The sequence below is a fragment of the Morganella sp. TYF_1 genome, assembly GCF_043105645.1.
GTDB lineage: Bacteria > Pseudomonadota > Gammaproteobacteria > Enterobacterales > Enterobacteriaceae > Morganella > Morganella morganii_B.
The window spans coordinates 230,685-411,948 of the sequence record NZ_JBICLU010000018.1 but is presented as its reverse complement, the minus strand read 5'-3'; the positions used below and the strand labels follow the sequence as shown (position 1 = coordinate 411,948).

161 protein-coding genes, 1 tRNA gene, 1 other RNA gene and 2 pseudogenes are annotated in these 181,264 nt (G+C 52.8%); 91 read left to right on the top strand and 74 right to left on the bottom strand.

What is annotated here, in order from left to right; translation table 11 throughout:
- Positions 1–475, top strand: a pseudogene (locus tag ACF8OF_RS11090) (integrase core domain-containing protein); the annotation flags it as partial.
- A gap of 227 nt (positions 476–702) precedes the next feature.
- Here the strand turns inward: ACF8OF_RS11090 and ACF8OF_RS11085 are convergent.
- The 4 genes from ACF8OF_RS11085 to aspA all read right to left on the bottom strand — a co-directional run bounded on the left by ACF8OF_RS11085 (position 703) and on the right by aspA (position 4,434).
- A tRNA-Phe gene (locus tag ACF8OF_RS11085) sits at positions 703–778 on the bottom strand.
- A gap of 127 nt (positions 779–905) precedes the next feature.
- On the bottom strand, positions 906–1,478 hold the full coding sequence (locus ACF8OF_RS11080) for a transcriptional regulator (RefSeq protein WP_262881771.1): 573 nt from the start codon (positions 1,476–1,478) through the stop codon (positions 906–908).
- A 114-nt stretch (positions 1,479–1,592) separates the two neighbouring features.
- Entirely contained in the window at positions 1,593–2,894 is a 1,302-nt protein-coding gene (locus tag ACF8OF_RS11075; RefSeq protein ID WP_262860669.1) for an anaerobic C4-dicarboxylate transporter, read from the bottom strand.
- Positions 2,895–3,009: 115 nt separating this feature from the next.
- A complete protein-coding gene (aspA, locus tag ACF8OF_RS11070) occupies positions 3,010–4,434 on the bottom strand; it encodes an aspartate ammonia-lyase (protein ID WP_262860670.1) in 1,425 nt (474 codons plus the stop codon).
- 378 nt (positions 4,435–4,812) lie between these two features.
- Between aspA and ACF8OF_RS11065 the strand changes: the two genes are divergently transcribed.
- The 7 genes from ACF8OF_RS11065 to ACF8OF_RS11035 all read left to right on the top strand — a co-directional run bounded on the left by ACF8OF_RS11065 (position 4,813) and on the right by ACF8OF_RS11035 (position 12,145).
- Complete coding sequence (locus tag ACF8OF_RS11065; protein WP_025154712.1) at positions 4,813–5,319, top strand: FxsA family protein; 507 nt, start codon at positions 4,813–4,815, stop codon at positions 5,317–5,319.
- Between the two features lie 172 nt (positions 5,320–5,491).
- Entirely contained in the window at positions 5,492–5,785 is a 294-nt protein-coding gene (locus ACF8OF_RS11060) for a co-chaperone GroES (RefSeq protein WP_004240601.1), read from the top strand.
- A gap of 64 nt (positions 5,786–5,849) precedes the next feature.
- Positions 5,850–7,496: a chaperonin GroEL gene (gene groL / locus ACF8OF_RS11055; RefSeq protein ID WP_004234968.1), complete on the top strand. Its 1,647-nt coding sequence runs from the start codon at positions 5,850–5,852 to the stop codon at positions 7,494–7,496.
- Between the two features lie 160 nt (positions 7,497–7,656).
- Positions 7,657–8,397, top strand: a complete 741-nt coding sequence (locus ACF8OF_RS11050; RefSeq protein WP_392496608.1) for a MurR/RpiR family transcriptional regulator — start codon at positions 7,657–7,659, stop codon at positions 8,395–8,397.
- Positions 8,398–8,671: 274 nt separating this feature from the next.
- Positions 8,672–10,228: a PTS transporter subunit EIIC gene (locus tag ACF8OF_RS11045; protein ID WP_262860673.1), complete on the top strand. Its 1,557-nt coding sequence runs from the start codon at positions 8,672–8,674 to the stop codon at positions 10,226–10,228.
- Between the two features lie 11 nt (positions 10,229–10,239).
- Positions 10,240–11,610, top strand: a complete 1,371-nt coding sequence (locus ACF8OF_RS11040) for an adenylosuccinate lyase family protein (RefSeq protein WP_262860687.1) — start codon at positions 10,240–10,242, stop codon at positions 11,608–11,610.
- A gap of 187 nt (positions 11,611–11,797) precedes the next feature.
- Positions 11,798–12,145, top strand: a complete 348-nt coding sequence (locus ACF8OF_RS11035) for a DUF4156 domain-containing protein (protein WP_004234982.1) — start codon at positions 11,798–11,800, stop codon at positions 12,143–12,145.
- 329 nt (positions 12,146–12,474) lie between these two features.
- Here ACF8OF_RS11035 and ACF8OF_RS11030 read toward each other — a convergent pair whose 3' ends face one another.
- Both ACF8OF_RS11030 and epmB read right to left on the bottom strand, forming a co-directional pair.
- Positions 12,475–13,257 (bottom strand): class I SAM-dependent methyltransferase, encoded by a 783-nt coding sequence (locus ACF8OF_RS11030; RefSeq protein ID WP_392496607.1) that lies wholly within the window; start codon positions 13,255–13,257, stop codon positions 12,475–12,477.
- Positions 13,258–13,355: 98 nt separating this feature from the next.
- A complete protein-coding gene (epmB, locus tag ACF8OF_RS11025; protein ID WP_279798282.1) occupies positions 13,356–14,384 on the bottom strand; it encodes an EF-P beta-lysylation protein EpmB in 1,029 nt (342 codons plus the stop codon).
- A 40-nt stretch (positions 14,385–14,424) separates the two neighbouring features.
- On the opposite strand from epmB, the gene efp reads away from it, so the two are divergent.
- Positions 14,425–14,991 carry an elongation factor P gene (gene efp / locus ACF8OF_RS11020; protein ID WP_004234989.1) on the top strand — a complete coding sequence of 189 codons (567 nt, stop codon included), beginning with the start codon at positions 14,425–14,427 and terminating at the stop codon, positions 14,989–14,991.
- Between the two features lie 54 nt (positions 14,992–15,045).
- Here efp and ACF8OF_RS11015 read toward each other — a convergent pair whose 3' ends face one another.
- Positions 15,046–15,885 (bottom strand): hypothetical protein, encoded by an 840-nt coding sequence (locus tag ACF8OF_RS11015; protein ID WP_392496606.1) that lies wholly within the window; start codon positions 15,883–15,885, stop codon positions 15,046–15,048.
- 40 nt (positions 15,886–15,925) lie between these two features.
- On the bottom strand, positions 15,926–17,599 hold the full coding sequence (gene eptB / locus ACF8OF_RS11010; RefSeq protein WP_392496605.1) for a kdo(2)-lipid A phosphoethanolamine 7''-transferase: 1,674 nt from the start codon (positions 17,597–17,599) through the stop codon (positions 15,926–15,928).
- A 256-nt stretch (positions 17,600–17,855) separates the two neighbouring features.
- Here eptB and ACF8OF_RS11005 point away from each other — a divergent pair, with 256 nt between their 5' ends.
- From ACF8OF_RS11005 to hycI, 11 genes are read left to right on the top strand one after another with little or no spacing between them, the layout of a single operon-like run.
- Complete coding sequence (locus tag ACF8OF_RS11005; RefSeq protein WP_262860679.1) at positions 17,856–18,476, top strand: 4Fe-4S dicluster domain-containing protein; 621 nt, start codon at positions 17,856–17,858, stop codon at positions 18,474–18,476.
- Positions 18,473–20,488, top strand: a complete 2,016-nt coding sequence (gene hyfB, locus ACF8OF_RS11000) for a hydrogenase 4 subunit B (protein WP_392496604.1) — start codon at positions 18,473–18,475, stop codon at positions 20,486–20,488. Before ACF8OF_RS11005 ends, hyfB begins: the two co-directional genes overlap by 4 nt.
- An 11-nt stretch (positions 20,489–20,499) precedes the next feature.
- Entirely contained in the window at positions 20,500–21,450 is a 951-nt protein-coding gene (locus ACF8OF_RS10995; RefSeq protein ID WP_046893087.1) for a respiratory chain complex I subunit 1 family protein, read from the top strand.
- 13 nt (positions 21,451–21,463) lie between these two features.
- Positions 21,464–22,906 carry a hydrogenase 4 subunit D gene (locus ACF8OF_RS10990; RefSeq protein WP_004235000.1) on the top strand — a complete coding sequence of 481 codons (1,443 nt, stop codon included), beginning with the start codon at positions 21,464–21,466 and terminating at the stop codon, positions 22,904–22,906.
- Between the two features lie 12 nt (positions 22,907–22,918).
- A complete protein-coding gene (gene hyfE, locus ACF8OF_RS10985; protein WP_004235001.1) occupies positions 22,919–23,569 on the top strand; it encodes a hydrogenase 4 membrane subunit in 651 nt (216 codons plus the stop codon).
- Positions 23,570–23,573: 4 nt separating this feature from the next.
- On the top strand, positions 23,574–25,154 hold the full coding sequence (locus ACF8OF_RS10980; protein WP_024474458.1) for a hydrogenase 4 subunit F: 1,581 nt from the start codon (positions 23,574–23,576) through the stop codon (positions 25,152–25,154).
- A gap of 3 nt (positions 25,155–25,157) precedes the next feature.
- On the top strand, positions 25,158–26,891 hold the full coding sequence (locus ACF8OF_RS10975; protein WP_025151932.1) for an NADH-quinone oxidoreductase subunit C: 1,734 nt from the start codon (positions 25,158–25,160) through the stop codon (positions 26,889–26,891).
- Positions 26,892–26,906: 15 nt separating this feature from the next.
- Positions 26,907–27,458: a hydrogenase 4 subunit H gene (gene hyfH / locus ACF8OF_RS10970; RefSeq protein ID WP_025151931.1), complete on the top strand. Its 552-nt coding sequence runs from the start codon at positions 26,907–26,909 to the stop codon at positions 27,456–27,458.
- A complete protein-coding gene (locus ACF8OF_RS10965; protein ID WP_046893082.1) occupies positions 27,455–28,237 on the top strand; it encodes an NADH-quinone oxidoreductase subunit B family protein in 783 nt (260 codons plus the stop codon). Before hyfH ends, ACF8OF_RS10965 begins: the two co-directional genes overlap by 4 nt.
- Positions 28,230–28,664: a formate hydrogenlyase maturation HycH family protein gene (locus ACF8OF_RS10960; protein WP_046893081.1), complete on the top strand. Its 435-nt coding sequence runs from the start codon at positions 28,230–28,232 to the stop codon at positions 28,662–28,664. Before ACF8OF_RS10965 ends, ACF8OF_RS10960 begins: the two co-directional genes overlap by 8 nt.
- A complete protein-coding gene (gene hycI, locus ACF8OF_RS10955; protein ID WP_392496602.1) occupies positions 28,661–29,155 on the top strand; it encodes a hydrogenase maturation peptidase HycI in 495 nt (164 codons plus the stop codon). The genes ACF8OF_RS10960 and hycI overlap by 4 nt, the downstream gene beginning before the upstream one ends.
- Before the next feature lie 85 nt (positions 29,156–29,240).
- Here the strand turns inward: hycI and ACF8OF_RS10950 are convergent, their stop codons facing one another.
- From ACF8OF_RS10950 to ACF8OF_RS10935, 4 genes are all read right to left on the bottom strand, one after another.
- Entirely contained in the window at positions 29,241–29,603 is a 363-nt protein-coding gene (locus ACF8OF_RS10950) for a hypothetical protein (RefSeq protein ID WP_262862451.1), read from the bottom strand.
- Positions 29,604–29,952: 349 nt separating this feature from the next.
- Positions 29,953–30,150, bottom strand: a complete 198-nt coding sequence (locus ACF8OF_RS10945) for a YbdD/YjiX family protein (RefSeq protein WP_004235011.1) — start codon at positions 30,148–30,150, stop codon at positions 29,953–29,955.
- A 78-nt stretch (positions 30,151–30,228) separates the two neighbouring features.
- Entirely contained in the window at positions 30,229–32,331 is a 2,103-nt protein-coding gene (gene cstA, locus ACF8OF_RS10940; RefSeq protein ID WP_262864540.1) for a pyruvate/proton symporter CstA, read from the bottom strand.
- A 269-nt stretch (positions 32,332–32,600) separates the two neighbouring features.
- A complete protein-coding gene (locus ACF8OF_RS10935; protein WP_392496601.1) occupies positions 32,601–33,752 on the bottom strand; it encodes a hypothetical protein in 1,152 nt (383 codons plus the stop codon).
- Positions 33,753–33,953: 201 nt separating this feature from the next.
- Here ACF8OF_RS10935 and ACF8OF_RS10930 point away from each other — a divergent pair, with 201 nt between their 5' ends.
- Both ACF8OF_RS10930 and ACF8OF_RS10925 read left to right on the top strand, forming a co-directional pair.
- Positions 33,954–34,349, top strand: coding sequence for a type III secretion system chaperone (locus tag ACF8OF_RS10930; protein WP_392496599.1), 396 nt, complete (start codon positions 33,954–33,956; stop codon positions 34,347–34,349).
- Between the two features lie 17 nt (positions 34,350–34,366).
- A complete protein-coding gene (locus tag ACF8OF_RS10925) occupies positions 34,367–34,978 on the top strand; it encodes a hypothetical protein (RefSeq protein WP_279798325.1) in 612 nt (203 codons plus the stop codon).
- Between the two features lie 53 nt (positions 34,979–35,031).
- Here ACF8OF_RS10925 and ACF8OF_RS10920 read toward each other — a convergent pair whose 3' ends face one another.
- Complete coding sequence (locus ACF8OF_RS10920) at positions 35,032–35,943, bottom strand: EamA family transporter (RefSeq protein WP_392496598.1); 912 nt, start codon at positions 35,941–35,943, stop codon at positions 35,032–35,034.
- 510 nt (positions 35,944–36,453) lie between these two features.
- Between ACF8OF_RS10920 and fdhF the strand changes: the two genes are divergently transcribed.
- Entirely contained in the window at positions 36,454–38,607 is a 2,154-nt protein-coding gene (fdhF, locus tag ACF8OF_RS10915) for a formate dehydrogenase subunit alpha (RefSeq protein WP_279798328.1), read from the top strand.
- A 224-nt stretch (positions 38,608–38,831) separates the two neighbouring features.
- Here the strand turns inward: fdhF and ACF8OF_RS10910 are convergent, their stop codons facing one another.
- Complete coding sequence (locus ACF8OF_RS10910; RefSeq protein WP_276581267.1) at positions 38,832–40,469, bottom strand: sigma 54-interacting transcriptional regulator; 1,638 nt, start codon at positions 40,467–40,469, stop codon at positions 38,832–38,834.
- A 409-nt stretch (positions 40,470–40,878) separates the two neighbouring features.
- On the opposite strand from ACF8OF_RS10910, the gene hydN reads away from it, so the two are divergent.
- The 4 genes from hydN to ACF8OF_RS10890 all read left to right on the top strand — a co-directional run bounded on the left by hydN (position 40,879) and on the right by ACF8OF_RS10890 (position 43,745).
- A complete protein-coding gene (hydN, locus tag ACF8OF_RS10905) occupies positions 40,879–41,427 on the top strand; it encodes an electron transport protein HydN (RefSeq protein ID WP_262861494.1) in 549 nt (182 codons plus the stop codon).
- A gap of 10 nt (positions 41,428–41,437) precedes the next feature.
- Positions 41,438–41,779 (top strand): hydrogenase maturation nickel metallochaperone HypA, encoded by a 342-nt coding sequence (gene hypA, locus ACF8OF_RS10900; RefSeq protein WP_045137921.1) that lies wholly within the window; start codon positions 41,438–41,440, stop codon positions 41,777–41,779.
- A gap of 32 nt (positions 41,780–41,811) precedes the next feature.
- The gene (hybG, locus tag ACF8OF_RS10895) at positions 41,812–42,084 is read left to right on the top strand and encodes a hydrogenase maturation factor HybG (RefSeq protein WP_046893071.1); all 273 of its coding nucleotides are present in this window, start codon (positions 41,812–41,814) and stop codon (positions 42,082–42,084) included.
- A 248-nt stretch (positions 42,085–42,332) separates the two neighbouring features.
- On the top strand, positions 42,333–43,745 hold the full coding sequence (locus ACF8OF_RS10890; RefSeq protein WP_262881752.1) for a sucrose-6-phosphate hydrolase: 1,413 nt from the start codon (positions 42,333–42,335) through the stop codon (positions 43,743–43,745).
- 56 nt (positions 43,746–43,801) lie between these two features.
- Here ACF8OF_RS10890 and frdD read toward each other — a convergent pair whose 3' ends face one another.
- The 4 genes from frdD to frdA are packed head-to-tail and all read right to left on the bottom strand — an operon-like array spanning position 43,802 to position 47,109.
- Positions 43,802–44,158, bottom strand: coding sequence for a fumarate reductase subunit FrdD (gene frdD / locus ACF8OF_RS10885; protein ID WP_004240583.1), 357 nt, complete (start codon positions 44,156–44,158; stop codon positions 43,802–43,804).
- A 17-nt stretch (positions 44,159–44,175) separates the two neighbouring features.
- Positions 44,176–44,568 (bottom strand): fumarate reductase subunit FrdC, encoded by a 393-nt coding sequence (gene frdC / locus ACF8OF_RS10880; RefSeq protein WP_262868167.1) that lies wholly within the window; start codon positions 44,566–44,568, stop codon positions 44,176–44,178.
- A gap of 11 nt (positions 44,569–44,579) precedes the next feature.
- Positions 44,580–45,314 (bottom strand): succinate dehydrogenase/fumarate reductase iron-sulfur subunit, encoded by a 735-nt coding sequence (locus ACF8OF_RS10875; protein ID WP_262861485.1) that lies wholly within the window; start codon positions 45,312–45,314, stop codon positions 44,580–44,582.
- Positions 45,307–47,109: a fumarate reductase (quinol) flavoprotein subunit gene (frdA, locus tag ACF8OF_RS10870; RefSeq protein ID WP_392496596.1), complete on the bottom strand. Its 1,803-nt coding sequence runs from the start codon at positions 47,107–47,109 to the stop codon at positions 45,307–45,309. Before frdA ends, ACF8OF_RS10875 begins: the two co-directional genes overlap by 8 nt.
- A 607-nt stretch (positions 47,110–47,716) precedes the next feature.
- Between frdA and glpA the strand changes: the two genes are divergently transcribed.
- From glpA to ACF8OF_RS10850, 4 genes are all read left to right on the top strand, one after another.
- Positions 47,717–49,363, top strand: coding sequence for an anaerobic glycerol-3-phosphate dehydrogenase subunit A (gene glpA / locus ACF8OF_RS10865; protein ID WP_392496595.1), 1,647 nt, complete (start codon positions 47,717–47,719; stop codon positions 49,361–49,363).
- Positions 49,353–50,639: a glycerol-3-phosphate dehydrogenase subunit GlpB gene (gene glpB / locus ACF8OF_RS10860; RefSeq protein WP_392496593.1), complete on the top strand. Its 1,287-nt coding sequence runs from the start codon at positions 49,353–49,355 to the stop codon at positions 50,637–50,639. The genes glpA and glpB overlap by 11 nt, the downstream gene beginning before the upstream one ends.
- The gene (gene glpC / locus ACF8OF_RS10855; protein WP_392496592.1) at positions 50,636–51,832 is read left to right on the top strand and encodes an anaerobic glycerol-3-phosphate dehydrogenase subunit GlpC; all 1,197 of its coding nucleotides are present in this window, start codon (positions 50,636–50,638) and stop codon (positions 51,830–51,832) included. Before glpB ends, glpC begins: the two co-directional genes overlap by 4 nt.
- A gap of 126 nt (positions 51,833–51,958) precedes the next feature.
- Positions 51,959–52,627 (top strand): DUF3313 domain-containing protein, encoded by a 669-nt coding sequence (locus tag ACF8OF_RS10850; protein WP_262861490.1) that lies wholly within the window; start codon positions 51,959–51,961, stop codon positions 52,625–52,627.
- 73 nt (positions 52,628–52,700) lie between these two features.
- Here the strand turns inward: ACF8OF_RS10850 and ACF8OF_RS10845 are convergent, their stop codons facing one another.
- Both ACF8OF_RS10845 and ACF8OF_RS10840 read right to left on the bottom strand, forming a co-directional pair.
- Positions 52,701–53,804: a glycerol dehydrogenase gene (locus tag ACF8OF_RS10845; protein WP_262861491.1), complete on the bottom strand. Its 1,104-nt coding sequence runs from the start codon at positions 53,802–53,804 to the stop codon at positions 52,701–52,703.
- Between the two features lie 201 nt (positions 53,805–54,005).
- The gene (locus ACF8OF_RS10840) at positions 54,006–54,674 is read right to left on the bottom strand and encodes a 7-cyano-7-deazaguanine/7-aminomethyl-7-deazaguanine transporter (protein ID WP_004236234.1); all 669 of its coding nucleotides are present in this window, start codon (positions 54,672–54,674) and stop codon (positions 54,006–54,008) included.
- Between the two features lie 188 nt (positions 54,675–54,862).
- On the opposite strand from ACF8OF_RS10840, the gene tusA reads away from it, so the two are divergent.
- A complete protein-coding gene (tusA, locus tag ACF8OF_RS10835) occupies positions 54,863–55,117 on the top strand; it encodes a sulfurtransferase TusA (protein ID WP_262881864.1) in 255 nt (84 codons plus the stop codon).
- Between the two features lie 22 nt (positions 55,118–55,139).
- Positions 55,140–55,979 (top strand): DUF817 domain-containing protein, encoded by an 840-nt coding sequence (locus tag ACF8OF_RS10830; RefSeq protein WP_392496590.1) that lies wholly within the window; start codon positions 55,140–55,142, stop codon positions 55,977–55,979.
- 51 nt (positions 55,980–56,030) lie between these two features.
- Here the strand turns inward: ACF8OF_RS10830 and ACF8OF_RS10825 are convergent, their stop codons facing one another.
- The 3 genes from ACF8OF_RS10825 to ACF8OF_RS10815 all read right to left on the bottom strand — a co-directional run bounded on the left by ACF8OF_RS10825 (position 56,031) and on the right by ACF8OF_RS10815 (position 70,921).
- The gene (locus tag ACF8OF_RS10825) at positions 56,031–67,235 is read right to left on the bottom strand and encodes an autotransporter outer membrane beta-barrel domain-containing protein (RefSeq protein ID WP_392496589.1); all 11,205 of its coding nucleotides are present in this window, start codon (positions 67,233–67,235) and stop codon (positions 56,031–56,033) included.
- Positions 67,236–67,742: 507 nt separating this feature from the next.
- Positions 67,743–70,148, bottom strand: coding sequence for a zinc/cadmium/mercury/lead-transporting ATPase (locus ACF8OF_RS10820; protein ID WP_392496587.1), 2,406 nt, complete (start codon positions 70,146–70,148; stop codon positions 67,743–67,745).
- A gap of 140 nt (positions 70,149–70,288) precedes the next feature.
- The gene (locus ACF8OF_RS10815) at positions 70,289–70,921 is read right to left on the bottom strand and encodes a lysoplasmalogenase (RefSeq protein WP_262860840.1); all 633 of its coding nucleotides are present in this window, start codon (positions 70,919–70,921) and stop codon (positions 70,289–70,291) included.
- Positions 70,922–71,026: 105 nt separating this feature from the next.
- Here ACF8OF_RS10815 and ACF8OF_RS10810 point away from each other — a divergent pair, with 105 nt between their 5' ends.
- Positions 71,027–71,380, top strand: a complete 354-nt coding sequence (locus ACF8OF_RS10810) for a DUF2500 domain-containing protein (RefSeq protein ID WP_262860841.1) — start codon at positions 71,027–71,029, stop codon at positions 71,378–71,380.
- On the opposite strand, the gene ACF8OF_RS10805 is transcribed toward ACF8OF_RS10810, so the two are convergent.
- Both ACF8OF_RS10805 and rsmD read right to left on the bottom strand, forming a co-directional pair.
- On the bottom strand, positions 71,381–71,668 hold the full coding sequence (locus ACF8OF_RS10805) for a DUF1145 family protein (protein ID WP_025151899.1): 288 nt from the start codon (positions 71,666–71,668) through the stop codon (positions 71,381–71,383). It lies immediately after the preceding gene.
- Positions 71,659–72,267 (bottom strand): 16S rRNA (guanine(966)-N(2))-methyltransferase, encoded by a 609-nt coding sequence (gene rsmD, locus ACF8OF_RS10800; RefSeq protein ID WP_392496584.1) that lies wholly within the window; start codon positions 72,265–72,267, stop codon positions 71,659–71,661. The genes ACF8OF_RS10805 and rsmD overlap by 10 nt, the downstream gene beginning before the upstream one ends.
- Before the next feature lie 269 nt (positions 72,268–72,536).
- Between rsmD and ftsY the strand changes: the two genes are divergently transcribed.
- From ftsY to ACF8OF_RS10760, 8 genes are all read left to right on the top strand, one after another.
- On the top strand, positions 72,537–74,738 hold the full coding sequence (gene ftsY, locus ACF8OF_RS10795) for a signal recognition particle-docking protein FtsY (protein WP_392496622.1): 2,202 nt from the start codon (positions 72,537–72,539) through the stop codon (positions 74,736–74,738).
- Positions 74,739–74,744: 6 nt separating this feature from the next.
- Positions 74,745–75,410: a cell division ATP-binding protein FtsE gene (gene ftsE / locus ACF8OF_RS10790; RefSeq protein WP_004236250.1), complete on the top strand. Its 666-nt coding sequence runs from the start codon at positions 74,745–74,747 to the stop codon at positions 75,408–75,410.
- Positions 75,403–76,374, top strand: coding sequence for a permease-like cell division protein FtsX (gene ftsX / locus ACF8OF_RS10785; protein ID WP_392496582.1), 972 nt, complete (start codon positions 75,403–75,405; stop codon positions 76,372–76,374). Before ftsE ends, ftsX begins: the two co-directional genes overlap by 8 nt.
- A gap of 170 nt (positions 76,375–76,544) precedes the next feature.
- Positions 76,545–77,399: an RNA polymerase sigma factor RpoH gene (gene rpoH, locus ACF8OF_RS10780; protein WP_025151894.1), complete on the top strand. Its 855-nt coding sequence runs from the start codon at positions 76,545–76,547 to the stop codon at positions 77,397–77,399.
- 76 nt (positions 77,400–77,475) lie between these two features.
- Positions 77,476–77,721: a Pathogenicity locus gene (locus ACF8OF_RS10775; protein WP_072869204.1), complete on the top strand. Its 246-nt coding sequence runs from the start codon at positions 77,476–77,478 to the stop codon at positions 77,719–77,721.
- Position 77,722: 1 nt separating this feature from the next.
- The gene (locus ACF8OF_RS10770; RefSeq protein WP_392496580.1) at positions 77,723–78,844 is read left to right on the top strand and encodes a sugar diacid recognition domain-containing protein; all 1,122 of its coding nucleotides are present in this window, start codon (positions 77,723–77,725) and stop codon (positions 78,842–78,844) included.
- 134 nt (positions 78,845–78,978) lie between these two features.
- Positions 78,979–80,247 carry a GntP family permease gene (locus tag ACF8OF_RS10765; RefSeq protein ID WP_046893048.1) on the top strand — a complete coding sequence of 423 codons (1,269 nt, stop codon included), beginning with the start codon at positions 78,979–78,981 and terminating at the stop codon, positions 80,245–80,247.
- A gap of 12 nt (positions 80,248–80,259) precedes the next feature.
- Complete coding sequence (locus ACF8OF_RS10760) at positions 80,260–81,396, top strand: glycerate kinase (protein ID WP_392496578.1); 1,137 nt, start codon at positions 80,260–80,262, stop codon at positions 81,394–81,396.
- 1 nt (position 81,397) lies between these two features.
- On the opposite strand, the gene ACF8OF_RS10755 is transcribed toward ACF8OF_RS10760, so the two are convergent.
- Positions 81,398–82,228, bottom strand: coding sequence for a hypothetical protein (locus ACF8OF_RS10755; RefSeq protein WP_392496576.1), 831 nt, complete (start codon positions 82,226–82,228; stop codon positions 81,398–81,400).
- 434 nt (positions 82,229–82,662) lie between these two features.
- Between ACF8OF_RS10755 and ACF8OF_RS10750 the strand changes: the two genes are divergently transcribed.
- The 5 genes from ACF8OF_RS10750 to livF are packed head-to-tail and all read left to right on the top strand — an operon-like array spanning position 82,663 to position 87,497.
- Positions 82,663–83,775, top strand: a complete 1,113-nt coding sequence (locus ACF8OF_RS10750) for a branched-chain amino acid ABC transporter substrate-binding protein (protein WP_262882713.1) — start codon at positions 82,663–82,665, stop codon at positions 83,773–83,775.
- Between the two features lie 47 nt (positions 83,776–83,822).
- Complete coding sequence (gene livH / locus ACF8OF_RS10745) at positions 83,823–84,749, top strand: high-affinity branched-chain amino acid ABC transporter permease LivH (protein ID WP_004236259.1); 927 nt, start codon at positions 83,823–83,825, stop codon at positions 84,747–84,749.
- The gene (locus tag ACF8OF_RS10740; RefSeq protein ID WP_392496574.1) at positions 84,746–86,029 is read left to right on the top strand and encodes a high-affinity branched-chain amino acid ABC transporter permease LivM; all 1,284 of its coding nucleotides are present in this window, start codon (positions 84,746–84,748) and stop codon (positions 86,027–86,029) included. Before livH ends, ACF8OF_RS10740 begins: the two co-directional genes overlap by 4 nt.
- Positions 86,026–86,796, top strand: a complete 771-nt coding sequence (gene livG, locus ACF8OF_RS10735; RefSeq protein ID WP_262860851.1) for a high-affinity branched-chain amino acid ABC transporter ATP-binding protein LivG — start codon at positions 86,026–86,028, stop codon at positions 86,794–86,796. The genes ACF8OF_RS10740 and livG overlap by 4 nt, the downstream gene beginning before the upstream one ends.
- Positions 86,796–87,497 carry a high-affinity branched-chain amino acid ABC transporter ATP-binding protein LivF gene (gene livF / locus ACF8OF_RS10730; RefSeq protein WP_392496573.1) on the top strand — a complete coding sequence of 234 codons (702 nt, stop codon included), beginning with the start codon at positions 86,796–86,798 and terminating at the stop codon, positions 87,495–87,497. Before livG ends, livF begins: the two co-directional genes overlap by 1 nt.
- Here livF and ACF8OF_RS10725 read toward each other — a convergent pair whose 3' ends face one another.
- Positions 87,498–88,340 carry a tetratricopeptide repeat protein gene (locus ACF8OF_RS10725; protein WP_392496572.1) on the bottom strand — a complete coding sequence of 281 codons (843 nt, stop codon included), beginning with the start codon at positions 88,338–88,340 and terminating at the stop codon, positions 87,498–87,500. It abuts the gene before it with no gap.
- A gap of 56 nt (positions 88,341–88,396) precedes the next feature.
- Here ACF8OF_RS10725 and ACF8OF_RS10720 point away from each other — a divergent pair, with 56 nt between their 5' ends.
- The 9 genes from ACF8OF_RS10720 to ACF8OF_RS10680 all read left to right on the top strand — a co-directional run bounded on the left by ACF8OF_RS10720 (position 88,397) and on the right by ACF8OF_RS10680 (position 98,508).
- Positions 88,397–88,585 carry a hypothetical protein gene (locus ACF8OF_RS10720; RefSeq protein WP_392496571.1) on the top strand — a complete coding sequence of 63 codons (189 nt, stop codon included), beginning with the start codon at positions 88,397–88,399 and terminating at the stop codon, positions 88,583–88,585.
- Positions 88,582–89,052: a GNAT family N-acetyltransferase gene (locus ACF8OF_RS10715; RefSeq protein WP_392496570.1), complete on the top strand. Its 471-nt coding sequence runs from the start codon at positions 88,582–88,584 to the stop codon at positions 89,050–89,052. The genes ACF8OF_RS10720 and ACF8OF_RS10715 overlap by 4 nt, the downstream gene beginning before the upstream one ends.
- Before the next feature lie 130 nt (positions 89,053–89,182).
- The gene (locus ACF8OF_RS10710) at positions 89,183–89,272 is read left to right on the top strand and encodes a potassium-transporting ATPase subunit F (RefSeq protein WP_071997682.1); all 90 of its coding nucleotides are present in this window, start codon (positions 89,183–89,185) and stop codon (positions 89,270–89,272) included.
- Complete coding sequence (gene kdpA, locus ACF8OF_RS10705; protein ID WP_108656180.1) at positions 89,272–90,954, top strand: potassium-transporting ATPase subunit KdpA; 1,683 nt, start codon at positions 89,272–89,274, stop codon at positions 90,952–90,954. Before ACF8OF_RS10710 ends, kdpA begins: the two co-directional genes overlap by 1 nt.
- A gap of 16 nt (positions 90,955–90,970) precedes the next feature.
- The gene (kdpB, locus tag ACF8OF_RS10700) at positions 90,971–93,019 is read left to right on the top strand and encodes a potassium-transporting ATPase subunit KdpB (protein ID WP_392496567.1); all 2,049 of its coding nucleotides are present in this window, start codon (positions 90,971–90,973) and stop codon (positions 93,017–93,019) included.
- Positions 93,020–93,028: 9 nt separating this feature from the next.
- Positions 93,029–93,619 carry a potassium-transporting ATPase subunit KdpC gene (gene kdpC, locus ACF8OF_RS10695; RefSeq protein WP_392496566.1) on the top strand — a complete coding sequence of 197 codons (591 nt, stop codon included), beginning with the start codon at positions 93,029–93,031 and terminating at the stop codon, positions 93,617–93,619.
- Positions 93,620–93,634: 15 nt separating this feature from the next.
- Positions 93,635–96,322 carry a two-component system sensor histidine kinase KdpD gene (gene kdpD, locus ACF8OF_RS10690; RefSeq protein ID WP_392496564.1) on the top strand — a complete coding sequence of 896 codons (2,688 nt, stop codon included), beginning with the start codon at positions 93,635–93,637 and terminating at the stop codon, positions 96,320–96,322.
- Positions 96,319–97,002 carry a two-component system response regulator KdpE gene (gene kdpE, locus ACF8OF_RS10685; protein WP_392496562.1) on the top strand — a complete coding sequence of 228 codons (684 nt, stop codon included), beginning with the start codon at positions 96,319–96,321 and terminating at the stop codon, positions 97,000–97,002. Before kdpD ends, kdpE begins: the two co-directional genes overlap by 4 nt.
- A 165-nt stretch (positions 97,003–97,167) precedes the next feature.
- Complete coding sequence (locus ACF8OF_RS10680; RefSeq protein WP_025151876.1) at positions 97,168–98,508, top strand: anaerobic C4-dicarboxylate transporter; 1,341 nt, start codon at positions 97,168–97,170, stop codon at positions 98,506–98,508.
- A gap of 54 nt (positions 98,509–98,562) precedes the next feature.
- Here ACF8OF_RS10680 and ACF8OF_RS10675 read toward each other — a convergent pair whose 3' ends face one another.
- Positions 98,563–100,119, bottom strand: a complete 1,557-nt coding sequence (locus ACF8OF_RS10675; protein ID WP_392496621.1) for a methyl-accepting chemotaxis protein — start codon at positions 100,117–100,119, stop codon at positions 98,563–98,565.
- Between the two features lie 459 nt (positions 100,120–100,578).
- Between ACF8OF_RS10675 and ACF8OF_RS10670 the strand changes: the two genes are divergently transcribed.
- Positions 100,579–102,051, top strand: a complete 1,473-nt coding sequence (locus tag ACF8OF_RS10670; protein ID WP_392496561.1) for an amidohydrolase family protein — start codon at positions 100,579–100,581, stop codon at positions 102,049–102,051.
- 93 nt (positions 102,052–102,144) lie between these two features.
- Here ACF8OF_RS10670 and fhuA read toward each other — a convergent pair whose 3' ends face one another.
- Together fhuA and ACF8OF_RS10660 are read right to left on the bottom strand one after the other, a co-directional pair.
- Complete coding sequence (fhuA, locus tag ACF8OF_RS10665; RefSeq protein ID WP_392496559.1) at positions 102,145–104,322, bottom strand: ferrichrome porin FhuA; 2,178 nt, start codon at positions 104,320–104,322, stop codon at positions 102,145–102,147.
- A 117-nt stretch (positions 104,323–104,439) separates the two neighbouring features.
- Positions 104,440–105,855, bottom strand: coding sequence for a DHA2 family efflux MFS transporter permease subunit (locus ACF8OF_RS10660; RefSeq protein ID WP_392496557.1), 1,416 nt, complete (start codon positions 105,853–105,855; stop codon positions 104,440–104,442).
- A gap of 124 nt (positions 105,856–105,979) precedes the next feature.
- Here ACF8OF_RS10660 and ACF8OF_RS10655 point away from each other — a divergent pair, with 124 nt between their 5' ends.
- Entirely contained in the window at positions 105,980–106,417 is a 438-nt protein-coding gene (locus ACF8OF_RS10655) for a MarR family transcriptional regulator (RefSeq protein ID WP_279798413.1), read from the top strand.
- Between the two features lie 34 nt (positions 106,418–106,451).
- Here ACF8OF_RS10655 and ACF8OF_RS10650 read toward each other — a convergent pair whose 3' ends face one another.
- On the bottom strand, positions 106,452–106,802 hold the full coding sequence (locus tag ACF8OF_RS10650) for a hypothetical protein (protein WP_392496555.1): 351 nt from the start codon (positions 106,800–106,802) through the stop codon (positions 106,452–106,454).
- A gap of 399 nt (positions 106,803–107,201) precedes the next feature.
- Here ACF8OF_RS10650 and ACF8OF_RS10645 point away from each other — a divergent pair.
- A pseudogene (locus ACF8OF_RS10645) lies at positions 107,202–107,995 on the top strand (DUF4225 domain-containing protein).
- A gap of 361 nt (positions 107,996–108,356) precedes the next feature.
- Here the strand turns inward: ACF8OF_RS10645 and ACF8OF_RS10640 are convergent.
- The 7 genes from ACF8OF_RS10640 to aroQ form a co-directional block, all read right to left on the bottom strand.
- Positions 108,357–108,830 (bottom strand): Hcp family type VI secretion system effector, encoded by a 474-nt coding sequence (locus ACF8OF_RS10640; RefSeq protein ID WP_025151866.1) that lies wholly within the window; start codon positions 108,828–108,830, stop codon positions 108,357–108,359.
- A gap of 589 nt (positions 108,831–109,419) precedes the next feature.
- The gene (fis, locus tag ACF8OF_RS10635) at positions 109,420–109,716 is read right to left on the bottom strand and encodes a DNA-binding transcriptional regulator Fis (RefSeq protein WP_004240545.1); all 297 of its coding nucleotides are present in this window, start codon (positions 109,714–109,716) and stop codon (positions 109,420–109,422) included.
- A 20-nt stretch (positions 109,717–109,736) separates the two neighbouring features.
- Complete coding sequence (gene dusB / locus ACF8OF_RS10630) at positions 109,737–110,708, bottom strand: tRNA dihydrouridine synthase DusB (RefSeq protein WP_274369656.1); 972 nt, start codon at positions 110,706–110,708, stop codon at positions 109,737–109,739.
- Positions 110,709–110,998: 290 nt separating this feature from the next.
- A complete protein-coding gene (gene prmA, locus ACF8OF_RS10625) occupies positions 110,999–111,883 on the bottom strand; it encodes a 50S ribosomal protein L11 methyltransferase (RefSeq protein ID WP_025151863.1) in 885 nt (294 codons plus the stop codon).
- Positions 111,884–111,946: 63 nt separating this feature from the next.
- Positions 111,947–113,296 (bottom strand): acetyl-CoA carboxylase biotin carboxylase subunit, encoded by a 1,350-nt coding sequence (accC, locus tag ACF8OF_RS10620; RefSeq protein ID WP_025151862.1) that lies wholly within the window; start codon positions 113,294–113,296, stop codon positions 111,947–111,949.
- Positions 113,297–113,307: 11 nt separating this feature from the next.
- Positions 113,308–113,769 carry an acetyl-CoA carboxylase biotin carboxyl carrier protein gene (accB, locus tag ACF8OF_RS10615; protein ID WP_004236288.1) on the bottom strand — a complete coding sequence of 154 codons (462 nt, stop codon included), beginning with the start codon at positions 113,767–113,769 and terminating at the stop codon, positions 113,308–113,310.
- A 17-nt stretch (positions 113,770–113,786) separates the two neighbouring features.
- Complete coding sequence (gene aroQ / locus ACF8OF_RS10610; protein ID WP_025151860.1) at positions 113,787–114,245, bottom strand: type II 3-dehydroquinate dehydratase; 459 nt, start codon at positions 114,243–114,245, stop codon at positions 113,787–113,789.
- A 1,005-nt stretch (positions 114,246–115,250) separates the two neighbouring features.
- On the opposite strand from aroQ, the gene mreB reads away from it, so the two are divergent.
- From mreB to ACF8OF_RS10560, 10 genes are all read left to right on the top strand, one after another.
- Positions 115,251–116,294, top strand: coding sequence for a rod shape-determining protein MreB (gene mreB, locus ACF8OF_RS10605; protein ID WP_004236290.1), 1,044 nt, complete (start codon positions 115,251–115,253; stop codon positions 116,292–116,294).
- A gap of 113 nt (positions 116,295–116,407) precedes the next feature.
- Positions 116,408–117,520: a rod shape-determining protein MreC gene (gene mreC, locus ACF8OF_RS10600; RefSeq protein ID WP_262864518.1), complete on the top strand. Its 1,113-nt coding sequence runs from the start codon at positions 116,408–116,410 to the stop codon at positions 117,518–117,520.
- Positions 117,517–118,005 (top strand): rod shape-determining protein MreD, encoded by a 489-nt coding sequence (gene mreD / locus ACF8OF_RS10595; RefSeq protein ID WP_262860968.1) that lies wholly within the window; start codon positions 117,517–117,519, stop codon positions 118,003–118,005. The genes mreC and mreD overlap by 4 nt, the downstream gene beginning before the upstream one ends.
- Before the next feature lie 47 nt (positions 118,006–118,052).
- Complete coding sequence (locus ACF8OF_RS10590) at positions 118,053–118,664, top strand: nucleoside triphosphate pyrophosphatase (RefSeq protein ID WP_274369659.1); 612 nt, start codon at positions 118,053–118,055, stop codon at positions 118,662–118,664.
- Entirely contained in the window at positions 118,661–120,130 is a 1,470-nt protein-coding gene (gene rng, locus ACF8OF_RS10585) for a ribonuclease G (protein ID WP_392496553.1), read from the top strand. Before ACF8OF_RS10590 ends, rng begins: the two co-directional genes overlap by 4 nt.
- A gap of 78 nt (positions 120,131–120,208) precedes the next feature.
- The gene (yhdP, locus tag ACF8OF_RS10580; protein WP_392496551.1) at positions 120,209–123,988 is read left to right on the top strand and encodes an AsmA2 domain-containing protein YhdP; all 3,780 of its coding nucleotides are present in this window, start codon (positions 120,209–120,211) and stop codon (positions 123,986–123,988) included.
- Positions 123,985–124,842 (top strand): deaminated glutathione amidase, encoded by an 858-nt coding sequence (gene nit1, locus ACF8OF_RS10575; protein WP_025151854.1) that lies wholly within the window; start codon positions 123,985–123,987, stop codon positions 124,840–124,842. The genes yhdP and nit1 overlap by 4 nt, the downstream gene beginning before the upstream one ends.
- A 3-nt stretch (positions 124,843–124,845) precedes the next feature.
- The gene (gene tldD / locus ACF8OF_RS10570; RefSeq protein ID WP_392496550.1) at positions 124,846–126,291 is read left to right on the top strand and encodes a metalloprotease TldD; all 1,446 of its coding nucleotides are present in this window, start codon (positions 124,846–124,848) and stop codon (positions 126,289–126,291) included.
- Positions 126,291–126,758: a ribonuclease domain-containing protein gene (locus tag ACF8OF_RS10565; RefSeq protein ID WP_392496548.1), complete on the top strand. Its 468-nt coding sequence runs from the start codon at positions 126,291–126,293 to the stop codon at positions 126,756–126,758. Before tldD ends, ACF8OF_RS10565 begins: the two co-directional genes overlap by 1 nt.
- Before the next feature lie 3 nt (positions 126,759–126,761).
- Positions 126,762–127,058 carry a barstar family protein gene (locus ACF8OF_RS10560; RefSeq protein WP_004236299.1) on the top strand — a complete coding sequence of 99 codons (297 nt, stop codon included), beginning with the start codon at positions 126,762–126,764 and terminating at the stop codon, positions 127,056–127,058.
- Here ACF8OF_RS10560 and yjgA read toward each other — a convergent pair.
- Positions 127,055–127,603: a ribosome biogenesis factor YjgA gene (yjgA, locus tag ACF8OF_RS10555; RefSeq protein ID WP_262882686.1), complete on the bottom strand. Its 549-nt coding sequence runs from the start codon at positions 127,601–127,603 to the stop codon at positions 127,055–127,057. The two genes, ACF8OF_RS10560 and yjgA, sit on opposite strands and share 4 nt — an antisense overlap.
- Before the next feature lie 172 nt (positions 127,604–127,775).
- Between yjgA and pmbA the strand changes: the two genes are divergently transcribed.
- Positions 127,776–129,116: a metalloprotease PmbA gene (gene pmbA / locus ACF8OF_RS10550; protein WP_025151849.1), complete on the top strand. Its 1,341-nt coding sequence runs from the start codon at positions 127,776–127,778 to the stop codon at positions 129,114–129,116.
- A 68-nt stretch (positions 129,117–129,184) separates the two neighbouring features.
- Here pmbA and ACF8OF_RS10545 read toward each other — a convergent pair whose 3' ends face one another.
- The 13 genes from ACF8OF_RS10545 to ACF8OF_RS10485 all read right to left on the bottom strand — a co-directional run bounded on the left by ACF8OF_RS10545 (position 129,185) and on the right by ACF8OF_RS10485 (position 138,004).
- Positions 129,185–129,313 (bottom strand): hypothetical protein, encoded by a 129-nt coding sequence (locus tag ACF8OF_RS10545; protein WP_262882685.1) that lies wholly within the window; start codon positions 129,311–129,313, stop codon positions 129,185–129,187.
- A gap of 108 nt (positions 129,314–129,421) precedes the next feature.
- On the bottom strand, positions 129,422–129,832 hold the full coding sequence (gene rnk / locus ACF8OF_RS10540; protein WP_025151848.1) for a nucleoside diphosphate kinase regulator: 411 nt from the start codon (positions 129,830–129,832) through the stop codon (positions 129,422–129,424).
- A 192-nt stretch (positions 129,833–130,024) separates the two neighbouring features.
- The gene (npr, locus tag ACF8OF_RS10535; protein ID WP_004240520.1) at positions 130,025–130,297 is read right to left on the bottom strand and encodes a PTS phosphocarrier protein NPr; all 273 of its coding nucleotides are present in this window, start codon (positions 130,295–130,297) and stop codon (positions 130,025–130,027) included.
- Positions 130,298–130,300: 3 nt separating this feature from the next.
- Entirely contained in the window at positions 130,301–131,152 is an 852-nt protein-coding gene (gene rapZ, locus ACF8OF_RS10530) for an RNase adapter RapZ (RefSeq protein ID WP_025151847.1), read from the bottom strand.
- Between the two features lie 69 nt (positions 131,153–131,221).
- Positions 131,222–131,689, bottom strand: coding sequence for a PTS IIA-like nitrogen regulatory protein PtsN (gene ptsN, locus ACF8OF_RS10525; RefSeq protein WP_004236310.1), 468 nt, complete (start codon positions 131,687–131,689; stop codon positions 131,222–131,224).
- Between the two features lie 119 nt (positions 131,690–131,808).
- Positions 131,809–132,096 (bottom strand): ribosome hibernation promoting factor, encoded by a 288-nt coding sequence (gene hpf / locus ACF8OF_RS10520; RefSeq protein ID WP_262882683.1) that lies wholly within the window; start codon positions 132,094–132,096, stop codon positions 131,809–131,811.
- Between the two features lie 23 nt (positions 132,097–132,119).
- Entirely contained in the window at positions 132,120–133,556 is a 1,437-nt protein-coding gene (gene rpoN, locus ACF8OF_RS10515; protein WP_262860975.1) for an RNA polymerase factor sigma-54, read from the bottom strand.
- A gap of 24 nt (positions 133,557–133,580) precedes the next feature.
- Positions 133,581–134,306 carry an LPS export ABC transporter ATP-binding protein gene (lptB, locus tag ACF8OF_RS10510; protein ID WP_024474509.1) on the bottom strand — a complete coding sequence of 242 codons (726 nt, stop codon included), beginning with the start codon at positions 134,304–134,306 and terminating at the stop codon, positions 133,581–133,583.
- Between the two features lie 6 nt (positions 134,307–134,312).
- Positions 134,313–134,849 carry a lipopolysaccharide ABC transporter substrate-binding protein LptA gene (lptA, locus tag ACF8OF_RS10505; protein ID WP_036411301.1) on the bottom strand — a complete coding sequence of 179 codons (537 nt, stop codon included), beginning with the start codon at positions 134,847–134,849 and terminating at the stop codon, positions 134,313–134,315.
- Complete coding sequence (lptC, locus tag ACF8OF_RS10500; RefSeq protein WP_262882682.1) at positions 134,830–135,411, bottom strand: LPS export ABC transporter periplasmic protein LptC; 582 nt, start codon at positions 135,409–135,411, stop codon at positions 134,830–134,832. Before lptC ends, lptA begins: the two co-directional genes overlap by 20 nt.
- A gap of 40 nt (positions 135,412–135,451) precedes the next feature.
- The gene (kdsC, locus tag ACF8OF_RS10495; protein ID WP_392496545.1) at positions 135,452–136,015 is read right to left on the bottom strand and encodes a 3-deoxy-manno-octulosonate-8-phosphatase KdsC; all 564 of its coding nucleotides are present in this window, start codon (positions 136,013–136,015) and stop codon (positions 135,452–135,454) included.
- A 9-nt stretch (positions 136,016–136,024) separates the two neighbouring features.
- Positions 136,025–136,993 carry an arabinose-5-phosphate isomerase KdsD gene (gene kdsD, locus ACF8OF_RS10490; protein ID WP_025151840.1) on the bottom strand — a complete coding sequence of 323 codons (969 nt, stop codon included), beginning with the start codon at positions 136,991–136,993 and terminating at the stop codon, positions 136,025–136,027.
- Positions 136,994–137,044: 51 nt separating this feature from the next.
- Positions 137,045–138,004 (bottom strand): calcium/sodium antiporter, encoded by a 960-nt coding sequence (locus ACF8OF_RS10485; protein ID WP_274369667.1) that lies wholly within the window; start codon positions 138,002–138,004, stop codon positions 137,045–137,047.
- Positions 138,005–138,302: 298 nt separating this feature from the next.
- Between ACF8OF_RS10485 and mlaF the strand changes: the two genes are divergently transcribed.
- The 7 genes from mlaF to murA all read left to right on the top strand — a co-directional run bounded on the left by mlaF (position 138,303) and on the right by murA (position 143,237).
- On the top strand, positions 138,303–139,106 hold the full coding sequence (gene mlaF, locus ACF8OF_RS10480) for a phospholipid ABC transporter ATP-binding protein MlaF (protein ID WP_025151838.1): 804 nt from the start codon (positions 138,303–138,305) through the stop codon (positions 139,104–139,106).
- Positions 139,107–139,113: 7 nt separating this feature from the next.
- Positions 139,114–139,896, top strand: a complete 783-nt coding sequence (gene mlaE, locus ACF8OF_RS10475; protein WP_015422977.1) for a lipid asymmetry maintenance ABC transporter permease subunit MlaE — start codon at positions 139,114–139,116, stop codon at positions 139,894–139,896.
- Positions 139,897–139,899: 3 nt separating this feature from the next.
- Complete coding sequence (gene mlaD / locus ACF8OF_RS10470; protein WP_024474518.1) at positions 139,900–140,424, top strand: outer membrane lipid asymmetry maintenance protein MlaD; 525 nt, start codon at positions 139,900–139,902, stop codon at positions 140,422–140,424.
- A 118-nt stretch (positions 140,425–140,542) separates the two neighbouring features.
- The gene (gene mlaC / locus ACF8OF_RS10465; RefSeq protein WP_025151837.1) at positions 140,543–141,172 is read left to right on the top strand and encodes a phospholipid-binding protein MlaC; all 630 of its coding nucleotides are present in this window, start codon (positions 140,543–140,545) and stop codon (positions 141,170–141,172) included.
- The gene (gene mlaB / locus ACF8OF_RS10460) at positions 141,172–141,462 is read left to right on the top strand and encodes a lipid asymmetry maintenance protein MlaB (protein ID WP_262867898.1); all 291 of its coding nucleotides are present in this window, start codon (positions 141,172–141,174) and stop codon (positions 141,460–141,462) included. The genes mlaC and mlaB overlap by 1 nt, the downstream gene beginning before the upstream one ends.
- 187 nt (positions 141,463–141,649) lie before the next feature.
- A complete protein-coding gene (gene ibaG, locus ACF8OF_RS10455) occupies positions 141,650–141,904 on the top strand; it encodes a BolA family iron metabolism protein IbaG (protein WP_004236327.1) in 255 nt (84 codons plus the stop codon).
- A 67-nt stretch (positions 141,905–141,971) separates the two neighbouring features.
- Entirely contained in the window at positions 141,972–143,237 is a 1,266-nt protein-coding gene (murA, locus tag ACF8OF_RS10450) for a UDP-N-acetylglucosamine 1-carboxyvinyltransferase (protein WP_262882680.1), read from the top strand.
- A gap of 56 nt (positions 143,238–143,293) precedes the next feature.
- Here the strand turns inward: murA and degS are convergent, their stop codons facing one another.
- The 5 genes from degS to ACF8OF_RS10425 form a co-directional block, all read right to left on the bottom strand.
- Positions 143,294–144,382 carry an outer membrane-stress sensor serine endopeptidase DegS gene (gene degS, locus ACF8OF_RS10445; RefSeq protein WP_262860983.1) on the bottom strand — a complete coding sequence of 363 codons (1,089 nt, stop codon included), beginning with the start codon at positions 144,380–144,382 and terminating at the stop codon, positions 143,294–143,296.
- Between the two features lie 192 nt (positions 144,383–144,574).
- Positions 144,575–145,402: a taurine dioxygenase gene (gene tauD / locus ACF8OF_RS10440; RefSeq protein ID WP_279797793.1), complete on the bottom strand. Its 828-nt coding sequence runs from the start codon at positions 145,400–145,402 to the stop codon at positions 144,575–144,577.
- Positions 145,403–145,422: 20 nt separating this feature from the next.
- The gene (gene tauC / locus ACF8OF_RS10435; RefSeq protein WP_392496542.1) at positions 145,423–146,214 is read right to left on the bottom strand and encodes a taurine ABC transporter permease TauC; all 792 of its coding nucleotides are present in this window, start codon (positions 146,212–146,214) and stop codon (positions 145,423–145,425) included.
- A gap of 23 nt (positions 146,215–146,237) precedes the next feature.
- Entirely contained in the window at positions 146,238–147,011 is a 774-nt protein-coding gene (locus tag ACF8OF_RS10430) for a taurine ABC transporter ATP-binding protein (RefSeq protein WP_262867896.1), read from the bottom strand.
- Between the two features lie 2 nt (positions 147,012–147,013).
- Positions 147,014–148,051, bottom strand: a complete 1,038-nt coding sequence (locus ACF8OF_RS10425) for a glycine betaine ABC transporter substrate-binding protein (protein ID WP_279797799.1) — start codon at positions 148,049–148,051, stop codon at positions 147,014–147,016.
- 355 nt (positions 148,052–148,406) lie between these two features.
- Between ACF8OF_RS10425 and cysJ the strand changes: the two genes are divergently transcribed.
- The gene (gene cysJ, locus ACF8OF_RS10420) at positions 148,407–150,203 is read left to right on the top strand and encodes an NADPH-dependent assimilatory sulfite reductase flavoprotein subunit (protein WP_392496540.1); all 1,797 of its coding nucleotides are present in this window, start codon (positions 148,407–148,409) and stop codon (positions 150,201–150,203) included.
- A complete protein-coding gene (cysI, locus tag ACF8OF_RS10415) occupies positions 150,203–151,930 on the top strand; it encodes an assimilatory sulfite reductase (NADPH) hemoprotein subunit (protein ID WP_392496539.1) in 1,728 nt (575 codons plus the stop codon). The genes cysJ and cysI overlap by 1 nt, the downstream gene beginning before the upstream one ends.
- A 58-nt stretch (positions 151,931–151,988) precedes the next feature.
- On the opposite strand, the gene degQ is transcribed toward cysI, so the two are convergent.
- Together degQ and zapG are read right to left on the bottom strand one after the other, a co-directional pair.
- Positions 151,989–153,383, bottom strand: coding sequence for a serine endoprotease DegQ (gene degQ / locus ACF8OF_RS10410; RefSeq protein WP_279797805.1), 1,395 nt, complete (start codon positions 153,381–153,383; stop codon positions 151,989–151,991).
- 234 nt (positions 153,384–153,617) lie between these two features.
- Entirely contained in the window at positions 153,618–154,022 is a 405-nt protein-coding gene (gene zapG, locus ACF8OF_RS10405; protein WP_004236342.1) for a Z-ring associated protein ZapG, read from the bottom strand.
- Positions 154,023–154,206: 184 nt separating this feature from the next.
- Between zapG and zapE the strand changes: the two genes are divergently transcribed.
- The 5 genes from zapE to sspB all read left to right on the top strand — a co-directional run bounded on the left by zapE (position 154,207) and on the right by sspB (position 157,903).
- Positions 154,207–155,334: a cell division protein ZapE gene (zapE, locus tag ACF8OF_RS10400; RefSeq protein ID WP_392496537.1), complete on the top strand. Its 1,128-nt coding sequence runs from the start codon at positions 154,207–154,209 to the stop codon at positions 155,332–155,334.
- Positions 155,335–155,574: 240 nt separating this feature from the next.
- Positions 155,575–156,003, top strand: coding sequence for a 50S ribosomal protein L13 (rplM, locus tag ACF8OF_RS10395; protein ID WP_004236344.1), 429 nt, complete (start codon positions 155,575–155,577; stop codon positions 156,001–156,003).
- 15 nt (positions 156,004–156,018) lie between these two features.
- Positions 156,019–156,411, top strand: coding sequence for a 30S ribosomal protein S9 (gene rpsI, locus ACF8OF_RS10390; protein WP_015422974.1), 393 nt, complete (start codon positions 156,019–156,021; stop codon positions 156,409–156,411).
- A 346-nt stretch (positions 156,412–156,757) separates the two neighbouring features.
- On the top strand, positions 156,758–157,408 hold the full coding sequence (sspA, locus tag ACF8OF_RS10385) for a stringent starvation protein SspA (RefSeq protein WP_025151824.1): 651 nt from the start codon (positions 156,758–156,760) through the stop codon (positions 157,406–157,408).
- Between the two features lie 6 nt (positions 157,409–157,414).
- A complete protein-coding gene (sspB, locus tag ACF8OF_RS10380; RefSeq protein ID WP_025151823.1) occupies positions 157,415–157,903 on the top strand; it encodes a ClpXP protease specificity-enhancing factor in 489 nt (162 codons plus the stop codon).
- A 58-nt stretch (positions 157,904–157,961) separates the two neighbouring features.
- Here the strand turns inward: sspB and ACF8OF_RS10375 are convergent, their stop codons facing one another.
- From ACF8OF_RS10375 to gltB, 4 genes are all read right to left on the bottom strand, one after another.
- Positions 157,962–158,489, bottom strand: coding sequence for a hypothetical protein (locus ACF8OF_RS10375; RefSeq protein WP_262861001.1), 528 nt, complete (start codon positions 158,487–158,489; stop codon positions 157,962–157,964).
- Positions 158,452–159,033 carry a hypothetical protein gene (locus ACF8OF_RS10370; protein ID WP_392496535.1) on the bottom strand — a complete coding sequence of 194 codons (582 nt, stop codon included), beginning with the start codon at positions 159,031–159,033 and terminating at the stop codon, positions 158,452–158,454. Before ACF8OF_RS10370 ends, ACF8OF_RS10375 begins: the two co-directional genes overlap by 38 nt.
- A 197-nt stretch (positions 159,034–159,230) precedes the next feature.
- Complete coding sequence (locus ACF8OF_RS10365; RefSeq protein WP_392496534.1) at positions 159,231–160,649, bottom strand: FAD-dependent oxidoreductase; 1,419 nt, start codon at positions 160,647–160,649, stop codon at positions 159,231–159,233.
- Positions 160,650–160,660: 11 nt separating this feature from the next.
- Entirely contained in the window at positions 160,661–165,118 is a 4,458-nt protein-coding gene (gltB, locus tag ACF8OF_RS10360; RefSeq protein WP_392496532.1) for a glutamate synthase large subunit, read from the bottom strand.
- 597 nt (positions 165,119–165,715) lie between these two features.
- On the opposite strand from gltB, the gene arcB reads away from it, so the two are divergent.
- From arcB to mtgA, 3 genes are all read left to right on the top strand, one after another.
- On the top strand, positions 165,716–168,046 hold the full coding sequence (gene arcB / locus ACF8OF_RS10355; RefSeq protein WP_262883841.1) for an aerobic respiration two-component sensor histidine kinase ArcB: 2,331 nt from the start codon (positions 165,716–165,718) through the stop codon (positions 168,044–168,046).
- Between the two features lie 241 nt (positions 168,047–168,287).
- A complete protein-coding gene (elbB, locus tag ACF8OF_RS10350) occupies positions 168,288–168,938 on the top strand; it encodes an isoprenoid biosynthesis glyoxalase ElbB (RefSeq protein ID WP_262860996.1) in 651 nt (216 codons plus the stop codon).
- A gap of 6 nt (positions 168,939–168,944) precedes the next feature.
- Positions 168,945–169,667: a monofunctional biosynthetic peptidoglycan transglycosylase gene (mtgA, locus tag ACF8OF_RS10345; protein ID WP_392496531.1), complete on the top strand. Its 723-nt coding sequence runs from the start codon at positions 168,945–168,947 to the stop codon at positions 169,665–169,667.
- A 236-nt stretch (positions 169,668–169,903) separates the two neighbouring features.
- Here the strand turns inward: mtgA and dolP are convergent, their stop codons facing one another.
- The 4 genes from dolP to ACF8OF_RS10325 form a co-directional block, all read right to left on the bottom strand.
- On the bottom strand, positions 169,904–170,476 hold the full coding sequence (gene dolP / locus ACF8OF_RS10340) for a division/outer membrane stress-associated lipid-binding lipoprotein (protein WP_279797822.1): 573 nt from the start codon (positions 170,474–170,476) through the stop codon (positions 169,904–169,906).
- A gap of 9 nt (positions 170,477–170,485) precedes the next feature.
- Complete coding sequence (gene diaA / locus ACF8OF_RS10335) at positions 170,486–171,076, bottom strand: DnaA initiator-associating protein DiaA (protein WP_025151814.1); 591 nt, start codon at positions 171,074–171,076, stop codon at positions 170,486–170,488.
- A gap of 34 nt (positions 171,077–171,110) precedes the next feature.
- Positions 171,111–171,473 (bottom strand): YraN family protein, encoded by a 363-nt coding sequence (locus tag ACF8OF_RS10330; protein ID WP_262860994.1) that lies wholly within the window; start codon positions 171,471–171,473, stop codon positions 171,111–171,113.
- A 72-nt stretch (positions 171,474–171,545) separates the two neighbouring features.
- Complete coding sequence (locus tag ACF8OF_RS10325) at positions 171,546–173,327, bottom strand: penicillin-binding protein activator (protein ID WP_392496530.1); 1,782 nt, start codon at positions 173,325–173,327, stop codon at positions 171,546–171,548.
- Positions 173,328–173,387: 60 nt separating this feature from the next.
- Between ACF8OF_RS10325 and rsmI the strand changes: the two genes are divergently transcribed.
- Both rsmI and rnpB read left to right on the top strand, forming a co-directional pair.
- Positions 173,388–174,260 (top strand): 16S rRNA (cytidine(1402)-2'-O)-methyltransferase, encoded by an 873-nt coding sequence (gene rsmI / locus ACF8OF_RS10320; protein WP_262860992.1) that lies wholly within the window; start codon positions 173,388–173,390, stop codon positions 174,258–174,260.
- A gap of 76 nt (positions 174,261–174,336) precedes the next feature.
- Positions 174,337–174,708: RNase P RNA component class A (gene rnpB / locus ACF8OF_RS10315), an RNA gene on the top strand.
- A 50-nt stretch (positions 174,709–174,758) separates the two neighbouring features.
- Here the strand turns inward: rnpB and ACF8OF_RS10310 are convergent.
- Complete coding sequence (locus ACF8OF_RS10310; protein WP_262862488.1) at positions 174,759–175,457, bottom strand: pirin family protein; 699 nt, start codon at positions 175,455–175,457, stop codon at positions 174,759–174,761.
- Between the two features lie 106 nt (positions 175,458–175,563).
- On the opposite strand from ACF8OF_RS10310, the gene ACF8OF_RS10305 reads away from it, so the two are divergent.
- Both ACF8OF_RS10305 and ACF8OF_RS10300 read left to right on the top strand, forming a co-directional pair.
- Entirely contained in the window at positions 175,564–176,460 is an 897-nt protein-coding gene (locus tag ACF8OF_RS10305; RefSeq protein WP_262882038.1) for a LysR family transcriptional regulator, read from the top strand.
- A 215-nt stretch (positions 176,461–176,675) separates the two neighbouring features.
- Positions 176,676–177,431, top strand: a complete 756-nt coding sequence (locus tag ACF8OF_RS10300; RefSeq protein WP_262860990.1) for a glycosyltransferase family 25 protein — start codon at positions 176,676–176,678, stop codon at positions 177,429–177,431.
- Positions 177,432–177,471: 40 nt separating this feature from the next.
- Here ACF8OF_RS10300 and ACF8OF_RS10295 read toward each other — a convergent pair whose 3' ends face one another.
- From ACF8OF_RS10295 to ACF8OF_RS10270, 6 genes are all read right to left on the bottom strand, one after another.
- Complete coding sequence (locus tag ACF8OF_RS10295) at positions 177,472–177,858, bottom strand: DoxX family protein (RefSeq protein ID WP_045138543.1); 387 nt, start codon at positions 177,856–177,858, stop codon at positions 177,472–177,474.
- Positions 177,859–178,044: 186 nt separating this feature from the next.
- Positions 178,045–178,347 carry a YqjK-like family protein gene (locus ACF8OF_RS10290; RefSeq protein ID WP_262860989.1) on the bottom strand — a complete coding sequence of 101 codons (303 nt, stop codon included), beginning with the start codon at positions 178,345–178,347 and terminating at the stop codon, positions 178,045–178,047.
- Positions 178,340–178,753: a phage holin family protein gene (locus tag ACF8OF_RS10285; RefSeq protein WP_262860988.1), complete on the bottom strand. Its 414-nt coding sequence runs from the start codon at positions 178,751–178,753 to the stop codon at positions 178,340–178,342. The genes ACF8OF_RS10290 and ACF8OF_RS10285 overlap by 8 nt, the downstream gene beginning before the upstream one ends.
- 3 nt (positions 178,754–178,756) lie before the next feature.
- On the bottom strand, positions 178,757–179,059 hold the full coding sequence (locus tag ACF8OF_RS10280) for a YqjD family protein (RefSeq protein ID WP_262860987.1): 303 nt from the start codon (positions 179,057–179,059) through the stop codon (positions 178,757–178,759).
- Positions 179,060–179,276: 217 nt separating this feature from the next.
- The gene (locus ACF8OF_RS10275) at positions 179,277–179,957 is read right to left on the bottom strand and encodes a DedA family protein (RefSeq protein ID WP_279797839.1); all 681 of its coding nucleotides are present in this window, start codon (positions 179,955–179,957) and stop codon (positions 179,277–179,279) included.
- Positions 179,958–180,220: 263 nt separating this feature from the next.
- Complete coding sequence (locus tag ACF8OF_RS10270; protein WP_392496528.1) at positions 180,221–181,171, bottom strand: VirK/YbjX family protein; 951 nt, start codon at positions 181,169–181,171, stop codon at positions 180,221–180,223.
- Positions 181,172–181,264 lie beyond the last annotated feature (93 nt).

Here is a 181,264-nt window from a genome sequence, read left to right as displayed (position 1 = left end):
TGGAAAGCCAAATACGGCGGAATGGAAGCGTCTGATATTAAAAAATTAAAAGATCTTGAAGAGGAAAACCGGCGTTTAAAACAGATGTTTACTGACCTGAGTCTTGAGTGCCGGGCTCTGAAGGATGTTATCGAAAAAAAGCTTTAAAAACAGCGGTAAAGCGGGGGTTTGTCAGTTACCTTATCGAACAGTATTCGATGAGCATCCGTCACGCCTGCCGGGCCTTATCGCTGAGCAGAACGGTGTATTTTTACAAACCGGATACCCGGTGAAAATGCGGATGGATAATGGTCCGGAGCTTATATCACTGACACTGGCACATCGGGCGGAAGAGCATGGAGTAATACTGGAATTTATTAAACCGGGTAAACCGACTCAGAATGCCTTTATCGAACGTTTTAACCGGACATACCGGACCGAAATACTGGATTTTTATCTGTTCCGGACAGCAGAAGGAACCCGGTTTCTTGATGACAGGACGGCATGATGTACACAAAGGGGGAATTGACTGACTGAGTTTGACTTTGACGGAGAAGATCTGTAAAACTCGCACGCATAAAAAAACAGACTTGCGGGAACAAGTCTGTTTCTTAAGAGCTTTCATTTAAACGCGGTTAACAATGTTAGATACGTTTTGTTTTGCTCTTTTCCTTACCTGTCAGAATAACATCATGTTTAACTGACAAGCGGGTTCTGAATTAGTGGTGCCCGGACTCGGAATCGAACCAAGGACACGGGGATTTTCAATCCCCTGCTCTACCGACTGAGCTATCCGGGCAACGGGGCGCATTAAACCGTATTCCGTGGTTTGCGTCAATGCCTTTCTGTCAAAAAACCATAAAAAAAGTGTGAGTGTGCTCTTTTTATGCAGAATGCGGACGCAATTTATGCAGGTGATGAATAAATCAGCTGAGTGCACCATTTTTACGGCAGCGGGCGATAGTCAGCACATCTTCCGCCAGCCGGCGGGCCGTATCAATATCACCGGTGCTGCGGGAAATCAGCAGCTTGCTCAGGCATCCTTCCAGAATCAGTTCCAGCTGACGGGCCACCATATCACAGTCATCAATATCCAGCTCTCTGAGCAGCTCTGTAGTGAATGCAAAGGCACTTTGTTTCTGCTGGCGGGATAACTGATGGATCGGGTGATCCGTATCAGGAAATGCGCTGCTGGCCGCAATAAACAGGCATCCCGGAAAACGGTTTTCCCTGACACGTTCCGCCAGTGCCGTGTAACGGGCAAGCAGTTTGTCTTCACAGGACAGAGACTCATCCAGCAGAACGCGGCGCTGCCAGATATCAATCTGATTACCGTGGTAACGCAGGCAGTCGTAGAGCAGGTCATTACGGGTCGGCCAGAAAATCCGCAGGCGTTCGGGATCAATGTCCAGGTTATCGTTGAGGGTGGCTTCAGACATCAGAAGGCCGCGGTTTTCCAGCAGACTCAGTGCCTGATTGAGGACGTCTTCACGTTGCACAGCAGGTTCTCCCTGATAGAGGCATATAATCCAGAATAACGTGAGTACCGGGGAAAGGCGAGAGACGCAGAAAAATAAAATCCGCCCGGGAGGGCGGATTGAGATTGCAGGGAATTACAGAACAATACTGCCGATCAGGAAGCCGAAGCAGACCGACAGGGCAACACCAATGGTGCCCGGGATAAAGAACGGGTGGTTGAAGACCAGTTTGCCGATACGGGTGGTCCCGGTGTCATCCATCTGAACCGCCGCGACCAGTGTCGGGTAGGTCGGCAGGATAAACAGGCCGGAAACCGCTGAGAAAGAGGCAATGGCAGTCAGTGGTGTGACACCCAGCGCCAGCGCCATCGGCATCAGTGCTTTGGCGGTGGCGGCCTGTGAATAGAGCAGGGCAGAACAGAAGAAGAAAATAACCGCCAGCAGCCACGGATGCTGCGTGATTAAATCACCGGCAGTCAGTTTGATCCAGTCCAGGTTCGCCTGAACGAAGGTATCGCCCAGCCACGCCACACCCAGGATACAGATACAGGCGCTCATCCCGGCTTTAAAGGTACTGGAGTTCAGGATGATATCTGTCTCTACCTTACAAATCAGGGTGATAAGTGTCGCGACACTGAGCATGATAATCAGGATGGCGTTAGTGGTTGTCATAATCGGTTCAGACAGCAGACCGACACTCTTACTGTTGACAACCGCAAAGACCACAACAGACAGGACACCGAGCAGGAACAGGAGAACAGACAGCTTGGCAGCCGGTTTGATGGCGGCTTTTTCACTGCGGTTCAGTTCCACCACACCTTCGGCAAGGCGTTTCTTAAAGACCGGGTCATCAGCAAGTTTGTCATCAAACAGCCAGGAGACAATAAAGGACATCAGGATGATCGCAACAAAGGTGGATGGCAGCAGGATCATCAGCAAATGCAGATAACTGACGCCCATCGGCTCCATGACCGATGACATATACACCACCGCCGCTGAAATCGGTGATGCGGTGATCCCAATCTGTGCCGCCACAACAGCAGTGGAAAGCGGACGGGAAGGTTTAATCCCCTGTTCTTTGGCAACTTCGGTGATCACCGGCAGGGTCGCCAGTGAAATATTACCGGTGCCGGCAAACAGTGTCAGAAAATAGGTAACGATCGGGGCGAGGATGGTGATATAGCGCGGATTGCGGCGCAGCAGTTTTTCAGTCTGCTGAACCAGATAATCCAGTCCGCCCGCGACCTGCATGGCAGAGATTGCAGCGATTACAGCCATTATAATGGAGATCACGTCGAACGGGATACTGCCCGGTTTCACGCCGATGGCGGCGAGGGCGAGAACCCCCAGTCCGCCGGCAAAACCGATACCTATCCCTCCGAGGCGAGCCCCGAGATAAATGGCCAGCAGTACGATAATAAATTCGATGGCTAGCATAAGTGCTCCTGTAAAATCCCGTAGAAAAATGTTAAATTTTTGTAGTAGGGTAATAAAAAAGCACGTTACCTTGCGATGACGTGCTTTTGTGTTCTATGTATTTCTTATTATTATATTAATCATCAAAACGCTTTGCTTTATAGGCTGGGTTTTTTAAGTTATCAATCGAGAAAATATCGTCCAGCTCAGCTTCTGTCAGCAGGCCGCGCTCCAGAACCACTTCGCGTACGCTCTTGCCGGTTTCCGCGCAAATCTTACCGACGATATCCCCGTTATGGTGACCGATGAACGGGTTCAGGTAGGTCACGATACCGATAGAATTGAATACATACGCTTCACAAATTTCTTTGTTGGCCGTAATACCGGAAACGCATTTTTCACCCAGATTGCGGCAGGCGTTGCTCAGCAGAGAGATAGATTCAAACATGGCCTGACCGATAGCCGGTTCCATCACGTTCAGCTGTAACTGACCCGCTTCGGCCGCCATAGTGACGCACACATCGTTACCAATGACTTTGAAACAGGCCTGGTTTACCACTTCCGGAATCACCGGGTTCACTTTAGCCGGCATGATAGAAGAACCCGCCTGCATTTCCGGCAGATTGATCTCTTTGAGACCCGCACGCGGACCGGAAGAGAGCAGACGCAGGTCATTACAGATTTTGGAGAGTTTCATCGCCAGGCGTTTCAGCGCGCTGTGCAGCATCACGTAAGCACCGCAGTCAGAGGTGGCTTCAATCAGGTCTTCTGCCGGTACACACGGCAGACCGGTGACTTCCGCCAGTTTCTCCACCGCCAGTTTCTGATAACCCGGTGCGGTGTTCAGCCCGGTACCAATCGCGGTGGCACCAAGGTTAACTTCCAGCACCAGCTGAGCGGTGTGATGCAGGTTTTTGATTTCTTCTTTCATCAGGACAGCAAAGGCATGGAATTCCTGGCCTAATGTCATCGGAACGGCATCCTGTAACTGGGTGCGGCCCATTTTCAGAATGTCTTTGAATTCATCGGATTTGGCATCAAAGGTGCCTTTCAGATACTCAACAGATTTAATCAGCTGGCTGATTGAATTGTAGACGGCGATACGGAAGCCGGTCGGGTAAGCGTCGTTGGTGGACTGCGCTTTGTTCAGGTGGTCGTTCGGGTTAAGGAACTCATATTCCCCTTTTTTGTGGCCCATCAGTTCCAGACCGATATTTGCCAGCACTTCGTTTGTATTCATGTTCAGTGAGGTACCGGCACCGCCCTGGAAAACATCCACAGGGAACTGATCCATACATTTACCGTGGATCAGGACTTCATCGCAGGCTTTGATAATGGTATCCGCAATGGCACGCGGAATAGTGTGGAGTTCTTTATTCGCCATGGCAGCGGCTTTTTTCACCATCACCATGCCACGGATAAATTCCGGGACATCATTGATTGTACGGTCGCTGATATAGAAATTTTCGATAGCCCGCAGTGTATGGACACCATAGTACACATCGTCCGGCACTTCGCGTTTACCCAGCAGGTCTTCTTCGATACGAAAATTATTTGACATGAGAACCTTCTTTGATTGAATGGTTGCCTTACTTAATAGTAAGAACAGCAATTATATTATTTTGTCCGATATTAATAGTGAGTATCACTTAGTTTATTGCATTCGCAGTGATGATATGCTGAATTTGCGTTGAATCCTTTTAGCCAGATCACTTATTAACTGAAATGTTTGCACTATTATCACTCTTATGTGCGATAAATCACAAATATCATGTGCGATTCCGGCACATGCGGCGCTTGAAAACATCGAAAATGACCCCATCATTATGAACATCTATGACTAAAAATCGAATTTACAGCGCGTCTCTTAGAAGTAGTTCACAAAGGCTGACAAAGGGGCGGTTTTTTACATCACAGTGCACCACATAAGGAAGACGTTATGCGTTGGTTACCCCTTATCCTCATTTGTCTGCTGATTTATATTGAGGCGGTCATATTTGTTCATGTGGCATCCGCCATCGGTGTGTTTATGACACTGGTGCTGGTGGTGCTGACATCCTGTCTCGGCGTGTCTCTGGTGCGCAACCAGGGAATGCGTAATCTGAGTCTGATTCAGCAGAAAATTCAGGCGGGTGAAAGCCCGGCGGCAGAAATGATCAAAAGCGTTTCTCTGGTGCTGGCCGGGATCCTGCTGGTTCTGCCGGGCTTTTTCACCGATTTCTTAGGGCTGTTGCTGCTGCTGCCGCCGGTACAAAAACTGCTGGTATCCCGTGTGCTGCCGTTTATCCGTGTGTATCAGCCGCGGACGAACCCGTTCGCCGGTAACGCGGCAAACCAGGGGAATGTCTATGAAGGGGAGTTTGAGCGCCGGGGGGACACACCATCACAGCGGCTCAACCAGTCACCGGCATCGCACAACGATGATAATCCGCAGGATAAACCCTGATATCTGAACAGTTTGGACAGAGACCGTGAAATTTCGTATTTTTTTCGTCTCTGTCCCCTTGAACTTGTCCGGCACTGACCCCATCTGCTCAAACATGGCAATGGTATTAGTATCCGGCCTGAACCTTTAATCCACGTTATTTGATACGGATTTTTTTACAGGAGATCTATCAATGAAAATTCGTCCTTTGCACGACCGTGTTATTGTTAAGCGTAAAGAAGTTGAAGCGAAATCAGCGGGCGGGATCGTCCTGACCGGTACAGCGGCAGGTAAATCGACCCGTGGTGAAGTGCTGGCAGTAGGTAACGGTCGCATCCTGGAAAACGGCGAAATGAAACCACTCGACGTTAAAGTCGGTGATATCGTGATTTTCAATGATGGTTACGGCGTAAAAGCTGAAAAAATTGATAATGAAGAAGTGCTGATTATGTCTGAAAGCGACATCCTGGCGATTGTCGAAGCATAATTACACCGTACTGGTTGTACTCAGATCTTCTTAAACCATAAAAGCATTCGAAGGAATAGAAATAATGGCAGCTAAAGACGTAAAATTCGGTAACGACGCCCGTGTTAAAATGCTCCGTGGTGTCAATGTTCTGGCAGACGCAGTAAAAGTCACTTTAGGTCCGAAAGGCCGTAACGTTGTGTTAGACAAATCTTTCGGCGCACCGGTTATCACGAAAGATGGTGTGTCTGTTGCGCGTGAAATCGAGCTGGACGACAAGTTCGAAAACATGGGCGCACAGATGGTGAAAGAAGTTGCCTCCAAAGCGAACGACGCGGCGGGCGACGGTACCACCACTGCAACCGTACTGGCTCAGTCTATCATCACTGAAGGCCTGAAAGCCGTTGCTGCGGGCATGAACCCGATGGATCTGAAACGCGGTATCGATAAAGCCGTTGTTGCAGCCGTTGAAGAACTGAAAAAACTGTCTGCACCATGCTCTGATACCACTGCAATCGCGCAGGTAGGTACTATCTCTGCAAACTCCGATGAAACCGTCGGTAAACTGATTGCAGAAGCAATGGATAAAGTCGGCAAAGAAGGCGTTATCACTGTTGAAGAAGGCACCGGCCTGGAAGATGAACTGGATGTTGTTGAAGGTATGCAGTTCGACCGCGGTTACCTCTCCCCGTATTTCATCAACAAACCGGAAACCGGTTCTGTTGAATTAGAAAACCCGTACATCCTGCTGGTCGACAAAAAAATCTCCAACATCCGTGAACTGCTGCCGGTTCTGGAAGGCGTTGCCAAAGCAAGCAAACCGCTGATGATCATCGCAGAAGATGTTGAAGGTGAAGCGCTGGCAACACTGGTGGTTAACACCATGCGCGGTATCGTGAAAGTGGCTGCAGTGAAAGCACCGGGCTTCGGCGACCGTCGTAAAGCGATGCTGCAGGATATCGCAACCCTGACCAACGGTACTGTTATCTCTGAAGAGATCGGTATGGAGCTGGAAAAAGCGACTCTGGAAGACCTGGGTCAGGCAAAACGTATCGTTATCAACAAAGATACCACCACTATCATTGATGGTGTGGGTGACGAAGAGACTATCGCAGCACGCGTTGGTCAGATCCGTCAGCAGATCGAAGATTCAACCTCAGATTACGACCGTGAAAAACTGCAGGAGCGCGTAGCGAAACTGGCAGGCGGTGTTGCTGTCATCAAAGTCGGTGCGGCAACTGAAGTTGAAATGAAAGAAAAACGTGCCCGTGTTGACGATGCTCTGCATGCAACCCGCGCAGCGGTTGAAGAAGGTGTGGTTGCCGGTGGCGGTACTGCATTAGTCCGCGTTGCGGCTGCCCTGACTGCGCTGACCGGTGATAACGAAGATCAGAACGTGGGTATCCGTGTTGCGCTGCGCGCAATGGAAGCACCTATGCGTCAGATCGTTGAAAACGCCGGTGAAGAACCATCTGTTGTTGTTAACACCGTGAAAGGCGGTAAGGGTAACTACGGTTACAACGCAGCAACCGAAGAATACGGCGACATGATCGCAATGGGTATCCTGGATCCGACTAAAGTCACCCGTTCTGCTCTGCAGTTCGCCGGTTCTATCGCGGGTCTGATGATCACCACTGAAGCGATGATCACTGAACTGCCTAAAGACGACAAAATGGATTTAGGTGCAGCCGGTGGTATGGGCGGCATGGGCGGTATGGGCGGCATGATGTAATCATGTAGTCTGACTGCAATTGTTTGCTGAAAAAGCCTGTAACCTTAAGTGGTTACAGGCTTTTTTGTGTGTCCGGTTTGTCTTTCATAATATCCCACTGTTTATCATCATTATGAGGTACTATTGAAGGATATCGCTGCTGAAATGGGGGAGTGCGGATATGCTGGATTTTCTGAAGAATTACGATAACTTAACCGCCAGTGAGAAGAAAGTATTAAAATATCTTACCGAAAATATTGCCGATATCCCCTGGCTGAATATTAATGAATTAGTCGCCAAAACGTTTGTGTCCAAAACGGTGATTATCAATTTATCGCAGAAATTAGGTTTCAGCGGGTTTAAAGAACTTAAATTTCAGATTAACAATCATATCCTCTCACAAAATAAAGCAGAGAAAAAAGCACCGGCATCCTATAAAAAACAGCTCGAGAATAATATTCATAAGACCTTCACACTGATTAATGAAGAGCAGATCCGCGATTGTGCAAAAACATTGCGCGGTTCACGGAATATCTTTCTGGTGGCGCGGGGAACCAGCAAGGCGGTCGGTTACTATCTGGAGCATTTATTATTTTCGCTGGGGCTGCACTGCTTTTTTATTAATGATTATAACCTTTCTGACTCCTTTACCCGTCTTGTCAGCAAAGATGACACTGTGATTTTTATCTCCCTCTCCGGCGGAACCAAAAAGATCATTGAAACCGCAAAAATCGTTCAGCTGAAAGATGCCCATATCATCAGTATGACCGCCTTCCACACCAATGAACTGACAACATACGCAAATAACACTCTCTTTTGCTTCTCTGACAGTTATGACACCAAACGGGATGACTCAAAGTCCAGAACAGGATTTTTTATCCTGGTGGATTTATTAATTAATGAGCTGGAAAGTTTGCTGTAAATAAATGCGCTCATTATTTAGCTTAAGTTGAATTGAATGCTTTTCGTTCAATAATTCCTGCTGTTTTTAAAATAATTGTTTGTTCGAAAAATCATTAACAGAACGTCTTAAAAATCATTATCGCTATGATTTTAAAGTCATTATCACCTGGGAATGACCCGGGTCATAATATAAGACCTAAGATAATATTTAAAACCGTACCATCATTTCATTTCAAAAACGCAGTGCTAGTATTCCGGGTAATATCAATATTCTTCGTCGCAGGGAAAATAATATGGCTAAAAGAAAATTCGGGGAGTCGATCCAGCGCTTTGGCCGGACACTGCTCCTGCCCATCGGGGTTCTGGCTCCGATAGGTATGATTCTGGGGATCAGCGGTGCATTAGTGCAGACCTACATGATCGCCCGCTTCCCTTTCCTCGGAAATGAAACGGTTAACGCACTGCTTGTCAGCATCCGCTCTATTGCGGGGGTTATTTTTGACAACATTCCGCTGCTCTTTGCCATGGGGGTTGCCTACGGGATGAGCCAGCGTGATAAGGGGATCGCGGTCTTTGCCTCTGTGGTGGGGTATTTGTCGCTGATTATCACCATGAATATCTGGCTGGTACTCACCGGTAAACTGGCGGATCCGGCCATTATGGGGCAGGTGGGGCAAATTAAGGTTCTGGGGATCCAGACCTTAAATATCAGTGCCGCCGGAGGGATCATCACCGGTCTGATTGCCGCGTGGGCAACGGACAAGTTCTATAACCTTGAACTGCCGACTGCATTCGCCTTCTTCTCCGGTAAAAAATCTGTTTCCATCATTATGGTCGGCCTGATGATCATGGTCGGCGCGACATTACCGTTTATCTGGGAAGTGCTGGTTCAGGGGCTGATGAAACTCTCTGCTGTCTTCCTCAGCCCTGTCGGGCCGTTCTTTACGGCGGGTGGTGAGCGTCTGTTTATTCCGTTCGGTCTGCACCACGTCTGGAACGTGTTGTTCAGATTTACTGAAGCAGGCGGTACTTATGTAATCGACGGGCAAACCTATGTTGGTGTTGTTCCGGCATTGACTGAAGTGTTATTCAAACAGGGCCCGGGAACGGAATACTGGGCGATGATGCCAAGCCTGACGCGCTTTATGGCGCAGCAGCAAATGCTGGTGACGCTGTTCCTGTTCCCGGCAATCGCATTAGCTATCTATAAAACATCGAAGAAAGAGAACCGCGCGGAAGTGAAATCCATGCTGGTGACGATGGTACTGACCGCTATGCTCGGTAACGTCACGGAGCCGCTTGAATTTACCTTCGTGTTTATCGCACCGCTGCTGTATTTAATTTATGCCATCATCGTCGGGATTGGTGCGGTATTGCTGTCATTTGCCGGTGTCGCGATTGGTTATATCCGCGGAACCATCTTCGATTTCACGATTTTCGGCCTGCTGTACGAGCGCACCAACTGGATATTCCTGGTGCTTATCGGTACCGGTCTGGCGGTGGTGACGTTCTTTATCTTCCGCTGGGCTATCCTCCGGTTTGATATTAAAACGCCGGGCCGTGAAGAATCCAGCAATCTGAAAAACACGTTAATTAAAGAAAAACGTTATGGTGAAATTGCGGAAATTCTTATCGAGGCTTTAGGCGGAAAACAAAATATCCGCAACGTCGATAACTGTATTACCCGTATGCGTATCGATATCGAAGAAGTGAATAAGATTGATAAAGAATTAATGTCGGAATCAGGATGTACTGCATTCTTCTTTCCATCGGCAAACCACGTCCATGTTGTTTACGGACCGAAGGTTGAATTTGTCCGCAACGCTGTTGATGAAGCAATGAAGAAATAAAAGGATATATGATGAGAGCTTTATATGATTCTAAAAGTAAAACCATCGATGACCGCGGCATAAAAGCGCTGCTGTCAGATGAAGCCAAATACACTACCTGGCTGATGTTTGAATCAGTGTTAGCTCAGGCACAGGCAGAACTGGGGTTTATTCCCCGGTCTGCTGCCGATGAAATTAAAGAAAAGGCGGTTATTGAGAATATCGATTTTGAAGAGATGAGCCGTATCTATCAGAAAATCGGTCATGGCTTCGTACCGTTCTTAAAAGTATTAGTGAATGCCTGTTCTGAAGAGAGTGGTAAGTATATCCATTACGGTATTACCACCCAGAATATTCAGCAGAGTTCGCAGCTGTATATGATGAAAACAGTGCATAATAAATTTATGCTGCTGTTAAGCGAGATCCTCGAAAATTTATCGCGTCTTGCCGAAAAAACCAAACACATGGTGATGCCGGGCAGGACACACGGGCGTCATGCTATTCCTATCACTTACGGCTACAAAGTGGCGGTGTGGATCAGCGATTTTATTGATTGCAGCCAGCGCATGAAAGAGTGTGAAAAGCGGGTATTCACTATCATGATGGGCGGTGCGGTCGGGGCATTTAACACCATGCCGGGTATCGGTCTGGAAGTCCAGAAGCGGGTTGCTGAACTGACCGGCATGCATGCGATGGAAGTGCCGTCCCGCAACCTGAGTACGCATAAACTGGAGTATATGGCGAACCTGGCGCTGATGGCGAATATCTGCCACAAAATCGGTGAGGAAGTTTACAGCACCACGCTGGAAGAGATCGCGGAAGTTTCCGAGGGCTTTACCAAAGGCACGGTGGGCAGCAGCACCATGCCGCACAAAATTAACCCGAAACTGGCCAAAGGGATTATCGCGAATTCCCAGAAACTGTACTCACTGCCGGGTGTCGGCATGTACTCCGCCGTCAGACCGTATGAGGGCGACAGCAGCTCTTATATGTTATTCGACGGACTGATCGAAGAAGCACTCGAACTGACCACCGAAGTGCTGCTGAGAACAGAAGAGCTCACCAGAACCATCGTGCCTCATGAAGAGAGAATGCTGCACAACGTCATGAGAAACAAAGGGCTGGATAACACCGAGTACGTGATGATGAAAATGGCGGAAAAGCTGGGTAAAGATAAAGCTCACTCATTACTGTATGAGGAAGCGATCAAAACCGCCGCGGATGGTGAGGATTTCTACACAAACCTGACGAAAAACGACACCATTACCGCCGCCTTCAGCAATGAAGAAATCAAAGCGATGTTAGATCCGCGCGCGTATATTGGTCTGTCTGTCGAAATCGCCGAAAAAGAAGCAAAACGCGGTTCAGATGCTGCTCAGAAAATTAAAAAAGACTATCAGTAAATTACCGGGCTGACACAGGGAAAACCAAACCGGCACTCTGAGGAAACTCAGGTGCCGGTTTTTTTATGCATAATTTGCGGCTGATTGCGATCAGCAGGTGGTTTTCAGTGATTAGTTTTTGAAGTCGCTGCCACAAAGTGGTTAAATTAGCTGTATAAATTTTTTCCAACCGTGAATGAGGAAAACTATGCGGATTAAAATGTTACCCGGTGCGCTGGCACTGTTATTACTGGCAGGCTGTACGACCACGAACGAACTGAGCTCCGCCGGATCACAGGTCCGCTTTTCCGAAGAGCAGCCACCGGCAGAATGTCAGAAATTAGGTGAAGTTACCGGTGTACAGAGCAACTGGATGACCGGTGTCGGTAACGAAAGCAGCTCTATGCGCGGTGCGGCAAATGACCTGCGTAACAAAGCCGCCGCAATGGGCGGTAATGTGATTTATGGTCTCGGCAGCCCGGCTGAGTCAGCCATTGTGTCCAGCCTGATCCCGGTGGATAGCAAGCTTACTGGTCAGGTTTTTAAGTGCCCATAATTTCGCGTCATCCTTCCGTCCATAGCGGCGTTGGCTGCGCTCAGCGGCCCGGGTCACATACTGATGTATGCTCTCCGTGCCTCTTAGCTTGCCGCCTTGCTCTGAACGAAATGATTTAGCGAAATCCTGAGATTCTGATAAAAAACCGCCGTTAAAATTAACTGGTGGTTTTTTTATTCAGATGCAGAAAGCACAGGTAACAGGTAAAAAAGAACAGAAAGCATGCGGGCCATGGATGTGTTCACAGCGACTTTCTGCTTTTACCGGTTATCAGCATGGCACCGTAATCACGGTTTGTTGTATCTGTATTTACGAAAACGCACGGAATCTCAGCCAATCTTCACTGCCGCAGTGGCAATAAATGTCGGCAGGTAATTATCGATAACAAAACGCGGGTTCGGTTGCCAGTCCTCATAAAAATCCGTCAGATGAAAACCGGCTTTCAGTTGTCCGCCGATTAAATCCGTCAGGGAATGACCAAACACAAAAGCCTCCTGCCGTGCCTGCTTCTCTGCCACCTGCTCTGGTGTTAAGGCTGCCAGTTCAGAAAACGGCATTTTATACGCCGGTTTGATAATGCCTTCTTCACGGTATTTCGCATCACGATCGCCGACAAAGACCACTGAATTAAAGAAACTGGCCAGCAGTGTGCCGCCGGTTTTCAGTACACGGTGGCATTCACGCCATACCGGGTTCACATCCGGGATATACAGATTGGAAATCGGATGGAACACGCAGTCAAAAGTACCATCCGCAAATGCGCTGAGATCCCGCATGTCGCCCTGTACCGCCTGCAGTGTCAGCCCGTCGCGCTGAGCAACCTGACGATCATGTTCAAGCTGTTTATCTGATAAATCAAACACCGTTATATCAGCACCGGCGGCAGCCAGTACCGGGGCCTGCTGACCACCAGCAGAGGCCAGACAGAGAATGCGTTTGCCTTTCACATCCCCCAGCCAGGTTTTCGGCAGCGGCAGCGGGGTGAGATGCACATCCCATTTCCCTTGTCTGGCAGCTGCAATCAGCTCCGCGCTGACCGGTGTTGACCACGCCTGCTGCTGTTCCGCCTGTTTATCCCACGCGGCCTGGTTTGAGGTTAAAAAGTCCGTCATAATCTGTACTCCATAATACACAATGAGCGTAATTTAACCTGTCTGAAGGTGCCTGTAAAATACTATTTCTTCAGATGACTGTGTTTACGGGGTAATACTCAGCTCTGACGCAGACGGAGATCGATCGGCGTTTTACTCGGTTCTCCGCCGATTTCCCGGGTCAGACGCGGTACCAGATACCCGGAAACACGCGGCAGAAGATCGTGCATGATGCGGCGGGCTTCGTCATCACTGATCAGAAAATGTCCCGCACCCTGTACTTTATCCAGCACATGCAGGTAATAAGGCAGAATACCGGCGTCAAACAGCGCGTTACTGAGCTGTGCCAGCACCTCTGCATTGTCATTCACATCACGCAGCAGAACGCTCTGATTGAGCAGGGTAACGCCGCTTTCACGCAACTGATTCATTTTTTCTTTCAATGCATCGTCGATTTCATTCGCGTGATTGATATGTGTGACTAAAATTATCTGTAGCCGTGAATCGCGGAAACGCGCGATCAGTCCCGGTGTGATGCGTTCAGGGATCACGACCGGCAGACGGCTGTGAATACGCAGCCGCTGAATATGGGGAATCGCTTCCAGTTGCGTCAGCAGCCAGTCCAGCTCATGGTCTTTTGCCATCAGCGGATCACCGCCGGAGAAAATGATTTCATTGAGTTCAGGATGGTTAGCGATATAATCGAGCGCCTGCTGCCAGTTATGTCTGGTGCCTTTATTGTCCTCATACGGGAAGTGACGGCGGAAACAGTAGCGGCAGTTGACCGCGCACCCGCCTTTTACTAACAGCAATGCCCGGTTGTGATATTTATGCAGTAGTCCCGGAACAACACTGTGTTGTTCATCCAGCGGATCGTCAGAGAACCCCGGGGTCAGGTCAAATTCAGCCCTGTGTGTCATGGTCTGAAGTAATAACGGATCGCGCGGATTGCCTTTTTCCATTTTGGCGATAAAAGGACGGGGGACACGCAGAGCAAACAACCGGCGGGCATCAGCACCGGCACGCCAGTTTTCGTCCTGTTCCAGACCTAATATTGCCAGCAGTTCTGTTGGGTTAGTGACAGAATCAGTGAGTTGATGCAGCCAGACTTCTCGGGCGGGTTGTTTTTGGGTTACAATATCGACCATTTTTTTGGCTATGCCATTTATTTAAAATTAGAGGATTTCCATGGCTACTTATAGTACCAACGAATTTCGCCAAGGTCTTAAAATTATGTTAGACGGCGAACCTTGCGTGGTTGTTGAAAGTGAGTTTGTTAAACCGGGTAAAGGTCAGGCATTCGCCCGTGTACGTCTGCGTAAACTGATCTCCAACAAACTGCTGGAGAAAACCTTCAAATCAACAGACTCTGCGGAAGGCGCTGATGTCATGGATCTGAACCTGACTTACCTGTATAACGACGGTGAGTTCTGGCACTTCATGAACAACGAAACCTTCGAGCAGCTGGCTGCGGATGAGAAAGCTATCGGTGATAACGCCAAATGGCTGATCGACCAGGCTGAATGCATCGTTACTCTGTGGGACGGCCGTCCTATCGCGGTTACCCCGCCGAACTTTGTTGAGCTGGAAATCACGGAAACCGATCCGGGCCTGAAAGGTGATACTGCCGGTACCGGCGGTAAACCAGCGACCCTGAGCACCGGTGCGGTGGTTAAAGTGCCTCTGTTCGTACAGATTGGTGAAGTAATCAAAGTTGACACCCGTTCAGGTGAATACGTTTCCCGCGTGAAATAAGATTACTTGATGAATTGCAAAACCGCCGCTGAATCAGCGGCGGTTTTTTTGTACTCAGTAATATTCATAGCGGTAACGCTGGATGGTCTGTAAGACAGGCTCCGGATTGTCATCCGCAGAATAGCCGTAATAATCAGTGAGATAATTTTTTTGCAGCAGGCAGTTACCGTGATGATCCCATTGTTCACAGCGTGCTGTCAGCACATTAAAGACTTCCTTGTCGCGGTAGATCTCAACCTGAATCACTGACGGCCATGGCTGATCAGTGTAAGTAAAGCGGATTTCTGAGGCACTTGTTCCCCGGGTAATGTGGATCAGGCGGCCTTGTGAATCATAGTGATACAGGCTGCTTTCTGCTTTTTTCCCATCCGTATTCACCTCATTCATGCTGTGAACCCGGTCGTTTTCCCAGGTGAAACGGACAGCTACGGTATCCTCCTGATCCCCGTCATCCCCGCTCTTGTTCAGCAGGGTATAACCGGAAATTCGTCCTTTATCATCCGTTGTCCGTGTTATGTCTGTCTGTGATTTCATCAGCTTATCGTGGAAACGGGTTTCTGATGTACCGGTCAGGTGAAGCGGATTATCCGGGTCACTTTGGGTTTGTGACCGCCGGTAAATATCCGGGCTGTTCAGATGATACATTTTCTGCTGATACTGTGTGACTGCCCCGCAGGGGGATAATGTGATGGTGGTTTCGTTACTGCCGTAAGATTCTTGTTTGTTATTTCGCGTGGTCGTGACGGATTTTACCGGCCCGCCGAGAGGCAGACCGGTCATGATATAGGCATTTTGCAGGTTTGTCTGACGCCGGGCGTCCGTGCAACTGCTGTCGTCTGCCATTGCTGCGGACAGCGGCAGGCAGAGCGCCAGCAGGGTAACTGTTTTCCTCATCCTTAAATTCTCTCTCTAATCAGCGGATGAGGGTACTGTATCACCGATAGCAGAGATTATTTTTATTATTAATTCCGCCATCCGGTGATGTCACGCCGGAACAGCCGAGAATACTGTCAAATAACTCATGATGGAAAAATGTCCGTGTCCGGCTGTTTTCTTTCAGGTTATCAAACAGGGACGGGTTATTATTGATGTAGGTATCCGACATCCAGACAATAAACGGTACACGGAACTGCTCCGGCGGGGCAATATGCCGTGGTGTGCCGTGCAGCTGCATCCCGTTATTTTCGCCCAGGGATTCCCCGTGGTCGGAGGTATAAAAGACAATCGCATTTTTGTCTTTTAATTTTTCTGTCAGTTCATGCAGCAAATGATCGGTATATAAGATCGAATTATCGTAGGCGTTAATTTCTTCCTGCACACTGCATTTGGTGCCCGTATCTGTACATTCCGGCATATATTTGCGGAATTCAGGCGGATAGCGTTTGGAATAAAGATGATGTGAGCCTTTGGTATGTAAAATGATCAGGTTCTGCCCCTGCTTTTTACGGGCGAGCATATCATCAACTTCGTCCATCAGTAATTCATCACGGATAGCTTTGCCCGGCGTTCTGTTCTGAGCGGTGATCATTTCACGGATCAGATAGTTATCCAGGTCGAGCCGGTTATAGAACCAGACTTCACTTTGCATGGAAAATAGTTCGGAATAAAACCCGTTCTGTTTCATTACCGAGAAAACATTATTTTCGGTGACTGTCCGCTGTTCGTTATCTTTTACGCCGCCTTCACGCACAAACATACAACGCAGTGATAATTTGGTGGAGGTATCACAGGAGCGGCCTTTAAAGGCGATAACGTTTTTATCGGCGGATAATAATGGCGTTGTTTCCCGTTCATAACCGAGTAACTGCATATGATCCCAGCGGGCGGTTTCGCCAATCACAAAAACCACATATAAATCGTCATTCTGCGGTGCCGGGGTATAAGTAAATTCATCGGCCGGATCGAATAAATCAATTTCATTAAAGGTGTCGTCATATTTGACTACCGCATACTGTACCAGCGGCACAATCCAGTTGGTTGGTAAATAAGAGTAACTCAGCTCTCCGCCATAACTCGACACATCAATAGTGCCGTTCATTTCAATTTTTTTCTGATTGGCATCCGCCAGTTTTAAATAACCGAAAATCACAACCGGAATAACAACAAACGTAAACAGAGCGAGTGCCCGGCGGCGTGATGCTGTTTGTATGCGTGTTTTTTTTGCCGACCAGATCAGAAATAAAGCCGGAACGGAAAGCAGCGAAAACCAGAGATAAAAATGCCCGCCGACCGCTTCCTGTGACAGTTCAACACTGTCTGTGGCCAGGGTGGAGACTAAAATTCCGTAACCGATAATCACGTCATAAAACATCACGTAATAACTGACGGCGATACTGACCAGGATAATAAAGCTGGTGAGAATTTTAAAACTCAGCAGCCCGGTCTGAGCAATCAGCCGGAATAAGAAGAAGCTGAACAGAACATTGACAAAAATTTCAGCAATCAGATAAAGGGAACCATAGTCACCGCTCAGTAATAACTGATTCTGAGTGCGGGAAAAATAGACGGTGTAGTTCAGGAAAAAGCCCAGAAACAGGGCAAGAACAGCAGAAACAACACATTCATTTCGTAGTGTGTTTAATAACGGACGTATTGGCATCAGGTACATCACTTCATCGCTAAAGAGAGTTAGAGAAACGATTAGTTACTTGGTTCAATATTTATTCATTAATCATCTGCATCATAACTGATGACAGCAGACCGTATGACATTTTTGTCGTCATTAGTGTCGAACCGACAGTTATCCGCGCCTGAAAATCACGACAATATACTGATAAACAGCCGTTTTTACATATGGCATGAAAAATGCTTAACAAGGGTATCAAACTATATGACTCGTCTGATTTTTCTGGAGGGTGGGGCGAATGAATCGCTTTGTTATTGCCGACCCGCATCTTTGTATCGGATGTAATACCTGTATGGCGGCCTGTTCTGAGACGCATAAACAGCAGGGATTACAAACACATCCGAGATTGAATGTGGTGAAAATCGGGGAACTGACCGCGCCGATGCTTTGTCGTCAGTGTGATGATGCTCCGTGTGCCCGTGTGTGTCCGGTGAATGCCATTACACACGAAAAGGGCATGATCGTGCTGAATGAAAGCCTGTGCATCGGCTGTAAATTGTGCGGTCTGGTCTGTCCGTTCGGGGCTATTACCCCGTCAGGCAGTAAACCTGTCGATATGCCGGACTTCTTTGAGCAGTATGTGCCGAAAGAGATGCTGCTGGATGTGCCGGACAGTCTGCCGACCATGAACCCGTTCCTGGCATGGAATGCCGGTATCCGTAATATCGCGGTGAAATGCGATTTGTGTGATTTCAGTGAAGAAGGCCCGGCGTGTGTGAAAGTGTGCCCGACCGATGCCCTCCATCTCGTTGAAGAGAATCAGCTGGAAAACGAAAGTGCGAAACGCCGTACCGCATCTGTCGATGCGATGCCGCCGGAGTTCGACATTTTCGTCTCAGGACAGGAGAGCCGCAAATGACATCTCTTGAATTACTCTTATGGTCCGTTGCCCTGTATACCGCCGGGGGGTTTATTTCGCTGTTGTTTAAACAGCAGGAAAAAATGGCGGTGTATGTTGCCGGGATCACGGCGATTGCCGGCGGGATCCTTGGTTTATTCAGTGCCGTTCCGGTGCTGATGAGCGGCGAAACACTGACGTTTTTCGCTCAGGGACCTTTCCCGTTCGCCCATTTTGTCGTCCGCCTCGACAGTCTCGCTGCCTTTATGGTGATGGTGATTTCGCTGCTGGTGACCGTCAGCGCCCTCTATTCCCTGAACTATGTGCAGGAATATTTGGGACGCGGCGCGTGGAGCATGGGTTTCTTCCTGAACCTGTTTATCGCCTCCATGGTTGCCCTGGTGGTGATGGATAACGCCTTCTGGTTCATCATTCTGTTTGAAATGATGTCACTGGCCTCCTGGTTCCTGGTGATTGCGGATCAGGATGACAAATCCATCCGCGCCGGTCTGCTCTACTTCTTTATTGCCCACGCCGGTTCCGTGCTGATCATGATCGCCTTCTTCCTGATGTGGCGCGAAAGCGGCAGTCTGGATTTCGATTCTTTCCGTCAGCTTTCATTGTCACCGGCAATGGCCTCTGTGGTCTTCCTGCTGGGCTTCTTCGGCTTCGGTGCCAAAGCGGGGATGTTACCGCTGCACAGCTGGCTGCCGCAGGCTCACCCGGCGGCACCGTCCCACGCCTCCGCACTGATGTCCGGTGTGATGGTGAAAATCGGTATCTTCGGGATTATTAAAGTCGGTATCGACCTGCTGGGGGCAACCCAGTGCTGGTGGGGTATCGTGGTACTGGGCTTCGGCGCGGTCTCTTCTGTTCTCGGTGTTATGTATGCGCTGGCGGAGCATGATATCAAACGTCTGCTGGCGTGGCACACCGTGGAAAACATCGGGATTATCCTGATGGGCGTCGGTGTGGCAATGGTCGGTATGGCGAATGATATGCCGGTGCTGGCGACGATTGGTCTGCTCGGCGCGATTTATCACCTGCTCAACCACGCGGTGTTTAAAGGTCTGCTGTTCCTCGGTGCCGGTGCGGTGATTTACCGTATTCATACCCGTGATATGGAAAAAATGGGCGGCCTCGCCAAACTGATGCCGCTGACCGCAACCGCGTTCTTAATCGGTTGTATGGCGATTTCTGCATTACCGCCGCTCAACGGCTTTGTCAGTGAGTGGTACACCTATCAGTCACTGTTTTCAATGAGCCATGACGGCACATTCATCATGAAAATCAGTGGTCCGATTGCCATCGTGATGCTGGCGATCACCGGTGCACTGGCGGCGATGTGTTTCGTGAAAGTATACGGTGTCAGCTTCTGCGGCGGTGCGCGCAGTGAAGCCGCCACCCATGCCCGCGAAGTACCGTGGACAATGACTGCCGCAATGCTGATTTTGGCGGTGGTGTGTGTGCTGCTGGGTGTCGGTGCGAGTGTGATTGCACCGGTGCTGGCGAAAGTGGCGATGACCCTGACCTCCGGCACTGATGTGACGGTGGCACAGGGCGCGATGCTGGTGCCGGATTCTGCCGCTCAGGCCATGATTTCACCGGCCATGACATTCCTGTTGCTGCTGGCGCTGCCGCTGATCCCGTTCATCATCTATCTGGTCTTCAAAGGCAAACAGATGAGCTTCCGCCGCAAAGGCGATGCCTGGGCGTGTGGTTATGCCTGGGAACGCGATATGTCCGTGTCTGCCGGGGGCTTTACCCAGCCGCTGCGCTCAATGTTTGCACCGCTGTACCGCATGCGCAAACAGCTTGATCCGTCAGCCCGTCTGGCTCACGCCCTGGACGTGACCAAAGCCGGGGCCGGAAAAGTCGAGCCATTCTGGGATGAACGTATTATTTATCCGCTGGTGCGCGGGATTAACCGTTTCGCCAAACGCATTCAGTGCCTTCAGGGCGGGGATTTCAGACTTTACTGTCTGTATGTCGTGGCCGCGCTGGTTGTTCTGCTTGTTGTGATTGCGGCGTAAGGAGAGAAACCATGTCGATTCAGGATACACCTACATTGATGACGGGGCTCTTCGCAGTGGTTCAGGCGATTTTCCTGCTGCTGCTGACGCCGCTGTTTACCGGCATCTCCCGTCAGATCCGCGCAAAAATGCACTCCCGTCAGGGGCCGGGCATTATGCAGGATTACCGTGACATCATCAAATTACTGAAACGCCAGTCTGTGGCACCGCGTGATTCCGGATTTATTTTCCGGGTGATGCCGTATGTGCTGCTCGGCAGCATGCTGCTGCTGGCGATGGCGTTGCCGGTTGTGACCACAACGTCACTGTTCAGCGGGGCAGGCGACCTCATCATCATTTTATATATTTTCGCGCTGTTCCGCTTTTTCTTCTCCCTGTCCGGTCTGGACACCGGCAGCCCGTTCGCCGGTATCGGTGCCAGCCGTGAGCTGACCCTCGGCGTGCTGGTGGAGCCGATTCTGTTCCTCGGCCTGCTGGTGGTTGCGCTGATCGCCGGTTCGACCAATATCGGCAGCATCAGTGCTGTGATGAGTCAGGGCTGGGTATCACCGACCGCCACCTTGCTGGCTATGCTGGCCTGTGGTTTTGCGACCTTTATCGAAATGGGCAAAATCCCGTTCGACGTCGCGGAAGCCGAGCAGGAACTGCAGGAAGGGCCGCTGACTGAGTACTCCGGTTCCGGTCTGGCGCTGGTGAAATGGGGGATCGGTCTGAAACAGGTGGTTGTGGCTGTGCTGTTTCTCTCGATTTTCTTCCCGTTCGGCAGTGCATCCGTTCTGACCGCAGGCAGTCTGCTGCTGGCGCTGGTACTGATGCTGGTAAAACTGCTGGTGATTTTCGTTCTGGCATCGCTGGTCGAAAACAGTCTGGCCCGTGGTCGTTTTCTGCTGACGCATCATGTGACCTGGTTAGGATTCGGCGTGGCTGCGCTCGGATTCGTGTTCTATCTCACCGGTCTGTAAGGAGCGATAAAGCATGTTAGAAAATATTGCACTGGCGACCCTGCTGATTCCGTTTGCCGGGGCGTTGCTGGTCAGTGTCCTGCCGACGCGCATGGCCCCGTGGCTGAGTACCTTAGTCGCGCTGCTGGCCTCTCTCGGTACGGCGGCACTGGGCTGGCTGTATCTCGACGGCGGTAAGACCGCCACCACACTGGAACTGGTTCAGGCCGGAAATATCGCCCTGTTCGGCTTTACCGTTGACGGTGTCAGCACTCTGATTGCGTTTGCGGTGGTATTCCTCGGTTTCCTGATTTGTCTGTACTCCACCGGCTACCTGACGGAAGGTAACCGCGAGCACGCCCACGGGCCGACCCGCCGCTATTATGCCTTCCTGCTGATTTTTATCGGCGCAATGGCGGGCGTGGTGCTGTCATCCACCATTCTGGGGCAGTTACTGTTCTTTGAAATCACCGGTGGCTGTTCATGGGCGCTGATTGGTTATTACCAGACAGAAAAAGCCCAGCGTTCCGCAATGAAAGCGCTGCTGATCACACACGTCGGTTCCCTCGGTCTGTTTATGGCGGCGGCAACCCTGTTTATCAGTACCGGTACGTTTGCCCTGAGCGCGATTAACCAGCTGAATGAGGCACAAAGCCTGATCGTCTTCGGCGGGATCCTGTTTGCGGCATGGGGTAAATCAGCCCAGCTGCCGTTACAGGCCTGGCTGCCGGACGCAATGGAAGCGCCGACACCGGTGAGTGCGTATCTGCACGCCGCGTCTATGGTGAAAGTGGGGGTTTACATCTTTGCCCGCAGCATCATGTCGTCTGACCATGTGCCGGAAATTATCGGCTGGGTCGGCGTGGTGATGGCCGTTATCACGCTGGTGTATGGTTTTATGATGTATCTGCCGCAGAAAGATATGAAACGTCTGCTGGCCTGGTCAACCATCACCCAGCTGGCGTATATCTTCCTCGCGTTATCGCTGTCCATCTTCGGATCCAAAGAAGCCTTTGACGGCGGTATCGCGTACATCTTTAACCACGCGTTTGCCAAGAGTCTGTTCTTCCTGGTGGCCGGTGCGCTCAGCTACAGCTGCGGAACCCGTATGCTGCCGCGTCTGCGTGGTCTGTCAAAACGCTATCCGCTGCTGGGTGTCGGTTTCTGTGTAGCTGCGCTGGCGATTGCCGGTGTGCCGCCGCTTAACGGCTTCTTCAGTAAATTCCCGATTTTCGCGGCCGGTTTCGCGTTATCTGAACAGTTCTGGATCTTCGCGCCAATCATGGTGCTGGTGCTGATCGAATCCGTTGCCAGCTTTGCCTGGCTGCTCTACTGGTTCGGCAAAGTTGTGCCGGGCGAGCCGAGCGAAGACGTGGCAAACGGAACCCCGGTTCCGGCAGCAATGCAGTGGGTTATCGGCCTGCTGATTGTGATGTCGTTCTGTTCAAGTGTTATCGCCGTCATCTGGCTCGGTTAAGGGAGAGAAAGTATGACTGGTTCCATTATTGTGAACAATCTCGCGGGGCTGATGATGATCACCTCGCTGCTGGTCATCGGGGCAAAGCGCCCGGTGGCTTCCTGCTGGTTCTATGCACTTCAGTCGCTGGTGCTGGTGGCGATTTTCGCCACGCTGTCACAGACATTGGATGCACCGCAGCTGGGCATGTGGGCGATCACCGCCTTCGCGACCAAGGTGGTGCTGGTGCCGCTGATTATGGGCTATGCCTTCCGTAAACTGTCTGACCCGACCGCCAACGGCGGCGTGATAAGTCCGGCCTGGCTGATGCTGGCCGCGGCGGTGATTGTGGTGCTGTGCTGGTTTGTGGTCGAACCGGTGAAACTGCCGATGGTGGCGGATCTGAAACCGGCGCTGGCAGTTTCTCTGGGTCACTTTATGCTGGGCTTACTCTGCATCGTGACACAGCGCAACATCCTGAAACAGGCATTCGGTTACTGCCTGATGGAAAACGGATCGCACCTGACACTGGCTCTGCTGGCGTATAAAGCGCCGGAGCTGGTGGAAATCGGTATCGCGACGGACGCCATTTTCGCTGTGATTATCATGGCGGTGCTGGCACGTAAAATCTATCGCACGCTCAACACACTGAACGTGGATCAACTGACCGCGCTGAAGGGGTGATGAGATGAGTCAAACCATGTTGTTAACATTATTAATGGCAACGCCGCTGGTGATTTCACTGCTGGCATTTGCCTGCCGCCTGGCGGGCGGCGGGGCGAAAGGTGTGGTCACCCTGGTGCATACCATCGGTATCTCCCTGATGCTCGTCTTCTCACTGTGGATGGTGTACACCATCAGTGCGGAAGGTGACCTGCTGATGGCGAACCGCTGGATCCACCTGGACAGCCTGGCCGGGTTATTCCTCGCGATCCTCGGGATTGTCGGTTTCCTGACCGGTCTGTATTCCATCGGTTACATGAACCACGAAGTGAATGATGGTGAAGTGAGTGTGGCAACACTCTGTAACTATTACGGTTTCTTCCATCTGTTCCTGTTCACCATGCTGCTGGTGATCACCAGTAACAACCTGATCCTGATGTGGGCGGCAGTAGAAGCCACCACACTCAGCTCCGCATTCCTGGTGGGTATCTACGGACAGCGCTCTTCCCTGGAAGCGGCGTGGAAATACATCATCATCTGTAGTGTGGGTGTGGCGTTTGGTCTGTTCGGCACTATCCTCGTGTATGCGAATGCGGCGAGCGTGATGCCGGATCCGGAACTGGCTATCTTCTGGACCGAAGTGCTGAAACATACCGCGCTGCTGGATCCGACCCTGATGCACCTGGCCTTTGTGTTTGTGCTGATTGGTTTCGGGACCAAAACCGGTCTGTTCCCGATGCACGCTTGGCTGCCGGATGCGCACAGTGAAGCGCCGAGCCCGGTCTCCGCGCTGTTGTCTGCGGTTCTGCTGAACTGCGCACTGCTGATCATCATCCGTTACTACATCATTATCACCTCCGCTATCGGCGGGGAATTCACTCAGACACTGCTGCTGGTCTTCGGGCTGCTCTCTGTGGCGGTGGCGGCGTTCTTCATCCTTATTCAGCGTGATATGAAACGTCTGCTGGCGTACTCCAGTGTGGAAAACATGGGGCTGATTGCCGTGGCGCTGGGTATCGGCGGTCCGCTGGGTGTGCTGGCTGCACTGCTGCACACACTGAACCACAGCCTGGGCAAAACCCTGCTGTTCTGCGGTTCCGGTAACGTGTTACTGAAGTACGGCACCCGTGATATCACGGTGGTCAAAGGGATGCTGCGCACCATGCCGTTTACGGCGGTTGTCTTTGCGGGCGGCGCGCTGGCACTCGGCGGTATGCCGCCGTTCAACGTGTTCCTCAGTGAGTTTATGACGGTGGTTGCGGGTCTGGCGGCGGATCATTTCTGGCTGACGCTGCTGCTTTTGATCCTGCTCACTATCGTCCTCGGCGGGTTGGTTAGAATGGTATCGAAAACCCTGTTCGGCGCACAGCCTGACTGCGTGTCACGCGGCGAAGCAGGGATCCTGACGACATTGCCGATGGCCATCCTCATTGTACTGATGCTGGTGATGGGCACCCACATTCCGCAGCCGGTCAGCCGTCTGCTCGAAAATGCCGCCACTATTGTCCTGACGGACAGTGCATTACCAGGTACAGAATTAACCACCCCGGACTACCGCTGGCCGTGGGGTGTTGATACAACATCCACATCATCGCAGGAGAAATAAAACGTGAGCTATCAGAATTATACAGATACCCTTCAGGGCGTTCGTAAAGGCGCGGGCTATCTGGCACAGGTCCGCGAGAAATTTCCCCATGCGGTGCTGGAAGAGGAGTGGCAGACTGCCAACCAGCTGACCATCACTATCAAAACAGAGATGCTGCCGGAGGTGGTGGAGTTTCTGTACTACGGCTGCGGCGGCTGGCTGCCGGTGCTGTGGGGTAACGATGAGCGTCCGCTGAACGGGCAGTTCGCGGTTTACTATGCACTCTCTATGGAAGAGGGTGAAAAATGCTGGGTGACTGTGAAGGCGTATGTCAGCCCGGTCACCCAGGAATTCCCGTCTGTCACACCGCGCGTGCCTGCGGCGGTGTGGGGCGAACGTGAGATCCGTGATATGTACGGGCTGCGCCCGGTGGGTCTGCCGGATGAGCGCCGCCTGGTGCTGCCGGATGACTGGCCGGATGATCTCTATCCGCTGCGCAAAGATACTATGGATTACCGTCAGCGCCCGGCACCAACCACCGATACCGAGACTTACGAGTTTATCAACGACAGCAAAAAAGATGCGCGCGTTGTGCCAATCGGCCCGTTGCACATCACGTCGGATGAACCGGGGCACTTCCGTCTGTTTGTTGACGGGGAGCGGATTGTCGATGCGGACTACCGGATGTTCTACGTCCACCGTGGTATGGAAAAACTGGCGGAAACCCGTATGGGGTATAACGAAGTCACTTTCCTGTCTGACCGTGTGTGCGGCATCTGCGGCTTTACCCACAGCGTGGCGTACACCACATCGGTGGAAAATGCGCTGGGGATTTATGTGCCGCAGCGTGCGCACACTATCCGCAGCGTGCTGCTGGAAGTGGAGCGTCTGCATAGTCACCTGCTGAACATCGGTCTTGCCAGCCACTTCACCGGCTTTGATACCGGCTTTATGCAATTCTTCCGTGTGCGTGAAAAATCCATGACCATGGCTGAATTGCTGACCGGTGCCCGTAAAACGTACGGAACCAACCTGATCGGCGGTGTGCGCCGTGACTTTCTCAAAGAGCAGCGGGTGAAAACCATTCAGCTGGTCCGCGAGATGCGTGCGGATGTCACTCAGCTGGTGGATATGCTGCTGAGCACGCCGAATATGGAACAACGCACGGTCGGCGTCGGTCGTCTGGACCCGAAAGTGGCCCGTGATTACAGCCCGGTCGGCCCGATGATCCGCGCCAGCGGCTTTAAGCGTGATGTGCGTTTTGATCATCCGTTTGCTGATTACGGCAACCTGCCGAAAACCCTGTTTACCATGGATGGCTGTGATGTTTACTCCCGTGTCATGGTGCGTGTGAAAGAAACCCTCGATTCACTCGCCATGATCGAATACGCGCTGGATAACATGCCGGAAGGGCCGATTCTGACTGAAGGCTTTACCTATCAGCCGCACAAATTTGCCCTGGGTTACACCGAAGCACCGCGCGGGGAAGATATCCACTGGAGCATGCTGGGGGATAACCAGAAACTGTTCCGCTGGCGCTGCCGTGCGGCTACTTACGCTAACTGGCCGGTGCTGCGCTACATGCTGCAGGGCAATACCGTGTCCGATGCGCCGCTGATTATCGGCAGCCTTGACCCTTGCTACTCCTGTACTGACCGCGTGACGCTGGTGGATGTGAAAAAACGCAAAGCGAAAACCGTGGCATACAAAGAGATCGAGCAGTACAGCATCGATCGCAAACATTCACCGCTGAAATAAGCCGGAGGGAATACCATGTTTAAACTGTTTAAGACCCTCCGCAATGCGGGGACAGCAACGGTCAAATACCCGTTCAAACCACTGGAAGTGGCGCACGGATTCCGTGGCAAGCCGGAATATGTGCCGGAACAGTGCATTGCCTGCGGTGCCTGTATTTCTGCCTGTCCGGCAAACGCCCTGACGATGGAAACAGATCTTGAAAGCGGTGAACGCCGCTGGCAGTTATTCCTCGGCCGCTGCATTTACTGTGCGCGTTGCGAGGAAGTCTGCCCGACCAGAGCTATCCATCTGACCGAGGAGTTTGAAACGGCGGTGATGAACAAGGCGGATCTCTATATGAAAGGGACATTCCGCTTACAGCACTGCCGCCAGTGCGGGGAAGCCTTCGCACCGAAAAAATCCGTTGAATATGCCATGGCGCTGATGGTGGCGTCCGGTGTTGAAGAGAGCGGCATTGAAGCCTTGCGGCCGATGTATGAAACCTGTCCGTCCTGTAAGCAGAAAAATAACCTGCTGAACAATGACCGTCAGAACTTCCGTCTGCATATTGAGGGAGAAAAATCATGAGTTTGCCTGAAATCCCGGTGAACCATCATGTCAGCGAACCGCTGAAGATGGATGAACAGGTAGCGAAGCTGAAAAGCACGCTGCTGAAAGATATCAAACGTTCAGCCTATGTTTACCGTGTGGACTGCGGCGGCTGTAACGGCTGTGAGATTGAGATCTTCTCCGCCATTACCCCGGTCTTTGATGCGGAGCGTTTCGGGATCAAAGTGGTGGCCTCGCCGCGCCACGCGGATATTCTGCTGTTTACCGGTGCGGTGACCCGCGCGATGCGGATGCCGGCACTGCGGGCGTATGAATCCGCACCGGATCCGAAAATCTGTATCTCTTATGGCGCCTGCGGCTGCGGCGGCGGTATCTTCCATGATCTGTATTGTGTCTGGGGCGGCAGTGAGCATATCGTGCCGATCGATGTCTGGATCCCCGGTTGCCCGCCGACACCGGCAGCAACTATCTACGGTTTTGCCGTGGCGCTGGGTCTGCTGAATCAGAAACTGAAAGGTCAGGATCATGTTGAGGCGGATGATGAGCGTGTGGAACTGCTGCTGCCGTCCGTTCCGCTGGCAACCCGTGTGATGATTGAACGCGAAGCGCGCCGTCAGGCCGGTTATTATCAGGGGCGTGAAATCAGTGACCGCTTCCTGACGCTGCTGGAAAATGCCACACCGGAACAGGTGAAAGGCACAATGCAGACCTGGATGGATGAAGAGCAGGATCCGCGTTTGCGCGAAATCGTGAACCGCTTGGTGACCGTATTACAACAAGGAGGCATTCATGCCTGAACAGACACCCGATCATGCAGACACTGACGGAAAAGTGATCTTCTGGTCGCTGAGACAAAAGTTTGTCGACAGTGACGATGATGTGCCGGAAGAGGCTCAGCAGGTGATGTACTACTCACTGGCAATCGGCCACCACGTTGGCATGATTGATTGTCTGAATACGGAATTGATCTGCCCGCTCAGCGGTTATCAGTCCTGGGTGAATGCGCTTCCCGAAGGGGAGGCGCGCCGCAAATTGCAGGGACTTATCACCTTCGGTGAAATCAATATCGATTCCACGCATACCAATATGCTGGCACTGGCATTAGATCCGCTGACGAAGGATAAAAATCCGGACTTCCGCGAATGGAGTGCCACGCTTATCCGCCTGCTGGGGGAGATTGAGCGTGAACCGGCAATTTACCTGATAGTGAAGCGCCGCCCATGAGTGAAATGACTGCAAAAAATGTGATGCTGGCAGTCGGTAACAGCATGATGGGGGATGATGCGGCAGGACCAATGCTGTTTGATCTGATGGAAGCGAATCCGGTTGACGGCTGGATCGCCGTTAACGGCGGCAGCGCACCGGAGAATGTGGCACACCAGGTGCGGGCACTGAAACCGGAACGTCTGCTGATTGTGGATGCGGCGGATATTGGCCTGAATCCCGGAGAGATCCGCATTATTGACCCGGATGATATCGCAGAGATGTTTATCATGAGTACGCATAATCTGCCGCTCAACTTTCTTATTGATCAACTGAAAGAAGATATCCCTGAGGTGATTTTCCTGGGTATTCAGCCGGATCTGGTCGGGTTTTATATGCCGGTTAATGAGAAGGTCACCCGTGCTGTACAGCAGGTTTATGACGCGCTGCCGTCCCGGGAAGGGTTGGACGGATTTGTATTATTTGAAGGTGAGGAAGAGGACGAATTCTGAGTCGTCGTCTTTTTTGCCGGATATAATCCGGTTATGATTAAATAACGCCGTACTGATAGCAGATGACGGCGTTTTTTATTACCACTCAGCCGACAATCGGGCCTTGTTTGGTGATGCAGTTATCTTCATTCAGACGCAGTTTCAGTGATCTGGCTGCCATTTCATTTTCTGTCGGCGTTCCGGCAAATTTGAAGCCTTTGCGTAACAGGTTGGTTGTATAGTATTTGTTATACATAAACGACCAGACAATTGAAATAAAGAGGCCGCCGATTCCCATCGTCAGAAAGCTGATAATACAGGCGACAACAAAGACCCCGATAAAGGTCATAAAATCCTTGCGGAATAAGCTCGGAAACGCGCCAAACAGCAGGGTGGTCCAGGAATAACCGTAAAAACCGGTCACAATTTCACCTGTTTTCGGGTTTTCCATCATAATTTTAATTGCCATATATTTCCCTATCATAATAATCGATCATAAAAAGTCATTATATTCAATTTTCCTGGTTTATCGATAGTTAATTAAAATTATTTCTTTTTTATTCTCACTGGTAACGTGCCGCTGATTACCTGTGTTTTTTACAGGTAGTTGTACTGATTTGATAAAATTATATGCGTAAAAACAGTTAATGTTTTTATATAATATTTTACTATTATTTTGCGTTTTATTTCTGTGCTATTAATTTTTATGATGTTAAACAGAGCGTGTATAAAAGACAGATATTACAGGCAAAAACTACCGCTAAAATAAAAAATACCGCAATTAGTGCGGTATTTTTACATGATTGCCGTTATTCGGCTCAGCAGCATTTCGGGCCGCCTTTGCTGCCGTAACGGGCATCCTGACGATCGCGGAAAAACTCTTCATAGGTCATCGGTGTCTGATCAGGATGGGTGTTTTTCATGTGTTGTACATAGTTATCGTAATCCGGCACACCAATCATCATTTTGGCGGTCTGACCGAGATAACGTCCTGCTTTTGCGAGAGTATCAAACATAATTATGACCCTGAACCTGTTGCGTACGGAGGAGCGGCAGTTTGTCTGCCACTCCTTATTTCACCAGTATATCAGATTTTAGTGGGCAGATTTGCTGTTTGCCACTAAATCAAGATAGTTTTCCGGCATTGGCTCGTACGGTGTTTCGTTGTCCGTCGGTTTGTCGGATTTCAGGGCTTTCAGCGCGGTCTTCAGTGAGAAGACAGCCAGCACCACCACGACAACCATAAAGAACAGTGTCAGACCGGCATCAAGACGGTTGTTAAACACCAGTTGTGACAACTGCGAGGCAGTGTACTGCGACGGAATATTACCGCTGTCAATCATAGCCTGGAACTTATTCGCTACCGCCAGGAAGCCGACACGGGCATCTTCGCTGAACACTTTTTCCCAGCCTGCGGTCATGGTACAGATTAACAGCCACGCCATCGGCACCAGGGCCACCCAGGCGTAAGCCTGGCGTTTCATCTTGAACAGCACCACTGCGCACAGCATCAGTGCCATACCGGCCAGCATCTGGTTGGCGATACCGAACAGCGGCCACAGGGTGTTAATGCCCCCGAGCGGATCGACCACGCCCTGATGCAGGAAGTAACCCCACGCCAGCACACACAGTGCGGTGGCGACCAGGTTGGCAGGCAGGGAATCTGTCCGCTTCAGTGCCGGGGAAATCACACCCAGTAAGTCCTGTAACATAAAGCGGGCGGAGCGCGTACCGGCATCCACGGCAGTCAGGATAAACAGCGCTTCAAACAGAATGGCGAAGTGATACCAGAAGGAGACATCCATCAGGCCGCCGAGCGCTCCGTGCAGAATATAGGCCATACCGACAGCGAGTGTCGGCGCGCCCCCTGCGCGGGAGATAATACTCTGTTCACCGACTTCATTGGCGATATTGGTTAAGGTTTCCGGGGTTATCTGGAAGCCCCAGCTGCTGACCACACTGGCGGCAGAGGCGACCACATCCGTGGTACCGGCCGGTGCCAGCATTGCCATCGGGCTGTTCATGGCGAAGTACACGCCCGGGTCGATCACACAGGCGGCAACCAGTGCCATAATCGCCACAAACGATTCCATCAGCATGCCGCCGTAACCGATAAAGCAGGCCTGGTTTTCGTTAGCCAGCATTTTCGGCGTGGTACCGGAAGCAATCAGGGCGTGGAAGCCGGAGACCGCACCACAGGCAATGGTGATAAACAGGAACGGGAACAGATCCCCTGCCCAGACCGGGCCGGTGCCGTCGACAAATTTAGTCAGCGCAGGCATTTCCAGCATCGGACGCATAATCAGGATACCGATCGCCAGACCGACGATTGTCCCGATTTTCAGGAAGGTAGACAGATAATCACGCGGCGCCAGCAGTAACCAGACCGGCAGAACCGCCGCGACAAAGCCGTAACCGACCAGCATCCAGGTTAACTGTACGCCGTCATAATCAAAATACGGTGCCCAGGTCGGGCTTTCCGCTACCCAGCCGCCGGAGATAATGGCGAACACCAGGAAAATCAGACCGATAACAGAGACTTCCCCGACACGTCCCGGACGGATGTAGCGGGTGTAAATCCCCATAAAGAACGCGAGCGGGATAGTAAAGGCGACGGTGTAGGTTCCCCACGGGCTGTGGGTCAGGGCTTTCACCACGATCATGGCGAGGACGGCGAGGATAATCACCATAATCATAAAACAGGCGATCAGCGCGATCACCCCGGCGACATTCCCCATCTCCTCTTTGACCAGTTCCCCGAGGGAGCGGCCATTGCGGCGGGTGGAGACAAACAGCACCATAAAGTCCTGTACCGCACCAGCTAATACCACGCCAGCCAGCAGCCAGAGCATGCCCGGCAGATAGCCCATCTGCGCTGCGAGCACCGGACCGACCAGCGGACCCGCACCGGCGATAGCCGCAAAGTGGTGGCCGAACAGCACTTTTTTGTCTGTCGGTACATAATCAAGCCCGTCATTATTTTTAAAGGCGGGCGTCATGCGGGTTGCATCGACTTTCAGTACTTTTTCAGCGATATACAGCCCGTAATAGCGGTATGCCACCAGATAAATACAGACGGCGGCAACGACTATCCAGAGCGCGTTGATCTGTTCGCCTCTGTTCAGTGCGATATACCCGAGGGCAAAGGCACCGACAATTGCGAGCAGTACGCCGGCAAGTTGTTTGAACGCTTTCATAGATTTCACCTGTCCGAATGAGTAAAGAGAAAGTAGTTTCAGTTTGTTATTATCCAATTGTACGGAAGAGGAATAACACTTATTTGACTTAGTTCCCAGCAGTAACCTGCGGATAAGATGGATTTATTTCATTATTGTTAGGTTAATCACTGTTAGCAGAATGTAGCGTGATTGTAGTTTCAGGGAGATGATAAGTGTGTGGAGTAAACCCTGATATTCAGAGGGGATATTGCCGGAATAGCCCCTCTGAAAAGATTTATTGCGGATATTTAGGCTTTTTTATTTCCTAAATATGCCCGTTGATCATCAGTTCTGTTTGTAAATGCGGGACCGCTGAGGATATCCATAATACTATCAATACCCTGATTTTGTATCTTATTTGAAGAGGTGGATAGTACGCTGTGACTAAGTGTGGCACGCTGCCCGAGAATGTTACTTTTTGTCTGGTTTTCATTCAGTATATCAAAGAGAGCTTCAAGATCTTTTTCCCGGGATGGCGTTGTTATATTTACTTTGGATTCAAATTTTTGGCGGACAGTATCCTCAACACTTATTTCCTTTCTTTGCGGTATTTTTTTATCTTTTATGATATTTTCAGCTTGCGTTCTTGCATCCGCCTTTATTGCGTCAAAGTCCAGATGCTTTTCTGTTTCTGTATTGCGAAATAATATATTGTAAATTTTTTCAATCAGACCACCATATATATCTGATGCCATTTTACCGGCTATTTCCCTGACTAACGGGATGTCATTAAAAATGAGACTTTCCACAGGTGTCAGTAATTCCTCTTTTTGTGGTGCAGCATCATTTTTGTGAAACGTATCGACCAGCGTTCTGAATTGTTCAGGTACTTCTTTCTTCATATCCGCAATCAGATTTTTCTTTATTTCCGGCACGTTTATTTTTCTTTCCAAATCTTTGTCTGATTTTAAAGGGCTGAGCATTGAGCTGACAGATGCTTTCTTTTCTAACTCTTTTATATTGATATGGTTTTTATTTACGATATCCAGTATTTCTTCTTTTTCTGTACCGGATAATGTTATTTTTTTCTCTGCACATATCTTATCAATTTCCCGGAAAATAATAGCTGCAGGTGTTGTTATTCTTTCTTCAGAATACCATTTTTCTACTATTTTATTTAATTCATCCCGGGTGTTTTTTCCTGTTTCCTTTATTGAGTTATTTCCTTCTTTCAGGCTATTTAATTCTATTTTGTACTGGTAGAATAATAAATCTGTGCATAATTTTCCTATATCAGTAGTGATTTTGATGTATTTCCCTTCAAACTCGATGTCTGTGTTTTTTATATGTGACACTCTTTCCAGTAAGGTATTCATAAAGGGAAGCTTTGACATTCTGTTCAGATGTTTTTCTTCGGATGTTATTTTTTGTTGTTTCGATACGAAGCTGATTAAATTCATGTTTTATTTCCTTTTATATGTAAAAGAAATTATTTTATTTTAATGGTAATTTATTTCTTTAATAAAATGAATATTATGCTTGTATTTTCGCTGATTATACCTACGGTCTGATATTTTGTTTCAATATGAATCAGATATGAAAGTAATATCCGTATTATTTGTCATGATAAGGTCATCATTTCACTAATCAGGGAAACAGAGATGCCGGATTTATCCTCTTTTCACCGCACAGCAATGATGCTGCTGCGTCATATCGGTCTGGACGCGCCACAGCCTGCTACAGATCAGCATACATTTACGTTAACAATCGACAGCCGTTATTCATTATCTCTGGCTGTGATTGATGAGGCAGACTGGTATCTGTCAGCGAATATCGGGGAATTACCACACATTACGCAAAATAATGAATTAATGAGAAATGTCCTGAAGCTGAATACGTTAACGCAGCTTTCCGGGCAGCCGGTGATTTCCCTGAATGACAAAAATGAGTGGGTGATCTGGAGCCGTCTGTCACTTCAGGGAACGGAAGACAGCCATGTCATTGCGTTATTTGACTATATTCTGAAATCCGCAGATTACCTGTCGGATCTTCACTGACCACAGAGGGAATTATTATGGGACCAACACAGGAAATACAGGGACGTCAGGCGATTCTGAACCTGAATAATAATATTGACGATGGTAATAGTTCATCGTCGTATGTCAGTTCATCCGGGATTAAATCCGTTTTATTAAATGCGTGGAATGCCGTTAAATCCGCCGTTTCCGGCATGTTATCATCATTCGGTTCGCATCTCAGCGGACAGCAGGGCAGTGATAAACAGGACAGAAAAATAGTGATGGATATGTCTTCGCGTCCTCTGCCACCGATCCCCGCGGATGATGACGGAAGTGATTATGCGCAAATCAGTTTTGATGCAGCGCCACAGGGAACATCTGAATTAAAAGATACGTCAACCGGGGAATCTGTTTATGCCACCGTGAACAAACATTCACCACTCAGTGAGGCAGAGAAAGCAAACATTAATTTGTGGGAAGGGATTTCGGATGGCTGCGAATCCGAAGCACCGCCGGTGCCGGGATATACAGACAGAACACCACTTTATACACAGACGCCGAAGAATGATCCGAGAGGAGAGAGTGATTACGCCGATCCGAAGGAATTACTGTTTAATCCTGAACAGCTATTACAGCGTATTGTCGGTGACAAACTGAACAGGCCTTAATGTGACCCGCGAGTCAGCCCGTGAACACCAGGGCTGACTGATAGTTATTCTTTTCAGGCAGTTTTTCTGCGTGTCAGCAGTGTCACCAGACGTTTGCCGAATACTGTCAGAATCAGACCCGCCATAATAAAACCGAGACCGGCGAACTGCATCATGGTGATGGTTTCTCCCAGCAGCAGCGCGCTGCTGGCAATACCGGCAAACGGCACCAGCAGGGCAAATGGCGTGACACGCCAGGTTTCGTAGCGGCCCAGCAGACGGCTCCACAGGGTATATCCCACAAAGGTGGAAAGATACGCGAGATACATAATCGCCCCCACGCTCAGCAGGCTGATGTGCGAAATACTGCTGACAATCGCGTCCGCACCTTCCATCCACAATGACATCAGGATAAACGGAATAATCGGTACCAGCGCACTCCAGGCGACCAGCGACATCCCGTTACAGTCCGGTGTCTCTTTCATAATAATACGGTTACAGATATTACCGCAGGCCCAGGAGAAGCCACCGGCCAGCGTCATCATCAGCGCCATCAGCGGAATATCGGTCAGACTGCCGCTGTCCCCGCCTTTCGCCAGCACGGTTAACCCGACAACGGCGACAATAATGCCGATCACCTGGCTGATTTTCAGCGACTCTTTCAGGATAAGGCCGCCGAGGATAATGGTGAAGAAAACCTGGGACTGTAATACCACCGAGGCGATCCCGGCCGGCATCCCGGCTTTGACCGCACTGAACAGAAAGGCAAACTGGCCGAAGCAGATAGTCAGGCCGTAGATAACCAGACGATTCAGGGCGATTTTCGGGCGCGGAATAAAGAAGACGGCGGGCAGCGCCACAAACAGAAAACGCAGTGCCCCGAGAAACAGCGGCGGAATGCCGGTGACGCCCACTTTGATCACCACGAAGTTCACCCCCCAGATCACGGCGACCAGCAGGGCGATTAAAATATCATTCATTTTCATATCAGGTTTTTATCTCGCTTTTATTATTTTGATAATACACGGAGCCACGCGCAGTATCAGGGAGGAAGAGCCGTGAAAAATTAAGTCATTGTTACAGCCATTGTGTTATGAACATTGTAAAACAGTGCCGGGGAACCGATATCAACAGTCAGCGGGAAATTATTCGTAAACTGTTATGAAATACGGGAAAAAACCGGCGGTACGGAGGATTGATCACCATCATAGTGTACTTCTTTAACACAGTTATAATTCATCATGCAATTATAAAATTGTGCTGAAGGGACGTGGCCGCGCCCGTGTCGTTGTCTGACACCGGGCAGAACCGTTCGACATTTTTGACGATCCCGCCGCTGCCATTACCAGTCATGGTGATAACAAAAAAATGAAAACAAATTATATTCAGTAAGTTAAAGGGATTTCATTACAAGTTTAAAATTGGCATAAACCCTGCATGACTGATGGTGATAAGGCGGTATTTATCCGCTAAAAGAAGATATAGGAGCAATGTTGATGGAAAAAGTCATCACCGTCTGCCCGTATTGCGCCTCAGGCTGTAAAATTAACCTGAAGGTGGAGAACGGGAAGATCATTGGCGCTGAGGGCGCGAATGGTCACACCAATGAAGGAGAGCTCTGCCTGAAAGGGTATTATGGCTGGGACTTCATTCATGACACCAAGATTTTAACCCCCCGCTTAAAGACCCCCATGATCCGCCGTCAGCGTGGTGGCAAACTGGAACCGGTCTCCTGGGAAGAGGCGATTGAGTTTGCCAGTTCCCGCCTGTTGGCTATCAAAGAGAAGTACGGCCCGAAAGCGATTATGACAACGGGGTCATCCCGTGGTCCGGGTAACGAAGCCAACTTCGTAATGCAAAAATTTGTTCGTGCAGCAGTCGGCAGTAACAATATTGACTGCTGCGCACGTGTCTGACACGGCCCTTCGGTTGCAGGTCTGCAGCGTTCGGTCGGTAACGGCGCAATGAGTAACTCAATCGTCGAGATTGAGGATACCAAATGTATTTTTATCTTCGGTTACAATGCCGCGGATTCACACCCTATCGTCGCCCGTCGTATTGTAAAGGCGAAAGAGAAAGGTGCACAGATTATTGTCTGTGACCCGCGCTATATTGAATCAGCACGTCTTGCTGACATTCATTTAGCACTGAAAAATGGTTCAAACATCGCGCTTATCAATGCGTTGGCGCATGTGATTATTGAAGAAAATCTGCACGATAAAGCCTTTATTGATGGCCATACCGAGCAGTTTGAGGAATACCGTAAGCTGGTTGAGCCTTATACACCAGAGTCTGTGGAAGCGACCACCGGTCTGAAAGCCGATGATATCCGCAAAACGGCCCGTATGTATGCGAAAGCAGAAAATGCGGTCATTCTGTGGGGTATGGGTGTGACGCAGTTCTATCAGGGGGTGGAAACTGTCCGCGCACTGACCAGTCTGGCGTTACTGACCGGTAACCTGGGTAAACCGCATGTCGGTGTCGGTCCGGTCCGTGGTCAGAACAACGTTCAGGGTGCCTGCGATATGGGCGCACTGCCGAACACACTGCCGGGCTATCAGTATGTGGAAGACAAAGCCGCACTGGAGAAATTCGCCAAATTCTGGGGCATCGAAAAAATGCCTGCCGAAAACGGTATTCCGCTGAGTGAGGTTCCGCACTTTATCGATGAAGGCGTGCTGAAGGCGCACTACGTGATGGGTGAGGATCCGCTTCAGACTGAACCGGATCTGGCGACTATCCGCCGCACCTTCGATAAACTGGATCTGCTGATTGTCCAGGATATCTTCATGACCAAAACCGCGTCGATTGCTGACGTGATTTTCCCTGCCACTTCCTGGGGGGAACATGAAGGGGTGTATACCGCAGCAGATCGCGGGTTCCAGCGCTTCTATAAAGCGGTTGAGCCGGTCGGTGATGTGAAACCGGACTGGGAAATTATCAGTCTGATGTCCACGGCGATGGGTTATCCGATGCATTACAACAACACCAAAGAGATCTGGGATGAGTTACGTGAACTCTGCCCTATCTACTATGGTGCGACCTACGAGAAAATGGCGGATTTGGCTTATATCCAGTGGCCGTGCCGCGATGTGGCGGACAGTGATCAGGGGACAGAATACCTGTACGACGGCGGTATCTTTGATACCCCGAACGGCAAAGGTCAGTTCTATACCTGTGAATGGCGTGCGCCGATTGATCAGGTCAGTGATGACTATCCGATGGTGCTGGCAACCGTCCGTGAAGTGGGGCACTACTCCTGCCGCTCCATGACCGGTAACTGTAAAGCACTGGCGGCACTGGCGGATGAGCCGGGCTATATCCAGATCAATACCGCAGATGCTGCTGCACTGGGGATTAAAGATCAGGAGCTGGTCTGGGTGGCATCCCGTCAGGGGAAAGTTATCACCCGTGCGAATGTCAGTGAGCGTCCTAACAAAGGGGCGGTTTACATGACTTATCAGTGGTGGATTGGTGCGTGTAACGAGCTGGTGGCGGAAAACCTCAGCCCGATTACCAAAACACCGGAATATAAATACTGTGCTGTCCGCGTCGAACCGATTGCGGATCAAAAACAGGCTGAGCATTATGTTGTTCAGGAATATACCGGTATTAAGCGCCGTCTGCGTGAAGCGGCGGAAGGGTGTTAATCCGTTAGTCTTAATATGATAAAAAACCGGCGCTCAGAAATGACCGCCGGTTTTTTTATATTTTCATTTTTTGTTTAATGATGATGTCAGTCGTATTCAGTTTCTGAATTTTGATCACATAGTATTGCCTGAGAAATAGATGAACATATTACGATCACTATTTTTGCGATATATTTTTATTTGCGAGACATTCTTATTTCAGCGGCGGTGATTTAAATATCAATTCAGTGATTATCTTCTTCGAATATATCCTGCACAGAAATACCTAACCGCTGCATACGGGATAATAATGTTGTCCGTTTCAGCCCCAGACGGGTTGCCGCACCCCGGGCACCGGCAACAACGCCGTTGGTGGCTTTCAGGGCAGCAATAATCCGGTCACGCTCTTCGTCATCATTCTCCGGTGCGGCAGTCTGCATCCGTTTTTCCAGTGAGCTCGGGGTCTCCAGCGCCGTTTTCAGGCGTGAATGCTTTGGGATATTCAGTTCATGCAACTGAATATTCAGGGTATTTCCGCGCGTCAGGATCACTGCCCGTTCAATGACGTTTTCCAGTTCGCGCACATTACCCGGCCACGGGTAACGGCTCAGTTGCTCCAGCGCATCACGCGGGATACAGTCGATATTGCGGTTCATCCGGCGGGCAATCTTCTGTGTGAAGTAGGTCGCCAGCAGCGGAATATCTTCCGGGCGCTCGCGCAGCGGCGGGATCCAGATAGGGAATACATTCAGCCGGTAGTAGAGATCTTCGCGGAACTCACGGTCATCGGTCATGGATTTCAGGTTGCGGTTGGTGGCGGCAATCAGCCGCACATCCACCGGAATCACCTTATTACCGCCGATGCGCTCAATTTCCCGCTCCTGTAATACCCGCAGCAGTTTTGGCTGGAGATCCAGCGGCATATCGCCGATCTCATCGAGGAACAGAGTGCTTTTATCCGCCATTTCAAAACGGCCGATATGGGTGGTGGTCGCACCGGTGAAAGCGCCTTTGTCATGACCGAACAGGTCGCTTTCCAGCAGCCCGGACGGGATCGCCGCACAGTTCATTTTGATCATGCTGCGGTGATGGCGGTCACTCAGGCGGTGAATAGCGCGGGCGATAAGCTCTTTCCCGGTACCGGTTTCGCCGAGGATCAGTACAGTACTGTCGCTGGCGGCAACCAGATCCACCTGCTCCAGAATGTTGCGCATGGCATCACTCTGGTAAATGATTTCACTGAAGCTCTCGTTATTGTGAATCTGTTCATTCAGCCACAGGTTTTCATGCTTGAGGCTGTCTTTCAGCCGGGTGATCTCTTCATAGGCCGCTGCGTTATCCACCGCAATGGCAAACCGGGCGGCTATCTGCTTGAGCAAATTACAGTTATCATCAGTAAAAATATGATTATTTTCATGGGATAACACCAGAACGCCCAGTGGCTTATGGTTAAATGCCAGCGGCAGCAGCAGGGTTTCTGTCATGCCCTGCGCACAGACATGCTGATACAGCGGATCCTCTGTGGCACTGTCGAGTGTCAGGCGCATCGGCTGGTTACTGTCCAGAACCTGCGCCAGATCAGGATGCAGTTCATCCAGATGATATAATGTCTTTTCTGCGGGTTTGCGGGGCTGGTAATAGCTGGAATAACAAAGATATACAGCAGAACTGTAATTATCACACAACGCAATGCTTATCTGGCTCAGCCCGAAAAACCGGTGGATCTCGCGGGAGACCTCCGCAACCAGGCCGTCCATCTCCAGATGAGAAAGCACTGAGTTGGTGATATCGACCAATATCCGGTACTGGTCACGTTCATGGCGTATGTGTTCGGTCTTGTCAGTGTTGTCCACAACATCTCCGCTCGTCTTCGTCTTTCTCATTCCTGATCCGGACGATTGCTCTTAAAATTAATTCTTCTCTGAATAGTTATAGGTATAAATAAGTTTCAGAGAGGTAATACCCATTATTGTAATGACTCTGTAAGAAAAGAATATCGCTGTCTGATTTAAGTTTGATCCAATCCCCTATTTTTCGGCGGGATGAAAACCTACTATATTATGACGCAGACGGATGATAAAAATTATCGTCAAAAATGTCGAACTGGGTGACGAATATTCTCACTATGACACACAGCGCGGCAGCATTATTTATTAATACGCTGATTTCACTGAAATTAAAAAAAATGTCAGACTGGCACGATGCATGCTTATTTCCTGATTATTCTAACCAGAGGGCGGCTGCACCGGAATGCCGGATGTGAAGTCGCCGCGTATCATTCAGGAGAGTATGATGAACCGTTTCATCATTGCAGACCCAAAGAAGTGCATTGGCTGTCACACATGTGAAGTCGCTTGTGTTGTTTCGCATCAAGAGCAGGAAACCGGTATTGAAACTGTGGTGAAAGATGAATTCTTTCCCCGTATTCATGTGATGAAAGGGTACACCATCAGTACGGCGGTTGTCTGCCGTCAGTGTGAAGACGCACCGTGTGCCAATGTCTGTCCGAACGGCGCTATCAGTCGTAAAGATGATTTTGTGTATGTCGATCAGGCAAAATGTATCGGCTGCAAAACCTGTGTGATTGCCTGTCCTTACGGCACCATGGAAGTGATCAGCCGTCCTGTTGCCCAACAGACCACCGCGCTGAACACCATTCCGCAGTACCGTGCGGAAGCCCACAAATGTGACTTATGCCATACCCGCGCGGGCGGGCCTGCCTGTGTGGAGGTGTGCCCGACTCATGCATTAATGGTGGTTGACCGTAATAAGATGGATGAGATTGTCAAAGAACGCCGCCGCCGTGCCGCATTTGAAATGCCGGCCAACCTGATGTCCTGAGGGCTGGCGGATGCATGAGGTGACGCTGTGCCAGAATGCGCTTGATATTATCGAGCAGCAGGCAAAACAGAGCGGGGCGCAGCGCGTTACCGCAGTCTGGCTGGAACTGAGTGCGGTATCCTGTATCGAAGAGGATGCCCTGCATTTCTGCTTTGATATCGTCTGCCGTGATTCACTGGCGGAAGGCGCTGAACTGCATGTCACTACCGTCCCGGCGCAGGCCTGGTGCCGGGATTGCCAGAAACCGGTCAGTGTGGCCGGGTTTAATACCGGGTGTCCGCACTGCGGCAGCCATAATCTGCAGGTGGACAGCAGTGATGCCATGCAGGTCAGACAAATCGAAATTCAGTAGTCCGGTAAGGACATAGCAATCAGGAGCCGGTTATGTGTTTAGGTATTCCCGGGCAAATCGTTGCCGTGGGCGACTCTGTAACAGACAATGCGCAGGTGGAAGTATGTGGTGTCAGACGGGATGTGAACATCGCGCTGGTTTGTGAAGGTGAGCCATCAGACATGCTGGGGAAATGGGTGCTGGTTCATGTCGGTTTTGCCATGAGCATTATCGACGAACAGGAAGCCCGCGATACGCTGGATGCATTACTGGCGATGGAAAGTGTCGAAGAGGATGTATCGTATTTTTTACGTGGTAATGCGTAAGAGTGTGTTGTCCGATTTTCTGATAAGACACCTGTTCTGACAGGTGTTTTATTCTGCTGTATCCCGCCATTCTGCTATTTTTCCGCAAAACTGTTTTTTATTCAGGACATTGCTTTTCTGCCGGTCGGATACCGCTGTTACCCGTCGGATTCTGAATTATCTTAGAGGGTTGGTGCTCGCATTCAGTACCGTATCTGTGCTTTTATGGTTTCTGAAAAAACAGAACAGGGGATACAGGGGACAGGGATATGGCACAGACAGCATTGTTGTCAGGGATTGTGCAGGCCTTAATGAAGCACCAGGGACGGGCACAGCGGGATAGACATTATCCCGGCTGGCATACAGCGCCGGTGTGCGGCCTGATGAATGATCCGGCCGGATTTATTTATCACAGGGGGCTCTGGCACCTGTTCTATCAGTGGGATCCGTTTGGCTGCGAACATAAATATCCGTGCTGGGGGCACTGGTCTTCAGCGGATCTGGTCAGCTGGACACATGAGCCGGTCGCGCTGCTGCCGTCCGGTAATTATGATACCGGCGGCTGTTTTTCCGGCAGTGCGGTGGTGAATGATGACGCACTGACTCTCTGTTATACCGGCAGTCTGGTGTACCGTGACGGGTCACGGACATTGTGGCAGTGTCTGGCCAGGGAAAAGCCGGATGGCGGCTTTGAGAAATACGGTTCTGCACTGGGGCTGCCGCAAGGATACAGCACTGATGTGATCAATCCGAAGGTCTGGCAGCACCGCGGTCAGTGGTACATGGTGCTGGGTGCCCGTGATGAGAATGACAGAGGCTGTGTGCTGTTGTATGACGCGGCGGAGTTAGGTGAGTGGGTATTGCGTGGTGTACTGGCCGGCAGCCGTCGCGGCGGGTTACGGGATGCCGGGTATTTATGGGAAAACCCCGATTTTTTCCGGCTCGGTAATGAATGGGTCCTGCTGTGCTGTCCCCGTGGTATACCGCGTGAGCCTACCCGTTTTCTGAATAGTTCCCCCGGCGCGTATCTGGTCGGGCAGTTTGATTATGAAAGCAAAACCTTCCGCCATAAACCACAGCTGTATGAAGCCGATGCCGGATTTGAATTTTATGCCCCGCAGACCACACTCGCCTCTGACGGACGACGCATAATGGTGGCGCTGATGGGGGGACCGGGCGGCGAAGAGATGCAGCAGCCGACCGTTAAAAACGGCTGGCTTCACCAGATGACCTGCCCCCGTGAGCTGACACTGCAGAACGGACAGCTGTACCAGCGTCCGGTGAAAGAGCTGGAGGCGTTGCGCGGTACCGGCGGGCAGTGGTCAGGTGAAGCGGATAATGCGCTGGAGCTGAGTGCCGGGCGGCTGGAGGTGATTATCCGGCTCTCCGGCCCGCTTATTCTGAATTTCAGCAAACAGCTGATTTTTTCCTATGACGGGCATGAAATCCGCCTGTCACGCCGCAGTCTGATCAGCGGTGACTGGCAGCACCGTTACTGGCAGGGAGAAGTGACACACCTGCATATTTTTACCGATCACTCGAGCGCGGAGATTTTTATCAATGACGGCGAGGCGGTAATGAGCAGCCGTTATTTCCCGCAGCAGACAGCGACACTGGTATTTCGTGGTCTTTCCCCGGTGCAGCTCAGCTACTGGCAGCTTAATCGTGCAGAAGTGGCCTGACGGCAGATAAAAAAAGACCGGCTTTTAAGCGCCGGTCTTTTTATGACAGACAATGATTACAGCGTGATGACACCAATCACGGCCATCACACTGAGGATGGTTGCCAGGCCGTAAAAGACCCAGCGTCCCGCAGGAACATGGATTTTCAGGTCATGCATGCAATGGTGGATACGGTGCAGTGCACACCACAGCGGCAGGATAATCATCAGCAGCAGGAAAACCTTACCGATAAAGCCCTGGCAGAAGGCCAGAATGCGGCTGTAACTGAGCATATCCGGTGCCACAGCAAACGGGACCAGAAAAGCCAGCAGCACAATAACGGCTGGTGAAACAATGGCACTCCACATGCCGCCTGCGCCAAACAATCCCCAGAAAACCGGTTCCTGTGAGCGTTTCGGATTCGGATTAATCATATCAGTTTCCTTCCTTATCACAGTAACGCAACGGCCAGAATGACGGCGTTAACAATGAGGGTCACCACCCAGAGCAGACGGACAATCGGCTCAGGTCCCATTTTTTCGTCTTTGATAACGATATTGACGGCTTTCGGTGCCAGCTGGAACCAGGTCACCGTGTGCAGCAGCGTACCGGCCAGTGTCAGGATATTAACCAGTACCACCAGCGGATTTTGCAGGAAGTGGACATACCCTGCCCAGTCCGCCGGGCCGCCCTTAAGACAGTAAACGCCGTACATCACCAGCAGGCTGAACCAGAGCTGAACCACTGCGGTGCCTTCCCGCAGCATATAAAAACGGTAAAAACCGAGTTTATTCCACCATGTCGGTGTCATTTCACGCACATAAGGCTTACGTTTGGTCGTCATTTCTCTCTTCCTTATTGTGGTTTCAGACGGGCGATAATGTAATCTTCCGCACTGGCGGCTTTACCCTGCTGAATGGCGGCTGCCGGATCCACATGTTTCGGACAGACTTCCGAGCAGTAACCCACGAAGGTACAGGTCCATACGCCGTTATCGCCGTTGATTTGTGTCATCCGCTCTTTTTTGCCGTGATCGCGGCTGTCGGTGTTATAGCGCTGCGCCAGTGTCAGCACACCCGGGCCGAGGAATTCCGGATTCAGGCCGAACTGCGGACAGGCCGCATAGCACAGACCGCAGTTAATGCAGCCGGAGAACTGATGGTATTTCGCCATCTGTCCCGGGGTCTGGTTGTTCGGGCCTTCGGACGGTTTGCGGTCATTGCCGATGATATAAGGCTTGATCGCTTCCAGGCTCTCGATAAAGTGCGTCATATCCACAACCAGGTCGCGTTCAATCGGGAAGTTGCCGAGCGCTTCAACCTCCATGCCCTGCGGGTATTCGCGCAGGAAGGTTTTACAGGCGAGTTTCGGCACCTTGTTGACCATCATGCCGCAGGAGCCGCAGATAGCCATCCGGCAGGACCAGCGGTAGGAGAGATCCGGTGCCAGGTTGTCTTTGATATAGCCCAGCGCATCCAGCAGTGACGTCTGCTCATCGTAAGGCACCTGATACGTGACAGCGTGCGGCTCATTATCCGTTTCCGGGTTATAGCGCATCACTGACATTTTCAGCATTTTCATCTCAGCCATTGACGTTTTCCTTCTCTTTTGCCGCCTGTTCAGCCGCCGCCGCTTCACCACCGTAGACACGTTTTGCCGGGGCAGATTTGGTTATCTTCACATCACTGTATTCCAGATGCGGCGAACCGTCCGGATTGTGGAAAGCGAGGGTGTGTTTCAGGAAATTGAAATCGTCGCGCTCAGTACAGCCTTCATCCAGACGCTGGTGTGCGCCGCGTGATTCTTTACGGTTAAAGGCGGAGTGCGCCATACATTCCGCGACATCCAGACCAAAGCCCAGCTCAATGGTGTAGAGCAGGTCGGTATTGAAGACAGAAGAGCGGTCAGTGATTTCCACCCGTTTGAAACGCTCTTTCAGTTCGGCCAGTTTGTCGATGGTTTTCTGCATCAGCTCCGGTGTGCGGTAAATACCGCAGCCTTCTTCCATTGCCTCACCCATCTCATCACGCAGTCTGGACCAGCTTTCGGTACCTTTCTGGTTCATCAGCGCTTTCAGGTTGTTTTCAATGTCAGCGGTGCGGGCATCGATAGCATTGCTGTTGGCGGCGTGGGTTTCCTGTGCGTGTTTAACCGCTTCTTCCCCGGCCAGGCGACCGAAGACCACCAGTTCCGCCAGGGAATTGGAGCCGAGGCGGTTGGCGCCGTGCAGACCGACGGAGGAACACTCGCCGACCGCAAACAGCCCTTTGATGCGGGTTTCACAGCGCTGGTCGGTTTCGATACCGCCCATGGTGTAGTGCGCGGTCGGACGAACCGGGATCGGCTCTTTGACCGGATCCACGCCGACATAGGCTTTCGCCAGCTCGCAGATAAACGGCAGGCGCTCCAGCAGTTTTTTCTCGCCCAGATGACGAAGATCCAGATAAACCACATCACCACGGCTGGTTTTGATAGTCCGGCCTTTGCGCCACTCGTGCCAGAACGCCTGGGAGACTTTATCGCGCGGGCCGAGTTCCATGTATTTGTTTTCCGGATGACCGAGCGGGGTTTCCGGGCCCATGCCGTAATCCTGCAAATAGCGGTAGCCATCTTTATTGACCAGAATACCGCCTTCACCACGACAGCCTTCTGTCATCAGAATACCGGAGCCGGGCAGACCGGTCGGGTGATACTGAACGAATTCCATATCCCGCAGCGGCACGCCGTGACGGAAAGCCATGCCCATCCCGTCACCGGTGACAATTCCGCCGTTGGTGTTATAGCGGTAGACACGACCGGCGCCGCCGGTGGCCATAATCACCGAATTAGCGCGGATCTGAACTTTTGTCCCTTCCATCATATTGATCGCCACCAGACCGCGCACATGGCCTTCATCCACAATAATATCGAGGACAAAATGCTCATCAAAACGCTGAATCTGCGGGTATTTCAGAGAGGTCTGGAACAGCGTGTGCAGCATATGAAAGCCGGTTTTATCGGCAGCGAACCAGGTCCGCTCGATTTTCATACCACCAAAACGGCGCACGTTGACGGAACCGTCTTCTTTACGGCTCCACGGGCAGCCCCACAGTTCCAGCTGGGTCATTTCTGTCGGACAGTGTTCGACAAAATACTCCACCACATCCTGCTCACATAACCAGTCGCCCCCGGACACCGTATCACCGAAATGATAATCATAGGAATCATGGGATTGTGTCACAGCCGCAGAGCCACCTTCTGCGGCCACGGTGTGGCTGCGCATCGGGTAAACTTTTGAGATCAGAGCAATTTTCAGGTTCGGGTTAGCTTCTGCAGCGGCAATCGCCGCCCGCAGCCCTGCACCGCCTGCTCCGATAATTGCGATATCGGCATTAAAGGTTTGCACTGTGCTTCTCCATTGTTCAGGTAAATCGAAAGTTAAAATGTAAAAACGAAATCTGACACGGGTACTTAAAATTGTTATCAGTAACCGAATCCTTTCAGTTGATAAAAACACTAATCAATTCCGGTTACTGACTGGTTATAAAAATCACATTCTGTTTAAAGTATAGCGAATAGTTGATCGTTTAAATTTGATATAACCAAGGGTTTTAAGCGCTAATTTTTCATTTTTGCGGATGAATAACCGGATATTTCAGGTAATAACCTAAGTAATTACTTTGGTGTATCTGTTTTGTTTGTTTTTCGTTAAATGAAATATGCAAGGTAAACATATAATTAGCGCTAAAAGCATAGCGCATATCAGCATCGGTACAATCATTAAATAGCAGAGGTGTGAATCAGACAGAAAACCGGCGGAAAATCAGTTGGTTTCCTGGTGGTTTTTGCGGAAAACTCCGGATGTTGCGGGTATGTGATATTCATCACGACTATGGATTATTTCGCTCTGATTTTTGGTGTTTTGTTTTCGTTTTTGCTCATTATCAATCATAAAGGAAGAAAAAACGGCTACGCTATCACCATAATAAAGGAACATGACTGAGAGGAACCCCATGTCTGATTCACCTGTCAATGAAGCGGATGTCATTATCATCGGCGGTGGCGCAACCGGTGCCGGGATGGCACGGGACTGCGCCCGGCGGGGGCTGCGCACGCTGCTGCTGGAGCGGTTTGATATCGCGACCGGTGCGACCGGTCGTAACCACGGCCTGCTGCACAGCGGTGCCCGTTATGCGGTGACGGATCCGGAATCCGCCCGTGAGTGTATTTCGGAAAACCGGATTTTGCGGCGTATTGCCCGCCACTGTGTCGAGGAAACCAGCGGTTTGTTTATCACACTGCCGGAAGATGAGATGGCGTATCAGGCCACGTTTATTGAAGCCTGCCGCGCGGCAGGTATCGAAACTCAGCTGATGTCCCCGCAGGAGGCGCTGCGTTTTGAGCCGGCTGTAAACCCGGCGCTGCTGGGTGCGGTGAAAGTGCCGGACGGCACGGTGGATCCGTTCCGCCTGACCGCCGCCAATATGCTGGATGCAAGGGAGCACAGTGCGCAGGTGCTGACTTATCACGAGGTCACGGATGTGCTGCGTCAGGGCGATCAGGTAACCGGTGTGCAGGTTTATGATCATCAGAATCACCGCCGCTATCCGCTGTATGCGCCGGTGGTGGTTAATGCGGCAGGGATCTGGAGTCAGCGTATCGCCGGTTTTGCCGGAGTGCAGATCAGCATGCTGCCTGCCAAAGGATCACTGCTGATCCTCGGGCACCGCCTCAACCAGCGTGTTATTAACCGCTGCCGCAAGCCGGGTGATGCGGATATTCTGGTGCCGGGGGATACCATTTCCCTGATCGGCACCACGTCAGTTCATATTCCTTATGATGATATCGACAACATGATTGTCACGGCGGATGAGGTCGATACCCTGATCCGTGAGGGTTCGCGGCTGGCACCGGCAATGGCGCAGGCGCGTATTCTGCGGGCATATGCGGGGGTCCGTCCGCTGGTGGCGGCGGATGATGATCCGACCGGGCGTAGTATCAGCCGGGGGATTGTGCTGCTGGATCATGAGAAACGCGACGGATTGCGCGGCTTCCTTACTATCACCGGCGGCAAGCTGATGACTTACCGGCTGATGGCAGAATGGGCGACAGACGCGGTGTGCGCGAAGCTCGGTATCACCGCGCTGTGCTCCACGGCGGAGGAACCGCTGCCGGGCTCGGCACAGTCGGCGGAACAGACATTGCGTAAAGTGATCTCTCTTCCTGCCCCGTTACGCGGATCGGCGGTGTACCGTCACGGCGATCGCGCGGCAGAACTGCCGCACACTACGCGGCTGGATAAAAGTCTGGTCTGTGAGTGTGAAGCGGTCACTGCCGGTGAGGTGCGCTATGCCACGGAAAGCCTGACGGTGAATAACCTGCTGGATCTGCGCCGCCGCACCCGTGTCGGTATGGGGACCTGCCAGGGCGAGCTGTGTGCCTGCCGGGCGGCGGAACTGCTGACTCAGCTGAAAATCACCACCGCTGAAAAATCTGAAACCGAACTGATGCATTTCCTGAATGAACGCTGGAAAGGTGTGCGCCCGGTGGCGTGGGGGAATGCGCTGCGGGAAAGTGAATTTACCTGCTGGGTGTATCAGGGATTATGCGGGCTGGAAAACAGCGGGACAGACGAACAGGGAGAGCAGCATGAAATATGATGTGGTTATCGCGGGCGGCGGCCTTGCCGGTCTCTCCTGCGGCGTGAAACTGGCAGAGAGCGGACTGAGCTGCGCCATTATCAGCGCAGGACAGAGCGCGCTGCATTTCTCATCGGCGTCACTGGATCTGCTCTCGGCGCTGCCGGACGGGCAGCCGGTCACGGAGCCGCTTTCGGCACTGGCGGCACTGGCACATCAGGCACCGGCGCATCCCTACAGTGTGATAGGAGAGAGTGCGGTACGCCGCGGTGTGTCACAGGCAATGGCGCTGTTGCAGCAGGATGACTTACCGTTGCGGGGATCGGCGGAGCGTAATCACTGGCGTCTGACCCCGGCCGGACAATGGCGGATGAGCTGGCTGACCCCGGATGTGGTGCCGGTTCTGAGCGAAAAAATGACGGCAGACTGGCAGCCGGCTGCGGTTATCAGTATTACCGGTTTTCTTGATTTTCAGGCGGAAATGGCTGCCGCCGCACTGACCCGTCAGGGGTATCCGGCACAGGCGTATACCCTGCATCTGCCGTGCCTGGATAAGTTACGCAATAACCCGAGTGAGTTCCGTTCCGTCAATATTGCCCGTGTGCTGGATTTGCCGCAAAACCGGCAGGAACTGGCTGATGAACTGGCACAGTGCGGGATCACGGAACAAACCCTGATTTTACCGGCCTGTTTCGGGGCGGAAAACGGTGACGAAGTGGCTTTTTTACAGCAGCAGCTGAATAAAACGGTTTATCAGTTGCCGACCCTTCCGCCGTCACTGTTGGGAATGCGCCTGCATCAGGCATTATTGTGCCGTTTCCGCCGGGCGGGGGGATTTGTGATGCCGGGGGACAGTGTCATTTCTGTCCGCCGTGACGGTGAGCGGATCACGCAGCTGTTTACCCGTAATCACGGTGATATTCCGGTACAGGCTGAGCAGTTTGTGCTGGCGACCGGCAGTTTCTTCAGTAACGGGCTGGCGAGTGATATTGACCATATTTATGAGCCGCTGCTGAATCTGAATCTGACCGAAACCCTGCCGCGCCGCGAATGGACATCAGCAGATCTGTTTGCCCGTCAGCGCTATCTGGAAGCCGGGGTGGCGACAGATGCACATCTGCATCCGGCGGATGCGAATGGCTCTATCACCAACCTGTATGCCGCCGGGGCGGTGCTGGGCGGGTATAACCCGTTACAGGAGGGCTGCGGTGCGGGTGTTTCTCTTGTCACTGCGATGTACGCAGCGGAACAGATTCTGGCGCAGATTGGTGCAGCGGTAACGGAGGCTCAGGTATGAGTACGGGACAAACACAGTTTGAGAACTGCATCAAATGCACCGTCTGTACAACGTACTGCCCGGTGGCGAAGGTGAATCCGGATTATCCCGGCCCGAAACAGGCGGGACCCGACGGTGAGCGGCTGCGCCTGAAAGATGCCATGCTGTATGATGATGCGCTCACTCTCTGTACTAACTGCAAACGTTGCGAAGTGGCGTGTCCGTCAGATGTCCGCATCGGGGATATTATCGCCCGTGCCAAACTGACGTATTCCCCGTCACGGCCGAAGATCCGTGACGCGATTCTGAGCCACACCGATCTGATGGGATCACTCTCCTCGCCGTTTGCGCCGGTGGTCAATACCATCACCGGGATGAAACCGGTACGCAAACTGCTCGATACCGCTCTGAAAATTGATCACCGCCGTGAGCTGCCGAAATATTCTTTCGGTACTTTCCGCCGCTGGTACAAAAAACAGCAGGAAAAACAAATAAAATTCGGTGAACAGGTCGCGTACTTCCACGGTTGTTATGTGAATTATAACCATCCGCAGCTTGGTAAAGATGTGATTAAGGTGTTTAACAGCATGGGGATCGGTGTACAACTGCTGGAGCGGGAAAAATGCTGTGGTGTGGCGCTGATCGCCAACGGGTTTGCAAAGCAGGCGAAAAAACAGGCGTCGGTGAATGTGGAATCCCTCACCAAAGCCATTGTTGAACAGAAGATGCCGGTGATGGCGACATCCTCCACCTGTGCTTTTACCCTGCGGGATGAATATCCGCATATCCTGGATGTGGATACCGCACCGCTGCGCGATAACATAGAGCTGGTGACCCGTTATCTTTACCGGCTGATGCAGGAGGGGCGTAAGCCGGTGCTGCGCCACACGCCGCTGAAAGTCGGTTATCACACGCCGTGTCATATGGAAAAAATGGGCTGGACGGCCTATTCCCTTGAGCTTATCCGATCAATACCGGGGGTGGAACTGATCGTGCTGGATTCACAATGCTGTGGTATTGCCGGAACTTACGGGTTTAAAAAGGAAAACTACGAAACATCACAGGCGATTGGTTCCCCGCTGTTCCGCCAGATAGAGGAGAGCGGTATTGACCTGGTGATCAGTGACTGTGAAACCTGTAAATGGCAGATTGAGATGTCGACCAGCAAAAAATGCGAGCACCCGGTATCTCTGCTGGCGCGGGCGCTGGCATAAATAAAGGATGACAGAAACCGGCTGAATATGACGGATAAACCGCATTTTCTATTCACTTTCCTCTCCCGCCCGGTGCTAGCATCGGGCGGATTTTTTAAAGAAAATGATAAAGATATTGAGAGGAAAATGAACAAGTTCGCATCATATTCAGTCACTAACTGTATTATTGCCGTGTCAATGGTATTCCTGCTTTCTGCCTGTTCAAGCCGTTTACCGGATCACGCCGAACAATCTGATTTTCTGAGTGATTATCAGCGCCTGACCGAAACAGAAACAGCCTCCGGTGAGGTGATTAAATCCTGGCGTTCTGACGATTTCACGGCAGAAAACCCGAAAGCAACGCTTATCTTCACACCGGTTGTGTTTAAGCCGCTGAATGAAAATAACAAAATGGGTAAACAGTTTATGACTGTTTTGCTCAATTACACTAATCAGCAGATCAAAAATGAGCTGGCAAAGCGGTATCAGCTGACGGAAACTGCTGCACCGGGTGCGCTGCGTTTTGAGGGTGTGGTTACCGCTGTTAAGGTCACTAACGAAGATTTCAAACCCTATGAGGTCTTGCCGGTGATGTTGATCGTTGCCGGAACACAGTTGGCCATCGGTAACCGGGATGCGGACACGTCCATCTATTTTGAATGGAAAATAACGGATTCCGTATCGAAAAAACCGTATTTTGAAGCGATCCGCAAAAACAAAGGGGAGCAGATGAGCAATAAAGACCAGACAATCACATTAGAAGAACTGAAAGCCGCGGTGGATACGATTGCCGCAGAGATCCTGCCCGCAGCATAATGAATACCGGCAGCGGATTACAGACAGTAACGCCCGGTTATCCCGGGCGTTACGGAACAGCATAATAAGCAGATTAATACAGCCAGTCGCGTCCCATGCGGTCAGCAGCCATAATCGCGGCATAGACCTGGTCAGAATCGACTTCAAACGGCATGTTGTAGATGGTTTCGTTGTCTGCACAACTCAGCTCGGCAACCGCCATGACTTTCTCTTCCAGCTCGGTACCGATACTGTCCACACCCAGTTCTTCCAGGGTGATTGGCAGTCCGACCTGAGCACAGAACTCCAGCACGGTTTCCAGCTCTTCCGCCGGGGCATTTTCCAGCACTAACTGCACGAGAGTACCGAACGCCACTTTTTCACCGTGGTACATGTGGTGGCACTCTTCCAGCGCGGTAAAGCCGTTGTGGATAGCATGTGCCGCCGCAAGACCGGCGCTTTCAAAGCCCAGCCCGCTGAGCAGGGTGTTGGCTTCAATGATGTTTTCCACCGCCTTGGTGCTGACCCCGGCTTCCACCGCCAGTTTGGCTTTGATGCCGTCGCTGAGCAGAGTATCAAAGCAGAGGTTCGCCAGTGCCAGGGCCGCCAGAGTGGTGCTGCCGCCTGCCATGGTGGCTTTTCCGGCTGCGCTGCACGCGCGTGCCTCAAAGTAAGTGGCCAGTGCGTCACCCATACCGGCCACCAGCAGGCGTGCCGGTGCGCGGGCAATGATATTGGTATCCATCACTACCACATTCGGGTTCTGCGGATAGAACAGGTAGCTGTCGAACGCACCGAGTTCATTATAAATAACGGACAGTGCGCTGGTCGGTGCATCGGTCGATGCGATTGTCGGGGCAATGATCACCGGCAGTTTGGCAAAATGCGCCACAGCCTTGGCGGTATCCAGTGTTTTACCGCCGCCCACACCCAGTACCGCCTGGCATTTGTGGTTTTTCGCCAGTTTGGTCAGACGGTCGATCTCCTCGTGCGTACACTCGCCGCCGAAGGTTTCAAAGACACCGCTGACGTCGTATTCGCTCAGGCTGTCATTCACAATATCGCCCACCAGTTCGCGGACAAATTTATCAGCAATCACCAACGTTTTTTCCGCTAATGGTCTGATGTATTTACCCACATGGTAAAGCGCGTCCGGACCCTGAATGTATTTGGCCGGGGATTGGATCACTTTTAACATACTCAAACTCCTGAATGCATTCGCGTTATGGTGTCAGTGAGGGATAGTATTCCGTCTGAATCAGACTAACAGTTACAGTAACGGATATGTGAGAGCTGACGCACTGTACGGGCCGGGAGCACGGGGGCAGATCGGGAAAATGTGATACAGACGACAGCACAGAGGCAGGATAGCGCCTCTGCGTGTCAGAAAAATGAATAATCAGTGATGCGCGGGCAGGGAACCGTCAGCGCGTTGCGCAAAAAAAGAGCGCAGGATCAGATTAAGCAGCACGCCGTAAGCCGGCAGGAAGAACAGCATGCAGATAGTGACTTTGAAACTGTAATCCACCAGGGCGATTTCCACCCAGTTTGCCGCCATAAACGGATCGGTACTGCGCCAGAAGGCGATAAAGAAGAAAGCCAGGGTATCGATCAGGTTGCCGACAAACATGGCGGCAGCCGGTGCCACATACCAGCGGCGGTTCTGACGCAGGCGGTTAAAGACATTCACATCCAGAATCTGTCCGAGGGCATACGCCATAAAGCTGGCGGCGGCAATCCGCGCCACAAACAGGTTGAAGTGCGACAGAGCCTCAAAACCGGCCCATTCCCCCTGAAAAAACAGGGCGGAGACCACATAGGAAATCGCCAGTGCCGGGATCATCACCGAGGTGATAATCCGCCGAGCCAGCGGTGCGCCGTAGATACGGACGGTCAGGTCGGTCGCCAGGAAAATAAACGGAAACGTGAAAGCCCCCCAGGTGGTATGGAAGCCGAAAATGGTGATCGGCAACTGCACCAGGTAGTTACTGGAGGTAATGATCAGAACATGAAAAAGTGATAACCAGATAAGCGCTGTGCGCCGCTGGCGGGCAGATAAATCAAACATATTGTACCTTTTTGGTGGTTGGGGTGAGGGAACCCAATAATCTCAGCGCGCAATAATACGCCGTTTGCGCAACAAAAGCAAAGGACTCTCCCTGCCGGGAGCGGCTGAAGGATTAACGACACAGAAGCGGCGCAGGACGTTTATTTCCGGTATAATTCCCGGATTCGTTACTTAACAGGACAATCATGATGTCTGATACTTTTTCCTGTGCCGATAAAACACTCGACACACTCGGGCTGCGCTGCCCGGAGCCGGTGATGCTGGTGCGTAAAACCATCCGCGGGATGAATACCGGTGACATTTTGCTGGTGGTGGCGGATGATCCGGCGACCACGCGGGACATTCCCGGGTTCTGCCGTTTTATGGAGCATGAGCTGGTGGCTCAGGACGCTGAAACCGCGCCATACCGCTATCTGATCCGCAAAAAAGAGAGCGCGCTGTAATCCTTCTTTCAGGGACTGAACCATGCTTGACCGCTTTGATACCTTTCTGCTGGCACAGAAACACTCATCTCTGACCGGCTGGCGCCGGTTTATCCTTGAATTTTGGTTTTTCGGTCTGAGAGAGGCGCGGGCATGCCTGTTTGCCGCCTTCTTTTTTCTCGCCTTGTTTCTGGTACCGGCTGCCGGTGTCGCGGGGATCCCCCGTTATGATTTTCTGCTGATCCTGGCAGTCCTGTTTCAGGCCGCGATGGTGTGGAAAAAGCTGGAAACCACGGATGAACTGAAAGCTATCTGTATTTTCCATGTGGTGGGGTTTGTCATGGAGTTATTCAAGACATCATCCGCTATCGGTTCATGGAGTTATCCTGATGCGGCGTATACCAAATTATGGAATGTGCCGTTATTCACCGGGTTTATGTATGCGGCGGTCGGCAGTTATGTGATTCAGGCGTGGCGTTTCCTGAATGTCAGAATTGAAAACTTCCCGCCGTACTGGCTGGCAACCCTGATTGCGCTGGCAATTTATGTCAATTTCTTTGCCCATCACTTTATCGGCGATTACCGCTGGTATCTCACCGCGTTTATTCTCGGGCTGTATGCACGAACCATGGTTTATTACACGCCGTATGATAAAGAACGCCGTATGCCGCTGCTGCTCGCTTTCGTACTGATTGGCTTTTTTATCTGGCTGGCGGAAAACTTCGGCACCTTTTTCGGCGTCTGGCAGTACCCGAATCAGATCGGGGCGTGGGCGACGGTACATGCCGGAAAGTGGGCATCCTGGTCGCTGCTGGTGATTGTCACCTTCACGATTGTGGCCTATCTCAAACATATTAAAGCCACGATTCTGGTGGTGAAATAAAAAAGCCCCCGGTTACCGGGGGCGTTTCAGTTTGCGGTTACGGCGCGCTTATCAGAAATTATATTTCACACCGAGCATAACGGCGGTATCACTGTAACCTTTATCCCCGACCTGCTGTGTCACGTTCCCCCACATATTCAGTTGCGGAGAGGCGTTACCTTCCATTCCCAGTTTCACTTCTGCAATATTCGCGGCACCCCCTTGTTTCACCGTATAACTGCCGGTGGTTTCATGGGTCAGTGTTGTACCGAAATCTTTGCTGTTATGAACCCAGGTCAGTTCAGCATACGGTTTGAACAGTTGATCGTTCTCTCCGCCTTCCTGCGGTGATGATGTCATAAAGGCTTTGACACCCAGCCGGGTCTGAATATTACCGTCACCGTTACCGGAGATACGGGTATTCGACGCTTCGGTATGATCATCGGCTTTGACGCCCATCCAGACAGCCTGTGCTTTTGGCTGAACCCAGAACTGGTGATTCTGACTTTTGCCCGCTTTCAGGATATAACCCCCTTCAAGCGAGGCGGTGAAGCCTTTGGAATCATACTTCTCGGTGTCCAGTCCTTCACCGTTCACTTCGTTACGGAACCAGCTGTACTGTACCCAGCTATCCGCGTAAGCGCCGGTGCGGGTCTGACTGTCCGCAAACCAGGTGCCGTACAGGCCGATATTATAGCCGTCACTGGTCCCTTTTGAGCGGGCGTTGCTGCCGGAAGTCACCGACGAGTTATGGCTGCGGGCATAACCGGCCATCAGGCCGGTACGCCACAGATCACTGCCATTACCGCTCCACCGGGCCACATCACCGCCAAACTGTGTCACAAAACGGTTATCCTGTGTTTTCAGCGTACCGCTGTTATCCCGGGAACGATTATGACTGCCCGCGGTACGTAACCACATGGAGGTTGATTTTTTCTCTCCGGTCATGATGTCGGTATACAGGGTTTCGCCGCTGCGGTCAGCCATACTGCTGACAAACATCGTATTTGCCGCCGCCAGGTTTGCGGTGTAGCTTCCGGCTTCCGGACGATCCGGATTTTCAGTACGTAAATACCAGTTGCCGTCACCCGGTGCTGACGTACTGCCCTGATACAGATGATATTCATAAGCACCGGCAACCACCCGGCCTTCCAGCTCAAAGTTCGCGCCGGACTGCCCGGCAATATCAATAATCTTAATACCGTCAGCCGTATCACCACCGTGACCGCCGATATTATGAACAGTGACTTTACTGCTGCCGTCCGCATTACCGGTGATCACCAGGCGGTCTGTCGCGGCATTATCACCGGCCAGCACCGTATCAAAAATCAGCCTGCTGCCGTCTTTACCACTGTAGTTACCGTTAATGGTGAAATCAGCAAAACTGTTTCCGGTCAGTGCATGTGGCATGATGATGCGCCCGGCGTTACTGACATTGCCGTTGACACGTCCGTAACCGCCGATGGCGCCCTGACTGCTGACAGAAACGTTACTGGTCAGACTGACAACATTATTTACCACCGTGACGACCGGATTACGATAACCATCCATATCGCCGACAGTGACTGATGTGACCGGCTTATCACCGCCTAACTGTAATAATCCGTTTTCGACCAGTGTGTTACCCGCGGACACATGGCTGTCAGTCAGTTGCAGCGTGCCTTTGCCGTTCTTAATAATGTCACCGCTGCCGCTGACCTGATTGGTAAAGGCCCAGGTGGTATCTGTGTTCAGATGCAATACCCCGTCATTCTGCACGCTGCTGTTTCCGAGCTGATCGGCATGCGAAGCGGTAAGCGATGATCCTGCGGTGGTCGAGAACAGGCCGCTGTACTGACGGTTATCACCACTCAGATAAACGGCACTGTTATTGGTTAAATCCACCCGGCCGGTCTGTCCGCTGAGATTATTGGTGAAATTTCCCTGTGTATTACTGAGAACCAGTTTACCGTCATTGCGGATATCGCCGCTTCCCAGTCCGTTCACTGTGTTCAGATTAGCCTGTGCGGCTGCGGCAATATTCACAACGGCATTGAGTGCTGTGTTTGCCTGAGCAAGCGTCAGTTCGCCGCCGTTCAGGGTCAGTTCACCTTTACCGCTGAGTTGTCCGGCTGCTGTTCCGCCGTTCTGAATCGTCAGATGACCGTCATTCAGCAGCAGTGTACTGCCTTCCGCTGTATTTAATGCGCCGATGGTCTGGCGTGTCTGATTCATATCCGCAGATGTTCCGTCTGCCAGTGCCAGTTCGGATGTCTGTCCCAGCGCATCGTCCGCATCGGCACGAAGATGCCCTTTACGGACAAGGGTCGCACCGGTGTAGCTGTTTTTGCCGTTCGACAGAGAGGCTACCGCGTTGTCATCAACCGCTGCAAATACCAGGTCTCCGCTGCCGGATACCAGTGCGGAAAGCCCGTTGGACTGCGTACCGTTTTTGGCGGCAGTGGCTTCCAGTTTCAGTGCATCATCGCCGGTGGCCAGCAGTTCCAGGGCTTTCAGACCGTAGTTGATATAAAGGCCGTCATACTTCGCCCCGGTTGTCAGTCCGTAATTAAATGTGCCTTTTGCCGATGTGACTGTTGAGCCGGTATTTGACACATTCGCATAGACATCCTGACTCAGTGGCTGACCATTTTCATCGGTCAGCGTCAGCTCACTGCCCGAACCTTTCGCCTGTCCGGAGGCCAGACTGACAATGACCGATCCTTCATCCAGTTCCAGAAGCGACATACCTTCCAGTCCCGGGGTTACGTTACCCGGTAATTTAGCCCGGATTTCACCGCCGCCGGTAACATCAATAGTACCTGCCTCAATCGTGCCCTCTGAGCGGAATTCACCGCTGTAGTCCGTGATATGATTAAAGGCTAATGCACCGCCGTTCATGGCCAGGCCGCCGATTTTCTGCACGCCGTCGGACACGGAGGTGATATTCCCTTCTGAAAGGATCAGGGTTGCATTTGTCAGCGCTGCTGTATTCAGGTTATCCAGAACAAACCCGGTGTTTTTCAGGCTGACATTCCCGGCAAACGCAGAGCCGGTTTTGCTGCCGAAATCAAAGGTATCTGACGCATTATGACGGCTGATATTCAGGGTACCGCTGCCGGTCAGGGCATGGTCAAACCCGGCCAGATCGCTGAGGGTCAGGGCACTGTTGTCCGCGATCCCCACAGCCAGATCCGCCCCGAGTTTCTGTGTGCTGTCGAGGGTGACAGCGGCACTGTCGGTCAGGCTGAGCAGTCCGCTGCCGCTGACATTGTTGGCAAAAATGCCCTGATAACCGGCCAGTTGCAGGGTATCGCCGGCGGCGGCCAGATTCACACTGCTGTCTTTGCCGAGGTTGTTTCCGGCAGCCACACGCAGCAGGCTGTCACCGCTGACCAGCCAGTTACCGAGGAAGCCGCTGTTATTGGCGGTCATCTCCGCCTTGCTGCCGCCGGTGACAGACACCGTGGTGCCGCTGACGCCGTACAGCGCATTGTGAATACTGCCGCTCAGCTTACTGAGAACCAGTCCGGCACCGGCGGCATCCAGATGAACTGCGGCACTGTCTGTGCCGAGGTTTTGCGCCTGCGATACGGTCAGTTTACCGTTGCTGGTCAGGTGATGTTCGCCGGTAAAGCTGCGGTTATCACCGCTGAGGGTGACGGCGGCCTGTGTGCTGACCTGACCATTTCCGCTCAGGGCATTCACCAGGGTGAGATTATCCGCCAGCAGGTTCAGGGTGCCGGTGACAGCCACCGCCGCCGTGCCGAGGGTGCCGTTGTCACGCAGGGTGACGGAGGCGTTTTTGCCAATCTGCGTGGTGCCTGCCAGACCGCTGTTGGCGGCTGAGACAGACAGATCGCCGCCGGTGACACTGAGAGTGCCGTTACCGGTCAGGCCGCCGGTCGCCGATGAGGTGCCGCCGGCGGAGAGATTCAGCGTCCCGCCGGTGAGATCCACAGTGCCGCTGTTGCTCATGGCACCGCTGTTGAGCACGCCGCCATTACCGAGTGTCACCAGTCCGGCGTTTTCCAGCGCGCCGGTGGTCTGGGTATGACCCGCCAGATTTGCTGCCGCGCCGGTATTCACCTTCAGCGACGAGGTCTGACCGAGAGCATTGTCTGCCCCGAGTTTCAGTATCCCGGCGGTGACGGTGGTGATGCCGCGGTAACTGTTGTTGCTGTTAGCCAGGGTCAGTGCGCCGCGTGAGGCATCAACCTGCAAACCGCCGCTGCCGGTCAGCAGGGCATTCAGCGTCCGGTTGGCGTCTGCACCGGCTTCTGTCGTCAGGCGCAGGGCATCTGTTCCGTCGGTCAGCAGTTCCAGTGCGCTCAGGCTGTATTTCACAAACAGGCCGTTGCCGCCCTTATTGTCCGATGTGGACAGTCCGTAATTGTGTGTAGCATTCGCCACGGTGGTACCGTCCTGTTTCACCGCAGACTGTACCGCCTGGTTGTCGCTGCCGACAGTCACGCCGTTGATCACCAAACCGATATCAGAGGTGGTGCCCGATACCTGTCCGGCGTTGATCAGTGTCTGCATGATATTGCCGCGATCCTGCTCCAGCAGAGACAGATCCGGTGCAATGACCGGTGTTTCATTGTTCCACTCTGCTGTGCCGGATACGGAGACGGTTCCTTTGTTCAGTGCCAGTGTATCGGCATTGATGATACCGGTGGCCTTGGATTGCGGTGCGCCGCCCTCAAACTCCAGGGTACCGCCATCGACGGTCAGGTTGTGCAGCGTGCTGTCCTGCTGTCCGGCGCGGACAGTGCTGTCCGTCCCGGCGGTCAGCGTGGCGTTGCTCAGCGCGGCGGTATTACCGGCAGTCAGATCGAAGGTGGTGTTTTTCAGGCTGACATTCCCGGCAAATGCGGTGCCGGTTTTGCTGCCGAAATCAAAGGTGTCCGCCGCATTATGGCGGCTGATGTTCAGGGTGCCGCTGCCGGTCAGGGCATGGTCAAACCCGGCCAGATCGCTGAGGGTCAGGGCACTGTTGTCCGCGATCCCCACAGCCAGATCCGCCCCGAGTTTCTGTGTGCTGTCGAGAGTGACGGCGGCACTGTCGGTCAGGCTGAGCAGTCCGCTGCCGCTGACATTGTTGGCAAAAATGCCCTGATAACCGGCCAGTTGCAGGGTATCTCCGGCGGCGGCCAGATTCACACTGCTGTCTTTGCCGAGGTTGTTTCCGGCAGCCACACGCAGCAGGCTGTCACCGCTGACCTGCCAGTTACCGAGGAAGCCGCTGTTATCGGCGGTCATCTCCGCCTTGCTGCCGCCTGTGACAGACACCGTGGTGCCGCTGACGCCGTACAGCGCATTGTGAATACTGCCGCTCAGGTTGCTGAGAACCAGTCCGGCACCGGCGGCATCCAGATGAACCGTGGCACTGTCTGCGCCGAGGTTTTGTGCCTGCGATACGGTCAGTTTGCCGTTGCTGTTCAGGTGATGTTCGCCGGTAAAGCTGCGGTTATCACCGCTGAGGGTGACGGCGGCCTGTGTGCTGACCTGACCATTTCCGCTCAGGGCATTCACCAGGGTGAGGTTATCCGCCAGCAGGTTCAGGGTGCCGGTGACAGCCACCGCCGCCGTGCCGAGGGTGCCGTTGTCACGCAGGGTGACGGAGGCATTTTTGCCGATCTGCGTGGTGCCTGCCAGACTGCTGTTGGCGGCTGAGACAGACAGATCGCCGCCGGTGACATTGAGAATGCCGTCACCGGTCAGGCCGCCGGTCGCCGATGAGGTGCCGCCGGCGGAGAGATTCAGCGTCCCGCCGGTGAGATCCACGGTGCCGCTGTTGCTCATGGCACCGCTGTTGAGCACGCCGCCATTACCGAGTGTCGCCAGTCCGGCGTTTTCCAGCGCGCCGGTAGTCTGGGTATGACCCGCCAGATTTGCTGCCGCGCCGGTATTCACCTTCAGCGATGAGGTCTGACCGAGGGCATTGTCTGCCCCGAGTTTCAGTATCCCGGCGGTGACGGTGGTGATGCCGCGGTAACTGTTGTTGCTGTTGGCCAGGGTCAGTGCGCCGCGTGAGGCATCAACCTGCAAACCGCCGCTGCCGGTCAGCAGGGCACTCAGCGTCCGGTTGGCGTCTGCACCGGCTTCTGTCGTCAGGCGCAGGGCATCTGTTCCGTCGGTCAGCAGTTCCAGTGCGCTCAGTTTATATTTTACAAACAGACCGTGACCGCCGCTGTTATTCGCGGTTGATAATCCGTAGTTGTGTGTGGCATTTGCCACGGTGGTACCGTCCTGTTTTACCGCAGACTGTACCGCCTGGTTGTCGCTGCCGACCGTCACACCGTTGATCACCAGACCGATATCGGCAGTGGTGCCCGATACCTGCCCGGCGTTGATCAGTGTCTGCATGATATTACCGCGATCCTGCTCCAGCAGTGAGAGAGCCGGTGCTTCGTTATTCCACTCCGCCGTTCCGGATACGGAAACCGTTCCTTTGTTCAGCGCCAGCGTATCAGCATTGATGATCCCGGTGGCCTTGGACTGCGGTGCGCCGCCCTCAAACTCCAGGGTACCGCCATCGACGGTCAGGTTGTGCAGCGTACTGTCCTGCTGTCCGGCGCGGACAGTGCTATCCGTCCCGGCGGTCAGCGTGGCGTTGCTCAGTGCGGCGGTATTACCGGCAGTCAGATCGAAGGTGGTGTTTTTCAGGCTGACATTCCCGGCAAATGCGGTACCGGTTTTGCTGCCGAAATCAAAGGTATCCGCCGCATTATGGCGGCTGATGTTCAGGGTGCCGCTGCCGGTCAGGGCATGGTCAAACCCGGCCAGATCGCTGAGGGTCAGGGCACTGTTGTCCGCGATCCCCACAGCCAGATCCGCCCCGAGTTTCTGTGTGCTGTCGAGGGTGACAGCGGCACTGTCGGTCAGGCTGAGCAGTCCGCTGCCGCTGACATTGTTGGCAAAAATGCCCTGATAACCGGCCAGTTGCAGGGTATCGCCGGCGGCGGCCAGATTCACACTGCTGTCTTTGCCGAGGTTGTTTCCGGCAGCCACACGCAGCAGGCTGTCACCGCTGACCTGCCAGTTACCGAGGAAGCCGCTGTTATCGGCGGTCATCTCCGCCTTGCTGCCGCCGGTGACAGACACCGTGGTGCCGCTGACGCCGTACAGCGCATTGTGAATACTGCCGCTCAGCTTACTGAGAACCAGTCCGGCACCGGCGGCATCCAGATGAACTGCGGCACTGTCTGCGCCGAGGTTTTGTGCCTGCGATACGGTCAGTTTGCCGTTGCTGGTCAGGTGATGTTCGCCGGTAAAGCTGCGGTTATCACCGCTGAGGGTGACGGCGGCCTGTGTGCTGACCTGACCATTTCCGCTCAGGGCATTCACCAGGGTGAGATTATCCGCCAGCAGGTTCAGGGTGCCGGTGACAGCCACCGCCGCCGTGCCGAGGGTGCCGTTGTCACGCAGGGTGACGGAGGCGTTTTTGCCGATCTGCGTGGTGCCTGCCAGACTGCTGTTGGCGGCTGAGACAGACAGATCCCCGCCGGTGACACTGAGAATGCCGTCACCGGTCAGGCCGCCGGTCGCCGATGAGGTGCCGCCGGCGGAGAGATTCAGCGTCCCGCCGGTGAGATCCACGGTGCCGCTGTTGCTCATGGCACCGCTGTTGAGCACGCCGCCATTACCGAGCGTCACCAGTCCGGCGTTTTCCAGCGCGCCGGTGGTCTGAGTATGACCCGCCAGATTTGCTGCCGCGTTAGCGTTGACATTCAGTGATGAGGTCTGACCGAGGGCGTTATCACTGCCCAGTGCCAGGGTACCCGTACGGACAAGGGTATTACCGGTATAATTATTACCGGAATTATTGATGGTGAGTGTTTCTGCACCTGCGTCAATTGCCAGGGCACCGGCTCCGCTCAGGCGTGCGGTTAAGGCTTTATCGCTGTTAACCGCCCCTTGTGTGGAGAGTGTCAGTATTTTGCCGGTCAGCAGAGTCAGACTATCCAGTTGTGATGACAGACTCAGCCCCGTTCCGGCGCCGGATAAGGCATAGTTATACACGCCGTCAGCCACGGTTTCACCATTCTGAATAACGGCTGATGTCACATTGTTCTGCAGCGCATTTCCGGACAGATCCTGTAAGGAAAGCCGCGCCAGCTCTTCTGCCGTCAGGGTATTGTTACTGCTGATAAGCTGACTGTTTGTTCCGGTGTCGGCATCCAGGAGATTACCGGCGGTATTCAGTAACGGATCAACCTGAATAATGCCGTTACTGCTGACGTTTAATGTTCCTGTGGCAATTTTTCCGTCCCCGGTAAATTGCGTTTTGCCGCCGTTCAGATCCAGATTACCGACCGCCTGTTCCCCGTTTCCGATGGTCAGGGTGGTTCCGCTGCTGTTGGTAAGAGAAGCGTGTGCCAGTGATTGGGTATTCTGGCCGGAAAGCGAAAACAGGGCATTTTTCAGTTGTACATGACCGGTATACGCATTGCCGGTAAGGGCTCCGAATCTGAAGTTGTTGCCGCCGCCGTCAACCGCCAGTTTACCGCTGCCGGTCAGTGCATTATTCAGCTCACTGATTCCGCTCAGATTCAGCGTACCGTCCACCGTCAGTGAACTTCCGTCAAGCTGATTACTGTTGCCGGCAGTCAGCGTCCCGCCCTGAGCAATCAGCCAGTTTCCTGTAAACGTATTGGCTTTGCTTAATGTGACTGCCGCGTTATTACTCACTACCGCATTACCGTCACCGGCAGCAAGGTGTCCGAGAGAGGCATTCAGAATACCGTTAAATGTATTACCGAACTGAAGCTGACTGTTTTTATCCAGCAGTACCGTACCACCGCTGATATTACTGTCAGCGGCCAGCGTGATATCACTGTCAGTCAGGTTAATATTGCTGAATCCCCGCAGTGTGGTTTCATTTTTCAGCGTGTCGGCGGAGTGATTAAAGTTAAGCGTGTTATTTCCGCTGCCCGAATCAATATCACCCAGATAGGAACTTCCCTGAGTCAGATTGTTCAGTGTGAAAATATCATCACCGCTGCCGGTTGTGACGGAGTGGATATCTGCTCCGTTATCAATGTTTACCTGGTTATTGCCGTTACCCAGGTTGATCGCGCCGGTACTTTTTGAGCCTGCACCCAGCGTCAGTATATCGTTACCGTTTCCGGTGGTCAGAGAACCGGAAAGTGTGCCGTTATTGGTGATAGTCTGTGCGGCGTTTCCGGCAAATTTCACATCTCCGCCGATCGTGCCGTTATTGATCAGTGTACGCCCGGCGGTGCCGGTAAAGCTCAGTGCTGTCGCACCGGCGGCATTCAGCTGAATATTCTGACCGATGGTGGTGATATTACTGCTGCCGTCGGCAATGCTCAGCGCCGTTCCCTCCGGACTGGTCACATTGACGGTCAGTTTGCTGTTGCTCAGATCAACACCACCGCCGGTAGTAACAATCCCGTTACCGGCACCGTTGACGTTGATATCCAGTGCGTCGCTGTTCAGCCCGGATAACGCGGTGTTAGTCAGGGCAATACCGGTACCGGAGCCGTTCACATTGATGGTGTTATTACCCTTCTGACCGGCTTTAAATGTCAGTCCGCTGATATCTGATAACCCGGTACCGTTGAGGACATTCAGGGTAACACCGGTCAGGGCAGCCTGCGCCGCTGCCGTTTTGGCAAACATATTACCGGTGCCGTTCAGATTAACGGTGATATCGGTAAGCTGGTGAGTACCATCATTCAGTTTAAACGCAGTGGCGCTGCCACTGGTATTGATGACACCGCCGAGCATATTGATTTGTGCTTTCAGCAACGATTCAACGGCATTCCCCGATGTGGCATTGATCGTACCCCCGGTATTATTAATATTGACGGTCTGCTGATTGGCTGATGAAACGCTGATGCCGTTCGCTGTACTGGTAATATCACCGTGGTTTTCCAGTGATGCGGAACCTGTTCCGCTGTGAACTGCTTTTATACCGGTTACCGCTGTTATTTTACCGCCGGTTTTGTTTTCCAGTACGATATTGCCGCTCCCGGCATGTGCGGCGCTGATCCCGGTTCCGGTAATCAGTTCACCACCGGAGGCAAGATAGATATTACTGCTGTTTCCTGTACCTGTTTTCGTTGCCAGAATACCGTTGCTTGTTGTACCGCTGATATTAATCAGTGAGCCGCCCGCCAGGTTAAATACCACATCTTTATTTCCTGTCGGGCCGTTATCGTATCCGGTGCTGATACCGCCGCTGTTACTGACGCCGTCACCGGCAGTAAAATTAGTACCGTTGAACCGCGCGATACGGAGTGAAACCCCGTTACCAAAACCATTAACCGGGTCATAGGAACCCAGCACAAGACCGTTATTATCACTGCCAAAAATATTTTGATCGGATGTTAAGGAAAACGCTGCACCATCGTCCATCAGATACTGATAATGCTTATTACTTGACCCTGCACCATTGGTCAGGTTTGGTGTTTTTATACTGACATCGGCATCGGCGGTAAAACGAATGATACTTTCCGCCGGAGAGGCATTCGACCAGAAGACGGCCGGGTAGGAACCTGTCGTGGCATTGATAGTTAATTTACCGGTGAAATTAATTTTGTTTGCCTGAGCAAGCTGATGGTTGGTGCCGAAGGTCAGAGCAACGGGGGATGTTATATTACCGAAGGTCAGTTCGCTGCTGGTATTCTGAGCAACAGCATTGCCCATATTGCCCAGAACGGCGATCATACTGTCAGTAACCGAACCGATATCATCCAGAATAATATTAATTTTTGTTGATGCATTCGCGTCGGTTTTAAAAATGTAATTACCAATAGACGTTGAGCTCACTAAGCCTGATAAATTACTGACTGTGAAAGTGCTTTCATTAGCCCAGTTAGCATTATTAAGATTGTTGAAGTTAAACGAAGAGGTTCCGGTGTCAAGTTTATATCCGCCACCATCAATCACAATGTTTTGTTTGGTATTTTCTGTCAGTTTAACATCAATGTTACCGGTGAGTTTAATATCGTTAAGAAATAATATTGTTGTTTTATCACCGGTTGTCAGCGCATTTCTTAATTCAGTAAATGAGGATACGCTGACACAGGAACTGCTGGCCGCGCACTCAGAAGGGCTGATTGCATAAGCAGGAATTGCGGTAAATGCGGACAGGATCGCGGTCGCCAGAAAATGCAGTTTAAAGTAACGGCTCAGGCGGGAAGCGGAATGCTGTGCAATTGACAGGGAGCGGCCTGATGCTGTTTTCTGTTTTCCCTTGGCCAGTTCACTGGCGACAACCCAGGTATTAAGAACCTTGCTCCATACAATACGGTAAATAGTATTCATATCCAAACCATTCCTTTTTTGATTAATTCTTTTGCTGTCTTTAAAAAAGACAACGGAAATAGCACTCTTAAAGTGAGCGCGTATTTTTACGTAAGAATTGGTCTTGTATTAAAATAAAGGTAATTAATACAGACGCATTGTGGTGTACAGAAATTAATAGTCTGATAAAACAGAAAAAATATATTTTTATAAAATTAAGAGTAATCGGAAATATTCCGGAGTAGTGAAAATACTACCGAAAGAAAATATAAAATGATAAGTAAATATTACCGGGGCGGCTAAAAAATGATAATGCTTCGGCGGGATGAACATTATGTGATGTAACAGGAAAAAACCGTGTTATAAAAAAAAATACAGGATACATCACTACCCCGGAAAGGGTGTTCAGTCCGGAGGCAGGCAGAGCGTTGCGTATAACCGGACTACATTATTCTGTTAAAAAAATAATGCCGGTCACGTGTGTGACCGGCATTGATGCATAAACGCCTTTTGGTATATCCGCAGAGGTTATTTTTTCATGACCCGCAGCAGGCGGACAGCGTTGGCGGTCACCAGTGCGGTTGCTCCGGAGTCAGCCAGAACCGCAACCCACAGGCCGGTCAGCCCCATCAGAGTGGTGACCAGGAACACCGCTTTCAGCCCCAGCGCGATAGTAATGTTCTCGCGGATGATCTTACGGGTAGCCCGTGACAGCGTGATCACTTCGGCAATACCGGTCAGGCGGTTGTGAGTCAGTGCGGCATCGGCGGTTTCCAATGCCACATCGGTCCCGCTGCCCATGGCAACCCCGATACCGGCCGCTTTCATTGCCGGGGCATCATTGATACCGTCGCCGACCATCATGGTGTGATGATCGTTATTCAGCGCCATCACCGCTTTGACTTTATCTTCCGGCATCAGTCCGGCGCGGAAATCCATGCCGATGGTACCGGCGATAGCGGCGGCTGCACGCGGGTTATCCCCGGTCAGCATCACGGCGCTGACACCCATCGCTTTCAGCTGGCCGATGGCCTCAATGGCATCACTGCGCAGCGTATCCTGCATGGCGATAAGTCCGGTCAGCTGGTTGCCTGCAACCACAGCAACGACCGTTTTCCCTTCATTTTCCAGCCGGGTGACGTCTGCCGCAGCGGCTTCTGTCAGCAGACCGTCAGCCAGTTTGCCCGGTGCGCTGACCAGGATGGTCACACCGTTGAGAACCCCGTCAACCCCTTTACCGGCATGGGCTTTGCGGTTTTCCGCTTCGGTGATGGTCAGCCCGTGAGCCTCAGTACGCTCCAGAATCGCTTTGGCTAACGGATGATGTGACCCGCTTTCCACGGCAGAGGCAAACATCAGCACATCGGCATCACTGTGATTATTCAGGGCAACAATATCAGTCACCTGTGGTTTACCTTCTGTCAGCGTACCGGTTTTATCCAGTGCGACAGTGGTCACGGTACCCAGCTGCTCCAGTGCGGCACCGCCTTTGATCAGCGCACCACGGCGGGTGGCGGCAGCCAGCGCGGAGGTGATTGCCGCCGGGGTGGAGATAACCAGCGCACACGGACAACCAATCAGCAGCAGTGTCAGACCCCGGTAGATCCACGGATACCATTCCTGTCCCATAAACAGCGGCGGAATGACAATCACCAGGGCAGAGAACAGCATGATCATCGGCGTATAGTAACGGCTGAAGCGGTCGATAAAGCGCTCGATTGGTGCCCGGCGCTCTTCCGCTTCCTCGATCAGTGTCAGAATGCGGTCGATGGCGTTCTGGCCCTGCTCGGAGACCACTTTCATCTGCACTGCGCGATCCACTGACAGCGAACCGGCGGCCACTTTTTCACCCTGTGCCCGCTCAACCGGGACGGATTCCCCGGTCAGGGCACTTTCGTCAAAGCTCGCAAACTCACTGAGCAGCTCAGCATCTGTCGGCAGGCGTCCGCCCGGTGCGATTTCAATAATGTCACCGGGACGCAGCTGTGCAACCGGTACGGAGACTTTCTGCCCGTCCTTAATCACCACCGCATCTTCCGGCACCAGTGCCATCAGCGCGCTGACACCCCGCCGAGCGCGGCCTGCCGCATAGGATTCCAGCATTTCGCCCAGCAGGAACAGCAGGATAACCATGGCTGCTTCTTCAGTGGCACCGATCACAATGGCACCGACTGCCGCGACCGTCATCAGCGTTTCAATCGCAAACGGCGTACCGGAGCGGATAAGACGCAGCGCGCTTTTGGCGATCGGGAACAGCCCGATCAGCGTTGAGGCGATAAAGGCGTATTTGCCCAGCACCGGATTTACAAACTCCAGCGCATAGCTGAGTGCAATCAGCACCGCAAGAATCAGCATCGGTGTTGCCTGTTTCAGCAGGCTCTGCTCTTCTTTTTTCTTCGGTGCGGCACTGCCGCCGTTCAGATCCCATAGGACAAATCCGGCCTGCTGCACGGCACTGGTCACATCCGCGCGGACATCCCCGGCAGCATCCACCACCAGTTTTTCCGTGGCAAACATCACTTTTGCCTGGGTGACCGCCGCAATTTTCAGAACGGCAGTTTCAATCTTGCGCGCACAGCTCGGGCAGTCCATCCCTTCCACCTGCCAGTTGTAACGCTGGCTGCCGCTTAATTCAGGCGGCGCGGTATCATCGGCGGCGGCGTGATCGTGTGAACAGCAGCTGCCGTGTGCGTGTTCATGACCGGTGTGGTCATGGTCGTGTTCAGAATGCGCATGATCGTGCGGGGCATGACCATGCGCACGGGACTCATCGTCGTCGTGTTCCGGATGTTCATGCTCACTGTGATCGTGTGTGGCAGTGGCGTGTGGCTGATGAGCCTGTGACTCACTTTTTCCGCCGGTGGTGCAGGCAGATTTGCTGCCGCAGCAGCTGCTGCTGTGAGTATGCTCATGATGTTCTTTGTTAGGGTGCATAAACACCTCCCTGTTCAACGGTGAGTTGATGTTAATTTTTCTCATTAACAGGAAGTGTACACATTGGAGTCTACTCCAGAGTCAACAACAGGGGCGCATAATTATTGGCAAATTGTGCGCTCCTGTTGTCAGAAGCAGAATTACATCAGCGTGATGGCACGGACAATCAGGAAATGCCCGAGGAAATAGAAGGTGGAGTAAATCGCTTTTGCCAGTTTAAAGGTAAACAGGAAGCGGTTGATCAGCCAGAGGATCAGGTTCAGCACCAGACAGAATGCCCCGATCATCAGGGAGAAGTTGTAATCGGTACCCAGCCCGAAGAACTGCTCTCCGGCAAGCCAGCCCATCACCAGCGCACTGAGCAGTGCTGTCAGCACCGGTACTTTATGATCGCCGAGTTTGTACCAGAGCAGCGCAAGTACCGCGATGGCAATCACCGGCATGGCAATCATCAGCGGAATATAGAAGGTAAAATTATTGAGCAGGGCGAAACTCAGGGCATAGAGCAGATAAAACACAGCACTGGTATACAGCGACAGGTCGATTTTATTATCAGCAACCAGGCGGATGGTATCGGAGACAATAGCCACTAACAGCCCGACACACACCAGATACCCGGAGATATCCAGCCCGTAATCCCCGCTCCACGCCCACAGCAGCAACAGCAGCAGGGTGACGGGACGGAAAACCCAGCGCTGCCAGTTTGGTCCCCGGTAGGCGGCGTCGATATAGAGCCAGCCGGAAAAAAGTACAGCAATAAATGGCCAATTCATAGGGTGTCCTTGAGGTATGTTGATGGCGATTAACACCTGAATATTTGATAATATCCCGTATTTACAGAACACGATCAACCAGATTGCAGGAAAACAACCATACTCATGAATAAATTCGGTTTGTTAGGTTTTATTGTCGCTGCTTTGATTATTATCCTGGCGACCCGCCGCTTCTTTGAACAGCGCAAACAAAATGAGATAAATGACCACGCTGCGGTGGCGGCATATCAGGTCACGGTGACAGAGAAAAAGGATTATCCGTACCCGAATATGCGCTCCCGTGAGCGGGATGTGGTTTTCCCGGAAACCTTCCGTTATGAGGTGCATTTCACGCCGCTGTCGGGGAAACCCATTGTGGTGTACATCAAAGAGGATGAATATAAGGCGATTACCCTGCATTCACGCGGAACGCTGTCAATGCAGGGGACGAGGTTTATCCGTTATGAGCCGCTGCGCTGATCAGGGTTTATCCTGATCTTTCAGTTCTGCCTGCTGGCGGCGCAGCAGGGCGAGCAGTTCAAACACACCGAATAAAAAGACGCGCACTTTACCGGCGGCGGTCAGTTTTTTATCCTGCGGCTGACCGGCATTAAACAGCGCCATCAGCAGCCCGTGCATCACCACCATAAAAAAGGTGGCGATATGCATAAAGATATTCAGCGGTTTCGGGAACGGATGCACCAGGCTGAAAATCAGAAAACCCCAGACAGCCAGCATCAGTATGCGGCCAATATTAATCAGGAACATACGGACTCCTGTTCAGTCGTCTGCGTCTGACGCAGATAAAGACGATATGCAACCTGGCCGGCCACCTTCTCCCGGTGGCACACCCAGTTACCCGGAACAACCAGTGTGTCTGATTCCGCCTCGGCTTCAATGTAGATCATTGCCTCCGGACTGAGCCAGTTGTTTGTCTCCAGTAAATCAACGGTTTCCTGAAGCAGCCCTTTACGGAACGGCGGGTCGAGAAACACCACATCAAACGGCGTTCCCGGCTGCGCCAGAAACTGCAGGGCACTCTGATTAACGACAGTGGCCTGTTCACAGTTGAGCAGACGGGCATTGGCGCTGATCTGAGCTGCAACGGCGCGGTTGAGTTCCGTAAATGTCACGGCAGAGGCATAGCGGGAAAGTGCCTCAAAACCGAGTGCGCCGCTGCCTGCGAACGCATCAAGACAGCGCGCGCCGTTAATTACCGGCATCAGCCAGTTAAACAGGGTTTCGCGCACGCGATCCGTGGTCGGGCGCAGGCCGTCATGTGTCAGAACCGGCAGTTTACGTCCGCGCCAGAGACCGGCGATAATGCGGATCTGCCCTTGTGGTGCGGTTTGAGCTTTTTTAACCATAACCTTCGTAACTTATTAATTCTGAAATTATTAATTCAGAAATATGAATAACAGACAGGAAAACAGCGGAATATTATACGCAGGTTTTGTAAGAATTCGTTTAAATTTAATATGAAATTACGGAAAGCCGATGCGCAACCATCCTGTGAAATGATAGACTGCGTCTGATTTGCAACTAATGATGATAAAGACGCCATATCTGCTCAGGATTTTCCGGACATACCGTGCCGGAAGGTGACGGGTGGCAGTATGCAAGGAGTATAGTGGCTGTGGCAAAAGAGAAGAAAAAAGGTTTTTTTTCCTGGCTGGGTTTTGGTCGTAAAGATGACGAACAGGCAGCACAGGAAGAACAGGCGCGTTTAGCGGAAGAGCAGGCGCGTCGTGATGAAGAAGCAGCAGAAGAAGCCCGTCAGGCGGAAGAGCAGGCGCGTCGTGATGAAGAAGCGGCGGAAGACGCCCGTCAGGCGGAAGAACAGGCCCGTCGTGATGCCGAAGCGGCTGAACAGGCACGTTTAGCGGAAGAGCAGGCCCGCCGTGATGCCGAAGCGGCTGAAAAAGCCCGTCAGGCGGAAGAACAGGCCCGTCGTGACGCGGAAGCGGCTGAACAGATCCGTCAGGCAGAAGCGCAGACCCGCCGTGATGCAGAAGCGGCGGAACAGCAGCGCTTTGCACAGGAGCAGGCGCGCCGCAATGCTGAAATCACCGAACAGCAGCGTCTGGCAGAAGAAAAACGTCTGGCGGAAGCGCAGGCGGCAGAGCAGCAGCGTGCGGAAGAAGAACAGCGCCGTCTGAAGGAGCAGGCACTGCGTGATGCGGAAACCGCTAAACAGCAGCGTCTGGCAGAAGAAAAACGGCTGGCGGAAGCACAGGCGGCAGAGCAGCAGCGTGCGGAAGAAGAACAGCGCCGTCTGAAAGAGCAGGCACTGCGTGATGCGGAAACCGCAAAACAACAGCGTATCGCGGAAGAAAAACGGCTGGCTGAAGAACAGGCAGCTGAACAGCAGCGCGCGGAAGAAGAACAGCGCCGCCTGAAAGAGCAGGCACTGCGTGACGCGGAAATTGCGAAACAACAGCGTATCGCGGAAGAAAAACGTCAGGCGGAAGAACAGGCCGCGGCACAGCGCCGTGCGGAAGAAGAACAGCGCCGTGCGCAAGAGCAGGCACTGCGTGATGCGGAAGCGGCAAAACAGCAGCGTATCGCGGAAGAAAAACGGCTGGCAGAAGAACAGGCCGCAGAGCAGCAGCGCGCGCAAGAAGAACAGCGCCGCGCGCAGGCGCAGGCACTGCGTGATGCGGAAGCGGCAAAACAGCAGCGTATCGCTGAAGATAAACGCCGGGCGGAAGAAGAAGCCGCAGAGCAACAGCGTTTAGCGCTGGAGCAGAAACAGCGTGACGCCGAAGCCGCTGAACAGGCGCGTCTGGCGGAAGAACAGCGCCTTGCGCAAGAGGAAGAAGCCCGCCGTCTCGCGGAAGCTGAAGCGGAAGCACAGGACGCGGTACTGGTTGAAAATGAGTCGCCGGCCCAGGCAGAGACACAGGAAAGACCGGCAAAAGAAGGGTTCTTTGCCCGTCTGAAACGCAGTCTGGTACGCACCCGTGAGAATATCGGCTCCGGTTTCTTCGGGATCTTCCGTGGTAAAAAGATCGATGACGATCTGTTTGAAGAACTGGAAGAACAGTTACTGGTGGCAGATGTCGGTGTGGAAACCACCCGCAAGATCATCACCAGTCTGACTCAGCATGCCAGCCGCCGTGATCTGAAAGATGCGGAAGCCTTATATGTTAAACTGCGCGAAGAAATGGGCGAGATCCTGGCAACCGTCGATAAGCCGCTGGAAATTGGAGATAAAAAACCGTATGTGATCCTGATGGTCGGCGTCAATGGTGTCGGTAAAACCACCACCATCGGTAAAATGGCGCGTCAGTATCAGGCTCAGGGTAAATCTGTCATGCTGGCTGCCGGAGATACCTTCCGTGCCGCTGCGGTGGAACAGCTCCAGGTCTGGGGCGAGCGCAACAATATCCCGGTCGTGGCGCAGCACACCGGCGCGGACCCGGCCTCGGTGATTTTTGATGCCATCCAGTCCGCCAAAGCCAAAGGGGTGGATGTGCTGATTGCCGACACCGCAGGGCGTTTACAGAATAAAGCGCACCTGATGGAAGAACTCAAGAAAATCGTGCGGGTGATGAAAAAACTCGATGAAGATGCCCCGCATGAGATTATGCTGACATTAGATGCCAGCACCGGACAGAACGCTGTCAGCCAGGCGCGTCTCTTTAATGAAGCGGTCGGCCTGACCGGGCTGACTCTGACCAAACTTGACGGAACGGCGAAAGGTGGTGTGATCTTTGCCATCGCAGACCAGTTCGGTATTCCTATCCGGTATATCGGGGTGGGTGAGGGTATTGAAGATCTGCGTCCTTTCAAAGCCGGTGATTTTATTGAGGCACTTTTTGCCCGGGAGGATTAATCATCCATGATTCGCTTTGAACACGTCAGTAAAGCCTATTTAGGCGGTCGTCAGGCGCTCCAGGGGGTGGATTTCCATATCCGCCCGGCGGAGATGGTCTTCCTGACCGGCCATTCCGGCGCAGGGAAGAGTACCCTGCTGAAACTGATTTGTGGGATTGAGCGACCCAGTGACGGCACCATTTTATTTGACGGCCACAATATCAGCCGTCTGAAAAACCGTGAAGTGCCTTTCCTGCGCCGCCAAATCGGCATGATTTTTCAGGATCACCATCTGCTGCTGGATCGCACGGTATATGACAATGTGGCGATGCCGCTGATCATTGCCGGTGCCAGCCCGGAAGATATCCGCCGCCGCGTCAGTGCCGCGCTGGATAAAGTCGGTCTGCTGGATAAGGCCCGTAACTTCCCGGTACAGCTCTCCGGCGGTGAACAGCAGCGCGTGGGCATTGCCCGTGCCGTGGTAAATAAACCAATGGTACTGCTGGCGGATGAACCGACCGGTAACCTGGACAGTGAACTGTCAGAAGGCATTTTACGGCTGTTTGAAGAGTTTAACCGTGTGGGGGTCACTGTTCTGATGGCAACGCACGATATCATGCTGATTGAACGGCGCAATTACCGCGTGCTGACGCTGAGTCAGGGACGCATGGCGGGAGGTCATCATGGTTAAGCAACCGCGTAAACCGGCAAAAAAAATGCCGTCCAAAGCCAAAGCCCTGAAAGGCGGCTGGCGGGAACAGTGGCGGCATGCGTGGGTAAACACGCTGGGCGATATGCTGCGCCAGCCGCTGTCAACACTGCTGACAGTGATGGTGATTGCGATTTCCCTGACACTGCCGAGTGTCTTTTATATCGTCTGGAAAAACGTCAGCCATGCGGCGCAACAGTGGTATCCGACACCGCAGCTGACCGTTTATCTGGATAAAGGTCTGGATGAACAGGGCGGGCAGAAACTGGCGGACGAGCTGAAAGCGCTCGATGGCGTGGAGAGTGTCAATTATCTCTCCCGTGACCAGGCAATAACCGAATTCCGTGCCTGGTCCGGCTTCAGTACCGCACTGGATATGCTGGAAGAGAACCCGCTGCCGGCGGTGGCGATTGTCACCCCGAAAGTGGATATGCAGAGCAGCGGCACGCTCTCAACCCTGCGTGATCGCGTCACGGCACTGTCCGGGATTGATGAGGTACGGATGGATGACAGCTGGTTTGCCCGGCTGGCGGCACTGACCGGCCTGGTGGGGCAGATAGCTTCCCTGATCGGGGTGCTGATGGTTGTGGCGCTGTTCCTGGTGATCGGCAACAGTGTACGGCTCAATATTTTCAGCCGCCGCGAAACCATCAATGTGATGAAACTGATCGGCGCAACAGACGGTTTTATTTTGCGTCCGTTCCTCAACGGCGGTATGTTGCTCGGGGCGTTCGGCGCAGTGCTGTCACTGGTGTTGTCCGCATTGCTGGTCTGGAAACTGGGGGATGTGGTGACCGGTGTCTCCAAAATTTTCGGGACCACATTTACACTGACCGGGCTGGACTGGGACGAAGCGCTGCTGATTGTGCTGGTGTCCGGTATGATTGGCTGGATAGCTGCCTGGCTGGCAACTGTCCGTCATTTACGGAATTTTATGCCACAGTAACGGTCTTATTATCCGGCGGGGCATTACCCCGCCGGATATCCCGCATCACCGGTTTACATTCAATCAAATGACAGCGCCGGCACTAAGTGATAGGCGTAACTCTGTCCTGTGTTGTACACTGTTCACTATTATCGTCTGCCGACGTCATTTTTATTTGTACTGAGGACTGAATGACTAAAGATACGCAATTCCCTGTTTTAGTTCCGCAAGGGAGCATTGAGGCCTATATCCGGGCAGCTAACCAGTATCCGATGCTGACAGCCGAAGAAGAAAAAGAGCTGGCTGAGCGTCTGTATTATGACGGCGACCTTGAGGCCGCGAAAAAACTGATCATGTCGCATCTGCGGTTTGTTATCCATGTCGCCCGCAGTTATTCAGGTTATGGCCTGCCTCAGGCGGATCTTATCCAGGAAGGCAACATCGGGCTGATGAAAGCCGTGCGCCGCTTTAACCCGGAAATGGGTGTGCGCCTGGTATCGTTTGCGGTTCACTGGATCAAAGCTGAAATTCATGAGTATGTGCTGCGTAACTGGCGCATCGTCAAAATTGCCACCACCAAAGCACAGCGCAAACTGTTTTTTAATCTGCGTAAATCCAAAAAACGCCTCGGCTGGTTTAACCAGGATGAAGTGGAAATGGTGGCGAAAGAGCTGGGGGTGACCAGCAAAGATGTGCTGGAAATGGAATCCCGTATGGCGGCGCAGGACATGGCATTTGATATGTCTGATGACGATGACGGCGATCACCCTGTGGTGGCACCGGCACTGTTCCTGGAAGATAAATCCTCTGATTTCGCTGATGAAATTGAGGAAGATAACTGGGACAGCCACGCCACGGACAAACTCACCCTGGCGATTGATTCACTGGACGAGCGCAGCCGTGACATTATCCGTGCCCGCTGGCTGGATGATGACAGCAAAACCACCCTCCAGGAACTGGCGGACAAATACGGCGTTTCCGCCGAGCGCGTCCGTCAGCTGGAAAAAAATGCCATGAAAAAACTGCGCGAGGCGATTGAGGGCTGATAACAATGCGCCCGTTTCTGCGGCGATCTGTTATGGCAGCCATCGTATTTTCTGATAATCACTGACGGGGGATATTATGGCTTTTTCGTCTGAAGACAAAGCAGTTCTGCTGGCGGTAAAGGGCGTGGGTGCGAAAGTTATCGAACGCCTTGAGCAGATGGGATTTTCTGATCTTAATCAGCTTGCCGCCGCGGATGCCCAATCCCTGCTGAGTGCCGGTGCGGCACTTACCGGCTCTACCTGCTGGCGCAACAGTCCGCTGGCCAGAAAAGCCATTGAGTCTGCCATTGCGGCAGCACGCCAGGCACAGAATCCGTCCTGATATGACACCGGTTCATCTCGATCAGCGCACTGCCCGGCTGATTGTTCAGCGGGCGATGCAAATCCTCAGTTACTCCGTGAATGTGATGAACGCACAGGGCGTGATTATTGCCTCCGGTGATCCGCAGCGGGTCAATCAGCGCCATGAAGGCGCGGTGCTGGCGCTGACAGAAAACCGGATTGTGGAAATTGATGAAGCCACCGCCGCCACGCTGAAAGGCGTGAAACCGGGTATTAATCTGCCGGTGATTTTCCGCGATACCATGGTGGGGGTGGTCGGGATTTCCGGCAGACCGGATGAAGTGCGCAACTACGCTGAGCTGGTGCGCATGGCGGCGGAGCTGGTGCTGGAGCAGGCCGATCTGCTGGAAAAATCCCAGTGGGATCGCCGTTACCGTGATGAGTTGGTCAGCCAGCTGATAAGCCCGGAGCAGCAGCCGCAGTCGGTAAAATCGATCGCTGCCTATCTCGGGATCTCCCCCGATAAACCCCGCATAGCCCTGATCCTCGCACTGCCTGCGCCGGATCATGAGCAGTTTCACCGTCTGGTGGACTATATTGATAATCTGAAAATGGATTTGCTGGTCAGTATCCGGGGAATAAATTCCCTCGTGGTGCTGAAACCGGTGGCCTGTGATGCGGATTTTCAGCCGCTCTCTCCGGTGCAGAAGCAGTTACAGGCACTGCGCCGCCAGCTGCCGGATCTGCTGATGTATGTCGGCGGTTTCTTTCACGGAAACAATGGTCTGCACCGCTCCTGGCAGAGTGCCTGCGCTGTGCAGCAACTGGGGCAGACCCCGGCGTACAGCCGTCAGAAAACCATTTTTTACGATGAAGTCAAATTACCCGCCTTGTTACAGGGATTTCAGGAGAGCTGGCAGGCCGCTGAACTGGCCTCCGCCTGGCAGAAACTGAAAGCGGCGGACAGCCGCCGTGTGTTGTGTCATACCCTGAAGACCTATTTTGATCAGAATTGTGATCTGTCTCAAACCACAAAAACGCTGCATATTCACACAAATACCCTCCGTTACCGCCTTCAGCGTGTTGAATCGATTACTGGCTTAAATATCAATAGATTGGAGTCAATGATTCAGCTTTATTTTGGTATTCTGACCGATCTGTGATTTGTGCGTTTGTACAAAATACGCGGTTTCAGCCCGTTCTTTTTTGTCGGAACCTCTCAAGCTTAACCTGATGGCTGCCGCCATAATGCCTCCTGTTCTGTCCGAATAATCATAACTACAGCAGGAGTCTGCACATGGTGACTGTTTCAGCTTTGGGCGCAATGGTTGCGCTGGTCGTGGCGATAGGGTTAATACTGAAAAAAGTACCGCCGGTATACGGGATGATGGCGGGGGCGCTGGCCGGAGGATTGGTCGGCGGTGCGGATCTGGTGCAGACGGTGACACTGATGGTCACCGGTGCTCAGGGGATCACCAACGCGGTGCTGCGTATTCTGGCGGCGGGTGTGCTGGCCGGGGTACTGATTGAATCCGGTGCGGCGAATACCATTGCGGAAACCATTGTCCGTAAAGTGGGTGAAAAGCGGGCACTGCTGGCGCTGGCGGTGGCAACCCTGTTACTGACAGCCGTTGGTGTGTTTATCGACGTGGCTGTTATCACCGTTTCGCCGATTGCGCTGGCGATTGCGCACCGCGCGGACTTGTCCAAAATGGCGATTCTGCTGGCGATGATCGGCGGCGGTAAAGCGGGTAACGTGATGTCTCCGAACCCGAACACCATTGCAGCGGCGGATAACTTTAACGTACCGCTGACATCACTGATGGCGGCGGGGATTATCCCGGGCATTTTCGGGCTGATCGTGGCGTATTTTCTGGCGAAGCGTTTGGTTCACCGTGGTTCAAAAGTGACGCAGGAAGAGCTGATTGCGGCGCATCATGATGGTAAGTTACCGGGATTCTGGGCGGCAATGAGTGCCCCGCTGGTGGCAATTTTTCTGCTGTCACTGCGTCCGGTCGCCGGTATCAGCATTGATCCGCTGATCGCCCTGCCGGTCGGCGGTCTGGCCGGTGCGCTGATCATGGGACGCTTCCGCCAGTCTAATCATTTTATTACCTCCGGGCTGAGCCGGATGGCACCGGTGGCAATTATGCTGCTGGGAACCGGAACCCTGGCGGGGATTATCGCCAACTCCGGTCTGAAAGATGTGTTAATTAACGGCCTGACGGCGTCCGGTCTGCCATCCTATCTGCTGGCACCGATTTCTGGGGCACTGATGTCCATGGCAACCGCATCCACCACAGCGGGTACGGCGGTGGCATCTGCGGTATTCAGCTCAACACTGCTTGATCTGGGCGTGAGTGCGCTGGCCGGGGCGGCGATGATCCACGCCGGTGCGGTGGTGCTCGACCAGATGCCGCACGGCAGCTTCTTCCATGCAACCGGCGGCAGTGTCAATATGCAGGTTCATGAGCGTCTGAAATTACTGCCTTACGAAACCATGGTGGGTCTGGTGATCGCGATTGTCTCCACACTGATTTTCGGTGTCTTCGGGTTTGGCGGGTAAAAGGAATTAAGTATGAAAATAGTGATTGCTCCGGATTCATTTAAAGAGAGTCTGACCGCCCTTCAGGTCGCTGATGCGGTGGAAGCGGGATTCAGAACCATTTTCCCTGATGCGCAGTACATCAAACTGCCGATGGCGGACGGCGGCGAGGGCACAGTGGTCTCTATTATTGAAGCCACACAGGGAACACTGAAAGAAACCGGGGTTACAGCACCACTGGGGAATAAAGTGACCGGGTTTTACGGGCTGTCCGGTGACGGCAAAACTGCCATTATTGAGATGGCAGCCGCCTCCGGGTTACATCTGGTGCCGCCTGCACAGCGCGACCCGCGCATAACCACCACCTTCGGCACCGGGGAACTTATCCTGGCAGCGCTGGATGACGGCGCGGAGAAAATTATCCTCGGGATCGGCGGCAGTGCCACCAATGACGGCGGTGCCGGGATGATGCAGGCGCTGGGCGTGGTATTCCGTGATGAACAGGGAAACTCACTGCCATTCGGCGGCAGTGCGCTGGCAACACTGGCCTCGGTGGATTTGTCCGGGCTGGATCCGCGTCTGGCGAAGACAGAGTTTGTGGTGGCTTGTGATGTGAATAATCCGCTGTGCGGACCGAAAGGGGCATCTGCCACCTTCGGGCCGCAGAAAGGCGCGACACCGGCGATAGTCAGTGAGCTGGATGCGGCGCTGCGTCACTACGCGGAAGTGATTGAATCCCTGACCGGTAAGTCACTGAGTGATGTCGCCGGTGCCGGCGCGGCAGGCGGCATGGGCGTTCCGCTGATGGCATGGCTTGATGCCCGGATGCAGCCGGGCATTGAGATGGTGATCGAAACACTGGATCTGAACGCGGTGGTGAAAGACGCTGATCTGGTGATCACCGGGGAAGGGCGGATGGACAGTCAGACGATTCAGGGAAAAACCCCGGCGGGTGTGGCGAAAGCCGCAAAAGCGCGCGGAATTCCGGTGATCGCGCTGGTTGGCGGGATGAGTGACGACTATGCCGTTGTGCATGAACACGGTATTGATGCCGTGTTCTCTGTGATCCCGCGGGTTTGCTCTCTGGATGAGGCACTGGCACAGGCGGCGGTCAATATTGAAGTTGCCGCCCGTAATATCGCAGCGGTACTGGCGATGAAAACAGGATAAATCAGTAATATTCGTAGCGGGATTCCAGCGTGATCCCGCTGCTCTGAATAGTGGCAGAACCTTCTAACTGGATCGCTTTGATCATGGTCTGCAATTCACAGTTTCCGTACTTATCCCATCGGTAGCAGTTATAGGAATAGGTGCTTTTTCCCCAGAATGTCGGCAGTTTTTGTGTGACGCTGACGACCTGATTCTGTTCGTTATAGGTATATTCCTGCGTCATCACATTCGGCTGCTCAATATCAGTCAGCAGCCCGTCAGCGTCATAATGATAAACTGTCACCCGTGTTTCACCGTTCTCTGTCTCTTTCCCGGAAACCAGGCGATTATTTTGATAACGGTAGCGGGTCTCTGACTGCCAGGATTGGTTATCCGGCGTTGTTTTATAGGATTCTGTCAGGCTGACGATCCGGTTTTCTGCATTACGGGTATATTGCTGATCAATCTGCGTGCTCAGTGTGGTATCGCCCGGGATCACATTACTGATGGTGATGGTCGCCTGATCCGGATTTTCCGGCATGATTTGTGTGGTTTGCGTAATCGGTACCTGGCCTTCTTCTATCGCCATTTCGCGGTATTCATAATCATATTGTGTCAGGTCAGCGCACGGACCGAAGTGCAGTTTTTCTTTCACCCACAGGATAAGCCCCATCGAGCGGTAAGACGTGATGGTGATTGATTTTACCGGCCCGTAATATTTCGTGCCGGTAATAATAAATGTATTTTGCCGGTTAATATCCTGAGCAGCAGTATCGCACTGACCGGGGGTTACCGCTGCCGCAGTCAGCGGCAGCGCAAAAGTGAGCAGGAGTATGCCTGTTAGTTTATTCATGGCGCGGACCATTCCATCAGTCAGAGTGAACAGAAAACCCGGATCCGGACAAATCAATCAGTAAACTGAATCAGACCCCGGGTTACTACGTCGCCGGATGAATCTAATAACAAAGAGAGATAATTGCTATCGGAATAGTGGGGAAAACTATTTTTCCGGTGATGAATTTCCGCATTAAGTTATCCTTAACGAATCATTAACCAGTTTATAACACTGTTTTTTGCCGAAAAAACACCCGATTGCAACCGGATATTATCCTGTTAATGATGCAATAATCTCCTTTTCTGATTTGCTTTTCAGAATAAAAATCCTGTTTAATGAACTGAAAATAAAGCATTAATTAATGTAATGCGACTCATTATAACGGAACTTTTAAAAATACCGCACATGCTGACCGTCCGGTCACTGCAACGCTAACCGATGGGGATGTTCTGATGAAAAAAACAATGAAAATGGCCGTCATTGCCGGGGCTGTATCCTGTGCATTAAGTGCAGCGGCGTACGCTGAAGATATTAAAGTCGCGGTGGTGGGCGCAATGTCCGGGCCGGTCGCACAATACGGTGATATGGAGTTTACCGGTGCCCGTCAGGCGATTGAGGACATCAACGCCAAAGGCGGGATTAACGGCAATAAACTGGTGATCACCGAATACGATGACGCCTGTGACCCGAAACAGGCGGTGGCGGTCGCCAACAAAGTGATTAATGACGGCATGCGTTATGTGATCGGACACCTCTGCTCCTCCTCCACACAACCCGCGTCAGATATTTATGAGGACGAAGGGATCCTGATGATCACCCCGGCGGCAACCAATGCGGATTTAACCACGCGCGGTTACAGCCTGATCATGCGCACCACCGGCCTGGATTCTGACCAGGGCCCGACTGCCGCAAAATATATCCTCGAAAAAGTGAAACCGCAGCGTATTGCCGTGGTGCATGACAAGCAGCAGTACGGTGAAGGCCTGGCGCGTTCCGTGAAAGACAATCTGAACAACGCCGGGGTGAAAGAAGTGCTGTTTGAAGGGGTCACGGCGGGTGATAAAGATTTCTCCGCGCTGGTGGCGCGTCTGAAGAAAGAAAATGTCGATTTTGTCTATTTCGGCGGTTACTACCCGGAAATGGGACAGATTTTACGCCAGGCAAAACAGGCGGGGCTGAATATCCGCTTTATGGGGCCGGAAGGCGTGGGTAACTCCTCACTCTCCAACATTGCCGGTGACGCATCTGAAGGCATGCTGGTGACGCTGCCGAAACGCTATGACCAGGTGCCTGCCAACAAACCGGTGGTGGATGCCCTGGCAGCGAAGAAACTGGATGCCACAGGGCCATTCGTCTGGACAACCTATGCCGCATTACAGTCACTGACCACCGCAATGCAGCGCAGCGGCAGCATGGAACCGGCGGATCTGGCCGCCGATCTGAAAGGTAAGCCGGTCGAAACGGTCATGGGCGAACTGAGCTGGACACCAAACGGGGATCTGAAAGGTTTCGAGTTCGGCGTATTTGAATGGCACAAAGACGGAACCTCATCACCGCTGAACTGATCCGCAGTGGTGACTGATGCGGGCAGTGTGTTTCAGGGGAGTGCGCTATGTCAGAACAATTATTATATTTTACGCAACAATTGCTGAACGGATTAACGCTGGGAAGCACTTATGCCCTGATCGCCATCGGTTACACCATGGTGTACGGCATTATCGGCATGATTAACTTTGCCCACGGCGAAGTGTATATGATCGGCAGTTACGTCTCGTTTATTGTAATTGCCGGGCTGATGATGCTGGGGATTGATGTCGGCTGGCTGTTAATTACCGCTGCATTTATTACAGCGATAATTATTGCCAGTGCCTATGGCTGGAGTATCGAACGGGTCGCCTACCGGCCCGTCCGTCACTCAAAACGGCTGATTGCCCTGATTTCGGCGATCGGGATGTCCATTTTTCTGCAAAACTTTGTCAGTCTTTCCCAGGGCTCCCGCGATCTCGCGCTGCCCGGGCTGATCAACGGTCGCTGGACCTTCGGGGAAAGCGGCGGTTTCTCCGCCACGGTTTCCGCTATGCAGATCACCATCTGGGTGGTGACGGTGCTGGCCATGCTGGCGCTGACCCTTTTTATCCGTTACTCACGAATGGGGCGTGCCTGCCGGGCTTGTGCGGAAGATCTGAAAATGGCCGGTTTGCTCGGGATCAACACCGATCGCGTAATCGCACTGACCTTTGTGATCGGTGCAGCAATGGCAGCGGTGGCCGGGGTGCTGCTGGGGCAGTTTTACGGCGTGATCAACCCGTACATTGGCTTTATGGCCGGGATGAAAGCCTTTACCGCAGCGGTTCTCGGCGGGATCGGCAGTATTCCCGGGGCGATGATCGGCGGGGTGATCCTCGGCGTGTCAGAAGCCATGACCTCCGCCTATTTCAGTACGGAATATAAAGATGTGGTTTCATTCGGCTTGCTTATCCTTGTGTTACTGGTGATGCCGACCGGGATCCTCGGGCGTCCGGAGGTTGAAAAGGTATGACAAAATCTCACTGGATCAACGCCATTGTCGCCACCGTAACGCTGTTTGTGCTGGCCTCGGTGATGATGGGGCTGCAATTGTCCCTCGACGGCACCCGTCTGATAGTCCGCAACGCCGATGCTGTCCGCTGGGAGTGGATCGGCACCGGCTGTGTGATTGTCTTTATCTTTCAGCTGGTGCGCCCGTCACTGAAAAAACTGACGGCGCGTCTGCCGAAAAGCAGCTGTTCCCTGCCGGGTTTTGACGGCTCCACCAACACGCAGAAAATTATTGCCGGGCTGATTATTATCGCTGCCATTATCTGGCCGTTTATGGTGTCGCGCGGCAGTGTGGATGTCGCCACCTTAACCCTTATTTATGTGATGCTCGGCCTCGGGCTGAATGTGGTGGTCGGGTTATCCGGCCTGCTGGTGCTGGGCTACGCCGGATTCTACGCTATCGGTGCCTACACCTACGGGCTGATGAACCACTATTTCGGCTGGGGATTCTGGCAAAGCCTGCCGCTGGCCGGTATTGCCGCAGCGCTGTCCGGTTTACTGCTTGGTTTCCCGGTACTGCGGCTGCGCGGGGATTATCTGGCGATTGTGACACTCGGCTTCGGGGAAATTGTCCGTATTCTGCTGCTGAATAATACGGAATTTACCGGCGGGCCGAACGGCATCAGTCAGATCCCGAAACCGACGCTGTTCGGACTGGAATTCAGCCGGACCGCCAAAGAGGGCGGCTGGGATACGTTCCACAATTTCTTCGGCCTGGCGTATGACCCGGGCGATCGTATTATCTTCCTGTATCTGGTCGCGCTGCTGCTGGTACTGGCAACACTGTTTATTATCAGCCGGTTACTGAGAATGCCGTTGGGCCGGGCGTGGGAAGCGCTGCGTGAGGATGAAATCGCCTGCCGCTCTCTGGGGCTCAGCCCGACACGTATCAAACTGACGGCGTTTACCATCAGTGCGGCCTTTGCCGGGGTGGCGGGTACGTTATTTGCCGCCCGTCAGGGTTTTATCAGCCCGGAATCCTTTACCTTCACAGAATCGGCTTTTGTGCTGGCAGTGGTGGTGCTGGGCGGTATGGGCTCACAAACCTCGGTGATTCTGGCCGCCGTTATCCTGGTGGTTTCCCGTGAAATGATGCGTGATCTGAACGCTTACAGCATGCTGTTGCTCGGGGCGCTGATGGTGCTGATGATGGTCTGGCGACCGCAGGGATTACTGCCGGTGTCGCGTCCGCACCTGAAAGTCAGCACAACGGATGCGGAAAAAACCGGAGGTGCGCAATGACTGATACCTTATTGCAGGTCTCCGGCCTGACTATGCGTTTCGGTGGCCTGCTGGCGGTGAACAATGTATCGCTGGAGCTGAACCGGGGCGAGATAGTCTCTCTGATCGGCCCCAACGGTGCGGGAAAAACCACGATCTTCAACTGCCTGACCGGTTTCTACAAACCGGCGGACGGGCAGATCCTGCTGCGCGGAAAACCGGTGCAGGGGTTATCCGGACAGGCAATCGCCCGTCTCGGTATGATCCGCACCTTCCAGCATGTGCGTTTATTCCGGGAAATGACGGTGATTGAAAACCTGCTGGTGGCGCAGCATCAGCATCATAAAAGCGGATTACTCGCCGGGCTGCTGACATTGCCCTCATTCCGCCGTGATCAGCGTGAAGCCACGGAGCGTGCGGTGATGTGGCTGGACAGAATCGGGCTGACGGCACTGGCAAACCGGCAGGCGGGTAACCTGGCGTATGGTCAGCAGCGGCGGCTGGAAATCGCCCGCTGTATGGTGACCCGGCCGGATATTCTGATGCTGGATGAACCGGCGGCCGGGCTGAACCCGAAAGAAACGGACGACCTCGATGCACTGATCGCGGAACTGCGGGCGGAGCACGGCGTCTCTGTCCTGCTGATCGAACATGATATGAAACTGGTGATGGGAATTTCAGACCGGATCTATGTGGTGAACCAGGGAACGCCGCTGGCAAGCGGCAGCCCGGCGGCGATCCGCAACCATCCGGATGTGATCCGTGCGTATTTGGGGGAGGCATACTGATGCTGGAATTTAATCGTGTCTCCGCGCAGTACGGCAAAATTCAGGCGCTGCATGACGTCAGCCTGTCGGTGCGCAAAGGGGAAATTGTCACCCTGATCGGCGCGAACGGCGCGGGGAAAACCACGCTGCTCAGCACACTGTGCGGGGAGCCGCGGGCAACCACCGGTGAGATCCGCTATCTCGGGGAGAACATCACGGCACTGCCGACGGCTCAGATCATGCGCAAAGACATTGCACTGGTGCCGGAAGGGCGGCGCGTGTTCGGGCGGATGACGGTAGAAGAGAATCTGGCCATGGGCGGATTTTTTGCATCCAAACCGCAGTATCAGGCACGGATTGCTCAGGTATATGAGCTTTTCCCGAGGCTTCAGGAGCGCCGCCATCAGCGGGCGGGAACAATGTCCGGTGGTGAGCAGCAGATGCTGGCTATCGGCCGCGCGCTGATGAGCAGTCCTCAGCTGTTACTGCTGGATGAACCGTCCCTCGGGCTGGCGCCGATTATTATTATGCAGATTTTCGATACCATCCGTGAACTGCGCGATGCGGGTATGACTATCTTTTTGGTCGAACAGAATGCCAACCAGGCGCTGAAACTGGCAGACAGAGGTTATGTGCTTGAAAACGGGCGGGTCGTACTGGAGGATACCGGTCCGGCACTGCTGGTGAATGAAGCGGTCAGAAGCGCCTATCTGGGCGGATGATTACGGTTTTCCGGAGAAAATCTGACGGAATGTATCCTCATTTTCTGTCAGATTTTTTACCCACGGGCAGGCTTCAGGCTCGCCGTTGTCACAGGCGGCTTTCATCAGCGCCACACCTTTGCCGTAATCCTGCTGCGTGCCGTGCCCCTGAAGAGACATCATGGCGAGATAAAACTGAGCCGGGCCGTGTGACTGCCGCGCCGCGCGCTCATAAAAATTCCGGGCAATGGCGCAATCACTCCGTTCACAACCTTTTCCGCGATAATACATTACACCCAGCTGATAAAGCGCGTCCGGCTGATCCTGAGCTGCCGCTTTCTCGAACCAGGTTCTGGCTTTACTGATATCCTGATCCGCCCCTTCGCCATATAAATACATCATACCCAGCTGATACCGGGCAACGGCCATATTCTGCCTGGCTGCCTGTTCAAACCAGTAATGGGCCTGCACCATCTCTTTGTTGTCACGATGGTTTAAATCGGCCAGATGAAGGTACACATTGGCCAGATTTACCTGTCCCGGCGCATATTTCTGCACTGCGGCTTTTTCAAACCAGACTTTGGCGTCCTGTAATGACTTCACAGACTGATCATTGAGCAGGAGCAGTTTTCCCAGCTCATTCTGGGCATACGGGTTATTTTGTTCTGCGGCTTTCCGGTACCAGTATTTGGCCTGCACAATATCCTGCTGTGCGCGGAAGTCATCCGCCAGTGTTATCTGTGCGGCAATATTACCGCGCAGTGCCCTGGCTTCGGTATGTTGTACTGCCGCCTGTTTCGCCTGAAGCGGCGCGGCAGTAAACAGTACGGCAAGCAGGAGTCCTGCGGTGGTGACGGTTTTCATTACACATCCTGTTATTGATGATGGCATCAGTTTCCTGCGGACATAACCGGGTGATCATGACCAATGTAAAAAGCGGGCAGGCCCGGATGCCCGCTGATGGTGCACCACAATGGTGCAAAATGCGCTTTTCTGCAACGGGAACCGGCGGAAAAGGCAGACAGAAAAAATGGAATGATTATTGCAGTCATTATTGCAGACAAAAAACCGGATTTTTTACCGTTTATAGCTATATGAGGCATTTATGACTGAGTACGATTTTGTAATAAAAGCGGATGATTTATCCTCACCGCAAACCGGGGCGCTGATTGCCCTGCATTTACAGGGAATGGCGCAAAATACGCCGCAGGAGCATGTTTATGCCCTGGACCAAAGTGGTCTGCGGGCGGATAACATCCGTGTCTGGAGTGTATGGGACGGTGACCGTATCGCGGCTGTCGGGGCGCTGAAACCGCTTTCTGATACGCAGGGTGAAATAAAATCGATGCGGGCTCATCCGGATTTTCGCGGCAAAGGGGCGGGTAAATTACTGCTGCTGCACATTATTGCACAGGCAAAACAGGATGGTATGACCCGCCTGAGCCTCGAGACCGGCTGCCATCCGGATTTTGAAGCGGCGCTGGCGCTGTACCGCCGCTGTGGTTTTCAGTCCGGGGCGGCGTTTGGTGATTATCAGGCCGGTGAACATCATCAGTTTTTCCATCTGGACTTGTGATAACAGGGCGGGTTGACGGAAACCCGCATTTTTATACTTTTTTTATACCTTTCCCGCCGAATTTTGCGACATCTTTGCACCCGCTTTTCTAGACTCAATGATGAATACCTCACACATGTAAGGACAAGTTATGAGTCTGGCTCTTATTGCAGGTATCGCCGGTACATTACTGCTGCTGGCATACCTCCTTTATGCCCTGATTAAGGCGGAGAAATTCTGATGGCCGCGAATGCCTTTTTACTTATCGCCGGGTTTCTGATTGTTTTGCTGATTGCGGCAAAACTACTCAGTAATCTGCTGGTCTGCTTTATTGACGGCACACCGCTGCCGGTGCTGCGCCGTGTGGAAGGTGTACTGTGGCGCTTTGCGGGAATTGGCCGCGACGAAATGCGCTGGCAGGGATATCTGACGGCACTGCTGCTGTTTAATGCGCTGGGACTGATATTCCTGACGGCGATCCTGATGCTGCAGGCGGATTTACCGCTCAACCCGCGTCACTTCCCGGGGATGTCATGGGATCTGGCGCTGAATACGGCGGTCAGTTTTGTCACTAATACCAACTGGCAGTCTTACAGCGGGGAATCCACGGTCAGCTACTTCAGCCAGATGGCCGGGCTGACAGTACAGAACTTCCTGTCCGCCGCCACCGGTATCGCCGTGGCGTTTGCCCTGATCCGCGCCCTGTGCCGCCGCTCTGTACAGACACTCGGCAATGCGTGGGCAGATCTGACCCGCATCACGCTGTGGTTACTGTTACCACTCTCTGTGATTATTGCGCTGTTCTTTATTTCGCAGGGCGTTATTCAGAACTTCCATGATTATCAAACTATTATCACGCCGGAAGGCGTGCAGCAGGTGCTGCCGATGGGGCCGGTGGCTTCCCAGGAAGCGATTAAACTGCTCGGCACCAACGGCGGCGGATTCTTCGGGGCCAACTCGGCGCATCCGTTTGAAAACCCGACGGCGCTGACTAACTTTGTGCAGATGCTGGCGATTTTCCTGATCCCGGCGGCACTCTGTTTTGCATTCGGGCGCTGTGCCGGTAATCCGGGCCAGGGGCGTGCGCTGCTGGCGGCAATGACCATTGTCTTTGTCGCCGCCGCTGTGGCGGTGATGTGGAGTGAAACGCACGGAAATCCGGCCTTTGCGGGCATGGGGATCGACAGCGCGTTCAATATGGAAGGGAAAGAGAGCCGTTTCGGTATCCTTGCCACCGGGCTGTTTGTGGCTGTGACTACAGCCGCCTCCTGCGGTGCGGTAAACAGCATGCATGATTCCCTGACTCCGCTGGGCGGTCTGGTGCCGCTGTGGCTGATGCAGATCGGTGAAGTGATCTTCGGCGGCGTGGGGGCCGGTTTCTACGGCATGATGCTGTTTGTCTTCCTCGCCGTTTTTATCGCCGGACTGATGATTGGCCGCACGCCGGAATACCTCAGCAAAAAAATTGAGGTTCGGGAGATGAAACTGACCGCGCTGGCGATTCTGGTCACCCCGGCGCTGGTTCTCGGCGGTACGGCACTGGCGATGATGACGGAAGCCGGACGCGGCGCCATGCTCAATCCGGGCGCACACGGCTTCAGTGAAGTACTGTATGCCCTCTCATCCGCGTCAAACAATAACGGCAGTGCCTTTGCCGGGCTGAGTACCAACACCCCGTTCTGGAACCTGCTGCTGGCATTCTGCATGCTTGCGGGTCGTTTTGTGGTGATTGCGCTGGTGATGATGCTGGCGGGTTCGCTGGTCAGCAAAACTATCCGGACCGCCGGTGCAGGCACATTGCCGACAACCGGGCCGCTGTTTACCGGGCTGCTGATTGCCGCAATATTACTGATCGGCGCACTGACCTTTGTTCCTGCACTGGCACTGGGGCCGGTGGCGGAATTTCTTGATTTACTTAAGTGATTGACGGGAGAACACCATGAGTCGTCAGACACAGCGATTATTTGAACCCGCACTGGTGCACCGCGCACTGCCGGATGCATTCCGCAAGCTTTCGCCGGTGGTGCAGTGGCAGAATCCGGTGATGTTTATTGTCTGGTGCGGCAGCCTGCTGACCACACTGCTGGCCGCCGGGATGTTCAGCGGATTTATCAGCGGTAACGGCGGATTTACCCTCACCATCGCCCTGTGGCTGTGGTTTACCGTGCTGTTTGCCAACTTCGCCGAAGCGCTGGCGGAAGGGCGCAGCAAAGCGCAGGCCGACAGCCTGAAAGGGATGAAAAAAACCAGCCGCGCACGTCGTCTGCATGCGGCACAGCGTGACAGCGGCTTTGATATGGTCTCTGCCGACACCCTGCGCAAAGGGGACTGGGTACTGGTGGAAGCGGGCGATCTGATCCCGTGTGACGGTACCGTGCTGGAAGGCGGCGCATCTGTGGATGAGAGCGCGATTACCGGTGAATCCGCCCCGGTGATCCGCGAATCCGGCGGCGATTTTGCCTCTGTTACCGGCGGGACCCGCATTCTGTCCGACTGGCTGATTATTGAGTGCAGTGCCAACCCGGGCGACAGCTTCCTTGACCGCATGATCAGCATGGTCGAAGGCGCGAAACGCAGCAAAACGCCGAACGAGATTGCTCTGACCATTTTGCTGGCTGCCCTGAGTATTGTGTTCCTGCTGGCGGTGGCGACACTCTGGCCGTTTACCGCCTATACCGGTCATCCGGTCACTCTGACGGTCATGATCGCCCTGCTGGTCTGTCTGATCCCGACCACCATCAGCGGCCTGCTCTCCGCCATTGGTGTGGCAGGGATGAGCCGCATGCTGGCGGCTAACGTGATCGCCACCAGCGGCCGGGCGGTGGAAGCTGCCGGGGATGTGGACGTGCTGCTGCTGGACAAAACCGGCACTATCACGCTGGGTAACCGTCAGGCCTCTGCTTTCCTCGCCGCACCCGGTGTGGATGAAAAAACGCTGGCGGATGCGGCACAGCTGTCATCCCTGGCGGATGAAACCCCGGAAGGGCGCAGTATCGTGGTGCTGGCAAAACAGCGTTTCAGCCTGCGGGCACGCAACCTGGAAAGCCTGAATGCCACCTTTATTCCGTTTACCGCTCAGACCCGCATGAGCGGTATCAATGTGGACGGACGCACTATCCGCAAAGGTTCCGTGGATGCTATCCGCCGTTATATTGAGGCCAACCACGGTCACTTCCCGGCGCAGGTTGACAAACTGGTGGAAGAGGTTGCACGCGGCGGCGGTACTCCGCTGGTGGTGGCGGAAGAGCACCGTGTGCTCGGCGTGATCGCCCTGAAAGATATCGTAAAAGGCGGGATCCGCGAACGCTTTGCACAACTGCGTCAGATGGGGATCAAAACGGTGATGATCACAGGGGATAACCGGCTGACGGCGGCGGCGATTGCCGCCGAAGCCGGGGTGGATGATTTCCTCGCGGAAGCGACGCCGGAAGCCAAACTGGCGCTGATCCGTCAGTACCAGAAAGAAGGGCGGCTGGTGGCAATGACCGGCGACGGCACCAATGATGCGCCGGCTCTGGCACAGGCGGATGTTGCGGTTGCCATGAACTCGGGCACCCAGGCGGCGAAAGAGGCGGGGAATATGGTCGATCTGGACTCCAACCCGACCAAGCTGATTGAGGTGGTGCATATCGGTAAACAGATGCTGATGACACGCGGTTCGCTGACCACGTTCAGTATCTCCAATGATATCGCCAAGTATTTTGCCATTATCCCGGCGGCGTTTGCGGTGACTTATCCGCAGCTGGATGCGCTTAATATCATGCGCCTGCACTCACCGGATTCCGCCATGTTAAGTGCGGTGATCTTTAATGCCCTGATTATTGTCTTTCTGATCCCGCTGGCGCTGAAAGGGGTGCCGTATCACGCCCTGAGTGCTGCACAGATGTTACGCCGTAATCTGTGGATCTACGGACTGGGTGGCCTGGTTGTGCCGTTTATCGGTATAAAATTGATCGATATGTTACTGACCCTGACAGGGTTAGTATAAGGATAAACAATGAGTCAGATACGTCCCGCAATCATAATATTTCTGGTTCTGGCACTGGTAACAGGGGTATTTTATCCTCTGCTGACCACCTCACTCGGGGAGTGGTGGTTTGCCCGCCAGGCCAACGGCTCACTGATTGAAGTGAATAACGAAGTCAAAGGCTCGGCGCTGATCGGCCAGCCGTTTACACAGCCCGGCTATTTTCACGGACGCCCGTCAGAAACGGCGGAGCATCCGTATAACGCACTGAGTTCCGGCGGCAGCAACCTGAGCACCGGCAACCCGGAACTGTTACAGCGGGTGGCGCAGCGGGCAGAGACATTAAGGGAGGAAAACCCGGACGCGTCGCATACGGTGCCGGTTGACCTGGTGACCGCCTCTGCCAGCGGGCTGGACCCGGATATCTCCCCGGAGGCCGCTTACTGGCAGGCACCGCGTGTTGCCAAAGCGCGTAATATGACACAGGCTGAGGTGGAGAAACTGATCCGCGAACATATCACCACCCCGGTGCCTGCGTTTACCGGTGTGCCGATCGTGAATGTGCTGACACTGAACCTGGCGCTGGATGCACATGTGACGGACAAAACCAGCCTGAACTAACGGAAGGACAGCATTATGTATGATGAGCCACTGCGTCCCGATCCTGACCAGTTACTGGCACAGGTCACAGAGCGCCCGCGCGGAAAACTGAAGATCTTCTTCGGTGCCTGTGCGGGGGTCGGGAAAACCTACGCCATGCTGAAAGAGGCGCAGCGGCTGCGTGAACAGGGCATTGATGTGCTGGCCGGGGTGGTGGAAACCCACGGTCGCAGTGAAACCGCCGCGTTGCTGGAAGGGCTGCGCATTCTGCCGCTGAAAAAACACAACTACCGGGGACGGCAGGTGGCGGGGTTTGATCTCGATCGCGCACTGGCACTGCATCCGGCGGTGATCCTGATGGACGAACTGGCGCACACCAATATCCCCGGCGCCCGCCACCCGAAACGCTGGCAGGATGTGGAAGAGCTGCTCAATGCCGGGATCGATGTCCTCACCACCATCAATGTGCAGCACCTGGAAAGCCTGAATGACATTGTCGGCGGCGTGACCGGTGTTCGTGTGCGGGAAACCGTGCCGGACCCGGTGTTTGATGCCGCCGATGAAATAGTGCTGGTGGATTTAACCCCGGACGACCTGCTCGACAGACTGCGCGAGGGGAAAGTGTATCTCCCGGCTCAGGCGGAGCGGGCGATCGAGCACTTTTTCCGCAAAGGCAATCTGCTGGCACTGCGTGAACTGGCGCTGCGCCGGACCACCGACCGTGTCGATGAACAGATGCGTGCCTGGCGGGAACGGAAAGGGCAGGAGAAAGTCTGGCACACCCGCGATGCGATTCTGGTCTGCCTGCGTCCGGACGGCGGCAATGAAAAACTGGTGCGTGCCGCCGCCCGGCTGGCGGCACGGCTCGGCAGTGACTGGCATGCCATTTTTGTTGAAACGCCTGCACGGCATAAATTACCGTCTCCGCAGCGGCGTACCCTCCTCACCACCCTGTCACTGGCACAGCAACTGGGTGCCACCACGGCAACGCTGGCAGAGCCGGAGGAGAGCCGGGCGGTGATCCGCTATGCGCGGGAAAATAACCTCGGCAAAATTATGATTGCCCGCCATGAACGGACATCCTGGTGGCGGCGCGACAAATTACAGGAACAGCTCAGCCGCAGTGCCGCTGATCTGGATGTGGTGATGATCGCTCCGCAGGACAGGCAGCCGGAAAACCGCGAAAAATTCAGCGACAACCGGCCGTTTCTGGATAAACACAAAACCGATTTGCAGGGCTGCGTTATTGCGGCACTGATTTGTGCCATCACCACGCTGATGGCGCACCACTGGCTGATGGCCTTTGATAATGCTAACCTGGTGATGCTCTATATCCTGGGTGTGGTGGTGGTGGCGAGGTTCTACGGGCGCTGGCCTTCTGTGTTTGCCACCATTATTAACGTTATCAGCTTTGATCTCTTTCTGATCAACCCGAAAGGCACGCTGGCTGTCTCGGATATGCAGTATCTGCTCACTTTCGCCGTGATGATGACGGTCGGGCTGGTGATCGGCAGTCTGACTGCCGGTGTCCGTTATCAGGCGCGGGTGGCGCGTTACCGCGAACAGCGTACCTGGCATCTCTATGAAATGTCGAAAGCCCTGGCGGTGGCGCGGGAATCTGATGATATTGCCTCGGTCAGTTGCCACTTTATCAGCCACAGCCTGCATGCCCGCTGTGAAATGTTGCTGCCGGATGAACAGGGGAATCTGATCCCGGCCGGCGGCGGCACAGCCGATAACGGCCGTGACGATGCCATCATCCGCTGGAGTTATGACAAAGGCCAGCCCGCCGGGTTCGGTACCGGCACACTGCCCGGTGTGCCGTATCAGATCCTGCCGGTCTGCACGACAGAAAAAGTCTACGGCGTGGTGATTGTGGAGCCGTATAACCGCCGTCAGCTGCTGATCCCCGAACAGCAGCGGCTGCTGGAAACCCTGATCCTGCTGGCAGCGGGGGCACTGGAGCGCCGCACCCTGACAGAACGCGAGGCGCAGTCGCGGCTGGTCAGTGAACGTGAGCAGGTGCGCAACTCACTGCTGGCGGCGCTGTCTCATGATCTGCGCACACCGCTGACCGTGTTGTTTGGTCAGGCGGAGATCCTGACGCTGGATCTGACCAGCGAAGGTTCGCCGTATGCCGCGCAGGCCAATGAGATCCGCCAGCACATCCTCAGCACCACGCGGCTGGTCAATAACCTGCTGGATATGGCGCGGATCCAGTCCGGCGGCTTTAATCTCAATAAAGAGTGGCTGCCGCTGGAAGAGGTGATCGGCAGTGCCCTGCAAATGCTGAAACCGCGCTTTGACACAGATTCGGTGCAGATTGACCTCAATGACCCGATGCAGCTGATTTGTGCTGACGGCCCGTTGTTTGAACGGGTGTTGATCAATCTGCTGGAAAACGCGATAAAATACGCCGGGCCGCAGGCGCAGATTGGCATCCGCTCGCGGTTGTCGGACAATATGATTGATATTGAAGTGTGGGATAACGGACCGGGTATCCCGGCCGGACAGGAAGCACTGATATTTGAGAAATTTTCGCGCGGTCAGAAAGAATCCGCCATTCCGGGGATCGGCCTCGGGCTGGCGATCTGCCGGGCCATTGCCGAAGTGCATGGCGGCACTATTTTAGCCGGAAACCGTGACGGGGGTGGCGCAAGCTTCCATATCCGTCTACCCTGTGAAGATCCGCCCGTGATTGATGAAGATGATAACCTGCTGTGACCACTGTACTGATTGTTGAAGATGAAAAAGGGATCCGCCGCCTTCTGCGCACCGCGCTGGAAGGGGATTCCGTGCGTGTGTTTGAAGCGAAAGACCTGGCGCGCGGGCTGGTGGAAGCCGCGACCCGCAAACCGGACCTGGTGATCCTCGACCTTGGGCTGCCGGACGGTGACGGCATCACCTTTGTGCAGGAATTCCGTCAGTGGAGTTCCGTACCGGTGCTGGTGCTTTCCGCCCGTGACAGTGAGCATGACAAAATTGCCGCGCTGGATGCCGGCGCGGATGACTACATGACCAAACCCTTTGGTGTCGGGGAGTTACAGGCGCGGCTGCGGGTGCTGATGCGCCGCTATCCCGGCAGTGAAAAGAACGATCCCGTCTATGCGTTCGGGGATATCTGTGTGGATATTGCCGCGCGCCAGGTCAGTAAAGGCGGGCAGGAAGTGCATCTCACGCCGATTGAATTCCGCCTGCTGACTATTCTTATCGGCCACAGCGGCAAAGTGCTGACCCAGCGGCAACTGCTCAATGAGGTGTGGGGGCCGAACGCCGTCGAACACGCCCACTACCTGCGTATTTACATGGGGCATCTGCGCCAGAAGCTGGAAACAGATCCTGCCCGTCCTCAGCATTTCATCACTGAAACCGGTATCGGTTACCGGTTTGTCTCCGTTCCCTGAATACCCCCGGCTGTTTTTTTTTACCTCCGTCACTGTTATAGAAAAACTGTTCTGTTTTCCGGCCGTTTTTATTGTTTACATCAAAAAATGGTTATTTTGTGCGCTTTATAGTGAAACCAGGTGATACAGACCCACGGATTTTTAAGTACCTAAAAGGAGTTAGTTATGGATTTTGCTATCCAGCTTGTCGTGGTATTGATCTGTCTGTTTTACGGGGCGCGCAAAGGCGGGATTGCCCTGGGATTGCTGGGCGGGATAGGCCTGGTGCTGCTGGTTTTTGTCTTCCACTTAAAGCCCGGAAAGCCGCCGGTGGATGTGATGCTGGTGATTATTGCGGTCGTGGCGGCATCGGCTACTCTGCAGGCTTCCGGGGGACTGGATGTGATGCTGCAGATAGCAGAGCGTCTGCTGCGGCGTAATCCGAAATATGTCTCAATTGTGGCACCGTTTGTGACCTGTCTGCTGACCATTCTGTGCGGCACCGGTCATGTCGTCTACACCATCTTACCTATCATCTATGATGTCGCGATTAAAAATAATATTCGCCCGGAAAGGCCGATGGCAGCCAGTACAATCGGTTCCCAGATGGGGATAATCGCCAGCCCGGTGTCGGTTGCCGTGGTCTCCCTGGTCGCTATGCTGGGGGATGTGACCATCAACGGCAAACATCTGGGCTTTGTTGACCTGCTGGCGATCACCATTCCGTCCACCCTGATCGGGATACTGTGTATCGGTATCTTCAGCTGGTATCGCGGCAAAGATCTGGATAAGGATCCGGAATTTCAGGCGTTTATCGCAAAACCGGAAAACCGGAAATACGTCTACGGCGATACCGCCACGCTGCTCAATAAAAAATTACCCGCCAGTAACTGGCTGGCAATGTGGATCTTTCTGGCCTCTATCGCGGTCGTGGCATCACTGGGGGCCTTTCCGTGGCTGAGGCCGGTTTTTGACGGCAAGCCGCTGTCGATGGTTCTGGTGATTCAGATCTTTATGCTGCTGGCCGGGGCATTAATTATCATTTTTACCGATACCAAACCGGCATCTATTTCGAAAAATGAAGTGTTCCGCTCGGGGATGATCGCGATTGTGGCGGTTTACGGTATCGCGTGGATGGCGGAAACCATGTTCGGTGCTCACCTTGAGCAGATTGAGAGTGTGCTGGGATCGCTGGTCAAAGAGTATCCGTGGGCTTACGCGGTGGTGCTGCTGCTGGTGTCCAAGTTTGTTAACTCGCAGGCGGCGGCTCTGGCGGCAGTGGTTCCGCTGGCGCTGGCTATCGGGGTAAATCCGGCCTATATCGTGGCATCCGCACCGGCCTGTTACGGTTACTACATTCTGCCGACCTACCCGAGTGACCTGGCGGCTATCCAGTTCGACCGCTCAGGTACCACCAAAATCGGGCGCTTTGTGATTAACCACAGCTTTATTGCGCCGGGACTGATTGGTGTCGGGGTTTCCTGCGTGTGCGGCTGGTTCTTTTCCGCGATGTACGGTTTTCTCTGACAGCTGTCCGGAACAGTGATAACGGGCAGTGATGCCCGTTATCACCGTGCGTTATTAAGACGGCGTTCCGGTAAGCTGAAAGACCCCGACCATCTCATTGAGTGTACCGGCCTGCTCATTCAGGGAAGAGGCGGCGGCAACCGACTGTTCCACCAGGGTGGCATTCTGCTGGGTGGCGGAATCAATCAGTCCGATAGCGCTGTTGATCTGGGTAATGCCGTCAGTCTGTTCATGGCTGGCGTGACCGATCTCATGCAGTAAATCATCCATCTGGCTGACATTACTGATAATACCGCGCAGTGATTCAGCCGCATCTTCCACCAGTTGTAATCCCTCGCGGGTCTGACCGGCAGAGTTTTCAATCAGTGTGCGGATCTCACTGGCAGAATCGGCGCTGCGCTGCGCCAGCAGACGAACCTCACCGGCGACCACCGCAAAACCGCGCCCGTGCTCACCGGCTCTGGCGGCCTCCACGGCGGCATTCAGCGCCAGAATATTGGTCTGGAACGCAATCGAATCAATCAGATTGATAATGTCTGACATCCGGGTGGCGGTGGTGTTGATCGTGCGGATTTTATCCGTCACCTGTTCCATCATCTCGCCGTTGTGTTTCACCACCCCGGCGGTATCTGCCGACAGCGTGGTTGCCTTAAGGGTATTGGCAGCGGTGTTTTTCACCGTTGCGGTGATCTGCTCCATGGAGGCCGCCGTTTCTTCCACCGACGCGGCCTGTTCTTCCGTACGGGCAGCCAGGTTCTGGTTACCGGCAACAATCTGCTCTGCGGTGGCAGACAGGCTGACCGCGCCGTTTTTCACTTCGGTCACGATATCCTGCAAATGCACCTGCATTTCAGCCAGCGCATTGAGCAGCACGCCGGTTTCATCATGATGCGTGACATTGATCTGCTGTGTCAGATCCCCTTGTGCAATGGCGCGGGCAAGCGTCACGGCTTTATCCAGCGGACGGGTGATACTGCGTACAATAATCTGTGCCAGTACGGCACTGATGATGGCACTGATGATGGTCAGGGTGATCAGCAGGAGACGGTTGGTTTTAAAATTACTCTCCACCTGATTTCCCGCCTCTTTCATATGCGCATCCTGAATGGCGATTAACTGCATCACATTATCGCGGTAAGCGCGCTGGATACCGGCGGTGGTATTCACCATCTCATTGATTGCGGCGGCTTCATCTCCGTTTTGTGAGAACTGAACCATGCGGCGCTGAGAAGTAAGGTATTTCTGACGAACATCGCGGATTTCTTTCAGGATGTTCTGAGATGCCTCATCTTTCAGCGTCTCATTAAATTCATCCAGGATCAGGGTGATTTTTTTACTGGTTTCGGAGGCACCGGCAGCCAGCTGACGAATCTGAGGGTTCTTATCATCCAGCAGTAAAAGCTGTTGAATACCGACAAAATCATGAAAGTAATCAATCAGTAAGTTTGCTTTTACCGTGACAGGATAGTCCTCGTCCAGGATATCGCGGATGCCGTCATTGGCGTTGTTCAGACTGACAACGGACAGTGTGGCACTGATAATCATCAGCAGAATGGAAAAGCCAAAAGCCACGAAAAGTTTCGTACTGATTTTAATGCTGCGCAGAAACATCATTCCTCCGGATACTCAGTAAATGACTGGTTATCGGAAACTATAGGGAAAACTTTATCAATTAATTAAATTAATTCATAAGCACATAACGATAACAGCTGAAATAACAACGGATTATCAGGACTATTTTTCTTCAGAGGCGGCCTTTCGCAGCGATAATCTCAGTGCTTAAGACCTTTGTTTTACGCTTTGTTGATGTTTTGTGCTGAGTTTTTATGAGAGAGAGACATAAAAAATGAGGTAAAAAAGTACAGGTTTCTCATTTTTGTCTGTCAGAAATCACGGGATATTTTGCTGAAAAATAAGAATTATTTTCTTTTTTCTTCCGGAACGGAGAATAAACGTCCCCTTTTCCCGGAAAATAAGATGGATTTTATGCTGCCGATTTACAGGTTGATTTTATAATCAGATTGTAATGTACTGGTAAGTACATTTTTGATATTAACCAGAGAGGCCAGCATGGAAAACAATAAAAAAATCATCCGCGGCGGCACAATCATCACAATGGATGATGCCACCGGCGATATTATCAACGGCGCGATACTGATCGAAGGCAACCGGATCAGTGCAATCAGTACTGATATACAGGCATTTGATCACCACACTGATGCGCAGGTGATTGATGCACAAGGGGCGATTGTCACCCCCGGTATGATCGACGCGCACCGCCACAACTGGATGGCGCTGTTCCGTGGTGTCTCGGCGGAAGAGTCGTTACCGGCATTTCTTATCAATACCTTCCATGCATTCGGCGCAATGATGACGGCAGACAATATGTATGCCGCTGTTCTGAACGGCAATATCAGTGCCCTGAATGCCGGTACAACCACCGTTTATGAAGTGAATGACTGCGTTAACTCACCGGAACATGCCGCCAATGCGGTTGCGGCGATGAAAGCCAGCGGTATCCGTGGCGTCTACGGTTACGGCATGCAGGTCTATGATTTTAAACCCGCGGGCTTTGCGTCCATGGATGCACGGCGTGACTGTGCCCGTGATATTTCCGAAACGTTGTTCCGTGACCAGGATCGGCTGGCGCCCGGGATGCTGATTTCCGATCCGGGTACGGTACCGTTTGCCGAATCGGCAAAACAAATCCGTCTGGCGGATAAACTCGGTCTGAAACACGCTTCCCATACAGGCGCAGCCAAAACCTCAGTTTTGCTGCGCGGCCTGCGTGAACTGGACGATCACGGCTTATTACTGCCGGGACATATCCACGCTCACAGTAACGGACTGACCGGCGAAGACTGGAAGCTGATCGCCAAAAGCGGCGGTCATGTGGCGAGCACACCATCCAGTGAGTTACAGATGGGGATGGGTTTCCTGCCTTATCAGCCGTGTGCGGAGTTTGGTATTCCGTTTGCGCTGGGTACGGATTTCATCGGTGTGACAACGGATGACCTGTTCACTCAGATGAATATGGCACTGCAAATCGAGCGGGCACTGGCGAATGAGAAAGTACACCAGCGCGATACCATGCCGTTTGAAATTACCCCGACCATCCGTGAAGCCCTGCACTGGGCAACCCTCGGCGCGGCACAAGTACTGGGACTGGAAAACGAGATCGGCTCACTGGTTGCCGGGAAAAAAGCAGACATCATTATTATCCGCCACAGAGACGGTTTTGTGGCACCGGTCCATGCCGCAGGCAGTGTGGTACAGATGACACACGCCGGTGATGTCGATACCGTGCTGGCCGATGGTGTGATCCGCAAACAAAACGGTGTGCTGACCGGTTTTGATCTGCCTGAGGTAACCCGCTTATCCCATAACGCCCTGGCCGGGCTGGAAACACGCATCCGTGACCGGAAAATCCTCAATGCACAGGAAGTGGAAGCCTTCTTCCGCCTGACGGAACGGATGGCATCCTTCCATTTCGCACAGGCATACAGTGATGAATTTTTTGTTCAGGCCATGAAACAGTCCTGATTTGCAGTGCGCTGCGGCGGGCAGCGGTCTCTCTTAGTGATCCCGCCTTTTCGGGGATTCCGGTTTAATCCGGGATCCCTTTTTTTATGCCTTTTACCAGTGAAGGGTCAGCGTGGTGGTTATCTGACGGTCATTGCCCCAACTGCATGCCGTATCGGTAAAGCAGGCGGAAACATAATGCTTGTTGAACAGATTATTGATATTCAGCGCGATTTCCGCATCCTCAAGGGCAGGGAGGTTATCAAGCCGGTAGCTCAGCATCATATCCGCCACGGTGTAAGCCGGAACGGTGAAGCTGTTGGCGTCATCCCCTTGTGTTTTACCGTTATAACGTACGCCGCCGCCGACAGTCAGGCCGCTGAGCGGTGTGCTGTCAAAGGTATAATCTGTCCACAGCGAGGCAGTGTGCGCCGGGACCATGGCGGGGTGATGATTGGCATTCTCCGCCTGCTGACGGAAACGGGTATCGGTATAAGCATAGCCGGCGATCAGGTTCCAGTTGTAGGTCAGCGCGGCTTTGGTTTCCAGCTCAACCCCCCGCGAACGAATTTTCCCGCCCTGAACACTGAAAAACGGATTCAGCGGGTCGCGGTGCAGGTTATTATCTTTGGTCAGTTCATACACTGCGAGTGTGGCGGACAGCGCAGCATTCTCCGGCAGGTATTTCAGCCCGGCCTCATATTGTTTTCCGCGTGACGGTGACAGCGGTTTTCCGCTGACCGTAGCTGCAGTGCTCGGCTCAAAGGATTCGCTGTAGCTGAAATACGGGGCGAAACCATAAGGCAGCTGATAGTTCACACCACCGCGCCAGGTGAACTCTCTGTCTGTCTGGTGATGGGCGCTGTCTGCGCCGCTGAGGTTATCGTGGCTGCGGGATTTACTGGTATTTTCGTCATAACGGCCGCCGAGGGTGAATGTCCAGTCATCCAGGAAAAGCTGATCCTGGGCATAAATTCCGGTCTGATGATTTTTATTCACCGTGCCGCTGTCTGCCAGCGGTAATACGGTCAGATTACCGTACTGCGGAGATCGCAGATCCAGCGGGGCAGCAACGCCCATCTCATTGGTCATCCGGTTGCGAAGCTGTGAGTAATCCACGCCCGCCATCAGGGTATTGCGCCAGCCGTGACCGCTGATGTTGTGGATGACATGGGTATCAGTGACCAGGCCGGACAGCCGTTCGTCATTGCGGATATGGCTGCGGGAGAGGGTGGATGAGAGATCCTGCTGCGGCACGCCGTAACAGGCCGCCGGATTGCTGCTGCATAATCCGCTGCCGTAAATGGTGCGCCAGTTGGTGCTGATGTGCTGATAACGTAATCCCTGATGCAGCGACCAGTTATCATTGAACGCATGATCAAACTGCCAGCCGATCAGCCGCTGCTGCCGTTCAAAGCGGTTATAGCCCGGCTCGCCTTCGTTAAACCCGGTCGGCAATTTCCCGGCAGCGCCGCTGTCCACTGTTCCTTCACGCGGCAGCCAGCCGTAATAGCCGTTGCACGGGGCATTCATGGCCTGGGCGGTAAGCAGCAAAGAAGTGGCATCATCCGGCTGCCAGAGGTAAGAGCCCTGCAAGGCATAATACCGCTCCCGCTCCCCCTGTTGCTGCTGATGCTGGTCATGCAGTGTGCCGGTCAGGCGGTAAGCCTGTGTTTCCTCATCATTCAGGGCATCACTGAGATCAAACCCGGTCTGCCACAGGTGGTGATCCCCGGCCTGTAAGCGGATTTCCCGCAGCGGATCCCTCTGCGGACGTTTGGAGGTCATCGTGACCACGCCGCCCGGATTGGATTGTCCGTAAAGCACCGACGCCGGGCCTTTCAGCACATCAATCCGCTGCATAAAGTCCGGCAGCATCCGGCTCTCCGCATACATATCCCCCTGTACCTTTAATCCGTCCAGATAGATATTCTGGCTGACATTATGGAAGCCGCGCATCATGACACTGTCGAAAACGGATGAACTGCCGGACGTACCGGTCACCACGCCGGGGGTATATCCCAGCGCCTGTTTCAGCGTGGCAGGATTGCGGACGGTGATTTCCTCCTCACTGATCACCGAAACTGAAGAAGGAACTTTGTTCAGCGGCGTGGCGGTTTTGGTGGCACTGTCGCTGTGTGTGGCGCGGTATGTGCCGTTGCTGTCCAGCGGACTGACCGCAGGCGGCGCGGCGGTGACCACGATTTCATCTTCAGCGGCGTGGCAGACACCGGCAACCAGTAAAGCCGCCAGCGAAAGCCGGAACAGGGAAGTGCGGTATAGTGCAGTCATACATCCTATCTCATTGAATGATAATTATTACCGTCATAAGTGACATGTGTGCGGATGACGGCTGTGATAAATAATGAAAAAGGCTGCCGGAGCAGCCATCAGAGTTAATTCAGGTGATTACGCCGCATCAGCGTGCGGGCGCGGTTTTTTCATGAAGAAGGCGAAAACCAGTGATAACAGGCCGAGCAGCAGACTCAGCCAGAATACGGCATGGATCCCCGATGCCAGTGCGGCGGTTGTTGTCTGCTGTGCTGCCGCCGCGTCACGGTAAAAAGACATCAGAGAGATGGCTGAAGCGGTACCAACGGCACCGGCTACCTGATAAAAGGTATTCCAGACGGCAGAGCCATCAGCATATAACCTGGCGGGCAGGGCACTCATGGCAGTAGTCTGCGCGGGCATGATCACACAGGTGACACCCAGGCACAGGAGCATAAAGGCGGCGACAATCTGCCACACCGGTGCATTTTCACCGATGGCATACAGGAACAACGCCGCACTCATCAGCATAAACAGAGAGCCGCAGACCACAAACGGGCGTGAATCAAACCGGTTATACAGAAAGCCGATCAGCGGTGAGAACACCACATTGATAATATTGCCCGGCAGCAGCAGAACCCCGGCCAGTGCCGCACTCAGCATCAGCACATCTTTCAGGAATACCGGCAGAATAATTGCAGCGGAGAGCACACTCATCATGCTCAGGATCATCATGATCAGGCCAATAATAAACAGCGGATTACGGAACACATCCGGGTGGATCATCGGCATCGCCATGTGTGTCTGACGGCGGGCGAATACGCCGAGGCAGAGAACCCCCGCCAGCAGGGAGCCCCAGACAGCGGGATCGCTCAGGCTGTGTTCCGCCAGGATAGCCAGCCCGTAGATGATGCCGCTGAATCCGGCGGAGGAAAGCAGAAGAGAAACGATATCAATACGCGGGCGTGTGATGTCACCAATCGGTGCGATGGATTTTACGGCAAGCAAAATGATGGTGGCATAGGCCAGCGCACTGAGCCAGAAAATAGCATGCCAGCTGAACAGGGTGATAATAAAGCCGGAGATTGTCGGCCCCAGTGCCGGTGCCAGGGTAATCGCAATACCTATCATCCCCATCACCACCCCGCGCTGATAGACCGGAAAAATGAGTAATGCCGCACTCATCATTACCGGCAATATCACCCCGGTACCGATGGCCTGGATAACCCGCCCGAGCAGCAGTACGGCAAAACCGGGGGCCAGTGCGGCTACCAGACAACCGGCTAGGGAAACACACAGCGCGGTGAGGATCAGCACTCTGGTATTAAACCAGCGCACCAGAAACGCCGACACCGGAACGAACACCGCCAGCGTCAGCAGGTAGCCGGTCACCAGCCACTGCGCCTGACCGGCGGAGAGAGAGAACTGGCTCATCAGATTGGTGAGCGCCATATTTAATGCGGTTTCCCCGAACAGGCCGGTAAATGTCCCGGCCATCAGTACGCTCAGCATCATTTTCGGATAGCGTACCTGTATTGTTGCTTCTGTTGTCACATTCTTATCCTATTATTTCATCAACCAGGTTGACGAAAGGAAAAGTAACGCACTTTGCGATGATGGTCAACTTAGTTGACTAAGTGTTTTTGGTATACTGCACAAAAAGAAAAGGGGAGTGCGCGTGAAAATTGCATTGAATGACCTGGATTTTATCGACCTTATCAGTGAGCGGCACACACTGCTCCGTGAACGGATTGATACACTCTGGAATGCCCGCAGCGACATTCACATGAGTAATTCGGAGTGGTACATTTTATCGAGGGTGTATGACCAGCCGGTATCCATAGCTGATATTTCTGCGACAGTGACGATTTCCCGTCAGGCGATTCATAAATTCATCCGCCAGATGGAAGAAAAGGGATTAATCACCATCTTTGATGTTCAGGGCAGCAAAAAGCTCAAGGGGGTGAAAATGACACCGTTCGGGCAGCAATGCTATGACGCCTATGAAGCCATCAAAACCGGATTATGTGATGACATTGCGGCTGCTGTCGGGCAGGAAAATCTCGCACTGATCATCCGGCTATTTCAGCAACCCTGGTTTGATAAAAAACAGTAACGCCTTTTCTGCTGCCCGGAAAAGGCGTTACTGTTCAGGCGGCAGCGATAAGGGTGAACAGCCAGCGGAGCAGCACATCGGTCAGAGCGGCATCATCCGACGGGTTCAGTTTTGCGGATTCTTTCCGGAAATGCTGCCATAACACACCGTTCTGCGCGGGGATTTGCCGGTGCAGGCGCTGCGCTGCTTCCAGCTTGCCGCTGATCACCTGCGGATCCGGAAAACGCGGCAGCGGCTGCCCGTACAGGCACTGCAGGTCATCCTGCAACTGTGAAATTTGTGACGGTGCAAAATTCAGTAATTTCCCGCTGTGTATTAATGCCGGGGAAGACTCCGCCTGAACCGCCTGTAATGATTGATGTAATACCTGTTGCAGTGTGTTCATTTTTCTCTCCTGATAATCCGGGCTGCTGTGCCGGGGATAATAGCGGACAGAAAAACCAATGCTTCGCTGTCCGGCGAAATATCTGCGCTTATCATGGAAGAGGAAAAGAAACGGAACACTCCGGTTATTGCTTTTTAATTGTGCTTATCCCGGGGAAAAGGATTCAGGACTTATCAGCATGTCCGCAGAATGATAAATAACGGTAAAGCTCAGGCAGATCTGAATGCCTCCGGCGGACAACAACCCTTGTATCAGTCAAAAGAGGATGGGGATTCCGGAAAAATACGCTTTTTATGTGGTTATATTGTGGGAAATTTAGGTTTTGGTAATGTAATCATTGGCAAATATCCTTAGGAAAAGCATAATGGTGTAAATTTTACTTACTTCCTCAGGTAACAAATGAGCCAGTACGAATTAGATTATTCATTCAGTGACGCATATCAAAGTACTTTGAATAACATTTCAAATGAACTCCGGAAAGAAGCCGAAACAATCGCGTATATGCATATACGTAATCCTGAAGTGAGGATGAAATTTTTAAGGGATATAAGTCAGTACATTTCAAGAAATGAATGGGAGGTAAGAAACGCCTGCCTGAGCTTATCCGCTGGACTGGATAATATCGAAGATATGAGGGCGTTACTGAAAGAGCAGCAAAGAGCAATTCAGCTTCAGGAAATTCGACAATATGCTTATGTTGAAGCACAGAATAATGAAAAAAATGGTGTAACAACTCTTTTGTTGAAACAAGTTGGATTTGTAGGTGGCGGTATACAGATTATCGCAGGTTATGGTGCCTGTGCAGTCAGCGTTGGTCTGCTGTGTAGTTCATTAAGTGTGGGGTTGATCGCTCAGGGCACGAATAATATGTATGAAAATGGTTATTATCTTCTCTTTAGAGAAAATACCAGCGGATATCTGAGAGATGGCTATAGATATACGACAAAAAATTAGGATACAGTGACCATGAGGCTGATATGGTTTATAACTTCGTTGACCTGACATTATCCGCCGGAACATTATTTAACCCCGCATTAAAACCAGGTGCTTTTAAATTATTTAATTACTATGATATGGATTTTGTTGCATCATGGAAATTAATGAATACAAGCGCATTTATTACAGAAGGTTTCTTTGATGGGGTGACAATTTATTCTACATATGACTTAATTCAAAAAGAAAATAAAAAATGACAGATTTCAATACGTTATCAACAGTTCCATTCGGCTGGTTCAAACTGATGTTATATTATGTAACAGCCATTATTATTTTCTCATTAATACGAAAGGCGAAGGTATTTTTTACACCAAAAAGACCTTTTTTCCTTGAGTTATTATATTTGATATTAATACTGATTATAGGGAGCTCTTATCTTATAATCTTTGTTTACGGTGAAAGTTTTTATATTGGTGGCTTATTTATAGAAAAAGGGAATGAGGATTTAATTAGATATAGTAGTTTATTTTTTATGATTATCTTATCGATTTACTACTCACCAAATATAAGAAAATAATTTATTGGCTGAAAATTATTATTTTCAGCCAATAAATAAAACTACACGGTACTGGCGATGCTGTAACCTGATGTTGATGCCATGATATGATTACAGGTAATGCTTTCATAACGGAGTGTCAGCGTTTCACTGGGTAACGCATCATTTTGCATCAGAGAGTTAGCGTGTGTTTGTGAAAAGTTAATGATGCTCGCATTCCGTAAAAGAATGGTCATATATTTCTCCTGAGCACCAGCATCGGATGTACGGTAATAATCAATTTCACAATCCATTACTTCATTATTCGTTACAGCGGTAATCAATAATGGCGTGGATTTATCCACGTATTTTGTTATTGAAACCGGGCCGTGAGTTAGATTTTGTGCCCTTGATATATCAAAAGAAACCGCTATTACCAATATTTCATCAGTATGTGATGCCTGGTACTTATTACCCAGTGATTTATAAGATGAGCAACCATCAGAAATCCCGCCCTGATTTTTGCCATTTATTGTCATATATATATTGTTAGCCATAACAACTACTCTCCAAAGAAATAATTGATTTAATAAATTATTTTACTTATGTTGATGTTTTAATGCCGCTATTTTCCATGAAATTAAAGTGCATTTTTAATTATTCTGAATGGCTTCAAATAATAATGGTAATGCCGAATCAATTAATTTAGTCAATGTAACGTTCCGGTTTACACTGTCATCATGTCCGGATGTCCGCAACGCCGGGCTTGTGATATAAATTTCATGCCCATGTCCCGGTTGATAATCAGACCCCGGTGACTCTCCGGAAGATGCTCCCTGCGAGATCAATCCCTGATTTTCACCGGTTACTGACTGGTAAATAGCGCGTGACATTAACTATCTTCATAAGGTATATGTTAAATTTACCTTAAATTCATCATTTTATTCATATTAGTGCAGTAAAAAAATACGACGTTATCGTAAGTAAAAATTACAACTGCACAGACAGCCGCCGGAACCGCATGATGTCCAACCGGCAGGCATTATTGCGCACTAAACGGTATCAGTGTTCGGATAAGCAGCAACAAAAAAGCCCTTTCAGTTATCCTGAAAAGGCTTTTCGATTCAATGCATTGTACGGTACTACTTAGTTCATGCCGTATTTTTTCAGTTTTTTACGCAGAGTACCGCGGTTGATACCCATCATCAGGGCAGCGCGGGTCTGGTTACCACGGGTGTATTGCATCACCATGTCCAACAATGGCTGTTCAACTTCAGCCAGTACCAGCTCATACAGTTCATTAACATCCTGACCGTTTAATTGAGCAAAATAGTTCTTCAGTGCTTGCTTAACTGAGTCACGTAACGGCTTTTGAGTTACCTGATCTTGTGAATTTACAGTAGCAACGGTTAGTACGTCAGAATTTACGCGTTGTTCGAACATAGTTCTGTCAGCTCTTTTCTTTATTTACGCAAAAAATTTTCAAAATATGCCTCCAACGCCTCCAGCTGTTCGCCGGCATCCTCAATGGCGTTGAATGTGCGCCGAAACTGAACATCAGGTGCATGTTCCTGCATATACCAGGAAACGTGCTTGCGGGCTATGCGGGCTCCCTTGCTTTGACCGTAAAAGTCGTGCAATTCCCGCACATGCTCGCACATTATGCGTTTCACCTCTGCACCGGGCAGGGGCGGCAACAGTTCGCCTGTGTCCAGATAGTGCTGGATTTCCCGGAAGATCCAGGGTCTTCCCTGAGCAGCACGACCAATCATCAGCGCGTCTGCGCCGGTGTAGTCCAGTACTGCCCTGGCTTTAAGCGGGTCAGTAATGTCGCCATTGGCAATAACCGGGATGGCAACAGTCTGCTTAACTGTCCGGATGTTGTCGTATTCGGCTTCCCCATTAAACAGACAGGCACGGGTCCTGCCATGGATCGTAAGAGCCTGAATACCGCAACGCTCGGCCAATTGGGCAATCGTGACACAGTTCCGTTCTTCCGGTGACCAGCCGGTGCGAATTTTCAGTGTGACAGGTACGTCCACCGCATTAACCACCGCGTTCAGAATCTCTTCCACCAGCGCCGGATAACGCAGCAGGGCGGAGCCTGCCAGCTTACGGTTCACTTTTTTGGCCGGACACCCCATATTGATATCGATGACCTGCGCACCACCGGCAACATTAATCTTTGCCGCAGCCGCCATTTCACCGGGATCATTACCGGCTATCTGCACAGAACGGATACCTGGCTCATCACTGTGTACCATGCGTAATCTCGATTTGTCCGTCTTCCAGACCTGCGGATTGGAAGAAAGCATCTCTGAGACGGCCATACCCGCGCCCATTTCATAGCACAACGACCGGAAAGGCCGATCGGTGATGCCTGCCATAGGGGCCGCGATAAGGCGGTTTTTCAACTGGTATTGTCCGATACGCATAGACGAAGAAGTGTGGCCATACTGTGACTGCAAGGGCGCGTATATTACGCATTTTTTCAAAGATATGAAAGGACAAACTTTGAGCAAATCGACCTTTACGGCGAAATTTTTTTTATTGCTTTTTTCGGATTTTATTAATTAGTCTGTTGTAACAATAAGTTAGCCCAGAACAGCATACCGTGCGGTTTTATGATTTAATTTTCAGAATAAAATGTGTTTGCGTGAAATTGCTTAAAATATATTCACTGAATCACGCAAACGCACGATTTATATACCAAAAAGTAAGAATATCAGCCGCGTTTTGTAGCGGTGATCCGGCACCATTCTTCTTTTTCGGCAATCTCATCAATCTCAAAGGCGTCTCGGTAAGCCTCTGCCACGCCTTCCGCCTGAGTTGCGAGTACGCCGGATAATCCGAGTAATCCGCCGGCCTGCGGCAGCGCGCCGATCACCGGTGCCAGTTCACGCAGCGGACCGGCCAGGATATTGGCCACCACAACGTCCGCAGAGAGCGTCTGCGGCTTTTTATCAGAGAGGTAAAGGGTCAGCTTGTCTGAGACGCCGTTACGCTCTGCGTTGTCCCTGCTGGCCTGAATCGCCTGCGGGTCGATATCGATACCGATAGCTTCTTTGGCGCCCAGTTTGAGGGCGGCGATCGCCAGGATCCCGGAGCCGCAGCCGAAATCGATCACGGTTTTACCGTTCAGATCCAGCCCGTCAAGCCATTCCAGGCACAGAGACGTGGTCGGATGGGTACCGGTACCGAATGCAAGACCCGGATCGAGCATCACATTGACCGCATCCGGGTCAGGGATTTCACGCCAGCTCGGACAGATCCACAGGCGCTGACCGAAACGCATCGGGTGGAAGTTATCCATCCACTCGCGTTCCCAGTCTTTGTCTTCAATCTGTTCGATTTTATGGACAAAGTGTTCGCCGAGCAGCGGGTGCTGCTGTAATTGCGCAACAACGGCTTTCATGTCTGTTTCGGCGTCATACAGGCCGATCACGTCGGTGTCGCCCCACAGGCGGGTTTCCCCCGGCAGCGGTTCAAAAATCGGGGTGTCGTGGCTGTCCTGAAAGGTGACGGAGACGGCACCGGTTTCAGTCAGTTCATCACCGATAACTTCGGCATCAGCACCGGTGGAATTTAAGCGTATTTGGATCCAGGGCATAGCATACTCTTTATAAAAAAGCCCCTGTTTGACAGGGGCCTGAGAAAGAAAAGCGACAGAAAATCAGACCTCGTGCAGGCCGAGTTTCTTCTCCAGATAATGGATGTTGGTGCCGCCTTTACAGAAGTTCTCATCATTCATAATCAGCTGGTGCAGCTCGATATTGGTTTTAATACCGTCGATAATCAGTTCCGCCAGCGCATTTTTCATACGGGCGATAGCAATTTCACGGGTTTCACCATAGGTGATGAGTTTACCGATCATGGAATCATAATACGGCGGCACAGTATAACCGGCGTAAATATGAGACTCCCAGCGGACACCGAAACCACCCGGAGAGTGGAAGCGGGTAATTTTGCCCGGGCTCGGTAAGAAGGTGTGCGGATCTTCGGCGTTGATACGGCATTCGATCGCGTGACCTTTGACTTTGATATCGTCCTGTTTCACAGAGAGCGGCAGGCCGGATGCGACACGCAGCTGCTCTTTGATCAGGTCAACACCGGTGATCATTTCAGTGACCGGGTGCTCTACCTGAATACGGGTGTTCATTTCGATGAAATAGAACTCGCCGTTTTCAAACAGGAACTCAAAGGTACCGGCACCACGGTAGCCGATATCGATACAGGCTTTGGCACAACGTTCGCCGATGCTTTTGCGCAGCGCCGGGGTGATACCCGGTGCAGGGGCTTCTTCGACCACTTTCTGGTGACGGCGCTGCATGGAGCAGTCGCGTTCCGCCAGATAGATGGCGTTGCCCTGACCATCTGCCATCACCTGGATTTCAACGTGACGCGGGTTCTCAAGGAATTTTTCCATGTAAACCATGTCGTTGTTGAAGGCCGCTTTGGCTTCGGCTTTGGTCATTGCAATCGCTTCTTCCAGATCTTCATCATTGCGGACAACGCGCATACCGCGTCCGCCGCCGCCGCCGGAGGCTTTGATGATGACCGGGAAACCGATACGTTTGGCAATGGTGTGGTTCAGCGGCATATCGTCGCTGAGCGGGCCGTCAGAGCCCGGTACACACGGAACGCCGGTTTCTTTCATCGCGCGGATAGCAGACACTTTGTCGCCCATCAGGCGGATGGTTTCCGCTTTCGGGCCGATAAACGTGAAGCCGGAGCGCTCAACCTGCTCGGCAAAATCAGCGTTTTCAGATAAGAATCCGTACCCCGGGTGGATGGCCTGTGCGCCGGAAATTTCAGCGGCAGAGATAATGGCCGGGATATTCAGATAACTTTTCGCAGAGGCCGCCGGACCGATACAGATGGTCTCGTCAGCCAGCAGAACGTGTTTTAAATCACGATCCGCGGAAGAGTGAACAGCGACCGCTTTGATCCCGAGCTCTTTACAGGCCCGCAGGATCCGCAGTGCAATTTCACCCCGGTTGGCAATAAGGATTTTTTCCAGCATGATTCGCCCCGTTATTCGATGACGACCAGTGGCTCGTCAAATTCGACAGCATCGCCGTCTTTTAACAGAATTGCTTTAACCACACCGGCTTTGTCAGCTTCGATCTGGTTCATCATTTTCATGGCTTCGACGATACACAGGGTGTCACCGACATTGACCTGTTTACCGACTTCAATAAAGGCTTTCGCATCCGGGCTTGGTGAGCGGTAGAACGTACCGACCATCGGAGAGCGGACCACATGACCGGCAATCTCTTTTTCCGGTGCCGGATCAGCCAGACCTGCGGATGGTGCCACAGCGGCTGCTAATGCAGGCTGCTGAACAGGTGCGCTGTATTGCTGTGGTACGGCCATAGCCTGAACCGGTAACGCGCGGCTGATGCGTACTGACTCTTCGCCTTCAGAAATTTCCAGCTCAGAAATACCGGACTCTTCGACCAGCTCGATCAGTTTTTTTATTTTACGAATATCCATGAGATGATTCCGTACTCTTAGTGTTGAGTTAATTGTGACAGACGGTGAACCGCTGCCTGTAAAGCATAACGGTAGCCTTCCGCACCCAGCCCGCAGATAACACCGGTGGCGATATCAGAGAGATAAGAGTGGTGACGGAACGGCTCCCGTGCGTGTACATTCGACAGATGGATCTCGATAAACGGGATGCTGACGGCCAGCAGGGCATCACGCAGAGCCACACTGGTGTGAGTGAATGCAGCCGGGTTTATCAGAATAAAATCGGTGTTTCCCCGTGCAGCATGAATTCTGTCGATGAGTTCGTGCTCGGCGTTGGATTGCAGGTGGCTTAGTGTAACGCCACACTGACCGGCATCCCGGGTCAGCGTTGCAACGATATCTGCGAGCGTGAGCGTCCCGTATTTATCGGGTTCCCGCGTGCCCAGCAGGTTAAGATTCGGGCCGTTCAGTAACAAAATATGATAACTTTCGGTCATCCTGCCGGTATCTCCTGCAATCTAACGTAAACGCACAAGATAACGCGATGTTAATGCGTTGTCACCTTTTTCTCACCGCAGGCAATATTAATTTTTACAGAGGAAGGGCGACATTATAAACATTTCATTGCAGTTCGCAGCAAAATACTGGTCTGAACAGACCGGAACCGCGACAGGGCTGACCAGTTCATCATACGCATTATCTGAATATCCGGGGGAAATAACCGCCGTTTGCATCCGTTTGCTGATAGTAGTCTGCCTGCCGGTTTTTTAACAGGCACGCCCGGACATCAGGGTGTTTTTCTGCCGGTGTGCTCACATAACCGGCATTCCGGAGGTAGATATTACGTAAGATGAACAGCGCAGAAATAAGCCGTTGTGAATAGTTGTCTGCCGTTGATGGTGCGTTATAGTGCATCCGCGCCGGGAAATTGGCAAGTTCCGCAGATATTACGGCGGTCAATACGGACTGAGCGGGATATAACGGGGCTGTATCCGGGATACGGCTATTTATAGTTACGGCTATTTTGAGATTATTCTGAGTCAGTCGTGTTGCTTATTCATCATAATCCGGCGAATAACCCGGTGTTTTTGTCGTCTTATCGGGGATTAAGCCGCTTGTTTTAATGCGAGGATAGAAACAACGGGCGTCAGGCCGATTGTAAGATTGCGTATATTATATAGAATCCGGTTGAACTTGATGCATAGTTACCGGTCAACTGTTCGGAAGTTTGCAGGAATTAATGACGAAAAGAAGGCCGCAGCCGGATTTTTTACATTAATTTTAATCTGCCTGCGCGTATTTTATCAAATAAGTGAAAAAGTCTGCGTTTTTATGCAGCTTTATACTGCGCAGTATATAAAAATTATCTAGAATAGACCGCTCCCTGATGTGATGTGGACACGCTGCCGGCAAGGTGCAATCTGTGGCTTGTCGCAAAGAAACGTGGTTGGTAAAGTAGACGGGTTTTCCCCCGTCCCCGGCTTGCAGGATTATCCTTTTGTATGTTTAAAAAAATTCGTGGCATGTTTTCCAACGACTTGTCGATTGACCTGGGTACAGCCAATACCCTGATTTATGTCAAAGGACAAGGCATTGTTCTGGATGAACCGTCTGTCGTGGCTATCCGCCAGGATCGTCCGGGTTCAACCAAAAGTGTTGCTGCTGTTGGCCATGAGGCCAAACGCATGCTGGGTCGTACCCCCGGCAATATCGCAGCAATCCGTCCGATGAAAGACGGTGTTATCGCTGACTTTTTTGTGACCGAAAAAATGCTCCAGCATTTTATCAAACAGGTTCACAGTAACAGTTTTATGCGCCCGAGCCCGCGTGTTCTGGTGTGTGTGCCGGTCGGCGCAACCCAGGTTGAACGCCGTGCTATCCGTGAATCCGCGCTCAGCGCCGGTGCACGTGAAGTGTATCTGATTGAAGAGCCGGTTTCGGCGGCTATCGGTGCCGGTTTACCGGTATCAGAAGCGACCGGTTCCATGGTGGTGGATATCGGCGGCGGTACCACCGAAGTGGCGGTTATCTCCCTGAATGGTGTGGTGTATTCTTCGTCTGTCCGTATCGGCGGCGACCGTTTCGACGAAGCTATCATTAACTATGTGCGCCGTAACTATGGTTCACTGATTGGTGAAGCCACCGCAGAACGCATCAAACACGAAATCGGTTCGGCTTACCCGACTGACGAAGTGCTTGAAATTGAAGTCCGCGGCCGTAACCTGGCGGAAGGGGTTCCGCGCGGTTTCACCCTGAACTCCAACGAAATTCTGGAAGCCCTCCAGGAACCGCTGACCGGTATTGTCAGCGCAGTGATGCTGGCGCTGGAACAGTGCCCGCCGGAGCTGGCATCCGATATTTCCGAACGCGGAATGGTGCTGACCGGCGGTGGTGCGCTGCTGCGTAACCTGGATCGCCTGCTGATGGAAGAAACCGGGATTCCGGTGATCGTCGCGGAAGATCCGCTGACCTGTGTCGCCCGCGGCGGCGGCAAAGCTCTTGAGATGATCGATATGCACGGCAGCGATCTTCTCAGTGAAGAATAAGCGGACTCCCGTCCGTTCAATACTGCAGGCCGGGGGAGTCCGCTCCCCCTGCTCGCCGGATTCACACTCTGTCTTCCCGGACGGAATTACTGTAGTGCCTGATATCGCATCCTATGAAGCCGATTTTTAGCCGGGGGCCTTCCCTTCAGATTCGCATTATTGTTGCGGTTATTTTTGCCATCGGACTGATTGTGGTTGATAACCGGATTGATGCTTTTACCAAAATCCGTAACTATCTGGATACGGCGGTCAGCCCGTTCTATTTTTTAGCCAACGGCCCGCGTCAGTTACTGGACGGTATCTCTGATAATTTTGCCACCCGCGAACAGCTGGAATTTGAAAACCGCGCGCTGCGCCAGGAACTGCTGGTTAAAAGCAGTCAGAATCAGCTGCTTGAACAATTTAAGCAGGAAAATGCCCGGCTGCGGGAACTGCTTGGTTCACCGCTGCGTCAGGATGAGCACATGATGGTCACTCAGGTGATGGCGGGGGCCAATACCCCGTACCGTGACCAGGTCGTGATCGACAAAGGCAGCCGTGACGGCGTGTATGACGGCCAGCCGGTGATCAGTGATAAAGGCGTGGTGGGGCAGGTGATTGCCGTGTCCCAGTTAACCAGCCGCGTTCTGCTGATCTGCGATACCACCCACGCACTGCCGATTCAGGTGCTGCGTAACGATATTCGTGTCATTGCATCCGGTACCGGATGTAATGACGATTTACAGCTTGAACCTCTGCCGAACAATATTGATATCCGCGTGGGGGATGTGCTGGTCACATCCGGCCTCGGCGGTCGTTTCCCGGAAGGGTATCCGGTCGGGATCGTCTCTTCGGTGAAAGTGGATAATCAGCGCGCTTATACTATTATCAGTGCCAAACCAACAGCAGATCTTCAGCGTCTGCGTTATCTGCTCTTATTATGGGGCGGAGACAGCAACCCGCGTGACCCTTCCGGCCCGTCTGAAGTGTACCGCGCAGCCAATGAGCGTATTATGCAGGTGATGCCGCAGGTGATCCCATCCGTTGCGGCGCCGGAAACGGACCCGGCAGCGGTACTGCCGGACGCGCCGCCATCCTCCGCCGGTACGACATCGCCGACTCCGGCTAAGCCAAAGCCTGAACAGCCAAAACCGGCAGACAGCCCGGCCACTGCCGCACCTGCCGCTCAGGATCCGGCGGCGGATACCGCACCGGCCCGGCCGCTGAGGATGAGGCCGCAGCAATGAATACCTACCGGGGACAAAACCGGATTATTGTCTGGCTCTCCTTTCTGATAGCACTGGTCCTGCAGATTATGCCCTGGCCGGAGCAGATTCAGTTTTACCGTCCGTCGTGGGCGATGCTGTTTCTGATCTACTGGGTGATGGCGCTGCCGCACCGGGTCAGTGTCGGCTCCGCTTTCTTTCTCGGTATGATTATTGACCTGATTGAAGGCTCCACACTGGGTGTACATGCCCTGAGTCTGTCTATCGTCGCTTATCTGGTCTCATTCAGACATCAGCTGCTGCGCAATATGGCGCTGTGGCAGCAGTCGCTGGTTATTATGGTGCTGTCAGTACTGATGCAGTTCTTTGTTTTCTGGTCAGAATTTCTGTTGTCCGATATTGTGTTTCATCCGGAAGTCTTCTGGAACAGTCTGGTCAATGGTATCTTATGGCCATGGATTTTTTTATTACTGCGTAAAACCCGCCGTCACTTTTCTGTTCATTAATCAGGGAACGGCGGCGTGATACGTGAACAAAACGTCAGGACCTCTGAATGCTGCCGATTTACCTTGCTTCAACCTCTCCCCGCCGCCGGGAACTTATCCGGTTGCTGAATGTTCAGTGTGAAACACTTTCCCCCTGTATTGATGAAGTCCGCCGTGACGGTGAACCCGCAGCGGATTACGTGGTACGTCTGGCGCGGGAAAAAGCACAGGCCGGTGTGGCGCTGGCAGCAGAAGATCGTCCGGTTATCGGCTCTGATACCATTGTGGTACTCGGCGGTGATATTCTGGAGAAACCCCGTGATGCGGCACATGCCTTTGCCATGCTCAGTGCATTATCCGGCTGTACCCATCAGGTGATGACGGCGGTCGCGGTTTCTGATCGTTTCCGGACACTGAGTACATTGATTGTGACGGATGTGACATTCCGCCGGTTATCAGATGACGAAATAAACGAGTATATTCAGACAGGTGAACCGATGGACAAAGCCGGTGCGTACGGCATCCAGGGCCTGGGCGGGCGCTATGTCCGCAAAATTAACGGTAGCTATCATGCTGTGGTGGGATTACCGTTAGTGGAGACCGAAGAATTAATTAAGCGGTACACGGATACCCTGAACGGGGTTGTACCGGAACATATTGACGGGAAAGAAATACCATGACAGCCGAGCTATTAGTCAACGTGACCCCGTCTGAAACACGGGTCGCTTATATTACCGGCGGGATCCTTCAGGAAATTCATATTGAGCGCGAGGCTAAACGCGGTATCGTCGGCAATATCTATAAAGGGCGTGTGAGCCGGGTGCTGCCCGGAATGCAGGCGGCCTTTATCGATATTGGCCTGGATAAAGCAGCCTTTCTGCATGCCTCGGATATTATTCCGCACACGGAATGTATTTCCGGGGATGAAAAAGAGAAATTCCGCACCCGTGATATCGGGGAACTGGTCCATCAGGGGCAGGATCTTATTGTGCAGGTGGTCAAAGATCCGCTGGGTACCAAAGGCGCGCGTCTGACCACCGATATCACGCTGCCTTCCCGCTACCTGGTCTTTATGCCGGGCGCGTCTCATGTCGGGGTTTCCCAGCGCATTGAGAGTGAAGAAGAGCGTGAGCGCCTGAAAAACATTGTGGCGGGTTATTGTGATGAGGACGGCGGTTTTATTATCCGCACAGCGGCGGAAGGCGTCGGGGAAGAAGAACTGACCTCTGATGCCGCGTTTCTGCGCCGGTTGTGGACCAAAGTTATCCAGCGCAAGAAACGCAATACCACCCGCACCAAAATCTACGGTGAACTGGCGCTGGCACACCGCATTCTGCGGGATTTTGCCGGTGAGTCACTCGACCGCATCCGGATTGATTCCCGGCTGAGCTTCAAAGAGTTACAGGAATTTGTGGATGATTACATCCCGGAAATGACCGCCAAACTGGAGTTGTACCAGGGCAGTCAGCCGATTTTTGACCTCTACGATACTGAAAATGAAATTCAGCGGGCGATGGAGCGCAAGGTTGAAATGAAGTCAGGCGGATACCTGATTATCGACCAGACTGAGGCGATGACCACCATCGATATCAACACCGGCGCGTTTGTCGGGCACCGCAATCTGGAAGAAACCATTTTCAATACCAATATCGAGGCCACACAGGCGATTGCGCGGCAGTTACGTCTGCGTAACCTCGGTGGTATTATTATCATTGATTTCATTGATATGATCGATGATGACCACCGCCGCCGGGTGCTGAGCTCGCTGGAGCTGGCGCTGGCCAAAGATCGCGTGAAAACCACCATCAACTGTTTTTCTCAGCTCGGGCTGGTGGAGATGACCCGCAAGCGCACGCGGGAGAGCCTTGAACATGTCCTGTGTGAGAAATGCCCGACCTGTCAGGGGCGCGGCAGTGTCCGCTCGGTGGAAACAGTCTGTTATGAAATTCTGCGTGAAATTGTCCGCGTACACCACCTGCTGGATGTTGACCGCTTCCTCGTCTATGCCTCACCGGCAGTGACTGAGGCATTGCAGGGGGATGAATCCCATGCACTGGCAGAGGTGGAGATTTTTGTCGGTAAACAGGTTCAGGTTCGCGCCGAACCGCTCTACAGTCAGGAACATTTTGATGTCGTTATGATGTAATTCATTGGCGGTACACTGCCGGATATAAGCGGATATCCGGTTCCGCCGGCCTTGACAGCTGCAGGAGAAGGAGAGCCAGTGAGGCGACTGCCCGGGATTTTACTGACATGTGTGATTGTAATCGTGATTGCTGCGGCACTGGTGCTCGGCGGTCTGCGCTATCTGCTGCCTCAGATTAATGAATACCGCCCGCAGATCGAACAAAAACTCTCGCAGATGACCGGTGCCACGGTCAGAATCGGGGAAATCAGCGGCCGCTGGCAGGGATTCGGCCCGGCGCTGACACTCCGTGACCTGACGGTTACCGCCCCGGACGCAGACATTTCAGCTGAAAAAATCGACCTCTCTCTGGATATCTGGCGGACACTGTTCCGTTTTCAGGTCAGTTTCCGTGATCTGACATTCTGGCATATGACGCTGGATTACAAACAGCCGCTGAGCAGTGACGGCAGCAGCATTGAAACGGATGATGCTCTGTCCGGACTCTGGCTGGAGCGCTTTGATAATTTTGATCTGCGCGACAGTGAAATCCGTTTTCTTACACCGTCCGGCGATCCCGCCACGTTGCTGGTTTCCCGTCTGTCATGGCTCAATCAGAGCAAACGCCACCGCGCCCAGGGGGAGATCAGTCTCTCCTCGGTGAATAACCCGCGCGGCTGGCTGCAGGTGCGTCTGGATCTGCGTGATGTTAACGGTCTGCTGGATGAGGGAACGGTCTATCTCCAGGCGGATGATATTGATATGACACCGTGGTTCAGCCGCTGGCTGCGCGATAACACCGGGCTGAACAAGGCCGGTTTCAGCCTGGCCGGGTGGATGACGGTGGAGAAGGGGACGATAACCCGGGGCCTGGTCAGACTGAACTCAGGCGAGGCGGACTGGCTGGTCGGTAAGGACACGCACACCCTGGAAGTTCAGGATCTGCTGGTGCAGATGCGCCGCCAAGGGGAAGGCTGGCTGTTTAATATCCCGGATCTGCTGAACCTGAAAACTGACGGACAGCAGTGGCCGGAGGGCAGTCTGTCTCTGCTTTATATCCCGGCATCGGCTAAATACGGCGGCAATCCGCATCTGCGTATCCGTGCCAATGATATTGAGCTGGCACGTCTGAGCAGTATTGTGCCGACATTCTCTTTCCTCACCAATGATATTGTCAAAGCCTGGCAGGAGCGCGAGCCGTCAGGGCTTATCCGTGATTTTGCCCTTGATATTACCCCTGCTGCCCCGGAAAACCTCGAACTGGATGTTTCCTGGCAGGATGTCAGCTGGAAAGCCCGGGAAGAATTACCGTCAGTATCCCATTTCAGCGGCGTATTGCGCGGCGGACAGTCACGCGGCATTCTGCGTTTTGCCCTCGATGACAGTGTGCTGGACTACCGCCCGATGTTTACCGCACCGCTGACGGTATCAGAAAGCCGCGGACAGGTGCAGTGGCGTAATACCGGCGGCAACTTCAGCCTCTGGAGTGATAATTTAGATCTGCAATCCGGCGCACTGCGGGCGAACGGCAACTTTCGTTATCAGCATGATAAGGACAGGCCGCCGTCACTCGGTATCCTCGGCGGCGTGACGCTGACCGATGCCGGGGAAGCCTGGCGCTATTTCCCGGTACCGCTGATGGGGGAATTCCTGAGCGAATACCTGACGCAGGCGCTGATTGCCGGGAAAGCGGAAAATGCCACTGTCATATTTCAGGGCAACCCGGCGGACTTTCCGTTCCGTAAAAACGAAGGGCAGTTTCAGATTTGGGTGCCGCTGCGTGACGCCACCTTTAAATATGATCCGGAATGGCCGGCGCTTATCAACATGGATGCGGATCTGAATTTCCATAACCAGGGGCTGTGGATCAGTGCGCAGGAAGCAAAACTGGGCGAGGCTACCGCCCGTAATCTGAAAGCGGATATTCCGGATTTTACGGTTGAGCGCCTGTATATTCAGTCCGATATTGAAGGTAAAGGCGAATCGCTGGGCAGGTATTTTGATGAAACCCCGATGAAGGGGTCTATCGGTAATACCCTGGCGCAGCTGAAAATCGGCGGAGAGGTGACCGGTGATCTTAAACTGGAAATCCCGCTTAACGTCAATGAGATGGTGCGGGCAACCGGGCATGTTAATCTGAAAAATAATGATATTGATGTGGTGCCGCTCGGCAGCACACTCAAAAATGTCAGCGGACAGTTCCGCTTTGATAACGGTGACCTGGAAAGCGACCGTATCACGGCTTCCTGGTTCGGGCAGCCGCTGAATATCCGCTTTACCACCAAAGAAAACCCGTCTGATTTCGCCGTCAATATCGATCTGGACGCTGACTGGCAGATGAAGGGCATAGACGGGATACCGGCGGCGATAAAACAGCACGTAACGGGGTCGTTCCCGTGGACGGGGGATGTGAAGATTATCCTGCCGCAGAAAGGGGAAATGCGTTATACCGTGGATTTGGAGGGTCAGACCGGCAAACTGACCAGCAGCTCTTTACCGGCTGTCCGGCGCTGGGCCGCGGAGAGCGGCACCCTGAATGTGCATGCCAGCGGGACAGAACACACCCTGAAAGCCGGAGGAACCGTCGGTAAATCGTTCAGCGTTCTGACGGACTGGCGCCTCGGCGATATCCTCACGCTTAATGGTGCGGTAATCGTTCCGGGCACAAAAGTGCCGGAGAAAGTTACCCCGGATGTCATCAGTATTGCCCTGCCGCCGATCAGCGGTGAAGAGTGGGTCGGCGCGCTGGCGGTTGCCGGTCAGAATCATCAGCAGTCTGCCGCACTGAAACTGCCGGGGAATATTGATATTTCCGCGCCTTATGCGGACTTTGCCGGACAGCGCTGGAATCAGATAAAACTGCGCATTCATCCGCAGGAAAATGGCTGGCTGCTCAGCTCAGACAGTCAGGAGCTGCGCGGGGATGTCCGTATTCCGGCCTCCGGGCCATGGCAGGCGAGTATCGATTATCTCTACTATAATCCGGAGTCGATTCAGAACGCCCTGCCGGAATCACAGCGCAATGAAACCACCAAAACGGATTACCGTGTCGGCAGCTGGCCTGCGGTCACGCTGCGCTGTGAAGCCTGCTGGGTGAGCGGTCTGAATATCGGTACGGTGAATGCGAAAGTCTGGCCGGACAATAATTCACTGGTGCTGGATGCGGCAACAGTCAAAAACAGTGCCAGTGAACTGACCCTCAGCGGTCGCTGGGATGCCGGACCTGCGCCGCTGTCGCACTTTAAAGGGCAGTTTAAGGGGCCGGTCTTTGATAATATGGCGGCGTATTTCGGGGTACTGGTGCCTATCACCGGCTCACCGTTTACTGTGGATTTTGACCTGAACTGGCGGGATGTTCCGTGGTCGCCGGATGTGGCAACCCTGAACGGCATCATCAGCACGTCGCTCGGTAAAGGAGCGATTGAGCGGATGGGCGGCGGTAACGCCGGTAAACTGCTGCGGCTCGTCAGTTTTGATGCGTTACTGCGCAAATTACAGCTCGATTTTACGGATACCTTCAGCAATGATTTCGTTTTTGACAGCATACGTGGCAAAGGCGTGATAAAAGAGGGTGTTTTAAAGACAACCGATACCCGCGTGGACGGATTAATTGCGGATATCAGCTTTAGCGGTTCAGTTTATCTTGTGGAGCGTCGTATTGATATGTCGGTGGTTGTCACACCGGAACTCTCTGCGACGGTCGGGGTGGCGACAGCCTTTGTGGTTAACCCGATAGCCGGAGCGGCAGTCTTTGTGGCGAGTAAGGTACTCGGCCCGCTCTGGAGTAAAATTTCGGTGATACGGTATCACCTGAGCGGTAGTTTAGAAGAGCCGAAGATAGATGAAGTTTTGCGTCAGTTAAAGGAGACCCGGGAATGAAAAACGCAAATGTGGCTTTATTGCAGCTGTGCAGCGGCACAAATATTAAACACAATTTGGCGCAAATCGAACAACAGATCAAACAACTGCCTGATAATATCAAACTGGTGATGACACCGGAAAATGCGCTGATTTTTGCATCAGGCAACACCTATCAGAAATATGCGGAAGTGCAGGGCGAAGGCCCGCTGCAGTCAGCCGTCGCTGACATGGCGCGCCGCTACGGGGTGTGGATCCTGGTCGGCTCAATGCCGCTGATCAGCCGCGAAGACCCGGCGCGCATCACCAGCAGCAGCCTGCTGTTTGATGATAAAGGGGAAATCAAAGCCCGTTATGACAAAATTCACATGTTTGATGTGAATATCGATGATGAGCAGGGTTCATACAATGAATCAAAAATCTTCCAGCGCGGCGAGCACATCACCGTGGTGGATACCCCGGTTGGTCGTCTCGGTATGACCATCTGTTATGATCTGCGTTTCCCGGGGCTGTTCCAGGCACTGCGTGAGCAGGGCGCGGAGATTATCTCTGTTCCGGCGGCCTTTACCCGGCTGACCGGAAAATCTCACTGGGAGCCGCTGCTGCGTGCCCGTGCGATTGAAAACCAATGCATTATCCTGGCGCCGGCACAGGTCGGTGTACACGGTACCCGCCGCACATGGGGACACACCATGGCGGTTGACGGCTGGGGCAAAGTGATGAAGAAAAACACGGATGCGGTGGCCGCCATCGGCGTTGATATCCGTCCGGACAGCTTAACCTCAATGCGTGAACAGATCCGCGTGGTGAAACATAACCGTTTCCGCCCGCAGCTGACCTCACTGATTGAGAAAAACACCACAGGTAAAGAGTAAATTATGAGTTTTTCAACTGTCAGTAATCATTTGCTGACCGCCCATGATCTTGACGAACAGGATCTCTTTTCTGTCCTCACACAGTTAGCAGATCGCCATATTGATTATGGCGATCTGTATTTTCAGAGCAGTTTTCATGAAGCCTGGGTGCTGGAAGATAAAATTATCAAAAACGGCTCTTACAATATTGACCAGGGTGTCGGGATCCGCGCCGTCAGCGGCGAGAAAACCGGCTTTGCCTATGCGGATCAGATAAGCCTGACCGCATTACAGCAGAGTGCCTCCGCCGCCCGCAGTATTGTCCGTGAGCAGGGTAACGGACAGGTGCAGAGCCTGCACCGTGTCAATAACACGGCACTCTATGCCGCGCTCGATCCGCTGCGTGCAATGCCGCGCGAGGAAAAAATCGCACTGCTGCATCGTCTTGACCGTGTGGCTCGGGCGGAAGATCCGCGTGTGCAGGAAGTGAATGCCAGCCTGACCGGTGTGTATGAAGAAGTGCTGGTGGCTGCCACTGACGGTACACTGGCAACGGATATCCGTCCGCTGGTGCGCCTGTCTGTCAGTGTGCTGGTGGAAGAGGACGGCAAACGCGAACACGGCGGCAGCGGCGGCGGCGGTCGTTTTGGTTATGAATATTTCCTCGGTACGGAAGACGGTGAGATCCGCGCAGACCATTTTGCCCGTGAAGCGGTGCGCATGGCACTGGTGAATCTCTCTGCCGTTGCGGCACCGGCCGGATCAATGCCGGTTGTGCTGGGCGCGGGCTGGCCGGGCGTATTACTGCATGAAGCGGTCGGTCATGGCCTGGAAGGGGATTTCAACCGCCGTGGTGCATCGGTATTCAGCGGAAAAATCGGTCAGCAGGTCACATCATCACTCTGTACCATTGTTGATGACGGTACTATCGGCGATCGCCGCGGTTCACTGGCAATTGATGATGAAGGTGTACCGGGACAGTATAACGTCCTGATCGAGAACGGTATTCTGAAAGGTTATATGCAGGATAAACTTAACGCCCGTCTGATGGGGGTTGACCCGACCGGTAACGGCCGTCGTGAATCTTATGCTCATCTGCCGATGCCGCGCATGACCAACACCTATATGCTGGCGGGGGAATCATCGCCGGAAGCGATTATCGCCAGTGTGAAAAACGGCCTGTATGCCCCGAATTTCGGCGGCGGTCAGGTGGATATCACCTCCGGTAAGTTTGTGTTCTCGACATCCGAAGCGTATCTCATTGAAAACGGTAAGATTACCAAACCGGTAAAAGGCGCGACACTGATTGGCTCCGGTATTGAGGCCATGCAGCAGGTCTCGATGGTCGGTAATGACCTGAAACTGGATAAAGGTGTCGGTGCGTGCGGTAAAGAAGGCCAGAGCGTGCCGGTGGGTGTCGGTCAGCCGACCCTGAAACTGGACAGCATTACTGTCGGCGGAACGGCCTGATGATGAAAAAATACGGCACGCTGGTGATCGTTCTGATTGTGGCGGTCTCTGCCTGGCTGGCAGGGTTACCGGGGCAGTTTATCGATACCCGTCCGTCAGAGCCGGTACCGCAGCAGACAGCGCAGCCGCAGAGCATTGATGCGTTGACAGCACAGGCACGGGTGGTCAGCTATGTGCAGCAGCACCAGCGTCTGCCGGATTACTATGTGACGAAAAAAGCCGCCCGTAATGCGGGCTGGCAGCCGTCAAAAGGCAATCTCTGTGAGGTGATGCCGGGTAAAGCCATCGGCGGTGACCGTTTCGGCAACCGGGAAAAAGGGTTGCCGGATGCACCATCACGGCAGTGGTTTGAAGCGGATATTAACTATAACTGCGGTCATCGCGGCAGTGATCGTCTGCTTTACTCCAGTGACGGGCTGATTTATGTCACCACCGATCATTACCGTTCATTTCAGCAGGCCAATTAATCCATGACACCTGATATCAGCATTGTGCGTTTTGATTTCCGTACCATCCGGACAACAGACGATTTTTATCAGCAGTTCAGTGATAAATTTCAGCTGCCGTACTTCGGGTGTAACACGGATGCACTGTGGGACATGCTGACAGGCGGGATTGATCTGCCGGTGATACTGGCGTTTGAACATATTACCGCACGGCAGCGGCGGCTGTTTTCAGCCATTATCGGCACCTGCCGGGATGCGGAGGAAGAGTGGCCGGGGGATATTCAGCTGGTGCTGACCCCCCTGACCATGACGGCGGATTAAGCGCTTTCTGCCAGTTCTTTCAGATACTGGAACAGCTGGCGGTAAGCTTTCGGCGGTTTATTGCCTTCGCGCTCTTTTTTCGCATTGCGGATAAGCGTACGCAGCTGCTGGCGATCAAGGTGCGGGAACAGCGCAACGGCTTCTTCCGTCACGGTATCATCACCGCTGACCAGGCGTTCGCGCAGATCTTCGAGTTTATGCAGCAGGACAACCTGCTGGTTATGGCGGTTTTTCAGTTTGTCGAGTGCCGTGGTAATCGGCTCCGGGTCACGGGCCCGCAGCAGTTTACCGATGAGCTGTAACTGACGGCGCAGGCCTTCGCGCTTGATTTTTTGTGCAAGCAGGATGGCTTCGAGCAGCTGTTCATCCAGCGGAATACGTTCCAGCTGGGTCTTGCTCAGTGCAACCAGTTCAGCGCCGAGTTTTTTCAGGACTTCCGCATCGCGTTTAATTTCGCTTTTGCTGACCCAGATTATCTCGTCATCCTCTTCCTCCTGAGGAAGTGCGTCGGGTTCTTCAAACCAGTCTTCAGGCTGCTTTGCCATAATAGTATTTCCTGTGGCGAAACACAGAGCGGCGGGTGCCGGATGATCTCTGTGTTTGTGAGTGTTAACATTTGATTATTGCGTATTGTAACCGGGGAAAAGGCCGGATAACACCTATTCAGCTGTCTGATTAGCTGACGGCCCCTTAATTTATTGAATTGGAACCTGATTGATGAATATCACTTCTCAGATTATGGCGCAGCGTACGCGCCTGGAACAAGCGGTTTCGCAGGCACTGAGTATTGCACAGAAAGGGTGTGACAGCGCCGAGGTTGCTGTCAGCCGGACCACCGGGATGAGTGTGAGCACCCGTATGGGTGAGGTGGAGAATGTTGAGTTTAACAGTGACGGCGCACTGGGGATCACGGTGTATCATAACCAGCGCAAAGGCAGTGCATCCTCCACCGATTTAAGCGAAGAGGCGATTGCCCGTACCGTACAGGCGGCGATCGACATTGCGAAATATACATCTGAAGATCCGTGTTCGGGCCCGGCAGATCGCGATTTGCTGGCTTTTGAGGCACCGGATCTGCAACTGTTTTATCCGTCCGAAGTGAGTGCTGATCAGGCGATCGACTACGCCGCCAATGCGGAAAAAGCGGCACTGAGTGCCGACCCGCGCATCACCAACACAGAAGGCGGCAGCTTTAACAGCCATTACGGCATCCGTGTGTTCGGTAACACGCTGGGTATGCTGCAAAGCTACTGCAGCAGCCGTCACTCCATGTCCGCCTGTGTGATCGCGGAAGAGAACGGCGATATGGAGCGTGATTACGCTTACACCATTGCCCGTAAGCTGGATGACCTGAAATCTGCACAGTGGGTGGGGGAAGAGTGTGCCCGGCGGACGTTGTCCCGTCTCGCACCGCGCAAACTGGCAACACAGAAAGCGCCGGTGATTTTTGCCCCGGAAGTGGCAACCGGCCTGTTCGGGCATCTGGTCGGGGCGATCAGCGGCACCTCCGTATACCGCAAATCCACTTTCCTGCTCGACAGCCTCGGCAAACAGATCCTGCCGGACTGGCTGACTATCCGCGAACTGCCGCATGTGATCGGCGGCCTGGCCTCCACCCCGTTTGACAGCGAGGGGGTCCGCACAGAAGATCGCCTGATTATCGAAAACGGTGTGCTGAATAACTGGCTGATGACCACCTACGCTGCCCGTAAACTGGGCCTGAAAAGCACCGGTCACGCAGGCGGTATTCACAACTGGCACATTGCCGGTCAGGGGCTGGGGTTTGACGACATGCTCAGAGAGATGGGTACCGGTCTGGTGGTGACCGAGCTGATGGGACAGGGTGTCAGCGGTATTACCGGTGATTACTCCCGCGGCGCATCCGGTTTCTGGGTGGAAAACGGCGAGATTCAGTATCCGGTCAGTGAAATTACCATTGCCGGAAACCTGAAAGACATGTGGGCTAACATTATCGCCACCGGTGACGATATTGAAACCCGCAGCAACATTCAGTGCGGCTCAGTCTGGCTGCCGGAAATGAGTATTGCGGGGCAGTAAGTGTTTTAGTGCATTAAAAACCCTGACTTTTATGCCAGGGTTTTTTTATGCCCGAAAGAGGAACAGCACTATATCATCAGCATGATCAGGCCCTTTGTGAGCATAAATAACTGATTTTCGAAATTAAGCACCAGTGGCAGCGGGGAGTCCGTTAACGGGGAAAAGGCAAGAACGTGCAGCAGACTGAATGTTGACATAGTGGCTCCGGAAAGAGGAAAGATAAGCCATCATGCAGAAAAAGAAGGGAAAATGGAAGCTGCGCCCGCAGATTGCCTGAAACGGACGCAGAGCAGGCTTAAAGCGGATTAACGGTGTAATTCACCGGCAGCTTCAGGCTGATAGATAATTTCTGATACTTTTACGCGCGTTGCTTCACCGTTCGGCAGTTCCCATGAGATCTCATCGCCGACAGAAAGCCCGAGTAACGCAGCTCCCAGTGGTGCCATCACAGACAGCTGTTCTGCGCTGTCTTTCAGTGATGCCGGGTACACCAGGGTGCGGATACTCTCTTTCCCGCTCGATAAATCTTCAAAGCGCACGCGGCTGTTCATCGTCACAACCGTGGCCGGCATTTCTGCAGGCGGCAGGATTTCCGCGCGATCTAACTCGTCATTCAGGGCTTCAGCCACCGGATTGTCAGCATAAGCCGGCTGTTCCAGTAGCATATCCAGACGCTCCGCGTCCAGTTCATTAATAATTATATTGGGCTTTTTCATACCACACTCCAAATCATTTCCAATACAAAAGAACACCCCCACACCAGAAGGAGGGGGGTGCTCATTTGATAATTAATCTGATAGTAGGCTGTTCTCTCCGGAAAGGAAAGAGATCAGGATCACGAACCGCCGGGCTGCGTGAACGAAACAGCGTATCAGTTTTCTTTAAGTAAAATATTTCGGTTAGTATAACTAATCTTCATCAAAACCTGAATCAAAAAGGGAAATAATTGCCTCAATGGCAGAATTTTCATCAGGTCCTGTTGCTTCCACTTCAATAAAACTGCCCTGTTCGGAATCCAGCATCAGCATGGCAAGCACACTGTCTGCCCGGGCTTCTTCATTTTGCTTATTACGGAATACCACCGTTGACCGGAAGGTCTGGATCAGTTCAAACAGCTTCATGGCCGGCCGGGCATGCAGCCCCAGCCGGTTTTTGATTTCAACCTGACAACGGATGGTCATGGATTACTTCCGTTTTTCCAGGGTCCGGTGGCGCGACTGTACGTTTTTCCCGCGTGAGCGGAAGTAATCCGCCAGCTGTTCCGCCACATAGACAGAACGGTGTTTGCCGCCGGTACAGCCGATAGCGACGGTCAGGTAGCTGCGGTTGTTGGTTTCCAGCATCGGCAGCCACAGTTCCAGATAACTGCGGGTCTGGTAGATAAAGTTGTGTACTTCGGTATGGCGGTCGAGGAACGCCGCCACCGGTTTATCCAGACCGGTCATCGGACGCAGTTTCGGATCCCAGTGCGGGTTCGGCAGGAAACGGACATCAAACACATAATCCGCATCGATCGGAATACCGTGTTTAAACCCGAACGACTCGAACACCATGGTCAGCTCGCGTTCGCGCTTGCCGAGCAGGCGGGTTCTCAGCATCTCTGCCAGTTCATGCACTGACATCTCAGAAGTATCGATAATCAGATCGGCACGGGAACGCAGCGGCTCCAGCAGATCGCTCTCTTCGTCAATCGCACTTTCCAGCGAGAGATTTTTACTGGAAAGGGGATGCAGACGGCGGGTATCACTGTAACGGCGGATCAGGGTGTTGCGATCCGCATCCAGGAACAGCAGCTGGGGAGAGAAACTGTCCGGTAATCTGGTCAGGGCTTCCTCAAAGACTTCCGGGGACTCCGGCATATTGCGGACGTCAATACTCACTGCAGCAGAGATATCGCGTGTTGCCAGGGTAGCGGCAAGCTCCGGCAGAAGAGTGACCGGCAGGTTATCAACGCAGTAGAAACCCATATCTTCCAGCGCCCGCAGGGCAACAGATTTACCCGAACCAGAGCGGCCGCTGACAATCATCAGCACCATGAGGGGACTCCCTATCGTTTCTCTTTCAATGGCAATACGCCATTATCTGTTGTCGTCAGCCGGTTATCATCACTCTGTGATGATACTGTACAGCTCTTCATCACTTTGCGCCTGACGCAACCGGCGGCAGAGCGCTTTGTCAGCCAGTTTTTTGGCTACTAACGACAGTGTGTGTAAATGCGTCTGACACTGATCAGACGGAACAAATAACGCAAACAGAATGTCCACATTCTGATTGTCAATCGCATCAAACGCGATAGGTTGCTCCAGATGTAAAAATACGCCGCAGGCAGTTTGTGCCTCGCTTTTATCCAGTTTTCCGTGGGGGATGGCAATCCCGCCACCGATACCGGTTGTCCCGACTTTTTCCCGTGTAAGGAGTGCCTCAAACAGCGTGTTTTCCGGCAGCGCCAGCGCGGTGGCAGCCAGTTCACTGATAATCTCCAGCGCGCGCTTCTTACTGGTACAGTGAATATTATTGCGTGTACAGCTGATACTCAGTACATCGCTCAGGGACAAATTTGCTTCGTTATTCATTTCATTGTTCACTTAGGATCAGAATCCCGGCAACCACCATGGTAACCGGGATCAGAGCACTGCTTTTTCCTGAGAAAATTCAGACTGTTAATTCAGTCATGCACCCGGGTGCAGAAAGTTTACCGGTTTCTCAGTTTTTCTTTGTGTTTGGACAGCTGGCGGCCGAGTCTTTCTGCCATCTCATCAATTGCCGCGTACATATCCTCTTTTTCCGCTGAGGCGTGAAGATCCGCACCGTTTACCTGAGCCGTTGCCTCCGCGATTTTACTGACTTTCTCAACCTTAAGGATCACCTGAACGCTGTTGATTTTATCGAAATACTGCTCCAGTTTTTTACACTTGGCTGTCACAGTCTCACGTAAAGCATCTGTAATTTCAACGTTGTGGCCGGTAATTTGTAATTCCATAGTGTCTTCCTTCTCAATGTGTATCAAATCAGCTGTTTACGCTGATTTGAGGGCGGGATGGATAACGACTCGCGATATTTTGCGACAGTCCGTCTGGCGACCTGAATACCTTGTTCGGCAAGCATGTCGGTCAGTTTGCTGTCGCTGAGCGGTTTCGCCGGATTCTCGGCGGCAACCAGTTTTTTCACCAGTGCACGGATGGCGGTGGAGGACGCCTCGCCCCCGCTGTCAGTGCTGACGTGGCTGGAGAAAAAGTACTTCAGTTCAAAGATCCCCCGCGGACTGTGCAGGAATTTCTGCGTTGTTACCCGGGAAATCGTGGATTCATGCATCTCAACCCGCAGTGCGATATCCGCCAGCACCATGGGCTTCATATATTCTTCGCCCTGTTCAAAGAACGCCTGCTGCTCTTCCACAATACAGGTCGCGACTTTGAGCAGCGTATCGTTCCGGCTTTCCAGACTTTTAATGAGCCACTTTGCTTCCTGCAAATTATTACGGATAAACTGACTGTCGCTCTCACTGCGGGCCCGCGATCCCATCGCGGCATAGTGATTATTGACCCGCAGACGGGGAATGCTGTCGGAATTGAGTTCCACTGTCCAGCGTTCGCCGTGTTTTCTCACGAGGACGTCAGGAATAACATACTCTGATTCTCCGGTGTTGACTACCAGGCCCGGACGCGGTTCCAGTGACTGAATCAGATCAATGGCGGATTTCAGCGCCTCTTCTTTCAGTTTGGTCACCCGGCCCAGGGTGCGGAAATCCCGGTTCCCCAACAATGCCAGATGCTGATCCGTGATAGCAAGGGCTTCTTTCAGGCTCGGGGTTTCCGGCGGCAGAATTTTCAGCTGCACCATCAGACACTCCCGCAGGTCACGGGCGCCCACACCCACCGGATCAAAACGCTGAATACGCTTGAGTACTGCTTCGACATCTTCGGTGGTGACGTCATCGTCACCGATACTCAGGCGGATATCATCGACAGAGACGGTCAGATAGCCGGTTTCATCAATCGCATCAATGATTGAGAAGGCAATCGCGGCATCGGTTTCGGTAAAGGGGGTCAGGCGGGCCTGCCAGATCAGATAATCCTGTAAGGTTTCGGTGGTTTCGCCCTGATAGAGCGGCAGTTCATCGTCGCCGTAATCATTGCCGGTGCCGGACGGCGTACCGGCGGTGTAGATTTCTTCCCACTGCGCATCCAGCGGCAGATCATCCGGCATGGCGGTCTGCTCGAGAGCTTCGGCGCTGTCCAGTTCTTTTTGTGTTTCAGATTCAGCAGGCGTGTCAATTTCCTGATGGTTATCATCAAGTTCCAGCAACGGATTAGATTCCAGCGCCTCGCGGATCTCCTGCTGGAGTTCAAGCGTGGAAAGCTGCAACAAACGGATAGCCTGCTGAAGTTGTGGCGTCATCGCCAGTTGCTGGCTGAGTTTAAGCTGCAGACTCTGCTTCATTACGGACACGGGCTCCTTACGGCATTACAGGCGGAAACCTTCGCCTAAATAAACACGTTTAACCTGCTCATTATTCAGAATGGATTCCGGGCTGCCGTGGGCAATCATATGGCCCTGGCTGACAATGTAAGCCCGTTCACAGACATCCAGTGTTTCGCGGACGTTGTGGTCAGTGATCAGGACGCCGAGCCCGTAATCACGGAGGTGCTGAATAATCTTTTTAATATCAATAACGGAAATCGGGTCAACACCGGCAAACGGTTCATCCAGCAGGATGAATTTCGGGTTGGCGGCCAGCGCGCGGGCAATTTCCACACGGCGGCGTTCACCCCCGGAGAGTGACTGGCCCAGGTTATCGCGCAGATGACTGATATGGAACTCTTCCATCAACTCTTCCGCCCTGTCCCGGCGTTCATCATTGTTCAGATCTTTGCGGATTTCAAGCACCGCCATCAGGTTCTGCCATACCGTCAGACGACGGAAAATAGAGGCTTCCTGCGGCAGATAGCCAATCCCTTTGCGGGCACGTTCGTGCAGCGGCAGCAGGGAAATATCTTCATCATCGATGCTTATTGCACCGGCATCACGGGGAACAATACCCACGACCATATAGAAGGTCGTGGTTTTCCCGGCACCGTTCGGGCCGAGCAGTCCGACGATTTCGCCGGAACTGACTTCAAGCGTCACATCTTCGACGACTTTGCGCCCTTTGTAGGCTTTGGCTAATTTGCTTGCAATTAATTTTGCCATAAATCGTTACTTACCTTTCTGGCCGGTTGCCGCCGGGCCTTTTTCCTGAATCTGTGACGGCAGCAGTACGGTAGTCACCTGTTTGCCTTTGTCACTGAATGCCTGCATTTGTTGTGTCGGCACCACATAGGTAATCTTGTCACCGGTGATATTGCTGTCCAGCTGTTCCAGATAGGCATTACCGGTCAGCGTGACCAGCTCATTGGCCATTTCGTAACGCAGTTTGCTGCCGCGTCCTTTGATTGGCTTGCCGTTATCCTGCATCTGGTAGAAGGTCACCGGATTACCGAATGCTTCGATCACCATTTTGTTGGAATCGCCGCCCGGACGGGTGACCACCACTTTGTCAGCGCGGACATCAATCGTTCCCTGTTTTACCACAACATTATCCGTAAATGTGGTGATATTTTTTTCTAAATCAAGGGCTTGTTTTAATGATGTTACCGTCACCGGCTGCTGTGTATCTTCTTTTAACGCCAAAGCAGGGACACTGACGGCCAGAATTGCTGTTGCAATCAGAGTATTAAGGATGTTTGCTTTCATTTGGGATCTCATAGTAAGTCTGTACATCTTTGATCAGTTCCGCATTACGACTGCGTAAATTACCCCGCATCTGCAATCCGGCGGAACGCAGTCCTGTGCCCGTGATGGTGACTTTGTCGTCAGAACTCACATCCTGGGTTATCAGATTGACTTCGGCGTTATCCGTGGTGATCTGCCTGAGCTGCGTATCGGTGGTCAGGCTGTCAACCTGCACATCACCGTATAAATATAACATTCTGTCATTGGTTAATTTGGCCCGCTTTGAACGTATCGTCCAGGTGGCGGTTTTATCAGGATCGTAGGTGGTCAGCACCGGATTAGTAAACCATGTTACTTTTTCCTGAGCAAAGTTCTGCACATCATCCGCATTCAGCCGGTACGCCAGCAGCCCTGTCGGTTCGTAAGCCAGGGTTGAGGACGTTTGGGTTTTATACGTCGGCGTACCGTCTTCCACAATTCTGCCGTCGGCGTCACCTGAACGGGTGACCGACAGGTTCCAGCCGAGCAGACCGAGGGCAATAAGTGCCAGAATAATGATCAGCCAAAGCTTAAATTTACTCATGAGATCCCTGATAAAGCCATTATAACCAATAAAATACTTTTCAGACGGACAGGCCTTTCGCCGCATCCAGGTTATTTTGTGCCAGCAGAATCAGATCACACAATTCGCGGACAGCGCCGCGGCCGCCTGCAATCTGTGTAACATAATCCGCTTTGGGTAACAATAACGGGTGGGCATCCGCCACTGCGGCGGATAAGCCGACCTCTGCCATAACCGGCCAGTCAATCAGGTCATCGCCGATATAGGCGACGTCGCCGGGGCGAAGCGCCAGTTTAGCTAATAGTTCGTGATACGCCAAAAGCTTATCGCTCTGTCCCTGGTAAAGATGTGTAATGCCGAGTGTATTGGCCCGATCTTCCAGTAATTTTGCGTTGCGGCCGGTAATTATAGCCACTTCTACGCCGGAGGTCAGCAGGCAGCGGATACCGTAGCCGTCACGGACATTAAATGCCTTCAGTTCTTCACCGCTGTTGCCCTGATAAATCAGGCCGTCAGACATCACGCCGTCCACATCACAGATAAGAAGCCGTATTTTAGCGGCTTTTTCCAATACTGTTTGCGCTATCGGGCCATAGCAGGTGTCAATGGTGGTAATTTGTGTCATCGTCAGTCCTTATACCACCCCGGCCTGGAGCAGATCATGCATATGCAGTACGCCGAGCAGTTTATCACCTTCTGTGACTAATAAAGAGGTGATATGACGGGACTGCATTAAATTCAGTGCCTCAACCGCCAGGGTATTGGCTTTGATGCGGATCCCGCCCGGGGTCATCACATCGGCAATCCGGCAGTTATTGAGGTCGGTGCCCGCATCGAAAATCCGGCGCAGGTCACCGTCAGTGAAAATGCCCTGAATAATCATGTCATCATCACAAATCACGGTCATGCCCAGTTTTTTACGGGTGATTTCCACCAGTGCTTCGCGCAGTGAGGCGGTTTTCGGCACATGCGGGATATCATCCCCGGTGTTCATCAGGTCGGAAACCAGTAACAGCAGTTTACGGCCGAGCGCGCCGCCCGGATGCGAGAGGGCAAAATCTTCAGCGGTAAAGCCGCGGGCCTGCAATAAGGCAATCGCCAGCGCGTCACCCATCACCAGCGTGGCGGTGGTGCTGGTGGTCGGCGCAAGACCGAGCGGACAGGCTTCCTGCGGAACTTTAATACACAGATGGACATCCGCTGCTTTTCCCATGGTACTGTCCGGGTTGCCGGTCATGCAGATAAGCGGGATGTTCTGACGTTTGATAACCGGGATCAGCGCCTGAATTTCTGAGGATTCACCGGAGTTTGAAATCGCGATAACCACATCTTTCTTTGTGACCATTCCCAGGTCGCCGTGCGCGGCTTCGCCCGGATGCACAAAGAAGGAGGAGGTGCCGGTGCTGGCAAATGTCGCGGCCATTTTATGACCGATATGACCGGATTTTCCCATTCCCATGATGATCACTTTACCTTCACAGCGGAATATCAGTTCACAGGCTTTATCGAAATCATCATTAATATACTGCTCGAGTGACGCGAGGCCTTCACGTTCAATCCGGAGGACACGTTTACCTGTTAGTTGAAAATCAGTTCGGGACATCAGTTTTTTCTCACTTTCAGTATCTGTCTGTGTATTCATGGCTGACGCTTATCAGCCGGTAAAAAGACTTATCAGCCAGGCGGTGAACGCGCTGAGCAGAATAATGCCTTTCAGCCGGTTCAGCCGCTGGTTCCGTCCGGCCGCGAAGAAAATAAATAACACACCGGCGGCGAACATCACGGCGAAATCGGTCATAAAACGGTCTGCCGCCATCGGCGCAGTGGCTAACAGCGCCGGGATCCCCGCCACGACCGTGGTATTAAACAGTGTCGCGCCGATAAGGTTCCCCAGCGCGATATCTTTTTCACCTTTGACTGCCGCCGCAATCGTGGTGCACAGCTCCGGCAGACTGGTACCGATAGCCAGGATAGTCAGCCCGGTGATACGCCCGCTGATCTCCGCATAGCGGGTGAAGGCAGAGGCGTTATCGATCACAATCCGGACCGCTACCGGCATAATCAGCAATCCGGCGACCAGCCACAATAAAGCAACCGGTAAATTATTTTCCTGCGGCAGTTCATGGTTTTGTTCAGTCGTGAAGCCGTCATACTGATCACGCCGCGCCATTGCGGCAATTTTCACCACCAGCCAGAGACTGGCGAGCCCCGCAAGCACCAGAAACCCGCCCTGAACCCGCGTGATACCGCCGGACCAGATAAACAACCCGAACAGCGCCATCACCGCCAGCATCAGCGGAAGCTCACGGCGCAGTACCGCAGACTGCACACTCAGCGGACGGATAAGGGCGGCAAGCCCGGCAATCAGCAGTAAATTGATAATATTGGAACCGATAATAGTGCCGAGCGCCAGATCCGGCTGCCCTTCAAGCACCGCACCGGCGGAGGTCAGCAGTTCCGGCAGCGATGTGCCGGGACCGGCCACCAGAATACCGGTGATAAACGGGGAGATGCCGAGCGCGCGGGAAAATACCGCGGCACCGTACACAATCCGGTCAGAGGCATAAACCAGCAGAATCAGCCCGGTCAGTAAAAGGATGCTGGTGAGTAACATGGCTCTCCTCCGGGCTGAAAAACAGTCAGAAATAATGAAATGCGGGAAATTGAGGGTATTGTACGGGCTGAGACGCAAAAGTAAAACAGACGTTTTGTACCCGGCAGAGCGTTAATGTTAAATGCTGATATACTTGTGTATCACGCTGTTTATGTCCCGTTACTCAGGGGGGATAAATAATTCAGACAGTAACACCCGCATTTAAAGGCGAAAACTGCCGGATTTTTTTATATTATGATGGGTCAGTCCTGTATGTGTTGTAAAAACACGAAAAACATAACGTTAAGGTTGTGAGGTCATGAACCGACAGACGGAAAATATTATTGAGATCCGGAACATGTGTTTCCGGCGCGGTTCGCGCATGCTGTTTAATGATATCAGCCTGGATGTGCCGCGCGGCAAAGTGACCGCGATTATGGGGCCGTCCGGGATCGGGAAAACAACGCTGTTGCGTCTGATCGGCGGGCAACTGCGCCCGGACAGCGGTGAAATCTGGTTTGACGGTGATAATATCCCGGCACTCTCCCGCAGCAAACTGTATCAGTCGCGCCGTAAAATGAGCATGCTGTTTCAGTCCGGGGCGTTATTTACCGATATGACAGTCTATGACAACGTGGCGTTCCCGCTGCGTGAACATACCCGGCTGCCGGAATCCCTGATCCGGACAACCGTGATGATGAAACTGGAAGCGGTCGGTTTACGGGGGGCGGCAAACCTGATGCCGTCTGAACTCTCCGGCGGGATGGCGCGCCGTGCGGCACTGGCGCGGGCCATTGCACTGGATCCGGATCTTATCCTGTTTGATGAACCATTTGTCGGCCAGGATCCGATTACCATGGGTGTGCTGGTAAAACTGATTGATGAACTCAATCAGTCGCTGGGTGTAACCTGCGTTGTGGTTTCTCACGATGTGCCGGAAGTGCTCAGTATTGCGGATAAGGCCTATATTGTCGCGGAGCAGTCCGTTATCGCGCAGGGTACCGCAGAAGAGTTGCAGGAGAACACCGAACCGCGTGTGCGCCAGTTCCTGGATGGTATCGCTGACGGGCCGGTTCCTTTCCGCTATCCGGCGGGTGATTACCAATCAGATTTATTAGGATAAACGAGACATGTTGACACAGGCACTTGCTGCTTTGGGACGCCGCGCGTTAGCGACATGCGCGTCTTTCGGGCGGTCAGGATACATGCTGTTCCGTGCGCTGTTCGGCAAACCGCAGTTTGCCCGGCAGTGGCCGCTGCTGCGCAAGCAGCTGTACAGCGTCGGTGTGCAGTCCCTGCTGATTATTTCAGTGTCCGGGCTGTTTATCGGGATGGTTCTGGCCTTACAGGGATATCTGGTTCTGAAAACCTTCAGTGCGGAAGCCAGCCTCGGCATGATGGTGGCGCTGTCGCTGCTGCGTGAACTGGGGCCGGTGGTGACCGCACTGCTGTTTGCCGGACGCGCCGGTTCCGCACTGACAGCAGAAATCGGGCTGATGAAAGCCACAGAACAGTTATCCAGCCTGGAAATGATGGCGGTCGATCCGCTGCGCCGTGTGATCGCACCGCGTTTCTGGGCGGGTTTGATCAGTATGCCGCTGTTATCCATGATTTTTGTCGCCGTGGGTATTCTTGGCGGGGTCATGGTCGGGGTGGACTGGAAAGGGATCGATGAAGGGTTCTACTGGGCTTCCATGCAGGCCAATGTGGACTGGCAGAAAGATGTGATGAACTGCATTTACAAGAGTGTGGTTTTCGCCTTCACCGTCACCTGGATTGCCCTGTATAACGGGTATGACGCTATTCCGACGTCTGAAGGGATTAGTCGGGCAACAACACGCACGGTCGTTCATTCATCGCTTGCCGTGTTAGGGTTAGATTTTGTGCTTACGGCACTGATGTTCGGGAATTAAACAATGCAAAGCAAGAAAAATGAAGTTTGGGTCGGGCTTTTCGTCTTAATTGCCATTGCGGCGATTATCTTCCTGGCACTGAAAGTGGCGGATATCCGCTCTGTCGGCAGCGAAAAAACCTACCGCGTATCTGCCACCTTTGATGATATCGGCGGCCTGCAGGCCCGTTCACCGGTAAAAATCGGCGGTGTGGTGATTGGCCGCGTCAATGACATCCGTCTGGACAAGGACTATAAACCGGAAGTGACGCTGGACATCTACAGCCAGTATGACCAGATTCCGGACACCAGTTCGTTGTCTATCCGTACCTCCGGTCTGCTGGGTGAGCAGTATCTGGCACTCAGTAAAGGGTTTGAGAATACAACAGACCCGGATCTGCCGATGACTGAAATGCTGAAAGACGGCAGCCGTATTCAGGACACCAAACCAGCGATGGTGCTGGAAGATTTAATCGGTCAGTTCCTGTATAAGAGCGGTGACGGCGAAGGGGGGAATACCCCGGAAGCGGCACCGGCTGCACAGCACTGATACGAAAAGTAATGTAAAAGCGGATGTTTTTGCCCGCAGGGGCGGACATCCTGCATAATACTGTTTACCGAAGACACCTTCACGGCGGAAAGTGCCGGTGATTAATCAGGAGTTGATTATGTTTAAGCGTTTACTGATAGCGGCAATGCTGGTGGTGATAGCCCCGTTTGCCGGCGCTGTTGACCAGACAAACCCGTATACACTGATGAATGATGCGGCGGCGAAAACCTTCAGCCGTCTGAAAGCAGACCAGGCGCAAATCCGGCAGAATCCGGACTATCTGCGCACCGTGGTTCAGGAAGAATTACTGCCGTATGTGCAGATCAAATACGCCGGTGCGCTGGTGTTAGGTTCTTACTACAAAGATGCGACACCGGCACAGCGCGACGCCTATTTCAAAGCCTTTGAGGCGTATCTGGCCCAGGCATACGGCCAGGCACTGGCAATGTACACCAACCAGACTTATCAGATTGATCCGGCACAGCCGCTGGGTGATAAAACCATCGTGGCTATCCGTGTGACACTGACCGAGCCGGGCGGGCGTCCGCCAATCCGTCTGGATTTCCAGTGGCGTAAAAATACCAAAACCGGTCACTGGCAGGCGTATGACATGATTGCTGAAGGCGTGAGTATGATTACCACCAAACAAAATGAGTGGGCCTCTATTCTGCGTCAGAAAGGGGTTGATGGTCTGACTGCGGAGCTTGAGCGCAGTGCGAAAACCCCGATTACCCTGGATCAGAAATAATGACGGCTGCGCTGACGTGGGAAAAACAGGGTGAAACCCTCGCCCTGAACGGGGAACTGGATCGCGATACACTGCTGTCGTTCTGGAATGCACGTCAGCAGCAGATGAACGCCGTGCAGACGGTGGATGTTTCCGGTCTCAGTCATGTGGATTCCGCCGGGCTGGCTATGCTGGTCCGTCTGCGGGGAGAGCGTCCGGAAGCACCGTTTGTGTTATCCGGAGTAAGCGCTAACTTGCAGATGCTGATGTCACTCTACAGTGTTGAGTTCGAATTCAGTCAGAACGCGTGAATTAAAAATAATGTAAATAACGGCAGGACAGATACTTATTTGCCGTTATTTTCCGTAAGGTAACTGCCTCCGGTTATGTCACTCAGGTGACCGCACAGCCGGAGGCATTTTTAATGGTTTAAGAGCGGGGCATATTCGATTACGATAGTGCCTATAACACACAATCTGATAACCAATTTGAGAAATTATGGATACGAATGAAATCAAACAGGTGCTGATGGATAAGTTAGCACTTACTGACGCAATTGTGACCGGTGACGGCAGCCATTTTCAGGTGATCGCTGTCGGCGATCTTTTTGACGGCATGAGCCGCGTTAAACAGCAGCAGGCCGTGTATGCGCCGCTGATGGAATATATTGCCGATAACCGTATCCACGCGTTGTCTATCAAAGCCTATACCCCGGCTCAGTGGGAACGGGATCGTAAACTGAGCGGGCTGTAACCGCGGCGGCTGACAATGCAGTGACAAGTCACGCGGCAGCAATTAATGATAATGAGAGTGTCTACAGATGGATAAATTTCGGGTAAAAGGTCCTTCCGTTCTTCAGGGCGAAGTGACTATCTCAGGGGCAAAAAATGCAGCATTGCCTATCCTGTTCGCGGCAATTCTGGCGGAAGAGCCGGTTGAGTTACACAATGTGCCGGAACTGCGGGATATCGACACCTCTGTGAAGCTGTTAACGCGGCTGGGTGCCAAAATTGAGCGCAAAGGAACCACACTGCGTGTGGATGCCTCTGCGATTAATGAATATTGTGCGCCTTATGATCTGGTCAAAACCATGCGCGCGTCCATCTGGGCGCTGGGGCCGCTGGTGGCCCGTTTTGGTCACGGTCAGGTTTCTCTGCCGGGCGGCTGTGCTATCGGCGCCCGTCCGGTTGATTTGCATATCACCGGCTTAGAGCAGTTAGGGGCGAAAATCACCCTCGATGAAGGGTATGTCAAAGCGGAAGTGGATGGTCGTCTGACCGGCAACACTATCGTGATGGATAAAGTCAGCGTGGGTGCCACCATCACTATTATGTGTGCGGCGGCCCTGGCGAAAGGCAAAACCATTATCGAAAACGCGGCCCGTGAACCGGAAATTGAAGACACCGCTGCATTCCTGAATGCACTGGGTGCGAAAATCACCGGTGCAGGGACTGATCACGTGGTGATTGAAGGTGTTGAACGCCTCGGCGGCGGCTCTCACACCGTTGTGCCGGATCGTATTGAAACCGGGACCTTCCTGATCGCTGCAGCGGTTTCACGCGGTAAAATTCTGTGCCGTAACGCCAAGCCGGATACACTGGATGCTGTGCTGGCCAAGCTGCGCGAAGCCGGGGCGGAAATCAAAACCGGTGACGACTGGATAAGCCTGGATATGAAAGGGCAGCGTCCGAAAGCAGTCACCTTCCGTACCGCGCCGCATCCGGGTTTCCCGACAGATATGCAGGCGCAATTCAGCCTGCTGAACCTGGTGGCGGAAGGATCCGGCATGATCACGGAAACCATCTTTGAAAACCGCTTTATGCACATTCCGGAACTGATCCGTATGGGCGCACACGCGGAAATCGAGAGTAATTCGGTGCTGTGTCACGGTGTGGAAAAACTGTCCGGTGCTCAGGTGATGGCGACCGATCTGCGTGCATCTGCAAGCCTGGTACTGGCGGGTTGTATCGCGGAAGGCACCACAATCGTTGATCGTATTTATCATATCGATCGCGGTTATGAGCATATTGAAGAGAAATTACGCGGCCTGGGTGCGGATATCGAACGTATTCATTCAGCAGAGTAATTCCCTGATATAAGTGATAAACAGAAAAGAGCGGATATCCGCTCTTTTTTTGTGCCTTATTCCTGTCCGCCGGGGGAGGGAGTGAACTCTTCGATGGTCACATCGACAGACCGCATCTGGCCATTGCGTAACAGGGTGACCGGCACAACACTGCCCGGGCTCAGTTCCGCCACCTGATCCATCATTTCCAGTGGTGAGGTGCTTGGCTTGTTATTGACGCTGGTGATGATATCCCCGACCTGAATCCCGCCTTTATCTGCCGGGCCGTCACGGGCAACCTGAAAGACCCGCAGACCGGTTATCTGATTGATATCACTGTTGTTAGTCCGGATCGGTGGCAGCTCTTTGGAAGTGATACCAATGTAGCCCCGGATCACACGGCCGTCTTTTATCAGTTTATTCATAATGCGCAGGGCAAGCTCTGCGGGGATCGCCAGCCCGATGCTGTCACTCATCCGTGACGGATCGTTGCTGTCGTAAGACATGGTATTGATGCCGACTAACTCGCCCTCAGTATTGACGAGGGCACCGCCGGAGTTACCGGCCATAATCGAAGCATCAGTCTGGAGAAAATTCTGGCGGCGGGTCGGACTCAGCCCGACACGGCCCATTGCACTGATAATGCCCTGATTGACCGTTTGTCCGACATTAAACGGGTTACCGATTGCCAGCACCACATCACCCACATGGGACTGACGTTTCGGGTTGATCGGGATCACCGGCAGTTTATCGGTGGTATTGATTTTCAGCACCGCGAGGTCAGTCAGATCATCCGCACCAATCAGCATACCTTCATACAGGCGGCCGTAATTGCCGTATTGCAGTGCGATCAGAATCTGATCGGCATTTTTAATCACATGCTGGTTGGTCAGGATGTAGCCCTGATCATTCATGATCACGCCGGAGCCGAGGGAGTTCAGCTCGGGGCCCTGCTGGGAGAGGCTGCCCATACTACTGCTGTAAACGTTGACCACGGCAGGTGCGGCACGGCGTACTGCCTTGTTGTAGCTGACCGGTTCGTCATTATTAAACAGATTCGTAAACCACTGGGTCACAAATTGCGGGCGAATAGACGGGACGCTGACCAGAAGCAGGGCAGCCACAAGAAGTCCCATAAAAACGGAGCGCAATAATTTAAACCACATAGTCCTTAACCGGTGTTGTGAGTACGGGAAGAAAATACTCCCGGCAGAATAGCATAATCCGGGCGAATTATATGTGGGTAATTGCGGTATTTTATGATGTGGTACAAATAAACAGGTGCGGTATCAGGCGGTTATTTATCACTTCCGGTCATGACGCGCCGGGCCGCCGGCTGCGTCATGTTATACAGGTGTTTAAAACGGTTTATCACCGATCACGGTTGCTCTGTGCATAATGCGGTGAAAATCGCCGTAATCAAAACTGGCGAGATGCTGGGTGCAGCGGTTATCCCAGACGGCCATATCACCGTTCTGCCAGTGCCAGCGGACAAAATATTTCGGCTGTGTGCTGTGTTTAAACAGGAACGTCAGCAATGTATCACTCTCTTCCGGACTTAATTCACAGATACGGCGGGTAAAACCTTCGGTTACAAATAAGCCCTTCTTACCGGTAACCGGATGGGTTCTGACCAGCGGGTGGCGTTTCGGCGGGAAATCACGACGGGCTTTTTCCAGCGCGTCTTTTGCTTCGCCGGTCTGCGCAAAGCGGCTGTCCGGGAACGAGAGGCTGATATCATGCTCCGCCGTCAGGCCGGATAAAAATGCCTGTAACGGCGGTGATAAATCATCATAAGCACGGGTCAGACTGGCCCACAGGGTATCGCCGCCGAAAGGGGGAACCTGTACGGCGGATAACACACATCCCATGGCCGGTTTTTCGAGAAATGTCACGTCGGTGTGCCACAATTCGTTATCTTTCAGATCCAGAAGATGGCTGTCGAGCACAATCAGTTCCCGCACGTCTTTATGGGAAGGAAAAACCGGATGGATATGCAGCTCACCCAGCGCGGCGGCAAAGTCCCGCTGGGCTTCCGGCTCAATATACTGCTGACGGAAAAACAGCACCTGATGTTCCAGTAACGCATCCTGTAATGCAGCCAGTGTGGCGGCATCCGGTGTTTTATTCAGGTTAATCCCTCCGACCTGTGCGCCGATAGCGGGTGTTAACTGTTGGATTTCCATATGCATGACCTCTCTGTCAGTTAAGATTCTTTGCCGTACCACGGCACTAATGCCTGCTGCAAATGACGCAATGCCAGTTCGATGGCCAGCGCCACCACGGCAATCACAGCGATGCCGGTGATGACGATGCCGGTGTTAAGAAACTGCGCGGCGGACTGCACCATAAACCCCAGTCCCTGCTGTGCCGCGACCAGCTCTGCCGCCACCAGGGTTGACCAGCCCACGCCGAGGCCGATCCGGATGCCGGTCAGCATCTGCGGCAGTGCTGACGGCAGGATCACATGTCTCAGTACCTGAAGCCGGTTTGCCCCCAGAGACTGTACAGCGCGGATCCGGTTTCCCGGCGCAGCCATAATGCCCTGCATTGTTGAAATCAGAACCGGCGCAAGGATCGCCAGCCAGATCAGCAGGATCTTGGTGGTTTCCCCGATCCCGAACCAGATCACGATCAGCGGCAGATAAGCAAGCGGGGGAACCGGGCGGTACAGTTCAACCACCGGATCCAGTATGCCGCGTATCCGGGAACTCAGTCCCATCAGTACGCCCAGCGGGATCCCGGTGATAACCGCCAGAAGCAGCGCTTTGAGCATGCGGTCAAGACTGGCTGCCAGGTGCTGCCACAGCGTGGCATTCATATAACCGGATTCGGATAACGCCAGAAACTGGTGTCCTATCTGAGCCGGGGCGGGTAAATAGAGGGGATTAACCCACTGAAATGCGGTGATCAGCCACCAGCCGGCAATCAGCACGGATAAACTCACGATACTGAGAAATACACGGCTGTAGCGGGTCTGTTTATTTATATCTGCCATTGATGTCACTCCGTACCGGTGAATTAACCGCGCTGGTATGCCATTATTTTGTCTGACAGTGTGTCGCGGTGATGAATAAAGGCCGGGTCTGATTTAATTTGCCGGACAGGCCTGCCATCTGACCACTGCTGATAAAACGGGGGTTCTTCTTCCGATATTATCCGTCCCGGAGACGGTGCCATTAATATCAGCTTCGTCGCCATTAACAGCGCCTCTTCAATATCGTGAGTGATAATAAAAAAGGCACTCTGCTGTTTTTGCCACAAGGTCAGAATTAAGGTTTGCATCTGCTCCCGGTTGGCGGCATCGAGTGCGCCGAAGGGTTCGTCCATCAGAATAAAATCAGACTTTACAGCCAGTGCCCGGGCAATGCCGACCCGCTGCCGCATTCCGCCGGACAGTGACCAGATATTATCGGTAATGGCATGCAGTAATCCGACTTTTTGCAGATTCTCTTCGACCACTGCTTTTTCTTCCTGTTTACCGAGTTTTTTAATTTTCAGTCCCAGTGCGACATTTTCATAGACATTCAGCCAGGGCATCAGGGCGTCATTCTGAAATACCACGGCTCTGTCAGAGGCGGGATGCCGGATTTCGTTTCCGTCCCGTGTTATTTTTCCGCCGGAGGGCGGCAGAAAACCGGCGACAATATTCAGCAACGATGTTTTTCCGCAGCCGGACGCACCGAGGATCACGGTAATACCGTTATCCGGAATGGTTAAATCAATACCGGATAAGGTTGTCTGCGCCTGACCGTGATAAATCAGATCAATGTTCTCCAGTACGATATCCGCCATGGTTATTTCCCCGCTGCCGTGGTGACAGCGTCTGTATTGATATTGCCGGCATAGGAATCTTTAACCGAATCAATACTGCCCTGCTGCTGTAAAAACAGTGCGGTATTGCGGATATCATCCGCCAGGGTGGTCGTCAGGATCTGTTTTTGCTCTTTCAGCGCGGGATAATCACTACCCGCCATTACACCCGCCACATCCTCCGGACGGGCACCGGTCAGTTGAGCAATTTTGTCTGTGATGTCAGGAAAGTCCGCAATAGTACTTTTATTCCGCTGATACCACTGAACCTCAATGTCAGTAACGGCGGCAAACTGCGTCAGCACATCAGGATGCTGTGCGGCAAAGTTGCTGTCCGCGACCCACAGGTCATAGGTTGGTTTACCCCATGCCCGTACGTCGCGACCGGAAATCAGGATTTGCCCGTTGGCTTTCAGCTGACTTAAGGCCGGTTCCCAGACATACGCCGCGTCAATATCGCCTCTCTCCCATGCCGCGACAATGTCAGCAGGGCGCAGATTGACCAGCTGTACGGATTTTTCATCAATATTCAGGTTCTCCAGTGTCGCAAGCAGGCTGTAATGGGCAGTGGAGGTAAAGGGTACGGCAATTTTTTTACCGGCCAGTCCGCCGGACGGATCACGGTCATTGCGGATAATCAGTGCTTCGGCGGTATCCGGGATGCCGGAAATATAAAAAACCTCCACCGGCAGTCCGCGGCTGGCGGCAACAGTAAACGGTGCGGATCCCATATTGGCAATATCCGCTTCACCGGCAGCCAGGGCGGTCAGCACATCCGCACCGCTGTCGAATTTCTTCCAGATGAGCGGTTTACCGGTGGCGGCTTCGTAGGCATGGTTTGCCTGCGCGATTTTACCGGGGTCGATAATCGCCTGATAAGCGATCACCACCGGTTTTTCCGTTGTTGCCGGAGGTGCCGGTGCTTTCTGGCTGTAAATAAACCCGCTGATAATGACCAGTGCTGCCAGCAAAGAGATAACCACCTTTACTTTATTTTTTCTCTGAGGCTGATATAACGACATTGTTCTCTTCCGTTGCGAAGTCACGAATAGTTATCTATTTAGTGTTATGGAATATATTCCGGGAAAGAATTACTTCTTATATTGAAATTCCTTTTTGTTATAAATGAAGAATATTCCCGGCAGAGATCCTTATTTCATTAAAATGAAGGGTGGGTTCGTTATTTTTTTATACGTAATTCATTGTTTATCTGTGTGTAACCCGGAGATATACGGTTGGTAAATAATTATCATGATATATCAGATTATTTTGTTATGAGTTATGGCTTTATTTTCTTATTCTCAATAAGCCGTAATGCGATAACCTGGAAAATAACGGAATAATAACCACAATGAGCAATGCGGGAGTAACGGGATTATGGCAGCACAGATACCGCCGGAGCAGGTCTTTCCGGTTTCTGCGGAGCAGCTTGCGGCTTTGCAGACAGCAACAGCAGGTTTTACCTCTCAGCAACTGGCCTGGTTATCCGGTTATTTGTGGGGACGGGGAAATACGTCTGTACCGGCAGATATTTCTCCGGCATTAAATACAACAGACCGTGAGATTATTACGCTTATTTCTGCCTCGCAAACCGGTAATGCACGTCGCGTGTGTGAAGAATTAAAAACGCGTTTTCTCAGTGAGAAATTCGCGGTTAATTTGGTAAGCGCCGGGGACTATAAATATAAGCAACTTGCCCGGGAGAAGATTGTCATTATTGTGACATCTACTCAGGGGGACGGTGAACCACCGGAAGAAGCGGTGGCATTTTATAAATATCTGCATTCATCAAAAAGGCCGGATCTCAGCGGAACAGCGTATGCCGTTTTCTCGCTGGGGGATTCGTCATACGAAAAATTCTGTCAGGCAGGAATCGATTTTGATACTCAGCTGACAAAGGCCGGTGCAACCGCACTTGTGCCGAGAACAGATGCGGATGTGGATTATCAGGCAGCGGCAGCGGCGTGGACTGAATCACTGACACAGGTGCTGAAAGCGCGGGACAGTACGGCGGGAAGTTCGCTGCAGACTGTCGCTCAGGCGGTCAGTGTCACTGAAAACCGTTACAGCAAAGAGGCACCGCTGACGGCATCTCTCTCCGTTAATCAGAAAATTACCGGTCGTAATTCACTGAAAGATGTGCGGCATATTGAAATTTCTGCGGGGGATTCCGGTCTGCATTATCAGCCCGGTGATGCGCTCGGGGTCTGGTTTGAGAATGATCCGGTACTGGCGGATGAGATTATCAGCCTGCTGCATGCGGATGCGGCAACGGAGATCACGGTATCCGGCAATACCTGCAGCCTGCGCGAGGCATTGATCCGGCATCTGGAGCTTACACAGAATAACGGGGTGACGGTCAGCAAATACGCGCAGTTATCACAGCATGACGTGTTATCCGCTCTGATCAGTGATAAGCAGGCTGCGCTGCATTACGCGCAGACTACGCCTGTCGCGGAAATGCTGCGTCAGGCACCTTCCCGGCCTTCTGCACAGGCTTTTGCCGATATTCTCCGGCCACTGACCCCGAGACTCTATTCCATCTCATCATCACAGGCAGAAGCGGACGATGAAATTCATCTGACGGTCGGCGTGGTGCGTTATGACACGGATGGCCGGGTGCGGACCGGCGGGGCTTCCGGGTTTCTCGCCGATCAGATACAGGAGGGCGGGGATGTACGGGTTTTCATTGAATCTAATGATAATTTCCGCCTGCCTGCCGACCCGGATGTGCCGGTCATTATGATCGGCGCGGGCACCGGTATCGCGCCGTTCCGCGCCTTTATGCAGCAGCGGGAAAATGACGGTGCCTCCGGTAAAAACTGGCTTTTCTACGGCAATCAGCATTTTACCGAGGATTTTCTGTATCAGACCGAATGGCAGCGTTATGTCCGTGACGGCGTGCTGACCCATATCTCGCTGGCCTGGTCGCGGGATAAACCGGCGAAAACCTATGTCCAGGACAAACTGCGCGAGCAGGGAGCGGACGTGTGGCGCTGGATTGAGGACGGCGCACATATTTACGTCTGCGGTAATGCAGGCCTGATGGCCCGTGATACTGAGGACGCATTACTGGCGATCATCAGCCGGTACGGTAACCGGGATCATGAATCAGCCGATGAGTTTTTAAGTGAGCTGCGCACAGCGCGCCGGTATCAGAGGGATGTCTATTAATGAGCGATAAACACAACGGGCCTTTAATCGTGGAAGGCAAACTGAGCGACAGCGAAAGAATGAAGCGCGACAGCAACTATCTGCGCGGCACCATCAAAGAGGATCTGAGCAACGGGCTGACCGGCGGATTTGAGGGGGATAACTTCCTGCTGATCCGCTTTCACGGCATGTATCAGCAGGATGACCGCGATATCCGGGCGGAACGCACAGAACAGAAACTGGAGCCGCGCCACGCCATGATGCTGCGCTGCCGACTGCCGGGAGGGGTGATCACCCCGGAACAGTGGCTGAAAATAGACAAGTTCGCCGCAGAGCAGACGCTGTACGGCAGTATCCGGATCACCAACCGGCAGACGTTTCAGTTCCACGGTATTCTGAAAGGGGATGTTAAACCGGCGCATCAGATGCTGCATGAGGCGGGGCTGGATTCACTGGCGACCGCCAATGATGTGAACCGCAATGTACTCTGCACCTCAAATCCGGTTCAGTCCGGCCTGCACCGGGAAGCGTATGAATGGGCGAAAAAAATCTCCGAACATCTGCTGCCCCGTACCCGCGCTTATGCTGAAATCTGGCTGGATAAAGAAAAAGTGGCGGCAACCGATGAGGAACCGATCTTAGGTGAAACCTATCTGCCGCGTAAGTTTAAAACCTCGGTGGTGATCCCGCCGCTGAATGATGTTGATTTACACGCTAATGATATGAACTTTGTGGCGATTGAGGAAAACGGCAAACTGATGGGTTTTAATGTGCTGGTGGGCGGAGGTCTGGCAATGACCCACGGAGATACCGCGACGTTTCCCCGTCTCGCCAGTGAATTCGGTTTTATCCCGCTGAAAGACACACTGGCGGTGGCGGAGGCGATAGTCACTACCCAGCGCGACTGGGGAAACCGGACGGAGCGCAAAAATGCCAAAACCAAATACACGCTGGAGCGGGTGGGGGTTGACACATTTAAACAGGAAACCGAACGGCGTGCCGGTATCACGTTTGCCCCGATCCGCCCGTATGAATTCACCCTGCGCGGTGACCAGATCGGCTGGTTAAAAGGGATTGATGATCACTGGCATCTGACGCTGTTTGTTGAAAACGGGCGTCTGATCGATTTACCGGGTAAGCCGTTAAAAACCGGTGTGGCGGAAATCGCCAGAATCCACCGCGGGGATTTCCGGTTAACCGCCAATCAGAACCTGATTATCGCCGGTATTCCGGAGGCGGAAAAATCCCGCATTGAATCCATTGCACGGGCACACGGCCTTATCAGCGATAATGTCACGCCGCTGCGGGAAAATTCCATGGCCTGTGTGTCATTCCCGACCTGTCCGCTGGCAATGGCGGAAGCGGAGCGCTTTCTGCCTGAGTTTGTCACAGAGGTTGAGAAAATTATGTCTTCACACGGTGTGGGGAATGAAGAGATTGTTCTGCGGGTCACCGGCTGCCCGAACGGCTGCGGAAGGGCCATGTTGTCAGAGGTGGGATTGGTCGGTAAAGCGCCGGATCGCTATAACCTGCATCTCGGTGGTAACCGCACCGGCACCCGTATTCCGCGCATGTACCGCGAAAATATCAGCTCAGCAGCTATTTTATCGGTGCTTGATGAGCTTATCGGTCGCTGGTCACAGGCGCGGACGGACGGGGAGGATTTCGGTGATTATCTGATCCGCGCCGGGGTGGTGAAACCGGTATTGAATTCCGCCGTGGATTTTTATGAGGCCGGCGCCGCCTGAAATAAAAAACCGCGCGCGTGTTACGCGGCGCGGTTTCAGTACTCACTGCAAAAATGTATCAGCGACCGGCATTATTCAGCAGCAGATAGATATTGTCGTCGCCGCGTAAAATATTCAGTGCCAGCACGCTTGGCTTGCCGTCGATAATTTTGCGCAGTTCAACAATGGTCATCACACGCTGATTGTTGACGCCGATAATCAGGTCACCCGGCTGAAGGCCGGACATGGCCGCCGGAGAATCTTTCTGTACCGCGTCAATATTAACGCCTTTATTACCCTCTTTATTGCTGCCGTTACTCAGGGTTGCGCCCTGCAGCAGAGTGGTCAGGTTTTCCGCTTTGGTGGTCTGGCCTTCGCTGTCATCCAGTATCACGGTGACTTCCTGCGGTTTGCCTTTGCGCAGCAGACCAATTTTCACTTCTTTGCCCGGCGCGGTGGTGCCGATTTTGGCTCTCAGTTCCGCAAAGCTGCTGACACGTTTGCCGTCAACGGAGACCAGCACGTCACCGGATTTAATCCCCGCTTTGGCGGCGGCAGATTTCGGGATCACTTCACTGACAAACGCTCCGCGCTGGGCTTCCACATTCATTGCCTTGGCGATATCGGCGTTCATTTCAGTCCCGCGGATGCCGAGGGAGCCGCGTTTGACTTCACCGGTGGCAATCAGCTGGGAGGTCAGGTCTTTGGCCATGTTACTCGGGATAGCAAAGCCGATCCCGATATTACCGCCGCCCGGTGCCAGAATCGCGGTGTTGATACCGATCAGTTCACCGTTGAGATTTACCAGCGCACCACCGGAGTTACCCCGGTTGATGGAGGCGTCGGTCTGGATAAAGTTTTCCAGCCCTTCCACATTCAGGCCGCTGCGGCCTAATGCTGAGATAATCCCGGAGGTTGCGGTCTGACCCAGACCAAACGGGTTACCGACAGCAACGGTGAAATCACCGACGCGCAGTTTATCGGAATCCGCCAGGGTGATGGCGGTCAGGTTCGGGGCATTTTTCACCTGTAACAGGGCAATGTCGGTCTGCGGATCACGACCGATTAAGGTCGCGTCATATTTGCGGCCGTCATTGAGCTGGATCTGAATTTTATCTGCATTCTGGATAACGTGGTTGTTGGTCAGAATATAGCCTTTCTGTGCATCAATAATGACGCCGGAACCCTGTCCCTGGAAGGGACGGACACTTTCCTGCTGTGACGGCATATTCGGACCGAAGAAGAATTTAAACTCTTCCGGCACCTGCTGACGGGCAACGGCTGTCCCGGAGACTTCTACGCTGACCACCGCAGGCAGTACTTTTTCCAGCATCGGTGCCAGGCTCGGCAGCGATTCGCCGGTGGCCATTTTGGCCGGTAACGCTGCATTGGATACCGCAGGCAGTGCCGCGAGGGATAACCCGAGGCTGATGGCAACAGCACTGAGCAGGTTTTTTTTCTTTTTATTCATCATTCGTTTTGTGTCTCATCAATTAATAAGCTGAATCTGCAGGCATAAGAAGCCGCAGCATACGCAGATACTCCTATGACTCTATGTGTGTGTAAAAGTTCCGCATTCAACGGAAATAAAATAACCTTTACAAGGCTTTACGTGAACTGAAGATTAGTGCGGGGAATGGTTCGGGAGGCTGCATTAAGCGGCTGAATTCAGGCGGAAAAAAACCGCAGTCGCCTGCGGTTTTAATGATTAGCTTTCTTTGTTTTCGACGGGACGGAACAGGCCGGATGAGCCGTCTGAATAATCACGCGGCGGCATTTTTACCGGCGCCTGATCATTATCGGCCTCAGCTTCCGTCAGGCGGTAGCTGAACGGATTATCCTGTGCGGACAGTTCCGGCATCAGTTCTGATGAACTTTTCGCCATGTGCTGATATAACTGGCGGTAATCTTTCGCCATGTTATCCAGCAGTTCTGCACTGCGGGCAAAGTGGCTGACCAGCTCTTTGCGGTACTCTTCCAGCTCGGCCTTGTTCTTTTCCAGGTCCCGTTTCATGGCTTCCTGCTCTCTGAACTTAGAACTGCCCAGACGAACGGCCAGCGCACCAATGATTAAACCAACTGCTAATCCGATGAGTGCATATACCCAAATCATGGCTACTCCTTTAAGTGCATCATGCGCGTTAGAATCTGTTGTCACTATAACCGGATTTGCTGTCCGGGGGGAATAGTGAAGGTAAGGCTTTCCGGCATTATCCCGGATTTCCGGGTATAATACCCGCCGCTACATCATAAAAATCTCAATAAAAACCTCTGATAATATTAAGGGATTACTGTTTATGAGCACAACACCGCGTGAGTTGTATCAGCAGGCACTGAACGGCAGCGGATTTGCGCCGGACGAGGTGCAGCGGCGTACCGTTGAACGGCTGACAGAGATGCATCAGGCGCTCCTGATGCGCACACCGTGTTCCCCCGGGCCGGAAAAAGGGCTGCGCGGCACCCTGAGCCGCTGGCTGAAAAAAGCGCCTGAACCGGTGAGTTGTCCGCCGGTACAAGGCATTTATATGTGGGGCGGGGTCGGGCGCGGCAAAACCTGGCTGATGGATCTGTTTTATGACAGCCTGCCCGGGCCGCGCAAGCTGCGGCTGCATTTCCACCGTTTTATGCTGCGGGTGCATGAGGCGCTGACGGCGCTTCAGGGACATGAAAATCCGCTGGAAAGTATCGCCGACGGCTTTGCACAGGAAACGGATGTTCTCTGTTTCGATGAATTTTTTGTCTCCGATATCACCGATGCCATGATCCTCGGCACTCTTCTGGAAGCGCTGTTTCAGCGCGGTATCGCGCTGGTGGCGACCTCCAATATCCCGCCGGATGACCTGTACCGTAACGGATTACAGCGCGCCCGGTTTCTGCCGGCCATTGAACAGATCAAAAAATATTGTGATGTGCTGAATGTGGATGCGGGAATTGATTACCGCCTGCGTACCCTGACACAGGCGCATCTGTGGCTGACCCCTGTGGATACGGAAACGTCAGCGGCAATGGACAGCATATTCTCCCGGCTGACCGGTGGGCAGAAAGCCGGACAGGCGGCACTGACCATCAATCACCGTCAGCTGCCGGTGGTGCGGGAAACGGACGGCGTGCTGGCGGTGACCTTCCGGACGCTGTGCGAGGATGCGCGCAGCCAGCTCGACTATATTGCGCTGTCGAAAATCTATCACACCGTACTTTTATATGATGTTCCGGTGCTGACAACGGAAAATGAGAATGCCGCACGGCGTTTTCTGGCGCTGGTGGATGAGTTTTATGAGCGGAAAGTAAAACTGGTTATTCAGGCGCAGAACGCGATGGATTCTCTCTATCAGGGGCAATTATTGTCCTTTGAGTTCGCCAGATGCCTCTCCCGGTTACAGGAAATGCAAAGTGAAGAGTACCTGAAACTGCCGCATCTGATATAATGCGCCCCCCGAAAAGGGTTTCGGGGAAATTTTTTTAATTTGGGGTCGATTTTTTGCAGGGACTTCTCTATAATCTTGCGACCCCACGTTACAGCGGTTTTCTTTATTTCCCAAAGAAGACTGCAACTAGCGCCAGATGATTCTGCTCGAAGGGGTAGGTTTACTGGACAAGCGTCGTGTGAGCCTCAGTTTCTGAACATTGGTTCACCAACATGTAACTTATTTATTGGGTAAGCTTTAATGAAAACTTTTACAGCTAAACCAGAAAGCGTACAACGCGACTGGTTCGTTGTTGATGCAACCGGCAAAACGTTAGGCCGCCTTGCAACTGAATTAGCCCGCCGCCTGCGCGGTAAGCACAAAGCGGAATATACTCCTCACGTTGACACCGGTGATTACATCATCGTTCTGAACGCAGAAAAAGTTGCTGTAACCGGCAACAAGCGTACAGACAAAGTGTACTATCGCCACACTGGCTACGTTGGTGGTATTAAGCAAGCGACCTTCGAAGAGATGATCGCACGCCATCCTGAGCGCGTTATTGAAATCGCTGTGAAAGGCATGTTGCCGAAAGGCCCTCTGGGTCGTGCAATGTACCGTAAACTGAAAGTTTACGCAGGTAACGAGCACAATCACGCGGCACAGCAACCGCAAGTTCTGGACATTTAATCGGGATTATAGGCAATGGCTGAAAATCAATACTACGGCACTGGTCGCCGCAAAAGTTCATCCGCTCGTGTCTTTATTAAGCCGGGTAGTGGTAACATCGTCATCAACCAACGCAGCCTCGAAAACTATTTCGGCCGCGAAACAGCACGCATGGTCGTTCGCCAGCCGCTGGAACTGGTTGAAATGTTAGAAAAACTGGACCTGTACATCACTGTTAAAGGTGGTGGTATCTCTGGTCAGGCAGGCGCAATCCGTCACGGTATCACCCGTGCTCTGATGGCGTACGACGAATCTCTGCGTTCTGAGCTGCGTAAAGCCGGCTTCGTAACGCGTGATGCACGTGAAGTTGAACGTAAAAAAGTGGGTCTGCGCAAAGCACGTCGCCGTCCACAGTTCTCCAAACGTTAATCACTGGTTTCGTTGGAATACAAAAAACCCGCCACCGGCGGGTTTTTTTATAACCGTATAACTGCCGCAAATTATCCCGTCATAACCTGTAGTTTCATGTTTATTTCATGAATCTGTCGCTGTTAACCCCCATTTCTGGTGTTTTTGAATGATTTTTTGCCCGGAGTCACCCTAAGTTGGGCAAAATCTGGTAAACTGGCACAAACATTTTCTCGCCCCTGAACACACTGCCGCGCGCCCGGATTGGCTCGCTGTGGTTTTCTTTCCCGGATTCAGTGAGAGATTACAGGTAGGAATGGCGTAGTGCGCTGTTCATTCCTTTATTTTGATAAACTTGGAGGTTTTCATGGCTGTCGCTGCCAACAAACGTTCGGTAATGACTCTGTTCTCCGGCCCGACCGATATTTTCAGCCACCAGGTACGGATTGTACTGGCGGAAAAAGGGGTAAGTTTTGAAATTGAGCATGTCGAAGCAGGCAATCTGCCACAAGACCTGATCGATCTGAACCCATACCAGACGGTACCGACACTCGTGGATCGCGAGCTGACCTTATATGATTCACGTATTATCATGGAATACCTTGATGAGCGTTTCCCGCATCCGCCACTGATGCCTGTTTACCCGGTGATGCGTGCGCAGAGCCGTGTGATGATGCACCGCATCGAGCAGGACTGGTACTCGCTGATGAATAAAATTGAAAAGGGCTCTGCCCAGGAAGCGAACCAGGCCCGCAAACAGTTAACGGAAGAGCTGGTTGCCGTTTCGCCGGTATTCAAAGAATATCCGTATTTTATGAATGAAGAATTCAGCCTGGTGGACTGCTATCTGTCCCCGCTGTTATGGCGTCTGCCGGTACTGGGTATCGACCTGTCCGCACGTCCGTCTTCGGATACCAAACATCTGCAGTTCTACATGCAGCGTGTGTTTGAGCGTGACTCTTTCCTGGCTTCCCTGACGGAAGCTGAGCGTGAGATGCGTTTACAGTCACGGGGTTAATCACTGATGGATATTCAGGAATTAACACCGCGCCGCCCTTATCTGTTGCGGGCACACTATGAGTGGTTACTGGATAATGAGCTGACACCCCATCTGGTGGTGGATGTGAACACCCCCGGTGTCAATGTGCCGATGGAGTATGCTCAGGATGGACAGATTGTCCTGAATATTGCACCGCGTGCTGTGGGCAATCTGGAAATGACCAACGAGTGGGTCGGTTTTAATGCCCGTTTCGGCGGCGTTCCGCGTCAGGTGGATGTGCCGATGGCCGCCATTATTGCGGTCTACGCCCGTGAAAACGGTGCGGGTATGATGTTTGAGCCGGAAGTGGCTTATGAGGCTGCGGAAGACGAAGACATTCTGACCCCGGCTGTGGATAACATCACCCTGATCCACGACGAACCGGCAAAACCGGCGGAAGAAAGCACTGACGGGGATGACCCGGAGCCGCCGAAACCACCGCGTGGCCGTCCGAACTTACGTGTCGTGAAGTAACAACCGATAAATAAAAAAGACCGCTTTCGCGGTCTTTTTTATTGAAATTCTGCGGAGGCTACCGGAGTATCGGGCAGGTAAATGTTTTTGCTTCTTTGTCTGCAATAAACGTCTCAATGCAGGCTATTTTTGTGCGAAGGTGTTGTTTTTCATCTGCGGATAACTGATTAATCTGATTATCCACGGTTTCAGCCGAGCGGTAATAGAGAAGTGTATCCGGTACAACCACGGTATTAAACTCAGTTAAGGCATTGTTCCGGGTTTTTACGTCTTTAAGCATTAATAACCGGGCATCAGCATAATGCACGATAGTGTCAGGTGAAGGATAACGCAGCATCTTTTCACCATACATTTTTCCGGCAGCTGACCAGTTTTTTTTTGCCATTGCGTTGACAGCCGGCGTATTAAATTGCGAAAGCACGGCATCATCAGGTGATATCGCAGCATTTTTCAGGCCATCAAGAACCAGGCCGGGTTGCCGGGCATCAGCCGTATTTTTCAAAACAAGCGTATCAATACCGGCACTGGCAGGTGCAATAAAAAGACTATTAACGAGTAACAGTAACACGACCGACAGTTTTTCCATCTCCGCTCCTGCAACGAATAAGATATTCGTATAATTCTGTCCATTTGGTAGGGTCAACAGTAATACAGCCTAAAGTACCTCTTCCGGGATGTAAATACCGGTCATTATTACCCGGGACTGCATTTCCTGTTCCCAAATAAAACCAATTTTTGGCAAACGGTGATTGTACGGTATATCCCAAACCGCCATCATGCGGGAAATCAGGTATTTGAATATTGTGAATACCCACGGGGATTGGGTTGATATCATCGGTGAAGGCATGTATTTGCCCGTAAGGATATTCCAGTATTTCATTTGAAACAGAAAAACTGAGTGACGCGGCTGATCGGTAATTCGGACTGACCCGTGATAAATACCCCTCTTTAACAGAAAAGTTTTTCCCTTTTTCCACACCTTCTAACGCTGTAAAATAGTCGCGACCATTCTTACTACTGGTCACATCAACTTTTAATGTACCGGGGAGTGCAATAATGTTTTGTGCGGGTTCTCTTTTGACATTAAGCCAGCCATCTGCACCGCCTGTAATATAGCGTAAATCTGCCATTGGATATTTCCTTATGATCCGAAATTCAGATAATACTAACAGCCGGTAATTAAAAATAAATGAGTAGTAATAATTAGACAATAAAACGGTGCCGTCAAATCTGAAACATAAAACCGGATTTCAGGGGACAGACAATAACGGGAAGGGAAATTTTCAGCCTTCCCGTTACCGGGTTTTATAGAAGCGTGGATCCGTTTTTATACATGCAGATAATCCAGAATACTTTCTGCCGCCCGGCGGCCTTCGGCAATGGCGGTAACCACCAGATCCGAACCACGTACCACATCCCCCCCGGCGAAAATGCCGCTGACAGAGGTTTCAAACGGATAGGTTGCCTGTGCCGGGGCGCTGATCCGCCCCTGCTGATCCCGTGTGACACTGAGAGCATCCAGCCACGGCATCGCGTGCGGCCGGAAACCGAACGCGATAATGACCGCATCGGCATCAATAACAAAAGCGGAATTATCATCCGTTTCAATCTGACGGCGGCCGCTGCTGTCCGCATCACCTAACCGTGTGGTGAATACGCGAACACCACATGCAGTGCCGGATGCATCGGTTTCAATGGCGGATGGCTGACAGTTAAAACGGAAATTCACACCTTCCTCTTTCGCGTTTTTTACCTCACGGCGCGAGCCCGGCATATTTTCCTCATCACGGCGGTACACACAGGTCACTTCCGAAGCGCCCTGGCGAACAGCGGTCCGCAGACAGTCCATTGCGGTATCCCCACCGCCGAGCACCACAACGCGTTTATTCTTCAGGTCAATAAACGGGGCTGAATCATCATCGGGCAGTTTCATGACTTTGCGGGTATTACCGATCAGATACGGCAGGGCGCTGTATACGCCCGCAGCGTCTTCATTTTTCAGTCCGCCGCTCATCGGCTGATAAGTGCCCGCACCGATAAATATGGCGTCATATTGCTGCTGTAATTCACTGAGGGTGATATTTTTCCCGACCTCGGTATTCAGCTGAAATTCCACGCCCATTTCGGTGAACAGTTCACGGCGGCGCTGCATAATAGATTTTTCCAGTTTGAACGACGGAATGCCGAACGTGAGAAGCCCGCCGATTTCCGGATGCTTATCAAACACCACCGGGGTTACGCCGTTACGGATCAGAACATCCGCGCAGGCCAGACCGGCAGGACCGGCACCAATCACCGCGACCTTTTTTCCGGTCGGACGGACAGCGGAGAGATCCGGTTTCCAGCCCATCTCAAAGGCTTTATCGGTGATGTAACGTTCAATATTGCCGATAGTGACCGCGCCGAATTCGTCATGCAGGGTGCAGGCACCCTCGCACAACCGGTCCTGCGGACACACCCGGCCGCACACTTCCGGCAGGCTGTTGGTCTGGTGTGACAGCTCTGCGGCCTCAATAATCCGGCCTTCCTCCGCCAGCCGCAGCCAGTTGGGGATATAGTTATGTACCGGGCATTTCCATTCACAGTACGGATTACCGCAGCCGAGGCAGCGGGTCGCCTGCTCTTTCACCTGCGGCGGCGAAAACGGCTCATAAATCTCGATAAATTCGGTTTTACGGAGTGCCAGCGGCAGCTTTTGCGGATCCGTACGCTGTAATTCAATAAACTGATAAACATTGCGGCTCATCTTGATTCCCCTTACTGTACCCGGATCCGTAATTCACTGTCTGACCGGTTGTTTATCCCGGCAAGTGCATGAATATCCGCAGATTTCGGCTTGACGAGGATAAACCGCCCGGCCTGTTCTGTCCATTCTCTGAGAAGTGCGTCTGCTCTGGCGGATCCGGTCAGGCGGCGGTGGTCTTCCAGCATGCCGCGCAGATGTTCCTGCAGAACCGGCAGCCCGCTGATATCGCGGGTTTCCGCCATTTCCGGATTAACACGCCCGGCGGCGGTGCCGTCTTCATCATAGAGATATGCGAATCCGCCGGTCATTCCGGCAGCGAAGTTAATCCCGGTTTTGCCGAGCACACAGACAATCCCGCCGGTCATATATTCACAGCCGTTATCACCGACCCCCTCGACCACCGCGAGAGCGCCGGAGTTACGGACAGCAAAGCGCTCTCCGGCACGGCCTGCGGCATAGAGTTTGCCGCCGGTGGCACCATACAGACAGGTATTACCGGCAATCGTGGTGTCATGAGCGGCAAAGGCGGAGCCGGGATGCGGATGCAGGACAATCTGTCCGCCCGCCATGCCTTTACCAACGTAGTCGTTAGCATCACCCGTGAGCGTCAGTTCAATCCCGGCGGCATTCCAGACGCCGAAACTCTGCCCGGCAGTGCCGGTGAAATGCAGCTTCAGCGGTGAGGCGGCGATCCCGTCGTTGCCGTACAGTTCCGCCACAAAGCCGGAGAGCGCAGCCCCCACCGAGCGGTCGGTATTGTGGATATCGTAATAAAAGGCGCGGGATTGCTGTGTTTGCACGCAGGTACGGGTATCTTCCAGGATGCGGCGGTTCAGTTCACCCTTATCAAACGGCGGATTGGTTTGTGAACAGAACAGAGCAGCACCCTCATGCGGCACCGGGGAGACCAGCAGATCAGACAGATCCAGTTTCTGCTGGCGGGCGGTGGTGCCTTCAATCCGGACCAGCAAATCTGTGCGGCCGATAAGATCAGTCAGTTTTCTCACACCCAGTTGCGCCATCAGCTCACGGGTTTCCTGCGCAATAAAGCGGAAATAGTTCATTACCCGCTCCGGCAGGCCGTGATAGTGATCGCGGCGCAGCGTTTCATCCTGGGTTGCCACGCCGGTGGCGCAGTTATTCAGGTGGCAGATGCGCAGATATTTGCAGCCGAGCGCGACCATCGGTCCGGTGCCGAAACCGAAGCTTTCCGCGCCGAGAATGGCGGCTTTGATGATATCCAGCCCGGTTTTCAGCCCGCCGTCTGTCTGTAAGCGGATTTTATGGCGCAGACCGTTGCTCACCAATGCCTGCTGGGCTTCCGCCAGCCCCAGCTCCCACGGCGTACCCGCGTATTTGACCGAGGTGAGCGGGCTGGCGCCGGTGCCGCCGTCATACCCCGAAATGGTGATGAAATCGGCATAGGCTTTCGCCACACCGGTGGCAATGGTGCCGACGCCCGGCTCCGAGACCAGTTTGACGGAAATCAGTGCGTCCGGGTTGACCTGTTTGAGATCGAAAATCAGCTGAGCCAGATCTTCTATCGAGTAAATATCATGATGCGGCGGCGGAGAAATCAGGGTAACGCCGGGCACCGAATAGCGCAGCGAGGCGATATACGGCGTGACTTTATCACCGGGAAGCTGACCTCCTTCACCGGGTTTCGCGCCTTGTGCCACTTTGATCTGGATAACCCGCGCACTGCGCAGATATCCCGGTGTCACACCAAAGCGACCGGAGGCTACCTGTTTGATTTTAGAGTTTTTTTCCGTACCAAAGCGCGCCGGATCCTCGCCGCCTTCGCCGGAATTGGAACTGCCGCCGAGCCGGTTCATGGCGACAGCCAGTGCTTCATGGGCTTCCGGGCTGAGGGCACCGATAGACATGGCGGCGGTATCAAAGCGGGAAAACAGGGATTCAGCCGATTCAGTTTCATCAATACTGATAGGTTGTGTGTCGGTGCGCAGCGCCAGCAAATCGCGCAGCATAGCCGCCGGACGGCCGTTTACCAGGGCAGCATAGTGCTGGTAATCCGCATAATGTCCGCTATGAACCGCTTTTTGTAATGTTGCGATCACATCCGGGTTATAGGCGTGATATTCACTGTTATGAATGTATTTCAGCAGACCGCCCGCATCGAGCGGTTTGCGCGGCAGCCAGGCGAGACGGGACAGGTTATGCAGATCCTGCTGGAAATCACTGAAATCCGCACCGCCGATCCGGTTCGGCACACCCCGGAAACAGAGTTCCGCCACAGAATCACTCAGGCCGACCGCTTCAAACAGTTTGGCGCAGCGGTATGAGGAGACAGCAGAGATCCCCATTTTGGACATGATTTTATACAGTCCCTTGTTGATGCCGTTGCGGTAGTTGAGTAACACCTGCGCCGGTGAGTGCGTGAGGACGTTATCGCTGCACAGTTTCAGCAGGGATTCACAGGCAAGATAAGGGTAAATGGCGGTAGCGCCGAACCCGAGCAGGACGGCAAAATGGTGCGGGTCACGGGCACCGGCGGTTTCGGCAATAATGTTGGCATCACAGCGCAGGCTCCGGCTGACAAGGCGCTGCTGTACCGCGCCGACAGCCATCGGTGCCGGGATAGGCAGGGTATCCGGGGAAATCTGCCGGTCACTCAGCACCACCAGGACGGCACCGGCGCGGACAGCGGCTTCCGCATTATCACACAGGGTGCGGATTGCCTGCTCCAGTGTGGTTTCCTGCGGATCAAAGCAGAGTGACAGATGTTCCGCGCGGTAATAATCCGGATCGCGGCTCAGCAATTGTTCAAAGTCCGTGTGCATCAGTACCGGCGAGGCCATACTCAGCCGGTGTGCCTGGCCTTCCGCTTCGCAGAAAACATTCATTTCCCGGCCGATGCTGGTGGCGAGCGACATAACGTGGGCTTCCCGCAGCGGATCGACCGGCGGGTTGGTTACCTGGGCAAACTGCTGGCGGAAATAGTCATAAATCAGACGCGGGCGGGTGGAGAGTACCGCAAACGGGGTATCATCCCCCATCGAGCCGACCGCTTCCTGGCCGTTTTCCCCCAGTACACGCAGCACTTGTTCCAGCTCTTCCAGGGTGTACCCGAACTGCTTCTGATAGACCGCCAGTTGTGCATCATCCAGCGCACGCTGCGGCGGCGTTTTATTCATCAGATCCTGATACGGCGTGAGACGCACAACGTTTTTTTCCAGCCACGCTTTGTACGGATGACGGGTTTTGAGATCGTTATCGGTCTCGCGGGTATGCAGGATGCGGCCTTCCTGTGTATCGATCACCAGCAGTTCTCCCGGTCCGACACGGCCTTTTTCAGTGACCTCATCCGGCTGATAATCCCAGATGCCGATTTCAGAGGCGCAGGTGATCAGTTTATCTGTGGTGATCACATAGCGGGCGGGGCGCAGCCCGTTGCGGTCAAGGTTACAGGCGGCATAGCGCCCGTCAGAGATAACAATCCCCGCCGGGCCGTCCCACGGCTCCATATGCATGGAGTTAAAATCAAAAAAGGCGCGCAGATCATCATCCATGTCCGGGTGATTCTGCCAGGCAGGCGGTACCAGCAATCGCATGGCGCGTACCAGATCCATCCCGCCGTTGAGAAACAGTTCCAGCATATTATCCAGTGAGCTGGAATCCGAACCGGTTTCATTCACAAACGGGGCGGCAGTGATGAGATCCGGGATCAGCGGCGTGCGGAATTTATAAGCGCGGGCACGTGCCCATTCGCGGTTACCGGTGATAGTGTTGATTTCGCCATTATGAGCGAGATAGCGGAAAGGCTGTGCCAGCGGCCAGCGCGGAACGGTATTGGTTGAAAAGCGCTGATGAAACAGACAAATAGCAGATTCCATTCTTAAATCGGCCAGATCCGGATAAAAACGCGGCAGATCGGCGGCCATGCACAGGCCTTTATAAATCGTCACCAGATTGGACAGGCTGCAGACATAAAAATCCGGGTCGCTGATGCGTTTTTCAATCCGGCGGCGCGCCATAAACAGGCGGCGTTCCAGATCCCGGGCCCGCCAGCCTGCGGGCGCATTGATAAAAACCTGCTCAATCTGCGGCATACCGGCGAGAGCGATTTCGCCGAGGATTTCCGGTCTGACCGGCACTTTACGCCAGCCTGCGATAAACAGCGTCTCGTCCGCCAGCTCTTCTTCGATAATATCGCGGCAGGCTTGTGCAATGACCGGATCCTGACTGAGAAACAGCATCCCGACTGCATAATTACGCGCCAGCCGCCATTCATTCTCCGCAGCAATCATCTGAAAGAAACGATCGGGTTTTTGTAATAACAAACCGCAGCCATCCCCGGTTTTGCCGTCGGCAAGGATCGCACCGCGATGCTGCATCCGCGCCAGTCCGCTGATGGCGGTACGCACAACTTTGTGGCTGGGGTGTCCTTCGAGGTGGGCAATCAGGCCGAAACCGCAGTTGTCCTTATCCTGTGACGGGTTATAAAGCATAAGTGGCCCCTTTTGCATGTCTCACATTAGGCCGCATTCCTGCGGCGAAGCTGTTTCCGGGCCTCAGTCAGCCCTGCTGACGACAGATATCTCAGCAAAGGGTATTGTGATGTTGTGTATATAATTATTATATCGGTGCTGACCACAGGTGATCCGGAACGTCATTTTTCAACTTACCGGGAAATACGGTGACGGTCAAATATCAGGGGGCTGACAGTATGTGAGCCTGATTTTTGCGATAATTGAATGAAAAAAAACTATTTTCAGGATTTTAATCCGCTGTTTCCGCAACCGGAGTGCCAATTTTTTGTGTGATGCACATCACTGTTTTTTGCGGGTTATTACCGCGCAGCGTGGGCATTTTTATTTATAACCTGATTTTATCTGCTCTGTTTCTGCTAATTTGCAGATAAATGTCGTGTTTTTAATTTTATTCAGATAAAAAAACAGTGCCGGGGGATAATCCGGTCATATTATCCGGCGGAAAATGCGTACAGCGCCGGTGAGTTTGATTTTTTACTTAATCCGCGCCGGAAACGCGGTGATCCGCCAATTTTACGCTATGATACTAATCCTCATTCAGCGGGTGGAGCAGGTATGAAATTGCTACGCGGTTTAGCACAATATTATGTTGATTTACTGATGAAACTGGGCCTGGTCCGGTTTTCGTTATTGCTGGCATCGGGACTGGTGGTACTGGCAATGGTAGTGCAGATTGCTGTCACTATGCTGCTTCAGGGGGAAGTGCAGAGTATTGACCTGGTGCGCTCGGTCTTTTTCGGCCTGCTGATCACGCCGTGGGCGGTCTATTTTATGTCGGTAGTGGTTGAACAGCTTGAGGAGTCCCGCCAGCGCCTGTCCGGGCTGGTCAGTAAACTGGAAGTGATGCGTAAGCGGGATCTTGAGCTCAATGAACAGCTGAAAGAGAACATTACCCAGCTGAATCAGGAAATTACCGAGCGCGAAAAAGTTGAGGATGAACAGGTTGTTCTGCTGGATAAACTGAAGAAAGAGATCAGCCGCCGCGAACAGACCCAGCTTGAGTTTGAACAGCAATCAGTCCTGCTGCGTTCCTTCCTTGATGCCTCGCCCGATCTGGTTTATTACCGCAATGAGAAAAATGAGTTTTCCGGTTGTAACCGCGCCATGGAACTCCTCACCGGGCGCAGCGAAAAACTGCTGCGCGGCCTGACCCCGCGCGATATTTATGACCCCGAAATCGCCGATAAAGTGATGGAAACCGACGAAAAAGTGTTTCGTCATAATGTCTCGCTCACCTATGAACAGTGGCTGGTCTACCCGGACGGGCGCAAAGCCTGCTTTGAGCTGCGCAAAGTGCCGTTCTATGACAGTGTCGGCAAGCGCCACGGCCTGATGGGTTTTGGTCGTGATATCACCGAGCGCAAGCGCTATCAGGAAGCGATTGAAAACGCCAGCCGCGAGAAAACCACCTTTATCTCCACCATCAGCCATGAACTGCGCACACCGCTGAACGGCATTGTCGGGCTGAGCCGCATTCTGCTGGATACGGATCTCAATCCGGAGCAGGAAAATTACCTGAAAACCATTCATGTCAGCGCCGTGACCCTCGGCAATATCTTCAATGACGTGATTGAGATGGACAAACTGGAGCGGCGCAATGTCCGCCTCGATACCCAGCCGGTGAATTTCACTGAATTCATTTCTGATCTGGAAAACCTGTCCGGCCTGCTGGTGCAGCCGAAAGGGTTGCAGTTCACCCTCGATCTGATCCAGCCGGTACCGACCGTGATCATGGCAGACGGCACCCGTCTGCGCCAGATCCTGTGGAATCTTATCGGTAACGGTGTGAAGTTTACCCGCGAAGGCGGCATTACGGTGAAAGTGTGGCGCGAAGCCAATGACATGCTCTGTTTTGAGGTGCGGGATTCCGGCATCGGTATTCCGAAGGATGAACTGGAGAAAATTTTCGCCATGTATTACCAGGTCACGGACAGTGCGGGCGGACGCCCGGCCACCGGCACCGGTATCGGCCTGGCGGTCTCCCGTCGTCTGGCACAGGCAATGGGCGGTGATATCACCGTGACCAGTGAGCCGGGCAAAGGCTCCTGCTTCACGCTGTCGGTCTGCGCACCGGCCCGGGAGGCACCGGAAGAGGAAGATGATGGTGACCTGTTGCCTGCTCTGAATATCCTGCTGGTGGAGGATATCGAGCTGAATGTGGTGGTGGCGCGTTCTGTCCTGGAAAAACTGGGTAACACGGTGGATGTTGCGATGAATGGTCGTGACGCGCTGGCGATGTTCTCGCCGGAGGAGTACGACCTTGTGCTGCTGGATATCCAGCTGCCGGATATGAGCGGGCTGGATATCGCCCGTGAGCTGCATCAGCGTTATCAGGCAGATGAGTTACCGCCGCTGGTGGCACTGACCGCCAATGTGCTGAAGGACAAAAAAGAGTATCTGGATGCCGGGATGGATGACGTACTGAGTAAACCGCTTGCTGTGGGCGCTCTGACGCAGATGATAGCGAAATTCTGGGGGGATGGCAGTGAGGCACTGCCTGCGGAGGAAAGCAGCTCAGCGGCATCTGAGGACGTGTATGCGCAATCACTGGATCTGGAGATGCTGAACCAGTATATCGAACTGGTGGGACCGAAACTGATTGCAGACAGCCTGGATGTATTTGAAAAAATGATGCCGGGCTATCTGGCGATTCTCAATTCCAATATGGTGGCGAAAGATCGCAAAGGCATTGCGGAGGAAGGGCACAAAATCAAAGGCGCGGCCGGGTCTGTCGGGCTTATCCGTCTGCGGCAGGTTGCGCAGCAGATTCAGTCACCGGAACTGCCGGCATGGGATGATAACGTGCAGGAATGGGTCGATGAACTGAATCACGATTGGGAAAGTCAGGTGGGGATTTTAAGAAACTGGCTGGCAAATCGCAGGTAAAAAATAACCCCAACCGAGGTTGGGGTGCGCGAATACTGCGCCAACACCAGGGAAACTGGTTCACCCGCGACAACTATTTATCGTTATTTAGGCGAGTGATGAAATAGGCTCTTACATCATACAGGCTTCAACATAGCAAAGATAAGTATTTTTGTTACAAGATTCATTAAAAACTGTGATGAAGATTGGTGTTTGGGCCTCTAAAGGGTTAAGCATTAATCTACTACAAAAGGAGTCAGATATGAAATCGGTTGGTATCGTTTTAAGCGGATGCGGTGTTTTCGACGGCAGTGAAATCCATGAATCCGTTCTTTCACTGCTCAGTGTAACCCAATCCGGCGCACAGGTGTATTTTTTTGCACCGGATGAACCTCAACGCACTGTTATCAATCACCTTTCCGGTGAGGAAAAGTCAGAAAAACGTAATATGCTGGAAGAGTCTGCACGGATTTCCCGCGGAGAAATCCGTTCGCTGGCTGACGCGGATGCCTCACAGCTGGATGCCCTGATTGTTCCGGGGGGATTTGGGGCGGCAAAAAATCTGTGCGATTTTGCGGTAAAAGGCGCTGACTGTGAAATAGATAAATATTTTTTATTGTTAACGCGTGAGATGTTGTCTCAGGGCAAGCCGATGGGATTTATGTGTATTGCACCGGTAATGATCCCGAAAATCGTTAATTCATCAGTGCAACTTACCATTGGTGATGATTCGGATATTGCGGCTGCGATCGCAAAAATGGGCGGTGTGCATGTCAGTTGCACGGTGGATAATATCGTCGTAGACGAAACCCATAAAATCGTGACAACCCCTGCTTATATGCTGGCTGAGAATATCGCACAGGCTCAGATCGGGATTGATAAACTCGTGAAAAAAGTGCTGGAAATGGCCTGATAAAGGATGAGGAAAATGATGGGGAGGATATTGTGGTTTCTGCGGAAAATAGTTGTTTTTGTTATGTTGTTATGGGTAACAATGATAATTTTATTCGCATTCCTCCCGGTTCCTTACTCCATGGTGATGCTGGAAAGGCAGCTGTCGGCATGGTCAACATTCAATTTTTCTTATGTCGCCCGCAGCACATGGGCGGGCGAAGACGCTATTTCCCCGCAGCTGAAGCTGGCGGTGATTGCATCTGAGGATCAAAATTTCCCGCACCACTACGGTTTTGATTTCGGCGCTATCTCTGATGTACTGTCAAAACGCGGTAAGAAAGGCGGGGCTGCACGCGGTGCATCCACACTGAGCCAGCAGACGGTCAAGAACCTGTTCCTGTGGGATGGGCGCAGCTGGGTACGAAAAGGGCTGGAAACGCTGCTGACACCCGGTATTGAGCTGGTCTGGTCAAAGTCACGGATCCTGACGGTGTATCTCAATATCGCAGAGTTCGGGCCGGGTATTTTTGGTGCGGAAGCGGCGGCGCAGCATTTTTTCGGTAAAAGCGCGAAAAACCTGACGGCTGCTGAGGCCGCATTACTGGCAGCCGTACTGCCAAATCCGCACCGTTTGCATGCGGATAAACCTTCTGCGTATCTTCGTCAGCGCCAGCAGTGGATATTGCATCAGATGCAGTTACTGGGCGGAACCGGGTTCCTGAAGAAAAATAATCTGGCTGACAATTAACCACGGTATAATGAATTTATCTTACGGATTTATTTTTTGCAGAAATCCTAAATAATTATGATAGTCGCTGCGGTTCAGACTGTTTCGGTATAATGTTCTTATTATTTGTTATTTACTGATATATCCTGCACTTTATCTGTTTTCGGGCGGGGGGACAGAAAGCCGGTGCCCGGTACAGGTATAAAAAAACCTGACATTAAGTCAGGTTTCTTATCGGTTTCTGAAAGCGGACGGAATTAATTCAGCCAGGTAAAGGCGGTGGTGACTTTTTTCGCGCCATCCGTTTCACTGGCCACTTTTGCAGCCGCTGCCCCTTCCTGACGGGTAACCACCCCTAACAGGAAAATCTCACCGTTTTCAGTGATCACTTTGATATTGGCGGATTTTACCGCATCACTGGTCAGCAGTTTGGAGCGGACTTTTGTTGTGATCCAGGCATCTTTGGAGGCGGTCCCCAAATCAATCGGCTCTCCCTGACGAACTTCGTTATACACCAGTTCGGTGCCGTCCACCTTGGCGGCAATCTCTTTTGCACGCCGGGCGAGGGAGAGATCGTTTGCCTGACCAATCAGCAGAACTTTCCCCTGATAAGCCACCGGAATAATCCTCTGCTGTTTGATATCTTTATCTTTATTGAGCTGGCCGCTGACACGGGCTTCCAGTGTGCCGTCATCGACCTGTGTGCCGACAGAACGGGGATCTGTGGCGGCTTTGGTCGCCACAGCTGCCGATCCGACAAGTGCTGCGCCGATACATCCCTGTAACAGTAACGCGCTGCAGATTAATGCTGCCACGGGCACAATTCTCATAATATCTCCTTAGTCTTCCTGGTGGGGGAAAAGGGTATTGTCGATTAAATCACATAAACAATTCACCGTCAGCATATGCACTTCCTGTATGCGGACACTGTGCTGTGAAGGTACGCGGATTTCCGCATCACGCGGACCCAGCAGACCCGCCAGTTCCCCGCCATCGTAACCGGTCAGGGCGACGATCGTCATATCACGGGTCACCGCTGCCTCAACCGCTTTGATGATATTGCGGCTGTTACCGTGTGTGGATATTGCCAGCAGCACATCACCGGTCTGACCGATGGCACGGACCTGCTTGGCATAAATTTCATCCTGCTGCCGGTTGGCGGCGATCGCGGTCATCACCACGTTATCCGTATTCAGAGCCAGTGCGGGCAGGCTCGGGCGTTCGGTTTCAAACCGGTGGATCATACTGGTGGCGAAGCGTGATGCTGTCGCCGCTGATCCCCCGTTCCCGCAGCAGAGGATTTTATTGCCGTTGAGCAGCGACTGAACCATCATCAGGGCGGCCCGGGAAATAGCATCCGGCAGAGCTTCTGCCGCTGCAATCTGCGTCTGAATACTTTCAGTAAAACACTGTTTAATTCTGTCTAACACGTATAAGTCCTGCTATCAGCAACGGATGGCGTCATTAACAAAAATCGGCGTGACCAAAGGCATTTTTCAGCCAGTCAATATGGTCACCGGTTATCGCGCAAATGTCAAAACGGCAGTTACAGGTCAGCATACTCAGCTGTTGCTGAGATAACCAGCAGGAAGCGGCATAAAGTAAGCGGCGCTGCTTGGTTTTTGTGACACTGGCGGCTGCTCCGCCATAGTGCGCATTGCGGCGGTAGCGGACCTCGGTAAACACCCAGGTGCCGTTGTCCCGCATAATCAAATCAATTTCGCCCCGGCGGAAACGGACATTCTGTGCAACAAATGTCAGTCCCTGCCGTTCCAGCCAGCGCCGGGCAAATTGTTCATGACGACGTCCTGTCAGCAATGTAAGCATAAATACGGTCCCTGTATATCGGTAATATCCTGTATGCCGGTAATATAAAGGTGACATCCTGTCACCTCGTTATCATTCAGACAACGACGAGTTTACGGCATCCAGCGGGGTAAGATTACCCTGCTTAAAGACCAGCCACGGCAGATGACGGTAAACGGTGCAGTTATCAGTGACAGTGATATCTCCGCTGGCACCATTCATGCGCAGAGTATGGCGCTGCATATCACCGAACTGATTCGCCAGGCGCCATGCATCCATACCCATTGCATAGAGGCGGACACGGGTATAGTCGTTGCCGAATTTCCCGGCAGCCTGATTCAGTAACTGCGGGTTACCACCTGCAATCAGCGGGATATCCGTCAGTTTCAGCCCTTCCATCTCAAATTGAAAATCTTTACCGGTTCCGGCTTTATTGCTGCGGGAGCTGGCATAAAACGCCGGGCGTCCGCGCGCGCTGGTGGCAAATTCCAGTGCCGGTTTGATGTAAATCAGCTGATCAGAGGTGGCGATAATATAGACGGAGTCCACACCGCCGCTGACAGGCTGCGGCTGTACCACCGTGCCTTCCGGCTGTACCATTGTGCCTTCCGGCTGCGGTACCGCGGATGAGGACGGCTGCACCGGGACACCGGTCAGTGAAAGTGAGCTGCCCGGATTGCCGGAGAAGGTCTGGTGCAGTACCACACCACCGCCGTTTTTCTGCCACTCATCGGCAAAGCTTTGTGCGATCCGGCGACCAAAGCTGTTATCCGGTGTCAGTACCAGCGGCGCGGTTTTATTATCCTGAAGGATAAACTGCGCCGCGTTGCGGGCTTCATCTTCCGGTGAGAGCGAAAAATAGCAGACATTAGGACGGGCGATTGGTGTATCTAATTCATTGAGCGCCAGAATGTTCAGCGGGGTGTTTGCTGCTGCCAGTGTGGCAACATCCCCTTTGAGCAACGGCCCGACGATCAGATCCATGCCGTCAGCCTGTGCCTGTGCCAGCAGGGTTGCCAGCGGCTGGCTGTCGGTATCATAGATTTTTACATCGGTCACCGTGCGGGACTCACCGCTGTACGGCAGTGCCTGCGGGGCAGACACCGGGCTGGCCGCTGTTGCGCCGTCTGCGGTGCTGTCGTTGGACGGTGCGCCGTTTGCGTCATCCGGGGTGGTGATGTCTTTATCCGGGTCCGCCGGGCTGAGTGTGGTCTGCGCCGGTACCGGCTCTGCAGCCGGCATATCAGCAGCACGGTAACCGGTACTGTATACCGCCCCGTTTTGTGCATCGGTAAAGCCCTGACGGATAGCATCACCCATCAGTTTCGCCTGACCGCTCAGCGGCAGGAACAGGGCGACACGGGCATTGTTACCGGTCTGACCGTAGGTGTTGCTCAGTATCTGGATAAGATCCTGCGGCAGGGATTTGGCGGCCGGGTTATCCGGGTAGCGGATTTGCCAGTCACCGAGTGCGGCGGAAAGCGCTTTCAGATCCTGCTGGTTGTTCTGATACAGAAAAAGCAGGTCAACCCAGCCCTGTAATGCACTTTCATCCGCGTTAACCTGAATGTTATTGCGCTCATCGGGAGTAAAACGTGTTAGCATCAGCCAGGTTTCATCAATATTCTGCTGATGTGCATCCGGATCAGAAAGCAGCGGCTCTTGCGCGATATAGGCACGGATGGCATCAACGGACGGTTTTCCGGTCGCTGCATCAATAACCTTCTGATATTGCTGAACCAATGTTTCCGGCTGGCCTTTGCCGGTAGTACCCGCATGCTGATTATCGGGTGTACACCCTGAGATAACCAGTGTGGAAAAGAGTGCGGTACAAAGTAATTGCCTGCGGTAACGCGATAAAGTTAAGGAAAACATACTGTACCCGGTTATAGTTTTCTGAAAGCTCAATTCTAATGTGATCATCTGGACGAAACAATGAATCAACCTAATCAAGCCGTGGTTGCGGCAGCGACACTTTATGTTGTGCCGACACCGATCGGTAATCTGAAGGACATCACGGCACGCGCGCTTGAAGTGCTCACGAATGTCGATCTGATTGCAGCGGAAGATACCCGGCATACCGGCTTATTACTTTCTCACTTCGGTATTAATAACCGCTTGTTTGCGCTGCATGATCATAATGAACAGTATAAAGCAGATCAATTAATTACCAAATTACAGTCCGGGAGCAGTATCGCATTAGTGTCCGATGCAGGTACACCTTTAATTAACGATCCCGGTTACCATCTGGTCCGCCGCGCCCGTGATGCAGGGCTTACCGTGATCCCGCTGCCCGGTGCCTGTGCGGCTGTCACCGCGCTGAGTGCCGCCGGTCTGCCGTCTGATCGATTTTGTTACGAAGGGTTTCTGCCCGCCAAAACCAAAAGCCGTCAGGACACGCTGCGGGCACTGGCCGATGAACCGCGCACGCTGATTTTTTATGAATCAACCCACCGTATTCTGGACACACTGGCTGATATGGTCACTGTCTGGGGGGAAGACCGCTATGTGGTACTGGCGCGGGAGCTGACCAAAACCTGGGAGTCGATTCAGGGAAAACCGGTCGGGGAACTGCTGGCCTGGGTTCTGGAAGACGAAAACCGCCGCAAAGGGGAGATGGTGCTGATTGCGGAAGGGGCGAAACCGGTTCAGGATGAGGAATTCAGCCCGGAAATTTTGCGTGCGCTGGCGATTGTGCAGAAAGAACTGCCGCCGAAAAAAGCGGCTGCCGTGGTGGCAGAGCTGTACGGTGTGAAGAAAAATGCCCTTTACCGTTACACCCTGGAGGGGAATTCCGCTGCGGAGTGATGCATTTCCCGCCATCCGCTCTTTCGTCGCGGAGTTATTCTGTACATCAGCGGGAAAGCTGCTTATAATCCGCAGCGGAGTCAGCCAGGCAATCGCTGCTTTATCGTTGTCCCTTCGGGAGACGGGTAAAGGGGAGGAAAGTCCGGGCTCCGCAGGGCAGGGTGCCAGATAACGTCTGGGAGGCGCGAGCCTACGACCAGTGCAACAGAGAGCAAACCGCCGATGGCCCGCAAGGGCACAGGTAAGGGTGAAAGGGTGCGGTAAGAGCGCACCGCGCGGCTGGTAACAGTCCGTGGCACGGTAAACTCCACCCGGAGCAAGGCCAAATAGGGGTTCACATGGTGCGGCCCGCACTGAACCCGGGTAGGCTGCTTGAGCCAGTGCGTGAGTGCTGGCCCAGAGGAATGATTGTCCACGACAGAACCCGGCTTAACGGCTGACTCCTCACTATCACAACCCCGCGTCTGACGCGGGGTTGTTTCATTTCAGGGCCGTGTATCAGGTAAGAATATCAATCAGCAATGCCCGGCAGGGCGTTTTCGCCTGAAAGATCACTTCCCGGCTGTCCTGTATAAACGCACCGTCACCACACTCAATTATCCCCTGTTTTTGCCCGTCATCCGCCGTCACGGTGCCGTGAACTGACTGATAAAATGCCCGTTTGCCGTACAGCGGCAGTGTCAGGGATTCACCGGCAGGGAGCAGAATATGGGAAATCCGCACACCCTGCTGTAAATCAAGACTGCCGTTTTCACCGTCCGGTGAGGCAATCAGTTGTACCGGTTGCTGTGTCAGCATCAGTTTTTGCGAACTGCCGCGCAGGCTGCCGCGTGCGGCTTTCAGCCAGATCTGAATCCGGGTCAGCGGGGACGCCTGACAGGGATTGGTTTCGGTGTAACTGGTATCCTTGCGCGGTGAGAAAAACAGACACTCATCCTGTCTGCTCTCCAGATACAGCCCGTCATTATCACGAATATCGTGCTTCCCTCTGAGGATCAGGTTTACAATATCCACATCGGGATAGGATTTTGGCTGGAAACCGGCTCCGGGTGCCAGTACCTCCTGATTCAGTGCTTTCAGCGGACCGTACCCCATAAATCCGGGGTCAAAATAGTGTCCGAAAGAGAAGGCATATTTTGCCTGTAACCAGCCATAGTCGGCGGACCCGGCCTGTCCGGCGGTTCTGTGTATAATCATAATGGTCTGCCTGTTATTCAACATAGTGAAATAATAAAGGGCTGGACGCTGAATTGTTAGCCAGTTAATCTGGTGGCGACATTCAAAATTTCTGACTGAGATAATGATGAGTAAAGACAAAGCGTTAACGCTGGAATCATTGCGCGTGATGGATGCCATCGACCGCCGGGGAAGTTTTGCGGCGGCGGCAGAAGAACTGGGGCGTGTACCATCTGCCCTGAGCTATACCATGCAGAAACTGGAAGAAGAGCTGGATGTTGTTCTGTTTGACCGCTCGGGTCACCGGACAAAATTCACCAATGTCGGGCGGATGCTGCTGGAACGCGGCCGCCTGCTGCTGGAGGCAGCGGATAAACTGACCAGTGATGCGGAAGCCCTGGCAAGAGGCTGGGAGCCGCATCTGACCATTGTCTGTGAGGCGTTGATCCCGGCAGCCTCGCTGTTCCCGCTGGTGGACAAACTGGCACAGAAATCCACCACTCAGCTGACCCTGGCGACCGAAGTGCTTGCCGGGGCCTGGGAGCGGCTGGAAACCGGGCGCGCCGATATCGTGATTGCGCCGGATATGCATTTCCGCACCTCCTCTGAAATCAACTCCCGCCCGCTCTATTCCGTGGTGAATGTGTACGTGGCGGCACCGGATCACCCTATCCATAAAGAGCCGGAGCCGTTATCCGATACCACCCGGGTGAAATACCGGGGAATTGCGGTGGCGGATACTGCCCGTGAACGGCCGGTGCTGACGGTGTTACTGCTGGACAAACAACAGCGTCTGACGGTCAGTTCTATTGATGATAAACGCCGGGCTCTGCTTGCCGGGCTGGGGGTGGCGAGTATGCCGTACCCGCTGGTGGAAAAAGATATTCAGGAAGGTCGCCTGAAAGTGATCGGTTCCGAATACAGCCACGAAACCAATGTGATTATGGCGTGGCGCCGTGACAGCATGGGTGAGGCTAAAGCATGGTGTCTGCGGGAAATTCCGAAATTGTTCAGCGGAAAATAAATTGTTATATGACTGAACCGCATCAGTATGCCCGCCCTGTTATGCAGGGCGGGCATTTTTTTGCGTGCCGGCGGTCTGTTGCGGCATCTTCCCGGAAATGCGTTCATCAATAATAAGAACAACAGCAATTGACGATAACTATTTATCCGTTAGCCTTTACCGGATACCAGTGGTCATAGCAGAAATATTTCATCAATGAATGTGCAGGGGGCAGTGTGGATCTGAAGCGGTTTATGTCGGATGCGGATTTTGCATTTGATCATGATTTTTTTGAGAAGGTTATTTATATCAATCTTACATCACGACCGGATCGCAAATTCGATATTCTGGAAGCACTGGCAAATATTGAAATTCCGCACCATAAAATTGTCTGTTTTGAGGCGATCGCGAAAAGTCCGGGGTTTCTGGGATGTGCGCTTTCTCATGCCGCAGTGATGAAGATGATTATCGACAATGACTGGGGGCCGGTATTGGTCGTCGAGGATGATAACAATTTTTATGATGATGATGAGCATATCCGGCAGGCGAATGTTTTTTTATCGGCTTTGCGGGAAAAAGACTGGGATGTCGCGTTACTGGGCGGAAATTATTATAATGCCTATGAGCATGAACCGGAGTGGTATTCACTGAAACTGAAATATTCACATTGTACAAATGCCTATATTGTGAACCGGGGTTATGCAGAGACACTGTATCAGGCCTTTAGTGAGTCTGTTTGCCGGATTACTGCAGGCGATGAACCGAATGAATCGCACAGTATTGATGTTGTCTGGAACGAGCTGATGGATAAAGATAACTGGTATGGCTTATACCCGTGTATTGCCTATCAGGAAGCCGGATTTTCGGATATTCGTATGGCAACACTGAATTATGAATATTTGTTTAATAAACCGTTATCCGATCTGACATTCTTTACCCGCGATGGTCATATAAAAAAAACAGAAACATCCGCCGGCACGGATGTTTCATAATATTATTATTATATTGCTGTGTGGCTTTACCTGAATGTGATTACCATTTCTTTTTCAGTAAATAATCGATACTGAATTTACCCGGTCCGGTTACCGCCAGCAGTAAATAACCGCCTGCAATGGTAAAGTTTTTCATAAACATTAACTGGTTGGCACCTTCCGCAAAATTGCTGTGGAACAGCAGGGCGGTCAGCACAGTAAAAGCAAAGGTGAAAATCGCGGTTGTGCGGGTTAAGAAACCAAACAGGATGGCCAGCCCGCCGCCCAGTTCAAGCAGAATAGTTAACGGCAGTAATGCCCCCGGAACACCCATTGCCTGCATATATTGCTGAGTACCTGCATAAGCATCCCCTAATTTGCCGTATCCGGCCACAATAAATAAGACAGGCATCATGATACGGGCGACTAAAATAGCGTAGTTGTTCATTGTGAGATCCTTATTAGCTCAACAATACTGAATAGTAAATATGAGGACTGTGTCACATATTATTTTGTTTAAATGGCACGATGTGCCAATCCGTTTCGTTGGGATAATAGTAAGTGCGAATGAGAAGGATTGTTAGCAAGAATTCTTAATAAACAAATTCAAAAATTTTGAATGCGGGGGAATATATCAGTGCTGTTTATTGCGGGGTAAACTGTTCTGTAGTGTGCGGAAGACACCCCACAGTCCCAGGGCGCGTTGCCCCCAGCGGACGAGTTTTTTCGGGTGGCGGACAGCAAAGACGGAAAACAGGCTGACACCCGCCACAACCAGCGGACGCAGTTGTGATAATGTTTGCCAGGTGCGATCGAATGGCTCGGTTTTTTTCAGCCACTGATCCGTGGCCTGTGACAGATCGCTGCGCTGGGCAGCGATCGTGTCAATCAGTGCCTGTTTTTTGCGGGCGCGTTCAGCACGCTGATGCTTATTCATGATCCGGCTCCTGCTTTTTTCTTTCCAGAAGTTGCCGGTCGATAGCCAGCTGTTCGCGGGTCGCGCCCAGTAAGGATGAACGGCGGGCTTTACGGACGGCACACAGGGCAAAAATCAGCGCCCCGCCGAGAAGAACCGATGTCATGATAATCATTGCGGTCAGGCGGTAGACAGGATCGACCGCCCACATAACCAGAATCATCAGGCTCATCAGCCCGAATGCCGTCAGCAACAGAGCGGCACCGGCCAGTAAAATCAGCTGGATCAGGCTGGATTTCTCTTCTTCCAGCTCCGTGGCGACAAGCCGGAGCCGGGTCTCAGCCATGCTGATCACAATGGTGGCGATACGTGTCAGTGTATCAAGGAGCCCTTTGCCGGGCCCCTGCGGACGCTCCTGATCGGTCATAACTCAGCGGCGGGCCAGTAAAACGCCTAACACCACACCGACAGCGGCACCGATACCGACACCGGTCCACGGATTTTCGCGGACATAATTATCGGCCTTGCCGGCGATCTCTTTTGTCTGCTGCACAACCTGCTCTTTTCCTTCCGCCAGGCGGGTACGGGATTTTTCCAGTGCGGCCTGTGCTTTTTTCTTCAGCGAATCCACTTCTTCCTTGGATTTGCTTTCTGCCGTACTCAGCACAGATTCCAGGGTGTCAGCCAATGATTTCAGTTCAGCGCGTAACTCTTCATTTGTATGATGTGACATAGGAACTCCTCGTGGTGGTTATACCGTAGCAGATTCAAAATAACCGCTTTTTATCTGCAATTAAAGGTAAATTATAGTTTATTTTCCGGCATCGTTCTGCACATTACGGGGGATACCGGGATAATTCAGACGAAATGACGCTGAAATGGCGGACGGGGAGATAATGTATCCCGGCCGGCTGCTGTAATTGCACCGGCCGGAAAAATAGTCTGTTGATTTACTGTGCGTGCGTATCGTCAGACGGCTTTGTCCGCCTGCGTTTCCACACCACCCACAGGCTGGCGATCAGACCAAAGACCAGCAGCACCACCGGGATCAGCATGAGGATATTCATCAGATGATGCTCATACTTGCGGAAAATCGGGCTGATACCGAGGCCGTAACCGAGGGTGGTTAAAATGCCGACCCACAGGAAGCCGCTCAGCCAGTTGAAAAACTGAAAACGGCGTGAATTCAGACCGGCGATCCCGGCCAGCATCGGCAGCAGGGTACGGATAAACGCCAGGAAACGACCGACTAACAGTGCCGCCAGGCCGTGACGGTGGAATAAATTGTGTGCCCGCTGATGGTAATGCGGGGGCAGATGAGACAGCCAGCCTTTCACAATCCGGGTATTACTGAGCCAGCGCCCCTGTAAATAGCCTACCCAGCAACCGAGACTGGCACCGGCGGTGAGAACTATCAGGGTTGTCGGGAAATCGAGCGTATCTTTGGCGATCAGAACACCGACAAGAATCAGCAGGCTGTCGCCGGGTAAAAATGCAGCGGGAAGCAGGCCGTTTTCCAGGAAGAGAATGGCAAACAGCATAATGTAAATCGCCCACAACAGGGACGGATTTGACAGGGTTTCATAGTCCTGATGCCAGAGGGCAAAAAAAAGTTGCTGCATTGTTTCCATCAATTATTCCCGGATCTGAAGTAAACTTATTTTATGTTATGGGGCATTTCTGCGGATATGGCCGGAACCCCTGATATATACGCTGGTAAATCCGGCCACTTTAGCAAATTAGGCGTAGCGGAGACAGTGAATTTTTCCCGCCGCCCTGAAACAATATTAAGATTAAATTCAGCCTTTTGCAGATTATATTTTACGGAAAATCAATACGTTCTGTAATGAAATGTCAATTACCGGTCAAACCTGCTGTAAATGAAGGATTTTTCTTAAATAACGTTATGTTGAACAGCTGTTTTATTTTCCGCCGGCGGCAGTTGCAGGCGTTCACACACGGCCTGTGCCACATTATCCAGTAACTGATAACGGCGGCGGTATTCGGCACGTTTTTTACTGGCTATTTCCTCCGCCGGTTTACGCGGCAGGGTCAGCGGAAGTATATATTCCTGCTGCGGGTTGGCGGTGCCCCCGACAGATTCCCAGAAAGTATTATAATCGGCCACCCATTGTGTCAGTTTTTTATGGCGGTAACGGCGGCTGCGGTAAATATGCGTTTCATTACTGGACGCAATAATCTGCCGGCACTGAAACAGTGAAGCGATAAGGCAGATGACTTCCGTGAGAATACGTTTGGGAAATACACCGTGGCAGTTTTTGGTCGCCGCGCGGATAGCATGGTGCGCCTGTTCGCTGACCCCGCCCTGGAGTGCGCCGATAAACAGCGTCCGTTTTTCGTTCAGATTCAGCAGCGTGAAGGCACTGCGGGCCAGAATCTCTCCGGCATCATCCCGCATCTCCAGCGTCAGTTCACCCTCTTTGTTAAACGCATCCTGCACATCCAGCCAGAGGTGGCAAAGACCCTCTTTCCCCTCAACCGGGCAGAGATAAAAACGCTCGTTACTGTAGATTTGGTTGAATACTTCCGGCGGCAGAACGGCTTTGGTGATCCGGTAATGGTCACAGATAGCCGCAGACTTATTTTTCCGGTGAAAATTAATACTCAGATACGGACGCTGTAATTTGGTCGGCAGCAGCGGCTGCTTTTTCAGGATCGCATCACAGCAGGCGGTATCTGTCAGACCGGACAGGTATTTCATGGTAGACAGCGGCATAAACAGGCTGCGGGCCGCAAATTTAAAGCGGTTACGGGCGGAATCCCAGTGTATACCGGGGCAAAATTCTTTGGTAATGAGTTGTTTGAACAGCTGGAGGCCGGACATAGTAGTGCCTTTGATAAATGAAATTATTACACAATGAAACAATTCATCCATTTTAACGGCAGAATAAAGATAAAAATTAAAGAAAGCTTATTA

Bases quoted from the DNA above. Each gene is read 5' to 3' on its own strand.
- ACF8OF_RS11060 (WP_004240601.1), top strand. From the start codon at position 5,492: ATGAAAATTCGTCCTTTGCACGACCGTGTTATTGTTAAGCGTAAAGAA.
- hybG (WP_046893071.1), top strand. From the start codon at position 41,812: ATGTGTTTAGGTATTCCCGGGCAAATCGTTGCCGTGGGCGACTCTGTA.
- ACF8OF_RS10805 (WP_025151899.1), bottom strand. From the start codon at position 71,668: ATGTTCCTGATTAATATTGGCCGCATACTGATGCTGGCTGTCTGGGGT.
- rpoN (WP_262860975.1), bottom strand. From the start codon at position 133,556: ATGAAGCAGAGTCTGCAGCTTAAACTCAGCCAGCAACTGGCGATGACG.
- epmB (WP_279798282.1), bottom strand. From the start codon at position 14,384: ATGGTCGATATTGTAACCCAAAAACAACCCGCCCGAGAAGTCTGGCTG.
- rpoH (WP_025151894.1), top strand. From the start codon at position 76,545: ATGACTAAAGATACGCAATTCCCTGTTTTAGTTCCGCAAGGGAGCATT.
- ACF8OF_RS10365 (WP_392496534.1), bottom strand. From the start codon at position 160,649: ATGAGCCGCAATGTTTATCAGTTTATTGAATTACAGCGTACGGATCCG.
- ftsE (WP_004236250.1), top strand. From the start codon at position 74,745: ATGATTCGCTTTGAACACGTCAGTAAAGCCTATTTAGGCGGTCGTCAG.
- degQ (WP_279797805.1), bottom strand. From the start codon at position 153,383: ATGATGAATAAAAAGAAAAAAAACCTGCTCAGTGCTGTTGCCATCAGC.
- ACF8OF_RS10850 (WP_262861490.1), top strand. From the start codon at position 51,959: ATGAACAAGTTCGCATCATATTCAGTCACTAACTGTATTATTGCCGTG.
- kdpC (WP_392496566.1), top strand. From the start codon at position 93,029: ATGAGTCAGATACGTCCCGCAATCATAATATTTCTGGTTCTGGCACTG.
- ACF8OF_RS11075 (WP_262860669.1), bottom strand. From the start codon at position 2,894: ATGCTAGCCATCGAATTTATTATCGTACTGCTGGCCATTTATCTCGGG.
- kdsD (WP_025151840.1), bottom strand. From the start codon at position 136,993: ATGTCCCGAACTGATTTTCAACTAACAGGTAAACGTGTCCTCCGGATT.
- rsmD (WP_392496584.1), bottom strand. From the start codon at position 72,267: ATGGTTAAAAAAGCTCAAACCGCACCACAAGGGCAGATCCGCATTATC.
- ACF8OF_RS10760 (WP_392496578.1), top strand. From the start codon at position 80,260: ATGAAAATAGTGATTGCTCCGGATTCATTTAAAGAGAGTCTGACCGCC.
- hyfB (WP_392496604.1), top strand. From the start codon at position 18,473: ATGACATCTCTTGAATTACTCTTATGGTCCGTTGCCCTGTATACCGCC.
- accB (WP_004236288.1), bottom strand. From the start codon at position 113,769: ATGGATATTCGTAAAATAAAAAAACTGATCGAGCTGGTCGAAGAGTCC.
- kdsC (WP_392496545.1), bottom strand. From the start codon at position 136,015: ATGACACAAATTACCACCATTGACACCTGCTATGGCCCGATAGCGCAA.
- ACF8OF_RS10325 (WP_392496530.1), bottom strand. From the start codon at position 173,327: ATGTTTTCCTTAACTTTATCGCGTTACCGCAGGCAATTACTTTGTACC.
- rnk (WP_025151848.1), bottom strand. From the start codon at position 129,832: ATGAAAAAGCCCAATATAATTATTAATGAACTGGACGCGGAGCGTCTG.
- ACF8OF_RS10280 (WP_262860987.1), bottom strand. From the start codon at position 179,059: ATGTCACATCATACAAATGAAGAGTTACGCGCTGAACTGAAATCATTG.
- mreB (WP_004236290.1), top strand. From the start codon at position 115,251: ATGTTTAAAAAAATTCGTGGCATGTTTTCCAACGACTTGTCGATTGAC.
- gltB (WP_392496532.1), bottom strand. From the start codon at position 165,118: ATGCTTTATAACCCGTCACAGGATAAGGACAACTGCGGTTTCGGCCTG.
- mreC (WP_262864518.1), top strand. From the start codon at position 116,408: ATGAAGCCGATTTTTAGCCGGGGGCCTTCCCTTCAGATTCGCATTATT.
- ACF8OF_RS10715 (WP_392496570.1), top strand. From the start codon at position 88,582: ATGACTGAGTACGATTTTGTAATAAAAGCGGATGATTTATCCTCACCG.
- mlaE (WP_015422977.1), top strand. From the start codon at position 139,114: ATGTTGACACAGGCACTTGCTGCTTTGGGACGCCGCGCGTTAGCGACA.
- zapG (WP_004236342.1), bottom strand. From the start codon at position 154,022: ATGATTTGGGTATATGCACTCATCGGATTAGCAGTTGGTTTAATCATT.
- yjgA (WP_262882686.1), bottom strand. From the start codon at position 127,603: ATGGCAAAGCAGCCTGAAGACTGGTTTGAAGAACCCGACGCACTTCCT.
- kdpD (WP_392496564.1), top strand. From the start codon at position 93,635: ATGTATGATGAGCCACTGCGTCCCGATCCTGACCAGTTACTGGCACAG.
- ACF8OF_RS11015 (WP_392496606.1), bottom strand. From the start codon at position 15,885: ATGAGGAAAACAGTTACCCTGCTGGCGCTCTGCCTGCCGCTGTCCGCA.
- ACF8OF_RS10310 (WP_262862488.1), bottom strand. From the start codon at position 175,457: ATGATTATACACAGAACCGCCGGACAGGCCGGGTCCGCCGACTATGGC.
- ACF8OF_RS11045 (WP_262860673.1), top strand. From the start codon at position 8,672: ATGGCTAAAAGAAAATTCGGGGAGTCGATCCAGCGCTTTGGCCGGACA.
- ibaG (WP_004236327.1), top strand. From the start codon at position 141,650: ATGGATACGAATGAAATCAAACAGGTGCTGATGGATAAGTTAGCACTT.
- ACF8OF_RS10270 (WP_392496528.1), bottom strand. From the start codon at position 181,171: ATGTCCGGCCTCCAGCTGTTCAAACAACTCATTACCAAAGAATTTTGC.
- hyfE (WP_004235001.1), top strand. From the start codon at position 22,919: ATGACTGGTTCCATTATTGTGAACAATCTCGCGGGGCTGATGATGATC.
- glpC (WP_392496592.1), top strand. From the start codon at position 50,636: ATGAGTACGGGACAAACACAGTTTGAGAACTGCATCAAATGCACCGTC.
- ACF8OF_RS10670 (WP_392496561.1), top strand. From the start codon at position 100,579: ATGGAAAACAATAAAAAAATCATCCGCGGCGGCACAATCATCACAATG.
- mlaC (WP_025151837.1), top strand. From the start codon at position 140,543: ATGTTTAAGCGTTTACTGATAGCGGCAATGCTGGTGGTGATAGCCCCG.
- hpf (WP_262882683.1), bottom strand. From the start codon at position 132,096: ATGGAATTACAAATTACCGGCCACAACGTTGAAATTACAGATGCTTTA.
- ACF8OF_RS10950 (WP_262862451.1), bottom strand. From the start codon at position 29,603: ATGGCAATTAAAATTATGATGGAAAACCCGAAAACAGGTGAAATTGTG.
- ACF8OF_RS10810 (WP_262860841.1), top strand. From the start codon at position 71,027: ATGAATAAATTCGGTTTGTTAGGTTTTATTGTCGCTGCTTTGATTATT.
- ACF8OF_RS11030 (WP_392496607.1), bottom strand. From the start codon at position 13,257: ATGACGGACTTTTTAACCTCAAACCAGGCCGCGTGGGATAAACAGGCG.
- fhuA (WP_392496559.1), bottom strand. From the start codon at position 104,322: ATGACTGCACTATACCGCACTTCCCTGTTCCGGCTTTCGCTGGCGGCT.
- dolP (WP_279797822.1), bottom strand. From the start codon at position 170,476: ATGAGAATTGTGCCCGTGGCAGCATTAATCTGCAGCGCGTTACTGTTA.
- rapZ (WP_025151847.1), bottom strand. From the start codon at position 131,152: ATGGTGCTGATGATTGTCAGCGGCCGCTCTGGTTCGGGTAAATCTGTT.
- eptB (WP_392496605.1), bottom strand. From the start codon at position 17,599: ATGTACCTGATGCCAATACGTCCGTTATTAAACACACTACGAAATGAA.
- mlaD (WP_024474518.1), top strand. From the start codon at position 139,900: ATGCAAAGCAAGAAAAATGAAGTTTGGGTCGGGCTTTTCGTCTTAATT.
- livG (WP_262860851.1), top strand. From the start codon at position 86,026: ATGACTGATACCTTATTGCAGGTCTCCGGCCTGACTATGCGTTTCGGT.
- rpsI (WP_015422974.1), top strand. From the start codon at position 156,019: ATGGCTGAAAATCAATACTACGGCACTGGTCGCCGCAAAAGTTCATCC.
- ACF8OF_RS10845 (WP_262861491.1), bottom strand. From the start codon at position 53,804: ATGTTAAAAGTGATCCAATCCCCGGCCAAATACATTCAGGGTCCGGAC.
- mreD (WP_262860968.1), top strand. From the start codon at position 117,517: ATGAATACCTACCGGGGACAAAACCGGATTATTGTCTGGCTCTCCTTT.
- ACF8OF_RS10990 (WP_004235000.1), top strand. From the start codon at position 21,464: ATGTTAGAAAATATTGCACTGGCGACCCTGCTGATTCCGTTTGCCGGG.
- ACF8OF_RS10750 (WP_262882713.1), top strand. From the start codon at position 82,663: ATGAAAAAAACAATGAAAATGGCCGTCATTGCCGGGGCTGTATCCTGT.
- ACF8OF_RS10840 (WP_004236234.1), bottom strand. From the start codon at position 54,674: ATGTTTGATTTATCTGCCCGCCAGCGGCGCACAGCGCTTATCTGGTTA.
- rng (WP_392496553.1), top strand. From the start codon at position 118,661: ATGACAGCCGAGCTATTAGTCAACGTGACCCCGTCTGAAACACGGGTC.
- efp (WP_004234989.1), top strand. From the start codon at position 14,425: ATGGCTACTTATAGTACCAACGAATTTCGCCAAGGTCTTAAAATTATG.
- rplM (WP_004236344.1), top strand. From the start codon at position 155,575: ATGAAAACTTTTACAGCTAAACCAGAAAGCGTACAACGCGACTGGTTC.
- ACF8OF_RS10775 (WP_072869204.1), top strand. From the start codon at position 77,476: ATGGCTTTTTCGTCTGAAGACAAAGCAGTTCTGCTGGCGGTAAAGGGC.
- murA (WP_262882680.1), top strand. From the start codon at position 141,972: ATGGATAAATTTCGGGTAAAAGGTCCTTCCGTTCTTCAGGGCGAAGTG.
- ACF8OF_RS10370 (WP_392496535.1), bottom strand. From the start codon at position 159,033: ATGGCAGATTTACGCTATATTACAGGCGGTGCAGATGGCTGGCTTAAT.
- frdC (WP_262868167.1), bottom strand. From the start codon at position 44,568: ATGACGACCAAACGTAAGCCTTATGTGCGTGAAATGACACCGACATGG.
- cysJ (WP_392496540.1), top strand. From the start codon at position 148,407: ATGGCAGCACAGATACCGCCGGAGCAGGTCTTTCCGGTTTCTGCGGAG.
- ACF8OF_RS11065 (WP_025154712.1), top strand. From the start codon at position 4,813: ATGCGTTGGTTACCCCTTATCCTCATTTGTCTGCTGATTTATATTGAG.
- livH (WP_004236259.1), top strand. From the start codon at position 83,823: ATGTCAGAACAATTATTATATTTTACGCAACAATTGCTGAACGGATTA.
- ACF8OF_RS10710 (WP_071997682.1), top strand. From the start codon at position 89,183: ATGAGTCTGGCTCTTATTGCAGGTATCGCCGGTACATTACTGCTGCTG.
- ACF8OF_RS10820 (WP_392496587.1), bottom strand. From the start codon at position 70,148: ATGCACCCTAACAAAGAACATCATGAGCATACTCACAGCAGCAGCTGC.
- elbB (WP_262860996.1), top strand. From the start codon at position 168,288: ATGAAATCGGTTGGTATCGTTTTAAGCGGATGCGGTGTTTTCGACGGC.
- zapE (WP_392496537.1), top strand. From the start codon at position 154,207: ATGAGCACAACACCGCGTGAGTTGTATCAGCAGGCACTGAACGGCAGC.
- ACF8OF_RS10740 (WP_392496574.1), top strand. From the start codon at position 84,746: ATGACAAAATCTCACTGGATCAACGCCATTGTCGCCACCGTAACGCTG.
- sspA (WP_025151824.1), top strand. From the start codon at position 156,758: ATGGCTGTCGCTGCCAACAAACGTTCGGTAATGACTCTGTTCTCCGGC.
- ACF8OF_RS10330 (WP_262860994.1), bottom strand. From the start codon at position 171,473: ATGCTTACATTGCTGACAGGACGTCGTCATGAACAATTTGCCCGGCGC.
- ACF8OF_RS10275 (WP_279797839.1), bottom strand. From the start codon at position 179,957: ATGGAAACAATGCAGCAACTTTTTTTTGCCCTCTGGCATCAGGACTAT.
- ACF8OF_RS10875 (WP_262861485.1), bottom strand. From the start codon at position 45,314: ATGGCTGAGATGAAAATGCTGAAAATGTCAGTGATGCGCTATAACCCG.
- ACF8OF_RS10425 (WP_279797799.1), bottom strand. From the start codon at position 148,051: ATGTCGTTATATCAGCCTCAGAGAAAAAATAAAGTAAAGGTGGTTATC.
- mlaB (WP_262867898.1), top strand. From the start codon at position 141,172: ATGACGGCTGCGCTGACGTGGGAAAAACAGGGTGAAACCCTCGCCCTG.
- aroQ (WP_025151860.1), bottom strand. From the start codon at position 114,245: ATGACCGAAAGTTATCATATTTTGTTACTGAACGGCCCGAATCTTAAC.
- ACF8OF_RS10930 (WP_392496599.1), top strand. From the start codon at position 33,954: ATGCCGGATTTATCCTCTTTTCACCGCACAGCAATGATGCTGCTGCGT.
- hydN (WP_262861494.1), top strand. From the start codon at position 40,879: ATGAACCGTTTCATCATTGCAGACCCAAAGAAGTGCATTGGCTGTCAC.
- ACF8OF_RS10765 (WP_046893048.1), top strand. From the start codon at position 78,979: ATGGTGACTGTTTCAGCTTTGGGCGCAATGGTTGCGCTGGTCGTGGCG.
- nit1 (WP_025151854.1), top strand. From the start codon at position 123,985: ATGAAAAACGCAAATGTGGCTTTATTGCAGCTGTGCAGCGGCACAAAT.
- lptC (WP_262882682.1), bottom strand. From the start codon at position 135,411: ATGAGTAAATTTAAGCTTTGGCTGATCATTATTCTGGCACTTATTGCC.
- ACF8OF_RS10720 (WP_392496571.1), top strand. From the start codon at position 88,397: ATGACCAATGTAAAAAGCGGGCAGGCCCGGATGCCCGCTGATGGTGCA.
- pmbA (WP_025151849.1), top strand. From the start codon at position 127,776: ATGAATATCACTTCTCAGATTATGGCGCAGCGTACGCGCCTGGAACAA.
- ACF8OF_RS11040 (WP_262860687.1), top strand. From the start codon at position 10,240: ATGAGAGCTTTATATGATTCTAAAAGTAAAACCATCGATGACCGCGGC.
- lptA (WP_036411301.1), bottom strand. From the start codon at position 134,849: ATGAAAGCAAACATCCTTAATACTCTGATTGCAACAGCAATTCTGGCC.
- ACF8OF_RS11050 (WP_392496608.1), top strand. From the start codon at position 7,657: ATGCTGGATTTTCTGAAGAATTACGATAACTTAACCGCCAGTGAGAAG.
- rsmI (WP_262860992.1), top strand. From the start codon at position 173,388: ATGAATCAACCTAATCAAGCCGTGGTTGCGGCAGCGACACTTTATGTT.
- ACF8OF_RS10290 (WP_262860989.1), bottom strand. From the start codon at position 178,347: ATGAATAAGCATCAGCGTGCTGAACGCGCCCGCAAAAAACAGGCACTG.
- ACF8OF_RS10430 (WP_262867896.1), bottom strand. From the start codon at position 147,011: ATGGCGGATATCGTACTGGAGAACATTGATCTGATTTATCACGGTCAG.
- ACF8OF_RS10910 (WP_276581267.1), bottom strand. From the start codon at position 40,469: ATGAGAAAGACGAAGACGAGCGGAGATGTTGTGGACAACACTGACAAG.
- ACF8OF_RS10890 (WP_262881752.1), top strand. From the start codon at position 42,333: ATGGCACAGACAGCATTGTTGTCAGGGATTGTGCAGGCCTTAATGAAG.
- ACF8OF_RS10825 (WP_392496589.1), bottom strand. From the start codon at position 67,235: ATGAATACTATTTACCGTATTGTATGGAGCAAGGTTCTTAATACCTGG.
- ACF8OF_RS10560 (WP_004236299.1), top strand. From the start codon at position 126,762: ATGACACCTGATATCAGCATTGTGCGTTTTGATTTCCGTACCATCCGG.
- ACF8OF_RS10945 (WP_004235011.1), bottom strand. From the start codon at position 30,150: ATGTTTGATACTCTCGCAAAAGCAGGACGTTATCTCGGTCAGACCGCC.
- ACF8OF_RS10965 (WP_046893082.1), top strand. From the start codon at position 27,455: ATGAGTTTGCCTGAAATCCCGGTGAACCATCATGTCAGCGAACCGCTG.
- npr (WP_004240520.1), bottom strand. From the start codon at position 130,297: ATGACCATCCGTTGTCAGGTTGAAATCAAAAACCGGCTGGGGCTGCAT.
- ACF8OF_RS10545 (WP_262882685.1), bottom strand. From the start codon at position 129,313: ATGTCAACATTCAGTCTGCTGCACGTTCTTGCCTTTTCCCCGTTAACG.
- fis (WP_004240545.1), bottom strand. From the start codon at position 109,716: ATGTTCGAACAACGCGTAAATTCTGACGTACTAACCGTTGCTACTGTA.
- lptB (WP_024474509.1), bottom strand. From the start codon at position 134,306: ATGGCAAAATTAATTGCAAGCAAATTAGCCAAAGCCTACAAAGGGCGC.
- ACF8OF_RS10815 (WP_262860840.1), bottom strand. From the start codon at position 70,921: ATGAATTGGCCATTTATTGCTGTACTTTTTTCCGGCTGGCTCTATATC.
- ACF8OF_RS10770 (WP_392496580.1), top strand. From the start codon at position 77,723: ATGACACCGGTTCATCTCGATCAGCGCACTGCCCGGCTGATTGTTCAG.
- ACF8OF_RS10640 (WP_025151866.1), bottom strand. From the start codon at position 108,830: ATGGCTAACAATATATATATGACAATAAATGGCAAAAATCAGGGCGGG.
- ACF8OF_RS10675 (WP_392496621.1), bottom strand. From the start codon at position 100,119: ATGTTTCTGCGCAGCATTAAAATCAGTACGAAACTTTTCGTGGCTTTT.
- ftsX (WP_392496582.1), top strand. From the start codon at position 75,403: ATGGTTAAGCAACCGCGTAAACCGGCAAAAAAAATGCCGTCCAAAGCC.
- kdpB (WP_392496567.1), top strand. From the start codon at position 90,971: ATGAGTCGTCAGACACAGCGATTATTTGAACCCGCACTGGTGCACCGC.
- ptsN (WP_004236310.1), bottom strand. From the start codon at position 131,689: ATGAATAACGAAGCAAATTTGTCCCTGAGCGATGTACTGAGTATCAGC.
- dusB (WP_274369656.1), bottom strand. From the start codon at position 110,708: ATGCGTATCGGACAATACCAGTTGAAAAACCGCCTTATCGCGGCCCCT.
- frdD (WP_004240583.1), bottom strand. From the start codon at position 44,158: ATGATTAATCCGAATCCGAAACGCTCACAGGAACCGGTTTTCTGGGGA.
- degS (WP_262860983.1), bottom strand. From the start codon at position 144,382: ATGTGGTTTAAATTATTGCGCTCCGTTTTTATGGGACTTCTTGTGGCT.
- ACF8OF_RS10285 (WP_262860988.1), bottom strand. From the start codon at position 178,753: ATGACCGATCAGGAGCGTCCGCAGGGGCCCGGCAAAGGGCTCCTTGAT.
- ACF8OF_RS10725 (WP_392496572.1), bottom strand. From the start codon at position 88,340: ATGAAAACCGTCACCACCGCAGGACTCCTGCTTGCCGTACTGTTTACT.
- ACF8OF_RS10680 (WP_025151876.1), top strand. From the start codon at position 97,168: ATGGATTTTGCTATCCAGCTTGTCGTGGTATTGATCTGTCTGTTTTAC.
- hypA (WP_045137921.1), top strand. From the start codon at position 41,438: ATGCATGAGGTGACGCTGTGCCAGAATGCGCTTGATATTATCGAGCAG.
- ACF8OF_RS10650 (WP_392496555.1), bottom strand. From the start codon at position 106,802: ATGAACACACTGCAACAGGTATTACATCAATCATTACAGGCGGTTCAG.
- glpB (WP_392496593.1), top strand. From the start codon at position 49,353: ATGAAATATGATGTGGTTATCGCGGGCGGCGGCCTTGCCGGTCTCTCC.
- ACF8OF_RS10295 (WP_045138543.1), bottom strand. From the start codon at position 177,858: ATGAACAACTACGCTATTTTAGTCGCCCGTATCATGATGCCTGTCTTA.
- tauD (WP_279797793.1), bottom strand. From the start codon at position 145,402: ATGGAAATCCAACAGTTAACACCCGCTATCGGCGCACAGGTCGGAGGG.
- ACF8OF_RS10830 (WP_392496590.1), top strand. From the start codon at position 55,140: ATGCTTGACCGCTTTGATACCTTTCTGCTGGCACAGAAACACTCATCT.
- cstA (WP_262864540.1), bottom strand. From the start codon at position 32,331: ATGAAAGCGTTCAAACAACTTGCCGGCGTACTGCTCGCAATTGTCGGT.
- tusA (WP_262881864.1), top strand. From the start codon at position 54,863: ATGTCTGATACTTTTTCCTGTGCCGATAAAACACTCGACACACTCGGG.
- aspA (WP_262860670.1), bottom strand. From the start codon at position 4,434: ATGTCAAATAATTTTCGTATCGAAGAAGACCTGCTGGGTAAACGCGAA.
- ACF8OF_RS10755 (WP_392496576.1), bottom strand. From the start codon at position 82,228: ATGAATAAACTAACAGGCATACTCCTGCTCACTTTTGCGCTGCCGCTG.
- ACF8OF_RS10305 (WP_262882038.1), top strand. From the start codon at position 175,564: ATGAGTAAAGACAAAGCGTTAACGCTGGAATCATTGCGCGTGATGGAT.
- mlaF (WP_025151838.1), top strand. From the start codon at position 138,303: ATGAACCGACAGACGGAAAATATTATTGAGATCCGGAACATGTGTTTC.
- ACF8OF_RS10375 (WP_262861001.1), bottom strand. From the start codon at position 158,489: ATGGAAAAACTGTCGGTCGTGTTACTGTTACTCGTTAATAGTCTTTTT.
- ACF8OF_RS10565 (WP_392496548.1), top strand. From the start codon at position 126,291: ATGATGAAAAAATACGGCACGCTGGTGATCGTTCTGATTGTGGCGGTC.
- ACF8OF_RS10925 (WP_279798325.1), top strand. From the start codon at position 34,367: ATGGGACCAACACAGGAAATACAGGGACGTCAGGCGATTCTGAACCTG.
- mtgA (WP_392496531.1), top strand. From the start codon at position 168,945: ATGAGGAAAATGATGGGGAGGATATTGTGGTTTCTGCGGAAAATAGTT.
- ACF8OF_RS10995 (WP_046893087.1), top strand. From the start codon at position 20,500: ATGTCGATTCAGGATACACCTACATTGATGACGGGGCTCTTCGCAGTG.
- groL (WP_004234968.1), top strand. From the start codon at position 5,850: ATGGCAGCTAAAGACGTAAAATTCGGTAACGACGCCCGTGTTAAAATG.
- sspB (WP_025151823.1), top strand. From the start codon at position 157,415: ATGGATATTCAGGAATTAACACCGCGCCGCCCTTATCTGTTGCGGGCA.
- arcB (WP_262883841.1), top strand. From the start codon at position 165,716: ATGAAATTGCTACGCGGTTTAGCACAATATTATGTTGATTTACTGATG.
- hycI (WP_392496602.1), top strand. From the start codon at position 28,661: ATGAGTGAAATGACTGCAAAAAATGTGATGCTGGCAGTCGGTAACAGC.
- ACF8OF_RS11035 (WP_004234982.1), top strand. From the start codon at position 11,798: ATGCGGATTAAAATGTTACCCGGTGCGCTGGCACTGTTATTACTGGCA.
- kdpA (WP_108656180.1), top strand. From the start codon at position 89,272: ATGGCCGCGAATGCCTTTTTACTTATCGCCGGGTTTCTGATTGTTTTG.
- hyfH (WP_025151931.1), top strand. From the start codon at position 26,907: ATGTTTAAACTGTTTAAGACCCTCCGCAATGCGGGGACAGCAACGGTC.
- ACF8OF_RS10935 (WP_392496601.1), bottom strand. From the start codon at position 33,752: ATGAATTTAATCAGCTTCGTATCGAAACAACAAAAAATAACATCCGAA.
- ACF8OF_RS10980 (WP_024474458.1), top strand. From the start codon at position 23,574: ATGAGTCAAACCATGTTGTTAACATTATTAATGGCAACGCCGCTGGTG.
- ACF8OF_RS10920 (WP_392496598.1), bottom strand. From the start codon at position 35,943: ATGAAAATGAATGATATTTTAATCGCCCTGCTGGTCGCCGTGATCTGG.
- cysI (WP_392496539.1), top strand. From the start codon at position 150,203: ATGAGCGATAAACACAACGGGCCTTTAATCGTGGAAGGCAAACTGAGC.
- ACF8OF_RS11005 (WP_262860679.1), top strand. From the start codon at position 17,856: ATGAATCGCTTTGTTATTGCCGACCCGCATCTTTGTATCGGATGTAAT.
- prmA (WP_025151863.1), bottom strand. From the start codon at position 111,883: ATGCCCTGGATCCAAATACGCTTAAATTCCACCGGTGCTGATGCCGAA.
- tldD (WP_392496550.1), top strand. From the start codon at position 124,846: ATGAGTTTTTCAACTGTCAGTAATCATTTGCTGACCGCCCATGATCTT.
- ACF8OF_RS10485 (WP_274369667.1), bottom strand. From the start codon at position 138,004: ATGTTACTCACCAGCATCCTTTTACTGACCGGGCTGATTCTGCTGGTT.
- ACF8OF_RS10960 (WP_046893081.1), top strand. From the start codon at position 28,230: ATGCCTGAACAGACACCCGATCATGCAGACACTGACGGAAAAGTGATC.
- glpA (WP_392496595.1), top strand. From the start codon at position 47,717: ATGTCTGATTCACCTGTCAATGAAGCGGATGTCATTATCATCGGCGGT.
- tauC (WP_392496542.1), bottom strand. From the start codon at position 146,214: ATGGCAGATATAAATAAACAGACCCGCTACAGCCGTGTATTTCTCAGT.
- ACF8OF_RS10590 (WP_274369659.1), top strand. From the start codon at position 118,053: ATGCTGCCGATTTACCTTGCTTCAACCTCTCCCCGCCGCCGGGAACTT.
- livF (WP_392496573.1), top strand. From the start codon at position 86,796: ATGCTGGAATTTAATCGTGTCTCCGCGCAGTACGGCAAAATTCAGGCG.
- accC (WP_025151862.1), bottom strand. From the start codon at position 113,296: ATGCTGGAAAAAATCCTTATTGCCAACCGGGGTGAAATTGCACTGCGG.